This window comes from Flavobacterium aquatile LMG 4008 = ATCC 11947 (genome assembly GCF_000757385.1).
Taxonomy (GTDB): domain Bacteria; phylum Bacteroidota; class Bacteroidia; order Flavobacteriales; family Flavobacteriaceae; genus Flavobacterium; species Flavobacterium aquatile.
On sequence record NZ_JRHH01000003.1, the window covers coordinates 692,058 to 856,388 of the forward strand.

150 protein-coding genes and 2 tRNA genes (1 of these 152 cut by a window edge) are annotated in these 164,331 nt (G+C 31.9%); 72 read left to right on the top strand and 80 right to left on the bottom strand.

Features of this window, described 5'->3' with window-relative positions; all coding sequences use genetic code 11:
- Together LG45_RS09125 and LG45_RS09130 are read right to left on the bottom strand one after the other, a co-directional pair.
- On the bottom strand, positions 1 to 195 hold the 5' end (the start) of the coding sequence (locus LG45_RS09125; RefSeq protein WP_035126363.1) for a DUF6705 family protein. It extends 447 nt beyond the left edge of the window; only the first 195 of its 642 coding nucleotides appear in the window; its start codon is at positions 193 to 195; the stop codon falls past the left edge of the window.
- A gap of 15 nt (positions 196 to 210) precedes the next feature.
- The gene (locus LG45_RS09130) at positions 211 to 585 is read right to left on the bottom strand and encodes a helix-turn-helix domain-containing protein (RefSeq protein WP_035126365.1); all 375 of its coding nucleotides are present in this window, start codon (positions 583 to 585) and stop codon (positions 211 to 213) included.
- 356 nt (positions 586 to 941) lie between these two features.
- On the opposite strand from LG45_RS09130, the gene LG45_RS09140 reads away from it, so the two are divergent.
- A complete protein-coding gene (locus LG45_RS09140) occupies positions 942 to 1,877 on the top strand; it encodes a hypothetical protein (RefSeq protein ID WP_089046912.1) in 936 nt (311 codons plus the stop codon).
- 69 nt (positions 1,878 to 1,946) lie between these two features.
- Here LG45_RS09140 and LG45_RS09145 read toward each other — a convergent pair whose 3' ends face one another.
- From LG45_RS09145 to gloA2, 10 genes are all read right to left on the bottom strand, one after another.
- Positions 1,947 to 7,043 (bottom strand): T9SS type B sorting domain-containing protein, encoded by a 5,097-nt coding sequence (locus LG45_RS09145; RefSeq protein WP_052087537.1) that lies wholly within the window; start codon positions 7,041 to 7,043, stop codon positions 1,947 to 1,949.
- 29 nt (positions 7,044 to 7,072) lie between these two features.
- Entirely contained in the window at positions 7,073 to 9,376 is a 2,304-nt protein-coding gene (locus LG45_RS09150; RefSeq protein WP_035126371.1) for a T9SS type B sorting domain-containing protein, read from the bottom strand.
- Between the two features lie 16 nt (positions 9,377 to 9,392).
- Positions 9,393 to 10,226: an ABC transporter permease gene (locus LG45_RS09155; RefSeq protein WP_035126373.1), complete on the bottom strand. Its 834-nt coding sequence runs from the start codon at positions 10,224 to 10,226 to the stop codon at positions 9,393 to 9,395.
- A gap of 27 nt (positions 10,227 to 10,253) precedes the next feature.
- Positions 10,254 to 11,150, bottom strand: a complete 897-nt coding sequence (locus LG45_RS09160; protein ID WP_035126375.1) for an ABC transporter ATP-binding protein — start codon at positions 11,148 to 11,150, stop codon at positions 10,254 to 10,256.
- 76 nt (positions 11,151 to 11,226) lie between these two features.
- Positions 11,227 to 13,065, bottom strand: a complete 1,839-nt coding sequence (locus LG45_RS09165) for a BamA/TamA family outer membrane protein (protein ID WP_035126761.1) — start codon at positions 13,063 to 13,065, stop codon at positions 11,227 to 11,229.
- A gap of 223 nt (positions 13,066 to 13,288) precedes the next feature.
- Positions 13,289 to 13,528: a hypothetical protein gene (locus LG45_RS09170; protein ID WP_052087539.1), complete on the bottom strand. Its 240-nt coding sequence runs from the start codon at positions 13,526 to 13,528 to the stop codon at positions 13,289 to 13,291.
- Positions 13,529 to 13,731: 203 nt separating this feature from the next.
- Positions 13,732 to 14,790 (bottom strand): nucleoid-associated protein, encoded by a 1,059-nt coding sequence (locus LG45_RS09175; protein ID WP_035126382.1) that lies wholly within the window; start codon positions 14,788 to 14,790, stop codon positions 13,732 to 13,734.
- A 59-nt stretch (positions 14,791 to 14,849) separates the two neighbouring features.
- Entirely contained in the window at positions 14,850 to 15,395 is a 546-nt protein-coding gene (locus tag LG45_RS09180; RefSeq protein ID WP_035126384.1) for an IS1096 element passenger TnpR family protein, read from the bottom strand.
- Between the two features lie 92 nt (positions 15,396 to 15,487).
- Entirely contained in the window at positions 15,488 to 16,450 is a 963-nt protein-coding gene (locus tag LG45_RS09185) for a lipid A deacylase LpxR family protein (RefSeq protein WP_035126387.1), read from the bottom strand.
- 46 nt (positions 16,451 to 16,496) lie between these two features.
- On the bottom strand, positions 16,497 to 16,886 hold the full coding sequence (gene gloA2, locus LG45_RS09190) for an SMU1112c/YaeR family gloxylase I-like metalloprotein (protein WP_035126389.1): 390 nt from the start codon (positions 16,884 to 16,886) through the stop codon (positions 16,497 to 16,499).
- A gap of 147 nt (positions 16,887 to 17,033) precedes the next feature.
- Here gloA2 and LG45_RS09195 point away from each other — a divergent pair, with 147 nt between their 5' ends.
- Positions 17,034 to 19,178 carry a TonB-dependent receptor gene (locus LG45_RS09195; RefSeq protein ID WP_035126391.1) on the top strand — a complete coding sequence of 715 codons (2,145 nt, stop codon included), beginning with the start codon at positions 17,034 to 17,036 and terminating at the stop codon, positions 19,176 to 19,178.
- Between the two features lie 45 nt (positions 19,179 to 19,223).
- On the opposite strand, the gene LG45_RS09200 is transcribed toward LG45_RS09195, so the two are convergent.
- Both LG45_RS09200 and LG45_RS09205 read right to left on the bottom strand, forming a co-directional pair.
- The gene (locus LG45_RS09200; RefSeq protein WP_052087540.1) at positions 19,224 to 19,475 is read right to left on the bottom strand and encodes a type II toxin-antitoxin system RelE/ParE family toxin; all 252 of its coding nucleotides are present in this window, start codon (positions 19,473 to 19,475) and stop codon (positions 19,224 to 19,226) included.
- A complete protein-coding gene (locus LG45_RS09205; protein WP_035126393.1) occupies positions 19,468 to 19,710 on the bottom strand; it encodes a hypothetical protein in 243 nt (80 codons plus the stop codon). Before LG45_RS09205 ends, LG45_RS09200 begins: the two co-directional genes overlap by 8 nt.
- Positions 19,711 to 19,876: 166 nt before the next feature.
- On the opposite strand from LG45_RS09205, the gene LG45_RS09210 reads away from it, so the two are divergent.
- From LG45_RS09210 to LG45_RS09240, 7 genes are all read left to right on the top strand, one after another.
- Entirely contained in the window at positions 19,877 to 20,503 is a 627-nt protein-coding gene (locus LG45_RS09210; protein WP_035126396.1) for a tetratricopeptide repeat protein, read from the top strand.
- Positions 20,504 to 20,549: 46 nt separating this feature from the next.
- Positions 20,550 to 21,893 carry a 2TM domain-containing protein gene (locus LG45_RS09215; protein WP_035126764.1) on the top strand — a complete coding sequence of 448 codons (1,344 nt, stop codon included), beginning with the start codon at positions 20,550 to 20,552 and terminating at the stop codon, positions 21,891 to 21,893.
- A 2-nt stretch (positions 21,894 to 21,895) separates the two neighbouring features.
- Complete coding sequence (locus tag LG45_RS09220) at positions 21,896 to 22,198, top strand: 2TM domain-containing protein (RefSeq protein ID WP_240471850.1); 303 nt, start codon at positions 21,896 to 21,898, stop codon at positions 22,196 to 22,198.
- Between the two features lie 2 nt (positions 22,199 to 22,200).
- Positions 22,201 to 22,509, top strand: coding sequence for a 2TM domain-containing protein (locus LG45_RS09225; RefSeq protein WP_035126400.1), 309 nt, complete (start codon positions 22,201 to 22,203; stop codon positions 22,507 to 22,509).
- A 63-nt stretch (positions 22,510 to 22,572) separates the two neighbouring features.
- Positions 22,573 to 23,328, top strand: coding sequence for a LytR/AlgR family response regulator transcription factor (locus LG45_RS09230; RefSeq protein ID WP_035126401.1), 756 nt, complete (start codon positions 22,573 to 22,575; stop codon positions 23,326 to 23,328).
- A 61-nt stretch (positions 23,329 to 23,389) separates the two neighbouring features.
- The gene (locus tag LG45_RS09235) at positions 23,390 to 23,866 is read left to right on the top strand and encodes a TlpA family protein disulfide reductase (RefSeq protein WP_052087541.1); all 477 of its coding nucleotides are present in this window, start codon (positions 23,390 to 23,392) and stop codon (positions 23,864 to 23,866) included.
- 10 nt (positions 23,867 to 23,876) lie between these two features.
- On the top strand, positions 23,877 to 24,473 hold the full coding sequence (locus LG45_RS09240) for a thioredoxin family protein (protein ID WP_035126403.1): 597 nt from the start codon (positions 23,877 to 23,879) through the stop codon (positions 24,471 to 24,473).
- A gap of 56 nt (positions 24,474 to 24,529) precedes the next feature.
- Here LG45_RS09240 and LG45_RS09245 read toward each other — a convergent pair whose 3' ends face one another.
- The 4 genes from LG45_RS09245 to LG45_RS09260 all read right to left on the bottom strand — a co-directional run bounded on the left by LG45_RS09245 (position 24,530) and on the right by LG45_RS09260 (position 28,545).
- Entirely contained in the window at positions 24,530 to 25,300 is a 771-nt protein-coding gene (locus LG45_RS09245) for a CDP-alcohol phosphatidyltransferase family protein (RefSeq protein ID WP_035126405.1), read from the bottom strand.
- A 41-nt stretch (positions 25,301 to 25,341) separates the two neighbouring features.
- A complete protein-coding gene (locus tag LG45_RS09250) occupies positions 25,342 to 26,361 on the bottom strand; it encodes a COX15/CtaA family protein (protein ID WP_035126407.1) in 1,020 nt (339 codons plus the stop codon).
- A 68-nt stretch (positions 26,362 to 26,429) separates the two neighbouring features.
- Positions 26,430 to 27,857 carry a CCA tRNA nucleotidyltransferase gene (locus tag LG45_RS09255; protein ID WP_035126409.1) on the bottom strand — a complete coding sequence of 476 codons (1,428 nt, stop codon included), beginning with the start codon at positions 27,855 to 27,857 and terminating at the stop codon, positions 26,430 to 26,432.
- A 94-nt stretch (positions 27,858 to 27,951) separates the two neighbouring features.
- Positions 27,952 to 28,545 (bottom strand): L-threonylcarbamoyladenylate synthase, encoded by a 594-nt coding sequence (locus LG45_RS09260; protein ID WP_035126411.1) that lies wholly within the window; start codon positions 28,543 to 28,545, stop codon positions 27,952 to 27,954.
- Positions 28,546 to 28,617: 72 nt separating this feature from the next.
- Here LG45_RS09260 and LG45_RS09265 point away from each other — a divergent pair, with 72 nt between their 5' ends.
- From LG45_RS09265 to LG45_RS09275, 3 genes are read left to right on the top strand one after another with little or no spacing between them, the layout of a single operon-like run.
- Entirely contained in the window at positions 28,618 to 29,487 is an 870-nt protein-coding gene (locus LG45_RS09265) for a lysophospholipid acyltransferase family protein (protein ID WP_035126413.1), read from the top strand.
- Between the two features lie 50 nt (positions 29,488 to 29,537).
- Entirely contained in the window at positions 29,538 to 30,350 is an 813-nt protein-coding gene (locus LG45_RS09270) for a glycosyltransferase family 2 protein (RefSeq protein ID WP_035126415.1), read from the top strand.
- A 44-nt stretch (positions 30,351 to 30,394) separates the two neighbouring features.
- Positions 30,395 to 31,198 carry a glycosyltransferase family 2 protein gene (locus LG45_RS09275; RefSeq protein WP_422717885.1) on the top strand — a complete coding sequence of 268 codons (804 nt, stop codon included), beginning with the start codon at positions 30,395 to 30,397 and terminating at the stop codon, positions 31,196 to 31,198.
- Positions 31,199 to 31,209: 11 nt separating this feature from the next.
- Here the strand turns inward: LG45_RS09275 and LG45_RS09280 are convergent, their stop codons facing one another.
- The 3 genes from LG45_RS09280 to LG45_RS09290 are packed head-to-tail and all read right to left on the bottom strand — an operon-like array spanning position 31,210 to position 33,848.
- Positions 31,210 to 32,022 carry a glycosyltransferase gene (locus LG45_RS09280; RefSeq protein ID WP_035126419.1) on the bottom strand — a complete coding sequence of 271 codons (813 nt, stop codon included), beginning with the start codon at positions 32,020 to 32,022 and terminating at the stop codon, positions 31,210 to 31,212.
- Positions 32,023 to 32,052: 30 nt separating this feature from the next.
- Positions 32,053 to 33,021 (bottom strand): Stealth CR1 domain-containing protein, encoded by a 969-nt coding sequence (locus tag LG45_RS09285; RefSeq protein WP_035126421.1) that lies wholly within the window; start codon positions 33,019 to 33,021, stop codon positions 32,053 to 32,055.
- 11 nt (positions 33,022 to 33,032) lie between these two features.
- Positions 33,033 to 33,848: a 2,3,4,5-tetrahydropyridine-2,6-dicarboxylate N-succinyltransferase gene (locus LG45_RS09290; RefSeq protein WP_035126423.1), complete on the bottom strand. Its 816-nt coding sequence runs from the start codon at positions 33,846 to 33,848 to the stop codon at positions 33,033 to 33,035.
- 171 nt (positions 33,849 to 34,019) lie between these two features.
- Between LG45_RS09290 and LG45_RS16100 the strand changes: the two genes are divergently transcribed.
- The 7 genes from LG45_RS16100 (at position 34,020) to LG45_RS09325 (ending at position 39,195) form a co-directional block, all read left to right on the top strand.
- Positions 34,020 to 34,592 (top strand): META domain-containing protein, encoded by a 573-nt coding sequence (locus tag LG45_RS16100; protein WP_052087542.1) that lies wholly within the window; start codon positions 34,020 to 34,022, stop codon positions 34,590 to 34,592.
- A 130-nt stretch (positions 34,593 to 34,722) separates the two neighbouring features.
- Positions 34,723 to 35,139, top strand: a complete 417-nt coding sequence (gene ruvX / locus LG45_RS09300) for a Holliday junction resolvase RuvX (protein WP_035126425.1) — start codon at positions 34,723 to 34,725, stop codon at positions 35,137 to 35,139.
- Positions 35,140 to 35,237: 98 nt separating this feature from the next.
- Positions 35,238 to 35,825 carry a peptide deformylase gene (gene def, locus LG45_RS09305; RefSeq protein WP_035126427.1) on the top strand — a complete coding sequence of 196 codons (588 nt, stop codon included), beginning with the start codon at positions 35,238 to 35,240 and terminating at the stop codon, positions 35,823 to 35,825.
- Positions 35,826 to 35,935: 110 nt separating this feature from the next.
- Positions 35,936 to 36,436 (top strand): DUF5606 family protein, encoded by a 501-nt coding sequence (locus LG45_RS09310; RefSeq protein ID WP_035126429.1) that lies wholly within the window; start codon positions 35,936 to 35,938, stop codon positions 36,434 to 36,436.
- Positions 36,437 to 36,584: 148 nt separating this feature from the next.
- Positions 36,585 to 37,358, top strand: coding sequence for a nucleoside triphosphate pyrophosphohydrolase (mazG, locus tag LG45_RS09315; RefSeq protein ID WP_035126431.1), 774 nt, complete (start codon positions 36,585 to 36,587; stop codon positions 37,356 to 37,358).
- A gap of 87 nt (positions 37,359 to 37,445) precedes the next feature.
- Complete coding sequence (locus LG45_RS09320; protein WP_035126436.1) at positions 37,446 to 38,891, top strand: APC family permease; 1,446 nt, start codon at positions 37,446 to 37,448, stop codon at positions 38,889 to 38,891.
- 1 nt (position 38,892) lies between these two features.
- Positions 38,893 to 39,195, top strand: coding sequence for an antibiotic biosynthesis monooxygenase family protein (locus LG45_RS09325; RefSeq protein ID WP_035126438.1), 303 nt, complete (start codon positions 38,893 to 38,895; stop codon positions 39,193 to 39,195).
- A gap of 32 nt (positions 39,196 to 39,227) precedes the next feature.
- On the opposite strand, the gene LG45_RS09330 is transcribed toward LG45_RS09325, so the two are convergent.
- From LG45_RS09330 to LG45_RS09340, 3 genes are all read right to left on the bottom strand, one after another.
- On the bottom strand, positions 39,228 to 39,854 hold the full coding sequence (locus LG45_RS09330) for a carbonic anhydrase (protein ID WP_035126443.1): 627 nt from the start codon (positions 39,852 to 39,854) through the stop codon (positions 39,228 to 39,230).
- An 11-nt stretch (positions 39,855 to 39,865) separates the two neighbouring features.
- Complete coding sequence (locus tag LG45_RS09335) at positions 39,866 to 40,852, bottom strand: bestrophin family protein (protein ID WP_035126445.1); 987 nt, start codon at positions 40,850 to 40,852, stop codon at positions 39,866 to 39,868.
- A gap of 97 nt (positions 40,853 to 40,949) precedes the next feature.
- Positions 40,950 to 41,630, bottom strand: a complete 681-nt coding sequence (locus tag LG45_RS09340; RefSeq protein ID WP_035126447.1) for a Crp/Fnr family transcriptional regulator — start codon at positions 41,628 to 41,630, stop codon at positions 40,950 to 40,952.
- 108 nt (positions 41,631 to 41,738) lie between these two features.
- Here LG45_RS09340 and LG45_RS09345 point away from each other — a divergent pair, with 108 nt between their 5' ends.
- The 9 genes from LG45_RS09345 to LG45_RS09385 all read left to right on the top strand — a co-directional run bounded on the left by LG45_RS09345 (position 41,739) and on the right by LG45_RS09385 (position 50,644).
- On the top strand, positions 41,739 to 44,120 hold the full coding sequence (locus LG45_RS09345; RefSeq protein WP_035126449.1) for a heavy metal translocating P-type ATPase: 2,382 nt from the start codon (positions 41,739 to 41,741) through the stop codon (positions 44,118 to 44,120).
- Positions 44,121 to 44,208: 88 nt separating this feature from the next.
- Positions 44,209 to 44,403: a cbb3-type cytochrome oxidase assembly protein CcoS gene (ccoS, locus tag LG45_RS09350; protein WP_035126451.1), complete on the top strand. Its 195-nt coding sequence runs from the start codon at positions 44,209 to 44,211 to the stop codon at positions 44,401 to 44,403.
- 2 nt (positions 44,404 to 44,405) lie between these two features.
- The gene (ccoN, locus tag LG45_RS09355) at positions 44,406 to 46,586 is read left to right on the top strand and encodes a cytochrome-c oxidase, cbb3-type subunit I (RefSeq protein ID WP_035126453.1); all 2,181 of its coding nucleotides are present in this window, start codon (positions 44,406 to 44,408) and stop codon (positions 46,584 to 46,586) included.
- A gap of 2 nt (positions 46,587 to 46,588) precedes the next feature.
- On the top strand, positions 46,589 to 46,756 hold the full coding sequence (locus LG45_RS09360; protein ID WP_035126455.1) for a hypothetical protein: 168 nt from the start codon (positions 46,589 to 46,591) through the stop codon (positions 46,754 to 46,756).
- A 27-nt stretch (positions 46,757 to 46,783) separates the two neighbouring features.
- A complete protein-coding gene (locus LG45_RS09365) occupies positions 46,784 to 47,722 on the top strand; it encodes a cbb3-type cytochrome c oxidase N-terminal domain-containing protein (protein ID WP_035126457.1) in 939 nt (312 codons plus the stop codon).
- Positions 47,723 to 47,802: 80 nt separating this feature from the next.
- A complete protein-coding gene (gene ccoG, locus LG45_RS09370) occupies positions 47,803 to 49,224 on the top strand; it encodes a cytochrome c oxidase accessory protein CcoG (RefSeq protein ID WP_035126459.1) in 1,422 nt (473 codons plus the stop codon).
- 15 nt (positions 49,225 to 49,239) lie between these two features.
- Positions 49,240 to 49,689 (top strand): FixH family protein, encoded by a 450-nt coding sequence (locus LG45_RS09375; protein WP_035126461.1) that lies wholly within the window; start codon positions 49,240 to 49,242, stop codon positions 49,687 to 49,689.
- Between the two features lies 1 nt (position 49,690).
- Entirely contained in the window at positions 49,691 to 50,392 is a 702-nt protein-coding gene (locus tag LG45_RS09380; protein WP_035126468.1) for a sulfite exporter TauE/SafE family protein, read from the top strand.
- 21 nt (positions 50,393 to 50,413) lie between these two features.
- Entirely contained in the window at positions 50,414 to 50,644 is a 231-nt protein-coding gene (locus LG45_RS09385) for an HP1242/YdcH family protein (protein WP_081932061.1), read from the top strand.
- Between the two features lie 73 nt (positions 50,645 to 50,717).
- On the opposite strand, the gene tpiA is transcribed toward LG45_RS09385, so the two are convergent.
- The 4 genes from tpiA to LG45_RS09405 all read right to left on the bottom strand — a co-directional run bounded on the left by tpiA (position 50,718) and on the right by LG45_RS09405 (position 53,736).
- A complete protein-coding gene (gene tpiA / locus LG45_RS09390; protein WP_035126472.1) occupies positions 50,718 to 51,470 on the bottom strand; it encodes a triose-phosphate isomerase in 753 nt (250 codons plus the stop codon).
- Positions 51,471 to 51,475: 5 nt separating this feature from the next.
- On the bottom strand, positions 51,476 to 51,970 hold the full coding sequence (locus LG45_RS09395) for a thioredoxin-like domain-containing protein (RefSeq protein ID WP_035126768.1): 495 nt from the start codon (positions 51,968 to 51,970) through the stop codon (positions 51,476 to 51,478).
- Positions 51,971 to 51,986: 16 nt separating this feature from the next.
- A complete protein-coding gene (locus tag LG45_RS09400; RefSeq protein ID WP_035126474.1) occupies positions 51,987 to 53,090 on the bottom strand; it encodes a BT_3928 family protein in 1,104 nt (367 codons plus the stop codon).
- A gap of 106 nt (positions 53,091 to 53,196) precedes the next feature.
- Complete coding sequence (locus LG45_RS09405) at positions 53,197 to 53,736, bottom strand: DUF1599 domain-containing protein (RefSeq protein ID WP_035126476.1); 540 nt, start codon at positions 53,734 to 53,736, stop codon at positions 53,197 to 53,199.
- Positions 53,737 to 53,828: 92 nt separating this feature from the next.
- On the opposite strand from LG45_RS09405, the gene folP reads away from it, so the two are divergent.
- Both folP and LG45_RS09415 read left to right on the top strand, forming a co-directional pair.
- Positions 53,829 to 54,656 carry a dihydropteroate synthase gene (folP, locus tag LG45_RS09410; RefSeq protein ID WP_035126478.1) on the top strand — a complete coding sequence of 276 codons (828 nt, stop codon included), beginning with the start codon at positions 53,829 to 53,831 and terminating at the stop codon, positions 54,654 to 54,656.
- Between the two features lies 1 nt (position 54,657).
- Entirely contained in the window at positions 54,658 to 55,272 is a 615-nt protein-coding gene (locus LG45_RS09415; protein WP_035126479.1) for a hypothetical protein, read from the top strand.
- Positions 55,273 to 55,320: 48 nt separating this feature from the next.
- Here the strand turns inward: LG45_RS09415 and rlmH are convergent, their stop codons facing one another.
- The 8 genes from rlmH to LG45_RS09455 all read right to left on the bottom strand — a co-directional run bounded on the left by rlmH (position 55,321) and on the right by LG45_RS09455 (position 64,041).
- Entirely contained in the window at positions 55,321 to 55,794 is a 474-nt protein-coding gene (rlmH, locus tag LG45_RS09420) for a 23S rRNA (pseudouridine(1915)-N(3))-methyltransferase RlmH (RefSeq protein ID WP_035126769.1), read from the bottom strand.
- Positions 55,795 to 55,873: 79 nt separating this feature from the next.
- Positions 55,874 to 57,664 carry an acyl-CoA dehydrogenase family protein gene (locus LG45_RS09425; RefSeq protein WP_089046911.1) on the bottom strand — a complete coding sequence of 597 codons (1,791 nt, stop codon included), beginning with the start codon at positions 57,662 to 57,664 and terminating at the stop codon, positions 55,874 to 55,876.
- A 44-nt stretch (positions 57,665 to 57,708) separates the two neighbouring features.
- Positions 57,709 to 58,062: a four helix bundle protein gene (locus tag LG45_RS09430; protein ID WP_035126483.1), complete on the bottom strand. Its 354-nt coding sequence runs from the start codon at positions 58,060 to 58,062 to the stop codon at positions 57,709 to 57,711.
- 32 nt (positions 58,063 to 58,094) lie between these two features.
- On the bottom strand, positions 58,095 to 59,276 hold the full coding sequence (locus LG45_RS09435) for an acetyl-CoA C-acyltransferase (RefSeq protein ID WP_035126485.1): 1,182 nt from the start codon (positions 59,274 to 59,276) through the stop codon (positions 58,095 to 58,097).
- A gap of 92 nt (positions 59,277 to 59,368) precedes the next feature.
- Complete coding sequence (locus LG45_RS09440) at positions 59,369 to 61,759, bottom strand: 3-hydroxyacyl-CoA dehydrogenase/enoyl-CoA hydratase family protein (protein WP_035126770.1); 2,391 nt, start codon at positions 61,757 to 61,759, stop codon at positions 59,369 to 59,371.
- Between the two features lie 98 nt (positions 61,760 to 61,857).
- Entirely contained in the window at positions 61,858 to 62,289 is a 432-nt protein-coding gene (locus LG45_RS09445; RefSeq protein ID WP_035126487.1) for a MarR family winged helix-turn-helix transcriptional regulator, read from the bottom strand.
- Between the two features lie 340 nt (positions 62,290 to 62,629).
- On the bottom strand, positions 62,630 to 62,980 hold the full coding sequence (locus LG45_RS09450) for a DUF2200 domain-containing protein (RefSeq protein WP_035126489.1): 351 nt from the start codon (positions 62,978 to 62,980) through the stop codon (positions 62,630 to 62,632).
- A 50-nt stretch (positions 62,981 to 63,030) separates the two neighbouring features.
- On the bottom strand, positions 63,031 to 64,041 hold the full coding sequence (locus tag LG45_RS09455; RefSeq protein WP_035126491.1) for a helix-turn-helix transcriptional regulator: 1,011 nt from the start codon (positions 64,039 to 64,041) through the stop codon (positions 63,031 to 63,033).
- Positions 64,042 to 64,199: 158 nt separating this feature from the next.
- Here LG45_RS09455 and LG45_RS09460 point away from each other — a divergent pair, with 158 nt between their 5' ends.
- From LG45_RS09460 to LG45_RS09505, 10 genes are all read left to right on the top strand, one after another.
- Positions 64,200 to 65,477 carry a class I SAM-dependent methyltransferase gene (locus LG45_RS09460; RefSeq protein WP_035126493.1) on the top strand — a complete coding sequence of 426 codons (1,278 nt, stop codon included), beginning with the start codon at positions 64,200 to 64,202 and terminating at the stop codon, positions 65,475 to 65,477.
- 4 nt (positions 65,478 to 65,481) lie between these two features.
- On the top strand, positions 65,482 to 66,666 hold the full coding sequence (locus tag LG45_RS09465) for a hypothetical protein (RefSeq protein WP_035126495.1): 1,185 nt from the start codon (positions 65,482 to 65,484) through the stop codon (positions 66,664 to 66,666).
- Positions 66,667 to 66,678: 12 nt separating this feature from the next.
- Positions 66,679 to 67,578 (top strand): phosphatase domain-containing protein, encoded by a 900-nt coding sequence (locus LG45_RS09470; protein ID WP_035126497.1) that lies wholly within the window; start codon positions 66,679 to 66,681, stop codon positions 67,576 to 67,578.
- 155 nt (positions 67,579 to 67,733) lie between these two features.
- The gene (locus LG45_RS09475) at positions 67,734 to 68,534 is read left to right on the top strand and encodes a TatD family hydrolase (RefSeq protein ID WP_035126499.1); all 801 of its coding nucleotides are present in this window, start codon (positions 67,734 to 67,736) and stop codon (positions 68,532 to 68,534) included.
- A gap of 190 nt (positions 68,535 to 68,724) precedes the next feature.
- On the top strand, positions 68,725 to 69,018 hold the full coding sequence (locus tag LG45_RS09480; protein WP_035126501.1) for a GIY-YIG nuclease family protein: 294 nt from the start codon (positions 68,725 to 68,727) through the stop codon (positions 69,016 to 69,018).
- Between the two features lie 441 nt (positions 69,019 to 69,459).
- A complete protein-coding gene (locus LG45_RS09485) occupies positions 69,460 to 70,173 on the top strand; it encodes a hypothetical protein (RefSeq protein ID WP_035126503.1) in 714 nt (237 codons plus the stop codon).
- 115 nt (positions 70,174 to 70,288) lie between these two features.
- Positions 70,289 to 71,035, top strand: a complete 747-nt coding sequence (locus LG45_RS09490; protein WP_035126506.1) for a nucleotidyltransferase domain-containing protein — start codon at positions 70,289 to 70,291, stop codon at positions 71,033 to 71,035.
- A 13-nt stretch (positions 71,036 to 71,048) separates the two neighbouring features.
- Complete coding sequence (locus LG45_RS16105; RefSeq protein WP_052087543.1) at positions 71,049 to 71,990, top strand: HamA C-terminal domain-containing protein; 942 nt, start codon at positions 71,049 to 71,051, stop codon at positions 71,988 to 71,990.
- On the top strand, positions 71,987 to 74,650 hold the full coding sequence (locus LG45_RS09500; RefSeq protein ID WP_035126507.1) for a DEAD/DEAH box helicase: 2,664 nt from the start codon (positions 71,987 to 71,989) through the stop codon (positions 74,648 to 74,650). The genes LG45_RS16105 and LG45_RS09500 overlap by 4 nt, the downstream gene beginning before the upstream one ends.
- A gap of 24 nt (positions 74,651 to 74,674) precedes the next feature.
- The gene (locus LG45_RS09505) at positions 74,675 to 75,733 is read left to right on the top strand and encodes a nucleotidyltransferase domain-containing protein (RefSeq protein ID WP_035126509.1); all 1,059 of its coding nucleotides are present in this window, start codon (positions 74,675 to 74,677) and stop codon (positions 75,731 to 75,733) included.
- A gap of 416 nt (positions 75,734 to 76,149) precedes the next feature.
- Here the strand turns inward: LG45_RS09505 and LG45_RS09510 are convergent, their stop codons facing one another.
- From LG45_RS09510 to LG45_RS09555, 10 genes are all read right to left on the bottom strand, one after another.
- Positions 76,150 to 76,611, bottom strand: a complete 462-nt coding sequence (locus LG45_RS09510) for a hypothetical protein (RefSeq protein ID WP_131494652.1) — start codon at positions 76,609 to 76,611, stop codon at positions 76,150 to 76,152.
- A gap of 105 nt (positions 76,612 to 76,716) precedes the next feature.
- Positions 76,717 to 77,088, bottom strand: coding sequence for a hypothetical protein (locus LG45_RS09515; RefSeq protein ID WP_035126513.1), 372 nt, complete (start codon positions 77,086 to 77,088; stop codon positions 76,717 to 76,719).
- A 123-nt stretch (positions 77,089 to 77,211) separates the two neighbouring features.
- Positions 77,212 to 78,000 carry a DUF3667 domain-containing protein gene (locus LG45_RS09520; RefSeq protein ID WP_035126514.1) on the bottom strand — a complete coding sequence of 263 codons (789 nt, stop codon included), beginning with the start codon at positions 77,998 to 78,000 and terminating at the stop codon, positions 77,212 to 77,214.
- Between the two features lie 313 nt (positions 78,001 to 78,313).
- Positions 78,314 to 79,081, bottom strand: a complete 768-nt coding sequence (locus tag LG45_RS09525; protein ID WP_035126516.1) for an SDR family NAD(P)-dependent oxidoreductase — start codon at positions 79,079 to 79,081, stop codon at positions 78,314 to 78,316.
- Between the two features lie 92 nt (positions 79,082 to 79,173).
- Positions 79,174 to 80,106 carry a helix-turn-helix domain-containing protein gene (locus LG45_RS09530; RefSeq protein WP_035126518.1) on the bottom strand — a complete coding sequence of 311 codons (933 nt, stop codon included), beginning with the start codon at positions 80,104 to 80,106 and terminating at the stop codon, positions 79,174 to 79,176.
- A gap of 111 nt (positions 80,107 to 80,217) precedes the next feature.
- Positions 80,218 to 80,598: a VOC family protein gene (locus tag LG45_RS09535; protein ID WP_035126519.1), complete on the bottom strand. Its 381-nt coding sequence runs from the start codon at positions 80,596 to 80,598 to the stop codon at positions 80,218 to 80,220.
- Positions 80,599 to 80,633: 35 nt separating this feature from the next.
- Positions 80,634 to 81,587, bottom strand: a complete 954-nt coding sequence (locus LG45_RS09540) for a DUF6624 domain-containing protein (protein ID WP_035126521.1) — start codon at positions 81,585 to 81,587, stop codon at positions 80,634 to 80,636.
- A gap of 30 nt (positions 81,588 to 81,617) precedes the next feature.
- Positions 81,618 to 82,427 carry an alpha/beta hydrolase gene (locus tag LG45_RS09545; RefSeq protein WP_035126523.1) on the bottom strand — a complete coding sequence of 270 codons (810 nt, stop codon included), beginning with the start codon at positions 82,425 to 82,427 and terminating at the stop codon, positions 81,618 to 81,620.
- Positions 82,428 to 82,560: 133 nt separating this feature from the next.
- Positions 82,561 to 82,947, bottom strand: a complete 387-nt coding sequence (locus tag LG45_RS09550) for a hypothetical protein (protein WP_035126524.1) — start codon at positions 82,945 to 82,947, stop codon at positions 82,561 to 82,563.
- A 155-nt stretch (positions 82,948 to 83,102) separates the two neighbouring features.
- Positions 83,103 to 84,881, bottom strand: a complete 1,779-nt coding sequence (locus LG45_RS09555; protein ID WP_035126526.1) for an AMP-dependent synthetase/ligase — start codon at positions 84,879 to 84,881, stop codon at positions 83,103 to 83,105.
- A gap of 116 nt (positions 84,882 to 84,997) precedes the next feature.
- On the opposite strand from LG45_RS09555, the gene LG45_RS09560 reads away from it, so the two are divergent.
- Positions 84,998 to 86,917, top strand: a complete 1,920-nt coding sequence (locus LG45_RS09560; protein WP_035126528.1) for an LTA synthase family protein — start codon at positions 84,998 to 85,000, stop codon at positions 86,915 to 86,917.
- 100 nt (positions 86,918 to 87,017) lie between these two features.
- Here LG45_RS09560 and LG45_RS09565 read toward each other — a convergent pair whose 3' ends face one another.
- Complete coding sequence (locus LG45_RS09565) at positions 87,018 to 89,300, bottom strand: GH92 family glycosyl hydrolase (RefSeq protein ID WP_035126530.1); 2,283 nt, start codon at positions 89,298 to 89,300, stop codon at positions 87,018 to 87,020.
- Positions 89,301 to 89,397: 97 nt separating this feature from the next.
- Positions 89,398 to 89,745 (bottom strand): helix-turn-helix domain-containing protein, encoded by a 348-nt coding sequence (locus LG45_RS09570; protein ID WP_035126532.1) that lies wholly within the window; start codon positions 89,743 to 89,745, stop codon positions 89,398 to 89,400.
- A gap of 630 nt (positions 89,746 to 90,375) precedes the next feature.
- Between LG45_RS09570 and LG45_RS09575 the strand changes: the two genes are divergently transcribed.
- Positions 90,376 to 90,591, top strand: a complete 216-nt coding sequence (locus LG45_RS09575; RefSeq protein WP_089046910.1) for a hypothetical protein — start codon at positions 90,376 to 90,378, stop codon at positions 90,589 to 90,591.
- A gap of 47 nt (positions 90,592 to 90,638) precedes the next feature.
- On the opposite strand, the gene LG45_RS09580 is transcribed toward LG45_RS09575, so the two are convergent.
- The 3 genes from LG45_RS09580 to purL all read right to left on the bottom strand — a co-directional run bounded on the left by LG45_RS09580 (position 90,639) and on the right by purL (position 96,278).
- A complete protein-coding gene (locus LG45_RS09580) occupies positions 90,639 to 91,544 on the bottom strand; it encodes a PD-(D/E)XK nuclease domain-containing protein (protein ID WP_035126536.1) in 906 nt (301 codons plus the stop codon).
- Between the two features lie 79 nt (positions 91,545 to 91,623).
- Positions 91,624 to 92,469 (bottom strand): hypothetical protein, encoded by an 846-nt coding sequence (locus LG45_RS09585; RefSeq protein WP_035126538.1) that lies wholly within the window; start codon positions 92,467 to 92,469, stop codon positions 91,624 to 91,626.
- A gap of 152 nt (positions 92,470 to 92,621) precedes the next feature.
- Positions 92,622 to 96,278 carry a phosphoribosylformylglycinamidine synthase gene (gene purL / locus LG45_RS09590; RefSeq protein ID WP_035126540.1) on the bottom strand — a complete coding sequence of 1,219 codons (3,657 nt, stop codon included), beginning with the start codon at positions 96,276 to 96,278 and terminating at the stop codon, positions 92,622 to 92,624.
- A gap of 200 nt (positions 96,279 to 96,478) precedes the next feature.
- Between purL and LG45_RS09595 the strand changes: the two genes are divergently transcribed.
- A complete protein-coding gene (locus tag LG45_RS09595; protein ID WP_035126542.1) occupies positions 96,479 to 99,139 on the top strand; it encodes a DUF7619 domain-containing protein in 2,661 nt (886 codons plus the stop codon).
- Positions 99,140 to 99,144: 5 nt separating this feature from the next.
- Here LG45_RS09595 and LG45_RS09600 read toward each other — a convergent pair whose 3' ends face one another.
- Complete coding sequence (locus LG45_RS09600) at positions 99,145 to 100,740, bottom strand: hypothetical protein (protein ID WP_035126544.1); 1,596 nt, start codon at positions 100,738 to 100,740, stop codon at positions 99,145 to 99,147.
- A gap of 155 nt (positions 100,741 to 100,895) precedes the next feature.
- Between LG45_RS09600 and LG45_RS09605 the strand changes: the two genes are divergently transcribed.
- The 4 genes from LG45_RS09605 to LG45_RS09620 all read left to right on the top strand — a co-directional run bounded on the left by LG45_RS09605 (position 100,896) and on the right by LG45_RS09620 (position 103,286).
- Positions 100,896 to 101,324, top strand: a complete 429-nt coding sequence (locus tag LG45_RS09605) for a hotdog fold thioesterase (RefSeq protein WP_035126546.1) — start codon at positions 100,896 to 100,898, stop codon at positions 101,322 to 101,324.
- Positions 101,321 to 102,376: an isochorismate synthase gene (locus LG45_RS09610; protein ID WP_035126548.1), complete on the top strand. Its 1,056-nt coding sequence runs from the start codon at positions 101,321 to 101,323 to the stop codon at positions 102,374 to 102,376. Before LG45_RS09605 ends, LG45_RS09610 begins: the two co-directional genes overlap by 4 nt.
- Before the next feature lie 43 nt (positions 102,377 to 102,419).
- Entirely contained in the window at positions 102,420 to 103,136 is a 717-nt protein-coding gene (gene bshB1, locus LG45_RS09615) for a bacillithiol biosynthesis deacetylase BshB1 (RefSeq protein WP_035126550.1), read from the top strand.
- A 74-nt stretch (positions 103,137 to 103,210) separates the two neighbouring features.
- Positions 103,211 to 103,286: transfer RNA gene (locus tag LG45_RS09620), tRNA-His, on the top strand.
- Between the two features lie 56 nt (positions 103,287 to 103,342).
- Here the strand turns inward: LG45_RS09620 and lpxD are convergent.
- Positions 103,343 to 104,332: a UDP-3-O-(3-hydroxymyristoyl)glucosamine N-acyltransferase gene (gene lpxD / locus LG45_RS09625; RefSeq protein ID WP_035126552.1), complete on the bottom strand. Its 990-nt coding sequence runs from the start codon at positions 104,330 to 104,332 to the stop codon at positions 103,343 to 103,345.
- A 118-nt stretch (positions 104,333 to 104,450) separates the two neighbouring features.
- Here lpxD and LG45_RS09630 point away from each other — a divergent pair, with 118 nt between their 5' ends.
- Entirely contained in the window at positions 104,451 to 104,915 is a 465-nt protein-coding gene (locus LG45_RS09630) for a hypothetical protein (RefSeq protein ID WP_089046909.1), read from the top strand.
- Between the two features lie 56 nt (positions 104,916 to 104,971).
- Here the strand turns inward: LG45_RS09630 and LG45_RS09635 are convergent, their stop codons facing one another.
- Together LG45_RS09635 and LG45_RS09640 are read right to left on the bottom strand one after the other, a co-directional pair.
- Positions 104,972 to 106,000: a M28 family metallopeptidase gene (locus LG45_RS09635; protein WP_035126556.1), complete on the bottom strand. Its 1,029-nt coding sequence runs from the start codon at positions 105,998 to 106,000 to the stop codon at positions 104,972 to 104,974.
- 96 nt (positions 106,001 to 106,096) lie between these two features.
- Positions 106,097 to 107,245 (bottom strand): DUF3667 domain-containing protein, encoded by a 1,149-nt coding sequence (locus LG45_RS09640; protein ID WP_035126558.1) that lies wholly within the window; start codon positions 107,243 to 107,245, stop codon positions 106,097 to 106,099.
- 124 nt (positions 107,246 to 107,369) lie between these two features.
- Between LG45_RS09640 and LG45_RS09645 the strand changes: the two genes are divergently transcribed.
- The 7 genes from LG45_RS09645 to LG45_RS09675 all read left to right on the top strand — a co-directional run bounded on the left by LG45_RS09645 (position 107,370) and on the right by LG45_RS09675 (position 115,374).
- Entirely contained in the window at positions 107,370 to 107,825 is a 456-nt protein-coding gene (locus LG45_RS09645) for a DUF1801 domain-containing protein (RefSeq protein ID WP_035126560.1), read from the top strand.
- Positions 107,826 to 107,828: 3 nt separating this feature from the next.
- Positions 107,829 to 108,464 (top strand): Crp/Fnr family transcriptional regulator, encoded by a 636-nt coding sequence (locus tag LG45_RS09650; RefSeq protein ID WP_035126562.1) that lies wholly within the window; start codon positions 107,829 to 107,831, stop codon positions 108,462 to 108,464.
- Between the two features lie 57 nt (positions 108,465 to 108,521).
- Entirely contained in the window at positions 108,522 to 109,325 is an 804-nt protein-coding gene (locus LG45_RS09655; RefSeq protein WP_035126564.1) for a sulfite exporter TauE/SafE family protein, read from the top strand.
- 74 nt (positions 109,326 to 109,399) lie between these two features.
- On the top strand, positions 109,400 to 110,824 hold the full coding sequence (locus LG45_RS09660; protein WP_035126566.1) for an MBL fold metallo-hydrolase: 1,425 nt from the start codon (positions 109,400 to 109,402) through the stop codon (positions 110,822 to 110,824).
- Between the two features lie 107 nt (positions 110,825 to 110,931).
- Complete coding sequence (locus LG45_RS09665) at positions 110,932 to 111,117, top strand: hypothetical protein (protein WP_035126568.1); 186 nt, start codon at positions 110,932 to 110,934, stop codon at positions 111,115 to 111,117.
- 482 nt (positions 111,118 to 111,599) lie between these two features.
- On the top strand, positions 111,600 to 114,905 hold the full coding sequence (locus LG45_RS09670; RefSeq protein WP_081932062.1) for a T9SS type B sorting domain-containing protein: 3,306 nt from the start codon (positions 111,600 to 111,602) through the stop codon (positions 114,903 to 114,905).
- Positions 114,906 to 115,059: 154 nt separating this feature from the next.
- Complete coding sequence (locus LG45_RS09675; protein ID WP_035126573.1) at positions 115,060 to 115,374, top strand: HPF/RaiA family ribosome-associated protein; 315 nt, start codon at positions 115,060 to 115,062, stop codon at positions 115,372 to 115,374.
- 45 nt (positions 115,375 to 115,419) lie between these two features.
- On the opposite strand, the gene LG45_RS09680 is transcribed toward LG45_RS09675, so the two are convergent.
- Together LG45_RS09680 and pheT are read right to left on the bottom strand one after the other, a co-directional pair.
- A complete protein-coding gene (locus LG45_RS09680; RefSeq protein WP_035126576.1) occupies positions 115,420 to 116,466 on the bottom strand; it encodes a glycosyltransferase in 1,047 nt (348 codons plus the stop codon).
- 99 nt (positions 116,467 to 116,565) lie between these two features.
- A complete protein-coding gene (gene pheT / locus LG45_RS09685; RefSeq protein ID WP_035126578.1) occupies positions 116,566 to 118,992 on the bottom strand; it encodes a phenylalanine--tRNA ligase subunit beta in 2,427 nt (808 codons plus the stop codon).
- Between the two features lie 248 nt (positions 118,993 to 119,240).
- On the opposite strand from pheT, the gene LG45_RS09690 reads away from it, so the two are divergent.
- Positions 119,241 to 120,746 carry an aldehyde dehydrogenase family protein gene (locus LG45_RS09690; protein ID WP_035126580.1) on the top strand — a complete coding sequence of 502 codons (1,506 nt, stop codon included), beginning with the start codon at positions 119,241 to 119,243 and terminating at the stop codon, positions 120,744 to 120,746.
- An 86-nt stretch (positions 120,747 to 120,832) separates the two neighbouring features.
- A complete protein-coding gene (locus LG45_RS09695; RefSeq protein ID WP_035126582.1) occupies positions 120,833 to 121,207 on the top strand; it encodes a DUF779 domain-containing protein in 375 nt (124 codons plus the stop codon).
- Here the strand turns inward: LG45_RS09695 and LG45_RS09700 are convergent, their stop codons facing one another.
- The 6 genes from LG45_RS09700 to recG all read right to left on the bottom strand — a co-directional run bounded on the left by LG45_RS09700 (position 121,208) and on the right by recG (position 130,891).
- Positions 121,208 to 122,131, bottom strand: a complete 924-nt coding sequence (locus LG45_RS09700; RefSeq protein WP_035126584.1) for an AraC family transcriptional regulator — start codon at positions 122,129 to 122,131, stop codon at positions 121,208 to 121,210. It abuts the gene before it with no gap.
- An 85-nt stretch (positions 122,132 to 122,216) separates the two neighbouring features.
- Positions 122,217 to 123,077, bottom strand: a complete 861-nt coding sequence (locus tag LG45_RS09705; protein ID WP_035126586.1) for a bestrophin family protein — start codon at positions 123,075 to 123,077, stop codon at positions 122,217 to 122,219.
- 52 nt (positions 123,078 to 123,129) lie between these two features.
- Positions 123,130 to 124,437, bottom strand: coding sequence for a TolC family protein (locus tag LG45_RS09710; RefSeq protein WP_081932065.1), 1,308 nt, complete (start codon positions 124,435 to 124,437; stop codon positions 123,130 to 123,132).
- A 1-nt stretch (position 124,438) separates the two neighbouring features.
- Positions 124,439 to 127,534 (bottom strand): efflux RND transporter permease subunit, encoded by a 3,096-nt coding sequence (locus tag LG45_RS09715; protein ID WP_035126589.1) that lies wholly within the window; start codon positions 127,532 to 127,534, stop codon positions 124,439 to 124,441.
- Positions 127,535 to 127,590: 56 nt separating this feature from the next.
- On the bottom strand, positions 127,591 to 128,652 hold the full coding sequence (locus LG45_RS09720; RefSeq protein WP_035126591.1) for an efflux RND transporter periplasmic adaptor subunit: 1,062 nt from the start codon (positions 128,650 to 128,652) through the stop codon (positions 127,591 to 127,593).
- Positions 128,653 to 128,788: 136 nt separating this feature from the next.
- Positions 128,789 to 130,891 (bottom strand): ATP-dependent DNA helicase RecG, encoded by a 2,103-nt coding sequence (recG, locus tag LG45_RS09725; protein ID WP_035126594.1) that lies wholly within the window; start codon positions 130,889 to 130,891, stop codon positions 128,789 to 128,791.
- Positions 130,892 to 131,255: 364 nt separating this feature from the next.
- Here recG and LG45_RS09730 point away from each other — a divergent pair, with 364 nt between their 5' ends.
- Positions 131,256 to 133,340 carry a M1 family metallopeptidase gene (locus tag LG45_RS09730; RefSeq protein WP_035126596.1) on the top strand — a complete coding sequence of 695 codons (2,085 nt, stop codon included), beginning with the start codon at positions 131,256 to 131,258 and terminating at the stop codon, positions 133,338 to 133,340.
- Between the two features lie 105 nt (positions 133,341 to 133,445).
- Positions 133,446 to 134,279 (top strand): hypothetical protein, encoded by an 834-nt coding sequence (locus tag LG45_RS09735; protein WP_035126598.1) that lies wholly within the window; start codon positions 133,446 to 133,448, stop codon positions 134,277 to 134,279.
- Between the two features lie 57 nt (positions 134,280 to 134,336).
- Here LG45_RS09735 and LG45_RS09740 read toward each other — a convergent pair whose 3' ends face one another.
- Positions 134,337 to 134,858 (bottom strand): DUF7935 family protein, encoded by a 522-nt coding sequence (locus LG45_RS09740; protein WP_035126600.1) that lies wholly within the window; start codon positions 134,856 to 134,858, stop codon positions 134,337 to 134,339.
- A 114-nt stretch (positions 134,859 to 134,972) separates the two neighbouring features.
- Here LG45_RS09740 and LG45_RS09745 point away from each other — a divergent pair, with 114 nt between their 5' ends.
- Positions 134,973 to 137,309, top strand: coding sequence for an ATP-dependent helicase (locus LG45_RS09745; protein ID WP_035126601.1), 2,337 nt, complete (start codon positions 134,973 to 134,975; stop codon positions 137,307 to 137,309).
- 90 nt (positions 137,310 to 137,399) lie between these two features.
- Positions 137,400 to 138,020, top strand: coding sequence for an L-threonylcarbamoyladenylate synthase (locus tag LG45_RS09750; protein WP_035126603.1), 621 nt, complete (start codon positions 137,400 to 137,402; stop codon positions 138,018 to 138,020).
- A gap of 101 nt (positions 138,021 to 138,121) precedes the next feature.
- On the opposite strand, the gene LG45_RS09755 is transcribed toward LG45_RS09750, so the two are convergent.
- The 3 genes from LG45_RS09755 to LG45_RS09765 all read right to left on the bottom strand — a co-directional run bounded on the left by LG45_RS09755 (position 138,122) and on the right by LG45_RS09765 (position 140,474).
- Positions 138,122 to 138,952, bottom strand: coding sequence for an OmpA/MotB family protein (locus tag LG45_RS09755; protein WP_035126605.1), 831 nt, complete (start codon positions 138,950 to 138,952; stop codon positions 138,122 to 138,124).
- A 78-nt stretch (positions 138,953 to 139,030) separates the two neighbouring features.
- Positions 139,031 to 140,023: a glycosyltransferase family 2 protein gene (locus LG45_RS09760; protein ID WP_035126607.1), complete on the bottom strand. Its 993-nt coding sequence runs from the start codon at positions 140,021 to 140,023 to the stop codon at positions 139,031 to 139,033.
- Positions 140,024 to 140,027: 4 nt separating this feature from the next.
- The gene (locus LG45_RS09765) at positions 140,028 to 140,474 is read right to left on the bottom strand and encodes a type I restriction enzyme HsdR N-terminal domain-containing protein (protein ID WP_035126609.1); all 447 of its coding nucleotides are present in this window, start codon (positions 140,472 to 140,474) and stop codon (positions 140,028 to 140,030) included.
- A gap of 62 nt (positions 140,475 to 140,536) precedes the next feature.
- Between LG45_RS09765 and holA the strand changes: the two genes are divergently transcribed.
- Both holA and LG45_RS09775 read left to right on the top strand, forming a co-directional pair.
- The gene (gene holA, locus LG45_RS09770; protein WP_035126611.1) at positions 140,537 to 141,541 is read left to right on the top strand and encodes a DNA polymerase III subunit delta; all 1,005 of its coding nucleotides are present in this window, start codon (positions 140,537 to 140,539) and stop codon (positions 141,539 to 141,541) included.
- A 50-nt stretch (positions 141,542 to 141,591) separates the two neighbouring features.
- On the top strand, positions 141,592 to 141,774 hold the full coding sequence (locus LG45_RS09775; protein WP_035126613.1) for a CAL67264 family membrane protein: 183 nt from the start codon (positions 141,592 to 141,594) through the stop codon (positions 141,772 to 141,774).
- Here LG45_RS09775 and LG45_RS09780 read toward each other — a convergent pair.
- Positions 141,771 to 142,646: a lysophospholipid acyltransferase family protein gene (locus tag LG45_RS09780; RefSeq protein ID WP_035126615.1), complete on the bottom strand. Its 876-nt coding sequence runs from the start codon at positions 142,644 to 142,646 to the stop codon at positions 141,771 to 141,773. The two genes, LG45_RS09775 and LG45_RS09780, sit on opposite strands and share 4 nt — an antisense overlap.
- 104 nt (positions 142,647 to 142,750) lie before the next feature.
- On the opposite strand from LG45_RS09780, the gene LG45_RS09785 reads away from it, so the two are divergent.
- Together LG45_RS09785 and LG45_RS09790 are read left to right on the top strand one after the other, a co-directional pair.
- Positions 142,751 to 143,392 carry a rhomboid family intramembrane serine protease gene (locus LG45_RS09785; protein WP_035126772.1) on the top strand — a complete coding sequence of 214 codons (642 nt, stop codon included), beginning with the start codon at positions 142,751 to 142,753 and terminating at the stop codon, positions 143,390 to 143,392.
- A gap of 40 nt (positions 143,393 to 143,432) precedes the next feature.
- Positions 143,433 to 144,128 carry an SIMPL domain-containing protein gene (locus tag LG45_RS09790; protein ID WP_035126774.1) on the top strand — a complete coding sequence of 232 codons (696 nt, stop codon included), beginning with the start codon at positions 143,433 to 143,435 and terminating at the stop codon, positions 144,126 to 144,128.
- A 57-nt stretch (positions 144,129 to 144,185) separates the two neighbouring features.
- Here the strand turns inward: LG45_RS09790 and LG45_RS09795 are convergent.
- Both LG45_RS09795 and LG45_RS09800 read right to left on the bottom strand, forming a co-directional pair.
- Positions 144,186 to 144,266: transfer RNA gene (locus LG45_RS09795), tRNA-Tyr, on the bottom strand.
- Between the two features lie 149 nt (positions 144,267 to 144,415).
- Entirely contained in the window at positions 144,416 to 145,546 is a 1,131-nt protein-coding gene (locus LG45_RS09800) for a TlpA disulfide reductase family protein (protein WP_035126617.1), read from the bottom strand.
- Positions 145,547 to 145,705: 159 nt separating this feature from the next.
- Here LG45_RS09800 and LG45_RS09805 point away from each other — a divergent pair, with 159 nt between their 5' ends.
- A complete protein-coding gene (locus LG45_RS09805; RefSeq protein ID WP_035126619.1) occupies positions 145,706 to 147,670 on the top strand; it encodes an endonuclease in 1,965 nt (654 codons plus the stop codon).
- A 1-nt stretch (position 147,671) separates the two neighbouring features.
- On the opposite strand, the gene LG45_RS09810 is transcribed toward LG45_RS09805, so the two are convergent.
- The 3 genes from LG45_RS09810 to mnmE all read right to left on the bottom strand — a co-directional run bounded on the left by LG45_RS09810 (position 147,672) and on the right by mnmE (position 151,557).
- Positions 147,672 to 148,067 carry a response regulator gene (locus LG45_RS09810; RefSeq protein ID WP_035126621.1) on the bottom strand — a complete coding sequence of 132 codons (396 nt, stop codon included), beginning with the start codon at positions 148,065 to 148,067 and terminating at the stop codon, positions 147,672 to 147,674.
- Positions 148,064 to 149,881 carry a sensor histidine kinase gene (locus LG45_RS09815; RefSeq protein ID WP_165570802.1) on the bottom strand — a complete coding sequence of 606 codons (1,818 nt, stop codon included), beginning with the start codon at positions 149,879 to 149,881 and terminating at the stop codon, positions 148,064 to 148,066. Before LG45_RS09815 ends, LG45_RS09810 begins: the two co-directional genes overlap by 4 nt.
- A gap of 284 nt (positions 149,882 to 150,165) precedes the next feature.
- Complete coding sequence (mnmE, locus tag LG45_RS09820) at positions 150,166 to 151,557, bottom strand: tRNA uridine-5-carboxymethylaminomethyl(34) synthesis GTPase MnmE (protein WP_035126625.1); 1,392 nt, start codon at positions 151,555 to 151,557, stop codon at positions 150,166 to 150,168.
- A gap of 172 nt (positions 151,558 to 151,729) precedes the next feature.
- Here mnmE and LG45_RS09825 point away from each other — a divergent pair, with 172 nt between their 5' ends.
- Entirely contained in the window at positions 151,730 to 152,560 is an 831-nt protein-coding gene (locus tag LG45_RS09825) for a universal stress protein (RefSeq protein ID WP_035126627.1), read from the top strand.
- 75 nt (positions 152,561 to 152,635) lie between these two features.
- Here the strand turns inward: LG45_RS09825 and dnaN are convergent, their stop codons facing one another.
- The 5 genes from dnaN to LG45_RS09850 form a co-directional block, all read right to left on the bottom strand.
- Complete coding sequence (gene dnaN / locus LG45_RS09830) at positions 152,636 to 153,754, bottom strand: DNA polymerase III subunit beta (RefSeq protein WP_035126629.1); 1,119 nt, start codon at positions 153,752 to 153,754, stop codon at positions 152,636 to 152,638.
- A 61-nt stretch (positions 153,755 to 153,815) separates the two neighbouring features.
- Positions 153,816 to 155,498 carry a gliding motility-associated ABC transporter substrate-binding protein GldG gene (gene gldG, locus LG45_RS09835; protein WP_035126631.1) on the bottom strand — a complete coding sequence of 561 codons (1,683 nt, stop codon included), beginning with the start codon at positions 155,496 to 155,498 and terminating at the stop codon, positions 153,816 to 153,818.
- Complete coding sequence (gldF, locus tag LG45_RS09840) at positions 155,498 to 156,223, bottom strand: gliding motility-associated ABC transporter permease subunit GldF (protein ID WP_035126633.1); 726 nt, start codon at positions 156,221 to 156,223, stop codon at positions 155,498 to 155,500. The genes gldG and gldF overlap by 1 nt, the downstream gene beginning before the upstream one ends.
- 83 nt (positions 156,224 to 156,306) lie before the next feature.
- Positions 156,307 to 156,603 carry a putative quinol monooxygenase gene (locus LG45_RS09845; protein WP_035126636.1) on the bottom strand — a complete coding sequence of 99 codons (297 nt, stop codon included), beginning with the start codon at positions 156,601 to 156,603 and terminating at the stop codon, positions 156,307 to 156,309.
- Positions 156,604 to 156,606: 3 nt separating this feature from the next.
- Positions 156,607 to 157,434, bottom strand: coding sequence for an SAM hydrolase/SAM-dependent halogenase family protein (locus LG45_RS09850; protein WP_035126638.1), 828 nt, complete (start codon positions 157,432 to 157,434; stop codon positions 156,607 to 156,609).
- 108 nt (positions 157,435 to 157,542) lie between these two features.
- Here LG45_RS09850 and LG45_RS09855 point away from each other — a divergent pair, with 108 nt between their 5' ends.
- The 4 genes from LG45_RS09855 to LG45_RS09870 all read left to right on the top strand — a co-directional run bounded on the left by LG45_RS09855 (position 157,543) and on the right by LG45_RS09870 (position 161,217).
- Positions 157,543 to 158,493: a PhoH family protein gene (locus LG45_RS09855; protein ID WP_035126641.1), complete on the top strand. Its 951-nt coding sequence runs from the start codon at positions 157,543 to 157,545 to the stop codon at positions 158,491 to 158,493.
- Positions 158,494 to 158,619: 126 nt separating this feature from the next.
- The gene (locus tag LG45_RS09860) at positions 158,620 to 159,423 is read left to right on the top strand and encodes an SDR family NAD(P)-dependent oxidoreductase (RefSeq protein WP_255318237.1); all 804 of its coding nucleotides are present in this window, start codon (positions 158,620 to 158,622) and stop codon (positions 159,421 to 159,423) included.
- A gap of 58 nt (positions 159,424 to 159,481) precedes the next feature.
- Positions 159,482 to 160,432, top strand: coding sequence for a phosphoribosylaminoimidazolesuccinocarboxamide synthase (locus LG45_RS09865; RefSeq protein WP_035126645.1), 951 nt, complete (start codon positions 159,482 to 159,484; stop codon positions 160,430 to 160,432).
- A 293-nt stretch (positions 160,433 to 160,725) separates the two neighbouring features.
- A complete protein-coding gene (locus LG45_RS09870; RefSeq protein WP_035126648.1) occupies positions 160,726 to 161,217 on the top strand; it encodes a hypothetical protein in 492 nt (163 codons plus the stop codon).
- A 68-nt stretch (positions 161,218 to 161,285) separates the two neighbouring features.
- On the opposite strand, the gene LG45_RS09875 is transcribed toward LG45_RS09870, so the two are convergent.
- Positions 161,286 to 162,014, bottom strand: coding sequence for a head GIN domain-containing protein (locus tag LG45_RS09875; RefSeq protein WP_035126650.1), 729 nt, complete (start codon positions 162,012 to 162,014; stop codon positions 161,286 to 161,288).
- A 41-nt stretch (positions 162,015 to 162,055) separates the two neighbouring features.
- Complete coding sequence (locus LG45_RS09880) at positions 162,056 to 163,144, bottom strand: M42 family metallopeptidase (RefSeq protein ID WP_035126652.1); 1,089 nt, start codon at positions 163,142 to 163,144, stop codon at positions 162,056 to 162,058.
- A gap of 80 nt (positions 163,145 to 163,224) precedes the next feature.
- Between LG45_RS09880 and LG45_RS09885 the strand changes: the two genes are divergently transcribed.
- Positions 163,225 to 163,920 (top strand): DUF4294 domain-containing protein, encoded by a 696-nt coding sequence (locus LG45_RS09885; protein ID WP_035126654.1) that lies wholly within the window; start codon positions 163,225 to 163,227, stop codon positions 163,918 to 163,920.
- The last annotated feature ends 411 nt before the right edge of the window (positions 163,921 to 164,331 follow it).

The window sequence follows — 164,331 nt, forward strand, 5'->3', positions numbered from 1 at the left end:
ATACTTCCAAGTGCCAATGTATTTATTTAGTTCATTTGTAGTATCTTTTAAATAAGCATTATCCGGTATCTCTGCCTGAGTGTTACTCATTGGTATAATTACTTCATCATTGCTATCTGGTGCAACGACCTGTGCTTTACAAGAAAAAAGGCTTATTAAAGCTAATGCTAGTAGTATTTTTTTAAAATTATTCATTGCAGTCGGTTTTAATCATTTTCCTTTCATTAGCTCCTCAATTTCTTCCAGAGTTTTTCCTGCTAGCCAATCGGTTATGGAAAGTACATTTTCTTTAGAAAGCACCTTTAACGATTGTAATGCATGTTCTGTTGGCAATTGTAAATCGCGCGTTGCAAAAAGGTCGTTGGGTGTGCAGTTTAGACTTACACACAGTTTTGTGAGTTGGTCATAGTTTAGCTGCACCGATGTGCCGTTGAGCATCTTTTGAACAGAGTTGCCATTGATGCCTTGCTGTACTAAATAGGCGTAAGGTGTTTTTATGTTTCGGGCTGCTAGTATTGGCTCTAGGTTTAAAACTATACTGCATTGTGGTACATTAATAGAACCTCGTTTTTTATTACGTAACATGTTTTTTTTTATCAAATATACACCTTTTTTATTAAAAACAGTATTCTATACTACAAAAGTAGTAAGATATAAGGTTTTAGTAGTATTATATAAGGTTATAGTAGTACTATATAATGCTATAGTAGTAATAAAAGTGAGTAGAGTAGTAATTGAAGTGGGTAAAGTAGTAATCGCAGTGAGTAAAGTAGTAATCACCGTGAGTAAAGTAGTAATAGATAAGGTTTCTAAATACTAATTTTGGTTTTTTTGTAGAATGAGTTCTACGAACTGACAATGCGGTTACTATTTTTTTTAATATTGTTTAACTACAGTCTGTTTATAGAGCTGTAAAGTAGTAACCTTAAACCATTTTTGATATGAACACAAATCAAGAAGTATTTTTTAGTATGACGCTCAAAGTAAAAAACTTTGCTGCCAAAAACCCAACTGTAATAACGCCAATACCAGGTGTAACGGCTCAAATTACACAATTAAACACGCTTATTAATAACTTGATTGCTGCCGACACCTCTAGCCGAAGCGACTTAACAGGTTATACTATTACCAAAGCCAATAGGAGAGCTGCCCTAGAACAATTGTGTTTAAAATTTAGTAATGCTATTGCCGCTTATGCTGCGAATACTGGCGACCTTGTGTTGCAAAAAAGAGCCGATTTTGCCACAAGTTTTTGGATAAGAGCAACCGATGATGAGTTGATCACCAACGCCAATATTCTTAAAAATTTGGCAACTCCTATAACGGCTGCTTTAGCAACTTATTTAGTTACTGCTGCCGATGTAACTGCTTTTGGAGTAGCAATAACTGCTTATACCGATGGTGTGTCTGACCCAACACTTGCTATAGACCAGCGTAAGGTTGATAACGAACGAATTCCGCAAATTATAGATCAAATAAGAACGTTGTTCGACACGAAGCTGGATGTATTTATGAGAATTTTAGAGTTTTCTAATCCTTCTATGTATCAACTTTATATGCTTGCTCGCGCTCTAGATGTTCGTGGTGTAGTTGTGGCGCCAACTGCAGAGGTTGATGTAGCAGCTGGTGTAACAACAACGGTTCACACTGCCGATTATTATGTAGCAAATACACTATATAGTATTCAAAATCTAGGTGATGAAGATGTGTTTTTCTCGCTGTCGTCTGAAACAAATGTAGAAGGTACAGCACCTGTTTTATTAAGTAATGGCGAAACTCGTGTACGTCTTGCCGAAAATTTAGCTAATGCTGGTACGTTTTTAGTGGTAAACAACCCAAGTATGGCGACGGTAAAAGTGAAAGTTTGGGTAGAATAATAGTGTTTTCTTTAACAAAAAAACCATCTGTTTTCGCAGATGGTTTTTTGTTTAATTGTAGTTTAATAATTATCGCTTTAAAGAAAAATGTCCTTTGGCACTTCGACCGTCGTCAAATTTTATATCAAACCAATAATCATCTGATGGTGCTAGATTTCCATTGTACATTCCGTCCCAACCTGGTCCAAAAGGTTTTATTTGCTTGATTAATTTTCCGTATCTATCAAATATGTAAATGATAGAATTAGGGTAAAATTGTGAGTTAGCACCTTTTACATTCCAAGTATCGTGAATTCCGTCTCCGTTTGGAGTAAAATATTTTGGAATTCCAAGAACAGATACCAATTTTTGAACTACACCACATCCGTTGACGTCTTTAATGAAAACAATGTGTAATCCCATTGGAACATTACTAAAGAAATTAGATTCTTGATAACTGTATTCGTCGTCCAAACTGTAAACATAATCGCCCGATCCAGTAACAATAACTTCAATTGTATTGCTATCTACTAAATCAACAATTTCAATGTTTTGTATCGATGCTATATCGGATGCAACTACTTCAATGACCTTGGTTCTTGAACAACCATTAGAATTGGTTACTTCAACACTATAAAATCCTGCTGTATTTACTGTAATAGAATAATTGGTTTGATTAAGTAATGGAGTACCGTTTAAATACCATTGAAAATCGTAATCACTTGGTGGTGTTCCGTCTAAAATACCTGCATTAAAAGTAACTGTAAATGCTGGTAAATTGGTGCATACAAGTTCACGGCCTATTAATTCGATATTTGGAACCGGATTAACAACAAACGGAATTACAGTACTTGCAGAACAAGTTGTATTTATAGTATTTTCAATTACTACGGTCACATTTTGTGTTGCAGTTACAAACGGATTTGGTAACGGACTTGGTAATGGATTTCCAGCTTCGTCAAAATACTTCACAATCATTCCAGTTTGACCATTTAAAAGTAATGATTCAAATGATGAAGTGTCAAAGGCATACATCCCATCTTGATTGATTGGGTTAGGTTCATCATCACAAGTAGTTGTTAAACTAGCGTCAACTGGAAAAACTTGAGGTAAATCGTCAACAATAAATTGAATTGTTTCTTCATCAAAACAAGGTCCAGTTGTAACTGATGTAGTATTGTTGATAACTCTAACTGTAATTGTAGTTGAAGAAGTTACTATAAACGGATTTGGTAATGGATTTAATGGATTTCCTGAAGCATCAAAATACCTCACATTGGCATTAGTTTGACCATTTAAAATAGTGGCATCCAACGTTGATGTATCAAATCCGAAAACTCCGTCGTTGTCATCATCACAAGCTCTTATTGTATTTGTAGCATTTACAGGAAAAGCCGTCGGTAAAGCTTCTACGGTTAATGTTAAATAAGGTCCAAGTCCGTAACAAGCATTGTCCAAATTACTATCTACACGAACCCAAATTTGTTGTGTATTTGGATATCCAATATTTCTATAATTTGTACTATCTGTAATAGCTAATGAAGTTCCGCTGGTATCAAATTCTGCTAAAGCATCGGCTTCATTTCTGTAATATTTTATAGTATAAGCTGTAGATGCTGGTAATTCTGCTTGAATAGCTGTGGTTACGCTACTAAAATTAAAAGAAGCTATTCCGTCGCGATCGTCATTTACAGCATCGATATAATCATCACAAACAAATAAACTTCTTGAAAAAGTAGGAGGCAATTGTGTTATTGAAACTACTAAATCCAACTGAACTACGCTAAAACATCCGTTACCATTTTGAACTCGTACCCAAACAGTAGCGTTTGAAGATGTATAAGCCAATGGATCGGCAATTAAAAGAGTGGTATCATTTGTATTTGCCCCAGCAGATGTAGTAAAATAGGTGAATGTTTCAGTAAGATAATTAGCAGAAATGAAAGTATTTTTTTCGGTTAAATTAAATGTAGAAATGCCATCGGTATCATCATCGCATTGCACCAAAGTTACTGGTGTTGTTACAACCGGAATTGCATTTGTAGTAAGTGTTCCAGAGGTAGAAGTTAGTCCGCAAGAATTTCCATTTTTGTTTAAAATTACACGGTATTCATAATTATTCATTGATGGTGTAACTCCAGTAATTAATAAAGTTACAGTGTTAACTCCAGAATAGGTAGCATCGTTTACTAAATCAGTAAAAGTTGTTCCGCCATCAGTAGATAGTTGCCATTGATAGGCATCTATTGGGTTGGTATCAATAGTAAAAGTTGCATTTTGAAGTTCACAAACCGTACTATCTTGAGGTTGTGTGTTTATGGTTATTGGAGCTGCAATGGTATAATTTCCGTTTGGAACTCCATATCCACTTGCATTTACTACAGTTCCGATACTTACTCCGGTTGTATTTACATTTGTAGGCACATCGTCACCAACAATTCCATCATTGTTGACATCTGTGAAACCGGCTTCCGTAACATCATTACATCCATCATTATCGCTATCTAATTCTAGGTAATTAAAAATTCCATCATTATCTGTATCGGCAACAGTATAATTTATTATTCCGCTATCAATTGCTGTTTCTAATGCGTTGTCTAAACCATTTAGACCGAAATTTGGTCCAACAGTTATACCATTAGTGTTTGTACTATTTCCTGGACTTCCAGATTCTATTATGTCAAATATACCATCGTTATCACTATCTAAATCTAGATAATCTGGAACTCCATCACCGTCTGTATCAGCTGGAGAAATTCCATTTACGAAAATATTATCTATACCATCATTATTAAAATCGCCATTGCTTAATGCTGTAAAATTAGCACCTTGACTTTCATAAAAATCCAAGATACTATCGTTATCACTATCCAAATCCATTTGATCTGGAATGCCATCATTATCGCTGTCTTTAGCAACACAAACGGCATATAATTTCATACTAACTTTATTGCTAGCAGAATCTAATAAATTTTTATGGGTGAAACTTATTGAAGTTGATTGATTAGTTAGAAATTTAAAAGTTCCCGATCCAGCTGCAAGTGGGAATATGCTATTAGAAATAAAACGAATTTCGAAAGATGAAAATTCGGTTACACCACTTTCATAAATACCATCATAATTGGTATCAATTAAAAGCTGATTTGAAGGGTTTAAAACGGTAACTGTTTTGTTAGATGGTGAATTTACAACGTATTGGGCATTAGTATTCAATAAATCAGAGGCAGCGGCAGTTGTTATATATTCTAAACCAATACTCATAGGTTGCGCAAATGTCATTGTATATTTCACAAAATTTCCTTTTCCAGCAGGAACTTCAGAAATAAAACTTCCGTCTGCGGCACCAATAAAAGGTGTTGCACTTGCGGTTGTTGACGTTGTAGTTGTTCCAATGAATGAATTGGTGTAAGTTGACACGTTAATGGTACCCGAACTACTATTGGATAAGTTAATGATTTGATTTCCTAACGATTCGTTGCAATTTGTGATGCCATCGTTATCATTATCTAAATCGACATTGTCGTTAACAGAATCATTATCTAAATCAGTAGGACAAGTACTTACAGGAATATCATCTGAAAAAAGATTAATACCACAAGCAGTTAATGTTGCTTTTACTTTATAATTTCCTGGTTGAGTAGGCGAGTAGGTTGATAAGGTTGCTCCAGTAATTTCGGCATCATTAAAAAACCATTGAAAAGTGTCAAATCCGCTAAGCGAATTAACTTGTAATTGAACATTAGGAATACAATTGGATTGCGTAATATCTACTGGTTGAAACGTAACTTCGGGTTTAAAAGTAAAACCAGAATAATAGCCACCAAAAGTTGCTGCACCATCACTTCCATAAGCAGTTAAGTACAATTGTCCAGTAGAAAAAACCGAAACATTTCCTGTTAAACCAGCTATTGTATAACACTGATAGTTGGTGTTTCCAACTACATTAGTTGGTCCAATTGTTGTAATTCCTGCTGGTAGACCTGCTAATGTGTAATTAATTCCGTCAATAATAAAATTTAAAGTTGCACCAATTTCTGTAGTGATTGTTACTCTACCCGTAAAATTTCTTGTGCCAATTTTTTCAATAAAAGGAATGTTATCAATTACTTTTGGAGTTTGACAACTTAATGGTGGTACAAAGAACATTACTTGATTGGCTTGATCTTCTCTAATATCATCACCAACACTTTGATAGGCAAAAATGTTTTTAGAAGAAGTTACATATAAGTTACCATTTGCATTGTAGTCAGCTCCGTTTAAACCAATATATTCTCCTGCATTAAGATTGTAACTAGCAAATGTACCGCCATTTAAAAAGATCTCTGTATTATCTTCGTCTGCAATTAAAAGTACTCTCTCAACATTATTTAGTCCTGTACTTTTAATAAAAATATATTCAGAACCAGTTCGTTCTGCAGAGACAATTTGATCAAAACCAGCATCTTGGTTAGCCATTTCTCCATTTGTTCCTCCAAATGAGCCACAATTTACCGCAATTGGTTTATCAGAAGTTACTAGAGCTCCAATTAATGCATCTCTATTAGCTGCGGTTGGTCCTTTTACTGCCACAACATAACTTTCACCAGCGTTTAAGACTATACTTGGTGGAGGCATTGTACCTGAAAAATTATTTATCAAAATTGCGTTAGCAGGTATATCGCTAAAATTTACTGTTGTATTATTCTCAGTAGCAAGTACAGAAATAAAGGTTAAATTATTTCCACTATATCCGGGTATAAGCATGTTTAAAAATCCGCCAGCTCTAAATCTTGTTCCTAAGGCAGCAAGACCTTTAGATGTTATTTGTCCGGCATGATTTCCGTTTCCGCATATTATTCTTGCTGTTACATATACCAAATCTTCAGCTTCTACAATAAAACCTTTATTGTTTAAAACACTGTTTATTAGTGATTCGTTTACATGCATTTGGGTAAAAGTTCCAAAACCAATATTGTAAACGTATGGGATATCTCTTGAAACTACACCACTTATTGTTGATCCACCTATTTGTTTAATGGTGAAGTCAACTGGTGTAATGCTTGGTGTAGAAATGTATAGGTATTGTTCTTCAGCGGGCACATTTTCTGAACCACTTACTGGCGGAATGTAATGTGTTTTACTAAATTGACTGTAGCAATTAACTGATAGTAAGGTGATTAATGCTATAAATAGAATATTCTTTTTCATTTTATAAAAATAGTAAAAAAAATACAATTTTATCTTTTTAATGAAAAATTTCCTCTAATAGTTTTTCCGTTGTTTAGTGTGATTACAAACCAGTAATCTGTTGAAGGTAAGTCTGTTTCGTTATATTTTCCATTCCAACCAATTGAATCTTGGTTTAAAGAAATAATCAGTTTGCCAAATCGATCAAAAATGTTAATCAATGCGTTGTCAAGAAATTGAATTCTTTTAATTCTCCAAACATCATTTATACCATCACCATTTGGTGTAAAAAACCTAGGATAGTCAAGTACATAAACTACTTTGGTAACTATTCCGCATTGATTTGTATCTTTTACGAAAACTGTATAAGCATTTGGCGAAAGCCCAGAAAAAAACGGACTAGTTTGATAATTTATCCCATTAAGAGAATATTCGTAAATTCCAGAACCAGTTACGATTACTTCAATAGAATTATTGTTTGCGGCAAAGTCATTTACGACAACATCTGTAATTGTTGCACTACTTGATAGAATGACGTTGAAGTTTTTAGTTTTTTCACAACCATTTACATCAGAAACTGTGACTGAATAAGTTCCAGATGTTGTTGCAATTATTGAATTATCAGTTTCACCATTTGACCAATCATAACTTGAAAATCCGCCAGCAACAGATAAAATTATTGAATTTCCGTTGCATAAATAAACGGTTTCATCATCAAAATTGGATGGGTTAAAAGTGTTTATATTTATTTGAATTGGAGCAATTCCGATGCAATTGATTCCATCTACAACTTTACCATAAATGGTTTGCTGATTTGGAGTTGTATTTGTGAAACTGTTATTTAATGGGTTATTATTTAAAATAGCATCGTTTTCATTTGCATAATACGAAACAGTATAAGAACTTGGAAAACCGCTTAGAATAGTTGGAGTAACAGTCGAATTTAAATCAATTGAAGTCAATCCGTCTTGAGTTGCATCTAAATCGCAAGTTGAAATTGGAGCAATTGCTGGAACTGAATTAATAGAAATTTGCAAATCAATTGAAGCAAAACCAATGCATCCAAAATTATTTGAAGCCGTTGCAATTAATTGATTAGTAGATAAATTTTGATAATTCGTTGGGTTTGTTATCGAATTTACTCCAAGTTGTGCATCAGATAAATTTTCGTAATAAGTAACGTTACCCAATTGAGGATCGCCATTTGTAATTAATGAATTTAATACCGACAAATTGTAGTTTGTAATCCCATCAGAATTGATGTCACACTGACTAATTGTTTGATTTACAAGAATTGGTGCAGTAGAATATTCAATCGTTATTTCACCTTTTGCAACACAAGTTGAACTATTGATTGAAACTTCAACTTCATAAAACCCGTCATCAATTACTGTATAAATCGGATTGGTTTCTCCAGTAATTGCCAATCCGTCTTTAAACCATTGATAGGTATTTGAACCCGATTGTGTAGCATCTAAAACTACATTCTCTCCAGGACATAATGGATTTTGAGTTGCAATCAATCGGTTTGTACCCAAATCTACACCAACATCAAAACTTCCTCCGCCAAGAAATATTGCCGAATCGTATCTTATATTTTCTTCATCTGCAATTACCAATTTTATATGATAAGTTATACCCGGAGTTACATTGGCTTCGGCAGTCATAACTATTGTTTGACCATTAAAATTTATGGGATGAATAGAATTATTATAGCTTCCAAAAAAAGTTTCATTTTCTGCTTGACATCCATTTGAACCTTGAATTTCTGGATGAACCGTTGTTACTTTTACTGGAGTTGTACTGCCTGGAATTAAGGCTAAATTTTGATAGTCATCAGTACTTCCAGCTACTTTTAATAAAAAAGCAAAACCGTCTGAATATTGACATGGCGCAGTTCCTTGGTATTCTTCGGAAGCAAAAATGTAATCAAAACTTATTTTACTTGTAAGTGGTGTAAAATCAAACTCAAGCGCGGTTGCATTGAATGTTCCATTGATTTCTAATGCTTGCTCAAGATCGAAATCACCCTGCCAAGAGGCAGAACCTTCGTCAATTAAATTATCGTTTGGACCTTCAGTTCGAGAAGCTCTTGATGTGCTTAAAACGATACCATTGGTGAAAGGAAAATCACTTCCTGAGTAACTGAAAAAGCCATAACTCTGCGCTCCATTGCTGAAGGTGTCACCGCTAACAGAAAAATTAGAAACAGTAGCACATGGACTGTTTACCAATACATTTTCTACTAATTGTTGAGCAGAATAAGTGTCATCAACTACAATGTTTTGAGCAATTGATGTGTTGCAAAATACAAAGATGCTGATTACTGTTAATTTGTAGAATAAAAACTTCATAGCATCGACAAAGATACTACAAATCTCGTTTTTTGATGATATAATGTGACAAGAAAATAAATATTGAAATCCACATTAATACAATGACTATTGAGTACCAATGAACGTCGTAATTTTTGATTGAGTTTTCTCCAATAGCTTGTTGAAGATTTTTTACAGAACTCATTCGAGTAAAAGGTTCTTTAATTAAATTCCACATTGACATTAATGGGAAAAAATCATAAATTTTATTTACAAGTTCAGTATTTTTCAAATTATTTATGGCAAATGCATAAGATATCATTTCAACCATAAACCATAAAATTAGAGCACCTAATGCAAAGGCAGATCGTTTTATTAGAACTCCAAGAAATAAACAAAAAGAGAAAAAACCAACTAGTTTTACAAAATAAGCAAGAAGATATTCTAAATCTGAAAAAACAATTCCAATTTCTGTATAAGAAGAAAAACTATACCCTAAAAGTAATGACATCACAAAAACAAAAACGGTTGAAATCCCAGCAAAAAGAATGATTGTTAAGAATTTAGATAAAATTAATTCTTTTTTGCTCATTCCATCTATTAGATTTTGCTTTAAAGTTCCGTAGCTATATTCGTTGGCCATCATTGAAACTATGATTACTGCTAAAAATATTTTTAAAAATGCCGCAATAAATGTGTTGAAATGCCAAATGTAAGGAAAGTTAAAAATTCCCATTTCTGCTAAATGAAATTTAAAAATCCCAATATCAAATTTTATGGATGCAATTAGTGATAGTAAACTTAATAATACAAAATAGGTAATAGTTAAAACTTTACTCGCTCTATTTTTCCAGATTTTTTGTAATTCTATAGATAATAATCGTTTCATTGGTTTTAGTTTTGATTGTGTTGGAAATTATTTAGTAGCTGTCAATTGTAAAAACTGTTCTTCAAGTGAATGATTTCGTTTTACTAAATGGGTTACGTAAATTTCGTTTTGAACTAAGAATTTGTTCAATTCACTTGGCTCGATTGTGATGGATGATTGTACAATTACTTTTCCTTCTTCTATTTGAATCGAATCAATATTTGGATATTTCTCTAATGTTTTCATTAACAAATTTATATCATCAGATTGTACTTCTACAACTCCGTTTGAAGATGACATTCCAGCAACAGTTCCAGTGTATAAAATTTCACCTTTACGTAAAACTAAAACATGCGAACATACTTTTTCAACTTCATCTAGTAAATGCGAAGCGAGTAAAATGGTCGTTCCTTGTGATGCAATTAATCGAATAATATCCCTAATTTGATGAATTCCTTGTGGATCTAAACCGTTTGTAGGTTCGTCTAATATCAATATTTCTGGATCATTTAACAAAGCCGAAGCTATAGCCAAACGTTGTTTCATACCAAGTGAAAAAGTTCTAAATTTGCTATCTTTTCGTTCTATTAATCCAACAACTTCAAGTTTTTCGTGTACTTTAGAATAGTCAATTCCTTTAATTTTACATACCAATTCTAGATTTTCTTGTGCCGTCATGTACGGGTAAAAATTTGGACGTTCGATAATAGCACCTACTTTTTTTAAGGCATCGTGCGTTTCCATAGTTCCACCAAACCAGCTGTATTCGCCAGATGTTTTGTTAACTACGTTAAGCACAATTCCAAGAGTTGTAGATTTTCCCGAGCCATTTGGACCAAGAATACCGTATACATTTCCTTTATGAATTTCTAGTGAAACATTTTTTACAGCTTGAAGTTTGCCATAACGTTTGTTTAAATTTTTGATTGATAGAATTGTTTCCAAGGTTTTTTGATTTTATATAAGGTAAGACGATGAAGAATAATTTTTGTTACCAGTTTCTTAAAATTAAAATAAATTTCTAATTATATGGAACAATAGTTGGTGCTCCAATTTGGTAATCTGGAATTGTTAAATCGTTGTTTTTAAAGGAATTGGTTTTAAATATATTACTTCCTTCATTTGGAATTGAAGGATAATAAGCAAACGATAATTGAAAGCTATTAAAAACTAAATAATCGTTATTTATTAAAATTCCAATACCAAGACTAGTGTATAATTTTTTGTCGAAAAGAAAATTATTTTCGTTGCCTATCATTCCCATTGAAAAATTAAAATACGGATTGAAGTGAAATCCGTGCCAATTTCCTGGAGAATAGGTTTGCGTTTGAAAGGAAGCAATTAATTTTTTTGTACCAAATAGCAATACACTATCAAAACCACTTATTCCACTGGATTCATTTATATTGATTCGATCTTTGATATTAGAATCTCTGTTAATTCCCATTACAAATGAGGGTTTTATAAATTGTCTAATTTTCCAATTTCCCCAATTTATAATGTTCGTAAAATAATTAATGTCTACTCTAAAAGTAGTTTCCTCGGTTCGACCATTATTAAAAAGACTTCCCCATTCAATATTAGTTCCAACATATCCAAAATTAAAGTAATGTCCATGAGCAAATCGAGCGCCAAAATATCCTTTTTTGGTTTTATTTTTATCCTTAAAACCTCCAGTTATAGAATAAACTTGTCCATACGGAACATCTTCAATAATATCATAATTAAATAAATATTTTTCTTCCGCAAATTTTCTTGTCGTAATCCCAAAACTTGCAAGATAATTTCTTTCTGATGTAAAAAATAATGATGGATTGTATTCTATACTTGGTGTTTCAAGATATTTTATATTTTGATATCTAATGGTTGTTACAAAGTTGGTAGTTCTAAAATTTTCTGCTTTTCCAGGAAATATTTTAAAAGCTTGGCCAACCCAAAAATCTTGTGTTTCAAGCTTAAAACGTTGATTTTCAAAATCACCTGTAAGATCTGGAAGTGAGTCTCTATAAAACCTGTTTTCTAATAAAATACCGCCTGCCCAATGTGCCAAAGGTGAATAAAATATTCTTTCTAATTTTACACTTTTTCTAGTATTGTGAAAGGGATCGTTTTCATAAAATAGTGTTGCATTTGCAAATGTATTGACAATGTTATTTACTGTATATCGTGTGCTATTTCCTGTTGTATTTGTATTAAATCTTTTTGAATAATTATGTTCCAATTCGTGTCCGAGTCCAAAAAAATTACGTTCTGTAACTTCTAAATTCATTCGTGAACTAGAAATTGAGCCTGTTGGAATTAATGACCACGAATCTAAAACTCTAACCGAAATATCTACAGAATCTTTACTATTCGCAATTGGAATAGGTTCAATTAATACGCTTCTAATCCTTCTTTGACGTCTTACTAAACGTTCCGATTCTTTTGCTAATAACGAATCTAGGGGTTCATTTTTTTTTATGAGTAGTAAATTTTTAATTGACCATTCTTTAGATTTTAGATGAAAACCGTTTCCAAATTTTTCAAAACTATTTCGCGGAATATCTTGCTTGTTTGTTACTGAATACCCAAATGGATCTAATGTTATAACATTAATTTTTCTGATAATTTTTCCTTCATTTTTGTCAAATGCTCTTTTGAGAATGTATTTATTTTGAATGGAGTTCTTGGATGGGCTTGATTTTTTGGTAGTTCGAAAAAGTAATTTGTGTAAAAATTTTGTGAATTTTCTTTTCTTAGAATATTTCTCAATGTTTTTGTACACTTTTGCTGAATCTTTTTTTACAATTTTTTCTTGTGCTGATACATTATAACAGCAACTAAATAAAAGTAATAGTAATAGTAAAATTCTTCTTGCCATGTATAAATTTTTCTTTTGTAGCAAGGTATTAAATTTCATTTAATGATAACCCATTTCTAAGCTAGTTCTTGTGTTAAAGTGGTAATTCTATAACATTTTTACTTTTAATTGAAACTTTTTCACTAAATATAATCAGTTTTAGATCAAAAAAAATCCCTAACTGTTTTTACAATTAGGGATTTAGACAACTCAAACTATTTAATTATTAACTTAAAACTCTTTCTTAAACTACTGGATGTTTCTTGTTGTAAAAGTTGAATAAGGTTTCGTTTACTTCTCTTAAATGAGGTGTTAATGAAGTCTTTCGTCCTTTATCATCATTGGTTAATTCTAATTTACATACAGAACATTCATACTCTCTAAAATGAGAGGTCACATTTCTCTTAACTAATAATTTGTGACCAAAAAAATTACAAAACAAACTTCGCAATTGTAGTTTTTCTTTTGACTCTTTTACATTCATAGTGAGGTAGATTATTTGGTTGGGGTTCTAAACTTAAATAAATGTAGACGAAACAACAAATAAATCAGTTTAACTACATTTATTTTTTTATTATGTAAGTATATTAGTATAATTTTAACATTTTTAAAATAGTACTTTCATAAAATAAAAAATCCTCAATCGATTTTACTCAATTGAGGATTTCATTATTCTGATTTACAGAACTATGACTTATTTTCTTTATTGAAATAAACTAAGTAGTAATACATTTGTTTTTCCTCATCCCATCCTTTTTCTACAAATTTCTCAGCACTTTCTGGGTTGATAAAATCAAGTTTTATTTGAATATGTGTATCAAGATTGATGACATTTTTAATTGATTTTCTAACGTCAGTTACAGCCGCATTTGCAATAGGAAAAGAAGTTACATCTTCAATACTGTACTTTTCTCCTCTATCGGCTTTGTAGCTTTTAAATTCCGGAATCAAATCGGGATTATCCATAACATCATTTAAGAAAGCCGTTTCTTCGAATTCGTCGTTTTTTGCGAAATGATTTACAGCACGATTCATAAACATAACTTCTTGCTTTTTATCTTCGGCAGGGAAAACAACTTCTTTAGCAAACTCTTGACAGAATTTTAAATACTTCTTAGTCATAAAGTTCTCATCCTGAAAAGCATCTACCGAAAGGAAATGTTCTAACCAATATCTTGCATCATATCTGTTGCTATCAACGGTTAAAATTTTGTAACCTTCTTCTTTTTTGTAGTTAAAAATAAGACAACCTTTATCCAGTTTGTTCAAATTAATTCCTTCTTGAAGAATCATTTCTAAACTACTGTTTTTCTCTTCAAATTGTAAGAAATCGGTGCGCAATTCACTTTTAAAAATACCAATAGCGTCAACAACATTATTGTCAATTGATACATTGGTTAAATAAGTAACATAAACTTCTCCGTTTTTAATGTGCGGATGATTGGATTGTTCAAATAAATGATTGGTAATTTTTTTAGAAACATCATGAATTGAACTCGGATTTGTAAAAACCTCTGTCGCAAAATTGAACATTTCATTGTATTCTAAATCTACTTCGTGTGCAAATTGAAAGTAATTTTCTTCTTTCTCACGAAACGATTTAAAGAAATATTCCTTTAACAATGGAACAATTTCGTCATTTAATCCATAAGGACTTTCAGATAGAAAAATGGCTTCGTTACGGCTTTTGTTTCCAACTCTATGGATGGATAAATTCTCAATGTGGGCGTTGAACAGGTTGATCATTGTATTTATATAATTTTATGAAGTCTTTTTTCTTTTCTCTTTTTTCTATCTTCTGAAAATTAATTCCAATTTTCCTCAAATCCATAGTCTTCAAAGCTATCGTCGCTTCCAAAAGCATCAAGATCATCTTCGTCTAAATCGTCTTCAAATTCGTTGTAGCTTTCTTCTTCTTCAAAATCGGCTTGAAAATGTTTTTCCATGGCTTCAGCAGGCATTTCTCCGTGAGAAAATAATAAACTTGGATAAATAACTCCAGTTTCTATCGTTTCTTCAACAGCAGCTAATTCGACCAAAAATGTCCACATATTTATGAAATCATATACATAAATGATTTTGGTATTGTCAGTATCTAAAATATCTGCCAATTGATAATCGCTCATAATTTTATTCTCACCAGGAATATCTCCAGCATCAAACATCGGAATTTCATCTTCTTGATTCCAAGTATCATCACAAGTATAAAACGAGGCAACTTCCAATCCGTCAAAGCCAAAAGCATTAACGATAGCGTTGTGCAAATCTTCTAAAGTGTCGTCTTGAAGGATAGCAATATCTCTAAAAATATCTTCTTCAGCATCTAGAATTACTCTAAATTTATAAACCATAATCTAAATTTTAATAAAGCGTCAAAGGTAAAATTAAATTTTAGATTTTAGATTTCAGATTTTCGATTTGTTAATAAGATTTTATCTGGTATTTAAAATTTGAAACCAATTTTTATTCCACCATATTTTGCTGATGATCCAGTTTTAAATTCACGTGTTAGATGCGTGATGAAATATTCAAAATACAATGCTTTGGTTTGCAGAATTAAACCATAATTACTTTGAGCCGTAAATCGTTCAATAGCATTAGAAGAAATGGTGTACGGACTTTTATCATTAAATAATCCGCCTTGAAGTGTGGCGTCATATCCAATTACGTTTACTGATGGTTGTAAAAACAAATACACTTGAAATTTATTTTTACTTTTAACCGAGGTAAAAGCCGAATTTATAATTCCGAAACTGGTATTAAATCCAACCGATGCATTGGTAAATAAGGTTCCGAATTGCATTTTTGAGTTTGCATTTAAAGCAAATAAATCGTTGTATCGAACAAGTTGCTTTTCATAAATCAATTCGTAATTCAGCACAACATCATTCTTAATTTGATTTTGCCAACCCAACGGAATAGTGTTTCCAGTGGCTTTGTGAATTCCAACTTGCATTTCTTTCCCAAAAGCTCCAGGACCAATTAACCCAATACTTAAAGTAGAAACCAATCGCGATTTATGAATGGTATCGGTTGCAATCGAGAAACTTTTTAGCATTATCGCTGCCGCAAATGGTCGGTCGTCCAGTTGAATTTCGGGACTTCCGATACGGAAAGGCGTAAAACCAATATGTTCAATGGATAAACCGTATTTAAATTCCGAATTTTTAGGTTTTAAGAATAATTTATTAACTGGATTTTTTTCTAAAAAAGGAGCAACTAATTCAAAATTATAACCTTGTGTGTAGTTTTCATCGGTAGAACCAAAATAGTCATTATCATAATTAAACCTAAAGTAGGAATCACTTTTAATGTCTCTGAACGAAGCAGTGTTTTCTATTTTTTGAGCCAACAGAATATTTGAAATTGCAAATACAAATACTAAAGTAAAAATGATATTTTTCATAATATCATCTACGAAAATAAGAACTTGAAAGTTTGATTATTTCAAATTACTTTTCATAAAATTCAATTGGTAAATCATCAGGATCAGCGATAAAGAAAAAGTTTTTCTCAGTAAACTCATCAATTCGAATTGATTCACAATTTATATTTTTTGAAATCAAATAATTTCTAGTCTGCTCGATGTCATTTACTTCAAATGCTAAATGCCGTAAACCACAAGCTTCGGGTTGTGAAACTCTTTGTGGCGGATTTGGAAATGAAAACAATTCGATGCAATAAGTATCATTTAATGACAAGTCTAATTTATAGGAATCGCGCTCTTTTCGAAATACTTCAGAAACGATTTTGAAACCTAAAATCTCAGTATAAAATTTTTTCGAAATCTCATAATTGGAACAAATTATGGCAATATGGTGGATTTTGTTTAGTTGTATCATGATTTAGTAAAGTTACAAAATTACAATTTTTGCAAACGAATTTTCACGTAGTTTACAATTCATCCATGTAATTCTACAATTCAGTAAATACAAATTTATTTTTAAGATTAGTTACTGCAACTTTGCTTCATCAAAAACCAATCAACAATGAAAACAATACTTACATTATTAATCGCACTAATTTCAACTCTAGGATTTTCTCAAAATAAAATTTCTGGAAAAGTAGTTGATGAAAAAAATAATCCTATTGCTGGAGCAAATATTTTTATCGACGGAACTTATGATGGAGCAAGTTCTAATGAAAATGGTGAGTTCACTTTTACAACTTCAGAAAAAGGAACTAAAATTTTAGTAATTTCTTTTCTTTCCAATGAAACTCTGAAAACTTCAATTGATATTGAAAATTACCAAAACAAAACGTTCAAACTTAAAGAAAGTATGAATTCCTTGGATGTTGTAGTCATCAACGCAGGAACTTTTGAAGCAGGAGATAAATCTAAAAATACCGTTTTAAAACCACTTGATATTGTTACAACTGCTGGTTCTAATGGCGATATTGTTTCAGCTTTGCAAACTTTACCTGGAACACAAACCGTTGGCGAAAGCGGAAGATTGTTTGTTCGTGGTGGAGAAAGTGATGAAACACAAACTTACGTTGACGGAATTCGTGTAGCACAACCTTTTGGCTCAACAACTCAAAATTTACCAACTCGTGGACGATTTTCACCATTTCTTTTTAGTGGAATTTCGTTTTCAACTGGTGGTTATTCTGCGGAATATGGCGAAGCGTTATCAAGTGTTTTGCTTTTAAACACAACTGATATGGCAACCGAAAACAAAACAGATATTTCTTTTATGACGGTAGGTTTAGGTTTGGCAAATACTCAAAAATGGAAAAAAAGTTCGCTAACTTTCAACACGGCTTATATTGATTTGGCACCATATCAAGTGGCAATTCCGCAAAATGTGGATTGGAATAAAGCGTTTCAATCACTTTCTGGTGAAGTAGTTTATCGTTATGAATTGGAACGAGGATTGTTTAAATTATACGCAGCTTTTGACGCATCAAGATTTGATTTAAATCAAGAAAGTATTAATTCAGTTGCTAAAACTAGAGTTGATTTGAAGAATAACAATTTGTATGTAAATGCTTCATACAAAGGAAATTTTGGTTCGAATTGGCAGTTAACAACTGGTTTAAGTTATGGTTTAGGAAACAACAAAATTGGTTTGGATAATCAAAGAATCGATAATACAGAACATGCTTCGCATTTGAAATTAAAACTCAGAAAATCACTATCTGATAGAGTAAAGTTGTCATTTGGAGCCGATTATTTCATTACAAAATTTGATGAAAAATATACTTTTATAACTGATAAAACAGGGTACAATTCGAATATTGCTGCAGCATTTACAGAAGCCGATATTTTCTTTTCTAAAAAATTGGCAATGAAAGTTGGAGTGCGAGCTGTAAATAATGATTTATTGGATGAGACTTCAATTTCTCCTCGAACTTCAATTGCATATAAAGTGAGTAAATCAAGTCAGTTTTCATTTGCTTATGGAGAATTTGAGCAAGCGCCACGACAAGATTATTTGAAATTTAATTCTGATTTTACTAACGAAAGAGCATCACATTATATTTTGAATTACCAATATAACAAAGGCAAACGCACTTTTAGAACGGAAGTATATTTTAAGGATTACAAAGATTTGGTAAAATATGATACGCAAGTTGCACAATACGATTCGAATTATAACAACAACGGATTTGGTTTTGCTAAAGGATTGGATGTTTTTTGGAGAGATAACCAATCGGTTAAGAATTTAGAATATTGGATTTCGTATTCGTACATCGATACCAAACGTGATTATAAAAATTATGAAGCCGAAGTTACTCCAAGTTTTGTAGCCAAAAATAACTTTTCTATAGTGACCAAATATTGGATAGATGACTGGAAATCAAGTGTTGGATTGTCTTACAGTTTTAATTCTGGTCGTCCTTATGATGATCCGAATGAAATGGATTTCATGAACGGAAAAACCAAAAATTACAATAACGTGAGTATGAGTTGGGCTTATTTGTTAAGTCAACAAAAGATATTATTTATTTCGATTAGTAATATTTTAGGAACAGAAAACGTGTTTGGTTATGATTATGCAAATTCACCAGATTCTAATGGAGTTTTTCAAAGAAAAGCAATAATTCCAACAGCAGATCGATTTTTCTTCGTGGGATTCTTTTGGACCATCAGTGAAAATAAAAAGGACAATCAGCTGAATAATTTGTAGATTAGAATTTTAATGTATCAGGATTTTGACGCGTGTCGTACAATCTTAAAATTTCAATTCTTGTTTCATTTCTCTGTAGTAAAGTGTGTTTTGCTTTGTCACGACACACTTTCTTATTTGAAATTCAACGTTTAAAAACGGAAACTGATTTGGGTTTTTATGAATTAAATCAATGCAAAAATCTAGTTTAGATATGAATTTTAAACAAACAGTATTGTTCCAACGATTTTCCAAATATTCAAGTAATTTGGCAAAATCTTCATCTGCATGCGAAGACCATTTTATTGGTTTACGCATATTTCTTTTTGTATTTATCCATGATGGTTTTATGGTCAATTCCTTCAGAAGAATTCATTTCTTCAATAGCATCAATTAGCCCATTTTGTTGCGATTTTGATAATGAATTCCATTCTTCAGTGTCATTTTCTTTATTTATAAAATTAACGAATAATCCATAAACTTGTTCCAATTTGGACTTCTCAAGAGTATCAATTTCTCTAAATAATTTTAATTTTAATTCTGCTGAACTCATAACTGTATTTTTATCAAATTTACAAAAAAAATCATTTGTTTACAATTCATCCTAAGAAATCAACATTTCGGTAAGTATAAATTTCACAACCAATACAAACACAATACTTTTACATCAGAAATAACAACAAATTCAATTTCAATATCAATTTAAAAAAATAGAAATCATGACAAAAGTTATCACAACATTAGTAGTATTTGTAGCAACCGTTTTATCGGCAAATGCACAACAATTTGAACAAGGAATGGGAAAAGCGTTAGGAACTTGGGGTTCAGGCAACGCAACAGAGGCATCGGCTTTATTTGAAAGAATTGCATCGGTAGAAAAAACAAATTGGCTGCCGAATTATTACGTAGCTTTAGTAAATACAACCGAAGCTTTTAATCCAGCAAATGCTAAAAATGCAACTGCATTAATTAACAAAGCACAAACGGCTTTGGATGCAGCCGAATTAATTTCGCCAAATAATCCAGAAATTTTAATTATGCAAGCCATGATTAACACAGCGTTAATCGTTCAAGATCCAATGACAAACGGTATGAAACTTTCTGCTCCAACAATCGAATTGTATGATAAAGCAATTAAATTAGCTCCAGAAAATCCAAGAGCTGTTTTTGGAAAAGCCGAATTTGAAATTGGTGGAGCACAGTATTGGGGAACAGATACCAAACCAATGTGTGAGCAAGTTGCAAAATCTATCGAATTATTTGCTAAATTTAAGCCAGAATCACAGTTTCATCCATCTTGGGGTTTAGATAGAGCGCAAGAAACATTGAAAAACTGCGGTAAATAATTTAATTTCAAAGAATTACTTTTGATAAAATTGCTATACTAGAATGATGAAAAATAGATATATAAGAGAATTTCCGAGAGCTTTTTTAATTGGATTAGGCATTTTTTGTGTGCTTACTTTGATAAATGTATTAAATGGAGGAAGTTTAAAATTTGATGAAAATCTAAAATTCACATTTCTTTATACAATACTTTATACGGTTTCACTCCATTTAGCGAATACGTCTTTGTTTATTTTTCTAGATTCTGTTTTTAAGGAAGAACGATTTTCTAAAAGAAGAATTTTTATTGGGTTTGCTCTATCATTTGTATTATCTCTAACTGTAATTTTTTTGTTGCGAGTTTTTGAAGATGTAGTAGTTGAAGGCAAGACTTTTTCCAATTTTATTGAGAATGAATCACCATCCAATTATATCATTGCATCGGTTTTTACTTTTGTAATTATTTCAGCGGTTCATATAATTTATCTCTACAAATATTATCAAGAGACAAAACTTAAGGAACAAAAGATAATCGCTGGAACTGCCAACGCTAAATTTGAAAGCTTAAAAAACCAAATCGATCCGCATTTTCTTTTTAATAGTTTGAATGTTTTGAGCTCGTTAATAGAAGAAAATCCTGAGAATGCACAACGTTTTACAACTTCATTATCAAAGATTTACAGATACGTTTTAGAACAAAAAGACAAAGAATTAGTTACTGTTACCGAAGAATTAGCGTTCGCAAAAACGTATATGAATTTGCTAAAAATGCGATTCGAAAACAGCATAACTTTTGAGTTACCCGAAAATTTTGATAATTCCGATGCCAAAGTCGTTCCATTGTCATTACAATTATTGTTAGAAAATACAATTAAACACAATGTGGTTAGTGAAAATAAACCACTTCATATTAAAATTTACATAAAAGATAATTTTTTAGTAGTTGAAAATAATCTGCAAAAGAAAGAAGTTTTGCAAGACAGAAAAGGAGTCGGACTTCAAAATATTGTAAGCCGATATGCAATTCTGTCGGAACGAAAAGTCTTGATTGACGATAACAAAGAAGCGTTTGCAGTTTATTTACCTATTTTAACAAAACAGATAAGCATCATGAATACAACAAATACTTACAACGAAACTACTTCTTACTTGAGAGCAAAAGAACGAGTAGAAAAACTAAAAGGGTTTTATGGAAATCTTACATCGTATTGCATTGTAATTCCGATATTAATTATCATCAATCTAAACTCACCACATAAATTCCAATGGTTTTGGTTTCCAATGTTGGGTTGGGGAATGGGATTAACTTTCCATGCTTTTGAAACCTTCGGATTTGGTAAAACTTGGGAAGAAAAGAAAATTCAAGAAATACTGAATAAACAAAATAATACAAACAACAAATGGAACTAATTATGGACTCGAATTCAGATTTTGAGAAATATCAAAAAGCCAAAAAACAGGTGGAAGAAATCAAAGGGTTTTATGTTCACTTTATGGCTTATATTGTTATTATGTGTGTTTTAGTTTTTATAAATTTAAAATACACTCCAGAACATTTATGGTTTGTTTACTCGATGTTAGGTTGGGGATTGGGTTTGTTTTTTCACGCTGTAAAAGTTTTTAATTGGTTTCCGTTTATGAGTAAAAATTGGGAAGAAAAAAAGTTGCAACAGTATATGGACGAAGAAAAAAGTAAGTCAAATAAATACCAATAATTATGACACCAAACGAACAAATTCAATATGAAAACGCTCTTAAAAGGGTAAAAAAAGTTAAAGGTTTTTATTCCCATTTAATTGTATATATCGTGATCAACATTATGATTGTGATTATTAATTTTCAAGGTCTTGATAAAGGAGAAAGTTATTTTCAATTCGAAAATTTTTTCACGGCATTCTTTTGGGGAATCGGACTTTTATCTCATTTTCTTTCTGTTTTTGGACCAGATATATTTCTTGGTAAAAATTGGGAAGAACGAAAAATTAAAGAACTTATGGAGAAGGAAAAGAATAATAAATGGCAGTGATTAGATTTATGTTTTTCCTTTTAAACTTTAAACTTTTTCTAAACTTTTAAACCATTTTAATTAATGAACATAATAATCATAGAAGACGAAAAGCCAGCAGCGAGATTATTGCAACGCAAGGTTGAAAAACTTGGATTGCAAGTAAATCAAATGTTGCATTCTGTAGAAGAATCAATTAATTGGTTTAACAACAATCAACATCCCGACTTGATATTTCTTGACATTCAACTTTCGGATGGATTATCGTTTGAAATTTTTGAACATATCGATATAAAAAGTGCTGTAATTTTTACAACTGCCTATGATGAATATGCGTTGCGAGCTTTTAAATTAAATAGTATTGATTATCTATTAAAACCAATTGATGAAGAAGATTTGGAAACTGCTGTCAATAAATTTAAAGCAAGAAATGTTTCTGTTCCGAATTTATCATTGGATTTTGAAATGATAAAAAAGATGTTGATAAACCCAATCGATAGAGAATACAAAAAACGATTCACTATTAAAATGGGGCAACAACTTAAAATGATAACTATTGATGAAGTCGAATGTTTTTACAGCGAAAACAAAGGAACGTATCTTCATACATTTGAAGGAAGAGATTATTTGTTGGACAACACTTTAGAACAATTAGAAAATGAATTGGATCCAAAAGATTTCTACCGCATTTCTAGAAAGTTCATCATTCCGTTAAAAGGAATTAAAGAAATTCAAATGCACAGCAACTCACGATTGAAAGTAATTTTGCCAACCTATAAAGACGATGAAGTGATTGTTGCCCGAGAAAAAGTGGGCGATTTTAAAACCTGGTTAGGATAATAAAGATTTGTTAATTAACAAGTGTACAAACGAATATCTCATTAATTTTGAAAAAAAGATAATGAGATATTTTTGTTTTACACTGTTGCTCTTGTTTGGATTTTCATCAAATGCTCAAGAAGTTACGACTTTTAAAAAGTATGATGAACTTGAAAAGTATCTTGAAGAAAACAAATCACAACCATTAGTTGTAAACTTTTGGGCAACTTGGTGTGCACCTTGTATAAAAGAGTTGCCTTATTTTGAGCAATTGCACAACCAAAATAAAGCGGTAAAAGTAATCACAGTAAGTTTAGATTTTGAGAAAGATTTCGAAACCAAATTGAAAACTTTTTTAAAGAAAAAGAAATACACCTTTATTACTACATTTCTGGCAGCAAAAGATTATAACAATTGGATTTCTAAAGTAGATGAAGATTGGTCGGGTTCTATTCCTGCAACTTTGATAATTAATGGTGATAAAAGAGTTTTTGTTGAAAGTGATTTCAGCAGTTTTGAAGAGTTAAATAATCACGTAAATAAATCTATTAATCAATAAATTAAAAAGTATGAAAAAGTTCGGAATTGTAGCATTACTTGCTTTAGTAGTAATGAGTTTCTCAAGCTTACCTGCGGGTTACAAAGTTGGAGATAAAGCAACTGATTTTAAATTGAAGTCGGTTGACGGAAAAATGTACAGCATGGCAGATTATAAAGATGCTAAAGGTTTTATTGTAGTTTTTACGTGCAATCATTGTCCGTTTGCTGTAAAATATGAAGACAGAATTGTGGCATTGGCCAAAAAATACAAATCTCTTGGTTACGAATTGATAGCAATAAACCCAAATGATCCTGCAGCACAACCGGAAGATAGTTTTGATTTAATGAAAGTTAGAGCTAAAGAAAAAGGTTTTACATTTCCTTATTTATTTGACGAAGGTCAGAAAATTTATCCTCAATATGGAGCCACAAAAACGCCACATGTATTTTTATTAGATAAAAGTTTAACCGTAAAATACATTGGCGCTATTGACGATAATGTTGATGATGCAGCTGCTGTTAAAGAGCGTTATTTAGAAAATGCCATCGCAGCTTTAGAAAAAAATCAAGAAGCAAATCCTTCTATGACAAAAGCAATAGGTTGTTCTATAAAAGTTAAAAAATAGAAATTTCTAAAATAAAAAAAGAGTGAATTATAATAGTTCACTCTTTTTTTTGTGAATTAGTGAATAAAAGTTTTCCTAATTCCAATCAAACCAAAAATCAATAAGGTGTACGCTATAAAAAATGGAACAATATATTCAATCCATCCCAAAGGCAACATTATGGCAATTATTAACAATTGAAATCCTAATCCGTACAACGAAAGCAAGGTCATAAACCAATTGGGAAACGTTTTTACTTTGTAAGCATCTTGATCTAATGCATGAATTATTTTATCAAAAACGCCATATACAATTGTGTAAATTTTAAATAAAATATTGACTGATTTTTGAGTTTCTCCAGGCAAAGCTTTTGGTGATTTGTATTCAAATATTTTGCTAGTAGCATCGCCACCAACCGATTTATTTCTTAAAATCACATAGTAATAATTGTACAACGTTCCTTGCAACTGTATTCCTATAAAAGCCAGTAAACTAAACCAAATTGTAGTTTTAGAAACATAACAAATGGTCATCAGAAATAGAAAATTCAGAATGATATCGAACACACTATCCAAATATCTTCCTACATAAGAAGGAGTATTTTTTAGTCGAGCCAATTCGCCATCGGCTGCATCAATTCCAGATTTTAAAATGATGAAAAATCCAGCCCAAAAATAGTGCTGATTTAAAATACAATAAATCGCAATCAAACCCGAAATACCAAACAAAATGGTAACATGAATAGGAGTAAAGCGTGTATTTTTAAGTTGATTAGCAAGGAATTTCCCAAAAGGTCTTCCGTAATCGGATAAGTCAAGAAATTTATCTTGAGCTGTAAGTTTTGACATTTAAAGTTACTAAATAGAACTGCGACAATATAGTCTAAAATTTATTTTGATAAGCGATGTAAGGTGTACGTCATAGTCGCTAACAAAATGAAAGCCATAATCTGATGTGTTAATCCTAACCACATTGGAACGCCAAACAATAAGGTTAAAACGCCTAATAAAAATTGTAAAAAAACAATGAAAACCAATGCGTTAAGTCCGTTTTTTTGTTGCGTTGAAACTGCAAATTTCTTACTTTGAAAATATAAAAATAGAATCAATCCAACAACAACATAAGCCATTGTTCGGTGCACAAATTGAACGCCACTTTTACCTTCGGTTAATCGTAATAACCATGAATCTTTCTCAAGAATTACGCTGTCGTGAAGGAATTGGCCTTCACTCATCAATGGCCAATGGTTGTGAATTAATCCAGCGTTTAATCCAGCAACAAACCCACCATAAATAATTTGAATAACTAGAAAAACAATGGCAATTCGAGCATACTTTCTAAGAGTTTTATTTACTTCATTTTTATCTGGATAAATTAAATCCAAAGCAACCCAAAGTGTGTAAGCAAATGTTATAAAAGCAAAAGTCAAGTGCAATGCCAATCTAAAATGACTCACATCTGGATTGTCAATTAAACCACTTTTCACCATAAACCATCCCAAAAAACCTTGAAATGCACCCATTCCTAGAAGAATGATACATTTTTTTATCGTTTCAGAATTTAATTTCTTTTTGATTAAAAAATAAACGAACGGAATAATGAATACCAAACCGATAATTCTTCCAATAAATCGGTGAAACCATTCCCAGAAGTAAATAAATTTATAATCGGAAAGTTGGAAATCATTATGAATGTTTATCTTTTGATATTCAGGAAATTTCTTGTATTCATCAAATGCGGCTTGCCATTTTTCTTCGGTTAATGGCGGAAAAGTATCGGTTACCAAATGCCAATCGGTCATTGAAAGTCCTGAATTGGTCAAACGTGTAATTCCACCAACAGTAACCATGATAAATAGTAAAATGCAACCTGAAAGTAGCCAGTAAATGACTGATTTGTTATTCTTCATTGGAGAAGTAAATTTTATGCAAAATTATTTTTAATACTTTGATTAACTGATTTAACAAAAGTTAATCTTTACTTATTATTTTCCACTTTTTTCAAGCCTAATTTTTCAGCTCTTTTCATCACAAAATCGTAGGCAGCTTGATATTCATTTGGAATTTTCCCATCTAAAATAGCTTCTTTTACAGCTTCTTTTAGCATTCCAATTTCTCTTGAAGGTTTCAAATTGAATAGCTCCATAATCTCTTCACCCGAAATTGGTGGTTGAAACTGACGTACGTGATCGCGTTCCTCAACTTCAATAATTTTCTTGCGAACAATATCAAAATTATCGTGGTATTTCTTAAATTTCTTCGGATTTTTGGTCGTAATATCGGCTTCACAAAGCGTCATTAAATGATCTACATCTTCACCAGCATCAAATACTAAACGTCTTACAGCTGAATCAGTTACAATATCTTCTGCCAAAACAATTGGACGTGAACTCATAGTGACCATTTTTTGAACAAATTTTAATTTATTGTTCAACGGCATGTGCAATCGTTCGAAGATTTTCTTAGCCATTTTTCCGCCAAGAAATTCGTGTCCGTGAAACGTCCAACCTTGTTTTTTGTTGAATTTTTTTGTCGGAGCTTTTCCAATGTCATGTAATAAAGCTGACCATCGCAACCAAACATCGTCTGTATTCGGACAAATATTATCGACAACTTCTAAAGTGTGATAGAAATTGTTTTTATGTGTATGACCTTCAATTTCTTCAACTTTATTCAATGCAGTTAATTCGGGTAAAATAATGTCTAATAATCCGGTTTTGTACAAAAGTAAAAATCCAATCGACGGCTTATCGGTCGAGAGAATTTTGTTTAATTCATCCACAATACGTTCACCAGAAATAATTTTGATTCTATCTTTATTTCTCGAAATTGCTTCCAACGATTCAGCTTCAATTTCAAATTTCAATTGAGTTGCAAATCGAATGCCTCGTAACATTCTCAAAGGATCATCCGAATAAGTTATGTCAGGATTTAGCGGCGTTTTGATTATTTTATTTTCTAAATCACTTAACCCATTAAAAGGATCAACTAATTCGCCATAATTTTTTTCATTCAAAGAAAAAGCCAATGCGTTTATGGTAAAATCGCGACGGTTTTGGTCGTCTTCCAATGTTCCGTTTTCTACAATAGGATTTCTGCTGTCTTGATTATAACTTTCTTTTCGTGCACCAACAAACTCTATATCAATCTCTTTGTATCGCAACATCGCGGTTCCGTAAGTCTTAAAAACTTGAACTTTTGGTTTGTTCGGAATTAAATCAGAAACTTTCAAAGCTAGCTCAATTCCAGATCCGACAGCAACAACATCAATGTCTTTTTTAAAATCTCTTTGAAGCAAAAAATCACGAACAAAACCGCCAATAACATAACTATCAACGTTAAGTTCTTGACTTGCTTGTGCAATTATTTTAAAAATTGGATTGTTTAGTGCTTTTGTGTAGTTCATAGTTTTCTCTTTTTTGTCATTTCGACGAAGGAGAAATCACATAATCTTATTGATTTTATGCGATTTCTCCTTCGTCGAAATGACAAACGAAGCATTATTTTCGTATAATTTTAACCTGATTATCCAAAGAAAGTTTTATAATCGTTGATGGATTTTTGCAAACTTTATCGCGATGCAAATTTACTACATAGTCAACACCATTTATAATTTCTGGACTAATTTCTTTAAAAGTTTTTGGGGCGAACATACCCGAAATATTTGCCGATGTAGAAACTAATGGTCGTTTCATGCGTTCCATTAATTTGAAACAAAATGGTTCTTTTACTAGTCTAACACCAAGAGTTTTATCTTCTGCAATAACATTTGGAGCTACATTTCTTGGGTTATCTAATATTAACGTAGTCGCTTTTTGTTTTTCTAAATCAGTATCAGCTGGGTTGGATAAATCCCAAATTTCCCATGCCAAATCAGGAATTTCTTTAAAAACATTATACATCATTTTCTCGCTATTCATAAGTACAATCATACTTTTAGAATCGTCGCGTTTTTTTAATGCATAAATTTTGGCTACAGCTTCTGCATTTGAAGCATCGCAACCAATTCCCCAAACGGTATCAGTTGGATAAAGTATAATTCCGCCATTCTTGATGACTTCGTAAGCGTTGTGAACTTCTGTATTAATATCCATGGAAAAACTTTTTTGCAAAGATAATGTAAACTTTGAGAATTTTCTTTTGATTATATTTGCAAAAAAAAAGAAATGCAGTTTGTTTTATTTTTGATTTTATATCCAATTTTATTTTTAATCTCAATTCTACCATTTAGATTATTATATATTTTTTCTGATTTTGTTTTTTTTCTAGTCTATTTTGTTTTTGGTTATCGAAAAAAAATAGTTAGAGAAAATATTGCAATGGCTTTGCCTCATTTGTCTGAAAATGAGCGCCTTTTAATTGAAAAAAAGTTTTTCGCACACATGTGTGACATGTTTTTAGAAATGATAAAGACGATGACTATTTCTCAAAAAGAAATTGAAAAAAGATTTACGTTTTCTAATCTGGATGTTTATTTAGATTTGGAGAAAAAAGGCAAAAGTATTGCTTTAGTATGCTCACATTATGCAAGTTATGAATGGGTTTTGTCAATGAATAAGTACATCACTTTTAAAGGTTATGGAATTTATAAAAGAGTAAATAATAAATATTTTGATAGGCTTGTACGTAAAATTCGTTCTAGATTTAAAGCCTATTTGATTACCACAAAAGAGACCAAATCTGTAATTGAAGAGAATAGTAAAAATGGTATTTTAAGCGTTTACGGTTTTGCTAGCGATCAATCACCACAAGTACGACCAAAAACGTATTGGAGTACTTTTATGGGCATCGAAACTCCAGTTTATGTGGGAGCAGAATTACTATCAAAAAGATTTGACATGAATATGGTTTTTTTGAAAGTAAAAAAAGTAAAACGAGGATATTATCAAGCTGATATTGAAGTTCTCGCAGAAAATGTTTCTGATATTCCAGATTTTCAAATTACAGAGCTATTTCTTAAAAAAGTTGAAGATTTAATTAAAGAGGCACCCGAATTTTACTTGTGGACTCATAAAAGATGGAAGCATAAAAAATAAAATTAATATGCAACCTTAACTTACAATTTTATTTTTGTAGTATTGTAACAATGAAATTATCTATAATTATCTCAACTTATAATTCTGAAGAATGGTTGCACAAAGTGTTACTAGCATACTCAGTTCAATCCTTTGATGATTTCGAGATTATAGTTGCCGACGATGGATCGAAAGAAATAACCAAAAAAGTTGTTGATTCTTTTCAATCAAAATTTAAGCATCCAATAAAGTATGTTTGGCAAGAAGATATTGGTTTTAGAAAATGTAGAATTTTAAATGAAGCCATTATTGTTTCGTCATCAGAATATTTAATTTTTACCGATGGCGATTGTATTCCAAGAAAAGATTTTGTTTCGCAACACAATCAATACAAACAAAAAGGGTATTTTTTATCTGGTGGATATTTTAAGTTGCCAATGGTGACTTCAAAATCAATTAATGATGAAGATATTATTGAAGGAAAGTGTTTTTCTGTTTCGTGGTTGCTAAAGAAGGGTTTAAAATTGAACTTTAAGATTTCTAAATTACTTCAAAATAGTTATTTCACAAAGTTTATGAATTGGATTACACCAACCAAAAGATCATGGAATGGTCATAATTCTTCATGTTATAAGTCTGATATTGAAATTATTAATGGGTTTAATGAACTTTTGTCTTATGGAGGAGAAGATAGAGAACTTGGTGAACGACTTTATAATTTAGGATTAAAATCTAAACAAATTCGTTATTCTGCAATTTGCATTCACTTAGACCACGATAGAAGTTATGCCGATTTAGAAAAAATAAAATTCAATCGAGAAATAAGAAAATTTAATAAAGTTAATAAGATTACCCGAATAGAATGCGGTATAGATAAACATTAATTATTGTTTGATTTTATAATAAATAATTCATAGAGATTATGGAAATGTCAGTTATTTTTAGCACCTACAATTCAGAAGAATGGTTAGAAAAAGTAATCATTGGATTTAGTGTACAAACATTTAAGAATTTCGAGATTATAATTGCAGACGATGGTTCTCGAGATACAACAAAAGCATTAATTGATAGATTAAAAATTGAAATTGATATTCCTATTATCCATGTATGGCACGCTGATAATGGATTTCAAAAATCACAAATTTTAAATAAAGCAATTGTTGCTTCAACCACAGATTATTTAGTTTTTACAGATGGTGATTGTATTCCTAGAAATGATTTTGTTGAATTGCATAAAAAGTTTAGAAAAAAAGGACACTTTTTATCGGGTGGTTATTTTAAATTACCTATGGATATTTCTAAATTAATTTCTAATGAAGATATAAAAACTCAAAAATGTTTTAACTTAAACTGGTTAAAATCCAAAGGATTAACTTCAAATTTTAAAAACATAAAATTTAATAAAACTAAATGGATATCTAGTTTCTTAAATACAATAACTCCAACAAAACCATCATGGAATGGACATAATGCATCTGGATGGAAATCAGATTTATTAGCAATAAATGGATTTGATGAACGAATGCAATATGGTGGTCAAGATCGTGAATTAGGAGAAAGACTTGTAAATTTTGGTATAAAGCCAATTCAAATACGATACAGTACTCTTTGTTTGCATTTAGACCATCCAAGAGGTTATGCTACTAGAGAATCCATAAACAAGAATAAAAAAATTAGACAAGAAACAAAAGAACAAAATAAAAAATGGACTGATTTTGGAATAAATAAATAACAAAATTTTGTCTATAATTTTAAATTAAAATGTTCTACTAAAGCTTCCCATTGTTGATTGTTTTTAAGTTTTCCAATATTTTGTTTTTTTAGCGAAACTTTTTGAGTTGCCATTATTGGAATATTTTCTTTTGGTGTAACTTTCACTTTTCTAATGGAAGTATTATTCAACATTGCCATTGCTTTAAACCATAAATCATCGGCCTTTGGAGCTAATTTCATATACAGTTCAGAGTTTAAAGTTTCTTTAGGTAAAGAGTTTGGAGGATACAAAATTCCATTATAACCTAGAGCTAAAAAAGTGTTTGGTTTAGATAAATCTCTTAATTTCCATTGATTATAAGGTAACAAGTTGTTGTCTTCATCAAATTGAATTTGTCGTATAGTATAGGCAACAATATCTTTAGGATGTTGTAAATGTTCTTCATACAAACCTTTTAACCAGTCTTTATCATATACTAAATCATCATCACAAGTAACAATGATTTCATTGGGATATTTCTCTAATGTTGGTACTAATTTTACATGTGAACTATTTAAAGATGTAAATTCAATTGAAAAAATATCTCCATATAATTTTTTTAGATTATTTGGAATTTTGTTTTGCAATGAATTATCTAACCATAAAATAATTTTTTTTGGTTTGCTGGATTGAAGAAGCAAACTTTTTATTACTAAATGTAATCGATTAAGTCTAAAAGGGATTGATGTTAATGAAATGATAACTGGTATTTCATTACCATCAAAATTTTTAATTTTTTTTGTGTTTAGTAATCTTAACTTTACTTCAGAATATATAGAATAAGGTACTTGCCTAGATTTCATTATCAATTAAATTTTATATAAGTTATTTTATCAAAGATACAATTTATCTAACCAGTTTTTTAAATAATTTACTTTTGAAACTGAATATAAGTCAAGACTTTGTATATTTAAAAATATTTTTTTTGGATTATTTTCACCTAAATAAAGTTTTAATTTAATCCAAAAAATATTTTTTTTAGGTGAGTCGAGTTGAATCAGTTGATAATCATTTTTTAAAATTGCTGCGTTATTATTAACTTCTTCAAAAGCAGATATAGATTGAGTTAATGCATTATTTTCATTTCTAAATCTAAATTTTATGTTATTTAAAAAGATATCAGGATTCATTTTGAAAAAAATTTCCATTGTTGATTTCCTGAAAGAAAAAGGTGTATGATTAACGCATATTTTATTAGATTTCCCCATTAATTTGAAAAAGAAATCTTGCTTGCGTTTGTAACCTAAATATCCTTTTGTTTTTATTTTTTTTAAACCTAAAATTATGGCCAATTTTTTAAAAAATTTATCCGATTCGAAAGGCATATATTTACCTCTTATTATTGGAATACCATTTATATCAAAAAAATCAGTTGGTTTAGTTGGCTTAATTAAAATCATATCGTCATTAAAACATATATAATTTTCTGATAAATTAGGAATCTTACTAACCATAGTTTCAATCGCATTTGAATTAAATACGGGTAAATATTCGTCAAATCCGTTGAATATTACTTTATGGTCAATAATCTTAACTTTGTTGTAAATGTCAGAATTCGACTCCTTTAAAAAAGGCGGAATCTGATTATCAGTTACAATATAAATACTGTTTACATATGGAGCAAATTTTAAAATTGAATCTACGCAATACTTAATTTCATTCTTTTGATTGAAGCGAGTTTTAAATCCTTTCGAATTTAATAAATCGACATTATTTAAGTATTTTGCAACCTTAATTTTATGAGCTTCGTCTTCGCCATCAACCCATAAAATTACGACATCAATATTAAACTTTTTTTCCATGATAGAATTTATTAAACTGCTACGTCGTATTCTCTCAACGCATCGTTTAATGAAGTTTTTAAATCGGTTGAAGGTTTACGTTTTCCAATGATTAAAGCACATGGAACTTGAAAATCGCCAGCAGCAAATTTCTTAGTATAACTTCCAGGAATTACTACAGAACGCGCTGGAACAAATCCTTTATATTCAATAGGTTCATCACCAATAACATCGATTATTTTGGTAGAAGCAGTTAAGCATACATTTGCTCCAAGAACGGCTTCTTTTTCTACACGAACACCTTCTACAACAATACATCTTGATCCAATAAAAGCGCCATCTTCAATGATAACTGGAGCAGCTTGCAATGGTTCTAGAACGCCACCAATTCCAACGCCACCAGAAAGATGCACGTCTTTACCAATTTGAGCACAACTTCCAACAGTTGCCCAAGTATCAACCATTGTCCCTTCGTCTACATAAGCGCCAATATTTACATAACTTGGCATTAAAATTACACCTTTAGAAATATAAGCTCCATAACGTGCAACCGCTGGTGGAACTACGCGAATTCCTTTTTCAGCATAACCTGTTTTTAACAACATTTTATCGTGGTATTCAAAAATTCCCGATTCTAATGTTTCCATCTTTTGAATTGGAAAATACATCACAACTGCTTTTTTAACCCATTCGTTTACTTGCCATCCAGAATTTGTAGGTTCTGCAACACGCAAAGTTCCAGCATCCAGAAGTGCAATAACTTCTCTAATTGTTTTTAAAGTAGTTTCGTCTTTAAGTAATTCTCGGTTTTCCCAAGCTTTCTCTATAATAGATTGTATTTCTGTCATGGTTGTAAAATTTGAAAAGCAAAGATAAAATCTTTTTCTCGAATACAAAGTTCATCGTGGTTATAGTTTACTAAAAAATTATATAACAAAAATAAAAAGTTGTATAACGCATTTAAGTTGCATCCAAGTAATTTTGTTCTCAGTAAGCACTAACTGCTACTACCCAAAAACATGAAAAAATTTTATTTTATTTTAGGAATTGCATTTTTAACTATCGTTAGTTGTAAAAATAATGAAACATCTGAAACTGATGTTATGAATGACACAATTGTTACTCAAGATTCGACAGATATTGTTACTGAAAATGAAGTTGATAGCACAGTTGTAGATTCATCCGATGTAGATTTATTAAACAAAATGTCAACTTCTACTACAACTTCTACTACAGATCCTTCTGACGGTAGATATGCTTTAGCAGAAACAAAATGGAAATTAGTTGAGCTTAATGGAAAAGCAGTAAAAAGCGCAACCAACAAGGACTATTTTATCAATTTAGATTCTAAATCGGGTAAATTTGCTGCTTATGCAGGTTGTAATAATTTTGCTGGAACTTTTGTAATGAAAGCTGCTAACAAATTGGCTTTTTCAAAAATTGCAGGAACGAAAATGGCTTGTCCAAATATGAGTTTTGAAAGTAATTTCATTGCAACTATCGAAAAAACGGATAATTATATGATTGAAGAAAACGTATTGCATTTACATAAAGGTAAATCAATGTTAGCAAAATTTGAGTCAATTAAATAATTTGATTTTTATTTTTACAATATAAGTTAGAAAAGGTATTCCGTTTAAGAATACCTTTTTTTATTTTATTAAAATTTGAAAAATAGATTTCAAATAATTCAATGTATTATATTTGTATAAAAATTAGAAAATGCCTAGAATTTTATCAATTGATTACGGAATAAAAAGAACAGGAATTGCAGTTACAGATGAGTTGCAAATAATTGCTTCGGGCTTAACAACAATTCCTTCTGAAACTACTATTGCGTTTTTAAAAGAGTATTTTTTAAAAGAAAAAGTAGTTAAAGTTTTAATTGGTGAACCTAAACAAATGAACGGATTGCCTTCTGAAAGTACGGCGATCATTGAAAAATTTGTTAGCAAATTTAAAACTGCTTTTCCAGACATGCCATTGGAACGATCTGATGAAAGATTTACTTCTAAAATGGCTTTCCAAACAATGATTGATAGCGGATTGAAAAAGAAGCAACGTCAAAATAAAGCATTAGTCGATGAAATTGCGGCCACAATTATGCTACAAGATTATCTTACCAGAAAGATGATTTAAAAGTAAAACCGCGAAATAGCATCATCAAATTTATTTTTTTGATTACTTTTGCCAAAAATCTGATATTTACAAAATAATATCTGAAATATTACAGTAAAATGATACTACCAATAGTTGGCTACGGAGATCCAGTTTTAAGGAAAGTGTGTGAAGAAATTTCACCAGAATATCCTAATTTAAAAGATCTTATAGCAAATATGTACGATACCATGTACAATGCTTATGGCGTTGGATTGGCTGCACCACAAATAGGTTTGGCAATTAGATTGTTTGTAATCGACACCGAACCATTTAGCGACAGCGAAGATTTAACCAAAGAAGAACAAGAACAATTAAAAGGATTTAATCAAACTTTTATAAACGCCAAAATGCTTAAAGAAGATGGCGAAGAATGGAGTTTTAATGAAGGTTGTTTAAGTATTCCAGATGTTCGTGAAGACGTTTACAGAAACGAAAGAATTACAATAGAGTTTTTGGACGAAAATTTTAACAAAAAAACAGAGGTTTACGATGGACTGATTGCCAGAGTAATACAACATGAATACGATCATATTGAAGGAATTTTGTTTACCGATAAAATATCTACACTAAAACGTACGTTAATAAAAAAGAAATTACAAAATATCATGGATGGTAAAGCAAGACCAGATTATAAAATGAGATTTTGTAATAAAAAAGGAAGATAAATTTAGATAGCAGATTTCAGATAGTAGATTTCACAAATTTTATTATTGATATTGCTTTTGAAATTGAACTTTTATGATATATTTGCCACCGCTTTAAATAATTTTAGAAAATGAATATAGAAAAAATATTAGCAATCTCTGGAAAACCTGGATTGTATGAATTAAAAATTCAAACACGTTCTGGATATGTAGCAGAATCATTAACTGACGGAAAAAGAATCACCGTTGGAATGAGAAGTAATGTAAGTTTGTTGTCAGAAATTTCTATGTATACGCATAGCGAAGAAAAGCCACTTGTAGAAATTATGAGAGCTATCGCGGTTAAAGAAAATGAAGGTCAAGCTATTTCTCACAAAGAAGATAATGCAAAATTAATTGAATATTTTGCTGCTATTGTTCCAGATTATGATGAAGATAGAGTATATCCATCTGATATCAAAAAGGTGATGAATTGGTATAATATTCTTCAAGCAAAAGGAATGGTTTCTAAAGAAGAACCAAAAGTTGCAAATGCAGAAGAAGTAAAAGAGCAAGTTGTAGAAGAAGTAAAGGCTAAAAAAGAGCCGAAAGCTGCTAAAACAGAAGCACCAAAAGCAAAAACGAAAAAATAGTTAATTACTTTTTTATAAATAGAAGTCCTATTGCTCATTTTGAGTAGTAGGATTTTTTATTTTTGCAAGGAGTATTAAGATTGGAGTATTAAGTATTAAGACTTGAATATTTAATATTTAAAATCTAATGTCTAAAATTTAATATAAAATGAACTCACGTCAACAACAACTTGAAGCTTTTAGCAGATTACTAGATATCATGGACGATTTACGTGAAAAATGTCCGTGGGATAAAAAGCAAACGCTAGAAAGTTTACGACACCTTACAATTGAAGAAACTTATGAATTGGGTGATGCCATTTTAAATAACGACTTACAAGAAATAAAAAAAGAATTGGGTGATTTGTTATTACACATTGTTTTTTATGCCAAAATAGGAAGTGAAACAAACGATTTTGATATGGCCGATGTATGCAATGAAATTTGTGATAAATTGATTCACCGCCATCCACATATTTACGGTGATGTTGTTGTAGCCGACGAAGAAGAAGTAAAACAAAATTGGGAAAAACTAAAACTCAAGGAAGGAAAAAAATCGGTTTTAGAAGGCGTTCCCAAAGGTTTGCCAGCCTTAGTAAAAGCAAGTAGAATTCAAGACAAAGTAAAAGGTGTAGGATTTGATTGGGAAGAACCGCACCAAGTTTGGGATAAAGTGCAAGAAGAATTGCAAGAACTTCAAGTTGAAATTGCTGCAGGAAATCAAGATAAAATGGAATCTGAATTTGGAGATGTACTATTTTCAATGATAAATTATGCCCGATTTTTAAACATAAACCCAGAAGATGCATTAGAACGAACCAATAAAAAATTCATCAAGCGTTTTCAATATTTAGAAAGTAAAGCTGGCGAATTAGGAAAACCATTAATGGATATGACTTTGGCAGAAATGGATGTCTTTTGGAATGAAGCCAAAAAGTTATAAGTCAATCGCAACTTTTGTACTTCTCGTTTTTAATTTATTTTTCACTACCAAATACTAAAGTTATATTTGTTGAAATCCCAATCTAAAATGGAACAAAAAACCGAATTAAAACGCTCTTTAGGATTAATTGATGCCACAAGTTTAGTCGCTGGTTCCATGATTGGTTCTGGAATTTTTATAGTTACTTCTGCCATGGCTAGAGATGTTGGTTCTGCAGCATGGCTTATAATTATTTGGTTAGTAACAGGACTTTTAACCATGAGTGCCGCATTAAGTTATGGCGAATTAGCAGGAATGATGCCCAACGCTGGCGGACAATTTGTTTACATTCAACGTGCTTACGGAAAATTGGTTTCTTTTCTCTACGGATGGACCGTTTTTACTGTAATTCAAACTGGCGTAATTGCAGCTATTGCAGTAACTTTTGCTAATTATACGGCTATTTTTTTTCCAGTTTTAGAAAATGAAATTAGTAGTTTTGGAGGAAGTTTTGCTTTGACAAATAAGCAAATTGTTGCCGTAATTAGTATTGTATTTTTGACTTACATTAATACAAAAGGTATAAAAACGGGTAAAACAATTCAGCTGATTTTTACTTTGGCTAAACTCATCGCACTTTTTGCTTTAATCATTTTCGGATTATATGTTGGTTTAAAAACGGATGTTTTATCAAATAACTTTGAAAATATGTGGGATGCTTCTAAAACTGTTTTAAATGCAGACGGAAGCGTAACAATTACCAAACTCGCAGGATTTGCTTTACTTGGAGCAATGGGCGCAACAATTATCAACTCACTTTTCTCGAGTGATGCCTGGAACAATGTGACCTTCATCGCCGCAGAAATCAAAGATCCGAAGAAAAATATCCCTAGAAGTTTGTTTCTTGGAACTTTGCTTGTTACTATCATTTATATTTTTGCCAATATTGCTTATTTGGCTTTATTGCCAATGCAAGGAACTCCTAACACAGCGACTGTTGTAGAAAACGGAATTATGTTTGCCAGTCAAGATAGAGTTGGTGCTGCTGCTGCAAATATGATTCTGGGAAATATAGCCGTTTTTGTAATGGCAGGATTAATAATGATTTCAACATTTGGTTGCAACAGTGGATTAATATTATCTGGTGGGCGATTATTTTATGCTATGGCAAATGATAATTTATTCTTTAAACAAGCCACAATCTTAAATAAAAATGGTGTTCCTGCCAAAGCACTTTGGTTGCAATGCATTTGGGCGTGTGTTCTCGCAGTATCAGGAAAATTTGGTGATTTGCTAACTTATGCCACATTTGCATCCTTATTATTTTACATACTAACAATTTACGGAATTTTCATTTTACGAAAAAGAGAACCTAATGCAATCAGACCTTACAAAGCATTTGGATATCCATTTGTTCCAATGTTGTATATTGTTGTAACGGTATTAATTTGTTTCAATTTACTATATTTTGAAACCAAAAACACAAGTATAGGATTATTTATTGTAGCACTCGGAATTCCGGTGTATTATTTGTTTTTACATAAAAAAGAATAAAATGGAGTTACCTTATTATGCCGTAATTTTCACATCGACTAGGACTGACATTGACCAAAACTATTCGGATATGGCAATTAAAATGGTTGATCTAGCACAACAGCAACCAGGATTTCTCGGTGTAGAATCGGCTAGGAACGAAATTGGAATTACAGTTTCTTACTGGGAATCATTAGAAGCAATAAAAAATTGGAAACAAAATTTAGATCATTTAGAGGCACAGCATAAAGGAATTCAAAAGTGGTACGAACGATACACCGTGAGAATTGCCAAAGTAGAACGTGAATACAGTTTTAGTAAATAAAAAAGGTACGAAATTCGCACCTATTCTATTCTTTATTTCAAAGTATAAATCTCCATTATGTCTTTTAAAATAGTAGGAAAATCAATTTTTAAATCAATTAGTTTACCACTATGAATATCAAAAACCCATCCGTGTACTTGAAGTTTTCTATCTTTATAAGCTTCTTGTATTGCAGCAGTTTTTATCAAATTTACACATTGTTCTTGAACATTTAATTCTACCAATCGGTTGTATCTAGCATTTTCATCAGCTATTGCATTGAGCTCTTCTTTATGCAGTCTATATACGTCTCTAATGTTTCTTAGCCACGGATTTAAAATTCCCATATCTTGTGGTTGCATTGCCGCTTTTACACCACCGCAAAAATAATGTCCGCATACTACAACATGATTTACTTTAAGATGACGCACAGCATAATTTAGAACTGACATCACATTTAAATCGATACTAATTACCATATTGGCAATATTGCGATGCACAAAAACTTCGCCTGGTTGAACGCCCATAATATCTTCGGCAGTAACTCTGCTGTCAGAACATCCTATGTACAAAATTTCGGGACTTTGACCTTTGGATAAATTCTCAAAATAATTAGAATCAACAGCTAATTTTTCGGCAATCCACTTTTCGTTATTTTTAAATACGTTAGCTACATCCATAGTTATAATTTTTACATTAATATTTTATTTTCTGCAGCAATTGGCGCAGGCAAGTTTTCTTCATCAAGCATATCTCTTAAATCAATTTCAATCGTTCTGCTCATTGCAGTAATAGGAACATCATTTGCACTTCCTTCAAAAGGATTTTCGGTACTTTCACCCACTTTTTCCATCGAGGTAAATAACCAAGAAACAATTACACTAAAAGGAATTGTAAGCCATACAAAATCGTCACCTAGTTTTTGAAATTCATTTAAGATTCCAAAGGGTAACATAAAAACAAAAAGCCAAATAAAAAATAAATTCAAACTAGCAAATTGCCTTGGATATGGGAAGTTTTTAATACGCTCACATTTTCCTTGATGATCATACAAATCAGTTAATACTTTTTCTAAAGCAACATATTGAAAATTCTCAATTTTACCCGAATTATACAACTCTTTAAGATGATTAGATTGTAAAGCGATAAGTTGTGTAGCTCTATTTTTTTTAGATAGGATATAAGTTTGCTCCGATGATGTAAGGTAGTTTTGCAATACTTCTTCCAAAGGAATTTTCTCTTCAGATACGGTAAAGAATTTTTTATATTCAAGATTATAACTCTTTGTCATATTTTCCCAAGCTCGAGGCTCACGAAGTTGATATCGTAATGCAGTTAACCAAGCACAATGACGATAGAACAATTCTTGATGTATTTTTTTGTCCTCTTCTACAAAATCACGTACCATAATTCCCCAAGCACGACTTGAGTTAACAATCGCACCATAAATTTGTCGCGCTTCCCACAATCTATTATAGGTTTGAGTGTTTTTAAAACCTACAATGAAAGCTGCAGCAGTACCAATTAATGCTATAGCAACCCATGGAATTGCAATGCATTTTATATCAAACACTTGATAGATAACCGTTGGAATTGTTGCAAGAACAAAAAGAACATAAATATCTCGTCGAGTCCATATTAAAAATTCTTTGATGGAGTAGTGTCTTCCTGAATGCATACCACGTATTTTATTTGAAATTTATTTTAATCAAATATAAAAATAAAAAAAAACTGCTTAGAAAAACAGTTTTTTGTAATAAGAAAATTATAAGGATTTAATCAATCATTCGTTTTAGCTTAACGCGATCTTCGATGAAAATTTTCTTTCCAGTAATTTTTATCAATCCGGTTTTGTTAAATTCAGATAATAATCGAATGCAGCTCTCGGTAGCAGTGCCAATAATTCCAGCCAACTCTTCTCTCGATAATTGAAGGTGAAGTGATCCGTCATCGTTTTTGCCAAAAGTATTTTCAAGATACAATAAGGTTTCTGCAAGTCTAACTTTAACCGTTTTTTGAGCCATATCAACCATATGATCATCTGCATCTTTTAAATCTCCACAAATAGTTTTCATCATATTCATAGAAAACTGATTGTTGTTGTTAAAGAAACCCATAACATCGGTTCGAGGAATAAAACATACTTCCATATCTTCAAGGGCAATCGCACTTAAATTGGCCGGTTCGTCAATAATCATAGAACGTTGTCCTAACAGTTCGCCTGGTTTAACCAATTTAACTATCTGGTCTTTACCATTGGCACTTAATTTAGAAAGTTTACAAACGCCTTCTTTTATACAAAAAACACCTTTGGTGATTTCGCCTTCTTGAAAAATAGGTTCGCCTTTCTTTATTGTGTATGATGTCTTACAGTCGGCCATTTTTAGGAGTTCTTCTTTGGTTAAAGCTTTCAAAGAACTAAACTGTCTAACGATGCATTGTTCACATTTGCTCATAATGCTCAAGTTAATTATTGGTTTTCAAAGATATTAAAAGTATGACAAATATCATATTATAAGTTTAACTATTGTCTAAACTTTGTTGCAGGTAAAATGAGCAAATTTATGGACACAACAAATTGTTTCCATTGTGGTAATGAAATTATAAAAAAAGACGAAGTTCTCTTTGACGAAAAAAAATTCTGTTGTAACGGTTGTAAAACTGTGTACGAGATTTTTAGTAACAATGACATGTCGTGTTATTATGATTTTCAAGCATCTCCGGGTGCAACTCCATTGGATATTAAAGGAAAATATGATTTTTTAGATGATGAAAAAATTGTTACAAAACTGCTTGAATTCGAGGAAAATTCAACACATATTGTTTCACTCTACATTCCGCATATACACTGTAGTTCGTGTATTTGGATTTTGGAGAATTTACAGAAACTTCAACCAGGAATAAATACTTCGCAAGTAAATTTTCCAGAGAAAAAAGTTAGAATAAACTACAATCCTGAAGCTACCAATCTTAAACAAATTGTAGAGCGATTATGCGCAATCGGCTACGAACCTTATATCAGCTTGGATAACTATGATGAGGTTAAAAAAGTGGTGGATAGAAGTTTGATTTACAAAATAGGTGTGGCTTTTTTCTGCTTCGGAAACATTATGTTGCTTTCCTTTCCAGAATATTTTGAAGTTCAAGAATTTTGGATCAATCAATATCGTGGATTTTTTAGATGGTTGATATTTGCCATTTCGCTTCCAACTTTTTTTTATTCTGCAAGCGGATATTATGTCTCGGCGTACAAAAGCATTAAATCTAAAATGCTCAACATAGACATTCCAATTGCGCTAGGAATTGTTATCATGTTTATAAGAAGTACCGTCGATATTATTTTTGATTACGGACAAGGTTTCTTCGATAGCATGGCAGGATTGATATTCTTTATGTTACTCGGAAAATTATTCCAACAAAAAACGTACAACTTCCTTTCATTTGAACGAGATTACAAATCGTATTTCCCGATTGCAATTACTAAAATTCTGAATGATAAAACGGAGATTCCAGTTCAAATTTATGATATTAAAAAAGGTGATAGATTACTGATCAGAAACCAAGAATTAATTCCGGTTGATGGGATTCTTATTTCAGATACTGCTGCAATCGATTATAGTTTTGTTACAGGTGAGGCCGTTGCAATTGAAAAAAAATCAGGCGATAAAATTTTTGCTGGTGGAAAACAAGTAGGTAAGGTCATCGAAATGGAAGTGCTTTTTTCTGTATCACAAAGTTATTTGACGCAATTGTGGAGCAATGATGTTTTTCAGAAAAAAGTTGATATCAAACACAAAACTATAACCGATAGAATAAGTAGGTATTTCACTCCAGCATTACTTGGATTGTCGGTAGTGTCGTTCCTTTATTGGATTTTTATTGATACCGATACAGCGTTTAATGTGTTTACAGCAATTCTTATCGTTGCTTGTCCTTGTGCTTTGGCATTGACAGCTCCATTTACATTAGGTAATGTTTTGCGCATAATGGGAAGAAGAAAACTCTATTTAAAAAATGCAACGGTTATCGAACAATTGGCAAAAGTAGATACCATAGTTTTTGATAAAACTGGAACAATCACAACCAATAAAAAAACCTCGATTACTTACGAAGGTGAGATGTTAAATGATTTTGATTTGAAATTACTAAACAGCGCGCTTCGTGGCTCTAATCATCCATTAAGCCGAAGATTGTATGAATTTATTCCTAGAAAAGAAATCCGTGAACCATCGTATTTTGAAGAAATAATTGGTAAAGGAATTTATGCCACATTTGATGAAAATACAATCAAGCTTGGTTCGTCTCAATTTTTGCAACACATGAGCGAAAACACGCATAAAAAAACCAAAGTTCATGTTGAAATAAACGGAATCTATAAAGGAAGTTATGTCTTTAACAATCAATACAGAGCAGGATTAGAACAACTTTTCGAAAAGCTATCTAAAAAGTATAAACTAATTATTTTATCAGGAGATAATGATGGTGAACGAAGAATTCTTGAGAAAATGCTTCCTGAAAAAACCATTCTTGTATTCAATCAAAAACCCGAACAAAAGTTAGATTTCATTGAAAATCTTCAAAAAGAAGGACACAATGTGATGATGGTTGGTGACGGATTAAACGATGCTGGCGCTTTAGCTAAAAGTAACATTGGAATCTCTATATCAGAAAATGTAAATGTCTTTTCACCAGCTTGCGACGGAATTCTTGACGCGTCCATGTTTGATAGAATCGCCTTTTTTATGAACTTTTCTAAAAACGCAATGAAGACCATTTACATGAGTTTTGGTCTGTCTTTATTATACAATGTGGTAGGATTGAGTTTTGCTGTTACAGGAAATTTATTACCTATTGTGGCGGCTATTATAATGCCTTTAAGCACAGTAACCATAGTGAGTTTTGTAACGATAATGAGTAATTTATTTGCTCGAAATTTTAAGAAATAATAACAATTCAAAATTTATGGTGTCGTATGATAATTATCATATTTTTTACAAAGACGTCAAAGTAATTTTGTTAACACAAATTTAAGGTATGAGTGTCATTTACATGTTAATCACAATCAGTATAGTTGTTGCCGTCTTTTTCTTATACGCTTTTATAAAAGCAGTAAGAAGTGGACAATACGATGACGATTATACACCATCAGTCAGAATGCTTTTTGACGATGAACTACGAAAAGAAACAAACAAAAATCAAATAGAATTAACTGAAGAAAAACAATTATAATTATGGAAATGCAGCAATTTCATTATGACAACAAAATCGTGAGGAATTTCATTTACGCCAGTATCATTTTTGGTGTAGTTGGAATGTTAGTCGGACTCATCCTCGCAATAATGTTCTTATTCCCAAACATTACAAGTGGTGTTTCGTTTTTAAGTTTTGGTCGTCTTAGACCATTACATACCAATGCAGTAATCTTTGCTTTCGTTGGTAACGCCATGTTTGCTGGAGTATATTATTCTATGCAACGTTTGCTTAAAGCAAGAATGTTTAGCGATGTATTAAGTAAATTACACTTTTGGGGTTGGCAATTAATTATTGTGGCAGCCGCAGTGAGTTTACCATTGGGTTACACAACTTCTAAAGAATATGCCGAATTGGAATGGCCAATCGATATTGCTATTGCCTTAATTTGGGTAGTATTTGGTATCAACATGATTGGAACTATTATTAAAAGAAGAGAACGTCATATTTATGTAGCAATTTGGTTTTACATTGCAACATTTGTTACCGTTGCAGTTCTTCATATCTTTAATAGTTTTGAACTTCCAGTTTCTTTCTTAAAATCGTATTCTGTTTACGCAGGAGTTCAAGATGCCTTAGTACAATGGTGGTACGGACACAATGCTGTGGCATTTTTCTTGACCACACCATTTTTAGGAATGATGTATTACTTTGTTCCAAAAGCAGCCAATCGTCCTGTGTATTCTTATAGATTATCAATCATTCACTTTTGGTCTTTAATATTTATTTATATCTGGGCTGGACCACACCATTTATTGTATTCAGCTTTGCCAGATTGGGCACAAAACTTAGGTGTTGTATTCTCAATTATGTTAATTGCTCCATCTTGGGGTGGAATGATAAACGGTTTATTAACGCTAAGAGGTGTTTGGGATAAAGTGCGTACAGATTCAGTATTAAAATTCTTCGTAGTCGCAATCACAGGTTACGGAATGGCAACTTTTGAAGGTCCAATGTTATCTCTTAAAAATGTAAATGCTATTGCACATTACACCGATTGGATTATTGCTCACGTTCACGTTGGTGCATTGGCTTGGAACGGATTTTTATCATTCGGTATGATCTATTGGTTGATTCCAAGAATGACAAAATCTAAATTATTTTCAGAAAAATTAGCCAACTTCCACTTCTGGATAGGAACGTTAGGAATTATATTATATGCGCTTCCAATGTATGTTGCTGGATTTACTCAAGCATCTATGTGGAAACAATTTGACGCAGAAGGTTCAAGATTACAATATGGAAACTTCTTAGAAACAGTTACTCAATTAATGCCAATGTATTGGATGAGAGCTATTGGTGGAACTTTATTCTTGCTTGGTGTTTTTGTTATGTGTTATAACATCATCATGACTGTTAAAAAAGGTGCTGCTGTAGAAGATGAATTAGCAGAAGCTCCACAATTAGAAGTAATTTCTAAAAACAGATTGAAAGGCGAAAAATTACACGCTTGGTTAGAAAGAAAACCAGTTCAATTTATGTTGCTTACAACATTAGCTATCTTAATTGGTGGATTAATTCAAATTGTTCCAACGCTCTTAGTGAAATCTAATATTCCAACTATTGCAGCGGTAAAACCTTACACACCATTAGAATTACAAGGTCGCGATTTATATATCCGTGAAGGTTGCGTAAGTTGTCACTCTCAAATGATTCGTCCATTCCGATCTGAAGTTGAACGTTATGGAGAATATTCTAAAGCAGGAGAATTTGTATATGATCATCCATTTTTGTGGGGTTCTAAACGTACTGGTCCGGATTTAGCTCGTGAAGGTGTTAAAGGAAAACCTTACAATGGTGGTCGTGACGATGTGTGGCAGTTCAATCACTTATACGATCCGCAAAGTATTTCTCCAGGTTCATTAATGCCAAGATACCAATGGTTAATTAAAGACAAATTAGATAATTCAATTATTCAAGGTAAGATGAAAGCGATGGTTACTCTAGGTGTTCCTTATTCTGATGCTGATATTACTAATGCACTGAAAAGCATAGATGCACAAGCTAGTAAAATTGAGAAAAACTTACTTGCCAATGCCGAAATCAAAAAGTCATTTGAAAAAGAAACAGCTGTTCCTTTAAAAGACAGAGAAATTATAGCAGTGATTGCTTATTTACAACGATTAGGTACAGATATTCAAGTTAAAGATAAAAAACAATAGCCATGTTAAAGTTTGTAAAACAAAATTTAGAAACCATTTCTGGTGTAGAAATTTATCCCATCATTTCGTTAGGTATTTTCTTTAGTGCATTCGTTTTGTTCACTTTATGGGCAATGACGTACAGTAAAGAAAAAATAAAAGAAATCAGCGAATTGCCATTAAAAGACTAAGAATTATACTATTTAAAAAGTAAAATAATGAAAAAATTACTCCCAGTTTATGTTAGAGTTCCGTTGCTATTTGCAACTGTTCTTATAGGTTTAGAATATTTTATTGACTCAGGTGATAGACCCGCTTTTGTAAAATATCCAATGGTCTCATTGTTCTTAGCCGTTTTTCTGTTTTTATTGATTGCTATCGAAATTGTAGTAAATGCAGTCGATAAAGTAACCTATCATCTTTTAACAGATGAACAAAGAAAACAGCTTGAAGAAGCGCAAACTATTCCAATTACACAAAGTAAGTTTCTAAAAGGATTAATGCAAAAACTTACTCGTTCTAAAGAAATAGAACAAGAAAGTGATGTAATGCTTAACCATGATTATGATGGAATCAAAGAATTGGATAATGTATTACCACCATGGTGGGTGTATCTTTTCTACGGAACAATTGCATTCGCATTTATTTATTTAATTCGATTCCACGTTTTAGATGGCGATACACAAGCTGACGAATTCAAACACGAAGTAGAGTTGGCCAATCTAGAAATACAAAAAAATGCCACTGCAAAACCTGATGATATGAATATTGATAAGGTAACGCTTTTAACTGATGAGGCTAGTTTGGCCAAAGGAAAAGAAGTATTTACCAATGCATGTGCAGCTTGTCATAAAGCCGATGGTGGTGGAATTGTTGGTCCGAATCTAACCGATGAATTTTGGATTAACGGTGGCGGAATTAAAAATGTTTTCAAAATTATTTCTGAAGGAAGTAAAAACAACCAAAGTATGGTTTCTTGGAAAGGAATTTTTAAACCAACCGAAATCCAACAAATTGCAAGTTATGTTTTAAGCCTTCAAGGATCAAAACCTGCAGGTGGAAAACCAGCTGAAGGACAAAAATGGGTAGAAGAAGCTGCTCCGAAAACAGATGCAACTCCAGTGGTAGATTCAACTAAAGTGGCACCAACTAAATAATTAATAGTAAAGGTTTTGGATTTTTATAATTCAAAACCTTTCAAAATTAAACGAATGTTTTTCGTAAAATAATAATCACAATGAGCTCAAATACACCAGAAGAAAGTTTTAGAGATAGTATTGCAACTATTGATAAAAAAGGAAAAAGAGCCTTTATTTATCCTAAAATTCCAGTAGGACGTTTTTATAACAAAAGAAAATTACTAAGCTATGCTTTGCTGGCTTTTTTGTTGAGTGCGCCATTCATTAAAATCAACGGAAATCAATTTCTTTTATTTAATGTTTTAGAACGAAAATTCAATATTTTCAGCTTTCCATTTTGGCCTCAAGATTTTCACCTTGTTGTAATTTCGATGATTATTGGCGTAGTTGGTTTGGCGCTTTTCACCGTAGCTTTCGGACGTATTTTCTGTGGATGGTTTTGTCCTCAAACGATTTTTATGGAAATGGTTTTTCGTAGAATTGAATTCTGGATTGATGGCGATCGTGGTGCTCAAATGCGATTAGCAAAACAATCTTGGGATAAAGAAAAAATTAGAAAACGAGTTACCAAATGGATTGTATTTTTCATCATTTCGTTTATCATAGCGAATGTATTTTTAGCTTACTTAATAGGAAGCGATGAGGTACTTGATTTCATAAAAGAAGGTCCAAAAGAAAATACCAGTACACTTATTGCCTTATTAATTTTTACAGGCGTTTTCTTCTTTATTTATGCGTCGTTTAGAGAACAAGTGTGCATCATTGCTTGTCCGTACGGTAGAATGCAAGGTGTATTACTTGACAATAAATCAATAAATGTTGCCTACGATCATGTTCGTGGTGAAGCCGAAAATGGTCGAGCCAAATTTCATAAAGGTGAAGACAGACAAGCACTTGGAGTAGGAGATTGCATCGATTGCAAAATCTGCGTCAACGTTTGCCCAACCGGAATCGACATTAGAAACGGAACGCAATTAGAATGTATCAATTGCACCGCTTGTATCGATGAATGTGATACTATAATGGAAAAAGTGGGCTTACCAAAAGGATTAATTCGATATGCAAGTGAAGACGAAATTGTAAAGAAAGAGAAGTTCCAACTCACAACAAGAATGAAAGGTTACATAGCTGTTTTAGCTATTTTAACTGGGTTTTTCATCGGAATGTTATTCCTTAGAAACGATGTGGAAGCTACTATTTTGCACATGCCAGGACAATTATTTCAACACGAAGGCGACACCATTTCTAATGTTTACAATTACAAAATCATCAATAAAACAGAAGGCGATTTTAATAAGGTAACTTTCAAATTAGTCAATTCTAAAGGTGAAATTAAACTTGTAGGTAAACCTTTTATAGCTATTCCAAGACAAGGATTTACGCAAGGAACAATGTTTGTTAAAATTTTAGAAAAGGATTTGAACAAGGAAGATATTGAATTACAAATTGAAGTTTATAACAACAATAGATTAATTGAAACAGCGAAAACCAATTTCAATGGACCGCGAAATTTCAATTAGAAAAATAATAAAATCATGAAAATAAATTGGGGAACAAGCATTGTAATTGCATTTGGACTTTTTATGAGTTTCATCTTATACTTTGTTTTCAAAGTGCAATCCGATAGTAAATATGATAACGAATTAGTAGTCGAAAAATACTATCAGAAAGAATTGACTTTCGAAAAACAAATGGAAAAAGAACAAAACGCTCACGATATGACCGAAATTGTAGCAATACAATCGGCCGAAAATGGTGTTACAATCGCATTTCCAAAAGAATTTGATATCACAAAAATTAAAGGAAAAGTGTCCTTCTACAGACCGTCAAACAAAAAGTTAGACTTTGAAATTCCTATTTCTCTGTCTAACCCACATTTGCTCATACCTAAAAGTAATTTGGTTGGCGGTCGTTGGGACATTTCTGTAGACTGGTCTTATGAAGGTAAAGAGTATTTAAGTAAAGAAACGATTTATACCAATTAGAATGCTTTACACGGCTTTATTTTTCGGATTAATAAGTAGTTTTCATTGTATCGGGATGTGTGGTCCAATTGCGATTATGCTTCCTGTTGATCACAAAAATCCGTCTAAAAAAGCACTTCAAATTTTAACCTATCATTTAGGAAGATTAACCGCGTACGGAAGTTTAGGATTGGTCTTCGGAATATTAGGACGTGGATTTTACCTAGCAGGATTACAACAAACCATTTCAATTACAGTTGGAGTTTTGATGATTTTAGTTGTTCTTATTCCAGAAAAAATATTCGCAAAATATAATTTTTCACGACCTATTTATCAATTAATTTCTAAAGTAAAAACCGCTTTAGGAAGTCAATTCAAACGAAAATCAGCGGATGCTTTATTCACAATTGGTTTTCTAAACGGATTATTACCTTGTGGATTAGTTTACGCTGCATTATTTGGAGCAATTGCTATGCAGAATGTTACCTTATCAGTCAGTTACATGGTTTTATACGGTTTAGGAACAATACCAATGATGAGCGCAGTAGTTTATGTTACTAACTTTTTATCATTTCCAATCAGAAATAAATTGCAAAAAGTAATACCAATTGTATCCGTTATCATCGGAACATTATTTATTCTTCGTGGCTTAGGTTTGGATATTTCTTACGTTTCACCAAGCAACATGAATTTATTTGTTCAAGCCAATGCCAATTGTCATTAAAATTTATAAATTTAAATAATTATGGAAAAACACGATTTATTACACGAATTCCCAGAATTTAAAGATAAAATTCATCTTTTAAAAGTAGAAGACAAACACTTCAGAAAATTATTTGACGAATACCATGAATTACAAAATAGAATTTACAATATCAATTCTGGTATTGAAGTAGTTATAGAAGAGTATGGTCACGAACTTAAAGCAAAATTACTTCATGTTAAAGATACCATTTATACGTATTTAATTAAATAATTTCATGTTTTATTAAAAAAATCCTCAACTGTATTACACAATTGAGGATTTAAATTTCACAAAAAAATGTTTTTTAAATAGCGTTCACTATAGCAACAAAATCATCAGCTTTTAATGCTGCACCACCAATTAATCCGCCATCAACATCGGGTTTTCCGAAGATTTCTTGAGCATTATCTGGTTTTACACTTCCACCGTAAAGGATAGAAACGTTTTCTGCAATTTCGCTTCCATAAGTGTGACGAACTGTTTCTCTAATAAAAGCGTGCATCTCTTGAGCTTGCTCTGGGCTAGCAGTTTCGCCAGTTCCGATTGCCCAAACTGGTTCGTAAGCCAAAATAATATCTTGCCAAGCCTCTTTTTCTAAATGAAATAATCCATCGCGCAATTGATTTTCAACTACATTAAAATGTTGTTCGTCTTTTCTATCTTTTAATTCTTCTCCAAAGCAAAAAATCACTGTCATATCGTGACGTAGCGCAGTATCAACTTTTGTAGCAATTAAAGCATCGGTTTCGTGAAAAATTGAACGTCTTTCTGAATGTCCTAAAATGACTGTGTTTACACCAACACTTTTCAACATATCTGCCGAAATTTCTCCTGTGTAAGCACCATTTTCATTTTGATGCATATTCTGTGCAGCAACTGTAATGTTGGTAAACTCTAAATGATCTACAGCTGAAGCCAAATTAACAAAAGTTGGAGCTACAATAATTTGCACCTCTTTGTCTTCTGGTAATTTATCGATTAATTCATTCAATAAATCTTCAGTTTCCTCACTGTTTTTGTTCATTTTCCAATTTCCTGCAACAATTTTAGTTCTCATTTTTATTATTTTAAGGCTTGATTAATTTTGTCAAAATCTTTTTCTATTGCTCTGTATAAGGTAACTTCCATTTCACCACGAACAATAATATATCTTGGAATCCAATCTAAATCAATTGATTGTCCAAAACTACCTTTCATTCCTTTTTCATCGTTCACCCAATAGTGTTCTCCTACAATTTCATGTTTTTTAATTCCTTCATTCCACTTTTCAAAAGATTTATCCATAGAAATAAATACATATACAACTTCAGGATTCTCTTTCTGAATTTCTTTTAATTTAGGCATCGCTTTTACGCAATCGCTACACCATGAAGCCCAAACTTCAATTAATATTGTTTTTCCTTTATGTTTTTCCAGAATATCTCTAAAAGCAGTTTCTTTACTTTCTGAATTTAGTACGATTCCGTTTAATGCTTCCTCAGAAAACTGCGTTTCTTGCGCATTAGTACACGATATTGTTGTCATAACGATACTTAAAATTAGGAGTATGTTTTTCATAGTTTTCATTTTTAAATTATAATTTTAGTTGATCACTATCATTGTGATGTAATTTTTGTTTGATAGTTCCTTTTTCAAGAACAATAATACTCGGGTTGGCTCTTTCAATTGTTTTAATTGCTATTGCATCACAGAAATAGTAATCAAAAGTTTGACCATATTTTTTCTTAACCGCAGCAGTTTTGTCTTTTGAAGCTGTTAATCCAACCACTTTATATCCTTTTGCTTTAGCTTCAAGATTAATTTTCTCTAATTTTTGCAAACCAGCATCATCCGCTTTATCCAAATCGTATGCTGTAAATATAATCAATTTTGGTTCTTGTAATAACGCGTCTTTATAATCAGTTCCATCTAATTCTAAAGCAAAATCGTGAATTGGTGGTACATAACCTTCTTTAATTACTTTGTCTTTACGTTCCACAAAAACGGCATCCGATGGAATTTTTCCGTCCATTAAATCTTTTTCAGTAAACTGAGTATCAACTCCTTTTACTTTGTAAACGAAAATCATTTCTACAACACTTTTTTCAGCATTTGCAGGAACTTCCATTCCTTTTTGAATGTTATTTCCCACTTTATAAGGTCTAAAATCTTTTAATGGTAAATGATTTAAAACCCAATATCCCATGAAAGCTGATAAAACAATACTTAAAATAGCCAATATATTCTGAACTTTATCACTAAATAATGGCTTCACCAATTTCATATTGAAGAATAAAATCAGAATGAAAACCAATAAAACAACGTCTTTTGTAAACGATTCCCAAGGTGTTAGTTTCAATGCATCGCCAAAACAACCACAATCTTTAACTACATCAAAATAAGCTGAATAGAATGTTAAAAAGGTAAAAAATACTATTAGAATTAATAAACTCCAAATGGTGAATTTTGTTTTGTATCCAATTAAAAGCATTACACCCAAAACAACTTCCAAAATCACTAAAAACAGAGCTAAAGCTAATGTATAAGGAACTAAAAACGGAATATTAAAAACGGTTTCACTAAAATATTCTGCCAATTTATACGAAAAGCCAACTGGATCATTAAGTTTAATTAAGCCCGAAATAATGAACAATATTCCGACGAAAATTCTAGAAAACTGGGTAATTATGTTTTTCATATTTTAAATTTTGTACAAAGTTAAAGTAGATATTTTAATAGTGATGTTAATGAATTGTTATTGTGTCATTGCGAGGAACGAAGCAATCTTACTATTAGCTTGAAAACTAAAACTTCTTCATTAAAATCAAAGCAAAAATCGAATAATTAATCATGTCTTGATAGTTAGCATCAATACCTTCAGATACCAATGTTTTTCCTTTATTATCTTCAATTTGTTTTACACGAAGTAACTTCTGCAAAATCAAATCGGTTAATGAACTTACTCTCATTTCGCGCCAAGCTTCACCATAATCATGGTTTTTGGCTTCCATTAAAGTTTTGGTCAAAGTTACTTTTTCGTCATAAAGTTGGGTTGCTTTTTCAACACCTAAATCAGGTTGTTCAACTACACCCAAATCCAACTGAATCAAAGCCATAATGCAATAATTAATAATTCCGATGAATTCTCCGGTTTCATCTTCATCCACTTTGCGCACTTCGTTTTCTTGTAAACTTCTAATACGTTGTGCTTTTATAAAAATTTGGTCAGTAAGCGATGGCAATCGTAAAATGCGCCAAGCACTTCCATAATCGGTCATTTTTTTGATAAATAAATCACGGCAAACGCCAATTACTTTATCATATTCTTGTGAAGTATTCTTCATTAAATGGTATATTTGTATGAATTTTTTCAAAAGTACAGATTTTTTCTCTGAAATCTAAAATCTAAAATCTAAATTCTGAAATCTAAGCGAGAATGACAATCAATTGTAACGGAAAACTCATCGATTTAACAACTCCCAAAGTAATGGGAATTTTAAATTGTACGCCAGATTCTTTTTACGATGGCGGAAAATATAAAAGTGAATCGCAATTCCTTTCTCAAGTTGAAAAAATGCTTTCAGATGGTACAACTTTCGTTGATATTGGAGCATATTCAAGCAAACCCAATGCTGAATTTGTATCGGAAGAAGAGGAGTTAAATCGATTACTTCCTGTTTTAGAATTGGTTTTAAAATCGTTTCCCGAAACTATAATTTCTGTAGATACTTTTAGAAGTAAAATTGCCAAAAAAGCTATTGAAAATGGTGCAGCAATAATCAATGATATTTCGGCTGGAAATCTTGACGAAAATATGTTGGAAACCGTTGCCAAACTACAAGTTCCGTACATTATGATGCACATGAAAGGAACTCCGCAAACGATGCAAACCTTAACACAATATGACAATATTTGCAAAGAAATGCTTTTCTATTTTTCAGAAAGAGTAGGCAAGGCGAGACGTCTAGGAATTAATGATATAATTATTGATCCTGGATTTGGATTTGCTAAAACGTTGGAACAGAATTTTGAAGTAATGCAAAAATTAGAATTGTTTCAAATACTAGAATTGCCGTTACTTGTTGGAGTTTCCAGAAAATCTATGATTTATAAAACATTAGAAACCACAGCAGAAAATAGTTTGAACGGAACCACATTTTTAAATGCAATTTCACTTCAAAAAGGCGCCAATATTCTTCGAGTTCACGATGTAAAAGAAGCTGTTGAAGGCGTGAAATTATTCAATAAATTAAATCAGATTTAAAATGAAAAAAATACTAATTATAATTATAGCTTTCACACTTTTTTCTTGCAACGAAAAAGAGGTTTTATTACCCGAAGTGGATACAACTATTGTAGATAAAGTGGAAAATTTATCTCCAATTTATATTTTTTTCGAAGCAAAAGGTAAAGATACAATAGCTGATTTGAATAGAAAAAATGCCATAAGTTCGACCAATTTCATTTTCAATATTGACAAGCGTTTGCCATTAAAATTAGTACTTCCGGAAGTGATAAAAGCTGTAGCAAAAAAAGAAGCAAGTGCTCACAAAGACAGTACTTCACAGAATTATTATTCGTATTCTAACATCAAGAAAAAGCAACTAGCATTTGTACCTTTTACTAAAATGAATTACAAATTAGAAAAACCAAAATCGGGCAGGACTATTTATTTTTCTAAAAATCAAATTTTTGTGGACAATGTGTCATTTGAAAAAGAAAAATTTGAAAATTATATCGAAAATCTTTCAGTTGAAGATTTATACAAATGCAATTTTTGTTTTGATAAAAATGATAGTTACGAAAATTATATTAAGAATCTTGTTTTCATAAAATCGTTAGATATTAAACGAACTCATACTGAAGAAAACATTTATTAAACTTTCAATTTCTAACTTCTCGTACTTCGTACTTCTTCCCTCATACCTTTACTGATGGTGATAAGGTTCGTTTTTAAGAATAGTAAATCCACGGTAAATTTGTTCAATTACAAATAATCGAACCATTTGATGGGAGAAAGTCATAGCCGAAAGCGAGATTTTGCCTTGAGCTTTTTTATACACTCCATCACTAAAACCATAAGGTCCGCCAATTACAAAAACTAAAGTTTTAATTCCGGCATTCATTTTTTTCTGTAAATAATCTGAGAAACCAATACTTGAAAAAGTCGCACCATTTTCATCCAATAAAATCAATTGATCTGTGGGTGAGAGTTTGGCTAAAATGAGTTCGCCTTCTTTTTCTTTCTGTTGATTTTCAGATAGATTTTTCACATTTTTGATGTCGGGAATTACTTCTAAATCAAATTTTATGTAAAACGACAAGCGCTTGCTGTATTCGTCAATTAAAGATTGTAGATTTTTATTGTCGGTTTTGCCAATAGCTAAAAGTTTGATGTTCATGGTTTCTGTAAAATGCAAAAGTATAAAAAAAACCATCCGAAAAAACGGATGGTTCACAAACACAATTCACTTAACTAAATTAAAAACAATAACTATTTTCAGCCACTAATTTGTTGGTAATTGTTTCTCTCAATCCTACAATATTAGGCATGTTGGTGTATTTTGTAAAACGACGTAAACCCATAAGCATCATGCGTTGTTCATCGCCTTCGGCAAACGAAATAATACTCTCTTTACCTTTTTGAGTCACAACGTCAACTGCTTTGTATAGATATAATTTTGCCATCGCAATTTGCTCTTTTACTTTGTCTTCGCCTTCTTTTTTGGCTAGTTTTTCAGTACGCAAAATGGTACTTTCTGCCATGTAAATTTCAATTAACATATCGGCTGCAGCCATTAATAATTGTTGGTGTCCGTCTAAATCGGGTCCGTATTTTTGAACTGCTCCACCAGCAACCATTAAAAATGCTTTTTTCAATTTGCCAACCAATTCTTTTTCTTCTGCAAATAATTCAGTATAATCTGGAGTTTCAAATGAGGGAATTCCCATCAACTCTTCTTGTACTTTCGATGCTGGTCCAAGTAAGTCAACGTGACCCTTCATCGCTTTTTTGATCAACATTCCTACAGATAACATTCTGTTGATTTCATTCGTACCTTCGTAAATACGAGCAATTCTAGCATCTCTCCAAGCCGATTCCATTGGAGTATCTTCTGAAAATCCCATTCCGCCATAAATCTGAATTCCTTCATCAGCACAGTTTTGAACATCTTCAGAAACAGCTACTTTCAGAATAGAACATTCTATAGCAAATTCTTCAACACCTTTTAATTCGGCTTCCTGATGCGAATTTCCTTCAGCTTCACGAAGTTTAATGCGGTTTTCAATATCTTTTGCAGCTCTGTATGTAGCACTTTCTCCAGCATAAGCAGAAGTTGCCATTTCGGCTAATTTATATCGGATGGCTCCAAATTGCGAAATTGCAGTATTAAACTGAATTCTTTCATTAGCATAATTCACTGCATTTGATGTAACTCTACGTTGCGCATCCAAACAAGCTGCTGCCAATTTAATACGACCAACATTTAATGAATTCATTGCAATTTTAAATCCGTTTCCTCTTTCAGATAACATATTTTCTACTGGAACTTTAGTTTCATTAAAGAAAACTTGACGCGTAGAAGAAGCACGAATTCCTAATTTATGTTCTTCTTCGTTCATCGAAATACCATTGAAAGCATCATTTTCTACGATGAAACCAGTGATATTTTTGTCATCACCAATTCGTGCAAAAACGATAAATACTGAACAGAAACCTGCATTGGATATCCACATTTTTTGTCCTGTGATTTTGTAATGCGTTCCATCTTCCGATAAAACTGCTTTAGTTTTTCCAGAATTGGCATCAGAACCTGCGCCTGGTTCTGTTAAGCAATACGCTCCAAACCATTCGCCTGAAGCTAATTTAGGTACGTATTTTAATTTTTGTTCTTCGGTTCCATATAACGTAATTGGCATAGTTCCAATTCCAGTATGCGCACCAAAAGCTGTTGAAAACGAGCCAGTTGCTCCCGAAATATAATCGCAAACGAGACAAGTATCCACAAATCCCATTCCCAATCCGCCATAGTTTTCTGGAACGGCAACGCTTAGAAAGCCCATTTCTCCTGCTTTACGCATGGTTGCTTCAGTAAAAGCATAATCTTTTGCCTCAAAACGGTTTTTGTTTGGCCAAATTTCTTTGTCGACGAATTCTTTCACAGAATCACGCATCATCAACTGTTCTTCAGAGAAATCCTCTGGAGTAAAGACATTTTCACATTTGGTTTCTTTTACCAAAAACTGTCCACCTCTTGTAATATCTTCCATAATTTATTTTTTTAGAGAAAAGAAGAAAGATGCAAGAAAAAAGATTAAACTTCCAATTTACTGATAAAACCAGTTGTCATTTTTTGGAATTCAATAATCTTGTTTTCTATTTCTATCGTTTTTTCGTTGGTTATATATTTATTTTGATTTGCTATTAATAATTGTGTTTGTAATTCAAAGGAAGAACCTAAACTAATATTTAGGTAATGTTTAAAATGATTGTTACCTCTGTTAGAACCTTCTGCTATATTTGATGGCATTGAAACAGCAGCTCTATTCATTTGACTTACTAAACCATAAACTTCATTCTTTGGAAATTCTAGACCTATTTTATGAATATCTGAAGTGATTTCCATTGATAACATCCAAATTTTAAGATTTTTAAAGTTATGTTTCATATGTCTTGCCTCTTGTTTCTTGCTTCTATTCTCTATAATAATTCAAAAACTCCTGCACTTCCTTGTCCGGTTCCAACACACATACTTACAATTCCGTATTTATCGCCACGGCGTTTCATTTCGTCAAATAATTGTACCGATAATTTTGCGCCTGTACAACCTAATGGATGACCAAGTGCAATTGCGCCACCATTAACGTTAATGATTTCTGGGTTTAAATTTAGTTCACGAGTTACTGCTAATGCTTGTGATGCGAAAGCTTCGTTTAACTCAATTAATCCAATATCATTTAACGATAAACCAGCTTGTTTTAATGCTTTTGGAATTGCTTTTACTGGTCCAATTCCCATAATTCTTGGTTCAACTCCAGCTGAAGCAAAATTTACTAATCGAGCAATAGGAGTGATGTTTAATTCTTTTACCAATTCTTCACTCATGATTAAAACGAACGCTGCACCATCACTCATTTGCGATGAATTTCCAGCAGTTACGCTTCCATCAGCGGCGAAAACCGGACGTAATTTATTCAATGCAACAATATTGGTGTCGCCTCTTGGACCTTCATCTTTGTTTACTACATATGATTTTGTTTCCTTTTTACCATTTTCATTGATGAATGTTTGCTCCACAGTAATTGGAACAATTTGTTTGTCAAATTTACCTTCAGCTTGTGCTTTCAAAGCTTTTTGATGCGAATTAAAAGCAAACTCATCTTGATCTTCACGAGAGATATTGAATTGTTTGGCAACAGCTTCTGCCGTTAAACCCATTCCCCAATAATAATCTTCGTTTCCTTCTTTTGCTACGGCGTAATCTGGTGTAGGTTTGTATCCGCCCATTGGGATGAACGACATACTTTCGGCACCACCGGCGATGATACAATCTGCCATTCCGCTTTGGATTTTCGCAGTTGCCATTCCGATAGTTTCCAATCCAGAAGCGCAATATCTGTTTACCGTAACTCCAGGAACATCGGTTACTTTTAATCCCATTAAGGAAATTAATCGACCAACGTTCAGACCTTGTTCGGCTTCCGGCATCGCGTTTCCAACCATTACGTCATCAATTCTTTTTTTGTCGAAATCAGGCAATTCATTCATCATGAACTGTATGGTTTCTGCAGCCAATTCGTCTGGTCTTTTAAAACGGAATACTCCTTTTGGAGCTTTTCCAACGGCTGTTCTGTATGCTTTTACAATATATGCTGTTTTCATTTTTTTTATTTTTGAGAGGAAAGAAGCAAGAGTTAAGATCGCTTCGCTGAAAGATTGTTTATGTCTTTCTTCTTTCTTCTTGTTTCTAATTTCTAATTTCTCAATGGTTTCCCTTTAGTTAACATAAATTGGATACGCTCCAATGTTTTTCTTTCGGTACACAAACTCAAGAATGCTTCTCTTTCAATATCCAATAAATATTGTTCGCTCACTAAAGTTGGTTCTGATAAATCTCCTCCAGCCATTACATAAGCCAGTTTGTTTGCAATTTTCAAATCGTGTTCTGAAATGTATTTTCCGGCAACCATTTGGTTTGTTCCGACTAAAAACATTCCTAATGCTTGTTTCCCTAAAACTTTTACGTCTTTTCTCTGGATAGGTTGCGTGTAACCAGCTTCTGCCATTAACAAAGCGTGTTTTTTGGCTTCTGCAATTTGTCTGTCTTTATTGACAACAACAATATCTTTTCCTTTTTGTAAAAGTCCGGTATCAAAAGCTTCATAAGCTGATGTTGATACTTTTGCCATGGCGATGGTCATGAAATATTCTTGTAAAACATTCAATTCAACGTCATTTTTGTGGAATAAATCTGAGGCACGTAAAGTCAATTCTTTTGAACCACCGCCACCAGGAATTACACCAACTCCAAATTCTACCAATCCCATATACGTTTCTGCTGTGGCAACTACTTTATCGGCGTGCAGACTCATTTCGCATCCGCCACCAAAAGTCATTCCGTGTGGCGCAACTACTACTGGAATTCCAGAGTAACGAACGCGCATCATCGTGTCTTGAAACATTTTGATTGCCATGTTCAATTCGTCGTATTCTTGCTCGACTGCCATCATGAAAATCATTCCAATGTTTGCTCCAACAGAGAAATTGGCTGCTTGATTTCCGATAACCAATCCTTGGTATTCTTTTTCTGATAAATCGATTGCTTTGTTGATGGCTGCTAATACATCGCCACCAATGGTATTCATTTTCGATTGGAATTCTAAGTTCAATATTCCGTCACCTAAATCCTGAATTATGGCACCCGAATTACTCCAAACTTTTTTAGTTTCACGGATGTTATTTAAGATGATGAAACTATCTTGTCCAGGGACTTTTGCCTGCGATTTATTTGGAATATTATAGAAATACGTTGCACCTTCTTTTACAGCATAAAAACTTGTTGTTCCAGAGGCTAACATTTCGGTAACCCAAGCTGCTGGCTCGTAACCTTCAGCTTTCATTAACTCAATTCCTTTTTCAACACCGATGGCATCCCAAATCTCGAATGGACCATTTTCCCATCCGAAACCAGCTTTCATAGCATCGTCAATTTTGTATAATTCGTCTGATATTTCTGGAATTCTATTCGAAACATAGGCAAACATTGAGGAGAACGATTTTCTGTAGAATTCGCCTGCTTTGTCTTTTCCTTTTACTAAAACTTTGAATCTATTGATTGGTTTATCAATGGTTTTAGTCAATTCTAATGTTGCAAAATTTGCTTTTTTTGCCGCTCTATATTCTAAAGTATCTAAATCTAATGTTAGGATTTCTTTTCCTTCTTTTTTGTAAAAACCTTGTCCTGTTTTACTTCCCAACCATTTGTTTTCCATCATTTTGTTGATGAATGTTGGAAGTTTGAATAATTCGTGTGCTTCGTCATTCGGGCAGTTTTCGTAAATTCCGTTGGCAACATGAACTAGTGTGTCCAATCCAACAACGTCAACTGTTCTGAAAGTAGCCGATTTTGGTCGACCAATAACTGGACCAGTTAATTTATCTACTTCTTCAATGGTTAAACCCATTTCGGTAACCAAGTGAAACAAGCTCTGAATTCCGAAAATACCGATTCTATTTCCGATAAATGCTGGAGTATCTTTGGCTACAACTGATGTTTTCCCTAAGAATTGTGATCCATAATTAGTCAAGAAATCCAATACCTCAGGAGAAGTTTGTGGACCTGGAATGATTTCGAATAATTTTAAATAACGTGCTGGATTAAAAAAATGCGTTCCGCAGAAGTGTTTCTGAAAATCTTCGCTTCGTCCTTCACTCATAAACTTTATAGGAATTCCAGAAGTATTTGAGGTTACTAAAGTTCCAGGTTTTCTGTATTTTTCGATTTGTTCAAAAACCAATTTCTTGATATCTAAACGTTCTACAACCACTTCGATAATCCAATCGTAGTTGGCAATTTTAGCCATATCATCAGTTGTATTTCCGGTTGTGATTCGGCTAGCAAATTTCTGATTGTAAATAGGCGATGGGCTACTTTTTAAAGCATTCGCTAAATGTTCGTTCACTAATCGGTTACGAACGACCTTACTTTCTAATGTTAGTCCTTTCTTTTCTTCGATTTCTGTTAAAGCATTTGGAACAATATCCAAAAGCAATACTTCCAATCCGATGTTTGCAAAATGACACGCAATTCCTGAACCCATGATTCCGGATCCAACTACTGCCACTTTCTTGATTAATCTTTTCATGTGTTGTTTATTGTTTTTTGAAGCAAGAGCCAAGATGCAAGAGCCAAGACTCTTCTATGCAAACAGCTTTCTTTCTTCTTGTTTCTTTCCTCTATTTTCTAAAATATCTTCTTCTCCGCAATCAAATCGTTAATAATATCTGCTACTTCAATGAAGTTTTTCATTTTTTCTTCTGATATGTTTTTGCGAATGGTTTCATTAAATTGTAACACTGTTTCTTTAGATTGTGCTCGCATTTGTCTCCCAAAATCTGTCAGGTAAATTAATACGCCGCGACCATCATCCGGATTTTTCTTTCGTATTATTAATCCTTTTTCTTCTAATGTTTTTAGTGTTCGTGTTAGGGAAGTTGCTTCCATTCCCATTCGTGAACTAATAGCCGTTGAAGGTGTTCCTTCTTCTTTATCAATACTGAGTAATGCAAAACCAATTGCCATCGAACCATCAAATTTGGAAGCTTCTTCGTTGTACATTCTCGAAACGGCTTGCCAAGTGGCTCTCAATATATAGTCTATTGTTTTTTCTTTCATATTTATAACGACGCTTTGCTATAACGTTTTAGTTCGGAATTTCAAAGATACTAAAAATTTATTATGCACGCATACTATTTTGAAGTTTTTTTTGCTTCAAATTTGTAAAATCTGCAAAAAGTATTGATTTTATTTGGATTCAGGTTTGTTTGAAAAACTGTAAAATTCCTATTATTTAACGAAAAAAACGATAATTATGAGATTATCATTTCGTTATTTATTGATGAAATATCGTTGAAATGATGCATCAGATTGTGATTTTGAACCACTAATAAAGAATAATGGTTCTTGTAGTATATGTAAATCGATAGTTTAAAAACCTAATCTTGAAATAATATAATTAGCTTCTTAAAATTTTATCCATCGATTTACCTTTGGCCAATTCATCAACTAATTTATCCAGGTAGCGAATCTTTTGCATTAATGGATTTTCAATTTCTTCTACGCGGTAGCCACAGATTACACCAGTAATTTTAGATACATTTGGATTGAGTTGTGGTGCTTTTTTAAAAAAGGTATTAAAGTCGGTTTTGTCGTCAAGAAGTAGTTGAAACGTATCTTCGTTGTAGCCTGTTAACCAAAAAATAATTTCATGTAATTCGGCTTTGGTGCGTCCTTTTCTCTCCACTTTATTGATGTAATGCGGATAAACACTTGCGAATGATGTAGTAAATATTCTATGATTTTCCATGGTTAGGTGATGAAAATTTATTTATGAAAATACAAATTTGATTCACAAAATTAACTATATTTTTCAATACTCATTTCTAAAATCTTTTTTATTCTATTACGCAAACGTTCGGGTTTTATTACTTCTAATCCGTTTCCGAAACCTAGTAGTAATCGCTCTAGTTCGTAGTTTTCTATTAAAAGTAAATGAATTATTATGCTTCCATCATCATTGGTTTTTATTAGTCTTTGTGAGTTGTGAAGCGGTTTCGTCACAACATAGGGCGCGTTGATGGCATCTATCCACAGTTCGATTTTTCGGGTATTTAATCCTGTATTTACGGTTACTCCTACAACATTTTTATAGAATTTCTCGGCATCAAAATCTGCTTCAATATAAGGCGTTTGAAAATCATAATCTATTGCAATAATTCGGTCTAACGCCAAATTGCTAATAGGTGCTTTAGGACGTTTTTTACCAACCAAAAACCAACGATTATTGAATTCTTTCAAAATAAAAGGATAAAACAAAAACGTATTTTCATCTCGAGAAGTAAACGATTTGTAAGTAATTTTTAAAACAACCTTTTTGATAATGGCTTGATATAATTCGTCCAAGAAATGCAATCCTTTTAAGTTTTCATTTTTATCTAAATGAATTACAGGTTGTGTATGTGATTTCTCGGCGTAAATTTTGTCTTCCAATCGCTGTAAAATATCGGAAACATCATTAAATAAAGAGAAATCTTTGAATTGTTTTAACATGGAAACTGTTTCTGTTAATACATTTATATCAGTTTCAGTTAATGGAATATCGGTAATAGTAAATTCTTCATCTTCATATTTATAATACTTTTTATCATAAACTACAATTGGCGCATTGTAACCTAATTTTTCACTTCGCATTAATTGAATGTCCAATTGAATCGTGCGCTTGCTCACCGGATTTTCCTTTCCTTCATATTCATACAAGGCTTCGCTTACGGCTTCTATTAATTCTTCCAATGTCCAAGTTCGGTAGCGATTTTGCAAACACTTATCTATGGTTTTGTATCGGATTAACGCATTTTTATTTTGAGCCATTTTTGAAATTGTAAGACAAAGTTCCACCAAGTTCTCACAAAGTTTCGCTAAGATTAGAGATGTTTTTTTGAATTTAAAATCAAATTTAAAGTTTATTTTTTACTACGCAAAATAATTGCGCACTAGTTTTTGAATATTTGAAAAATAAAAAATAAGACATGATACTAATTTTGAAATCAGACAATCAATACTTTTTAGATGTATTGTATAAAAATCCGAATACGGATAACGGATTGTATTTGAAAGAATTAAAAGATGGCGTTGTAATTGGCAATGCAGTTTCTTCTAATGAATATCACTGCGTTTTCTTTGATTCAAAACACAGTTTCATGCCAGAAGATGGAAGTCAGATTGATTTTCAAAGTCATTGCAGTCCTTTATTGGCCTTGAATATGGGAACCGAATTTTTCAATCATTTGTATAAAGAAAAAGAGATTTTGGCTTCTACAGAAATTTCATGGTTAGGAAAAACTTATGATGAAATTGATACACATCCAGCAACAGTTGAGATTCCTACTTTTTTTATTGATTCGGGTTGGTTTAAGAATGATAGCTATTTGTTGTCAAAATATATTGATGGCATTACATTAACTCCTAAAATTGGCAATAATTATAGTTTGAAAACTGAGGGAAGCACCATTCGTGAGGCGATTCAAAAAGTTTCTATTGTAGCGATGTTTTCTCATTTTACTAATAGATATGCCATTTACACTTACATTGATGATTCTTTTATTCAGAAATACATCACCATGTTTTGTAATATTTCGGGTGTTCCGTACTTCGCTTTTTATCTTTTTATCAAAAGAGTTATGCGTTCTCCTGTTCAATTTGAAAAATTCAAACCTCAATTGGAGGCCTATTTTAATAACACTATTCAGTTTGTTTTTACTGATACGCATCAGTCTCGAAAACAATTTATCTGTGAAAGAATCCATTCTGATGAACCTGTTTTAGATTTTGGTTGTGGCGAATTGCAGTATTATAAAAGTGTTATGAAGAAAGGTTTCTCAAATGAGTATTTTGCTTATGATGAAGTTGATTTTAGTTCGGAAGTTTTAAAAATAGCGGAACAATTTAAAGCAGATAATTTAAACTGGGTTGCCAACAAACAGGAGATCATTGGTTTTGAAGGACAAATTATTTTAAGTGAAGTTATAGAACACAATCCGTTAGTAGAAGCCAAAGAATTAATGATTTGGTTAAGAGATAACACTAATTTTTCTAAGTTGTACATCACTACGCCAGACAAGGATTTTAATACCAATTATGAAATGATAAATGAGTTTAGACATGATGACCATGATTTTGAATTGTCTAATTCGGAGTTTGTAACCTTAATTAATGAAATCTTTCCCAACAATAAAGATTTTTTTGGAATTGGTGATTGTGTAAATGGAGTTTATCCAACAAGTGCAGTAATAATTTATAATAAGTAAGAAGATGTTAGATACTAAAATTAGAAATAGAATTGACTGGTTTTGTAAAAGTCAGATTAATGATTTTGCTCCAACCATTTCGCCAGCACCAAAAAATGTTCAAAATAATGAGATAGAAAGTATATCAGAAGCTGTCGACTATTATTTAGATAAAGGCGTTACTCGATTGGTTGTTCAAAAAAAATACATGGGTTCGTATTGCTCTATTTATTTGAAAAGACATTTGCACGAAAGCTATTTTGTTTCCAGAAATGGTTACAAGATTGAACACATCGATTTGGAATTGGCTTTGGAAAGCATCAAGGGATTGCATGAAAAAATGATTGCGCTTTATCCCGATTTTGACACCATGATAATTGCATCCGAATTGTTACCATGGAAAGTGCTTGGTACTAGCTTGATTGACAAAGAATTTATAGGATATTATGATGCTTTGGAGACTCAAAATGAATATTTGAAATCTAGTAATTTGTTAGAAAAAATCAAAACAGTTCAAGGTTCAGAAAGTTTTCAAGAGTACGTTTCCGATAAGAAAAATTTAACCAATAAAGAGTTTAGAAACAAACATAAATCGCATATTATCCGTCAGTATGAAGCATTGCAAAAGTTGGGATTACCGGATGTGAATCAGCAAAAGCAATCGTTGGACGTTTTTAAAAAGCAAATTGATATTTTTGGAAAAGAAGAACCGGTGCATTTTAAACCATTTACCATTTTAAAAATTGTTTTGAATTCAGGTAAAGAAGTGCTTCCGAATAGTAATTTAACTTATGAAATGGTTAATGATGATGCCTTTTTAAAGTTGGATTTTACTGCAGATAATAAACAAGAAAACATCAATCAAATTTATGATTTCTTTCAAACATTGACTGCTGATAATGAAGAAGGCATCATGATTAAACCTGCTGAAAGCTATATCAAAGGTTTGCCACCTTGTTTCAAAATTAGAAACAACAATTATTTGACCATGATTTACGGAGTTAATTTTGATTCCAATTTTGAGCATTACATCGATAAACGAAACGTTAAAAAGAAAATGGAGCAATCTATAAATGGTTGGGAAATCAATCAGCAGATGCTTGAAATTCCTTACAAAGATTTGAACGAGGAGAATTATTTGATGCGATTGTTACTTTTGAAACGAATCAATAATGAAGAAATAGAAAAAACATTAGATCCAAGACTGTAAAAAAAATAGGAAATGAAAAAAACACCAACACTAACGTTATTGATAGGTTGTCCAGCTTCTGGAAAAAGCACTTATGCCGAATGGATGGTTAAAACAACACCAAAAACCATGCGAATTAGCAGAGATGAAATTCGTTTTGCACAATTTCAAGATGTTATGGATGCAGCAACCGAAAGTATGATAACCAAAATCATTAACGCCCAAATAAAAGCCTTGTTAAGTAATGGTTGGAATGTAATTTTAGACAATTGTCACACTAAGTTGGAGTACATTAAGCAACCCATTACGGCGTTCAATGAAATGGCTACTATCGAATTTAAATTGTTCGATTTGCCTCTTAACGAACTTTACACTCGAAACGAAAATCGAACTCGAAAAGTTCCTAAAAAAGTCATTGAAAACATGTACAACCAATTACAAAAGGTAAAGCAGGAGTTCGATTTTAAAGCTGTTAAAAAAGTAACTAAAAACATTGAATATGTACAACAAAATACGGAATTACCTAAAGCCATCATCTGTGATTTAGACGGAACATTAGCATTGATGAACGGAAGAAACCCATTTGACGCCAGTAAATGCAACGAAGATTTGTTGAACGAACCGGTTGCTAATGTTTTAAAAAACTATAAAAAGTTGGGCTACCAAGTGCTTTTGGTTTCAGGAAGAGAAGAGAAATTTAAAGCGCCAACCTTGAAATTTTTAGAAAACCATGGTATTGAATTTGACGATTTAATCATGCGAAAAACCAGCGATAGCAGAAAAGATGCCATCATTAAAACGGAGATTTACCATGCGTTCATCAAAGACAAGTATTTCGTAGAATTTGTTTTAGACGATAGAAATCAGGTGGTTGATACCTGGCGAAACGACTTAAAATTACCTTGTTTTCAAGTGTACTATGGTGATTTTTAGTTTTACTACTACTTGTTGGAGCTAGTAAGAATTACAAACAAGATTACAAACAATAAAATCCAAAAGATGCAGGTTCAAATCCTCCTGCGCAACAAAGTAAGTCGCATAGTTTAAATTGGGAAAACGATTGGATTTTAAAATTAATTAAAAAAAATATGAATAAATATATAGATATAGGAATCAACCTAACGAATAGGCAGTTCGATAATGATGCTGATGACATTATACAAAATGGAATCGATGCCGATGTAGTACAAATGATACTCACAGGCACGAGCGTAAAAAACAGTCAAGAATCGGCTAAGATTGCCGCGCACTATCCAGGCGTTTTATATGCCACAGCAGGAATTCATCCGCACGATGCTAAGAGTTTTGACGGACAAAGTATAGCTCAACTGAAAGCACTTTTGCAATTGAAAGAAGTAGTTTCGGTAGGTGAGTGCGGACTCGATTTTGACCGAGATTTCTCTCCACGAGACGTTCAAGAACGCTGTTATAAAGCCCAACTCGAATTGGCAATTGAAGTGCAAAAACCGCTTTTTCTTCATGAAAGAGCGGCTTTTAACCGTTTTATAGCTGTAACAAATGAGTATTTGCCCCAATTACCCAAAGCCGTAGTGCATTGTTTTACAGGTAGTATGGCAGAAGCCAAAACCTATTTAGATAATGGTTTTTATTTGGGATTTACTGGCGCGATAAGTGATAGCAACCGATTTGAGCATTTAAAAGAAGTACTTCAATATGTTCCGCTAAATCGAATACTGATTGAAACTGATGCTCCTTTTATGCTGCCTAAAAACGTACCAAAAAATCAATTGACAAAATACCATGAACGACGCAACGAACCTGCTTTTTTACCTTATGTAGCCGGAACTATTGCGCAGTTTAAAGGTGTTGGTTTAGACGTTATCGCAAGACATAGTACTGAAAATGCTAAAGGTTTTTTTGGGATATGAATCAATAAAAGTGACGATAGGGTGAAATAGAGGTTTGCTTTTTCATAGGTTCTCGATACAATTTTCTGTTTCAAAAACTGTCATTTTTAAAACAGAAAATCACTCGAAGTGACGGTAGTGTGAATTAGGAGATTGGTTTATAAAATTGTATCGAGAACCTCGTTAAAGAAATAATTCCTTATTTTTGGTTATGCAACAATCTTACGTATATATCTTAAAATGCGCCGATGACTCTTATTATACAGGAGTTACAAGTAATCTTCAACAAAGGATGTTTCAACATGATACTGCATTTTATCCTGATTGCTATACTGCTACAAAAAGACCTTTGGAATTGGTTTTCTATGCTGAATTTACCGATATTAATTTAGCTTTTGAGAAGGAAAAGCAAATTAAGAAATGGTCTAGACTAAAAAAAGAAGCTTTAATAAATGGTAATTATGATGCTTTGACTAATTTGGCTAAGAAAAATTTTAGTAAATAGTTTTTCATAGGTTCTCGATACAATTTTCTGTTTCAAAAACTGTCGTTTTTAAAACAGAAAATCACTCGAAGTGACGGTAGTGTGAATTAGGAGATTGGTTTTCAATACACTAAACGTCAGTTCGAGTGATTTTATGAACCGAAAATGCTAATTTTTGGTTTGTAAAATTTTATCGAGAACGTTTTGAAAACATAAGCTTCTCGATATAGTTTTACGGAAATAAGCCAATTTTAGTCTACTTAAACAACGGTTTTGTTCGGGGTTTGTTTGTTCTTTGTTCGCAAAATGTTTTATTTTTTGCAAATCGATAGCATTTTTGTATACTTTTAGGGTACCACAACTACGACGATACTATGAAGTAAATGTGACGTAACTATGGAGTAAGACCGATGCAAGACTGAATTTGGAGGAGACAAAAAGCAATTATACAACACAATTACTATGGCAAGAGTAACAGTAGAAGGAAAATTTCCGAAGCGGATTGATGATTTTGTGCTTTATAAGTTAAATGATCAAGTTATTATGCGAGCGGTTAGCGGATTTACCTCGGCTGCAATGAAGGCATCGCCTAAATACGAATTGAGTAGGCAGAATGCGTCTGAGTTTGGCAGGGTTTCGGCTACTTGTAAGCAACTTCGATTGGCTTTGCAAACCGTTTTACCCAAGAAAAACAATCTTGCTGTAGTGAATTCTCTAACTAAAAAAATGCGTCAAGTATTGGTTTTTGATGATTTAGCGGCTCGCGGTGAACGCACTTTGGCTCGTGCAATAGCTACTGAAAAAGGACGCCAACAATTGAATGGGTATCATTTTAATCCCGATGGTGCGATTGCTTTAGACTTTGTTTTGCAAAATGGCATCGTGGAAACGAGCACTTCCAAGCTTACCTTTCCAGATGATGCCAATAGTGTCTGTTTTAGTATGGTTGCGTTAGCGTTTGATTTTGATACAAAAGCCAGTAGTTTTCTAGAGAGCGAAAAGCAGTTTTTTAATAAGGCTACTTTGCCTAATAGTGTTGCCTTAGTTGTACCTAATCTTGAAACTTGTGCAGGTGTTTTGTTTACTATTTTGGTGGTGCGCTATTATGTGCAAAGCGATGATGGTTATGTTCCCACAGATGATGATACCACTACTGTTGTTGTAATTCTAGATTGAGTAGTTTTTGCAGCTAGAAAATTGGAGTGCTAGTGGTACTCTTAGAGGCATTAAAATCACGTAGTTTTACGTGTAGTGGTTAAAGAATTTATTTGTTAAATTTGAAATTATATAGATGAAAGATAAAATACTAGAAAAGTTACAACAAATAGAACGTGAAAAAGGAGTTGAAATCCTTTATGCGGTAGAATCGGGTAGTCGTGCTTGGGGATTTGCTTCTCCAGACAGTGACTATGATGTACGTTTTATCTACAAACACGATATGAATTATTACCTTTCACTTTGGGAGCAAACCGATGTTATTGAGTTCATGACCGAAGACGATTTGGACGGTTCGGGTTGGGATTTACGGAAAACCGTAAGATTGCTAGCCAAAAGCAATGCACCTTTGCTGGAGTGGTTGTTTTCGCCTGTGGTGTATTTTGAAAATGAGGCTTTTGTAACCCAAATGCGACGTTTGGCACAAGATTGTTTTTCGCCAGTTGCGTGTTTGCACCATTATTTGGGAACGACCAAGAATTTCATGGACGTATGCCAAGCCGAAGAAGTAAAGCTCAAAAGTTATTTCTACGCCTTGCGCACCGCATTAGCTGGAAAATGGATCATTGAAAACAACAGTTTTCCACCAGTAGATTTTATGGAATTGTTGCCTATTGCGCCACAAAACATACAAGAAAAAGTAAAAGAATTAATGACTATAAAAGCCAACCAAGACGAAAAATACTTGCACCCAAAAGAGGTTTTGATTACCGATTTCTTGATGGAAACTGTGAAGTTTAATCAGGAGAATGCTGTTGGTTTGGGCAGTGGGAAGAAGATGAGTGTTGAGTTGGATGGTGTTTTTATGGGATTTATAAAATAAAAAGTTAAACTGAATGACTAGAAAAATTAACGAGATTGATTGGGCAAAGCTACTTAAAGTTAATAGAGATATTTTTTTTAATTTATTTAGTTTAAATGAGGAAGTAGCAGTTTCAAATGAAGTAAAAATAAAATTTTATAGTTTAAAATATAGTGATAAAGGTTCTGATGATTTAACTTTTATAAATCATCTCTATGAAGCAGCTGTAAATTATGTCTTTGATGAAAAAGATATTAAAGAGCTTATTGAGGATGGATATGAACCTACAGATAAAGCATTAAGTTATTTTGGAGATATTGACCCTCTAACAGATGGAAGATATGGGGAATTAATTTTATATTTATTTATTGAAGCTGTTTTACAAACACCGATGATAGTCCATAAAATTTCTCAAACATATAATAATAATGACCAAGTAAAAGGTTCTGATGGACTTTTTATTGGAAATATAAATGGTCAAGCTACTTTGTTATTGGGTGAATCAAAAATGAGAAATAATTTCCATGTATGTGTTGGAGATGCATTAGAGTCTCTCAAAAGATATATAAATAATCCCGAATCAATAGATAGAGAGTTGGAAGTTGCAAAAAAGCATTTAAGTCAAGATCTAAAAAATCTTGATGAAAATGATTTAGATTTAATTTATCAGAGTCTTAGGACAAAGCAAATTGAATTTCAACAATACAATATTTGCTATCCTGCTTTTTTAATGTATAAAGAAGCTAAAATTAAAAACATATTGGCTACAACTAAACCAGAAATTGAAAGTCAAGTTCTCGAATTTTTAAGGTCAATTAAAGTTAGAAGATCAAAATATATTAATGAATCTTTGCCTGAAATTACTAATATTACATTAGAATTTTTTATGATGCCCGTTGTAGATGTAAGTTCTTTCAGAGAAAATTGTTACAAGGTTTTTCATAATGGAAGGAAATATGAAAGAAAAGAAGAATGAGTAACCAAACTATTGAATCTGCCAAAAATCATCCTGTTTTCAATCAAGTTTTGAATGCATTGATAACTAATAGATTTTATTCTGAGTTACAGATTGAAAAAGTTAAAGTTAAAATTGAAAAAGATATGCTTGACAAATCAATATGGTTAGCAAGTATTATTTCTACAAGTATAGAAGAAGAAGATAAATATTTAAGTTCTGTATTTGGAATTGTTCTTTTTCTTGAATATGATTCTCAAGAATACAGAAAAACTGCTTACATAATTTTATCTAGGTCAGGAAATTTAATTGCCTCGAGATTTTTTAAGGAATTGATGACATTTAATTCAATTACAGGAAATCTTTTGTTTAATAGAAGTTTCGGGACAATAATGGATTTTGAATTAGGTTCAAAAATTGCATTAAACGAAATAGAAAGTGGAAACGGTAAAATTTTAGGTTCCGATTATCAAAAACATTTGTGGAATGTTTTAACAAAAACAAGTCACAACACTGCAATATCAGCACCTACTTCAGCAGGAAAATCATTCATCATTCAAAACTATATTAGACAAACTTTTTTAAATAAGGATTCGTTTTATGTAGTATATATTGTGCCAACTAGAGCTTTAATTTCTCAAGTATCTGAAGATTTTAAGAAAATATTAGGTAATGATGTTAGCATAAATACAGCTTTTATTGAAAACGAAAATGAGGAGAAAGGACAATTTACAAATAAAGAGATATTTATTTTAACACCAGAAAGAACTTTAAAATTAATGCAGTATTCTTATGAGAATGAATTCTCACCTGATTTAATCTTTATTGATGAAGTGCAAAATGTTGAAGATGATGGAAACAGAGGGTTTTTAATGGAGTATTTAGTTAATGAAATAGAAACTAATTGGGTAAAATCGAGAAAAGTAATTGCAGGTCCATTTTTAAATAATCCAGATGCATTATTAAAGCTAATGTTTAAAGAAGTTAGTGAAAATCTTAAAACAATGTTCTCTCCTGTATTTCAATTAAAAATTAGTCTAAAACCAAGTGAAAATAGCAATTCAGTATTAGCTAAAATTTTTTTTCGTGAAAATTTAATAAATACGATTGAAGTTCCAATTGATTTTGATTATGGAAAGGATATTCTAAAAAATAAACTTAGAACAACGGTTAAAATATTATTACGATTTGGAGATAAAAGTAAAAATATTATTTATTTACCTAAAACTAATTATGTTGAAGATTTTTCAAATTATTTAACTGAAGCAAAAAATGCAAATGATAAAAATTATGAATTAAGTAATGAAATAAATGAGTTAATTGATTTAATAAAAGAAGAGATACATCCAAGTTATTATTTAATAGATACATTAAAGATTAAATCCGCATTCCATCACGGTAAATTACCTGAAATAATTAGAGGAGAATTAGAATTTCTTTTTGCGAACGGCTTTCTAGACAATATTATTTGTACTTCAACATTAGTAGAAGGAGTAAATTTACCAGCAGAGAAAGTTTTTATTCCTTATCCTAAAAAGGATACTGAAAATCTTAGTAAATTTGAGTTTGGAAATATCGTTGGCCGTGCAGGAAGGATTAGAGATGCACTAACAGGAACTATTATCTGTTTAGAGAAAGCTGATGAGGAGTGGGCTGAAGATTTTTTTCAAAGTGAGCCAGATAAAGAAATTCTTCCTGCTATAAATAAAATATTACAATTTCCTATTGATGATATAGTAAATGCATTAAATCAACCAATTGATAAGAGCAGAAAAAAAATTGAGTTTGCTGTTATATTCTTAAAATTAAAATTCCTTGAAGGAGATCAGGTCCTTATAGATTATTTAAAAAACAAGGAAGTTAAAAATGAAGATATTCAAACAATTACGAAAAATATTTCCTCAAGGCTAACAGGTATCGAATTACCAAAAGAATTATTAAAATTAAATCCAAGTATAGATCCTGAACTTCAAAATGAACTTTATTTAAGAATAAAAAACGAAGGTATTGAAAATTGGGTTTTTCACAAAAATGATAACTTTAATGCAAGATGGACAAAAGAGATTTTATCAAAAAAGTCACACGTTGACAGTAATTTTTATGGGCAACTTAGAAATATATTATTTAAACTTGACGAAATATTTGATTTCAATAAAGAAACATTTTTTAAGCATAGAGTATCAAGATCATTATCACAAATGGTATTATATGCAATTCTTTGGTTAGATAATAAAAGCTTTAAAGATTTAATAAATAGAGAGATAAATTTCAATTCTGATGTACGAGGAATTATTGATAAAGAAAACAAAGAAGATATTAATAAAACTATTAATGAAGTAATAAAAGTTTATTCATCAATTATAAGCTATGTTTTGGTAAAATATACGAAACTATTATCTGATATATTAAAACATATGCTTAATGAAGAAGAGTTAGAAAAGCATAAAAATAGTATTTCTTTGCCAACAATGTTAGAATTAGGAACAAGTAATACTTTAGTTTTATTATTGATATCCAAAGGTATTTCTAGGTCAATTGCAATTAAAATATATAAATTAATTCCAGAGGAAGAAGTAGAAAATCCAATAAATTGGTTATCAAAACAAAAAGAATTAAATATTAAAAATATTTATAATAAGTATTTAAAAAGAAAAGGTTTTTTGCTTAAAGATGAAGAGTAATAATGATAATATTTAAATGATATAATGACCATCCAACACCTAAAATCCCAAAACCTAATCCTCTTCGAAGTCATTTCGGGCAGTAAGTCGTTTGGGTTAAACACACCAACATCGGATACTGATATTAAAGGCGTTTATTATTTGCCTAAAGAGCAGTTTTATGGTTTGCATTATATTCCTCAAATTAGTAATGAAACTAATGATGAGGTGTATTATGAACTAGGTCGTTTTGTAGAATTGTTATTAAAGAATAATCCCAATATTTTAGAGATTTTGGCATCGCCAGACGATTGTATTTTGTACCAACATCCGTTGATGGAGCGTTTGAAGTTGGACGATTTCTTGTCTAAATTGTGTAAAGATAGTTTTGCCGGTTATGCCATGACGCAAATTAAAAAAGCGCGTGGTTTGAAGAAAAAAATCGTCAATCCGATGGAGCAAGAAAAGAAAAGTCTGTTAGATTTTTGTTATGTGTTGCAAGGTTATGATTCGGTTTCACTTTCCTCGTGGTTGGATGCTCTAGGTTTGGTTCAAGAGCGTTGTGGTTTAATCAATATGCCAAATTCTAAAGGAATGTATGCGCTGTTTTATGACGAATCGGCAACTTTAGGGTATCGTGGTATTGTAAAAAACGAATTATCGAATGAGGTTTCGTTATCGTCCATTCCGAAAGGCGAGAAGGAAGTCGGGTATTTGTCTTGCAATCAAGATGGGTATTCTAAATACTGCAAGGAATATAAAGAATACTTGGAATGGATGGAAAAGCGCAATGAAGAACGCTACAACACCAACCAAGAACACGGCAAGAACTACGATAGTAAAAACATGATGCACACCATAAGGTTGTTGCAAACGGCAGAGCAAATTTTGTCTAAAGGCACTTTGAACGTAAGAGTTTCCAATAGGGAAGAGTTACTGTCTATAAAAGCTGGTGCGATGGAGTATGATGATTTGCTTGAAATGGCTGATGATTTGATTGCTTCTATAGAGAAATTTTACCATACAAGTATTTTGCCAGAAAGTCCCGATGTTGAAAAGGCAGTTGGGATTTTGGTTGGGATTCGAGAGGAGTTGTATAATTAGTTTTTCATGGGTTCTCGATATAATTTTAGCAAAACAGCTGGTCGCAGTTTTCCTAAAACCACTCGAAGTGACGGTAGTGTGGGTTAGGAGTTTTGGTTTTCATGGGTTCTCGATATAATTTTAGCAAAACAGCTGGTCGCAGTTTTCCTAAAACCACTCGAAGTGACGGTAGTGTGGGTTAGGAGTTTTGGTTTTCATGGGTTCTCGATACAATTTTGCTCCATTGCATTGCACAAAATCACTCGAAGTGACGGTAGTGTGGGTTAGGAGATTGTTTTTCAAGACACTAAACGTCAGTTCGAGTGATTTTCTAAAATAAAAATGCTAATTTTTGTTTTATAAAATTGTATCGAGAACGTTTAGAAAAATAGTTTTATAAAAAAACGTCCCACACAAAGTAGGACGTTTTTTAAATTTTAGGACAACTGCTCATTAATTGTTGTCGACCAGCGCTGAATTAAATCTAATTCGTTGACCAAAACTATGTTTTTATCTCTTTCATAGAATGACAAATAGACTGTGGGTTTACTTTTATCAGTAAAGTCCAATTGCAAGCCAAGTCCTGTAATTGAATTAGAATTATCTTGCTTTTTAATAACTGAACACGTGATAATGCTCTTCAAATTAATTACTTCATACGAGTTTTCCTCTTCGGATTGAGTAGAGAAATAAAGCATTTTGTTGGTTTTGTCGAGACCAATTCCGTAGTGGTTCCAAAACTCGTTTTTATAAATAGCGCCGTTCATTTTTTGGACACTATGAGTTAGAATTTTTAATTTATTCTTTCGTTTTGTTGCTTTCTTTTTAGTTATTACTAAAAAAGGCACAATGCAAATTAGTAATAAGATGATGCCTATAATTGTGGTTTCTGAATCCATTTTTTTATTTTTATTAGTGAATGATATAAACGATTGCTTCACAATTGAAAAGTTGTTTCCAATTGCAAAAACGGTGAAGTACCGCAGTAAAAGTGTTACATCAAATTACCAATGATAATGAAATGGAAAAAGTATTTTAGATTGTTCTAACCTAAATAAACTGTTTTTTGAATGAAGTGTGAATTGCCAATAGGCAACTTGAAAGATGCTCTCAATGGCTTTACTATGAGCAGCAAAAACAGCGTTAGAAAAGGTCTTGAAAGACGAACTTACGTTGTTCTTAGCAATTGCAAAAGTATTCGTGGTTCGTGTAGAAAAGTAAAAATCCGAGGCATCTACAGACGAAACTTTCTCGGGTGCATTTTGTTCGTTAGAATAAATAAATGTAGTTGCAGTTGCTTTACTGTTGCTACTTAATAAAAAGTAAAACACTAAAGAGAATAAAGAAACTAACGTTATTTGCACTATTTTTTTCACTTTGCAAAGGTACAACTATATTTTTAATTGTTTTTTTTCTAATTATTTAGTTCTTGTCATGCTATAATAAAATATTGGTAATAATACGATAATCTATAATTTTGATTTAATAAAGTATTTAAATTACCCAAAAGGAGCAATTTTAATTTCACCAAATTTCCAATTAGTAGCAAATCCAACTAAAATCCAAGTCAAAAACAAAAGTTCTAATCCAATTAATACAAAGAACAAGAAGATTCTAGATGTAATTTCAAATTTAGAATAATCAGCGCTAAAAGCATTAAAATATCCAAAACAAATATAGAATAAGATGATAGCAATTATCAACAGACTCACAGCAAGACCAATATGATGAATTGGCTTGAACCAAAAAAGGATGTTTGAAAAAGTTGATATTAATAGAATACTCAATAGTATCATCCCAGCAATTATAGCATGTTCACTGAGATTTAATTTTTTTCTTTTGAATAAAATAAAGCTATTTATGGCAGCGAATGGAACGAAAAGGAAAATTATAATTTTGTTTTTTTGAGCAAATACTTCATCAATTCTTTTACTGGCTTCATTTACATATTCTTTAGTTTGTACAATGGAATCATCTGAAGTATTGAGTGAGTTCCCAATGTGACGTGTAAATAACATTAAACCAATGGTTATAAGAATTAAATAGAATACATTGTAGAATGGTTTTCTTTTTCCGACGATGTAATCAAGAGCTGCTTTTCCTGGGCGAGTTAGTGCTTGTTTGGCTGTAAAGAGAATACCTTTGTCAAGATGGAATGTCCCGTGAAGCACATCATGAAAAATAAAATTTTTAAAGGTAATTCGATGCGTGTCTGCTTTTTGTCCGCAGCCAGAACAAAATGCATCGGTGAGTGCTTTTCCGCAATTGAGACAGTTGGTGTTTGTCATTTATTTGTACAAAGTTTTGAGGTTTAAAAGGGATTACCAGTTGTTACAATCACAATCCTAACAAATATATTAAAATTATTGAATTAAATGTATATAAAAAACTACACCATAGTTGATGTAGTTTATTTTTATTTTGTGAAAAAATTGTAGTTTACGATATAATATTGCAATATACTACTCCGCTAAAATACTAAATATTTTATTACAAAAACCACATAAAACCACCTGTTTTTCAGAGGTATAAAAGCAAGATTTTCGCAAAAAAAAACCACAAGCGCAACACTTGTGGTTTTTTGTAAAAGGTAAAGTTGGTTTAAATATTAAATCCTCCAGAAACTTCAAGACGTTGGGCGTTAACCCATTTAGAGTCGTCGCTACATAAGAACGCTACTACCGAGCCAATATCGTCTGGTAATCCTACTCTTCCCAAAGCGGTGTTAGATGCAATCATGTTATTCAAATCTTGGTTATCTCTAACGGCGCCACCACCAAAATCGGTTTCAATTGCACCTGGAGCAACGGTATTTACTCTAATTTTTCTCGCACCCAATTCTAACGCTTGGTAACGACTTAACGATTCGATTGCCGCTTTCATAATGGCATACGCAGCATATCCGTTAAAACTAAAACGTGTCAATCCAGAAGAAATATTTACAATGCTTGCGCCATCTTGTAACAACGGTAATAACTTTTGGGTTAAAAAGAAAGCACCTTTTAAGTGAATGTTCACCATACTATCGAATTGCTCCATCGTGGTTTCGGCAAACGAAGCATGAACTCCAACTCCAGCATTATTGACTAAAGCTGAAAGTTTGTCTGTATGAAATTCGTTTTTTAAAGTCGTAGCCAAGGTATTTCCAAATTGGTTAAACGAACTAGCATCAGCAACATCGAGTTGCAATGCGAACGCTTTTTTACCACTAGTGTTAATCTCGTTTACTACTTCTTGAGCTGCTTCGCTTTTGGTTTGGTAGGTAAGAATTACATCAAAACCTTTTTTTGCTAATTGCAACGCCATATCTTTTCCTAGTCCGCGACTTCCGCCTGTAACTAAGACAATTTTGTTTACTGTGTTTGTCATTTTATTTATGATTTAATTACAGTACAAAATTGGGAGAATTCTGTGAAATGATTGTTGCGAGAATCAAAGTGATATTTGCAAAAATCAAACAATTAGCTTTCTCTAAAATGCAACGGTGAAATAGCAGTTTGCTTTTTAAAGAAATTAGAGAAATGCGCCACTTCATCAAATCCGAGGCAATTGGCAATTTCCGAAATATTCCAATCGGTTTGTTTCAAAAGAATTTTGGCTTCTTGTGTAATACGACTTGCGATGATTTCGGTAGTGGTTTTTCCTGTAACTTCCTTCAAAACTTTATTCAAATGATTGACATGTATGCGTAGATTTTCGGCATATTCTTTAGCAGTACGAAGTTGCAATTCTTGATTAATAGATTCAATAGGAAACTGACGTTCGAGCAATTCTATAAAAAGTGATGAGATACGAGAAGTTGCATTATGGTTTTCTTTGGTGCCTTCAATAGGTTTGAGTTTTTGTCCAGTATGAATAAGTTCAGTAACATAATTCCGCAACAAGTCATATTTGAAAGCATAATCCGATTGGATTTCATTATTCATTTTCATGAAGATGTGTTCGATTTCGTTGTACTGTTCATCTGTTATTTGAAAAACAAAATCACTCTTGCTACTAAAGATAGGTAAGGTGTCAAGGTTTAATGCAGTTTTGGATTTATGCATAAAATCGGCAGTGAAAACACAAAAATAACCCGATTGATTTTCATTTTGTGGCGAATATCGGTACGGAATTCGTGGTGAAGCAAAGAGAATTCCTTTTTCTTTGATCTCAATTTGTTGATCGGCATAATCGACCAAATTGTGTCCGTTAATCAAACTGATTTTGTAATACGTCCTACGATTGTAAGGCATCACCAATTTACCTTTACAAGCACTATTCATTTCGGCAATATTGAAAATATTAAAGTGACCAATGTCGTTATTGTTTTGTTCGTTGAAGAGCAATTCGGTTAACGTACATTTATCTTTAAAAATATCTTTGTAAAACTCGTTGATAGAAATAGTGGTCATCTTGTAAAATTCAAATAGTTGGTAAAGATAGGATATTTTGATTTTAATTATGTATTTATAAAAGAACCACGAGTTTATGCTCGTGGTTTTGTTGTTTCCTAGTTTTTGAATTTATGCCATAGAATGAAATCCAATCGAATTTCCTTCGCTATCTAAAGCGATACCACAAAATCCGTGTTCGCCCAAAGACATCTTTTCTTGTAACACAGTTCCGCCAGCATTGGCAACACGTGAAAGTTCTACCGAACAATCATCACAACCAAAATAAACAAGCGTTCCGCCACTTCCTGGAGACATATCGGTCATTTTGCACAAAGCGCCACTAATGTTGTGGCCGCCTTCTACCCAAGGAAAACTAACCATTTCTAAATCTCCAAATGCACCTGGTGTTTGCATTGGAGTCATGGTAATGTTAAATACAGATTCATAAAATTTTTGGGCACGCGCCATATCGGACACATAAATTTCTACCCAAGCAAATGAATTTTTCATAATGTTTGTTTTTGGTTGTTATTCAGAAATAATAATTATTTTTTACTTTTTGCTTCAATTTCTGGAAGTTGTTTTTTGTATTCTTCTGCATTCCAAATAATATTCCAACGTTTTACATAGTCAGCCAACGGGCCAAGACCAACAGAAGCTCTTCTGGTGTCGACATTATCAGGATCTTCAAGTGGTAAAACATACTCGGTATTGGTATTGTTATCATAACCTATTTGGCTACCATAAATTTGTTTTTTTCCTTCTCCAAGGGCAACTCTATCTTCTAGCAAAGCAAGTGCACTACTGCTAGCATTGTTATTTTTTACAGCTTCTCGCATCATCGGAAGGTATTTTTGTTGCGTTTGTAAATCAGCATGTTGAATGACTAAAAACAGCGTTTGATTGGCTTGCCCACCAACTTTATCTGCTCCAACCCAACCGTATTTATCTAAAATATCGGTGACTTTACCTAAATTAATGCTGTCTTTGTGCATCATAACTTTACCCAAACTATCAACTATTTTGCTTTGGTTACCGTATTCTTTTTGAGCCTTTATAAATTCTTTTCTAATAGTTTGATCTTCTTCAAATAGCGCTAATAATCTGGCTTGCAAAGCCTTGTCGTAATTTGCTTCTCTTGCGTCAACTATTTTTTGCATATCGTTTACCAATATTTGCCATTTTTTATCATTGTGAAGGGATTTCAAATCGGTATCAGTTGTAAGATGATTAACATTAGACCAACCTCTATCTAAGGCAAGTTGTAACCATTGAAATGCTACTTTTTTATTTCCTAGAAGTGCTGCCGAACACGCTGCATTGTACAAATCCTCGGCACTTTTTTGTTCGATAGAAAAAGCTGCTGTATATTTCTCTACTGACTTTTTATATTCTTTATTCTTGTAAAGTGCATCTGCTTCGCCTACAAGCGTTTTGTAGTTTTGAGAGAAACTTAAGGTAAAAAGAAAGAGTAGGATAGTGGTTAATGTTGCTTTCATATTGATTTAATTACGCTTAGATATAGTTTTTTAATCATTCAAAGTCCAGATTAATGCTTTTTCTTTGGTCGCTCTATAAATAGTGTGGTGTTCTTCTTTTGGTTCGTTAGAATAATTAAAGATAATATTCTTGTTGTTTTCTGTTGTTAAAATTTTTACTAGGTTTTTAGTGTGTTTTGAAATATCTGAAGCATTGGAGCCAGCAAACCAAAGTCGTTTATTGCTTTGAGGGAATTTTGCCAAATGTTCTTTTGCAGTTCTCACTAAGTAGTGATTGTTCCACCAAAGCGATGGATCCATGGCGATGTAATAATCAAACATTTCAGGTTGCGTTAAGAACGTTTCCATAATAAAGAGTCCTGCAAGTGATTCACCAATAATTCCTTTAGTGTTTTTTGTTCGGTAATGTTTATTGATCTCAGTAAATAATTCGTCATTTATAAAAGCTCTAAATTTTGATGCACCACCAATTACAGGAGCAATTTTTTTGTCTTCTTCAACTTCTGTACTTCCAGATAAATCTCTTCTACGTACAGTATTTTCAATTCCAACAAGAATGAATGGTGGAATTTTATTTGTTTTAATTAATTCTGACATTGTGTTGGCAATATGTGGAAAATCTTCTGCAGTTCCGCCATCGGGCATGTACATTACAGGTAATGAATCATTGGTTTTAGAATAATTTTCTGGTGTCCAAACATTAATGATTCGTTTTTCATTCAATAAATTAGAATCAATAGTAAAGGTATCATGTATGGGAATTGGATCTTGTGATTGGGCTTGGTTGGTACAGCTATTAAAAATGAAACTTAATAATATAAAAAGGTGTATATTTCTCATTGTATTTATTTTATGTTTGATAAAGAGTAATTGCAAGTTAATAAAATTATTGTGTTTGCTGTAAATGATTTCAGAATATAAAAAAAACCACAAGCAATTACTCGTGGTTTTCAGGTAAAAAAGGTAGTTAGTATTATTTCATTTTATCAATTACAAGTCCGACAATCGCACCAACAATACCAGACATTACAATCATAATTATCATATCCAATCCAATTAATTTATAATCGGGCGTGGCGTTCATAGCATTCATAAAGAAATTTCCGTGAAGTCCGATAAAAAATCCAATAATGGCGCCGCCTTTTAATCCGGAAACGGCGGTAGAAATTCCAGCCCATTGATTGAAAATATACGAAACAAAAAATCCAAACGTCATGCATCCTAAGAAAATAAGTGTCATATTTTCTTTTCCACCAGTTGCAAAATTCTCTTTAAATAGAAAACCATAAAACAAAAATCCTAAGAGAAAATCGGCGATACCACCAACAATTCCTGCAACAATAAAGTTTTTTACATTCATAATTAATTAGTTTTTATTGGTTAATGAAATAAAAGTACTAAATATTAAGAATTGTTGAATATTTGGTCGAATAAATTGTTAACTATTTAAAGCTTTAATTGTTGATAATGTTATAGTTGCATAAAAAAAAGCACCGTTTTAAAGGTGCTTTTATTTTAAACAGTATCGTAAATTTTATGAAAAAGATTAATGTATTTTTCCATTACTACTTTTCGTTTTAACTTCATAGTTGGCGTTAAATGTCCAGCTGGAATCGTCCATAAGTCAGGAGTCAATTCAAACTTCTTAATTTTCTCCCAATTACCAAATTTTTCATTTAGTGTATCAACTTCTTGCTGAATTCGATCAATTACTTGTTGATTTGTAATTATTTCTTCGTTGGTAGTTCCAATGTTAATGTTATGAATTTTTGCCCATTCTTTTATAAAGTCAAAACTCGGTTGAATGAAAGCTGCAGGCATTTTTTGTCCGTCGCCAATAACCATAATTTGTTCAATAAAACGCGATTGCTTCATAGTATTTTCTAGCAATTGTGGTGCAATGTATTTTCCTCCAGAAGTTTTGAACATTTCCTTTTTTCTGTCGGTAATTTTTAGAAATCCATCTTTATCAACTTCGCCAATATCGCCTGTATGAAAATAACCACCAACGATAACTTCGTTGGTTAATTGTTCATCTTTGTAGTAGCCCATCATTACGTTTGGTCCTTTGCAAAGAATTTCGCCATCTGAAGCAATTTTAACTTCTACATTATCAATAATTCTTCCAGCAGTTCCAATTTTAAATCCTTTATTTCGTTGATCATTTACAGAGATCACAGGTGATGTTTCAGATAATCCGTAACCTTCCATAACTGGTATTTCTGCTGCTGCAAATATTCGTGCTAATCGTGGTTGCAATGCAGCACTTCCGTTTACAATCAAATCTAATTTTCCTCCTAAACCGGCTTTCCATTTGCTAAAAATCAGTTTTCTCGCTAATTTTAATTGCACTCCGTACCACCAACCATTGGCATTATCGGGTTCATATTTTAGTCCGAGTTCAACAGCCCAAAAGAATAACTTCTTTTTAATTCCAGTAAGTTCTGATCCTTTGGCTATGATTTTCTCGTACACTTTTTCAATAAGTCTTGGAACTCCGGTCATTACATTAGGTTGGACTTCTTTTACATTGTCTGAAATTTTCTCAATCGATTCTCCAAAATAAATAGAAACACCATAATATTGGTAAATGTAAGTTACCATTCGCTCATAAATATGGCAAATTGGTAAGAAACTTAACGCTCTACTTTTTCCAGCATCAAACGGAATTCTATTGGCAGAATCCAATACATTAGAAACAATATTGTTATGAGAAAGCATTACACCTTTGGGTTTTCCTGTAGTTCCAGAAGTGTAAATTATTGTGGCTAATTCTAGTGGCTTTACATTGTTTTTACGATCTTCAACAACATCTTGGTTGCTTGTGTCGCTTCCTAATTCTAATAATTCTTTCCAGTTTTTACAACCATCAATTTCATTAAAGGAATAAACTTCCTTTAATTTAGGAACATTGTTTTTAATTGCATTTAATTTCTTCAGCACTTCATCATCAGAAACAAAACAATACATAGCTTCAGAATGGTTGAGAATGTACTCATAATCGGTTTCAGAAATTGTTGGATAAATTGGCACAGTTTGAGCACCAGTTTGTAAAGTTCCAATATCCATTATGTGCCATTCGGTTCTATTATTTGACGAAATTATAGCAATTTTATCATTTTTTTGAATGCCTAAACGCAGTAAAGCTCGCGAAATAGTATTGGCCTTATCTACGTATTCTTGAGTGGAAGTTTTTACCCAAACACCATTGTGTTTTGTGACTAAAGCATCGGGAATATTATATTTTTCTAGTTGATGATAAGGAAAATCAAATAGACGTGTTATTGAAGCCATTGATGAAATTTTTATGCAAATTAATTAATAATATAATGATTCACAATATTAATTTAAAAAATATGAATCATTATTGTGAAATATGTAACTTTGCCAATATAATTAGCCTTTTATAAATGAAAAGATTTTCAAGATTTAATGAGTATAAAGCTCTGGCATATAGGATTTTATTGGTTTATATTTTTTACTTTATTGCTCGAATTTTGTTCTATCTTTATAATGTAAATTTAATTAAAATTAATTCTTTTTTCGATTTTGCGCGCCTTTCTTACCACGGAATTGCATTTGATACTACAACCATACTTTACACCAATATTTTATTCATTGTTTTATCGGTTTTACCTTTAGTTGTCAATACCAAAAAAGTATTTCAAAAGATTCTATTCTACCTTTATTTTACAACGAATTTATTAATGTATTCCTTTAATTTTGTTGACTTTATTTATTACCGATATTCGTTTAATAGAAGTACTAGAGCATCATTGGACACCTTTCAAAACGAAGATAAAACTACGCTATTATTGAATTTTATTGTAGGTTATTGGCATGTTTTTTTATTGTTTTTTTTGTGTGCGTTTGTTTGGATTTACCTTTACAAAAGAGTAAAAATTGCTGAGGTAAGTGTAAAACCAAGTATTAATTATTTCTTGGGAGCAACAGCCAGTTTTTTAATAATAGCAACGCTTTGTGTAGGCGGAATTCGTGGCGATTTTAAAAAGAGTACGCGACCAATAAATTTGCTCGATGCAAGTCGTTATGTTACCCATAATTCGCAAGCCGATTTGGTTTTAAATACACCTTTTGCAATCATTAGAACTTGGACAGCAAATACCTTTAAAAAAGTCAATTTAGTCGATAAAAAAGTAGTTGACACGTTATTAGTTCCGATAAAGCAATATAAAAATAACCCTAAGACTAAACCCAATATCGTAATTTTAATATTAGAAAGTTACGGTCGCGAGTACATAGGTGCGTTTAATAAGAACACAAAAATTCCTGATTATAAAAGTTATTCACCATTTGTAGATTCACTTGCGCAACACAGTATGATTTATACTAATGCTTATGCAAATGGATGGAAATCTATACACGGAATGTCATCTATTATTGCCGGAATTCCATCGTTTAAAGACGCATTTACGTCATCGGCATTTTCAAAACAAAAAATAGAATCATTGGTTTCGGTTTTGAATGGTGAAGGTTATGACACTTCGTTTTTTCATGGTGCACCAAATGGATCAATGGGATTCTTGGGTTTTTCTAATATTCTTGGCTATGATCATTATTATGGTAAAAACGAATATAATAATGATGCCGATTTTGATGGTGTTTGGGGAATTTGGGATGAGCCTTTCTTTCAGTATTTCAATAAAACCTTATCACAGAAAAAGACGCCATTTATGGCAACATTATTTTCGGTTTCTTCACACGAACCTTATACTGTTCCCGAAAAATATCAAGGTAAATTTGATAAAGGAACGGTAAATATTCATCAAACGATTGGTTATACCGACATGGCTTTAAAGAAGTTTTTTAACGCTGCCAAAAAAGAGAAATGGTATGACAACACTATTTTTGTTCTTGTAGCCGATCATGGAAATACAATTGCTTATGACGAATATAGAAAGGAAGCCAATAAACATACTGTTCCAATTTTGTTTTTTACTCCAAACAAAAAGTATGTTGGGGAAAATAACGAATGGGCGCAACAAATTGATATTTATCCAACGTTATTAGATATGATTGGATACGATAAGCCATTTAGAAGTTGGGGTAGAAGTTTGATAAATCCCAATGATGTTAAGCCATTTGCAATAAAACACAATTCTAAAGAGTATATGTTTATGAGTGGTAATTATATTTGTACTTTTAACGAAAAGAAAGCCATTGGCTTCTATGATAAAGATGACAAAGATTTGAAAAACAATCTTATAAATAATAGAAATAAAGAAATGGATATTTTGGAATTGCGTTGCAAAGCGTTTCTTCAAGATTATATGGAGCGAATTATTGATAAAAAATTAGATTCTAAATAGAATGGGACAATAAGTTTTTAAAAAGCGTTTCAATTTTTGAAGCGCTTTTTATTATTTATAAACTTAATTCTAATGTGAATTCATTAATGAAAGTTTCACATTACTTTTTTGGCCTCGAACCCATATAAAATGTTAATTTAGAACCAGCAGTGATGTCACTATGTTTGATAAATAAATCGGGTAACACTTTTCCGTTTAAAACTACTTTTTGAACATACACATTTTTATCGTTTTGATTGATTACATCAACCGTGAAAGTAATTCCGTTTTCTAAAGTTAAAACTGCATTGTTAACTGATGGCGAACCAATAGCATATTCATCACTACCTGGTGCCACTGGATAAAATCCTAAGGCAGAGAAAATATACCACGCACTCATTTGTCCGCAATCGTCATTTCCACCCAAACCGTCAGGTGTTGGTTTGTATTGCATTTTCATGATTTTTCTAACTTGAGATTGTGTTTTCCAAGGTTGATTGGTCCAATTATAAAAATAGGCGACATGATGTGCTGGTTCGTTTCCGTGAACGTATCCGCCAATTATTCCTTCACGAGTAATGTCTTCGGTTTCTGCAAAAAACGAATCGGGTAAATGCATCGAAAACAACGTATCCAATCGTGCTGAAAATTGGTCTTTTCCACCCATTTTCTCAATCAATTCGGTTGGATTGTGTGGTACAAAAAAGCTGTAATTCCAACTATTACCTTCTATAAATCCTTGACCGTGTGTGGATAAAACATCAAAGTTGCTTTTGAACGTTCCGTCAGCTAATTTTGGTTGCATAAAACCTGTTGCTGCGTTAAAATTATTTTTCCAATTGGCAGATCGTTTTATAAATTCGTCATAAACATCTTGTCGGTTTAACTTCTTAGCAATTTGAGCAATACACCAATCGTCATAGGCATATTCTAAAGTATTTGAAACCGAAGTGCCACTTTTCTCAGCAGGAATAAATCCCAAATCCATGTAATAACCAATGCCTTCATAATTTCGATGTTTGGCTGTTGTAACGCAAGCATCTAAAGCTTCATTTGCATTTCCGTTGTAAACACCTTTTATAATCGCATCAGCAAGCACCGAAACGGTGTGGTAACCGCTCATACACCAATTGTCATTGGCATAATGCGACCAAATAGGCAACATCTTCAACGCACTTTGATTGTAATGCGCCATCATCGATTTTACCATATCATTGTTGCGAGAAGGCTGAATGATGTTGAAAAAAGGATGCAACGCTCGGTACGTATCCCATAACGAAAACGTACTGTAATTGGTAAAATCTTTGGCTGTATGAACGTCTTGATCCAAACCTTTGTATTGTCCATCAACATCAGTATAAACCGTCGGGTTTATAAACGTGTGATACATTGCCGTGTAAAAATTGACTTTGGTATCTTCAGAAGCTGTGATGGCGATTTTATTTAACTCAGCATTCCATTGTTTTTGTGCGTTGGTTTTTACTTTTTCAAAATCCCAATCTTTAATTTCCGATTGCATGTTTTCTAAAGCATTTGCCTGACTTACAGAAGATAAAGCAAATTTAATTTGAATCTTCTCGGCTTCATTCGTTTTGAAATCAAAATGCATTCTAATGTTTTTTCCTGCTATTTCTGGAAAGTTTTTAGTTTCGTCAAATTTTCTCCAAAAGCCACGATACGGTTGTTTCTCATCGTAATTCTTTTGTCCGTAGCTGATAAATGGTTTCGAAAAAGACATCGCAAAATAAACGGTTTTAGTTCGTGCCCAACCATTCGTTTGACGATAACCAGTAATCAAAGTGTCGTTTACTACACGAACGTACGTCCAAGTGTTTTTCTCTTTATAGTTGTAAATTCCTGCCATTAAATCCAAAATAATATGACTTTCGTCTGATTTTGGAAACGTATATTGATGCATTCCAACACGTGTTGTGGCAGTCATTTCGGCTAGAATATTATCGTCGTCGAGTTTTACTTTGTAATATCCAGCTTCGGATGTTTCATTAGCATGTGAAAACGAAGAACGATAACCACTTTTAGGATTGGTTGCTGTTCCGGGATTCAGTTGCAGTTTGCCTTGCGTGGGCATAATTAGAAAGTCGCCCAAATCAGAATGTCCTGTTCCACTAAAATGTGTATGACTAAAACCTACAATTGTTTTGTCTTCATAGCGATAACCAGCGCAATATTTGTACACATCACCATTGTATTTTCCGTTTAATTCATACGAAATAGTATCGGTCTCGGGACTCAATTGCACCGCTCCAAACGGAACTGTCGCACCAGGATAAGTATGTCCCATTTTTTCGGTACCGATGATGGGTTTTACATATTTTACAAGGTTTTGTTGTGCAAATGTTGTACAATAGGATAGAAGTAGTAAGAGCAATGAGAGTTTTTTCATGGGGAATTGAATAATCTTTTATAAATGTAAATATAAGATTTTGATTTAAATTGGTAGATAAAAAAAGCACTTTGGTTAGAAAGTGCTTTTGGGATTTTTATTTGTCGTTGGTGTTAAAATCTTTTGTTTTTTGTTGGAGTTCCTTGTACGTTAGCTTTGTTAAGGTTTCTAGAATGTTCTCGTTGTTTTCGTTTTGTTGCAAGTTTTTCAACGGATAATTGTCTGGATATTGTTTGCCTTTTTCGGGAGTCCATGAGAGTAGGTCATTAGGCTCGCAGTTCAAGGCGTCGCATAATAGTTCTATGTGGTCTAATCGATATACTCTTGTTTTATTGCCTAAAATGTGGTTTGTAGAATGTGGTGTAAGACCTGCTTTTACTAAAAAGGTGTATGGTTTTTCTATTCCTCTTGCTTTAAAAATAGGGGTTAAGTTTAGTGTTAACATAATTAAGTTGTTAAAAATTAAAGATAGTATTGTAAAATTCTAAAATAGTTTTCTAAAAAACAAATATATGTAGTTAAAAATTAAATTGCGGTTTTAAGAAATCTAATTTAGGATTCAAAAATCTAATAGTAGTATTAAATAAATCCAATAGTAGTTTCTATAAATCCAATTTCGGATTTAAAAAATTAAAAGTAGTATGTTAAAAATTAAATATATTATGTAAAAATACCAAAGTAGTATTCAATAAATTAAAGATTAGGTTGTAGAAATCTAAATTGTGTAGTGTGAATTTTAAATAGGGTAGTGTGAAGTTTAAATTTACTTTTGATTTTTTCGGTTCTTGTTAATGTCCAAGAACTTGTAAAGTTAATTTCTTTGTGGGCACGGATTGCAAATCCGCGCTATCGGGTTGTAAGTATGTTTATTAGGAAAGGTATTAATATTAAACTGAAATACCATTTATTTAAAGTTTTCTCCATAGTTTAATCATTTATTTATATTTTTTTACAATTTAACATAACATCCAAATTCTAAATCTCTTGAAGTTAATCTTTAATTTCTTTGTGGGCACGGATTGCAAATCCGCGCTATCTGGTTTCCAGCGTCAGAGGTAGAACAAAAGTAAATCATATGGCAGATAAAAAAATGAAATCATTGTTACAAATGTGTGCGTTGTCAGCAATAAAATATGACCCACAACTCAAGGAATATTATAATAATAAAAAAGAAGAAGGAAAAAATGGCATGTTGGTTTTAAACAATATAAGATGCAAAATCATAAGCCGAGTTTTCTCTGTTGTTAATAGACAAACTCCATTTATAAATACTTATAAATTTGCATCCTAATTTTAATAATTATACTTGTTTTTTATCATAGAATGCGCTATCTGGGTTTATAATTTTTGAAATTTATAGTTTTTGATATTTCTAATATTTTGATTAAAACTTATTCCTAAAGCAAATATTGGTTTTTTTTCGAGCTTATATTTGGATGCATATTCCTTTTCAATTATCTGGTCAAGTGCTTCCTGACTATCGTCAGAGTCTAATGAAAATTTAAACTCAAGAATGTATATTTTGTTAGAAAATCTTATTACGCAGTCAATCCTTCCAATATTTGTGGTGTCTTCCGGTATTATTTCAAAGCCTAATAGCTTTAATATTAAATAAACGTTTGCATGATAATATCCTTCCGATTCTTTTGCTATTGCATAAGAAACTGAAGAAAATATAGATTTTAAATCTTCAACAAATAAATGAACATTTTCTTTTATTAGATGATACCTTAATTGCTGATATAAAAGAATATTTTCATCTTCTAAATCATAAATTTCAAATGTATAATCGATAGCTTTTATTATTTTGTTTTTGAATTCAATAAAATCTCTAATTATATAACTAGTTTTTTCATTAATTTCATTTTCATTTAAGAGATAACTATTTTTCTCAATGTATTCCTTGAAATTTTTTAAGAAAGTGAGCAGCTCATCTGGAGTAGTAAATCTATTCGGTACTAAACTAGGATATTTTAAATGCTCTTCAATATTTGAATTTACACTATTTAAGAAATCTAATATTTCTGCACCATTTTCTAATTTATAAATTCCCCATTGTCGTTGCTCTTGAGTTGTACGATAAAATAAATCCAATTCGAAAATATTATTTTCCAAAAAATCATTTAAATAAGTTTCGATTCTATTAAGTCTTGTCATATTTACGGAGGTTTCAATAATTGCTGGTAACGTTCCAGCGCTTGGCGAGGTTGCGAACTTCGGAACTGATTTTTTTCTATCAAACATAAAATTTCTTGCGAAATTTAAACATGAATTTACTACAAAATTCGCAATCTTGCCAAACGAGTGTTGGCATTAGTTCATATTAGTAATCCAGAATATCGATAATATTAGCTCGATTTAAAGTTTCAATATCATTCTCATTTATTACAACAACTTTGATATGATTTTTATCTTTAAAGGGCTTATTAACATAAGTGAAAGCTTCATTAGATTCACTTTCCATTTTTGTTTCAGTTTTTAAAATGATAAATAATATAGGCTTTACTTTGCGTTCAATCGTATTTTTATAAACTTGAGCCATTAAATCAAGTTTAATTCCAATATCTTTCAAACTGTTTTTGTTAAAGCTATTAGGAAAATATTTGACTTCAATTATAAAGTCATGTTTTCTGTGTTCTTTAGTTTCAATTATTAAATCATATTCGTAACCTTGTAATCTTCTATTAGAAAGAATTCGGTAATCAGGATATAGATTTTTTAATAAAACCTCAAATATCTTTCTTTCAATCGCAATATATTTAGGAATATATTCTTCTTTAGGAATTGTTTTTTTAACATTAGTTTGATTCTCTTCATTACCGACAAATTCCTCGAATGCTTTTTCTGCTTTTTTATTTACTTCTTTACTATCTAATTCTTGACTTATTTCGATACCGTCTCTGCCTAATTTGATTTTGTCACCTTTCTTAATTCTATCACCTATGTTATCTATAAAATTTTTGAGTTGTTTTCTAATTACAAAAAAAACTATTAATACAGTCAAAGGCCATAATATATCTGATAAAAGTTTACAATCACAAAGATTAAATAGGCAATCATTTTGGTCTTTTGAAGTAATTGTTTCTATTGTTATATGTCTTTCAGACAAAGAGTTTTTCAATTTGTCTTTACTCTTAGTTATTGTATCATGTTTAACAATTGTCTTCATGTATCTTTTTTTTGTATTACTATCAACTTGTGTATACTCGCTACAAACAAACGTTTAAAAATAATTATAAATGTTTGTAAACATTTGCTAATATATAAAAAATCCCTAACTGCTATAACACAATCAGGGATTTTATATATAGTAAAAACGATTTATTGTTTCTCAATCCACAACCTCGCATTTACAAATGCTTCAATCCATGGCGAAACTTCATCGTTGCTGTCTTTTGGGTAATGTGCCCAATTCCAAGGAAAAGTAGAACGCTCAATGTGTGGCATCATCACCAAATGTCTTCCTGTTGTGTCGCACATCATTGCCGTGTTAAAATCTGAACCGTTTGGATTGGCAGGATAACCTTCGTAACCATATTTTGCTACAATATTATACTGACTTTCGTCATAAGGCAATTTGAATTTTCCTTCACCATGCGAAACCCAAACTCCCAATGTCGTTCCGGCCAATGTAGATAACATCACCGAATGATTTTCTTGCACTTTCACCGATGTAAAAATACTTTCGTGTTTGTGTGAATCGTTGTGTTGCATTTTTCCGTGAATTTCATGCTCTGGATTTACCAATTCTAATTCCATAAACAATTGGCATCCATTACAAATTCCGACAGATAAAGTGTCTTCACGCTTAAAGAAATTCTTTAAAGCCGTATTCGCTTTTTCGTTGTATTTGAATGCTCCTGCCCAACCTTTAGCCGAACCTAAAACATCCGAATTTGAAAATCCACCAACAGCTCCAATAAACTGAATGTCTTCAAGAGTTTCTCTTCCTGAAATCAAATCGGTCATGTGAACGTCTTTTACATCAAATCCCGCTAAGTACATCGCATTCGCCATTTCTCGTTCCGAATTACTTCCTTTTTCACGAATAATAGCTGCTTTTGGACGTGCATTACTAGGTAACGAAGGAAGTTTTCCAGTAAAATGACTTGGAAAAGTATAGTGTAACGCTTGATTTTTGTAATTATCAAATCGCTCTTTGGCTTTGTTATTTTTTGTTTGTTTTTGGTCGAGTAGGAACGAGGTTTTGAACCAAGTGTCTCTGTAATTGTGAATTGTGAATTGTAAATTGTGAATTGATAATTGTCCAGAATTTTCAACAGTTCCAATTTTAGAGAAACTTACGTTATCAGATTGTAATGCTTTTTCAAATGTGGCATCGTCTTTGGCTTGAAGCACCACCGCAATATTTTCTGAAAATAAAATCTTCACTAAATCTTTTTCCGTGAAGGAATCAAACGAAATTTTAGCTCCTAAATTCACATCGGCAAAACACATTTCTAATAAAGTTGTGATTAATCCACCACTTCCAATATCATGTCCTGCAACGATTTGATCGTCTTTAATTAAATTTTGGATCGCATTGAAAGCACGTTTGAAGAAATCAGCATCTTTAATCGTTGGCGTTTCCGATCCAATTTTGTTTAAGGTTTGAGCAAATGAACTTCCGCCTAATTTAAAATCATCTTGCGATAAATTGATGTAATATATTGAACCGCTTGTCATTCCATCGCCATGGAATCTAAAAACAGGTTCAACCACTTTAGAAATCGCATCACAATTTCCTGCAGCCGAAATAATTACCGTTCCTGGAGCAATAACTTCGCCATCGGCATATTTTTGTTTCATCGAAAGCGAATCTTTTCCTGTTGGAATATTGATTCCCAATTCGATTGCAAATGTAGAACACGCTTCAACAGCTTCGTATAATCGTGCGTCTTCACCTTCGTTTTTACACGCCCACATCCAGTTGGCAGAAAGAGAAACACTTTTTAAATTATCTTTTAAAGGAGCAAAAACAATATTCGATAACGCTTCGGCAATAGCATTCCTACTTCCGGCTTTTGGATCAATCAACGCCGAAATTGGCGCATGACCAATAGAAGTTGCAATTCCTTCTTTTCCGTTGTAGTCTAAAGCCATTACACCAACATTATTTAATGGTAATTGTAATGGTCCAACACATTGTTGTTTAGCTACTTTTCCGCCAACGCAACGATCGACTTTATTGGTTAACCAGTCTTTACAAGCAACGGCTTCAAGTTGAAGAACATTTTCTAAATAGGCCGGAATATTTTCTTGAGAATATTCTAAATCGGCGTAATTTCTTGTGATGGTTTTGTCGGCCATTATTGTTTTTGGCGAACTTCCAAACATATCTTCTAGAGCAAAATCCATTGGTTTTTCGCCAGTAGTTTTACTTTCAAATGTAAATCGGTGATCACCAGTTACGTCACCCACTTGATACATCGGTGAACGTTCTCTATCGGCAATGCGTTGTAAGGTGTCAATGTCTTTCTGACCAATAACCAATCCCATACGTTCTTGCGATTCGTTACCGATTATTTCTTTAGCCGAAAGCGTTGGATCTCCAACAGGCAATTTGTCTAAATCAATCAATCCACCAGTTGCTTCCACTAGTTCTGACAAACAATTTAAATGTCCACCAGCGCCATGATCGTGAATAGAAACTATCGGATTTTCATCACTTTCTACCATGCCACGAATAGCGTTGGCAGCACGTTTTTGCATTTCAGGATTCGAACGTTGGATTGCGTTTAATTCGATTCCAGAACCAAAAGCTCCAGTATCTGCAGAGGAAACTGCTGCGCCACCCATACCAATTCTATAATTTTCACCACCAAGAATTACAATTTTATCACCAACTTTTGGTTCGTGTTTTTGTGCTTGAGATAATTTTCCGTAACCAATTCCACCAGCTTGCATGATTACTTTGTCGTAACCTAACTTTCTGTTTTCTTCGTTATGTTCGAATGTCAAAACCGAACCAGTAATTAAAGGTTGCCCAAATTTATTTCCAAAATCGGAAGCACCATTTGAGGCTTTAATTAAAATATCCATTGGAGTTTGATACAACCATTTGCGTTCTTCAAATCCTAATTTATTTTCTTGCAAACGCGAGTAAGCTGTCATGTAAACAGCAGTTCCAGCTAATGGTAGCGAACCTTGTCCGCCAGCCAATCTATCTCTAATTTCACCACCAGAGCCAGTTGCTGCACCGTTGAAAGGTTCTACTGTTGTTGGGAAATTGTGTGTTTCTGCTTTTAATGAAATAACCGAATCAAATTGTTTTTTAGAATAAAAATCGGGTTTGTCGGCGCTTTTTGGTGCAAATTGTTCTACAGTTGGTCCTTTTACAAACGCAACGTTATCTTTGTATGCCGATACAATATCGTTAGGATGTTCGGCAGAAGTTTTCTTAATTAATTTGAATAATGAAGACGGTTTTTCTTCGCCATCAATTACGAAAGTTCCGTTGAAAATTTTATGACGGCAGTGTTCTGAATTGACTTGAGAGAATCCAAAAACTTCTGAATCAGTTAGTTTTCGGTTTAATTTTTTTGCTAAATTATCTAGGTAATCCACTTCGTCCTGACTTAAAGCTAAACCTTCTTGCTTGTTGTAAGCAGCGATGTCTTCAATTTCAAGAACTGCTTCAGGTTGAATGTTGATGGTGAAAATATCCTGATTTAAATTGGAATACTTTTGAAAAAGCATTGGATCAAAATCAGAGAAATCTTCTGAAACTTTTTCAAATTCTTCAATTCTGATGATGCCTTCGATACCCATATTTTGAGTAATTTCTACAGCATTAGTGCTCCAAGGTGTTACCATTGCGGCACGAGGTCCAACAAAAAAATCCGCAAGAACGGATTTATCTATTTTGTGTGCGTTAGCGAATAACCAATTTAGTTTTGAGATAGTTTCTGTAGAAAGTTCGTTTTGCGCTTGAACGGCAAAAACAGTTGTACTTTCGTTTCCGAAAAAATGAATCATTGTGTTGTTGTTTAATCTGAACTTGTTTCAGATTCTCATCTGATTAAGGTTCAATTTTAGTTGTGGTGCAAATTTAAGGCAAATTGTACGTTATGCCAAATAAGATGCAAATAGTTTTTAACGAGTTTTTGACAATTTAAAGAATATAAAAATTCTTGCAAAGAAAATTTTTATACTTTTGAATTTCAAATTTTTATTAGATGAAACAAATTTACTTATTTATTGTAATGCTTGTGGGATTGGGTTTGAACGCTCAGGTGATTAATTTTCCCGATGAAGCATTTAAATCTAAACTATTATCAGCAAATAGTTGGAATCATGTTGCAGAAAATGCTGCTGGTATTAGTGTTGTGATTGATATTAATAATGATGGGGAAATACAAGTAAGTGAAGCTCTTTTAATTAGAAAAATAGATGTGTATAATGGTGGATATATTCAAAGTATTGTAGGTATAGAGTATTTCACAAATCTAACTTCTTTGAATTGTTCGTATAATGGAATTTCAACAATTAATGTCAGTAATTTGTTAGAACTTAAAATTCTAAATTGCAATGATAATCTAGCGCTAACCTCATTAAATATTAGTGGACTAAGTGAGTTAGAAGAGTTGAATGCATATCAATGTAGCTTAACTTCTCTAAATCTAAATGGTTTAAGTTCAATTAAAAAAATTAATTGTAATACGAATAATCTCACTACACTTGATTTGAGCTCACTGACTAATTTAATTGAGGTGCATTGTAGTAATAATATTTTAACTTCAATTAATACTAATGGTTTATCTAATCTAAAATTTTTTTATTGTGGTATCAATCAATTAACTTCTTTTGACTTTACTAATCTAACAGCACTTGAAGAACTAAATGTAAGTTTCAATGTTAATTTAACAAGTATCAATGTCACAGGAATGCAGACATTAAAGAAATTGGAATGCAATGGTTGCCAACTTTCTTCATTAACCTTAATTGATTTACCAAATTTGTTTTATTTGAATTGTAGTAATAATCTATTTCAGACATTAAATTTATCGAGTTTAACAAGCCTTATTATTCTTGATTGTAGTTTTAATCAATTGATATCACTTGAATTTGGAAATTTAAATGGACTAGAGAACCTTAATTGTTCGGTTAATCAACTTTTCAATTTAAACATAGAAAATATGATAAATTTGAGTGGTCTATTCTGTTATGGTAACGTTCTCGAACAATTGGATCTCTCTCCATTTCAACAATTAGTTAATCTTTCATGTTCATCTAACCAATTGCAATCTCTTGATTGTAGTATGCTACCAAATTTGCAATTTCTTGATTGCCAAGAAAACCAACTCGAGTTCCTCAATATAAAAAATGGAAATTCAACAGGTTGTAATTTTTATGGTAATCCAACTTTAGAATATCTGTGTGTTGATGAAGATAAAGTTACAAATTTACAAATTTTAGTTCTTACTAGTTATCAATATTCAAATATGACTAATTGTTTAGTAGGTAGTTATTGTTCTTTTACTCCAGGTGGAAATTATTACACTATCCAAGGAAGTCAAAAGTTTGATTCAAACTTAAATGGTTGTGATAGTAATGATGCAATATTTCCAAATTTAAATTTTAATATCACTGATGGATTTTCTTCAGGAAATATAATTGCTAATACTTCTGGTGATTATTCAATTTTTGTAGGTCAAGGTACACATACTATTACTCCAATTCTTGAAAACCCTACTTATTTTAATATATCTCCATCAAGTTTACAGCTTACATTTCCTGAAACAATTAGTCCAAATAATCAAAATTTTTGCATTACACCAAATGGAGTTCATAATGATTTGGAAGTAGTAATTATTCCATTAATTCCAGCTAGACCGGGATTTGATGCAACGTATAAGATAATCTATAAAAATAAAGGAAATTCTACTTTGTCAGGTTCAGTTGTATTTAATTTTGAAGATGACAAAATGGATATACTTTCTTCAATACCAAATTACTCATTGCAATCTACAAACCAATTGACTTATAATTATACAAATTTATCTCCATTTGAATCAAGAGAAATTTTAATTACAATTAATATTAATTCACCCATGGAAATAACAGCTGTTACTATTGATGATCAATTAAATTTTGCTGCAGACATATATCCATTTTTAGGTGATGAATTTTTGCAAGATAATAATTCCAGCTTGAAACAAATTGTTGTTGGTTCATTCGATCCTAATGATAAAACCTGTATTGAAGGAAATACAGTTGGAACAGAAATGATTGGTCAATATATTCATTATATTATTCGTTTTGAGAATACCGGAACCTTTCCTGCTGAAAATATTGTAGTGAAAGACATGATTGATTTAACCAAATTTGATTTAAGTACTTTGATACCCGTAAGTTCAAGTCATTCATTCGTCACTCGAATTGCCTCTAATGGAAGCGTAGAATTCGTTTTCGAAAATATTCAGCTGCCTTTTGATGATGCTAATAATGATGGATATATTGTATTCAAAATTAAAACCATATCAGGTTTGTATATTGGAGATATTTTAACAAATAAAGCTAATATTTATTTTGATTATAATTTTCCAATTGAAACTAATATGACTTCAACAACAATTCAAAATTTAACAATAACGGATTTTAATTTTAATGACTTTGTAGTATTATATCCAAATCCAACAGATAGTATTTTAAATTTTAAAATAAAAAATAATATTGATATTTCTTCAATTAATATTTATAATTCTTTAGGTCAATTAGTTTTAGTTACAACTAATCCAAAAGAATCTATAAATGTTTCAACATTGAAGACAGGAATGTATTTCGTAAAAATAGTTTCAAATTTAGGTGAATCAAATAGTCAATTTTTAAAAGAATAGTTTTTTTAAGGAATAAACTGATAAGCACCCAAATCTGTTGAAGTTGTTCTGTCAATTCCTGTAATATCAGTTGGGAATAATGCTGTTGCTGTTGCATCATGTGGCAAATTCAAATCTTCGGATAACCATAATTGGTTTAAAGATTCATCTTCAAATTTTGGGTTGAAAACAGTTGAATTGTTTGCTATAGAACAGTTTGAATAATTTGTGGTGTTTGTTGGCGGATAGAACGTATTATTATTTGTATTATTTGATTTTATTAAACAATTTGCGAATTCATAATTAAACGCGTTTGTTCCTTTTCTATCAATTAATAATTCATTTTGATTGGAACCATAAATGATACAATTTGTAAAGCTAAAATCATTTACTGGACTGTTTGCATAAATTTCTGTTTCAGTTTCTACATAGTCATTTAGTAAAACCGCCGCTTGTTGCGAACTTGGCCAGGTATTGTTGAAAGTGCAATGTGTAAAATTGTACGTTCCTCCATAGGTGCATGCTAACGTAGCTTGACCGGCATTGTTTATTACAAGATTACTTCCTTCAATAGTTGATTTTCTTGCCAAGATTCCAACATTTGAACAATCATAAATTTGAGAGTTTTTAATATTTAGATAAGGTATACTTGTGTCTGTAAACAATGCTAAATTTTGTGATAAAATGCCAACAGTAGCATTTTTTATAGTCAAGTGATTAATGCTGTTTTGCGTTGAAGTCGAATGATTGATAATGGCACCCCATTGTCCAGGGACATTTGAGAAATCTGGTTCTAATCGGTCGCCTTCAAAAATGACTTCGTTTTCTAATGCGTCTGTTGTAGATAAATTTCCTTCAATTTTTAGAGTAGCATTTTTACTAATAATCAATCCGGAATTTGCATGAAAATGAACTCTAGCTCCTTGTTCTACGGTTAAAGTTTTTCCATCAGGTACAAAAGCGTAGCCATAAATTACATAAGGTTTAGAATTGTTCCATTCATATTCATTTCCATTTATTGGATCGTTTTCATCTAAATTACTACCAATTGCGATTACATTTTCGGCATTATCATCGAAACCTAAGTTTATTGTTTCATACAAAAATTCGCCATCAACTTCACTTCGTTGAGGATAGATAAAATAGGCATCCTGAATTAAAGTCACCAATTCCACCGTTTGAGGTGCGCCGCTTATATTGTGAAATTCTATTTTATCGGTATATAAAAAATCGGTTGGATTGGCACTTGCAACATCGGCCGTAACTTCAATAAAAATAAACATACTGTCTTTGGCAAGAAGTTCTACATCATTAAAGATTTTACCTTCGCCAATTCCGCTTGCGTCACTATCTTCACCAGTTAATCCGTCGATCATCATTCTGTATTTCGAACTTGTACCTTTTGCTAATTGAATTTTTGGTATAGAAATATCGTTATCACTTTTATTGTAAACCTTTAATCGATAGGTACTTGAGCCAATATTTGTAAAAACGGTATCTAAGTAAACAGTATCTTTAGAAAAAGTCAATCCGCCTTTACTTGGTTGGAATTCAAAGTCATTTCGACAAGAACTAAGCGAGATTATAAGTCCGAAAAGGAATAAGAATAGAGAATTTCTCATGTATAAAACTAATTTTGGTAAATGTATGTATTTATTTGAAATTTCAAAAAAGGTTTGATTAAAATTACAAACGCAATAAGTATCGATTTAGTTTGTATTTGTTAAACTATCTGACATTTCTCCTAAAAATAACTAATTTTGCAAAAAAAAATACTATGTCTTTCGATAAAGAAAAAATGTTAAAACTCTGCAACGAGTGGTCTAAAAACACTTTGATGGAAACCCTTGAAATTGAGTATATTGATGCTGGAGAAACTTTTTTAAAAGCCACGATGCCAGTAAATTCGAGAGTACATCAACCGATGGGATTGCTTCATGGTGGCGCATCGGTTGCGTTGGCAGAAAGCGTTGGAAGTGCTGCATCAATCATGTTTGTCAATCCAGAAAGGCAAGAAGTTCGCGGAATTGAAATTTCTGCAAATCATTTAAAAAGTAAACGTGAAGGCATCGTTACTGCAACGGCAACCATCATTCACAAAGGCGCGAGTATTCATTTGTGGGAAATTAGAATTGTAGATGAAAACGAAAAGTTGATTTCACTTTGTAAATTAACCAACATGATTTTACCAAGTAAAGGACGATGAGTTTCTTATTTTCTAAAATAAAAGAACAGCAAGCGAATAAGCTACCATTTGTGTGTTATTGCAAACCTAATTCAGATAAAATCATTGCGCTTTTTCAGAAGAACGATGATTTGATTTCTTTGGATGATTCCGATGTTGGATTTGCTTTTGTATCTTTTGATAATGAAAAACGATATATAATTCCAGAACGATTATCGGATATTTATTTTGAAACGGTTTCAGCTTCAGATTACATTTTTCCGAAAACTATGATTTTAGAGACTGATTCAGATGCGAAAATAGCATTTGAATCTTTAGTCGAAAGTGGAGTAGAAGCGATACAAAGAGGCGACTTTGAAAAAGTAGTTCTTTCGAGAAAAGAATTGATTGAAGTTATGGATTTTGATATCGAATTGGTTTTCAATAAATTGATTTCTAATTATTCTAAAGCATTTAAATATTGTTTTTATCATCCTAAAATTGGTTTTTGGATTGGAGCAACTCCAGAACAATTTTTAAATGTTGATGAGAATTTGTTGAAAACAGTTTCTTTAGCCGGAACACAATTAGTTTCAAATGATGCTATAAAGTGGTCAGATAAAGAAGTTGACGAACAACAAATTGTAACTGATTACATTGTTGAAAATTTGAAATTATATTCAGATAATGTAACTTTTTCTGAACCTTATTCGCATCAAGCAGGAAATTTACTGCATATAAAAACCGATATTCAGGCGATTGTAAATGACGAAAATGCTATTTCTAAAATTATAAATGTATTGCATCCAACACCAGCAGTTTGTGGTTTTCCAAAAGAGAAGGCGAAAAAATTTATAATAGAAAATGAAGGTTATCAAAGAGAATTTTATGCCGGATTTTTGGGCGAGTGGAATAAAGATTTTGCTACTTTCAAACAAAAGCGATCTGATTTATTTGTTAATTTACGCTGCATGAAAATTGAAGAATCCGTTGCAAATTTGTACATTGGTTGCGGAATAACAAAAGAAAGCAATCCAGAAAAAGAATTTATTGAAACCGTAAATAAATCATTGACAATTAAAAGTGTGTTGTAAAGTACGAAGTTAGAAATACGAAGTACGATTTAAAAAATATAATATGAAATTAGATATATTGGCATTTGGTGCGCATCCAGATGATGTAGAATTGGGTTGTAGCGGAACGATAGCCAAGGAAATTTCACTTGGTAAGAAAGTTGGAATTATTGACTTAACTCGAGGTGAATTGGGAACACGTGGTTCTGTTGAAATACGAAATTCAGAATCGGCGAAAGCTTCGAAAATACTTGGTGTTTCTGTAAGAGAAAATCTTGATATGCGCGATGGTTTTTTTGTAAATGATGAAGCACATCAGATGAAAATCATTCAAATGTTGCGCAAGTATCAACCAGAAATTGTGCTTTGCAACGCCATTGTCGATAGACATATCGATCACGGAAAAGGAAGTAAATTGGTTTCGGATGCTTGTTTTTTATCTGGTTTACGAATGATTGAAACTAGTCTTGATGGTAAAATTCAAGCTGCTTGGCGACCAAAAGTGGTGTATCATTACATCCAATGGAAAAACCTGGAACCCGATTTTGTTGTTGATATTTCAGAATTTATGGATGTCAAAATGGAATCAATTTTGGCTTACAGTTCGCAATTTTATAATCCAAATACCAACGAACCGGAGTCGCCAATAAGTTCGAAAAACTTCCTGGATAGCGTAAAATACCGCGCACAAGATTTAGGTCGTATTGTAGGAGTAGATTATGCTGAAGGTTTTACTGTAGAAAGATATTTGACAGTCAATAGCTTAAGCGATTTGAAATAAATTTGAGATAAATTTTTGATTTTTTTCTTTGCACAAGCCAAGAAAAAGTATATATTTGCACTCGAATTACAAATGGTGATTGTAGCTCAGCTGGTTAGAGCATCGGTTTGTGGTACCGAGGGTCGCCGGTTCGAACCCGGTCATTCACCCAAAAAAAAAGTCTTGAAATTTTCAAGACTTTTTTCGTTTATATACTTTTCTATAATTTATTTTGCAGCCATTCTCTTTAAAATTGCCCATTGTTTCAATGCCGATCTAGCTTCAACAGCAGGATAACCTAGCATTACTTTTCCAGCAGGAATATCGGCTGCAACTCCAGATCCAGCGCCAACAATTGCTCCGTCACCAATTGTTATATGATCTTTTATTGATGCGCTTCCGCCAATAATCACGCCGTTTCCTAAAGTAACTGAACCAGCAAGACCACTATTTCCAGCCATAATACAAAATTTACCCAATTTAGAATTGTGACCTATTTGTACCAAATTATCAATTTTACAACCATCACCAATTATTGTAGAGCTAAATTTCCCTCTATCAACACAAGAGTTAGCTCCAATTTCTACATTATTTCCAATAACAACATTACCAATTTGCGGAATTTTAGCTAAACCTCTTTGTGGGCATGGAGAAAATCCGAAACCATCAGCACCAATGGTACAATTAGGATGTAAAATGCAATACGCACCAACATGACAACGTTCTCTTATTACCGTTCCAGACCAAATTATTGTATTTTTTCCAATAGTTACTTCATCCAAAATGGTTACATTTGGATAAATTGTGACATTTTCGGCGATAGTTACATTTGGTCCAACATAACTTCCAGCTCCAATTTTAGTACCGGCTCCAATAGTTGCGGAAGCATCAATAACAGCCGTTGGATGGACTTCATGACTAAATTTAGGTGCGTCTGGAGCAAACATTTCAAGAACTTGGCACATTGCTAAATCGGCATTTTTAACTTTTATAAATGCTTTATTTTCGCCTGGTTCAATAGAAATGTCTTCGTTTACAATAGCGACGCAAGCTTTAGAGTCTTTCCAAAATTTTTCATATTTTTTGTTTCCTATGAAGGCAATTTCGGTTTCGCTTGCTATTTCTAGTTGTTCTGGTGCAGTTATTTTATGATTAGTTTTGCCAATAACAATGCCTTTTAAAACTTCATTTATCTCTAAAACAGTAAGTGTTTTCATCGTGGGAGTTAGGTTTACGATGCCAAATATGGTAAATTGTTTTCACATTCACTAATTATTAACAAAACGCATTGTTACTTTTAAAAATATTCTAAATTTGTTTTTATAAAATATTCCTATGAAAAAAATATTCTTAATGTTAATTATACCTTTACTTTCTTTTGGACAATTTGAAAAATCAATCAAATTGAAAGTTGCAGTTATACAAAATTTTGTGCAAAAAGGTGAAGAAGGAGAGAAGATGTATTGGCAAACCAAAGGACAAATTACTTTTGGAATTGTAAACTATACCGAAGAACAAAATCCGATATTTAGGGATTTATTTATAAGTCAGTATAAAGAGATTGTTCCTATTTACAATAAAATGAATGAAACCAGTAATGAAGACGATAGTGCTTTATTCATTAAAATATTAATTAGGCAAGAAGAAGATTACAGAAAACTTTTGACAGAGGAGCAGTTAAAGAAGTATTTTGCTGCTTTAGCAGAATTTGAAAAGAGCAATCCTGAGGCCAATGATTCGTATACGTCTTTATTCTTTTCAGAAAGATTATTAAAAGAATACAAAGAACGGCTTTATTAAAAATAGAAAACGCTGTAAAATTAATTACAGCGTTTTTTTTTGGATTTAATTTCAAATTATTTTCCGTCTTTGTCAACTACTAAGCGCTTTTCTCTGTTTGCAATTTCCCAAGCTGTTGCAAAAGCCAATCTTGTTCTTTTTTCCAAAGCATCAAATTCAATTTTGTCAACTTCATCTGTTGGCTTGTGATAATCTTCATGGGTTCCGTTGAAATAAAATACTGATGGAATTCCGTTTTTCGCGAAATTGTAATGATCTGAACGATAGTAAAAACGATTTTTATCGGCTCTATCATTGTATTTGTAATCTAAAGCTAGACCAATATATTTTTTATTTACATCTTCACAAATGTTGTATAAATCGGTAGAAAGATAATCTGAACCAATTACATATACATAATTATTAGAATCTTTGTGGAAATCATCACGACGTCCAATCATGTCAATATTGATATCGGCAACCGTATTTTTTAATGGAAACAATGGATTTTCTGAATAAAATCGTGAACCGTGCAAACCGTGTTCTTCACCTGTTACATGTAAAATTAAAACTGAACGTTTAGGTCCGTTTCCTTCGCTTTTTGCTTTATGAAATGCTTGAGCGATTTCTAGCAATCCTACAGTTCCAGAACCATCATCATCGGCACCATTATAAATTTCACCATTTTTCATACCAACGTGATCATAATGAGCTGAAACTACCACAATTTCTTCTGGAAGTTCGCTACCTTCAATAAATGCCCAAATATTTTCTGAGTCACCAAGTTTTGGACTAAATCCTTTTTTCATGTATTCTGAAGGTACTTTTTGGTAGTAACTATCTGCACCTTTTGGAAACGGAATTCCATCTTTTTTATATTGATTAATCAAATAATTTCCAGCTAATTTCTGACCTTCACTACCTGTATTCCTACCTTGCATTTCATCGGAAGCAACGATGGTTAAATGGGTTTTTAATTCGGCAGCGGTAATACTATTTATATAACTTGGAACGTCAAGAGGTTTTTTGGTGGACGTTGCGGTTTTGGAATTGGAACACGACATAATTAACATGGATAATAATCCAATTGAGATGCTTTTTTTCATATGTTTAAATTTTATTTTTAGACGTAACATATGTTATCGCCTTTTTAACCATTGGTATTTGCTTACGCAAACTTTTTGTTAGTGGCGATTTCATAATTAATGTATATTAATAAATGCGTAAATAACTAATAAAACTGAAAGTAATGCTATTAAAAAAATATTGATAAATAATATTATGGTACTTTTTAAAAATGAAATTGCTCTTGTTTCGCCATAAAAACGATGATGTGCCGGAAAAAAATAATAGAACATCCAAATATAAGCAACAGCATTTATTAAAAATGAAAGCGTTGATTTTACCATGTTATCTCCAAGAAAATGCAATAAGCAATCACTAATTCCAATCAACAAAGAGATTAAAAGTAAGAATGAAAAATAGTGTAACGTGAAAATACCGTGATCAAAATAATACCATCTTTTTTTATTGTGAAACAACCACAAAACAAATGCAAATAATGGCATGTAAATGAATAATGCTTTTGGAAAATTATGCATAATTGATTCTAAAAACTTCTCCTTTAATTCTTCACTAGAATATTTATTATTTATAGGAATTGTTTTTTTTGCAAACCAATATTCAACATCATTAATTTCGTCTGGATTTACTTTTCTAATGGAATCCATTTCTGAAACCGACTTGTATTGCGAACCAAAGAAACGGTCATTATTTTTAAAAATAGCATCTTTTTTTGCTTCAGTAATATATTTAATTAAAGAATCAGCATTTTTATCTGATAAAACTCCTTTTTTTCTTAGATTTTCAATTTCTTGGACTTCTTCTTTTATTTTTGCTTTTAGAATTGAATCGTTTACTAATGAATCATTTTTTTCTAGATAATCTTCTGTTTCCTTATGATCATAGTAAGATTTTTTTGTTTCTTTTTTTGCGCCATTATCAAATTTTACGATATCATTATCTTCTTCATAATCAGGAAGTACCGCCATCAAAAAAAACGTCACAAAACTGATGAAAATATATAATCTAACTGGCGCCAAATAAGATAAGCGTTTTCCTGACAGATATTCTTTAGTTAATGAAGCTGGTTTTAATAAAAGATTTTTTATGGTTTTCCAAAAAGCATTTTCATAATGCGTTAAATCTTCAAAAAAGTGAATGAATAAATGATGGAATGTTTTTCTAGTATCGGTATTTTCTTGACCACAATTTGGGCAAAAACGATTATCAACTACATAATTGCAGTTGAGGCAAGTTTTATCTTTTCGTAACGGACTTTTGTGCGACATAAATTATCTGGAATAATAAACCGATGTAAATCTATTAAAAATATTTTATTATTACTTTTGCTTAGTAACATTAGTTATTAAATTTTAAATTAGTTACATTTATTTTAATATAAAATTCATTTTTATGCAATCTACAGCTGCAACACCCGATCAATATTTTTCTGAATTGCCAGAAGATAGAAGAAATGCAATGGAACAATTGCGAAAAGTTGTAACAGATAATATTCCTGCCGGATTTAAAGAAGTCATGTCTTATGGCATGTTAGGATATTGTGTTCCTCATGAAATTTATCCAAATGGTTATCATTGTAATCCTAAAGATCCGTTGCCATTTTTTGCAATAGCATCTCAAAAAAATTCTATAAACATTTATCACATGATGATTTATGCCGATAAAGAATTACACGATTGGTTTGTTGCTGAGTATCCTAAATACTCTAAATCAAAACTTGATATGGGAAAAAGTTGCATCCGATTTAAAAAAACCGCGGATATTCCCTATGATTTAATAGGTGAATTATTAACAAAAGTTACTGTCGATCAGTGGATTGAACGCTACGAAAGCAATTTAAAAAAATAACCAATGATTGATACATTAAAGGAAACCTATGGTTATCTATTTGAAGAAAAACTAATTGAAGAAATTTCACAAGTTGCCACTCTTAAGAATTTTAATGAAGGTGACGTTTTAATTGATTTTGGCGATTACATAAAAAAAATGCCTCTGTTAATTCATGGTGCTATAAAAATATTAAGAGAAGATTTTGATGAAGGCGAGTTGCTCTTGTATTTTATAGAAAAAGGCGATACTTGTGCCATGACAATGGCATGTTGCTTGGGCGATACTAAAAGCGAAATTAGAGCAGTTGCCGAGACGAACGGCCAATTAGTTATGATTCCTGTTAGTAAAATGGAAGAATGGCTTGGCAAATATAAAAGTTGGCGAAACTATGTTTTTAATAGTTATAACAATCGTTTAAAAGAAATGCTCACAGCAATTGATAATCTAGCGTTTATGAATATGGATGAACGATTACTGAATTATTTATCAGAGAAATCAATTGTTAATAAAACCAAAGATATTAAGAGTACACATCAAGAAATTGCTTTCGATTTGCACACTTCTCGAGTAGTAGTTTCTAGATTATTAAAAGCGTTAGAAAACGAAGGTAGAATTCGTTTGCATCGTGCTTCAATTGAATTATTAAACATTAAGTAACCTAAGTTGCACATTGTAAATTTGAATTTATCGACCTTTGTGTCAACAAAAAAATAAATGGAAATTAATTATATAATTGGCTATTTTTTAGCCGTTTTAGTTGGAATAACATTGGGTTTGATAGGAAGTGGTGGTTCTATTTTATCGGTTCCAGTTTTAGTTTACATTATGGGAATAGAACCCATTTTGGCAACAGCTTATTCATTATTTGTTGTTGGAACTACGGCTTTAGTTGGTGGTTTTCAAAAGGCAGTTCAGAAATTAGTCGATTTTAAAAAGGTTTTATTGTTTGGAGTGCCAACGATATCGGCCGTTTTTTTAACCCGAAAATTTATTGTTCCTGCTATTCCAGATGTTATTTTCACTACGCCAACTTTCACTTTGCACAAGTCCGTTTTAATTATGGTTGTTTTTGCAGTTGTGATGATTTCGGCTTCGATAAGAATGATCAAACCAATTAAAGAGAAGATTATTAATGATGATGCAAAACTGAATTACTTCAGAATCATTGTGCAAGGATTATTTATAGGATTAGTAGCAGGATTTGTTGGTGCTGGTGGCGGATTTTTAATAATTCCGGCATTGCTGTTTCTTGCAAAAACACCAATGAAAATGGCTGTTGGAACGTCACTTTTTATAGTCGCAATTCAATCTTTAATTGGTTTTGTTGGTGATATTCGACCAGATCAAATTATTGATTGGAAAGTGGTTTTAATTTTTACAGGATGTTCTATAATTGGTGTTTTCATTGGAAATTATTTATCAAAGAAAATCGATGGAGACAAATTGAAAACTGGTTTTGGATGGTTTGTTCTCGCTATGGGAATTTATATCCTTGTAAAAGAACTTATCTTTTCTTAATCTTTTTATAAATGTAACATTTGATACGCTACATTAATTTCAAATCGATTATTTTTACATAAAATTACAAACAGATGAAAATACAACAAATATATACTGGATGTTTAGCACAAGGTGCTTACTATATTGAAAGTAATGGCGAAGTTGCTATTATTGATCCATTGCGAGAAGTACAACCGTATATTGATATTGCTTCTGCAAATAATGCTCAGATTAAATACATTTTCGAAACTCATTTTCATGCCGATTTTGTAAGCGGTCACGTGACTTTAGCTGAAAAAACAGGAGCGCCAATCGTTTACGGACCAGAAGCCAATCCGAGTTTTAAAGCTCATGTTGCTACTGATGGCGAGGTTTTTAAATTGGGTGAAATTACTATTACTTGTCTTCACACACCTGGACATACCATGGAAAGTTCGTGTTATTTATTGAAAGATAAAGACGGAAAAGATTATGCACTTTTTAGTGGAGATACATTATTTCTTGGTGATGTCGGTCGACCAGATTTGGCTCAAAAAGCTGCACACATGACGCAAGAACAATTAGCTGGAGTTTTATTTGACAGTTTACGAACCAAAATAATGCCTCTTGCCGATGATGTAATCGTTTATCCAGCTCACGGTGCAGGAAGTGCTTGCGGAAAAAATTTAAGTAAGGAAACCGTTGGAAGTATTGGTGAACAAAAAGCGACCAATTATGCGCTTCGTGCCAATATGACTCGAGATGAATTTATTGCAGAAGTGACCGATGGTTTATTGCCACCACCAGCATATTTCCCTATGAATGTGAAGCTTAACAAAGAAGGTTATGCTAATGTTGAAGATATTATCAGCGAAGCAAAACCATTTGATGCAAAAACTTTTGAACTTGTTGCTAATGAAACAGAAGCATTAATTCTTGATGTTCGTCATCAAGATGATTTTGCAAAAGGTCACATTCCGAAATCTATTTTTATTGGAATTGATGGTCAATTTGCTCCTTGGGTTGGCGCTTTAATTTTAGATATTAAACAACCAATTTTACTTGTAACTCCAGTTGGTAAAGAACAAGAAACGATAATGCGATTGGCTAGAGTAGGTTACGACAATACAGTTGGATATCTAAAAGGCGGATTTGAATCGTGGAAAAATGCTGGATTAGAATTTGATACAGTAACTTCGGTTTCTGCCGAAAAATTGGATGAAATTATGAAACAGTTTGAAAGTAATAATGAAAAAGCATCAGTTTTTGATGTTAGAAAACCTGGAGAATATGCTGCCGAACACATTTTAGATGTGCCATCAACACCATTAGATTTTATCAACGACCATTTGTCTGAATTTCCAAAAGAAGATACATTTTATGTGCATTGTGCTGGAGGATATCGCTCTATGATTGCGGCTTCTATTTTAAAATCTCGTGGTTATCATAATGTAGTGGATGTTTTAGGCGGATTTTCGGCGATTAAGAAAACAGAGATTAAGACAACAAATTATGTTTGTCCATCAACTTTAAAATAAAATTAGAAGAATATCACAATTAAGTTAAATTTAAGAAGTTAGATAAATTATTTTTCTATATTTGATTTATTAAAGGAAATAATTATTAATTAAAACTAAGATATAAAATGAAAAAAGTAACATCAATTTTAGCTGTAGCAGCATTTTTATTTGCAATGAATGTAAATGCGCAAGAGCAAGAACCAAAAGCTAAAAAGAAAGCTAAGACAGAAAAAACAACTTCAACAACAGATAAAAAATCTTGTTCTGAAGGTGAGAAAAAAGCGGGATGTTGTTCTAAAAAAGCAGCTTAAATTTATAAATTGTAATTTCAATTTTAAAAGAGTGTTTGAGTAATCAAGCACTTTTTTTATGTCAAATTTTAATTGATTAATTAGATTTTTTAATTTATACATGATGAAAAATATAAATCTTAATTTAGATTGTGTAACAATGTTTACTTATAATTAGCCGAAATTTGTAGATATAAATTAATGTTTTATAAAGTTTAAAGACTTAACTACATCGTATTTATTTTCTTCTTTTTTTTACAAAGCAATTCGTAAATTAATTTTTCATTCTGGGGTATTGATTCATGAAGAAATTTACTTACGATGTAGTTACCAATCCACAACAGCAATGTTGTGGATTTTTTTTCTAAAAAACATATAAAATCATTGCACAAAATTAGATATCTTACATTATTTTAGATAATAAATGCTATTTGGTTCTATTATTTTATTAAATTTGATGAGAGTTCCCAAAATTCTGCCAAATAAAATGCTATAATAGTGATATGAAAAGAAAATTAGATTTCATTTTCTTATGGATATTAGTTTTGCCTATTTCGATGATGGGCTTCACATTTACCGCCAACGCAACAGATGAATCTTGCGCTGGAAACGGAACCATAACTTTTACAACTTCCAACCCTAATCCTAGTGGTTCAATACTTTTTGTTGTTTATAAATTACCCGAGACCACAACTCCATATGCAACTGTAAGTAGTTCTATAATTAATGGACTTTCAGCTGGAACTTACAATATTATTGCTCGAGAAACAGTTAATGGAGTTACTACTACTCAACAACAACAGGTAGTAATTAATAATACAATTGTTCCTCTAGTTTATAGTGTAACAGCATTAAATCAGGCGTGTTCATCAACAAGTACTATTTCAGTAGATATAATTTCTGGAGTTGGCACTTCCTATGAAATAATTGATGGACCAATGCTTTTTCCATCTCAAACAAGTAATGTATTTACAGGTTTAATAGCTGGAATATACCGCGTTAGAGTTTTTGATGATTGTGGAACAGGAGTAGTTCAAACTTTTACAGTCACTTTAAATCCAGCCGGATTAACCATAAATCAACCGGTAATTACTAATACTGCGCCACCTTCATGTAATTTTATTGTTGTAACCAATACTTTAACTCCTGCATCTGGAACTGTAATTGGTTATCCCTTGGATATTACGTATACAGTTAATCCTCCAAACGGAGGTTCACCAATAATTACAACTTCTACATTAAATACTGGAAATGCAACTTCACAAAATTTAGTCTTAACAATTCCTGATTATATTAATGAGACTTATGATTATTCAATTTCAATTACAGATGCTTGCGGTGCAACTTATACTGAAAATTTTCCGTTAGATAATTCAATACAAATATCAAGCAATATTAATATTTTAGAATGTAATCAGAATTATTTTTCGTTGAATATTAGTAATTTCACACCACCATTTAATTTAAATTTCACTTCTGTTCCTGCTGGATTTGATCCTGCTTTATACAATAGTGGTTATCCCGGACCATTTTCTACAAGTATGGTTGAGTTTGGTTCAGATACTAATATTACACCTTTAGGTAGTTATACGGTAGAAATTGTTGACAGTTGCGGAAGAACTGGAACCAGAGTTTTTACTATAGATTTTATTCAACCTGAACCCAACGTGTTTGCTGCAAGTAATGGTTGTTTATCCAATACTGGAAATTTTACTATTTCAATTACCAATTTTGATATTGTTACAGCCGTGATAACTTCGGCTCCAGCTGGATATCCCAATTCGTTGCCGCATACAGTTTCTACGTTTATTAACTCGCAAGGAGATTTAGTTATGAATCCTGTGCCGTTTGGTGATTATATAGTTGACTTAATTGATGAATGCGGTACTGTTTTACCTCCAGTTTCAGTCACAGTTTCTGCCTATGTCGATCAAGGTAATTCAGTTAATTTTAGACCAGGATGTGCCTTAGGTTTTACTTCTTTAGAATTATCAAGTAATAATGGTGGTTTTACTTCTGTTATAATTTCATCAGCTCCATCTGCTTATACAGCAACTTTGCCAAATAATATTACTGGAAATATTCTTGCTAATGGTAGATTATATTTAGATAATTTACCACAAGGAACTTATATTTTTGATATTGTAGATGTATGTGGTTTTACAACTTCTTATACAGTTGATGCACAGGGTTATTCAATTTCAGATAATACTTCATCACTACAAATTAATTGTGGTTCTTTCAATGTGCCACTTTCTTTTGCAAGTAATGGTGTTATGGCTCAAAGTTTCTGGTTGCAAAAGCTCATCGATCCAGCAACAAATACTTGGGGTCATCCTGGAACTAACGTGGTTTACACAGAAGGCACAATTCCTGATGGAAATAACTCGTATCAATTAATAAATTTCACATCCAATTTTAACTTATCCTTTAACGGCACTTTTAGAATTTTTAGACATTTTCTATCGTTTAATAACGGAGCATCTGTTTTAAGTGGTGCCAATTCTTCTATTGATAAGAATTGTTTTGAAGTTATCAATCCAGGTTTAGATTTCGATCAAGCATTGGAAATTCTCAGTACTAATAGACTATTTTGCTCTTCATCAGGAACTTTAGATGTAGTTCTTTCTGCAACAGGTGAAGCGCCACTAAATTATTCGATTATTACTCAAAACGGTACACCATTTTTTTTAGATAATGGAACTTCCAATATTTTTTACAATCTTCCAACTGGTGTTTATACTTTTCAAGTGGAAGATGTATGCGGAAACATTGTTACAAAAATCTATGATGTTGCGGCTTTGTCATCTTTCATTAATGCCAGTCAACCAGATGATTTATTGCAATGTACTAACTTAATTACGGGTAATGAAACATTTAATCTAGGTGTTCAAACGCCAATTATTTTAGGGTCATTACCGCCAGCTGAGTATTCTATTAGTTATCATGTTTCTGTAAATGATGCTCAAAATGATGTAAATGAAATTACCAATTTAACTAATTTTAATCCAACTACGAATCCACAAACGATTTATGTCAGAATGATTTTTAATGCTGTACCCGATTGTTATGATATAAAATCATTTGATGTAATTGTCGGACAGAATCCAGTAATTACAACACCATCAAATACACTTGGATGCAGTTCAAGTCCGGTTACTTTAGATGCATCGGCAGGAAATCTTCCTACAACTACTTATTTATGGTCGACAGGTGCCACTACGCCAACCATAACAGTTTCTCAACTTGGAGTTACTAATCTTACGGTTACAGCTACCAATAGTTATGGTTTAAATTTTTGTTCTAATACTAAAGATATTACTGTAACAATATCTGAGCAACCTGAAATCGAGCAGCTTGTTACTGTTGATTGGACGGAAAATGATAATTCAATTACGGTTCTCACAACCAATACAGGTGCTTTTGAATATTCATTGGATGATGTTATTTATCAAGATTCAAATGTGTTTTCTAATCTTGTTCCAGGATTCTATACAGTTTATGCAAAAGATAAATTTGGTTGTGGAAAAACACAACAAGTTATCTGGATTCTTTATTACATCAGATTTTTTACACCAAATGGTGATGGTGTTAACGAAACGTGGAGAATTAGAAATTCTCAATTTGAAGAAAATTTAACGGTCGTAATATTTGACAGATATGGTAAAGTAATTACCTCTTTTGGTTCTGATGATCAAGGTTGGGATGGATTTTATAATGGGCAACAAGCAATTTCCGACGATTATTGGTTTTTGGTTAGTAGACAAGATGGACGAACTCATCATGGACATTTTGCTTTAAAGCGATAATTTTGTAATCTAATTATTTTCTGATGGTTAGGGTAAAACCTAATAGTATTAAATCTTAAAATTTTCACATATTTTTCATAATCTTATATTAATCAATCGGATTTTTGTTTGCTTATTAGTAACTTTATAAAACTAATATAAAAACAAATAAACCATGCAAATTCTAATTAACACAGACAAAAACGTAGACGGAAACGAAAGAGCAATAAACTATTATACAGCAGAATTAAAAAGAGAATTAGACCGATTTGATGATAAAATCACAAGAGTAGAAGTACATTTTGGAGATGAAAATGGAGAAAAATTTGGAAAGAATGACAAGCGTTGTATGTTAGAAGTTCGATTACAGAAAAAACAACCAATTGTAGTTACTGATCACGCAGAATCTCCTGAAAAAGCATTCTATCATGCAGTTGAAAAGCTTAAAAAAGTATTGAATTCAACATTCGAAAAAATGCGTGAATATTAATATAAAAAGTAAAAGCCTAGTGAGTTTTCATTAGGCTTTTTTTAATTATTTTATTTCAAATTTATAATTTATAATATATTTAATAACTGCAATTGGACTTGCATAATTATCATAATATTGTCTTACGTTTTCAGATAAATAGTTGCAATAGTTATCATTAGTAAGCAATAATTCTACACCAGCATTTAATTCATCGTCTGTTGTTGCTATGTGAATGTGTTTTGCATGAATCAATTCTTCGGGTAGTTTATTAGAGATTGGGGTGGAAATAATTGGTTTTCCTAAAGCCAAAAATTCGCCTAGTTTCCAGCCATGGCATTTATGAACCGATGGCGTGTTAAATACAATTTTAGATAAAATAGTTTTGGCTACATATTCTTTGGCAGAATAAGATTTATAGAATAATATATTTTTAAATCCTTGAGGTATTAAAGTATCTTTTGATGTAAAAAAGCCTCCTTCAAATTCGCAGTCATTTGATTTACAAGCTTCTATAAATTTTTTTCGCAAAAGATTGGTTCTAGACATAGAATCTGAATCTTGCCATAAACTAGCAATCATATAGATGTAAGGAGTTTTTTCAGTACTATTTTTTGGATATTTGGTAGCACGATATTCCGCCAATTTTGGTCGTTTAAGTTGTTCAAGATAATCTCTTAAAAATCGTTTAATAGGAATGATTAAGCCTGCTTTGCATTTGATTAAATTACTAATGCAATTATAAATAGTTTCTGGATGATTCCATATTTTAATTCCAAAACTCGGTGGAATTGAAATTATTTTTTCTTGAAAATTCACATTTTGATTTAGCTCCAGATTTATTTTTGCATAATAATCACACCAATCATATGCGGTTGAATTTATATCATTTGGATCGCAAAAATCAACAATATACTTTGTCATTTTATTAGAATTGATAACAACGAATGCAAAATAATGTTCAAATGCAAATTCTTCCTTCTTTCGTTTTAAATCTGAAAAATACTTTGTAGAAAATGTTACGTTTTTCTTTCCGAAAACTTGATACAATCCTTCTATATAAAACGATGCATAAAGTATTCTTGATGTAGGATCAATTATTATTTTAGGCATATTTAGATACGTTTTAGAAAGAGTTTATTTTAATTAAATGTAAAGATAAAAAAATCCCAAGATGTTGGTCTTGGGATTTTTAATATTCTATTTAATTTTTTATCGAAGTTGCGCTCCAAGTTCGGATTCAAAGTTATTTTGTAACTTACTCATTATTTTGTCAATTTGAGTATCGGTAAGTGTTTTGGTTGCATCTTGAATAATGAAACTTACTGCATACGATTTTTTTCCTTCGGGTAGATTTTTACCTTCATAAACGTCAAATAAATTGATTTCTTTTAAAAGTGACTTCTCTGTTTGACGAGCCACTTTATAAACCGATTCAAATGCTACAGAAGAATCTACCAATAAAGCAAAATCTCTTCGAACTTCAGGATATTTCGGAATTGCAGTGTATTTTATTTTATTCGATAATAATTTTAAAACCAAATCCCAATTGAAGTCGGCATAAAATACTTCTTGTTTAATGTCAAAATGTTTAAGTATCGATTTTTTAACCGTTCCCATTTCTACCAAAACATCATTTCCATAAGTGAATCCAATTCCTTCTGCGAAAACATCATTTTCTACTGGCGCATTTTGAGTTTTATCAAATCCTAATCGTGATAAAATTGAATTTACATATCCTTTAAATAAGAAGAAATCAGTTGGTTTTTGTGCATTTGTCCAACTTTCTAAAGCTCTATTTCCAGTTGAAAATAACGTTAAATGTTTCTTTTCATTAAATCCAGACAATAATTTGCGGTAGCTTTTTCCAAATTCAAATAATTTTAAATCGCTATTTTTTCTGTTGATATTATAGGAAACCGCTTCTAATCCAGAAAATAACATCGATTGGCGCATTGCCGATAAATCATTACTTAACGGATTTAACATCACTACATTATATTCCTCTTTCAATAATTCCGATAGTTTAATATAATCTGGAGTTGTTAAAGAGTTGGCCATCATTTCATGAAATCCAAACGAATTCAATTGTGATGCTACAATATTTTGAACTTTATAATCTTCTGTTCTTGGCGCTTTGGCAACCGTCGCATGAAACTTCTTAGTAAAGTTGATATTGTTGTATCCGTAAACACGCAAAATTTCTTCAATTACATCAACTTCACGCTGAACATCAACTCTGTAAGCAGGAATTATTAATCCCAAACCAGCATCTGATGAACTATTTACTTTGATGTCTAACGAAGCAACGATTTTTTTAATAGTTTCTTTTGGTAACTCTTGACCAATTAATTTATTAGCTTTTTCAAAATTTAAGAAAACAGCAAAGTCTTCAATTTTTTTCGGATAAATGTCAATGATATCAGAAGTGATTTCGCCACCAGCAACTTCTTGAATTAAAAGTGCAGCGCGTTTCAATGCATATTCGGTAATTGTAGGATCAATTCCTCTTTCAAAACGGAATGATGCATCGGTACTTAAACCGTGACGTTTAGCCGTTTTACGAATCGCAACCGGATTAAAATAAGCGCTTTCCAAAAATATACTTGTTGTATTTTCTGAAACTCCCGAATTTTTTCCACCGAAAACTCCAGCCAAACACATCGGACCTTTATCATCACAAATCAATAAATCTTCTTCATGCAATGTTCGTTCAACATCATCTAGCGTTGTAAACTTTGTTCCAGAAGCAACCGTTTTTACAGTTACTTTTCCGTTGATTTTTGCAGCATCAAAGGCATGTAACGGCTGACCTAATTCGTGTAAAACATAATTAGTTACATCAATTACATTGTTTTTTGGAGTTAATCCGATAGATTTTAATCGGTTTTGCAACCAACTTGGAGATGGTTTTATTGATACTCCAGAAATAGTAACTCCACAATACCTTGGTGCTAAAGTTGCATCTTTAACATCAATATCTATTTTAAGGGTTCTTTTATCAACTTTAAAGGTTGAAACAGAAGGAGTAATCAATTCTAAAGAAGAATTTGTATTTTTCTGAATTAAACCTGCTCTTAAATCTCGCGCAACACCCATGTGTGACATAGCGTCGGCGCGATTTGGAGTCAATCCAATTTCAAAAACTTCATCATTTTCAATATTAAAAACTTTTGCAGCTGGAGTTCCAGGTTGTAATTCTGAATCCAATATCATAATTCCATCATGAGAAGTACCAAGACCCAATTCGTCTTCTGCACAAATCATTCCGTGACTTTCTTGTCCGCGAATTTTTCCTTTTTTAATTTCAAATTCGATTCCGTCTTTATCAAATAATTTTGTACCAATTGTAGCAACAGGTACTTTTTGTCCAGCAGCAACGTTACTTGCGCCACATACAATTTGAACTGGAGTTCCATTACCTAAATCTACAGTTGTAATATTTAAACGATCGGCATCGGGATGTTTTTCGCAAGTCAAAACATGACCTACAACTACACCTTCCAATCCACCTTTTACAGATTGGTATTTTTCAACTATTTCTACTTCCAATCCTAAATCGGTTAGCATAGAAGCAACATCTTCGGTAGTTGAATCTATTTTCAAAAATTGTTTAATCCAGTTGTAAGAAATCTTCATGGTAATCGTTTATTTTTTGAGGTGGCAAAGATACGCATTGTTGCATTTACATCAAATTATATTTTGTTCAATTAAAGCTTTCTTTTGAATTATTAATTTAATAAAATAAACGTTATATTTTTTTATAATTTGCAATTAACGCATGTTAAAATTATAGACTTAGCGGTTTTGTGCTATCAAATGAACTTTTTGTGCTATTTAGATTTGATTATTGAAGCTACTTTTGATAAAACTAAAATTTAAATTATATGAGCAATATAGCACAAAGACCTGATTTTAAGGCAAAGTATGATAATTATATAGGAGGAAAATTCGTTGCTCCAATTAACGGAAACTATTTCGATGTGGTTTCTCCGATAGATGGAAAAGTGTTTACTCAAGCAGCACATTCATCTAAAGAAGATTTAGAAATGGCTGTAGATAGCGCTCACAAAGCATTTGAAACTTGGGGAAAAACTTCAGTTACTGAACGTAGTATTTTACTAAATAAAATCGCGCAAGTTCTTGAAGATAATCTGGCGTATTTAGCTGCAGTTGAAGCTGTAGATAACGGAAAACCAATTCGCGAAACTACTTATGCTGACATGCCATTAGCAATTGATCATTTTAGATATTTTGCTGGCGTAATTCGTGCTGAGGAAAGTTCGATTGCGGAACTTGATGCCAATACAGTTTCTATAGCTTTAAGCGAACCATTAGGTGTAATTGCTCAAATTATTCCATGGAATTTTCCAATATTAATGGCGGTTTGGAAATTAGCTCCAGCATTGGCAGCAGGAAATACTGTTGTTTTAAAACCAGCAGAAAGTACTCCAATTTCTATCATGGTTATGATGGAATTAATAGGTGATTTATTACCTCCAGGAGTTGTAAATATCGTTAACGGATTTGGTTCTGAACTAGGTCGTGCGTTAGTTACTAATAAAAAAGTAGCTAAAGCGGCATTTACTGGTTCAACTACAACTGGTAGATTAGTGATGCAATATGCAACAGAAAATATTATTCCGGTTACATTGGAACTAGGAGGAAAGTCTCCGAATATATTCATGAAATCGGTTGCAGATCACGACGATGATTTCTTCGATAAAGCTATTGAAGGTGCGGTTTTATTCGCTTTAAATCAAGGCGAAATTTGTACGTGTCCATCAAGATTATTGGTTCATGAAGATATTTACGATAAATTTATAGCAAGAGTTATCGAAAGAACTGAAGCAATTGTTGCAGGAAATCCTTTAGATATGGCAACTATGATTGGCGCTCAAGCGTCATTGGTTCAGAAGGAGAAAATAATGTCGTACATTAAATTAGGAAAAGAAGAAGGAGCAGAGGTCTTAACTGGTGGTGATGAAAATGTTTTTGATGGCGATCATGTTGGTGGCTATTACATCAAACCAACGATTTTTAAAGGTCACAACAAGATGCGAATTTTTCAAGAAGAAATCTTCGGACCAGTTTTGGCAGTAACCACTTTTAAAACTACAGAAGAGGCGATTGCTATAGCAAATGATACTATGTATGGTCTTGGCGCAGGAGTTTGGACACGCGATGCACACGAAATTTATCAAGTTCCAAGAGCTGTTCAAGCTGGTAGAGTTTGGGTAAATCAATATCATTCGTATCCTGCAGGAGCTCCATTTGGAGGTTACAAGCAATCGGGAATTGGTAGAGAAAATCATAAAATGATGCTTGGTCATTACCGTCAAACTAAAAACATGTTGATTTCTTACGATAAAAAGAAATTAGGATTCTTTTAGTTTATTGATTTGTTGAACAAACCTGCAAGGTCTTTTTAGATCTTGTAGGTTTTTTTATTTTAAATTTGAATTTAAATAATTATCAAATGACAAAACGACTTGATGCTACTAAAGAAGCAATAGATTTAATACATATTCTACAGGAAAAACACGGCGATTTGATGTTTTATCAAGCTGGCGGATGTTGTGAAGGAACTCAGCCACAATGTTTTGAAAAAGGTGGTTTTTACCAACGAATGGGCGATGTTTGCATCGGAACTCTTGAAAATACTGAGTTTTGGGTTGATAAAGATTTATTCGAATATTGGAAGCATGCGCATTTTACTTTGAAAGTAATTGATGCATTTGGAGTTGGTGGATTTTCATTAGAAACTCCTTTGAAGAAAACGTTTCAAATTGAATATAGAATTTTTACCGAAGACGAAGAGAAAGATTTAGAACCAGTAAAATATATTGAATAACTAATTCACGTACAACAATTGATATTGTTTAGGAGTAATTCCTTCATGCTTTTTAAACAATCTAATGAAATAATTGGCATCTTCGAATCCAGATAAATAACACACTTCGTTAATTTGAATGGATGGATTTTTGAGCAATTTTTTGGCATATTTTATCTTTTCATTCAGGACAAATTCAATCGGACTCATGCCTAATTCTCGTTTGAAAAAGCGGTAAAATGATGTCGTACTCATGCATGCTTTATCACTTAAACTTTTCAAATTAATATTTTCTTTTAAGTTCAATCGGATAAACTCAATCACTTCAGAGATAGGATTATTTGGATTGCTAAATAATCCGTCATCAATAGATTTTGCAGTTTGCGTTTGAATAATTCGTATCAACAATTCTTGTAAAGTCAAGTCGGCCAGAGCATCTTTTGTAATTGATGTACTCATGCACTCTTTTATCAATTTATTGATTGTTGCTGCTAAATCGACATTGTTGTAAAAAAAATAATTCTGATAATTTAATTGCCAATAATTGTCAACACCTTCTTTTGGATAACGTTCGTTTAAAAAACTTAAAGTATCTTTTATTTTAGATTGTTCAATGGCTAACGCCAAACATTGTGTAGGATTATTTTTGGAAGCTTCTGGAAAATCGATTTTCATTTCAACATTCGATGGTATTACAACCGTTTCGCCTGGTAAATAATCAAATCCTGGCTCGTCAAAAAGATGCATTACTTTTTTTCCTCGCAACATACTTGTTACTACCAAATCATTGAACTTTAAAGGAACCAATTGCGACTCTTGATAAGTTTCAAAAAGATTGAGTTCGCAATTATTCAAAGAGTAAACCGTTCTGTTTTCAACTAAAGTCTTTAGCGATTTTTCTGTTGATAATTCGGGTTTTGTGAGTAATGTTCTTTGATTGTTCATGAGGAAAATTATAAAAAACTAATTTAAGAAAAAAAATTAGTTTTGAATAAAATTTCCTCAAAATTTATTGAAAAATTATAATTTACTATAACAATTCTTCAACATGTTTCTTAATGTTTTCGGCAATTTTCTTTGTAGGTAAATCGTTTTCATCACTTCCAAAAGGATCTTCAATTTCTTCGGATATAAGTTCTAAACTCGCCAAAACATAAAAGATGAAAACTACTACTGGAGCAACATAGTATCCTAAACTAAAAGCATAACCAAAAGGTAAAGTCATCACATAAAAAAAGATGAATTTTTTTATAAATGCGCTGTAGGAATAAGGAATAGGTGTGTTTTTAATTCGTTCACAAGCTCCGCAAATATCCGTAAATGATTGTACTTCGGCATTAAGAATTATCAATTGATCACCAGTAATTTTTTTAGAATTGTATAAATCATTTACCTTGTGAAACATAATTTTTGCCACTTGATTGGGTTTGTGATTATGATGTGGCTCCAAATTTATATCATCAAATAATTCTTTAGAAATTTCTTCTCCTTTTAAATGTTTGTTTAAAATGGAAGCATAACTCGGAATTAATTTTCTAAAAAATTTTCGGTCGTTTTCATCCGTAAGTATTACCGATAATTTTATGGCAAGATTTCGACTATTATTTACTAAAGAACCCCAAAGTTTTCGACCTTCCCACCAACGATCGTAGGCAGAGTTTATTCTATAAGCCAGCAGCAATGAAATTACGAAACCCAACATTCCGTGCATTATTGTGATGTTTTTCACATAACTTTTCTCGGATAGTTGCCAAATTTCAACTTCTAAATAGCCAACAATTCCAGAGTAAATCCCAATTGCAATCATTAGAGGAAACAATGTTCTAAAAGTATCTGCTTTATGAAATTTGAAGATAAAGGTGAACCAATCTTTGGTGTTGTATGAAACCATTTTTGTAGCTTATTTTTCGCAAATATAACTATTATTTCAGTTCAAATAGAATTTAAAAAGTTAGATTTCCAGCCAATTCTTTCAATGCAATTTCTGATAATTTTGCTTGAAATTGGGTATTGCTATTTCTCACTTTTGCGTTGATATAATTGAGCTGAGCGGTTCTAAACTCTAATGTTGCAATGGTTCCAATTCGAAATTTTTCTAAGGTAATATCTAAATTTTGTTTGGCTATTGCTTCATTTTTTTCTTCCAATTTAGAAAGTTCTAAGTTGGTTAAATACGTTTGATAAGACGTTGTTAATGTTGTGGCCAACGCTTGAGTTTGTTGCTCAATTGCAATTGTTGAGTTCTCTATTTGAATCTTAGCAATTTTTTCGTTTCTGTTTTGTGCAAATCCATCAAATAAATTTAAAGTTGCTGTAAAACCATAATTGAATCCTTTTGCAGACGATTGGGTAACGAAGCCTAAACTCGATTCACTTTCTGAGAAATTGTAGGCAGAGTTTAATCGTAAAATTGGATATCGATCTCCTTTGACTTGTTTCAATTGCAATTCGGCTACTCTTTTATTCAGTATTTGAGCTTCTAAAATCGGGTTTTGTTTTTCTGCAAGCGATTGTAATTCAGGTAATAATAAATTTGTGTCGACAGTAATTTGTTCAATAACTTTAAATTCTGTTTTAACATCACGAGCTAAAATCTGATTTAATAACGTTTTGGTGTTGGCATACAATTCTTTTTGTCGCAATAACGTTGTTGTATCGGTATTTAAATCTACTTGCGCATTCAAGACTTCCAATTTGGATGCCTTCCCGATAGTATATCTGTTTTGTGCTAATTCTACTCGCTGGTTTGAAATTACTATTGAAGAATCTAAAGCGGCAAGTTGTTGTTGTTGTTGAACCAAATCATAATAAGTAGCATTTACATCGCTTATTTTTGTGATGATTGTTAACTTTAATTCGGCTTCACCTAACTTTTGTAATGTTTTTAATTGGTCCAATTTGGCAAACATTTTGAAACCATCAAAAATAGTCCAATCCAATCCAACTCCGTAGGTTAGACTATTGTTTTTGGCATTATCAAGTTCTGTTACTGTTCCGTCTTGTCTAGTTTGTGAAGTATTTTGTACACTATTATTGTCAACAACATTTGCAGTTAATTTGGGCATCATACCTGCATTTCCGTAGGCAACATTCGATTGATCAATTCGTAAATCGTTCTTTGATATTTTAATTTCATAATTGTTTTCTAACGCAATTTTCACAGCATCTTCAAGTGTTAAAACTTCTTGTGCGTTGGTTTTAAAAAAGCTAAAACAAATTATAATCAGTAATTGAATTTTATTTATTTTCATGTTATTTAACGGATTTTTCATATTCATCAATATGATCAAATTCTGGGTAATGTTTTCTGGCTTTAGACCACATTAAATACAATGCCGGAATTACAAAAAGTGTGAGAATTAACGAGAAAATTGTTCCTCCCACGATAACAACTCCCATACCAATTCTACTTGTTGAAGCAGCACCAAGTGACATAGCGATTGGTAATGCTCCAAGTGCAATAGCTAAACTGGTCATTAAAATTGGACGAAGTCGTGCTTCTGATGCTTCTAGAATTGCTTCTAATTTTGGTTTTCCTTGTTCTCGTAATTGATTGGCAAACTCGACAATTAAAATTCCATTTTTGGTTACTAATCCAATTAGCATTACGGTTCCAATTTGGCTAAAAATATTCCAAGTTTGATCAAACAACCAAAGCGAAAATAAAGCTCCAGCAACAGCCATTGGAACAGTCAAAATAATAATAAAAGGATCGATAAAACTTTCAAATTGTGCTGCTAAAATTAAGAAAATTAATAATAAAGCCAGTCCAAAAGCGAAAGAGGTATTTGAACTACTTTCGACAAAATCTCGCGATTCTCCACCTAAATCGGTTGTAAAGGTATCGTCCAGAACTTTGGCTTTTATTTCGTTCATCGCATCAATTCCGTCGTTGATACTTTTTCCTGGTGCTAATCCAGCAGAAATTGTTGCCGACATATACCTATTATTGTGATACAATTGTGGAGGATTACTTTTTTCTTCAATCGTAACCACATTATCCATTTGAATTAATTGCCCCGAACTATTTTTGACAAACATTGAAGTTAAATCCAAAGGTTTAGAACGGTCTTTTTGGTCAAATTGTCCTATTACTTGGTATTGTTTTCCGCTTCTCATGAAATAACCAAAACGCTGACCACTTAAGGAAAGTTGCAATGTTTGAGCAATATCAATAACAGATATTCCTAAACTTTCGGCTTTCTCACGATTAATAGTTACGTTGATTTCGGGTTTATTAAATTTCAAATTTACATCAACGGTAGAAAATGTTTCATTTTTGTTAGCTTCATCCATAAAAAGCGGAATCTTCTCTTGAAGTTTTTCAAAGTTTGGAGCTTGGATGATATATTGAATCGGTAAACCACCACGTCGATTCACCGCAATTGTTGGTTGTTCAACAACCGATGTTTTTGCATCTGGATATTGCTTAGTCCATTTGGTTAATTTTTCGGCAATTTCCTTTTGGGAACGTTCTCTTTCATTTGGTTCTGATAATGCAATTCGAACACGACCACTATTTACAGTAGAAGCACCAAAACCTGGTGAAGTGATAATCAAACTCACTTTCTTTTCTGGAATGGAATCATCGACCAATCTAGAAATTTCCTGCATGAATTTATCAGTGTATTCATAAGACGAACCTTCCGGAGCTGTTATACTCATTGTTAAAGCGCTTCGATCATCATAAGGCGCAGTTTCTTTTTGAAGAATACTGAAAAACAAATAAATCAATCCGAAACAAATCGCGATGATTGGAAAACTCAACCATTTTCTTTTCATAAATCGATTCAAATAACTCGCATAACTTGAATTTAATTTTTCAAAATAAGGTTCGGTTTTAATATAGAATTTTGATTTTTTTTGTTCGCCACCTTTCATTAAATACGCATTCAACATCGGAGTTAATGTCAATGATACAAAGGCCGAAATTAAAACAGCGGCACCAATTACAACGCCAAATTCTCGAAAGAGTCGACCCACAAATCCTTCTAAAAAGATTACAGGTAAAAACACGGCGGCAAGAGTAATTGATATTGAAATTACAGCAAAAAAGATTTCATTTGAACCTTTAATTGCAGCTTCAATAGGCGACATTCCTTCTTCAACTTTTTTATAAATGTTCTCGGTTACTACAATTCCGTCATCAACAACTAATCCGGTTGCAAGGACAATTGCTAATAGTGTCAGTACGTTTATTGAAAATCCAAACAACCACATTATGAAAAAGGTCGCAATCAATGAAACAGGAATATCAATCAAAGGACGAAAGGCAATTGCCCAATCCCTAAAAAATAAATAGATAATTAAGATTACCAATAAAATGGATATCCCTAATGTTTCTGCTACTTCAACAACCGATTTTTTAACGAAAACAGTCGAATCAATTACTACGTTTAATTTAATATCTTTAGGTAAATCTTTTTTAAGTTTTTCAAATTCGGCATAAAATTCTTTAGAAATATCAAGATAATTTGCTCCAGGAAGTGGTACTATTGCAACTCCTACAAGTGGTAATCCCGATTGACTCATTTTGGTTTCGATATTTTCTGCACCTAATTCGGCATAACCTACATCGCTAAAACGAACGATTTTCTCACCTTCTGAACGAATTATTATATTATTGAATTCTTCTGGTTTAGACAAATTCCCAACAGTTTTTACCGTTAGTTCAGTACTACTTCCAGTTAATTTTCCCGATGGTAATTCAACATTTTGTTGGTTTAAGGCATCACGAACTTCGGCAACTGTGCAACCGTAAGAAGCCAATTTTACTGGATCAATCCATAAACGCATGGCGTAGCGTTTTTGTCCCCAAATTTGAATTCCACTTACACCAGCAATAGTTTCTAGTCGTTGACCAATAACGTTTTCTGCATAATCACTTAACTCTAATGGCGTTCTAGTATCGCTTTGAACGGTCATCGAAATTATCGCTTGACCATCAGCATCGGCTTTAGAAACTACCGGCGGCGCATCGATATCTTGCGGTAAACTTCTAACGGCTTGTGATACTTTATCACGAACATCATTGGCAGCTTCTTCAAGGTTTTTATCCAAATTAAATTCGACTGTAATATTACTACTTCCTTGAATACTGGAAGAAGTTACATTTCGAATTCCATCGATAGAATTGATTGCTTTTTCTAACGGTTCGGTTATTTGTGATTCAATGATATCTGAATTTGCTCCAGCATAATTGGTTCTAATGGATATTTGTGCAGGATCAATCGAAGGAAATTCGCGAACACCTAAAAAAGAATAACCAATAGCTCCAAAAAGTACAATTGCTAAATTGATAACAATTGTAAATACGGGTCTTTTGATACTTAACGTTGATAAACTCATATATTTTTATTTTCAGATTTTAGATTTCAGATTTAGTACTGAAAATCATAAAATCATTACTTTTTGATTCTTACTTTAACTGGTGTATCGGCTTTCAAACTCATAACACCACTTGTAATTATAGTGTCTCCTGCTTTTAAACCTGATAACACTAGAATAGAAGAATCGGTTCTTGTTGCAGTTTCTACCATCACTTCTTTGGCTTTTCCGTTTTCAGAAACAAAGACTTTTTTACCATTTTGAACAGGAACGATTGCTTCAGTTGGAATTACAATGGCGTCTTTTATAATTTCTAATGGTAGTTCTACATTGGCATAAGTTCCTGCAAGAAGTTTTCCATCGCTATTTTCAGCGATTGCTCTTACTTGTAACGTTCTAGTATTTGCATCTACACTTGGTTCAATTGCATATACTTTGGCAGAGTATTTTTCGGTTGAACCTGTAACGGTAAAACTTAAATTACTATTAGGCTTTACTTGAGTTGCATATTTTTCTGGAATCGAAAATGTAATTTTTAATTTGGAAACATTTACTAAATTGGCAACCAGAATAGTAGGAGTAATGTAAGTTCCAGGCGAAATCGAACGTAATCCGATTTTACCAGAAAAAGGAGCTCGAACTGATGTTTTAGCAATTTGAGCCTGAATTAACTGACTTTGTGATTGTGCCGTTCTTAAATCTGCTCTAGAAATATCATATTCTTCTTGGCTTATTGCTTCTTTTTTAAGTAATAAACCTGCACGTCGTTCATTTTCAGATGCTAATCCTTGTTTGGTTTGCGCTTGGCGTAATTGTGCACGAAGTTCGGCATCATTAACTTTAAAAAGTAATTGCCCTTTAGATACAAAACTACCTTCTTTAAAATTGATACTTTCAACAATTCCAGATACTTCGCTTCGAATTTCTACTTGCTCGTTGGCTTCAATAGAACCTGATAGTGACAGATTATTATCAAATGTTTCTGTTTTGGCTACAATGCCGCCAACAGTCATTTCTTTTCCTTTTCCACCTTTTCCTTTTGGATCTTCGGTTTCGCTTTTATTTTCTGTAATTCTATAGGCGATAAATGCACCAAGACCAATTATTAAAAGTGCGTAAACAAGGTATTTTATTTTCATAGCAGATAAATTATGAATGACTTTAGTATTCAAAAATTGTTTAATAAACAAAAGTAGATTTTAGGATTGGGAAAATTTTGGAAGTTAATTTTTATTTAACATTTGTAGATACAACATTAACATTTAGTAACAATTGTTAACTGATATAATTCCAAATATTCTTTTTAGCGCTCATTTCTATAAAGATTTCACGCAATTTTTGATATTCTGGTTTTTCCATAGAAGCGTCCTCTTTTAATAATTTTATGGCGTATTCTCGAGCAACCATTAGAATATCTCGGTCTTTAACTAAATCGGCTATTTGTAAATTTAGAATACCACTTTGTTGTGTTCCTAAAATATCTCCTGGACCGCGAAGTTTCAAATCGACTTCGGCTATTTCAAATCCGTCGTTGGTTTTGCACATGGTTTCTAATCTAGTTTTACTGTCGTTGCTCAATTTGAATCCAGTCATTAAAATACAATAACTTTGATCGGCACCACGACCAACTCGACCTCGCAATTGATGCAGCTGAGATAATCCAAATCGTTCGGCACTTTCAATAACCATTACACTTGCATTTGGTACGTTAACACCAACTTCAATAACCGTTGTTGCAACCATAATATTTGTTTTTCCAGCAACAAATCGTTGCATTTCGGCTTCTTTTTCGGCTGGTTTCATTTGTCCGTGAACAATTGAGATAGAATAATTCGGCAAAGGAAAATCTCTAGAAATACTTTCATATCCATCCATCAAGTCTTTATAATCCTGTGTTGAACTTTCATTAATCAACGGATATACAATATAAACTTGTCTTCCTTTAGCAATTTCATCTTTCAAAAACTTCCATACTTTTAATCGGTTGGAATCAAATCGATGTACCGTTTGAATTGGTTTTCTTCCTGGAGGCAATTCGTCAATAACAGAAATGTCTAAATCACCATACAAACTCATTGCTAAAGTTCTCGGAATAGGAGTAGCGGTCATCACTAAAATGTGTGGCGGGATTTCGTTTTTCTTCCATAATTTAGAACGTTGTTCTACACCAAAACGATGTTGCTCATCTATAACTGCCAATCCTAAATTATGAAATTTTACTTTATCTTCAAGTAAAGCATGAGTTCCAATTATTATATCTAATGTTCCGTTTTCTAATTGTTCGTGAATGATTTTTCTCTCGGCAGTTTTACTTGAACCTGTTAATATTTTTATGTTGATATTTAAATCTTTAGCCAATTCGGTTAAACCGATAAAATGCTGATTGGCAAGAATTTCTGTTGGAGCCATTAAACAACTTTGAAAACCATTGTCTTTTGCTAAAAGCATACACATCAATGCCACAATCGTTTTTCCTGATCCAACATCGCCTTGAAGCAAACGATTCATTTGGGCATTACTTCCCATGTCGTTTCTAATCTCTTTAATCACTCTTTTTTGAGCATTAGTCAATTCAAAAGGTAAATGATTGTTATAGAAATCGGTGAAATTAGTTCCAACTTTATCAAATGGATGTCCTTTAATTTTGTGTTTTCGAATTAAGTTTTTGGTAATTAATTGCAATTGAATAAAAAACAATTCTTCAAATTTTAATCGAAATTGGGCTTTCGCCAAAAGTTCCTGACTTTTCGGAAAATGTATGTTGAACATCGCTTCATTTTTAGAAATTAATTTCAAATTATCTAAAATATTGGATGGTAAAGTCTCTATAAATTGGGCTTTGGTTTCAATAAAAAGTTGTTGCATGGCTTTGTTTACAACTCTATTGGTAATGCCGCGTTGCGTTAGTTTTTCGGTACTTGGATAAACTGGTTGCATGGCACTTCTTAAACTTGCTTTATGCTCAGCCAACAATTCCATTTCTGGATGTGCCATTGAATATTGGCTACCATAATTGGATGTTTTTCCAAAAATCACATAAACTTCATTGAGTTTTAAACTTTCACGAATCCATTTTACACCTTGAAACCATGTTAAATCCATTTGCCCAGTTTCGTCGGTAAAAGTTGCTACTAATCGCTTTTGATTTTTACCAAATTCAACTGTTTTCATATGAATTATTTTGCCAATAATTTGAACTTCGGCAGTTGTTCCTTGTAATTCATTGATTTTGTAGTAACGAGTTCGGTCAATGTATCTATTTGGAAATAAATTCATTAAATCTCCATAGCGATGAATATTGAGTTCTTTTCGAAGCAATTCGCCACGAGAAGGACCAATACCTTTTAGATATTCTATAGGAGTTTGTAATGGATTCATTTAAATAGCAATTGGAATATTATTTCAATAAAGCGAAGATAGATTTTTATTGTATAAACTGAAAACGTTTTAATGTATAAATAGCTAACTTGAATTTAGAATGATAATGAGATTTAATTAATGTTTTTTATATAAAAATTGATGATTTTTATTAATTTTTATATAATGTCTATATATTTATTTATATGTTTTATTAATTAATATATAAATAGTATTGATTAATAAATAAAATGTATTAAAAAATTAATAAAAGTTATTAATTAATTGATAAAAATCATCAATTTACCACGTCTTTTTAAACCTTTTGATAAAATGTCGAAGCAATGTAAAAGTCTGTTTATATTTGTAATTCAATTAAAATGCTATGAAATATTTAATTCTGCTTTTCTTTTCAATGCTATCATTTGGTCAACAAACAAGTAAAGTTGATTTCAAAAAAGCTTTTGTCGATATCAAAATCAATTCAAATGAAAAGCATGTTTCTGGAAAAGTCACTTATGAATTTGTTGTAATTGAGCCTGTTGACACCATTAGAATTGATGCTGTAAATAGTGAATTTTCAGATTTAGTAATTAATGGAAAAGTTGTCAATTTTAAATCTACTAAAAAGGATTTGTTACTATTTGAAGGATTTAAAATAGGAAAAAATAAAGTTACTTTTAGTTATTCAGCACAACCAAAACAAACAATGTATTTTACTGGAATTGGACAAGGACAACAAGTTTGGACACAAGGTCAAGGAAAATACACAAGTCATTGGTTGCCAAGTTTTGACGATGTAAATGAGAAGGTGATTTTTAATATGAAAGTAACTTACAACGAAGCATTTGAAATAATTTCTAACGGAACTTTGGTTAAAAACGAAGCAAATTCTAATTATAAAACGGTTCATTTTGAAATGCAAAAACCAATGTCTTCCTATTTGGTTATGATAGCGATTGGTGATTTTCTTCATAAAACAGAACGATCTAATTCTGGAATTCCTTTAGAAAATTATTATAAACCTGTTGATGAAAATAAATACCAATATACTTACAAAAATTCGACAGAGATTTTTGATTTCCTTGAAAAAGAAATAGGAGTCAAGTATCCGTGGAAAGTGTATCGTCAAGTTCCAGTAGAAGATTTTCTTTATGCCGGAATGGAAAACACATCTGCAACGATTTTCGCACAAGATTATGTTGTTGATGAAAGCGGATTTAATGATAGAAATTATTTGAATGTCAATGCTCATGAGTTGGCACATCAATGGTTTGGCGATTTGGTTACAGCGAAATCAGGAAAACATCATTGGCTTCAAGAAGGTTTTGCAACTTATTATGCTTTGCTAGCAGAACGAAAAGTTTTTGGTGACGATTACTTTTATAATCAGTTATATAGTTACGCCAATAGATTAAAAATTGCAGCTAAAACCGATTCAATTCCAGTGATGAATGAAAAAGCTAGTTCACTGAGCTTTTATCAAAAAGGTGCTTGGGCTTTACATTTTGTAAAAGAATCAATTGGAGCGAAGAAGTTTAAAAAAGCAGTTAAAAATTATTTGAAGAAATACCAATATAAAAATGCTGAAACTGATGATTTTTTAGCCGAAATTAAAAAAGTATCTGATTTTGATACAGAACAATTCAAGAAAGTTTGGTTGGAAGATTACAAATATCCTGCAAATGATATCAATTTTCTTTTGACAAAAAATGGATACCTACGTGATTTATTAAAACTGCAAAGTGAACGAAAAACATCTTTAGAAAACAAATACAATTTGTTAAAAACAGTTTTAGAATCAGATGGATATTTTCCTTTAAAAATTGAAGTTATTTATCAAATTAGAAGTGAATCTTTTGATAAAGTTTCTGAGTTGTTTAAAATTGCGATGAAATCTAATGATGTTGCTATTCGTAAAGCAGTTGCTGAAACACTATCTAAAGTTCCTTTTTCATTTAAATCAGATTACGAAACATTATTACATGATAAATCGTATGACACAAAGCAAGCTGCGTTTGTGACTTTATGGAAAAATTTTCCTGAGGAGCAAAGTAAGTATTTAGAAATTGCTAAAAATTGGCAAGGCAGAAATGATAAAGAATTAAGAATACTTTATTTAACGGCTTGTATAAATTATGCTGATGTTCACGAACAAGATGATCAAATGGCGTCGATTAATGCTTTAAAAGCTTTAAGTGAATTAAAAAATTACACTTCACCAAGTTATGAAAGTTCGGTTCGCCAAAACGCGTTAGAGAGTTTTCTTTCACTTTATCCAGAGAATGATGAAGTTCTTAAAAACTTAGTAAACGCTACAACACATCATAAATGGCAGTTTACCAAATATGCTCGAGATAAAATTAGAGAATTGATCAAAAAAGAATCGTATTTTATCTTGTTCGAAAATTTGCTTTCAAGTTTACCCGAAGACGAACATTTTCAACTAAAACGTTTACTTGTAAAATAATTAGGTTGTGTTAAATATTTAGATAAATTAATTAAAAAAAGCTTGCTTTTCACGCAACCAAATCAACATTTTTGCATCTTTGCAGTATAAAGTGTATTTACAAATATGAAAAAAATTATTGCATTAATAGCTCTAGTTACAATTGGTTTATCTTGTTCAACAGATGTTGATACTAATGGAAGTTTTGGCAACTCTAAAATTGTTGGTTTTTTAAAACCAATTCAAAATGTTACTCATGTTGAAGATGAAGGTGTAGTTTTAAAACAATTTCCCTTTGATTTACTAAGCAATGGTAATGGTAATGGTTCTACGTTTAATGAGGATGTAACAATAACGTTTACGGTAGATGACGTTTTAAGTACAGCAACGGCTGGGTTGGAGTATGATTGGGTAAATGATTCAAATCAAGTGGTTATTCCTGCAGGACAAACTTATGGTTCACTACCATTAAATATTAATACCGGAAATTTTAATGACCTTCAAAATACATCTTTAGTATTAACAATGACTTCTGTAGATAAAGAAGGTTTTGTAATTTCAAGTCAAAATAAGAAATTAATAATAAATTTTGTTAAATGCCTTTCCTCAATTGAAGGAGTTTATAATGTTGTTGTGACAAGAGAAGACGGTGTTGTTAAGACATTTTATAACGAAAGTATTGAATATGTTTCTGCAAATTATTACAAAACCACAACTACTGGACATTGGCCTCTAAATTCAATTGCTACTAATCAAGGATTTTTCCTTTCTGATGTTTGTGGCACTATTCAAGTAGCATCACAAAGTCTTGCACAAGGATCTTATACTAATATTGTGAGAGGATTGTCGTTTGACGGTCACGATGGAGAAGTAATTGATGAAAATAGTTTTCAAGTAACTTATGAAATTACATTTGCAACAGGAAATATGACGTATACAAGTGTTTATACAAGAATTTAAAGTTTAAATTATATAAATTAGATTAAACAAAAAGCCTTCCAATTCGGAAGGCTTTTTTTATAAAAATTCTTTGACTTCGGTTTTCAAATAACTCAAGGCTATATTTGTTGCCGATTCACCTTCAAATAAATTACTTAAAATGGCTTCTCTAAGTTTATCAGAGTTAGCAATTTCAACACTCATTGTAGTTTTTCTAATGTTTTGAATGATAGTGTTTTTAGCCGATGAAATCATTAACCAACATTCGTCTGAGACATATATTTGTTGTGTTAAATTGTGCTCATATTCTTGCTCAATATGCTGAATTAATAAATGTTGATACTGTACTTTATCATCACTTAAAGGCGCCACTCTTATTAATAATTTTGCTGGATTAATTCGTTCAAGAAGTAATGCCAATCGTTCATAAGCTTGAAGTTTTAATGGTAACGCTTGCTTCTGATTTTCTTTTAGCAAATTAAAACGTCTTCTTTTTTCTTCACTTTCGGTAAATGTTTGAAACGAATAATAAGCCACAGCACCAGTAATTAATGCTGGTAACGTGTAAAAAGCCAATTCAATTATTTTATCAGTATTCATTTTTTGTACTATTTTTTGGTTTCTTTAATTTGTTGACAAATATAATAGAATAAACCATAAAAATATATTGCAATTCAAATGTAGTAAACGTAAATTTGAACTTTATTTTTTTCTATGCAACAATACATCAGTCAACTTAACGAAGCGCAACAAGAACCTGTTTTACAAAAAGATGGACCAATGATTATTATCGCTGGCGCCGGATCGGGAAAAACACGTGTATTAACTATGCGAATTGCTTATTTAATGAGCTTGGGAGTTGATTCGTTCAATATTTTGGCACTTACATTTACCAATAAAGCGGCACGTGAAATGAAAAAACGTATCGCAGACATTGTTGGAAGCAACGAAGCCAAAAACCTTTGGATGGGAACTTTTCACTCTGTATTTGCTCGAATTTTGAGAAGTGAAGCCGATAAATTAGGATTTCCTTCCAATTTTACTATTTACGATACTCAAGATTCGGTTCGATTAATTTCTGCCATCATAAAAGAAATGCAATTGGATAAGGACGTTTACAAACCTAAACAAGTTTTAAGCCGAATTTCATCCTATAAAAATTCCCTAATTACGGTAAAAGCCTACATGAATAATCCGGAGCTACAGGAACAAGATGCCATGTCTAAAAAGCCTCGATTAGGAGAAATTTACGCCAATTATGTAGATCGATGTTTCAAAGCTGGAGCAATGGATTTCGATGATTTACTATTGAAAACCAATGAATTATTAAATCGTTTTCCAGATGTTTTAGCCAAATATCAGGACCGATTTCGATACATTATGGTGGATGAGTACCAAGATACCAACCATTCTCAATACTTAATTGTAAGAGCTTTGTCGGATAGATTTCAGAATATTTGTGTTGTTGGTGATGATGCTCAAAGTATTTATGCTTTTCGTGGTGCCAACATCAATAACATCTTAAATTTCCAAAAAGATTATGATAATGTAAAAACCTATCGATTGGAACAAAACTACCGTTCTACAAAAAATATTGTGGAAGCCGCCAATTCGATTATTGATAAAAACAAAACCAAATTAGATAAAGTTGTTTGGACAGCCAATGATTATGGCGCCAAAATAAAAGTGCATCGCAGTTTAACCGATGGAGAAGAAGGCCGATTTGTAGCCAGCGAAATATTCGAACAAAAAATGCGAAACCAAATGATGAACGGTCAGTTTGCCATTTTGTATCGCACCAACGCACAATCGCGCGCAATGGAAGATGCGTTAAGAAAGCGCGATATTCCTTATAGAATTTATGGAGGATTGTCTTTTTATCAACGCAAGGAAATAAAAGATGTTCTTTGTTATTTGCGATTGGTTATCAATCCGAAAGACGAAGAGGCTTTGATTCGTGTTATCAATTATCCAGCGCGAGGAATTGGCGATACAACTGTTGAAAAGCTTACTGTTGCTGCCAATCATTATAAACGTTCCATATTTGAAGTGATGGAACACATCGATAAAATTGATTTAAAATTAAATTCTGGAACCAAAGCCAAGTTGCAAGATTTTGTGACAATGATTAAAAGTTTTCAGGTTATTAATGAAAATCAGGATGCTTTTTATTTGACCGATCATGTAACGAAAAAAACTGGTTTAGTTCAAGAATTAAAGAAAGACGGAACTCCAGAAGGCATCGCTCGAATAGAAAATATTGAAGTTCTAATGGGCGGGATCAAGGATTTCATTGAAGGTCAGCGTGAAATTGATGGAGCTCGTGGCGCATTATCTGAATTTATGGAAGATGTAGCATTGGCAACCGATTTAGACAAAGACACAGGCGATGATGATCGTGTGGCATTGATGACGATTCACTTGGCAAAAGGATTGGAATTTCCTTATGTTTTCGTAGTTGGATTGGAAGAAGATTTGTTTCCGAGTGCTATGAGTTTGAATACAAGAAGCGATTTGGAGGAAGAACGCCGATTATTTTATGTTGCCTTAACTCGTGCTGAGCATCAAGCGTATTTAACTTATGCTCAATCAAGATACCGTTGGGGAAAACTTACCGATAGCGAACCATCACGATTTATAGAGGAAATTACTTCTGATTATTTGGAGTACATAAATCCGAGTGATAATGGTGGTTATCGATACAAACCGATGATGGATATTGATATTTTTGGAGATATTGATAAATCTAAACTACGACTGGCAAAACCAGTTGGAGGAACGCCACCAAAAAGATATGGTGATGAACCAGTTTCTTCGTCAACTATTCGTAAATTGAAACCTGTTGGAAACAATACTAGCAATGAAGCAGGTCCAAATCTATTCGATAACAAACTCACAGCAGGAAATATTGTAATGCACGAACGCTTTGGGAAAGGTGAAGTAATAAACCTGGAAGGAGTTGGGGCTGATAAAAAAGCCGAAATCAAATTTGAAGTTGGCGGAATTAAGAAATTGTTATTACGATTTGCGAAACTAGATGTAATCGGATAGTTTAAATTGTTTAATGTTGTTTGTAATGGTTTAATTCCGTTATAAAACAACGTTAAACTTTTAAATAATTTTAAACTTTAAACAAAAAAAATGAGTCAATTTATAAAAATATACGAAGACAAACCTAACGAAGCTGCCATTAAAAAAGTAGTTGAAGTGTTGCGCAATGGAGGTTTGGTGATTTATCCAACGGATACCGTTTACGGATTGGGTTGTGATATTACCAATACAAAAGCTCTTGAACGAATTGCAAAAATTAAAGGAATTAAGCTAGAAAAAGCCAATTTTTCCTTCATTTGTAGTGATTTAAGTAATATTTCTGATTATGTGAAGCAAATTGACACGTCGACTTTTAAATTGCTAAAACGTGCTTTACCCGGACCATATACTTTTATCTTACCTGGTAATAATGATTTGCCGAAAGAATTTAGAAAGAAAAAAACCGTCGGAATTCGTGTTCCAGATAATAATATTGCAATTGAAATTGTTCGAATGTTGGGCAATCCAATTGTATCAACTTCCATTCATGACGATGACGAAGTTTTAGAATATTCTACAGATCCCGAATTAATTTTTGAAAAATGGCAAAATCTAGTCGATATGGTAATTGATGGTGGTTATGGCGATAATGTTGGTTCTACAATTATCGATTTATCGGGCCATGAACCAGAAGTTGTTAGAGAAGGGAAAGGAAGTTTAGATATTTTATAAAATAGAAAATAATAAAGATTCAGGAAAATATTTTAAAAAAAGAAACGCCTCGATTTCTCTAGGCGTTTCTTTTATTTTTAAATCTGCAATCTGAAAACTGCTTATTGCTTCTTCATTTCTTTTTCAATCATTTCGTAGAATTCGTCAATTTTTGGTAAAACAACAATTCTAGTTCTTCTGTTTGTAGCTCTGTTTTCAGCAGTTTTGTTATCAACTAACGGAATAAATTCACCACGTCCAGCTGCAATTAATTGCGATGGTTTCACACCCAAATCTTTAGTTAAAACTCTAATAATTGCAGTAGAACGTTTCACACTTAAATCCCAGTTGTCAAGTAATACAGCGTTTCCAGTGAACGGAACGTTATCGGTATGTCCTTCAACCATGCACTCAAAGGTTGGTTTGTCGTTTATAACTTTAGCCACTTTAGCCAAAACTTCTTTTGCTCTGTCACTTACCACATAACTTCCGCTTTTGAAAAGTAATTTGTCGGCAATCGATATAAACACAACTCCTTTTTCTACGTTAATTTCAATGTCAGGATCAGAAATTCCAACCGAACTTTTTAAACTAGTTACCAATGCTAAGGTTACACTATCTTTCTTAGTTAATGCATCTTGCATTCTAGAAATTTTCAAGTCTTTTTCTTTGATGGTTTCTAAGGCTTTTTCAATATTTTGAGCACCTTTTGTTGATAGAATGGTCATGTCTTTAGACGCACTAATCAAGTCTGAATTATTCTTTTTCAAATAATCATTTTGCTGACTTAAAGCATCCTTTTCTGATAAACATAAATTTAGTTTTACAGTTGTCGAATTAAGTAAATCTTGACATTCTTTATTTTTTTGCTCCAACTCGGCAATTTTCTTTTTTGTACCACACGATGTTAAAGTCAATGCAGCCAACGAAAACATTAAAATTACTTTTCTCATATTATTTATTTTTGATTTTACAAAATTACGATTAAATGAATGTAATAACGATGTATTACCCTAAAGTATTGTTAACTTTTACTCAAATACTTTGCCATTCTTAACAAAATAGCGGTAAACAATACTTTTTGTATAATAATAATTTTGCCTTTGGATGGTGTTTCGTTTCTTTAAGTTTCTAGAAATCAGTCCGAAAAAAGAATAATGTGCCTTTACAATTGCAAAACAATGTTTGAATTTTCCTTTAACAATAAATTGAATTCCGGCAATTCCGTCCAATATTAATCGAATAAAAATTATAGAGAACAATTGATTTTTTGGTAAATTCTTCAACAACATTAACAAAGAGTTTCTAAAATTTAAAAATGTTTTCCTTGGATTTCCTTCGTTTAAAGTCGCTCCTCCAACATGATAAACAACAGATTTATAAGTATATTTAGCTTTGTATCCTAAATTAAAAGCACGCCAACATAAATCAATCTCTTCTTGATGAGCAAAAAAGTCTCCGTCAAATCCGTTTAATTTTCTGTAAACTTCTTTTCTAACAAAAAAGCAAGCGCCAGTTGCCCAAAATATTTCGCGTTCATCATCATATTGATTCAAATCTTTTTCGATTGTATCAAAAATTCTACCACGACAAAAAGGATAACCATATTTATCAATAAATCCGCCAGCAGCACCAGCATATTCAAATAGTTCTTTATTTTTGAAATCTAAAATCTTAGGTTGAATTATGGCAATTTCTTTTTCATTTTCAAATATCGATAGGATAGGAGAAAGCCAATTTGCAGTAACTTCAACATCAGAATTTAGCAAGCAATAATACTCTTCTTCAACGTTTTTTAATGCTACATTATAGCCATTTGCAAAGCCATAATTGGCATCGTTTTCTATAATTTTAACCGAAGGAAATTTCGATTTTACAACTTCAATTGAGGAATCAGTAGAAGCATTATCGGCTACGTAAATTGTAGCTTCATCTGAAAATGAAACTATTGACGGTAAAAATTGCTCTAACAATTTGGCACCATTCCAATTCAAAATTACTACAGCTATTTTTTTGTTTGTCATTTATTTATAGGCTAAAATCGGGCAATTGTTCAAGGAAAACGTACTTCTCATTTTCAAAATCCATTTCGCAAAAGTAATGATTTAGTCCGTTAGTAACCATCAAGTATTTTGCTTTTAATGTAAGATTATATCTTGCAATTTGATCGAAAGTTTGTTGGGTTATTTTTACTTCTGGTGCTTTACATTCTACTAATAGAAAAAGTGTTCCATCTGGTTGAAAAACAACCAAATCATAACGTTTAGTTAGATCATTAATCTTAATTAATTTTTCAACATTAATGTACGATTTTGGGTATTTTCTTTCTTGTAAAAGATACTGCGTTACATGCTGACGAACCCATTCCTCGGGTGTAAGAATTATAAATTTTTTCCTAATTTCATCGAAGATAGCTACTTTATTTTCACTATTTTTGAACCGAAACGTAAATGTTGGAAAATTGAGTTTTTGCATAACACAAAAATAGTTATTTTAGACTAACTGCCAACTGTTACTGAACACTGAATACTAAAATAATGGACGAAGTAGTAAAAATAATTAACGATATAAAAGCCGGAAACATCAAACCCATTTATTTTTTTATGGGCGATGAACCTTATTATATTGATAAATTGACCGAATATATTGAGCAGAATGTGTTGCAAGAACACGAACGCGATTTCAATCAAACAATACTTTACGGACGTGATGTAACAATTGAAGATGTAGTAGGAAATGCGAAACGTTTTCCAATGATGGCAGACAGACAAGTGGTTGTGGTTAGAGAAGCACAGGAACTTTCTAGAACTATTGATAAATTAGAAAGTTATGTCGAAAATCCACAAACTACTACAGTTTTGGTTTTTGCTTATAAATATAAAACACTCGATAAACGTAAAAAAGTGACTAAACTTTTGGGCAAACACGGAGTAGTTTTTGAAAGTAAAAAAATGTATGAAAATCAAGTTGGAACATGGATTAATAGAATACTTTTGGGAAAAGGATATTCCATCGAACCAAAAGCTAATGCTATGTTGGTTGAATTTCTTGGAAATGATTTGAGCCGAATTAGCAACGAACTTAATAAACTTCAAATAATCCTCCCAAAATCGCATACGATTACTCCAAAAGACATTGAAGAAAATATTGGTTTTAGTAAGGATTTTAATGTATTCGAATTGCAAAATGCTTTGGGTTCTAGAAATCAATTGAAAGCTTATCAAATTGCTCAGTATTTTGCCGATAATCCTAAGGATAATCCTATGGTAGTGACTACTAGTTTGGTTTTTAGTTATTTTATAAAAGTTTTAAAATACCACGGATTGAAAGATAAAAATCCTAAAACTGCAGCTCCAATTCTTGGTGTTAGTCCGTTTTTCATGAAAGATTATGAAGTAGCACTAAAAAATTATCCAATGAAAAAGGTTAGTGCAATAGTTTCATCTCTACGTGATATTGATGTGAAAAGTAAAGGTGTTGGCGCAAATAATCTTCCTACTCACGATTTACTAAAAGAAATGTTAGTTAAGATTTTTAATTAAAAATTATATTCTGATATTTGTAATTCTCAAACAAATTTAAAAATTAAGTTATGGCAATGAATAAAAATACCGTTTTCGGATGGGCAACTTTTATAATGATAATAATGGGATTAACATTAATTGCACTTGGCGCTTTTAGATATGACGATACTGCAGGTTGGGGTTTTGCCGCAACAGGAGTAGGATTTTTAGCAAATGCATGGGTATTTAGTTCACTTAAAGGAAGAGTTTAATCTTTCTTTTTGTGTTTCCATCTTTTGTGCGTCCACAAATAATATTCGGGTTGTTCATGAATTTGTTGTTCTACTCTAGCCATAAAATCCTCCGATAATTTATAATTAGGAATTGTATGAATATCTTCGGTCATCACTTCAAAACTTGCTTCATAATAGCCACGTTTTATTTTCTTTGTCCTTAAGAAAATAACATTCATATTGTATTTTTTAGCTAATTTTTCAGCACCAGTATGAATTGGGGTTTCAATTCCCATAAAATGATGCCAATATAATAATTTAGACCAACGCGGTGTTTGGTCGCTAGCAAAACCATAAACTCCTAGAATACCATCTTTTTTATTTTTTTCTATAGTAGATTTTGATTGCTTTGTAGTGATTAAATACGCTTTAAATCTCGAACGGATATTTCTTACTAATTTGTCAAAGTACTTATTAGCAATTTGTTTATAAATACCATATCCTTTAAAACTTATGTGCTTATTCATCGATAAAACCCACTCGTAGCTGGCATAATGTGCGCACATTAACGCAATACTTTTCCCTTGTTTTTCTAAATTTTGATAAGTCGCAAGATTTGTGAATTTAAAACGTTCGTCAATTTCTTTCTGTGTAATATTCATTGTTTTTATCATTTCTAAAAACATATCACACATGTGAGAATAGAATTTTTTTTCAATTTGAGTTCGTTCTTCTTCTGATAAATGAGGTAATGCTAATGCAATATTTTGTCTAACTACTTTTTTTCTATATCCGATAATTTGGTAAACTAAAAAATAAATACCATCAGAAAAAATATATAATAATCTGAAAGGTAGTATAGATATAAGCCAAAGTAGTGGGTATAATATTATAAATAGCAATAGTTGCATTCGACTTTTTTTTTGCAAATATACGTTTTAATGCAATTTATTGTTTTTGTTTGATAAAACCTATTGTACAATTCTTATTTTTACTAAAATTATTGACTATGGACATGAATGTTTTTTTGATTGCGATTATTGTAATTAATGTAATTATTAGCTTTAAAGGTTTTGACGATTTGTATTTTTTTAGAAAATATGAGTTTCATGTAGGAAGTATTCGCTCTGGTGAACAAGTACGTATGGTTTCTTCTGCATTTCTTCATGCCGACATTCCTCATTTGGCATTTAATATGTTGACTCTTTATTTTTTCGCACCAGTTGTATATGGCAATTTGGGTAATTTATCTTTTGTATTAATTTATTTTGGAAGTTTATTATTTGGAAGCTTGCTAACTATGCTTTTTCATAAAGATGATTATAGTTATAGAGCAATTGGAGCTTCTGGAGCAGTTACTGGAGTTTTATATTCGGCAATATTGCTTAATCCAGATATGAGTTTGTATCTTTTCTTTATTCCAATACCAATTCCTGCTTATTTATTCGGAATAGGTTATCTATTATATTCAATCTACGGAATGAAAGCTAAGAATGATAATATTGGACATACGGCACATTTTGGTGGAGCAATTGGCGGATATGTAATTACTTTAATAAAATTACCGTCATTATTTGCAGATAATTTGTTGATGGTGATTTTATTAGCTATTCCAATTATTATTTTATTTGTATTAGCCAAGTTTGGAAAATTATAATGGCACAACTTTTGAAATAAATATAAAAAAAATAAACATTATGAAAAAATTAGCCCTAGTAGTATTAACGTTATTCGTAAGTATGTCACACGCACAAGAACAAAAGCAAATTCCACAAGTATCCGTTTCAGGTGAAGGAAAAATTAAAGTAAAGCCTGATCAGGTTGTAGTTAATTTTGGAGTTGAAAACGTTGGTAAAGATGCTCAAGAAGTAAAAAAAATGAACGATGAAAAAATTGAAAACGTTTTAAAATTCATCAAAAAGTTTGGAATTCCATCATCAGATTTTCAAACTACAAATGTTAGCTTAAACAGAAACTATGATTATGATAAAAAGAAGTATAATTTTCAAGCATCACAATCTATAACTATTACATTGAAGGATATTTCTAAGTATGATGAGTTAATGATGGGATTGGTTGATAACGGAATTAATAATATTAGTAACGTAGAGTTTAAATCAACTGAAATCGAGAAGTACAAATCAGAAGCAAGAAAATTAGCCATAAAAGATGCTAAAAAGAAAGCCGAAGATTTTGTTTCTGTATTAGGTCAAAAAGTTGGTAAAGCACTTTTAATAACTGATAATTCCTCTAACTATTATCCTCCACAGCCAATGTTTAAAGGAGCTATGTTAGAAATGGCAGCAGATATGGGTGGCGCACCAAGAGAAACACTTGCCGTTGGTGAAATTGAAGTAATCACAAATGTATCCGTAAGTTTTGTGTTAGAATAGTAAAACAAAACATAAAAAAAGTCCAGATTTTGTCTGGACTTTTTATTTTAAATAATGTGGGGAGAGCAGGATTCGAACCTGCGAAGTTTTCACAGCAGATTTACAGTCTGCCCTCGTTGGCCGCTTGAGTATCTCCCCATTCGCTTAACGAGGTTGCAAATATAAAAACACTTTTCATGTTTGCAAACTAATTTCAAACATTATTTTGTAATAAATTTTAATCTTTTGGGAATGAACTAAATAAAAAAATCTCCAACCAGGAGATTTTTTATTAATGCATACAAATACTAGTTTTCTGCTAATAATTCGGTCACTTTATCTTTCAATTCTTTTCCAGTAAGGTCTTTTGCAACTACAACTCCGTATTTATTTAATATAAATGTCTTTGGAATTGAATTTACATTATACATAAGCGCAATTGGCTCGCTCCACTCTTTTAAGTTTGAAACCTGCGTCCAAGTAATTCCATCTTTAGCTATTGCTTGTTTCCAATTATCTAAATCTTTGTCTAGCGATACACCAACAATATTTAAACCTTTAGAATGTAATTCATTGTATAAAGCTACTACATTAGGATTTTCCATTCGACAAGGTTTACACCATGAGGCCCAAAAATCAATAATTGTTACTTTTCCTAATGATTCTTTTAATGAAATAACTTTTCCTTCTGGAGATTTTGCAGAAAAATCAGGCGCTTTTGTTCCTACATCTACACTTTTAAGTTTTTTAATAACCTTTAGAATTTTTTTACCTTCTGAATGATTTTTTAATGTTGTGTCTAGAGCATTATAATATTTTTCAATTTTAGGTAAATCGGGTTCAATTTCATTAAACATTCCGTAAATTATTAACACAGAAATATATGATTTTGGATGTTCTTCAACATACTTAATTACATAATTTTTCATATTATTCTGTAAAACTTTATAATCAGCTTTCAATTGATTTATTGTTTTTTCATCATTACTTTTTTGAGCATTATCTAATTTTGATTGATTTTTTTTCTCATAATCTTTTATAGCTTTCTGAAATTCTGTTCTCTTGTCAGTAAAAGACTGCATTTCATCATTATTGTATGTACCACTAACTTTAGATTTTTGAATAGAATCTTTGTCAATTACAACTTCAATTTCACCACTTTCTACAATAGCATATAGACTTATAGGCTTCTCATTTTTTATTTGAATAACATGCATTTGCGGTTCAGTAACTTTTCCTTTGAATACAAATTTTTCATTTTCTACTTTAACAGTATCTACAGGAACCATTCCCAGAGAATCATCTTGTCTTAATAAAGTAACTTCTTTTCCATTAGCAATTCCTTTCGCTTTACCTTCTAAAATAAATTCACCATCTTTCGCTTTACTACAAGAAAATAATAATGTTGATAAAAATGCAATTAATACTAATTTTTTCATATTTGATATTTAATTTAAATTTGACGCAAAAGTATTTAAATTTTAACAATATCAAATTACATTTATGATATGTTTACAATAAATATAACTGTTAATTGATGTTGTTTTAAATTAGTTTAAAATTATAATTAGTAATTTTGTAGAACTAATTCTACAGTTATGTTTAAAAAAATACTTTTTTATTTTCTTTTATTTACTACATTTTCATTTCAAGCTCAAATTGTTATTAATGAACTCGATAGTGACACACCAAGTACTGATGATAAAGAGTTTATAGAGTTAAAATCTACAACTGCATTTTTACCTCTTGATGGATATGTTTTAGTTTTATATAATGGAACTGGTTCTCAAGCAAATTTAAGTTATTATGTTATTGATTTAGACGGGTATACCACAGATATAAACGGAATATTTGTTACAGGAAACAATTTAGTTTCTCCTGTACCAGACAAATTTTTACCAGAAAGTATTTTTCAAAATGGTCCCGATGGTGTAGCTTTATATTTAGGAAGTTCTTCAGATTTTCCTAATAACACATTGGCTACTTCTACTAATTTAGTAAATGCAATTGTTTATGGAACAGCAGATCCAGATGCATCAAGTTTAATGACTATTCTTGGAGTAACCACTCAATTAAACGAAAGTGCAGGAACAGGTGGAAGTACGGTAAATTCTATACAAAGAAAAAATGACGGAACTTATGAAAGCAAACCACCAACTCCAAGTGCAAATAATGATGGAACCGGTTTTATTTATAATGGAATTACAATTGCGGTTTCTACAAATACAACTACAGAAGTTGGTTCATTTACTGTAACCTTTACTACTCAAACAAATGTAATTTCCGATTTGAGTTTCAATTTTACATTGGATAATGGTTCGTTTAATACTTCTGATTTTATTGGAAATACAGCGGTTTTTATAACAACGGGTTCTAATACTTTTTCAACAACATTAAATTTAGTTGATGATACTTTAGATGAAGGGGATGAATTGGCTAAAGTTAAGTTTGGAGTTCTTCCATCACAATACAATCGTTTGAATGATGAAATTGAAGTTCGAATTATTGATAATGATTTCTTTACACTACCATTTGGAACACCATTAAATCCTACTTATGGAAATGTAATGAGTACAGCGCCAACTGGTTATTATGCTTCTTTAGAAGGACTTTCTGGTGTAGCTTTAAAGCAAGCTGTTCAAAATATTATTGCCAATCCAGCTGTTGTTAGAGCTCATAGTTATGGTGATGTTACTGATATTTTAAAAACTGCCGATCAAAATCCGTTGAATAGTAATCAGGTTTGGTTGATGTATGTTGAAACTCCTAGACCTAAATTTGATTTTCAAACTTCAAGTAATAGTCTTGGAAAATGGAATAGAGAGCATATTTATCCTCAATCTCGCGGTGGTTTTGCCGATGGAACTTCAGATACTGCTGATGGTATAAATATTTGGTTGCCTACAAATGCAAATGATATTGTTGCTGGTCATGCCGATGCGCATCATTTAAGAGCTGAAGATGGACCAGAAAATACAATAAGAAACAATAAAGATTATGGTTTAACTGGTTATAATGGTCCGAGTGGAAGTCAAAATTCTTGGAAAGGCGACGTTGCGAGAGCCGTTTTCTACATGGCAGTTCGATATAATGGATTGAGCGTTGTAAATGGCGATATTCCTGACACAACAGTTGGTCAACTAGGTGATTTAGCAACATTATTGGCTTGGAATACATTAGATCCGAAGGATGATTTTGAAATGAATAGAAACAATTATATTTACACTTGGCAAGTGAATCGAAATCCGTTTATTGATTATCCAAATTTAGCCGATTATATTTTTGGTGCAAATGTTGGTCAACCTTGGTCAGCTAGTTTGTCTACAGATAATTTTAGCAATCGAAATGTAGTTCTTTATCCTAATCCTGCTAAGAATTATTTCATAGTTTCTGGAGTTGAAACTTTGAGTAAATTGGAATTATTTAATGTAGTTGGTACTAAAGTTTTAGAAGCAGAATTTATTGGTGAACATCAATTTAATATCGATCTATCATCAGGTATTTATTTTGCCAAAATTACATCAGATAACAAATCTCTAATTAAAAAAATCGTGATTGATTAAATTAGTTTCTCATTATAATTTCTGTAATATCTTCTGATTTTATTGGTTTCGAATAATATCCTAATACATTTTTATTTGATTTAGCTTTTTCTACATCGTCATGTGATATTGATGAGCTAACTATATAAATTTTAATGTTTGAAAGTGAGTTTTCATCCATCAATAATTCAATATTATTCATAAAATCCCACCCATCCATATATGGCATTTCTATATCTAGAAGAATGATGTTAGGCATCTTTTTATTATCTAACAAAGAAGATTTTATACTGTCAATTGCCTCTTTTCCATTTGAATACGAAATTATATCAATGTCAATTTTTGTTAAATGCAGTATTTTATTCATCAAAAATTGATAAATCGGATCGTCATCAATTATACAAATTGTTTTTTTCATTTAAAAAATATTGAAAAAGTTGTACCTACATTTAATTCACTTTCAACGGTAACAGTTCCGCCCATGGCGTCAATTTGATTTTTAGAAATAAATAAACCAACGCCTTTACTCTCTGGACTGTTGTTGAACGTTTTGTAAAGTCCAAAAAGTTTGTCGCCATTTTTCTTTAAATCAATTCCAATTCCGTTATCAGCAATCTTTAAAACTCTTTTTTCAGTGTCAAAGCTAATATTTATTTCCGATTTTTTTTGAGTATGGCTATAACGAATGGCATTTGAAATAAAATTATAAAGAATACTTTCTAAATAGGAAATATTATAATTTACCATAACATCTTTGGAAACAGTATTACATATTTTCAGGTTTTTTTCATAGACTTTATCGCTAAGTAAGTTTATGGTTTTTTCAATGTATGTATGTAAATTTAAAGACTCAATCGTTAAGTTAACATTGGTTCTAATATTAACAACTTCATTTAAATTATACATGGTTTCGTTCAACGAATGCGAAACTTTTTTCAATAAATCAATCATCTCATCTCGTTCTTCTTTACTTTCTGCTTGATCTAAAAAGTCTGCAATTGTTTGAATGTTGCTAGTGTGCGATCTAAGATTATGAGAAACTATGTAAGAAAAATTTAGTAGTCTTTTGTTTTGTTCAGTTACAATATTGAAGGATTCTTTTAAATTTTCTTCGGCTCTTTTTTTATCTGTAATATCTTCAATAATAGTCATGTGAGTTTTTGATTTACTATTATTTTTCCAAAGCGCTGCAACCAATAGATTTACTATAATTATTTTACCCGATTTGTGATAAAATCTGTTTTCTAATGAAAATTCCATAATTTCATCATTCAATAATTGCGTCATCTTAGAATTGAAAACATCTAAATCGTCAACATGAATTGTTGATTCAAAATTAATTTGCTTCATTTCTTCTGCAGAATAGCCTAAAATGGAACAATAATGAGTATTAATATCCAAGTATTTCCCCGACATGCTATCAATTTTTGCAATTCCAACTGGAGCTTGTTCGAAAAGTGCTCTGTATTGTTTTTCGCTCAATACTAATCTGTTGGATTTCTTTTTTAATAATTTTTGAAGTTCTGCAGGTCGTTTCAATAAATAATATACAGTAAATCCAGATACAATTGATAATAAAAAACCAAGTATAAATGACATTAAAATTTGACCAATTATGGTGTTTTTCTTTGTCGAAATTAGATACAATTTCCAATCTCCTTCAGAAATTGTTACTGTTTGGTAATAGTAGTCTGAAAAATTAGTTTTTGATGGCAAAAAAAACTCTTCTTTGTTAGTAGCAGGATTTTTCTTTGAAAACTGAAAATAGTATTTACTTTTGTCTATAGATTCCACACCAGAACTTTTCATTAAAGTTTCTAGCTTAATAACTACTGCCGAAAATCCCCAAAATTTATTATTTTTATACACAGGCAATCTTCCTACAACACCAATTCCTCCTTGAATTAGTTTGATTGGACCAGCAAAATACATTGTTCTACGTTCTATAGATTTTTCGGCTTCTTTTCGAATATTGTAATGACTTTTTAAAATGTTATAATTTAGTGCTGCTTTGTTTTCTTCTAATGGAAAAACATTAGAAATTATTCCGTTTGGTACTAATTGTACAGCATCAATTCCTGATTTATTATCAATTAGTTGTGAGGCAATTTCATTAAAATTTTCTGGATTACCATCATCATTTATGGTCATTGCCAATGTTAATGTCGCTGTGTAACTAGTCTTCAAAATTTGTTGAAAATTTTGCTCAACAACATTTAATATATTAGACATTTCACGTTTTTCACTTTCTTTAATCACTTTGTAACTTAGTGAAACAATGAAGACAATTAAGGATAACATTATTACAAAAAAGATAAACCCAAAAGTTTTGGGATAGGAGTAAAGCCATTTAGAAAATTGCTTTTTTTTGTTAACCATAAAAGTGTAGTTCTTTTTTTAAACTTTAAAAAGATAAAGTTAAGTTTTTTTTATGATAAATTATTGAATCTTCTATAAATTCACAATATTGAATTCTTAAAAAAAATAAATTATATTTAATAAAATGGTTAAATTAACTATTTTCCTATACAGAAATTAGCAAAGATATTCCCAAGTAATTCATCGTTAGTAACTTCGCCAGTAATTTCACCAAAATAAAATAATGCCTGACGAATGTCAATCGCCATAAGGTCGGAAGGGATACCGCTGTTTAATCCAAATTTCACTTTCTGAATTTCTTCCAAAGCTTTCAATAACGAATCGTAATGCCTTGTATTAGTGATTATCGTTTCATTATTACGTAATGCACCAGTATTCACAAAAGATAATAATTGATTCTTTAAATCGTCAATTCCAGTTTTGTTTTTTGCAGATAGTAATAAGGCATTCGAAATTTCTGAATTAATATTTTCTACTAATTCAGCAGTCATTAAATCCATTTTATTAAAAATAACCAATAAAGCTTTAGATGGATATTTGTTTTTAATTTGTTGAATTTCTGATTTTAGTGATTCTAAACTGTTATCTGACAACTGAGAACTATCGACTAAAAAAAGAACCACTTGTGCTTGTTCTATTTTTTCAAAAGTCTTTTTGATTCCAATACTTTCTACAACATCAATGGTTTCGCGAATTCCTGCAGTATCGATAAATCTGAAACCAATTCCGCCAATTACTAATTCATCTTCAATGGTATCACGTGTTGTTCCAGCAATTTCAGAAACTATGGCGCGTTCTTCATTTAATAAAGCATTCAATAAAGTCGATTTTCCAACATTGGGTTCACCAACAATGGCTACTGGAATTCCGTTTTTTATGACATTTCCAACAGCAAATGAATCAATTAATCGTTTTAAAACAAATTCGATTCTATTTAATAAATCATGAAACTGCGTTCTATCGGCAAATTCTACATCTTCTTCGGCAAAGTCTAATTCTAATTCGATTAAGGAAGCAAAATTTAATAGTTCTTCTCTTAATTTAGAAATTTCATTGCTAAAACCACCGCGCATTTGTTGCATCGCAATTTGATGTGACGCTTCATTGTCAGACGAAATTAAATCGGCTACAGCTTCTGCCTGAGATAAATCTAACTTTCCATTTAAAAAAGCACGAAGTGTAAATTCACCAGCTTGAGCCATTCGACAACCTTTTCTAAGCAATAACTGAATAATTTGCTGCTGAATAAAAGTTGAACCATGGCAAGATATTTCAATAACATTTTCGCCGGTGTACGAATTTGGATTTTTAAATATCGAAACCAAAACTTGATCGTAAATTTTTGGGCCATCTACAATTGTTCCAAGATGAATCGTGTGTGTTTTTTGGTTACTCAAATCTTTACCCGAAACCGATTGAAAAACTTCTGCAGCAATTGTAATCGCGTCTTTTCCAGACATTCTAATAATAGCAACAGCGCCAGCTCCAGATGGAGTTGCCAAAGCAACAATAGTTTCGTTGTAAATCATAATTTTTTATTTGAAAGTGCAAAGATACCATTTTAAAATTCTTTTCAAGAAGGAAGATTTAGTTTGATATTTATCTTAACAATCGATGTTAAATAATTGCAAATATGAGCGTTGTCATGTTTTATCTGGCTTTATTGAAGTACCTTTATGATATTAACCAAAATAGTCATTTATGAAAAAGATTTTATTTCCAACAGATTTCTCTGATATTGCCAGTAACGCATTTGTTCATGCTCTTGGATTGGCAAGATTGGTTCATGGCGAACTAATTTTGTTACATACATACGAATTACCAATTGTAGAAAATCAGTTTGCCCCTATGAATTATCAATCGATTTTTGATAGTTTGGAATTGGCCAATTTGGATAAATTTAAAGATGAAGTTCCAAAATTGCGTCAATTGGCAGAAGAGAATAATTTTGCTGATATTAAAATGAGTCATAGGCTTATGGATGGCGATTTGATTTTTAACATTAAAGAAATTATCAAAAAAGAACCAATAGATTTCGTTGTAATGGGAACTTCTGGCGCAATTGGATGGAAGGAAACCTTTATTGGAACTACAACTGGTGAAGCTATTGCAAGTTTAAGTGTACCCGTTTTAAGTATTCCTAAAGATGCTAAATATTCTAAAATTTCAACAATCGGATTTACAACTCGTTTTAGAGAAAAAGACAAAGAAGCATTGACACAAGTTATCAAAATTGCCAAAGCTGCTAATGCAACTGTTAAATGTCTATATGTAAAAACTGCTACTTCTGATAATGATGAAGCAACTTTTAATAATTGGAAAGAAGTATTCAAAAGCGAACCTGTAACTTTTTTTATTCTTCCCGATGAAAATATAAAAGAAACTATATCCGATTTTATAACCAATCAAGGAATTGATGTTTTAGCAATGTTAACCTACAAAAGAGGTTTCTTCGAGTCACTTTTTACAACTGGTTTTACAGAAAAAATGTCGTATAATTCTGAAATTCCAATTTTGGCGTTACACGAATAAATTGTTTTAAATTAAAAAACCGTTCTGATATAAATCGGAACGGTTTTCGTCGGTTTGGGTTAGTTAATTGTATTTTTAGTTGTTAAGCATTACTGGCATAACAAGCATTGTAACGGTTTCGCCTTCGTCAAGTCCATCAACTGGAGTTAAGATTCCAGCACGATTTGGCATTGACATTTCAAGTTGAATTTCATCTGATTGTAAATTGCTCAACATTTCAAGTAAAAAACGAGAATTGAAACCAATTTGCATGTCATCACCTTGATAATCACAAGTCAATCTTTCTTCAGCTTTGTTTGAATAATCAATATCTTCGGCAGAAATATTTAATTCGGCACCAGCAATTTTCAAACGAATTTGGTGTGTAGTTTTATTTGAGAAAATCGCAACACGACGTACAGAACTAAAAAATTGTGTTCTATCAATCAACAATTTATTTGGATTTTCTTTTGGAATAACTGCTTCATAATTTGGATATTTTCCGTCAATTAATCTACAAGTCAAAATGTAATTTTCGAATGAAAAAGTTGCATTTGCATCGTTGTAATCAATTTTTACTTCAGCATCAGAAGCTCCTAAAATACTTTTTAAAATATTTAATGGTTTCTTTGGCATAATAAAATCGGCTACTTGCGATGCTTTTACATCGGTACGTGCATATTTTACTAATTTATGAGCATCAGTTGCAACAAATATTAAACCTTCTGGAGAAAACTGAAAGAAAACACCACTCATTACTGGACGTAAATCGTCGTTTCCTGCAGCGAAAATAGTTTTGCTAATTGCAGTTGCTAAAACTTCTGCTGGAACTAAAGTAGAAGATGGATCGTCTAAAGCTACCGATTTTGGAAATTCTTCTCCTGGCGCATAAGCAATAGCATATTTACCCGAGTTAGAACTAATTTCGATAGTGCTATTTTCTTCAACAGTAAATGTTAATGGTTGTTCTGGAAATGTTTTTAAAATATCCAATAACAATTTCGCAGGAACAGCAACACTTCCTTGATCCGTTGACTCAATCTCTAAAGTAGCCGACATAGTCGTCTCTAAATCAGAAGAAGAAACGGTTAATGCTTTTTTATCTAATTCAAATAAAAAGTTATCTAAAATTGGTAAGGTATTGCTACTGTTGATAACGCTACCTAAAACTTGTAGTTGTTTTAATAAATACGAGCTAGAAACTATAAACTTCATTTTCTTTATTTTTTACAAATATATCTTAAAGAAATAGATTTCAAAAAGATTTTTATTAACATTACTTACTGTATTTTCTTTTTCTGATAAATGTGAACACTAATCCGAAGACCAATAAAATTAGTATTGGAACTCCGACAGTTATGATTTGCGAAAAAGTATATTCATCGTAAACCTTTTCTTTATCTAAAATTGGCAAGTCAACTTCTTTACTTCTAATGTTAATAAGTCCGTTATCGTCAAGTAAATAATTCACGCAATTCAGCATAAACTCTTTATTTGCATACATATTGTTAGTCCATTTATCAAAACCTAATTCTAGTGGTTGGTAATTTTTATCCAATTGATTTTTGATAATATCTCCGTCCGAAATTACAATCATTTTATTGTCTTTTCCGATTGGTTTGAAAGAACTTTCTTTAAATGGAAGCACACGATTTTCATACATCGAATGGAATTTTCCTTCTAATAAAACCGCTACAGGAAAACCTAGACTTCCTTTAAATTCGTTCATGTCTGGTTTATCGGCAACCATGTTCAAACTCACTTCAACTGGCGTTCCAACAGGTTTAGAATATTTGGATGATGATAATAAGACCGTTTTTTTAATATCATTTTTAAGTAGTTCGATTGGGTTTGTGAATTCAAATTTTAGTGCATCCAAATTACTTACAATAGGATGTTTAGAATCGGAATAAATGACTGGCGAATACATCCACGGATATTGTGTATATTGAGTTGTACTTCCTTGTTGACCAGTGGCTAACGAAATTGGTGCGGCTTGTAAATCTTTAATCAAATCGGGTTTTATTCGAACGCCATATTTGAAAAACATATCGGACAAATTCAAATCGCGTGGAAAAGCCAAATTGGTTCCATCTTGATTGTACAAACTGTCCATTTCCATATTCACTTGATCGACCAACCAAAGTGTTTTTCCACCATTGATGATGAATTGGTCTAAAACTTCTTTCTCTTCATCGGTAAAAGCTTCGCTAGGTTTGGCAATTACAGCTAAATCGTATTTTTTAAGAAACTTCAAACTCTCAGTAGGATTTTTAGCAACCGAGTCTAAGGTAAATGTTCCGATGTAATAATTCTCACGAACCGACTTTACAAAATCGGCAATTAGAATATCGTGCAATTCGCCTTTTCCTTTGATAACGGCAACTTTTTTCTCTTTCTTTTTTGAAACCGTATTAAATCCGTTTGCAAAAGCATATTCAAGATGTTGTACAGAACTTACCACTTTCTCTGCAGTTGACGCACCCATCATGTTTTTTAGCAACGGCACTTTGGTGCTTTTATCGCCGTAAGTAACTACAGCCCATGGAAAAACTACTTCTTGTGTTTGCTTTCCTTTGTCTTCTAGTGTTACGTTTAATGGTGTTAATCCACGGTCATAAAACGATTGCATTATTGCTTCACGATCGGTTTCATCTTCAAGCGGATTTACAAATTGAAAGATGATATTTGAATTGTAGGCTTTAAATTCTTCTAATAATTGTTGGGTTTCGGTTTGTAATTTTTTGAATTCACCTGGAAAATTTCCCTCTAAAAACACATCAACATACAACGGTTCTTTTACTTCTTTTATAATGTTTAAAGAAGTTTGAGAAAGTGTATAACGTTTATCTGAAGTTAAATCGAAACGCTTAAAGAAAAAATTCCCTGCAAAATTCAATACAACTAAAAGGGCAATAGTTGTAAGTAGTACTTTTAAGTTTGACTTCTTATTTTCCATTACGATTTTAGCGATTTTAATTTATAAACTGTCATTGATAGAAATAAAATGGTAATGCTCACAAAATACAATACATCACGCGTGTCAATAACGCCTCGACTTATACTTTTAAAGTGATAATCCATACCAAATAGTTCAATTAAATTTTCGGAACTTTTTATTAAAGTAGTTAAACCTTGAAATCCGTAATAGAATATAAAACACAGAAAAACCGAAAGTATAAATGCTACGATTTGATTTTCGGATAACGTAGAAGTGAAAATTCCAATTGCGGTATAACTTGCAATTAAAAATAGAAGTCCAAAATAGGAACCCATTGTGCTTCCCATATCGATATTTCCTTCAGGCATTCCTAAACCATAAATCACGTAAACGTAGATGAATGTTGGGATAATTGCAATTACAATTAGTAGAAAAGCACCAAAGAACTTTCCGCTAACGATTTCCCAAATCGAAATTGGTTTGGTCATCAATAGTTCGATAGTTCCTTGTTTTTTCTCATCCGAAAAACTTCTCATGGTTACCGCCGGAATTAGGAAAATTAATATCCACGGTGCGATAGTAAAAAACGGAGTTAGATCGGCAAATCCGCTGTTTAAAATATTAAAATCGCCTTCAAAAACCCACAGGAATAATCCGTTGAGCAATAAGAAAATGGCGATTACTAAATAACCTATTGGCGAACCAAAAAAGGATTTAATTTCTCGTAGTAGTATTGATTTCATATTAAATTTGCCACGAAGGCGCTAAGTCACAAAGTTTTATCTATATTCTATTTTCTTTTCTCTATTTTCTTTTCTCTATTTTCTTACTCCAAAGAAACCAACTTATCCACACTCCAAGCTTCTGGTTTATCGTTGAATAATTTCTTGGTAAATGTCCAAACTTCGTCAAATAAAGCAGACTGTCTGTAATTTTCTAAATCGGCTTCGGTTTCCCAATAACTATAGGTAAAGAAAATGCATTTATTGTTTTTATCTTGATACAATTCAAGAAAACGATTTCCTGGAGCGTTTCGTATGTGAGATTTCATTAATTCAAAATTATCCAAAAACGCTTGGATATTTTCTTCATGAAACGACATTTTTACTATTCTTACAAACATAATTTAACTATTAAAATTAATCATCACAAAATCTCGGTAGGTTAATCCAAGTAAACTAGATGCCGAACCAATTTTAGGATTACTTTTATAAATTCCGATTTCTAAAAATCCAGCTTCATTAAAAATGGCTAAAGCTTTTCCACTAATGATTGATAACGGTTGCTTATCAGTCGTCTCGATATCAGAATATTTTGCGAAGATACTTTTTACTTTTTTATTTTTGAAATTCACCTCATAAGGTCTTCCTTTTGCCACATCAATAAACATCTTTTTAGAGATATTGGTTACGGCATTTCCAAAATGATCGATATAAACTACATAACCTTTAATCGAATTTAAATCGGATGCAATAACAGGTTGCAATTCAGTTACTTCTTTAATGGATTTAATTTCTTTTCCAATAACATTCAACAATCCGCCTTTAGCAATATGAACGGCGACTGTTACAAATACATCCATATCTGTAGCTTCAGGCAATAATCTATCATGAATATTGATGGCTACAATTTTTTGAGGTTTGATTTTTTGAATCAACATACTCAAAATTCCGTTATCGGCGGCAATAAAATAATGGTCGTTCCATTGCATTACAATGTGCTGATTGTCATTTGTTAATTCGATATCAATACCAATAATATGAACTGTTCCTTTCGGAAAACTATTGTAAGCAGAACTAATTATGTAATTGGCTTCACTAATATTGAATTGATCTACATGGTGCGAAATATCCACAATTTTGGCGTCAATATGTTGCGATAAAATTTTCCCTTTCAAAGCACCAACAAAGTGGTCTTTTAATCCGTAATCGGTAGTAAGGGTAATTATTGACATAAAATTGTTTATAACTAAATTGAAAACGTATTGGTGTATTTCTTAAATTTGAAATGATTGCAAAGCTACTAATATTTAGTAAAAAATTAATTAAAAAACTCCTTCCATTTGAACGAACGTATCATTGAATTACACGACATCGCTCCAAAAGAATTTTGGGGTGCACAAGACACTCATCTTGAAACAATTAAAAAGTACTATCCGAAGTTAAAAATTGTGGCGCGCGGCACAACACTTAAGGCATTTGGCGAAAAAGACGAGTTAGACGAATTTGAAAACAGATTTAACAGATTAATGCTTCACTTTACTCGATACAACAATATTGACAATAATGTTATTGAAAGAGTGATTCAAAGTAATTCACAAGAAGAACAGCGCATGCCCGACCATGACAAAATTTTAGTGCATGGTATTGGCGGAAAATTAATTAAAGCAATGACGCCCAACCAGCAGAAGTTGGTTGAAGCAGTTCATAAAAATGATATGGTTTTTGCTGTTGGTCCGGCTGGAACTGGAAAAACGTATACAGGAGTTGCACTTGCTGTGAAAGCATTGAAAGAAAAGCAAGTAAAACGAATCGTTTTAACGCGTCCTGCTGTAGAAGCTGGAGAAAATTTAGGATTTCTTCCTGGCGACATGAAAGAAAAATTAGATCCATACATGCAACCTTTGTATGATGCGTTGCGCGATATGTTGCCTCCGCAAACGCTGGAAGATTACATTTTAAAAGGAATTATCCAAATTGCTCCTCTGGCATTTATGCGTGGAAGAACTTTGGATAACGCTTTTGTAATCCTTGATGAAGCTCAAAACACGACCCATTCGCAGATGAAAATGTTTTTGACTCGTATGGGTAAGAACGCCAAATTCATTATTACTGGTGATCCAGGACAAGTCGATTTACCAAGAAGAACCATTTCTGGATTGAAAGAAGCCATCTTGGTTTTAAAAGACATCGATGGCATTGGAATAATTTATCTAGACGATAAAGATATCGTGCGTCATAGATTAGTTAAAAAAGTGATTGATGCTTATAAGCAGATTGAGAATAATGATTAATATTTTTTGCACCTGACAGGTTTTCAAAATCTGTCAGGTATAAAATTTGATTCAGTTTTTTGTATTTCACTACAAAATAGTATAGATTTGGAATCTTAAAATCCAAACAAAATCAAAACTATACTCATAACTGGAGCTTCTGGCGGTTTAGGAAAAGAAATAGCAATTCATTTTTCAAATAGCGGTTGGAATGTAATTGCTACGATGATTTGCATTAAAGAAGCAACGGTTTTTGAAAATATTTCTAATATTAAATGTTACGAACTCAATGTAGCATCTCAAGAAAGTATTCAGAAAGCCAAAGCACAAATTTTATCTGATTTTCAATCAATTGACGTCATCATTAACAATGCTGGCGTAGGTTACAGAAGTTTTGTAGAATTATCTGAAGATGATAAAATTGACGGAATTGTTAAGGTAAATTATCTTGGCGTTGTCAAAGTTTGTCGTGCTTTTATTCCACATTTTCGAGAGCAAAACAAAGGTCAGTTTATCAATATTTCTTCCATTGCTGGATTGGTAAATTTGCCATTAGGAAGTTTTTATCATTCGACGAAAAAAGCACTCGAAAGTTTTTCTGAATGTATGGCATACGAATTACTAGATTTTAATATTAGTGTTTGTACAGTTCAATTCGGAAATGCACCAACCAATTTTCAGAAGAATATTTCTAAATGTGAAAATTCAACTATTGAATCATACAATACAATGATGAACAGTATTGACGGAATTATGAACAGAAAAACGACTGAAAATCATGAGTTAACTCAAGCAATTCTAGATAAATTACTTAAAATTTCGGAAAATCCATCCAAGAAATTCAGAAGATATTCTATAGGTTTCGACGCACATTTGATGAAGTATTTGCGAAAAATTCTCGGTTATCGAATATTTAGCCGAGTAATTAGACGCTACGTTTTAAGTAAATAAATAATTGTATTTGTGTTGAAAAGAAACTATTTTTGCCAAATACAACAACACAATTATAATGAACACAATTACTACAACAAATTTCAATTTTCCAGGTCAAAAATCAGTTTATAGAGGTAAAGTAAGAGAAGTTTACAATATAAATGATGAACTTTTGGTTATGGTTGCTACCGATAGACTTTCGGCTTTTGATGTGGTTTTGCCTAAAGGAATTCCGTATAAAGGTCAGATTTTAAATCAAATTGCAACAAAATTCATGGAGCTAACTCAGGATATTGTTCCCAATTGGTTAATTGCAACGCCAGATCCAAATGTGGCTGTTGGACATTTATGCGAACCTTTTAAAGTAGAAATGGTAATTCGTGGTTATGTTTCTGGTCATGCTGCTCGTGAATATTCGTTAGGAAAAAGAATACTTTGTGGTGTAACAATGCCAGAAGGTTTAAAGGAAAACGATAAATTTCCAACACCAATAATTACACCAACTACAAAAGCAGATAATGGTTCGCATGATGAAGATATTTCTCGTGAAGCAATTTTAGAAAAAGGAATTGTATCTGAAGAAGATTACCTAATTTTGGAAAATTACACTCGTGCTTTATACCAAAGAGGAACAGAAATTGCAGCTTCTCGCGGATTAATTTTAGTAGACACAAAATATGAATTTGGAAAAACTAAAGACGGAAAAATTGTTTTGATAGACGAAATTCATACTCCAGATTCATCTCGTTATTTCTATGCCGATGGATATCAAGAACGACAAGATAGAGGAGAAGAGCAAAAACAATTATCAAAAGAATTTGTTCGTCGTTGGTTAATTGAAAATGGTTTTCAGGGAAAAGACGGACAGCAAATTCCAGATATGAGCGACCAATATATAGAAACTGTCTCTGATCGTTACATCGAATTATATGAAAACATTCTAGGTGAAAAATTTGCAAAAGCTGATATTTCTAATATCAATGAGCGAATTGAAAAGAATGTTTTGCAGTATTTAAATTCGATTTAACCAAATAACAATTTACTTCTCAAACCACGTTATTGCGTGGTTTTTTTATGCAATGTTAATTTTTTGTTATAGTCAACTAACTGATGTAACAATAGTTATCTTGAAAAGTCTTATTAATATAATCAAGAAATTATTTAATGTTCATCAAAACAAATTTGTTAATTAAAAGTTAAATTTTAGTACTTTGTAATGCAATGTACCTTTTAAAAGATATATATTTGCATAGAATATTAATAGTTATAGTAAAATAATAAAAAAATAAACATCAATCAATCATTTAAAAAAAATCAATCATGAACAAATCAATCATTATTTTCGGAGTTTTAGCAGTAATGTTTACAATTACATCTCATGCTAATGTAGTTGCAAAAGAGCAACAAGGTCAAGAAGTAGAATTTGCAAAAGCAGATTCAAACTTAGAAATGAATTTAGGTTCTTCATTGGAAACTAAAACAGGGGTTTTAAACAAGCCAGAAGTTACTTTAGAATCACAATCAAAAATTGATGAAGCAGTTTCGATTATCGCTTCAAATTATAAAAAACCAATTGAAGAAGTAATTGCCGACGATAAAAGAATCACCGAAAGTAAAGAGGAAGTTTATCAACCATTATATTATGGTAGAACGGTAGAAGAGGTTATTAAACAAGATAATCAAATAATTGAAAGCGATTTATCGGATGAATTTTATCCTTTAGATTTTGATTTAATCAATAAAACTTCAAATGAAGTGAAAGTTCAAGAATTTAGAAATGATAATTTCAAGAAAGATTCTTTGAAATCATAAGTAAAAAATTAAATGAAAAAAGCCCTAAAACAACTTAGTTTTAGGGCTTTTAATTTATAATAAATCAGTTAATTTCCAGAAATACTTCCAGATCCAGAGGAACTTTTATCAACTTTTTCAGGATTTCCTTTATAAATAATACTTCCAGAACCTGTAGATCGAGCAACTAATTTCTTTGAACAATTAACTTTGATGTTTCCCGAACCAGTTTGAGAGGCTACAACATTCTCTGCAAGTAATTCTGATGCATTCGCATTTCCAGAACCGGTTGATTCAATTTCTAAATTTTGAGTTTTACCTTTCACATTTAGATTTCCTGAGCCACTTCTTGCTATTTTGGTGTTTGTAGTATTTGATTCAAATTTTACATTACCAGAACCAGCAATTTCTACTTCGAGATTTTCGGTTTTAATAACGTCTTTCCCAAAGAAATTTCCAGAACCAGAGAACGATAATCCATTTATTTGTTCGAATGGAATTGTAATTTCTAATGTTGATTTGTAGTTGTACTTAATCATTTTCCCTCTTTCAAACCTAACTTTTAAAGTTCCGTTTACAACTTCGGTTTTTAATAGTTCAACTAAATTCTCATCTCCTTTAATAGTTATGTTGCCTTCTTTACCTGAAATTAGCTTGACATCAAATGAACCTCCAACTTCAATTTTATCATATTCTGGAGTTGTTCTGCTTACAGTAACTTCTTTCTCATTTCCCTTTATAGTTTTATTTCGCTTAGACTTTTGAGCATTTGAAATAGAAAAGCACGCTAGTAACGTTATTAAAATTAGTTTTTTCATGTGTTTATATTTTTTTTGAAAGATAAAGATATAAAGGTATATTATTTAAAGTATGAGAAGTCGTGGTTGTCTTCAATTTTCAACAAACTTTCATAAATTAATTTAATTACATTTTCTACATCTTCTCTATGCACCATTTCAACAGTTGTGTGCATATAGCGCAAAGAAAGAGAAATCAATGCCGATGCAACACCGCCGTTACTATAAGCAAAAGCATCAGTGTCTGTTCCAGTAACACGTGATGTTGCATGTCGTTGAAACGGAATTTTCTTTTCTTCTGCAGTAGAAACAATCAATTCTCGTAAAATGTTTTGTGTAGCTGGCGCATAAGCAATAACTGGACCTTTACCCATTTGTAAATCGCCTTCAATCTTTTTGTCAATCATAGGTGTAGTAGTATCGTGACAAACATCGGTTACGATGGCTACATTTGGTTTTATCGTTTGAGTAATCATTTCCGCTCCACGAAGTCCGATTTCTTCTTGAACAGAATTTACGATGTACAATCCAAAAGGAAGCTTCTTCTTATTTTCCTTCAATAAACGAGCAACTTCCGCAATCATAAATCCGCCCATTCTGTTGTCAATCGCTCTACAAACAAATTTATTCTCGTTCAAAACCATAAATTCATCAGGATACGTAATCACACATCCCACATGAACACCCAAATTTTCAACTTCTTCCTTTGTAGAACATCCACAATCAATAAAAATATTGTGAATTGTGGCAGCTTCCTCTTTACCGCGATTTCTCGTATGAATAGCTGGCCAACCAAAAACACCTTTTACAATTCCGTTTTTAGTATGAATATTAACACGCTTCGAAGGCGCAATTTGATGGTCAGATCCACCATTTCTTATAACATATATAAGTCCATTATCTGTAATGTAGTTTACATACCAAGAAATTTCATCCGAATGTCCTTCAATTACAACTCTAAATTTAGCATCTGGATTAATTACTCCAACTGCCGTTCCATAAGTGTCCGTGATAAAAGTATCAACATAAGGTTTTAAATAATCCATCCATATCTTTTGTCCACCAGATTCATATCCTGTTGGTGATGGGTTATTTAAATAAGTTTCTAAAAACGATAATGATGATTTTGTAAGTATAGATTTTGTTGCCATAAATTATTTTTTGCTAAATTATAAATTTGGCATTACACTTGTTAAGGATATTATATATTTTTACAATAAATTTAATAACCATGTTTAAACAATATATCTTAATAATTCTTTTAGCAATCCCATCTCTATTTTCCGCTCAAGTAAAAACGGATACACTTTTAAGTAAAAGTGAAGAATATGTAATTGTAGAAGGCGATACGCTTTCAATGTTACACGACACAATATATCTTGAAGACGTTCGTATCTACAAAGAAAAATTAGATCCCGAAGCTAAAAAACAATTCCTACTACTTCAAAATAGAGTTTACAGAGTATACCCATACGCAAAAGTTGCTTCCGAAAGATTAACTGCGCTCAACGCAAACATGGATAAACTAAAATCCAATAAAGATAAAAAGCGCTATTTCAAAATCGTTGAAGATTATATGGAGAACGAATTTAAAGCACAACTCAAAAAATTATCCAGAAAACAAGGACAAATTTTAGTCAAGCTAATCCATCGTCAAACAGGCATCACAACCTTCGACCTTATAAAAGATTATAAAAGCGGTTGGAAAGCATTCTGGTCAAACAACACCGCAAAGCTTTTTGACATAAATATTAAAGCCAAATACGAACCCAACAAAGTAAATGAGGATTATCTAATCGAAACAATTCTAAAACGAGCCTTCGAAAACAATAGACTGGTAGAACAAAAACCTGCAACTCCATACAATTACGATGAGCTAACCGAGTATTGGATACAAAAAGCAGAAGAAGTCAACAAAAAGAAATAAATACACACAATATATATAGGTATAATAGCTAGTATTTTTTTAATGAGCGATTGGTTCGGGCATTTTCGGTTATCCATTTTCCCGCTTTCGCTGCAATAAAAGCAGTTTTTAAAGAAAAAACTGCTTTTATTTCCACTACAATCGGGGCTATTTGAGTGATCCATTTGAGAAGACATAAGATTTTCAGAAGCAATTTCACTATAATTTCACTTCTAAGAAAAATAATCAAAAAAACTTTAGCAAACAACAATCTTGTTTTCAGGTAATTAAAAAAAACTTTCAAAAAAGGATTAAAAAAGACTTGCGAGATTGAAAAAGATACTTACTTTTGCACCCGCATTAAGGCAGACGTTCATTAACAAATACTGAAAAAAACTTAAAAAAAGATTTGCACAGAATAGGAAAAGGTTT

Bases quoted from the DNA above. Each gene is read 5' to 3' on its own strand.
- LG45_RS09555 (WP_035126526.1), bottom strand. From the start codon at position 84,881: ATGGCTTCAATAACACGTCTATTTGATTTTCCTTATCATCAACTAGAA.
- LG45_RS09595 (WP_035126542.1), top strand. From the start codon at position 96,479: ATGAAACAAATTTACTTATTTATTGTAATGCTTGTGGGATTGGGTTTG.
- LG45_RS09205 (WP_035126393.1), bottom strand. From the start codon at position 19,710: ATGAGTTCAGCAGAATTAAAATTAAAATTATTTAGAGAAATTGATACT.
- LG45_RS09505 (WP_035126509.1), top strand. From the start codon at position 74,675: ATGACCATCCAACACCTAAAATCCCAAAACCTAATCCTCTTCGAAGTC.
- LG45_RS09810 (WP_035126621.1), bottom strand. From the start codon at position 148,067: ATGAAAAAAACAATTTGTATAATTGATGACGATCCGATTTATCAATTT.
- LG45_RS09755 (WP_035126605.1), bottom strand. From the start codon at position 138,952: ATGAGAAAAGTAATTTTAATGTTTTCGTTGGCTGCATTGACTTTAACA.
- LG45_RS09415 (WP_035126479.1), top strand. From the start codon at position 54,658: ATGAAAAAAATACTAATTATAATTATAGCTTTCACACTTTTTTCTTGC.
- LG45_RS09480 (WP_035126501.1), top strand. From the start codon at position 68,725: ATGCAACAATCTTACGTATATATCTTAAAATGCGCCGATGACTCTTAT.
- LG45_RS09405 (WP_035126476.1), bottom strand. From the start codon at position 53,736: ATGAAGAATACTTCACAAGAATATGATAAAGTAATTGGCGTTTGCCGT.
- LG45_RS09675 (WP_035126573.1), top strand. From the start codon at position 115,060: ATGCAAATTCTAATTAACACAGACAAAAACGTAGACGGAAACGAAAGA.
- LG45_RS09715 (WP_035126589.1), bottom strand. From the start codon at position 127,534: ATGAGTTTATCAACGTTAAGTATCAAAAGACCCGTATTTACAATTGTT.
- LG45_RS09400 (WP_035126474.1), bottom strand. From the start codon at position 53,090: ATGAAAAACATAATTACCCAGTTTTCTAGAATTTTCGTCGGAATATTG.
- tpiA (WP_035126472.1), bottom strand. From the start codon at position 51,470: ATGAGAACTAAAATTGTTGCAGGAAATTGGAAAATGAACAAAAACAGT.
- LG45_RS09575 (WP_089046910.1), top strand. From the start codon at position 90,376: ATGGCAGATAAAAAAATGAAATCATTGTTACAAATGTGTGCGTTGTCA.
- LG45_RS09870 (WP_035126648.1), top strand. From the start codon at position 160,726: ATGAACAAATCAATCATTATTTTCGGAGTTTTAGCAGTAATGTTTACA.
- LG45_RS09520 (WP_035126514.1), bottom strand. From the start codon at position 78,000: ATGACAAACACCAACTGTCTCAATTGCGGAAAAGCACTCACCGATGCA.
- LG45_RS09875 (WP_035126650.1), bottom strand. From the start codon at position 162,014: ATGAAAAAACTAATTTTAATAACGTTACTAGCGTGCTTTTCTATTTCA.
- LG45_RS09885 (WP_035126654.1), top strand. From the start codon at position 163,225: ATGTTTAAACAATATATCTTAATAATTCTTTTAGCAATCCCATCTCTA.
- LG45_RS09345 (WP_035126449.1), top strand. From the start codon at position 41,739: ATGGACACAACAAATTGTTTCCATTGTGGTAATGAAATTATAAAAAAA.
- mazG (WP_035126431.1), top strand. From the start codon at position 36,585: ATGAACTCACGTCAACAACAACTTGAAGCTTTTAGCAGATTACTAGAT.
- holA (WP_035126611.1), top strand. From the start codon at position 140,537: ATGGACGAAGTAGTAAAAATAATTAACGATATAAAAGCCGGAAACATC.
- LG45_RS16105 (WP_052087543.1), top strand. From the start codon at position 71,049: ATGACTAGAAAAATTAACGAGATTGATTGGGCAAAGCTACTTAAAGTT.
- LG45_RS09760 (WP_035126607.1), bottom strand. From the start codon at position 140,023: ATGACAAACAAAAAAATAGCTGTAGTAATTTTGAATTGGAATGGTGCC.
- LG45_RS09845 (WP_035126636.1), bottom strand. From the start codon at position 156,603: ATGTTTGTAAGAATAGTAAAAATGTCGTTTCATGAAGAAAATATCCAA.
- LG45_RS09220 (WP_240471850.1), top strand. From the start codon at position 21,896: ATGGACTCGAATTCAGATTTTGAGAAATATCAAAAAGCCAAAAAACAG.
- LG45_RS09600 (WP_035126544.1), bottom strand. From the start codon at position 100,740: ATGAGAAATTCTCTATTCTTATTCCTTTTCGGACTTATAATCTCGCTT.
- LG45_RS09395 (WP_035126768.1), bottom strand. From the start codon at position 51,970: ATGAAAAACATACTCCTAATTTTAAGTATCGTTATGACAACAATATCG.
- LG45_RS09170 (WP_052087539.1), bottom strand. From the start codon at position 13,528: ATGAATGTAAAAGAGTCAAAAGAAAAACTACAATTGCGAAGTTTGTTT.
- LG45_RS09255 (WP_035126409.1), bottom strand. From the start codon at position 27,857: ATGAACTACACAAAAGCACTAAACAATCCAATTTTTAAAATAATTGCA.
- LG45_RS09250 (WP_035126407.1), bottom strand. From the start codon at position 26,361: ATGAAGAATAACAAATCAGTCATTTACTGGCTACTTTCAGGTTGCATT.
- gloA2 (WP_035126389.1), bottom strand. From the start codon at position 16,886: ATGATACAACTAAACAAAATCCACCATATTGCCATAATTTGTTCCAAT.
- LG45_RS09680 (WP_035126576.1), bottom strand. From the start codon at position 116,466: ATGCCTAAAATAATAATTGATCCTACATCAAGAATACTTTATGCATCG.
- LG45_RS09540 (WP_035126521.1), bottom strand. From the start codon at position 81,587: ATGAAAGCAACATTAACCACTATCCTACTCTTTCTTTTTACCTTAAGT.
- LG45_RS09745 (WP_035126601.1), top strand. From the start codon at position 134,973: ATGCAACAATACATCAGTCAACTTAACGAAGCGCAACAAGAACCTGTT.
- pheT (WP_035126578.1), bottom strand. From the start codon at position 118,992: ATGAAGATTTCTTACAACTGGATTAAACAATTTTTGAAAATAGATTCA.
- LG45_RS09825 (WP_035126627.1), top strand. From the start codon at position 151,730: ATGAAAAAGATTTTATTTCCAACAGATTTCTCTGATATTGCCAGTAAC.
- LG45_RS09435 (WP_035126485.1), bottom strand. From the start codon at position 59,276: ATGAAAACAGCATATATTGTAAAAGCATACAGAACAGCCGTTGGAAAA.
- LG45_RS09285 (WP_035126421.1), bottom strand. From the start codon at position 33,021: ATGGAAAAAAAGTTTAATATTGATGTCGTAATTTTATGGGTTGATGGC.
- LG45_RS09780 (WP_035126615.1), bottom strand. From the start codon at position 142,646: ATGCAACTATTGCTATTTATAATATTATACCCACTACTTTGGCTTATA.
- LG45_RS09710 (WP_081932065.1), bottom strand. From the start codon at position 124,437: ATGAAAATAAATAAAATTCAATTACTGATTATAATTTGTTTTAGCTTT.
- LG45_RS09240 (WP_035126403.1), top strand. From the start codon at position 23,877: ATGAAAAAGTTCGGAATTGTAGCATTACTTGCTTTAGTAGTAATGAGT.
- LG45_RS09375 (WP_035126461.1), top strand. From the start codon at position 49,240: ATGAAAATAAATTGGGGAACAAGCATTGTAATTGCATTTGGACTTTTT.
- LG45_RS09690 (WP_035126580.1), top strand. From the start codon at position 119,241: ATGAGCAATATAGCACAAAGACCTGATTTTAAGGCAAAGTATGATAAT.
- LG45_RS09140 (WP_089046912.1), top strand. From the start codon at position 942: ATGAACACAAATCAAGAAGTATTTTTTAGTATGACGCTCAAAGTAAAA.
- LG45_RS09280 (WP_035126419.1), bottom strand. From the start codon at position 32,022: ATGAAATCTAGGCAAGTACCTTATTCTATATATTCTGAAGTAAAGTTA.
- LG45_RS09660 (WP_035126566.1), top strand. From the start codon at position 109,400: ATGAAAATACAACAAATATATACTGGATGTTTAGCACAAGGTGCTTAC.
- LG45_RS09605 (WP_035126546.1), top strand. From the start codon at position 100,896: ATGTCTTTCGATAAAGAAAAAATGTTAAAACTCTGCAACGAGTGGTCT.
- LG45_RS09150 (WP_035126371.1), bottom strand. From the start codon at position 9,376: ATGAAGTTTTTATTCTACAAATTAACAGTAATCAGCATCTTTGTATTT.
- def (WP_035126427.1), top strand. From the start codon at position 35,238: ATGATACTACCAATAGTTGGCTACGGAGATCCAGTTTTAAGGAAAGTG.
- gldF (WP_035126633.1), bottom strand. From the start codon at position 156,223: ATGAAATCAATACTACTACGAGAAATTAAATCCTTTTTTGGTTCGCCA.
- LG45_RS09850 (WP_035126638.1), bottom strand. From the start codon at position 157,434: ATGTCAATAATTACCCTTACTACCGATTACGGATTAAAAGACCACTTT.
- LG45_RS09155 (WP_035126373.1), bottom strand. From the start codon at position 10,226: ATGAAACGATTATTATCTATAGAATTACAAAAAATCTGGAAAAATAGA.
- LG45_RS09210 (WP_035126396.1), top strand. From the start codon at position 19,877: ATGACAAAAGTTATCACAACATTAGTAGTATTTGTAGCAACCGTTTTA.
- folP (WP_035126478.1), top strand. From the start codon at position 53,829: ATGACAATCAATTGTAACGGAAAACTCATCGATTTAACAACTCCCAAA.
- LG45_RS09865 (WP_035126645.1), top strand. From the start codon at position 159,482: ATGAACACAATTACTACAACAAATTTCAATTTTCCAGGTCAAAAATCA.
- LG45_RS09565 (WP_035126530.1), bottom strand. From the start codon at position 89,300: ATGAAAAAACTCTCATTGCTCTTACTACTTCTATCCTATTGTACAACA.
- LG45_RS09450 (WP_035126489.1), bottom strand. From the start codon at position 62,980: ATGGAAAATCATAGAATATTTACTACATCATTCGCAAGTGTTTATCCG.
- LG45_RS09180 (WP_035126384.1), bottom strand. From the start codon at position 15,395: ATGGTTTATAAATTTAGAGTAATTCTAGATGCTGAAGAAGATATTTTT.
- LG45_RS09485 (WP_035126503.1), top strand. From the start codon at position 69,460: ATGGCAAGAGTAACAGTAGAAGGAAAATTTCCGAAGCGGATTGATGAT.
- LG45_RS09235 (WP_052087541.1), top strand. From the start codon at position 23,390: ATGAGATATTTTTGTTTTACACTGTTGCTCTTGTTTGGATTTTCATCA.
- LG45_RS09580 (WP_035126536.1), bottom strand. From the start codon at position 91,544: ATGTTTGATAGAAAAAAATCAGTTCCGAAGTTCGCAACCTCGCCAAGC.
- LG45_RS09560 (WP_035126528.1), top strand. From the start codon at position 84,998: ATGAAAAGATTTTCAAGATTTAATGAGTATAAAGCTCTGGCATATAGG.
- LG45_RS09320 (WP_035126436.1), top strand. From the start codon at position 37,446: ATGGAACAAAAAACCGAATTAAAACGCTCTTTAGGATTAATTGATGCC.
- LG45_RS09425 (WP_089046911.1), bottom strand. From the start codon at position 57,664: ATGGAAGATATTACAAGAGGTGGACAGTTTTTGGTAAAAGAAACCAAA.
- LG45_RS09145 (WP_052087537.1), bottom strand. From the start codon at position 7,043: ATGAAAAAGAATATTCTATTTATAGCATTAATCACCTTACTATCAGTT.
- LG45_RS09195 (WP_035126391.1), top strand. From the start codon at position 17,034: ATGAAAACAATACTTACATTATTAATCGCACTAATTTCAACTCTAGGA.
- LG45_RS09525 (WP_035126516.1), bottom strand. From the start codon at position 79,081: ATGACAAACACAGTAAACAAAATTGTCTTAGTTACAGGCGGAAGTCGC.
- LG45_RS09275 (WP_422717885.1), top strand. From the start codon at position 30,395: ATGTCAGTTATTTTTAGCACCTACAATTCAGAAGAATGGTTAGAAAAA.
- LG45_RS09670 (WP_081932062.1), top strand. From the start codon at position 111,600: ATGAAAAGAAAATTAGATTTCATTTTCTTATGGATATTAGTTTTGCCT.
- recG (WP_035126594.1), bottom strand. From the start codon at position 130,891: ATGAATCCATTACAAACTCCTATAGAATATCTAAAAGGTATTGGTCCT.
- LG45_RS09330 (WP_035126443.1), bottom strand. From the start codon at position 39,854: ATGGATGTAGCTAACGTATTTAAAAATAACGAAAAGTGGATTGCCGAA.
- LG45_RS09535 (WP_035126519.1), bottom strand. From the start codon at position 80,598: ATGAAAAATTCATTTGCTTGGGTAGAAATTTATGTGTCCGATATGGCG.
- LG45_RS09585 (WP_035126538.1), bottom strand. From the start codon at position 92,469: ATGAAGACAATTGTTAAACATGATACAATAACTAAGAGTAAAGACAAA.
- LG45_RS09730 (WP_035126596.1), top strand. From the start codon at position 131,256: ATGAAATATTTAATTCTGCTTTTCTTTTCAATGCTATCATTTGGTCAA.
- LG45_RS09790 (WP_035126774.1), top strand. From the start codon at position 143,433: ATGAAAAAATTAGCCCTAGTAGTATTAACGTTATTCGTAAGTATGTCA.
- LG45_RS09610 (WP_035126548.1), top strand. From the start codon at position 101,321: ATGAGTTTCTTATTTTCTAAAATAAAAGAACAGCAAGCGAATAAGCTA.
- LG45_RS09365 (WP_035126457.1), top strand. From the start codon at position 46,784: ATGAAAAAATTACTCCCAGTTTATGTTAGAGTTCCGTTGCTATTTGCA.
- LG45_RS09880 (WP_035126652.1), bottom strand. From the start codon at position 163,144: ATGGCAACAAAATCTATACTTACAAAATCATCATTATCGTTTTTAGAA.
- LG45_RS09750 (WP_035126603.1), top strand. From the start codon at position 137,400: ATGAGTCAATTTATAAAAATATACGAAGACAAACCTAACGAAGCTGCC.
- LG45_RS09225 (WP_035126400.1), top strand. From the start codon at position 22,201: ATGACACCAAACGAACAAATTCAATATGAAAACGCTCTTAAAAGGGTA.
- purL (WP_035126540.1), bottom strand. From the start codon at position 96,278: ATGATTCATTTTTTCGGAAACGAAAGTACAACTGTTTTTGCCGTTCAA.
- LG45_RS09265 (WP_035126413.1), top strand. From the start codon at position 28,618: ATGCAGTTTGTTTTATTTTTGATTTTATATCCAATTTTATTTTTAATC.
- LG45_RS09640 (WP_035126558.1), bottom strand. From the start codon at position 107,245: ATGTCGCACAAAAGTCCGTTACGAAAAGATAAAACTTGCCTCAACTGC.
- LG45_RS09805 (WP_035126619.1), top strand. From the start codon at position 145,706: ATGTTTAAAAAAATACTTTTTTATTTTCTTTTATTTACTACATTTTCA.
- ccoN (WP_035126453.1), top strand. From the start codon at position 44,406: ATGGAAATGCAGCAATTTCATTATGACAACAAAATCGTGAGGAATTTC.
- lpxD (WP_035126552.1), bottom strand. From the start codon at position 104,332: ATGAAAACACTTACTGTTTTAGAGATAAATGAAGTTTTAAAAGGCATT.
- LG45_RS09430 (WP_035126483.1), bottom strand. From the start codon at position 58,062: ATGAAACATAACTTTAAAAATCTTAAAATTTGGATGTTATCAATGGAA.
- LG45_RS09530 (WP_035126518.1), bottom strand. From the start codon at position 80,106: ATGACCACTATTTCTATCAACGAGTTTTACAAAGATATTTTTAAAGAT.
- mnmE (WP_035126625.1), bottom strand. From the start codon at position 151,557: ATGATTTACAACGAAACTATTGTTGCTTTGGCAACTCCATCTGGAGCT.
- LG45_RS09545 (WP_035126523.1), bottom strand. From the start codon at position 82,427: ATGAGAAATATACACCTTTTTATATTATTAAGTTTCATTTTTAATAGC.
- LG45_RS09635 (WP_035126556.1), bottom strand. From the start codon at position 106,000: ATGAAAAAAAGCATCTCAATTGGATTATTATCCATGTTAATTATGTCG.
- LG45_RS09740 (WP_035126600.1), bottom strand. From the start codon at position 134,858: ATGAATACTGATAAAATAATTGAATTGGCTTTTTACACGTTACCAGCA.
- LG45_RS09550 (WP_035126524.1), bottom strand. From the start codon at position 82,947: ATGAATGTAAAAAACTTTATTGTTGCAGGAATTGTTGGTGGTATCGCC.
- LG45_RS09440 (WP_035126770.1), bottom strand. From the start codon at position 61,759: ATGAAAAGATTAATCAAGAAAGTGGCAGTAGTTGGATCCGGAATCATG.
- LG45_RS09510 (WP_131494652.1), bottom strand. From the start codon at position 76,611: ATGGATTCAGAAACCACAATTATAGGCATCATCTTATTACTAATTTGC.
- LG45_RS09470 (WP_035126497.1), top strand. From the start codon at position 66,679: ATGAAAAAAACACCAACACTAACGTTATTGATAGGTTGTCCAGCTTCT.
- LG45_RS09665 (WP_035126568.1), top strand. From the start codon at position 110,932: ATGAAAAAAGTAACATCAATTTTAGCTGTAGCAGCATTTTTATTTGCA.
- ccoS (WP_035126451.1), top strand. From the start codon at position 44,209: ATGAGTGTCATTTACATGTTAATCACAATCAGTATAGTTGTTGCCGTC.
- LG45_RS09500 (WP_035126507.1), top strand. From the start codon at position 71,987: ATGAGTAACCAAACTATTGAATCTGCCAAAAATCATCCTGTTTTCAAT.
- LG45_RS09200 (WP_052087540.1), bottom strand. From the start codon at position 19,475: ATGCGTAAACCAATAAAATGGTCTTCGCATGCAGATGAAGATTTTGCC.
- LG45_RS09270 (WP_035126415.1), top strand. From the start codon at position 29,538: ATGAAATTATCTATAATTATCTCAACTTATAATTCTGAAGAATGGTTG.
- LG45_RS09340 (WP_035126447.1), bottom strand. From the start codon at position 41,630: ATGAGCAAATGTGAACAATGCATCGTTAGACAGTTTAGTTCTTTGAAA.
- LG45_RS09325 (WP_035126438.1), top strand. From the start codon at position 38,893: ATGGAGTTACCTTATTATGCCGTAATTTTCACATCGACTAGGACTGAC.
- LG45_RS09645 (WP_035126560.1), top strand. From the start codon at position 107,370: ATGCAATCTACAGCTGCAACACCCGATCAATATTTTTCTGAATTGCCA.
- gldG (WP_035126631.1), bottom strand. From the start codon at position 155,498: ATGGAAAATAAGAAGTCAAACTTAAAAGTACTACTTACAACTATTGCC.
- LG45_RS09165 (WP_035126761.1), bottom strand. From the start codon at position 13,065: ATGGCAAGAAGAATTTTACTATTACTATTACTTTTATTTAGTTGCTGT.
- LG45_RS09260 (WP_035126411.1), bottom strand. From the start codon at position 28,545: ATGGATATTAATACAGAAGTTCACAACGCTTACGAAGTCATCAAGAAT.
- LG45_RS09705 (WP_035126586.1), bottom strand. From the start codon at position 123,077: ATGGTTTCATACAACACCAAAGATTGGTTCACCTTTATCTTCAAATTT.
- ruvX (WP_035126425.1), top strand. From the start codon at position 34,723: ATGCCTAGAATTTTATCAATTGATTACGGAATAAAAAGAACAGGAATT.
- LG45_RS16100 (WP_052087542.1), top strand. From the start codon at position 34,020: ATGAAAAAATTTTATTTTATTTTAGGAATTGCATTTTTAACTATCGTT.
- LG45_RS09465 (WP_035126495.1), top strand. From the start codon at position 65,482: ATGTTAGATACTAAAATTAGAAATAGAATTGACTGGTTTTGTAAAAGT.
- LG45_RS09765 (WP_035126609.1), bottom strand. From the start codon at position 140,474: ATGCAAAAACTCAATTTTCCAACATTTACGTTTCGGTTCAAAAATAGT.
- dnaN (WP_035126629.1), bottom strand. From the start codon at position 153,754: ATGAAGTTTATAGTTTCTAGCTCGTATTTATTAAAACAACTACAAGTT.
- LG45_RS09455 (WP_035126491.1), bottom strand. From the start codon at position 64,041: ATGGCTCAAAATAAAAATGCGTTAATCCGATACAAAACCATAGATAAG.
- LG45_RS09650 (WP_035126562.1), top strand. From the start codon at position 107,829: ATGATTGATACATTAAAGGAAACCTATGGTTATCTATTTGAAGAAAAA.
- LG45_RS09720 (WP_035126591.1), bottom strand. From the start codon at position 128,652: ATGAAAATAAAATACCTTGTTTACGCACTTTTAATAATTGGTCTTGGT.
- LG45_RS09215 (WP_035126764.1), top strand. From the start codon at position 20,550: ATGAAAAATAGATATATAAGAGAATTTCCGAGAGCTTTTTTAATTGGA.
- LG45_RS09475 (WP_035126499.1), top strand. From the start codon at position 67,734: ATGAATAAATATATAGATATAGGAATCAACCTAACGAATAGGCAGTTC.
- LG45_RS09695 (WP_035126582.1), top strand. From the start codon at position 120,833: ATGACAAAACGACTTGATGCTACTAAAGAAGCAATAGATTTAATACAT.
- LG45_RS09490 (WP_035126506.1), top strand. From the start codon at position 70,289: ATGAAAGATAAAATACTAGAAAAGTTACAACAAATAGAACGTGAAAAA.
- LG45_RS09815 (WP_165570802.1), bottom strand. From the start codon at position 149,881: ATGTCTAATATATTAAATGTTGTTGAGCAAAATTTTCAACAAATTTTG.
- LG45_RS09175 (WP_035126382.1), bottom strand. From the start codon at position 14,790: ATGATCAACCTGTTCAACGCCCACATTGAGAATTTATCCATCCATAGA.
- LG45_RS09245 (WP_035126405.1), bottom strand. From the start codon at position 25,300: ATGTCAAAACTTACAGCTCAAGATAAATTTCTTGACTTATCCGATTAC.
- LG45_RS09630 (WP_089046909.1), top strand. From the start codon at position 104,451: ATGAAAAAAATATTCTTAATGTTAATTATACCTTTACTTTCTTTTGGA.
- LG45_RS09775 (WP_035126613.1), top strand. From the start codon at position 141,592: ATGGCAATGAATAAAAATACCGTTTTCGGATGGGCAACTTTTATAATG.
- LG45_RS09785 (WP_035126772.1), top strand. From the start codon at position 142,751: ATGAATGTTTTTTTGATTGCGATTATTGTAATTAATGTAATTATTAGC.
- LG45_RS09335 (WP_035126445.1), bottom strand. From the start codon at position 40,852: ATGCATTCAGGAAGACACTACTCCATCAAAGAATTTTTAATATGGACT.
- LG45_RS09310 (WP_035126429.1), top strand. From the start codon at position 35,936: ATGAATATAGAAAAAATATTAGCAATCTCTGGAAAACCTGGATTGTAT.
- LG45_RS09445 (WP_035126487.1), bottom strand. From the start codon at position 62,289: ATGAAAGAAAAAACAATAGACTATATATTGAGAGCCACTTGGCAAGCC.
- LG45_RS09460 (WP_035126493.1), top strand. From the start codon at position 64,200: ATGATACTAATTTTGAAATCAGACAATCAATACTTTTTAGATGTATTG.
- ccoG (WP_035126459.1), top strand. From the start codon at position 47,803: ATGAGCTCAAATACACCAGAAGAAAGTTTTAGAGATAGTATTGCAACT.
- LG45_RS09380 (WP_035126468.1), top strand. From the start codon at position 49,691: ATGCTTTACACGGCTTTATTTTTCGGATTAATAAGTAGTTTTCATTGT.
- LG45_RS09130 (WP_035126365.1), bottom strand. From the start codon at position 585: ATGTTACGTAATAAAAAACGAGGTTCTATTAATGTACCACAATGCAGT.
- LG45_RS09800 (WP_035126617.1), bottom strand. From the start codon at position 145,546: ATGAAAAAATTAGTATTAATTGCATTTTTATCAACATTATTATTTTCT.
- LG45_RS09735 (WP_035126598.1), top strand. From the start codon at position 133,446: ATGAAAAAAATTATTGCATTAATAGCTCTAGTTACAATTGGTTTATCT.
- LG45_RS09290 (WP_035126423.1), bottom strand. From the start codon at position 33,848: ATGACAGAAATACAATCTATTATAGAGAAAGCTTGGGAAAACCGAGAA.
- LG45_RS09230 (WP_035126401.1), top strand. From the start codon at position 22,573: ATGAACATAATAATCATAGAAGACGAAAAGCCAGCAGCGAGATTATTG.
- LG45_RS09185 (WP_035126387.1), bottom strand. From the start codon at position 16,450: ATGAAAAATATCATTTTTACTTTAGTATTTGTATTTGCAATTTCAAAT.
- bshB1 (WP_035126550.1), top strand. From the start codon at position 102,420: ATGAAATTAGATATATTGGCATTTGGTGCGCATCCAGATGATGTAGAA.
- LG45_RS09655 (WP_035126564.1), top strand. From the start codon at position 108,522: ATGGAAATTAATTATATAATTGGCTATTTTTTAGCCGTTTTAGTTGGA.
- LG45_RS09570 (WP_035126532.1), bottom strand. From the start codon at position 89,745: ATGTTAACACTAAACTTAACCCCTATTTTTAAAGCAAGAGGAATAGAA.
- LG45_RS09700 (WP_035126584.1), bottom strand. From the start codon at position 122,131: ATGAACAATCAAAGAACATTACTCACAAAACCCGAATTATCAACAGAA.
- LG45_RS09360 (WP_035126455.1), top strand. From the start codon at position 46,589: ATGTTAAAGTTTGTAAAACAAAATTTAGAAACCATTTCTGGTGTAGAA.
- LG45_RS09385 (WP_081932061.1), top strand. From the start codon at position 50,414: ATGGAAAAACACGATTTATTACACGAATTCCCAGAATTTAAAGATAAA.
- rlmH (WP_035126769.1), bottom strand. From the start codon at position 55,794: ATGAACATCAAACTTTTAGCTATTGGCAAAACCGACAATAAAAATCTA.